At 63.4% G+C, this 230,686-nt stretch carries 196 protein-coding genes, 9 tRNA genes and 1 riboswitch (2 of these 206 cut by a window edge); of the genes, 112 read left to right on the top strand and 93 right to left on the bottom strand.

The window, feature by feature from the left end; genetic code table 11:
* From E4T66_RS10855 to E4T66_RS10845, 3 genes are all read right to left on the bottom strand, one after another.
* A protein-coding gene (locus E4T66_RS10855) for a transglutaminase TgpA family protein (RefSeq protein ID WP_136849035.1) crosses the window boundary here: on the bottom strand, window positions 1-774 show its 5' portion. 1,179 nt of this gene lie to the left of the window's left edge; the window shows 774 of its 1,953 coding nt (coding positions 1-774); it begins with the start codon at window positions 772-774; its stop codon lies off the left edge, out of view.
* Window positions 771-1,784 (bottom strand): DUF58 domain-containing protein, encoded by a 1,014-nt coding sequence (locus E4T66_RS10850; RefSeq protein ID WP_136849034.1) that lies wholly within the window; start codon window positions 1,782-1,784, stop codon window positions 771-773. Before E4T66_RS10850 ends, E4T66_RS10855 begins: the two co-directional genes overlap by 4 nt.
* Before the next feature lie 110 nt (window positions 1,785-1,894).
* Entirely contained in the window at window positions 1,895-2,806 is a 912-nt protein-coding gene (locus E4T66_RS10845) for an AAA family ATPase (protein ID WP_136849033.1), read from the bottom strand.
* Window positions 2,807-2,949: 143 nt separating this feature from the next.
* On the opposite strand from E4T66_RS10845, the gene E4T66_RS10840 reads away from it, so the two are divergent.
* Complete coding sequence (locus E4T66_RS10840; protein ID WP_248679623.1) at window positions 2,950-4,452, top strand: DUF3336 domain-containing protein; 1,503 nt, start codon at window positions 2,950-2,952, stop codon at window positions 4,450-4,452.
* A gap of 4 nt (window positions 4,453-4,456) precedes the next feature.
* Here E4T66_RS10840 and E4T66_RS10835 read toward each other — a convergent pair whose 3' ends face one another.
* The 3 genes from E4T66_RS10835 to E4T66_RS10825 all read right to left on the bottom strand — a co-directional run bounded on the left by E4T66_RS10835 (window position 4,457) and on the right by E4T66_RS10825 (window position 9,377).
* Complete coding sequence (locus tag E4T66_RS10835; protein ID WP_136849032.1) at window positions 4,457-7,258, bottom strand: valine--tRNA ligase; 2,802 nt, start codon at window positions 7,256-7,258, stop codon at window positions 4,457-4,459.
* Window positions 7,259-7,346: 88 nt separating this feature from the next.
* A complete protein-coding gene (locus E4T66_RS10830; protein ID WP_136849031.1) occupies window positions 7,347-7,817 on the bottom strand; it encodes a DNA polymerase III subunit chi in 471 nt (156 codons plus the stop codon).
* Between the two features lie 42 nt (window positions 7,818-7,859).
* Window positions 7,860-9,377, bottom strand: coding sequence for a leucyl aminopeptidase (locus tag E4T66_RS10825; protein ID WP_136849030.1), 1,518 nt, complete (start codon window positions 9,375-9,377; stop codon window positions 7,860-7,862).
* A gap of 279 nt (window positions 9,378-9,656) precedes the next feature.
* Between E4T66_RS10825 and lptF the strand changes: the two genes are divergently transcribed.
* Both lptF and lptG read left to right on the top strand, forming a co-directional pair.
* The gene (gene lptF / locus E4T66_RS10820; RefSeq protein WP_136849029.1) at window positions 9,657-10,742 is read left to right on the top strand and encodes an LPS export ABC transporter permease LptF; all 1,086 of its coding nucleotides are present in this window, start codon (window positions 9,657-9,659) and stop codon (window positions 10,740-10,742) included.
* A complete protein-coding gene (gene lptG, locus E4T66_RS10815) occupies window positions 10,739-11,800 on the top strand; it encodes an LPS export ABC transporter permease LptG (protein ID WP_136849028.1) in 1,062 nt (353 codons plus the stop codon). The genes lptF and lptG overlap by 4 nt, the downstream gene beginning before the upstream one ends.
* Before the next feature lie 9 nt (window positions 11,801-11,809).
* Here lptG and E4T66_RS10810 read toward each other — a convergent pair whose 3' ends face one another.
* Window positions 11,810-12,319, bottom strand: coding sequence for an RDD family protein (locus E4T66_RS10810; RefSeq protein ID WP_136849027.1), 510 nt, complete (start codon window positions 12,317-12,319; stop codon window positions 11,810-11,812).
* A gap of 187 nt (window positions 12,320-12,506) precedes the next feature.
* Here E4T66_RS10810 and E4T66_RS10805 point away from each other — a divergent pair, with 187 nt between their 5' ends.
* Window positions 12,507-12,932 (top strand): hypothetical protein, encoded by a 426-nt coding sequence (locus E4T66_RS10805; protein WP_136849026.1) that lies wholly within the window; start codon window positions 12,507-12,509, stop codon window positions 12,930-12,932.
* An 80-nt stretch (window positions 12,933-13,012) separates the two neighbouring features.
* Window positions 13,013-13,258, top strand: coding sequence for a hypothetical protein (locus tag E4T66_RS10800; protein ID WP_136849025.1), 246 nt, complete (start codon window positions 13,013-13,015; stop codon window positions 13,256-13,258).
* Window positions 13,259-13,338: 80 nt separating this feature from the next.
* On the opposite strand, the gene E4T66_RS10795 is transcribed toward E4T66_RS10800, so the two are convergent.
* Entirely contained in the window at window positions 13,339-15,126 is a 1,788-nt protein-coding gene (locus E4T66_RS10795; protein ID WP_136849024.1) for an acyl-CoA dehydrogenase C-terminal domain-containing protein, read from the bottom strand.
* Window positions 15,127-15,279: 153 nt separating this feature from the next.
* Window positions 15,280-16,545: an EAL domain-containing protein gene (locus E4T66_RS10790; RefSeq protein WP_136849023.1), complete on the bottom strand. Its 1,266-nt coding sequence runs from the start codon at window positions 16,543-16,545 to the stop codon at window positions 15,280-15,282.
* Window positions 16,546-16,708: 163 nt separating this feature from the next.
* Between E4T66_RS10790 and E4T66_RS10785 the strand changes: the two genes are divergently transcribed.
* From E4T66_RS10785 to E4T66_RS10775, 3 genes are all read left to right on the top strand, one after another.
* The gene (locus tag E4T66_RS10785) at window positions 16,709-17,218 is read left to right on the top strand and encodes a hypothetical protein (protein ID WP_136849022.1); all 510 of its coding nucleotides are present in this window, start codon (window positions 16,709-16,711) and stop codon (window positions 17,216-17,218) included.
* Between the two features lie 191 nt (window positions 17,219-17,409).
* A complete protein-coding gene (locus E4T66_RS10780; RefSeq protein ID WP_136849021.1) occupies window positions 17,410-17,871 on the top strand; it encodes a DUF2834 domain-containing protein in 462 nt (153 codons plus the stop codon).
* Window positions 17,872-17,923: 52 nt separating this feature from the next.
* A complete protein-coding gene (locus tag E4T66_RS10775; RefSeq protein ID WP_136849020.1) occupies window positions 17,924-18,355 on the top strand; it encodes a hypothetical protein in 432 nt (143 codons plus the stop codon).
* 7 nt (window positions 18,356-18,362) lie between these two features.
* Here E4T66_RS10775 and E4T66_RS10770 read toward each other — a convergent pair whose 3' ends face one another.
* Window positions 18,363-19,190 carry a DODA-type extradiol aromatic ring-opening family dioxygenase gene (locus E4T66_RS10770; RefSeq protein ID WP_136849019.1) on the bottom strand — a complete coding sequence of 276 codons (828 nt, stop codon included), beginning with the start codon at window positions 19,188-19,190 and terminating at the stop codon, window positions 18,363-18,365.
* Between the two features lie 133 nt (window positions 19,191-19,323).
* On the opposite strand from E4T66_RS10770, the gene E4T66_RS10765 reads away from it, so the two are divergent.
* Window positions 19,324-20,571: an alpha/beta fold hydrolase gene (locus tag E4T66_RS10765; RefSeq protein ID WP_136849018.1), complete on the top strand. Its 1,248-nt coding sequence runs from the start codon at window positions 19,324-19,326 to the stop codon at window positions 20,569-20,571.
* 28 nt (window positions 20,572-20,599) lie between these two features.
* On the opposite strand, the gene E4T66_RS10760 is transcribed toward E4T66_RS10765, so the two are convergent.
* The 4 genes from E4T66_RS10760 to cysB form a co-directional block, all read right to left on the bottom strand.
* Complete coding sequence (locus E4T66_RS10760) at window positions 20,600-22,027, bottom strand: M20 family metallopeptidase (RefSeq protein WP_136849017.1); 1,428 nt, start codon at window positions 22,025-22,027, stop codon at window positions 20,600-20,602.
* A gap of 111 nt (window positions 22,028-22,138) precedes the next feature.
* On the bottom strand, window positions 22,139-22,642 hold the full coding sequence (locus E4T66_RS10755) for a DUF934 domain-containing protein (protein WP_136849016.1): 504 nt from the start codon (window positions 22,640-22,642) through the stop codon (window positions 22,139-22,141).
* Window positions 22,639-24,330 carry a nitrite/sulfite reductase gene (locus tag E4T66_RS10750; protein ID WP_136849015.1) on the bottom strand — a complete coding sequence of 564 codons (1,692 nt, stop codon included), beginning with the start codon at window positions 24,328-24,330 and terminating at the stop codon, window positions 22,639-22,641. The genes E4T66_RS10755 and E4T66_RS10750 overlap by 4 nt, the downstream gene beginning before the upstream one ends.
* A 133-nt stretch (window positions 24,331-24,463) precedes the next feature.
* Window positions 24,464-25,450: an HTH-type transcriptional regulator CysB gene (gene cysB, locus E4T66_RS10745; protein ID WP_136849014.1), complete on the bottom strand. Its 987-nt coding sequence runs from the start codon at window positions 25,448-25,450 to the stop codon at window positions 24,464-24,466.
* Between the two features lie 126 nt (window positions 25,451-25,576).
* Between cysB and cysG the strand changes: the two genes are divergently transcribed.
* The 4 genes from cysG (at window position 25,577) to E4T66_RS10725 (ending at window position 30,597) form a co-directional block, all read left to right on the top strand.
* The gene (gene cysG, locus E4T66_RS10740; RefSeq protein WP_136849013.1) at window positions 25,577-26,980 is read left to right on the top strand and encodes a siroheme synthase CysG; all 1,404 of its coding nucleotides are present in this window, start codon (window positions 25,577-25,579) and stop codon (window positions 26,978-26,980) included.
* A gap of 226 nt (window positions 26,981-27,206) precedes the next feature.
* Window positions 27,207-28,694 carry an alpha/beta hydrolase gene (locus E4T66_RS10735; protein WP_136849012.1) on the top strand — a complete coding sequence of 496 codons (1,488 nt, stop codon included), beginning with the start codon at window positions 27,207-27,209 and terminating at the stop codon, window positions 28,692-28,694.
* On the top strand, window positions 28,691-29,425 hold the full coding sequence (locus E4T66_RS10730) for an ABC transporter ATP-binding protein (RefSeq protein WP_136849011.1): 735 nt from the start codon (window positions 28,691-28,693) through the stop codon (window positions 29,423-29,425). The genes E4T66_RS10735 and E4T66_RS10730 overlap by 4 nt, the downstream gene beginning before the upstream one ends.
* Window positions 29,422-30,597 carry an ABC transporter permease gene (locus E4T66_RS10725; RefSeq protein ID WP_136849010.1) on the top strand — a complete coding sequence of 392 codons (1,176 nt, stop codon included), beginning with the start codon at window positions 29,422-29,424 and terminating at the stop codon, window positions 30,595-30,597. The genes E4T66_RS10730 and E4T66_RS10725 overlap by 4 nt, the downstream gene beginning before the upstream one ends.
* A 32-nt stretch (window positions 30,598-30,629) precedes the next feature.
* On the opposite strand, the gene dxs is transcribed toward E4T66_RS10725, so the two are convergent.
* From dxs to E4T66_RS10710, 3 genes are all read right to left on the bottom strand, one after another.
* A complete protein-coding gene (gene dxs, locus E4T66_RS10720) occupies window positions 30,630-32,507 on the bottom strand; it encodes a 1-deoxy-D-xylulose-5-phosphate synthase (protein WP_136849009.1) in 1,878 nt (625 codons plus the stop codon).
* A 99-nt stretch (window positions 32,508-32,606) separates the two neighbouring features.
* Complete coding sequence (locus tag E4T66_RS10715; protein WP_136849008.1) at window positions 32,607-33,500, bottom strand: polyprenyl synthetase family protein; 894 nt, start codon at window positions 33,498-33,500, stop codon at window positions 32,607-32,609.
* A complete protein-coding gene (locus E4T66_RS10710; protein ID WP_136849007.1) occupies window positions 33,497-33,754 on the bottom strand; it encodes an exodeoxyribonuclease VII small subunit in 258 nt (85 codons plus the stop codon). Before E4T66_RS10710 ends, E4T66_RS10715 begins: the two co-directional genes overlap by 4 nt.
* Before the next feature lie 157 nt (window positions 33,755-33,911).
* Between E4T66_RS10710 and parE the strand changes: the two genes are divergently transcribed.
* The 3 genes from parE (at window position 33,912) to htpX (ending at window position 39,118) form a co-directional block, all read left to right on the top strand.
* Window positions 33,912-35,831 carry a DNA topoisomerase IV subunit B gene (parE, locus tag E4T66_RS10705; protein ID WP_136849006.1) on the top strand — a complete coding sequence of 640 codons (1,920 nt, stop codon included), beginning with the start codon at window positions 33,912-33,914 and terminating at the stop codon, window positions 35,829-35,831.
* A gap of 28 nt (window positions 35,832-35,859) precedes the next feature.
* A complete protein-coding gene (parC, locus tag E4T66_RS10700; protein ID WP_136849005.1) occupies window positions 35,860-38,124 on the top strand; it encodes a DNA topoisomerase IV subunit A in 2,265 nt (754 codons plus the stop codon).
* Between the two features lie 109 nt (window positions 38,125-38,233).
* A complete protein-coding gene (htpX, locus tag E4T66_RS10695; RefSeq protein ID WP_136849004.1) occupies window positions 38,234-39,118 on the top strand; it encodes a protease HtpX in 885 nt (294 codons plus the stop codon).
* Between the two features lie 87 nt (window positions 39,119-39,205).
* Here htpX and E4T66_RS10690 read toward each other — a convergent pair whose 3' ends face one another.
* Both E4T66_RS10690 and epmB read right to left on the bottom strand, forming a co-directional pair.
* Window positions 39,206-41,302: an EAL domain-containing response regulator gene (locus tag E4T66_RS10690; protein WP_136849003.1), complete on the bottom strand. Its 2,097-nt coding sequence runs from the start codon at window positions 41,300-41,302 to the stop codon at window positions 39,206-39,208.
* A complete protein-coding gene (epmB, locus tag E4T66_RS10685) occupies window positions 41,296-42,309 on the bottom strand; it encodes an EF-P beta-lysylation protein EpmB (RefSeq protein WP_136849002.1) in 1,014 nt (337 codons plus the stop codon). The genes E4T66_RS10690 and epmB overlap by 7 nt, the downstream gene beginning before the upstream one ends.
* 87 nt (window positions 42,310-42,396) lie before the next feature.
* On the opposite strand from epmB, the gene efp reads away from it, so the two are divergent.
* Window positions 42,397-42,966: an elongation factor P gene (efp, locus tag E4T66_RS10680; protein WP_136849001.1), complete on the top strand. Its 570-nt coding sequence runs from the start codon at window positions 42,397-42,399 to the stop codon at window positions 42,964-42,966.
* Between the two features lie 58 nt (window positions 42,967-43,024).
* Entirely contained in the window at window positions 43,025-44,008 is a 984-nt protein-coding gene (gene epmA / locus E4T66_RS10675; RefSeq protein WP_248679620.1) for an EF-P lysine aminoacylase EpmA, read from the top strand.
* Between the two features lie 317 nt (window positions 44,009-44,325).
* On the opposite strand, the gene E4T66_RS10670 is transcribed toward epmA, so the two are convergent.
* The 5 genes from E4T66_RS10670 to E4T66_RS10650 form a co-directional block, all read right to left on the bottom strand.
* A complete protein-coding gene (locus E4T66_RS10670) occupies window positions 44,326-45,090 on the bottom strand; it encodes a sulfite exporter TauE/SafE family protein (RefSeq protein ID WP_136849000.1) in 765 nt (254 codons plus the stop codon).
* 36 nt (window positions 45,091-45,126) lie between these two features.
* Entirely contained in the window at window positions 45,127-45,462 is a 336-nt protein-coding gene (locus E4T66_RS10665) for a hypothetical protein (protein ID WP_136848999.1), read from the bottom strand.
* Window positions 45,463-45,469: 7 nt separating this feature from the next.
* Window positions 45,470-46,909, bottom strand: coding sequence for a PhoH family protein (locus tag E4T66_RS10660; protein ID WP_136848998.1), 1,440 nt, complete (start codon window positions 46,907-46,909; stop codon window positions 45,470-45,472).
* 262 nt (window positions 46,910-47,171) lie between these two features.
* Window positions 47,172-47,636 carry a peroxiredoxin gene (locus E4T66_RS10655; RefSeq protein WP_136848997.1) on the bottom strand — a complete coding sequence of 155 codons (465 nt, stop codon included), beginning with the start codon at window positions 47,634-47,636 and terminating at the stop codon, window positions 47,172-47,174.
* A gap of 60 nt (window positions 47,637-47,696) precedes the next feature.
* Window positions 47,697-48,236 carry a glycine cleavage system transcriptional repressor gene (locus E4T66_RS10650; RefSeq protein WP_136848996.1) on the bottom strand — a complete coding sequence of 180 codons (540 nt, stop codon included), beginning with the start codon at window positions 48,234-48,236 and terminating at the stop codon, window positions 47,697-47,699.
* Between the two features lie 146 nt (window positions 48,237-48,382).
* Between E4T66_RS10650 and dapA the strand changes: the two genes are divergently transcribed.
* The 3 genes from dapA to E4T66_RS10635 all read left to right on the top strand — a co-directional run bounded on the left by dapA (window position 48,383) and on the right by E4T66_RS10635 (window position 49,760).
* Complete coding sequence (gene dapA, locus E4T66_RS10645) at window positions 48,383-49,261, top strand: 4-hydroxy-tetrahydrodipicolinate synthase (RefSeq protein WP_136848995.1); 879 nt, start codon at window positions 48,383-48,385, stop codon at window positions 49,259-49,261.
* A complete protein-coding gene (locus E4T66_RS10640; protein ID WP_136848994.1) occupies window positions 49,261-49,602 on the top strand; it encodes a hypothetical protein in 342 nt (113 codons plus the stop codon). Before dapA ends, E4T66_RS10640 begins: the two co-directional genes overlap by 1 nt.
* Before the next feature lie 67 nt (window positions 49,603-49,669).
* Window positions 49,670-49,760, top strand: a tRNA-Ser gene (locus E4T66_RS10635).
* 394 nt (window positions 49,761-50,154) lie between these two features.
* Here the strand turns inward: E4T66_RS10635 and E4T66_RS10630 are convergent.
* Window positions 50,155-50,241, bottom strand: a tRNA-Leu gene (locus E4T66_RS10630).
* Between the two features lie 102 nt (window positions 50,242-50,343).
* Between E4T66_RS10630 and queA the strand changes: the two genes are divergently transcribed.
* Window positions 50,344-51,405 (top strand): tRNA preQ1(34) S-adenosylmethionine ribosyltransferase-isomerase QueA, encoded by a 1,062-nt coding sequence (gene queA / locus E4T66_RS10625; protein ID WP_136848993.1) that lies wholly within the window; start codon window positions 50,344-50,346, stop codon window positions 51,403-51,405.
* Between the two features lie 107 nt (window positions 51,406-51,512).
* A complete protein-coding gene (locus E4T66_RS10620) occupies window positions 51,513-52,262 on the top strand; it encodes a hypothetical protein (RefSeq protein WP_136848992.1) in 750 nt (249 codons plus the stop codon).
* A 31-nt stretch (window positions 52,263-52,293) separates the two neighbouring features.
* Here the strand turns inward: E4T66_RS10620 and E4T66_RS10615 are convergent, their stop codons facing one another.
* Window positions 52,294-52,842 (bottom strand): DUF2937 family protein, encoded by a 549-nt coding sequence (locus tag E4T66_RS10615; protein ID WP_136848991.1) that lies wholly within the window; start codon window positions 52,840-52,842, stop codon window positions 52,294-52,296.
* A gap of 149 nt (window positions 52,843-52,991) precedes the next feature.
* Here E4T66_RS10615 and tgt point away from each other — a divergent pair, with 149 nt between their 5' ends.
* The gene (gene tgt, locus E4T66_RS10610; protein ID WP_136849097.1) at window positions 52,992-54,128 is read left to right on the top strand and encodes a tRNA guanosine(34) transglycosylase Tgt; all 1,137 of its coding nucleotides are present in this window, start codon (window positions 52,992-52,994) and stop codon (window positions 54,126-54,128) included.
* On the opposite strand, the gene E4T66_RS10605 is transcribed toward tgt, so the two are convergent.
* From E4T66_RS10605 to E4T66_RS10595, 3 genes are all read right to left on the bottom strand, one after another.
* Complete coding sequence (locus E4T66_RS10605) at window positions 54,116-55,444, bottom strand: MFS transporter (protein WP_136848990.1); 1,329 nt, start codon at window positions 55,442-55,444, stop codon at window positions 54,116-54,118. The genes tgt and E4T66_RS10605 overlap by 13 nt on opposite strands.
* A 97-nt stretch (window positions 55,445-55,541) precedes the next feature.
* A complete protein-coding gene (gene ggpS / locus E4T66_RS10600) occupies window positions 55,542-57,812 on the bottom strand; it encodes a glucosylglycerol-phosphate synthase (protein ID WP_136848989.1) in 2,271 nt (756 codons plus the stop codon).
* A 218-nt stretch (window positions 57,813-58,030) separates the two neighbouring features.
* The gene (locus tag E4T66_RS10595) at window positions 58,031-59,563 is read right to left on the bottom strand and encodes a hypothetical protein (protein ID WP_136848988.1); all 1,533 of its coding nucleotides are present in this window, start codon (window positions 59,561-59,563) and stop codon (window positions 58,031-58,033) included.
* 77 nt (window positions 59,564-59,640) lie between these two features.
* On the opposite strand from E4T66_RS10595, the gene E4T66_RS10590 reads away from it, so the two are divergent.
* Entirely contained in the window at window positions 59,641-60,336 is a 696-nt protein-coding gene (locus E4T66_RS10590) for a TetR/AcrR family transcriptional regulator (RefSeq protein WP_211242863.1), read from the top strand.
* Between the two features lie 41 nt (window positions 60,337-60,377).
* On the opposite strand, the gene E4T66_RS10585 is transcribed toward E4T66_RS10590, so the two are convergent.
* Together E4T66_RS10585 and argA are read right to left on the bottom strand one after the other, a co-directional pair.
* A complete protein-coding gene (locus E4T66_RS10585) occupies window positions 60,378-60,746 on the bottom strand; it encodes a peptidase associated/transthyretin-like domain-containing protein (RefSeq protein ID WP_136848986.1) in 369 nt (122 codons plus the stop codon).
* A gap of 174 nt (window positions 60,747-60,920) precedes the next feature.
* Window positions 60,921-62,240 (bottom strand): amino-acid N-acetyltransferase, encoded by a 1,320-nt coding sequence (gene argA, locus E4T66_RS10580; protein ID WP_136848985.1) that lies wholly within the window; start codon window positions 62,238-62,240, stop codon window positions 60,921-60,923.
* A 131-nt stretch (window positions 62,241-62,371) separates the two neighbouring features.
* Here argA and E4T66_RS10575 point away from each other — a divergent pair, with 131 nt between their 5' ends.
* The 3 genes from E4T66_RS10575 (at window position 62,372) to E4T66_RS10565 (ending at window position 64,953) form a co-directional block, all read left to right on the top strand.
* Window positions 62,372-62,857 (top strand): c-type cytochrome, encoded by a 486-nt coding sequence (locus E4T66_RS10575; RefSeq protein WP_136848984.1) that lies wholly within the window; start codon window positions 62,372-62,374, stop codon window positions 62,855-62,857.
* A gap of 14 nt (window positions 62,858-62,871) precedes the next feature.
* The gene (locus E4T66_RS10570; RefSeq protein ID WP_211242862.1) at window positions 62,872-63,561 is read left to right on the top strand and encodes a cytochrome b/b6 domain-containing protein; all 690 of its coding nucleotides are present in this window, start codon (window positions 62,872-62,874) and stop codon (window positions 63,559-63,561) included.
* Between the two features lie 138 nt (window positions 63,562-63,699).
* The gene (locus tag E4T66_RS10565) at window positions 63,700-64,953 is read left to right on the top strand and encodes a Yip1 family protein (protein WP_136848983.1); all 1,254 of its coding nucleotides are present in this window, start codon (window positions 63,700-63,702) and stop codon (window positions 64,951-64,953) included.
* 6 nt (window positions 64,954-64,959) lie between these two features.
* Here the strand turns inward: E4T66_RS10565 and fghA are convergent, their stop codons facing one another.
* The 3 genes from fghA to ilvD form a co-directional block, all read right to left on the bottom strand.
* Entirely contained in the window at window positions 64,960-65,805 is an 846-nt protein-coding gene (fghA, locus tag E4T66_RS10560) for an S-formylglutathione hydrolase (RefSeq protein ID WP_136848982.1), read from the bottom strand.
* Entirely contained in the window at window positions 65,805-66,914 is a 1,110-nt protein-coding gene (locus E4T66_RS10555) for an S-(hydroxymethyl)glutathione dehydrogenase/class III alcohol dehydrogenase (protein WP_136848981.1), read from the bottom strand. Before E4T66_RS10555 ends, fghA begins: the two co-directional genes overlap by 1 nt.
* Window positions 66,915-67,111: 197 nt before the next feature.
* A complete protein-coding gene (gene ilvD, locus E4T66_RS10550) occupies window positions 67,112-68,956 on the bottom strand; it encodes a dihydroxy-acid dehydratase (RefSeq protein ID WP_136848980.1) in 1,845 nt (614 codons plus the stop codon).
* A gap of 112 nt (window positions 68,957-69,068) precedes the next feature.
* Here ilvD and E4T66_RS10545 point away from each other — a divergent pair, with 112 nt between their 5' ends.
* The 5 genes from E4T66_RS10545 to E4T66_RS10525 are packed head-to-tail and all read left to right on the top strand — an operon-like array spanning window position 69,069 to window position 74,378.
* Window positions 69,069-69,974 (top strand): LysR family transcriptional regulator, encoded by a 906-nt coding sequence (locus E4T66_RS10545; protein ID WP_136848979.1) that lies wholly within the window; start codon window positions 69,069-69,071, stop codon window positions 69,972-69,974.
* Between the two features lie 49 nt (window positions 69,975-70,023).
* Window positions 70,024-70,596, top strand: a complete 573-nt coding sequence (locus tag E4T66_RS10540; protein ID WP_136848978.1) for a UPF0149 family protein — start codon at window positions 70,024-70,026, stop codon at window positions 70,594-70,596.
* A 50-nt stretch (window positions 70,597-70,646) separates the two neighbouring features.
* A complete protein-coding gene (locus E4T66_RS10535; protein ID WP_136848977.1) occupies window positions 70,647-71,972 on the top strand; it encodes an aminopeptidase P N-terminal domain-containing protein in 1,326 nt (441 codons plus the stop codon).
* Between the two features lie 16 nt (window positions 71,973-71,988).
* Window positions 71,989-73,215 carry a 2-octaprenyl-6-methoxyphenyl hydroxylase gene (ubiH, locus tag E4T66_RS10530; RefSeq protein WP_248679618.1) on the top strand — a complete coding sequence of 409 codons (1,227 nt, stop codon included), beginning with the start codon at window positions 71,989-71,991 and terminating at the stop codon, window positions 73,213-73,215.
* Window positions 73,212-74,378 (top strand): UbiH/UbiF/VisC/COQ6 family ubiquinone biosynthesis hydroxylase, encoded by a 1,167-nt coding sequence (locus E4T66_RS10525; protein WP_136848975.1) that lies wholly within the window; start codon window positions 73,212-73,214, stop codon window positions 74,376-74,378. The genes ubiH and E4T66_RS10525 overlap by 4 nt, the downstream gene beginning before the upstream one ends.
* Before the next feature lie 63 nt (window positions 74,379-74,441).
* Here the strand turns inward: E4T66_RS10525 and E4T66_RS10520 are convergent, their stop codons facing one another.
* From E4T66_RS10520 to E4T66_RS10495, 6 genes are all read right to left on the bottom strand, one after another.
* Window positions 74,442-75,635 (bottom strand): glycosyltransferase, encoded by a 1,194-nt coding sequence (locus E4T66_RS10520; RefSeq protein ID WP_136848974.1) that lies wholly within the window; start codon window positions 75,633-75,635, stop codon window positions 74,442-74,444.
* Between the two features lie 33 nt (window positions 75,636-75,668).
* Window positions 75,669-76,757 carry a hypothetical protein gene (locus E4T66_RS10515; protein WP_136848973.1) on the bottom strand — a complete coding sequence of 363 codons (1,089 nt, stop codon included), beginning with the start codon at window positions 76,755-76,757 and terminating at the stop codon, window positions 75,669-75,671.
* Window positions 76,747-77,502, bottom strand: a complete 756-nt coding sequence (locus tag E4T66_RS10510; RefSeq protein ID WP_136848972.1) for a SapC family protein — start codon at window positions 77,500-77,502, stop codon at window positions 76,747-76,749. The genes E4T66_RS10515 and E4T66_RS10510 overlap by 11 nt, the downstream gene beginning before the upstream one ends.
* Window positions 77,503-77,584: 82 nt before the next feature.
* Entirely contained in the window at window positions 77,585-78,433 is an 849-nt protein-coding gene (locus E4T66_RS21570) for a FecR family protein (RefSeq protein ID WP_211242861.1), read from the bottom strand.
* A complete protein-coding gene (locus E4T66_RS10500) occupies window positions 78,430-82,959 on the bottom strand; it encodes a two-partner secretion domain-containing protein (RefSeq protein WP_211242860.1) in 4,530 nt (1,509 codons plus the stop codon). The genes E4T66_RS21570 and E4T66_RS10500 overlap by 4 nt, the downstream gene beginning before the upstream one ends.
* 54 nt (window positions 82,960-83,013) lie before the next feature.
* Complete coding sequence (locus E4T66_RS10495) at window positions 83,014-84,648, bottom strand: ShlB/FhaC/HecB family hemolysin secretion/activation protein (protein WP_136848970.1); 1,635 nt, start codon at window positions 84,646-84,648, stop codon at window positions 83,014-83,016.
* A gap of 189 nt (window positions 84,649-84,837) precedes the next feature.
* Window positions 84,838-84,932, top strand: a riboswitch (glycine riboswitch).
* A 161-nt stretch (window positions 84,933-85,093) separates the two neighbouring features.
* On the opposite strand from E4T66_RS10495, the gene gcvT reads away from it, so the two are divergent.
* The 19 genes from gcvT (at window position 85,094) to E4T66_RS10395 (ending at window position 107,350) form a co-directional block, all read left to right on the top strand.
* On the top strand, window positions 85,094-86,185 hold the full coding sequence (gene gcvT / locus E4T66_RS10490; RefSeq protein WP_136848969.1) for a glycine cleavage system aminomethyltransferase GcvT: 1,092 nt from the start codon (window positions 85,094-85,096) through the stop codon (window positions 86,183-86,185).
* A gap of 49 nt (window positions 86,186-86,234) precedes the next feature.
* On the top strand, window positions 86,235-86,624 hold the full coding sequence (gene gcvH, locus E4T66_RS10485; RefSeq protein ID WP_136848968.1) for a glycine cleavage system protein GcvH: 390 nt from the start codon (window positions 86,235-86,237) through the stop codon (window positions 86,622-86,624).
* A 63-nt stretch (window positions 86,625-86,687) separates the two neighbouring features.
* Entirely contained in the window at window positions 86,688-88,055 is a 1,368-nt protein-coding gene (gene gcvPA, locus E4T66_RS10480) for an aminomethyl-transferring glycine dehydrogenase subunit GcvPA (protein ID WP_136848967.1), read from the top strand.
* Between the two features lie 12 nt (window positions 88,056-88,067).
* Window positions 88,068-88,568: a thiol peroxidase gene (gene tpx, locus E4T66_RS10475; RefSeq protein ID WP_136848966.1), complete on the top strand. Its 501-nt coding sequence runs from the start codon at window positions 88,068-88,070 to the stop codon at window positions 88,566-88,568.
* A 64-nt stretch (window positions 88,569-88,632) separates the two neighbouring features.
* A complete protein-coding gene (gene gcvPB, locus E4T66_RS10470; RefSeq protein WP_136848965.1) occupies window positions 88,633-90,096 on the top strand; it encodes an aminomethyl-transferring glycine dehydrogenase subunit GcvPB in 1,464 nt (487 codons plus the stop codon).
* Between the two features lie 22 nt (window positions 90,097-90,118).
* Window positions 90,119-90,478, top strand: a complete 360-nt coding sequence (locus E4T66_RS10465) for a diacylglycerol kinase (RefSeq protein WP_136848964.1) — start codon at window positions 90,119-90,121, stop codon at window positions 90,476-90,478.
* 36 nt (window positions 90,479-90,514) lie between these two features.
* Entirely contained in the window at window positions 90,515-91,447 is a 933-nt protein-coding gene (locus E4T66_RS10460; RefSeq protein ID WP_136848963.1) for a carbohydrate kinase family protein, read from the top strand.
* Window positions 91,448-91,468: 21 nt separating this feature from the next.
* On the top strand, window positions 91,469-92,644 hold the full coding sequence (locus E4T66_RS10455; RefSeq protein WP_136848962.1) for a class I SAM-dependent rRNA methyltransferase: 1,176 nt from the start codon (window positions 91,469-91,471) through the stop codon (window positions 92,642-92,644).
* 58 nt (window positions 92,645-92,702) lie between these two features.
* Window positions 92,703-93,497 (top strand): prolipoprotein diacylglyceryl transferase, encoded by a 795-nt coding sequence (lgt, locus tag E4T66_RS10450; protein ID WP_136848961.1) that lies wholly within the window; start codon window positions 92,703-92,705, stop codon window positions 93,495-93,497.
* Window positions 93,498-93,590: 93 nt separating this feature from the next.
* Window positions 93,591-95,471: a DUF1538 domain-containing protein gene (locus E4T66_RS21565; RefSeq protein WP_211242859.1), complete on the top strand. Its 1,881-nt coding sequence runs from the start codon at window positions 93,591-93,593 to the stop codon at window positions 95,469-95,471.
* Complete coding sequence (locus tag E4T66_RS10435; RefSeq protein WP_136848960.1) at window positions 95,468-96,691, top strand: P-II family nitrogen regulator; 1,224 nt, start codon at window positions 95,468-95,470, stop codon at window positions 96,689-96,691. The genes E4T66_RS21565 and E4T66_RS10435 overlap by 4 nt, the downstream gene beginning before the upstream one ends.
* 131 nt (window positions 96,692-96,822) lie before the next feature.
* Window positions 96,823-98,454: a peroxidase family protein gene (locus E4T66_RS10430; protein WP_136848959.1), complete on the top strand. Its 1,632-nt coding sequence runs from the start codon at window positions 96,823-96,825 to the stop codon at window positions 98,452-98,454.
* Between the two features lie 406 nt (window positions 98,455-98,860).
* Window positions 98,861-99,610 (top strand): FadR/GntR family transcriptional regulator, encoded by a 750-nt coding sequence (locus E4T66_RS10425; protein WP_136848958.1) that lies wholly within the window; start codon window positions 98,861-98,863, stop codon window positions 99,608-99,610.
* A gap of 20 nt (window positions 99,611-99,630) precedes the next feature.
* Entirely contained in the window at window positions 99,631-100,320 is a 690-nt protein-coding gene (locus tag E4T66_RS10420) for a sterol desaturase family protein (RefSeq protein WP_169577567.1), read from the top strand.
* 129 nt (window positions 100,321-100,449) lie between these two features.
* The gene (locus E4T66_RS10415) at window positions 100,450-103,296 is read left to right on the top strand and encodes a TonB-dependent receptor (protein WP_136848956.1); all 2,847 of its coding nucleotides are present in this window, start codon (window positions 100,450-100,452) and stop codon (window positions 103,294-103,296) included.
* A gap of 49 nt (window positions 103,297-103,345) precedes the next feature.
* Entirely contained in the window at window positions 103,346-103,999 is a 654-nt protein-coding gene (locus E4T66_RS10410) for an START domain-containing protein (RefSeq protein ID WP_169577566.1), read from the top strand.
* Window positions 104,000-104,058: 59 nt separating this feature from the next.
* On the top strand, window positions 104,059-104,688 hold the full coding sequence (locus E4T66_RS10405) for a YqaA family protein (protein WP_136848954.1): 630 nt from the start codon (window positions 104,059-104,061) through the stop codon (window positions 104,686-104,688).
* A gap of 6 nt (window positions 104,689-104,694) precedes the next feature.
* A complete protein-coding gene (locus E4T66_RS10400; protein WP_136848953.1) occupies window positions 104,695-106,503 on the top strand; it encodes an N-acyl-D-amino-acid deacylase family protein in 1,809 nt (602 codons plus the stop codon).
* An 85-nt stretch (window positions 106,504-106,588) separates the two neighbouring features.
* The gene (locus E4T66_RS10395) at window positions 106,589-107,350 is read left to right on the top strand and encodes a sulfite exporter TauE/SafE family protein (protein WP_211242858.1); all 762 of its coding nucleotides are present in this window, start codon (window positions 106,589-106,591) and stop codon (window positions 107,348-107,350) included.
* Between the two features lie 20 nt (window positions 107,351-107,370).
* On the opposite strand, the gene E4T66_RS10390 is transcribed toward E4T66_RS10395, so the two are convergent.
* Window positions 107,371-107,913 carry a GNAT family N-acetyltransferase gene (locus E4T66_RS10390; protein ID WP_169577565.1) on the bottom strand — a complete coding sequence of 181 codons (543 nt, stop codon included), beginning with the start codon at window positions 107,911-107,913 and terminating at the stop codon, window positions 107,371-107,373.
* A gap of 88 nt (window positions 107,914-108,001) precedes the next feature.
* Here E4T66_RS10390 and E4T66_RS10385 point away from each other — a divergent pair, with 88 nt between their 5' ends.
* The 7 genes from E4T66_RS10385 to E4T66_RS10355 all read left to right on the top strand — a co-directional run bounded on the left by E4T66_RS10385 (window position 108,002) and on the right by E4T66_RS10355 (window position 113,045).
* Entirely contained in the window at window positions 108,002-108,796 is a 795-nt protein-coding gene (locus E4T66_RS10385; protein ID WP_136848950.1) for a thymidylate synthase, read from the top strand.
* Window positions 108,797-108,810: 14 nt separating this feature from the next.
* On the top strand, window positions 108,811-109,704 hold the full coding sequence (locus tag E4T66_RS10380) for a prenyltransferase (RefSeq protein ID WP_136848949.1): 894 nt from the start codon (window positions 108,811-108,813) through the stop codon (window positions 109,702-109,704).
* A 71-nt stretch (window positions 109,705-109,775) separates the two neighbouring features.
* Complete coding sequence (locus E4T66_RS10375) at window positions 109,776-110,588, top strand: alpha/beta fold hydrolase (protein ID WP_136848948.1); 813 nt, start codon at window positions 109,776-109,778, stop codon at window positions 110,586-110,588.
* A gap of 13 nt (window positions 110,589-110,601) precedes the next feature.
* Window positions 110,602-111,087 (top strand): type 3 dihydrofolate reductase, encoded by a 486-nt coding sequence (gene folA / locus E4T66_RS10370; protein WP_136848947.1) that lies wholly within the window; start codon window positions 110,602-110,604, stop codon window positions 111,085-111,087.
* Window positions 111,084-112,325, top strand: a complete 1,242-nt coding sequence (locus E4T66_RS10365; RefSeq protein WP_136848946.1) for a POTRA domain-containing protein — start codon at window positions 111,084-111,086, stop codon at window positions 112,323-112,325. The genes folA and E4T66_RS10365 overlap by 4 nt, the downstream gene beginning before the upstream one ends.
* Before the next feature lie 71 nt (window positions 112,326-112,396).
* A complete protein-coding gene (locus E4T66_RS10360; RefSeq protein ID WP_136848945.1) occupies window positions 112,397-112,663 on the top strand; it encodes an acyl-CoA-binding protein in 267 nt (88 codons plus the stop codon).
* 94 nt (window positions 112,664-112,757) lie between these two features.
* Entirely contained in the window at window positions 112,758-113,045 is a 288-nt protein-coding gene (locus tag E4T66_RS10355) for a hypothetical protein (protein WP_136848944.1), read from the top strand.
* Between the two features lie 16 nt (window positions 113,046-113,061).
* Here the strand turns inward: E4T66_RS10355 and E4T66_RS10350 are convergent, their stop codons facing one another.
* From E4T66_RS10350 to E4T66_RS10340, 3 genes are all read right to left on the bottom strand, one after another.
* Window positions 113,062-113,835 (bottom strand): ATP-binding protein, encoded by a 774-nt coding sequence (locus tag E4T66_RS10350; RefSeq protein ID WP_136848943.1) that lies wholly within the window; start codon window positions 113,833-113,835, stop codon window positions 113,062-113,064.
* Between the two features lie 107 nt (window positions 113,836-113,942).
* On the bottom strand, window positions 113,943-114,926 hold the full coding sequence (locus tag E4T66_RS10345; protein ID WP_136848942.1) for a hypothetical protein: 984 nt from the start codon (window positions 114,924-114,926) through the stop codon (window positions 113,943-113,945).
* Between the two features lie 217 nt (window positions 114,927-115,143).
* Window positions 115,144-115,626, bottom strand: coding sequence for an SWIB/MDM2 domain-containing protein (locus E4T66_RS10340; protein WP_136848941.1), 483 nt, complete (start codon window positions 115,624-115,626; stop codon window positions 115,144-115,146).
* Between the two features lie 260 nt (window positions 115,627-115,886).
* Between E4T66_RS10340 and E4T66_RS10335 the strand changes: the two genes are divergently transcribed.
* Window positions 115,887-115,963, top strand: a tRNA-Arg gene (locus E4T66_RS10335).
* 467 nt (window positions 115,964-116,430) lie between these two features.
* Here E4T66_RS10335 and E4T66_RS10330 read toward each other — a convergent pair.
* The 3 genes from E4T66_RS10330 to E4T66_RS10320 all read right to left on the bottom strand — a co-directional run bounded on the left by E4T66_RS10330 (window position 116,431) and on the right by E4T66_RS10320 (window position 117,555).
* Window positions 116,431-116,577 (bottom strand): lmo0937 family membrane protein, encoded by a 147-nt coding sequence (locus E4T66_RS10330; RefSeq protein ID WP_136848940.1) that lies wholly within the window; start codon window positions 116,575-116,577, stop codon window positions 116,431-116,433.
* Window positions 116,578-116,692: 115 nt separating this feature from the next.
* Window positions 116,693-117,277, bottom strand: coding sequence for a hypothetical protein (locus E4T66_RS21560; RefSeq protein ID WP_211242857.1), 585 nt, complete (start codon window positions 117,275-117,277; stop codon window positions 116,693-116,695).
* Between the two features lie 59 nt (window positions 117,278-117,336).
* Window positions 117,337-117,555, bottom strand: a complete 219-nt coding sequence (locus E4T66_RS10320) for a hypothetical protein (protein ID WP_136848938.1) — start codon at window positions 117,553-117,555, stop codon at window positions 117,337-117,339.
* 156 nt (window positions 117,556-117,711) lie between these two features.
* On the opposite strand from E4T66_RS10320, the gene E4T66_RS10315 reads away from it, so the two are divergent.
* Together E4T66_RS10315 and E4T66_RS10310 are read left to right on the top strand one after the other, a co-directional pair.
* Complete coding sequence (locus E4T66_RS10315) at window positions 117,712-119,214, top strand: DUF3943 domain-containing protein (protein ID WP_136848937.1); 1,503 nt, start codon at window positions 117,712-117,714, stop codon at window positions 119,212-119,214.
* A 103-nt stretch (window positions 119,215-119,317) separates the two neighbouring features.
* Window positions 119,318-119,860, top strand: coding sequence for a phosphatase PAP2 family protein (locus E4T66_RS10310; protein ID WP_136848936.1), 543 nt, complete (start codon window positions 119,318-119,320; stop codon window positions 119,858-119,860).
* On the opposite strand, the gene E4T66_RS10305 is transcribed toward E4T66_RS10310, so the two are convergent.
* The 11 genes from E4T66_RS10305 to E4T66_RS10255 form a co-directional block, all read right to left on the bottom strand.
* The gene (locus E4T66_RS10305; protein WP_211242856.1) at window positions 119,852-120,322 is read right to left on the bottom strand and encodes a hypothetical protein; all 471 of its coding nucleotides are present in this window, start codon (window positions 120,320-120,322) and stop codon (window positions 119,852-119,854) included. The genes E4T66_RS10310 and E4T66_RS10305 overlap by 9 nt on opposite strands.
* Window positions 120,323-120,338: 16 nt before the next feature.
* Entirely contained in the window at window positions 120,339-121,178 is an 840-nt protein-coding gene (locus tag E4T66_RS10300) for a response regulator (RefSeq protein WP_136848935.1), read from the bottom strand.
* Window positions 121,178-122,845 carry a hybrid sensor histidine kinase/response regulator gene (locus E4T66_RS10295; RefSeq protein ID WP_136848934.1) on the bottom strand — a complete coding sequence of 556 codons (1,668 nt, stop codon included), beginning with the start codon at window positions 122,843-122,845 and terminating at the stop codon, window positions 121,178-121,180. Before E4T66_RS10295 ends, E4T66_RS10300 begins: the two co-directional genes overlap by 1 nt.
* A gap of 32 nt (window positions 122,846-122,877) precedes the next feature.
* Window positions 122,878-123,621 carry a Crp/Fnr family transcriptional regulator gene (locus E4T66_RS10290; protein ID WP_136848933.1) on the bottom strand — a complete coding sequence of 248 codons (744 nt, stop codon included), beginning with the start codon at window positions 123,619-123,621 and terminating at the stop codon, window positions 122,878-122,880.
* A gap of 260 nt (window positions 123,622-123,881) precedes the next feature.
* Entirely contained in the window at window positions 123,882-125,342 is a 1,461-nt protein-coding gene (gene cls, locus E4T66_RS10285) for a cardiolipin synthase (RefSeq protein WP_211242854.1), read from the bottom strand.
* 19 nt (window positions 125,343-125,361) lie between these two features.
* Complete coding sequence (locus tag E4T66_RS10280) at window positions 125,362-126,249, bottom strand: OmpA family protein (protein ID WP_136848931.1); 888 nt, start codon at window positions 126,247-126,249, stop codon at window positions 125,362-125,364.
* Window positions 126,249-126,650 carry a DUF4398 domain-containing protein gene (locus E4T66_RS10275; RefSeq protein ID WP_136848930.1) on the bottom strand — a complete coding sequence of 134 codons (402 nt, stop codon included), beginning with the start codon at window positions 126,648-126,650 and terminating at the stop codon, window positions 126,249-126,251. Before E4T66_RS10275 ends, E4T66_RS10280 begins: the two co-directional genes overlap by 1 nt.
* Window positions 126,651-126,838: 188 nt before the next feature.
* Window positions 126,839-127,825 carry a hypothetical protein gene (locus E4T66_RS10270; protein WP_211242853.1) on the bottom strand — a complete coding sequence of 329 codons (987 nt, stop codon included), beginning with the start codon at window positions 127,823-127,825 and terminating at the stop codon, window positions 126,839-126,841.
* A gap of 15 nt (window positions 127,826-127,840) precedes the next feature.
* Window positions 127,841-128,674, bottom strand: a complete 834-nt coding sequence (locus E4T66_RS10265; protein WP_136848929.1) for a BON domain-containing protein — start codon at window positions 128,672-128,674, stop codon at window positions 127,841-127,843.
* Between the two features lie 89 nt (window positions 128,675-128,763).
* Window positions 128,764-128,988, bottom strand: coding sequence for a CsbD family protein (locus E4T66_RS10260; RefSeq protein WP_136849092.1), 225 nt, complete (start codon window positions 128,986-128,988; stop codon window positions 128,764-128,766).
* Between the two features lie 226 nt (window positions 128,989-129,214).
* A complete protein-coding gene (locus E4T66_RS10255) occupies window positions 129,215-131,767 on the bottom strand; it encodes a DUF1302 domain-containing protein (protein ID WP_136848928.1) in 2,553 nt (850 codons plus the stop codon).
* A gap of 455 nt (window positions 131,768-132,222) precedes the next feature.
* Here E4T66_RS10255 and E4T66_RS10250 point away from each other — a divergent pair, with 455 nt between their 5' ends.
* Window positions 132,223-133,581: an adenylate/guanylate cyclase domain-containing protein gene (locus E4T66_RS10250; protein WP_136848927.1), complete on the top strand. Its 1,359-nt coding sequence runs from the start codon at window positions 132,223-132,225 to the stop codon at window positions 133,579-133,581.
* Between the two features lie 122 nt (window positions 133,582-133,703).
* On the opposite strand, the gene E4T66_RS10245 is transcribed toward E4T66_RS10250, so the two are convergent.
* Window positions 133,704-135,224: a flavin-containing monooxygenase gene (locus tag E4T66_RS10245; protein WP_136848926.1), complete on the bottom strand. Its 1,521-nt coding sequence runs from the start codon at window positions 135,222-135,224 to the stop codon at window positions 133,704-133,706.
* A gap of 116 nt (window positions 135,225-135,340) precedes the next feature.
* The gene (locus E4T66_RS10240) at window positions 135,341-136,354 is read right to left on the bottom strand and encodes an AraC family transcriptional regulator (RefSeq protein ID WP_136848925.1); all 1,014 of its coding nucleotides are present in this window, start codon (window positions 136,352-136,354) and stop codon (window positions 135,341-135,343) included.
* Between the two features lie 249 nt (window positions 136,355-136,603).
* Here E4T66_RS10240 and E4T66_RS10235 point away from each other — a divergent pair, with 249 nt between their 5' ends.
* The 4 genes from E4T66_RS10235 to E4T66_RS10225 are packed head-to-tail and all read left to right on the top strand — an operon-like array spanning window position 136,604 to window position 140,308.
* Window positions 136,604-136,777, top strand: a complete 174-nt coding sequence (locus tag E4T66_RS10235) for a wax ester/triacylglycerol synthase domain-containing protein (protein WP_169577564.1) — start codon at window positions 136,604-136,606, stop codon at window positions 136,775-136,777.
* The gene (locus tag E4T66_RS21555) at window positions 136,774-137,001 is read left to right on the top strand and encodes a hypothetical protein (RefSeq protein ID WP_211242852.1); all 228 of its coding nucleotides are present in this window, start codon (window positions 136,774-136,776) and stop codon (window positions 136,999-137,001) included. The genes E4T66_RS10235 and E4T66_RS21555 overlap by 4 nt, the downstream gene beginning before the upstream one ends.
* Before the next feature lie 18 nt (window positions 137,002-137,019).
* Window positions 137,020-138,819: a carboxypeptidase regulatory-like domain-containing protein gene (locus tag E4T66_RS10230; RefSeq protein ID WP_136848923.1), complete on the top strand. Its 1,800-nt coding sequence runs from the start codon at window positions 137,020-137,022 to the stop codon at window positions 138,817-138,819.
* Between the two features lie 52 nt (window positions 138,820-138,871).
* The gene (locus E4T66_RS10225; RefSeq protein WP_136848922.1) at window positions 138,872-140,308 is read left to right on the top strand and encodes an aldehyde dehydrogenase family protein; all 1,437 of its coding nucleotides are present in this window, start codon (window positions 138,872-138,874) and stop codon (window positions 140,306-140,308) included.
* Between the two features lie 41 nt (window positions 140,309-140,349).
* Here E4T66_RS10225 and E4T66_RS10220 read toward each other — a convergent pair whose 3' ends face one another.
* Window positions 140,350-141,378: an AraC family transcriptional regulator gene (locus E4T66_RS10220; RefSeq protein WP_136848921.1), complete on the bottom strand. Its 1,029-nt coding sequence runs from the start codon at window positions 141,376-141,378 to the stop codon at window positions 140,350-140,352.
* A gap of 401 nt (window positions 141,379-141,779) precedes the next feature.
* Here E4T66_RS10220 and E4T66_RS10215 point away from each other — a divergent pair, with 401 nt between their 5' ends.
* Together E4T66_RS10215 and E4T66_RS10210 are read left to right on the top strand one after the other, a co-directional pair.
* The gene (locus E4T66_RS10215; protein WP_136848920.1) at window positions 141,780-142,466 is read left to right on the top strand and encodes a hypothetical protein; all 687 of its coding nucleotides are present in this window, start codon (window positions 141,780-141,782) and stop codon (window positions 142,464-142,466) included.
* 152 nt (window positions 142,467-142,618) lie between these two features.
* Window positions 142,619-144,352 (top strand): thiamine pyrophosphate-binding protein, encoded by a 1,734-nt coding sequence (locus E4T66_RS10210; protein WP_136848919.1) that lies wholly within the window; start codon window positions 142,619-142,621, stop codon window positions 144,350-144,352.
* A gap of 55 nt (window positions 144,353-144,407) precedes the next feature.
* On the opposite strand, the gene E4T66_RS10205 is transcribed toward E4T66_RS10210, so the two are convergent.
* The 6 genes from E4T66_RS10205 to E4T66_RS10180 all read right to left on the bottom strand — a co-directional run bounded on the left by E4T66_RS10205 (window position 144,408) and on the right by E4T66_RS10180 (window position 150,257).
* Window positions 144,408-145,820, bottom strand: a complete 1,413-nt coding sequence (locus E4T66_RS10205; protein WP_136848918.1) for a WS/DGAT/MGAT family O-acyltransferase — start codon at window positions 145,818-145,820, stop codon at window positions 144,408-144,410.
* A 129-nt stretch (window positions 145,821-145,949) separates the two neighbouring features.
* Window positions 145,950-146,771, bottom strand: coding sequence for an alpha/beta fold hydrolase (locus E4T66_RS10200; protein WP_136848917.1), 822 nt, complete (start codon window positions 146,769-146,771; stop codon window positions 145,950-145,952).
* Between the two features lie 8 nt (window positions 146,772-146,779).
* Complete coding sequence (locus E4T66_RS10195; RefSeq protein ID WP_136848916.1) at window positions 146,780-147,973, bottom strand: zinc-binding dehydrogenase; 1,194 nt, start codon at window positions 147,971-147,973, stop codon at window positions 146,780-146,782.
* 319 nt (window positions 147,974-148,292) lie between these two features.
* The gene (locus tag E4T66_RS10190; protein ID WP_136848915.1) at window positions 148,293-148,517 is read right to left on the bottom strand and encodes a hypothetical protein; all 225 of its coding nucleotides are present in this window, start codon (window positions 148,515-148,517) and stop codon (window positions 148,293-148,295) included.
* A 188-nt stretch (window positions 148,518-148,705) separates the two neighbouring features.
* A complete protein-coding gene (locus tag E4T66_RS10185; protein ID WP_136848914.1) occupies window positions 148,706-149,134 on the bottom strand; it encodes an SRPBCC family protein in 429 nt (142 codons plus the stop codon).
* A gap of 118 nt (window positions 149,135-149,252) precedes the next feature.
* Entirely contained in the window at window positions 149,253-150,257 is a 1,005-nt protein-coding gene (locus E4T66_RS10180) for an AraC family transcriptional regulator (protein ID WP_136848913.1), read from the bottom strand.
* A gap of 131 nt (window positions 150,258-150,388) precedes the next feature.
* Here E4T66_RS10180 and E4T66_RS10175 point away from each other — a divergent pair, with 131 nt between their 5' ends.
* The gene (locus E4T66_RS10175) at window positions 150,389-151,273 is read left to right on the top strand and encodes a sterol desaturase family protein (protein ID WP_136848912.1); all 885 of its coding nucleotides are present in this window, start codon (window positions 150,389-150,391) and stop codon (window positions 151,271-151,273) included.
* Between the two features lie 126 nt (window positions 151,274-151,399).
* Here E4T66_RS10175 and E4T66_RS10170 read toward each other — a convergent pair whose 3' ends face one another.
* Complete coding sequence (locus E4T66_RS10170) at window positions 151,400-152,116, bottom strand: DUF2202 domain-containing protein (RefSeq protein ID WP_169577563.1); 717 nt, start codon at window positions 152,114-152,116, stop codon at window positions 151,400-151,402.
* Window positions 152,117-152,458: 342 nt separating this feature from the next.
* On the opposite strand from E4T66_RS10170, the gene E4T66_RS10165 reads away from it, so the two are divergent.
* The 6 genes from E4T66_RS10165 to E4T66_RS10140 all read left to right on the top strand — a co-directional run bounded on the left by E4T66_RS10165 (window position 152,459) and on the right by E4T66_RS10140 (window position 157,590).
* Window positions 152,459-155,527, top strand: coding sequence for a parallel beta-helix domain-containing protein (locus tag E4T66_RS10165; protein ID WP_248679616.1), 3,069 nt, complete (start codon window positions 152,459-152,461; stop codon window positions 155,525-155,527).
* Between the two features lie 123 nt (window positions 155,528-155,650).
* Window positions 155,651-155,727: transfer RNA gene (locus tag E4T66_RS10160), tRNA-Arg, on the top strand.
* A 308-nt stretch (window positions 155,728-156,035) separates the two neighbouring features.
* Window positions 156,036-156,359 carry a hypothetical protein gene (locus E4T66_RS10155; protein ID WP_136848910.1) on the top strand — a complete coding sequence of 108 codons (324 nt, stop codon included), beginning with the start codon at window positions 156,036-156,038 and terminating at the stop codon, window positions 156,357-156,359.
* Between the two features lie 72 nt (window positions 156,360-156,431).
* A complete protein-coding gene (locus E4T66_RS10150; RefSeq protein WP_136848909.1) occupies window positions 156,432-156,713 on the top strand; it encodes a hypothetical protein in 282 nt (93 codons plus the stop codon).
* An 85-nt stretch (window positions 156,714-156,798) separates the two neighbouring features.
* Entirely contained in the window at window positions 156,799-157,152 is a 354-nt protein-coding gene (locus tag E4T66_RS10145; RefSeq protein WP_248679613.1) for a hypothetical protein, read from the top strand.
* A 108-nt stretch (window positions 157,153-157,260) separates the two neighbouring features.
* Window positions 157,261-157,590 carry a hypothetical protein gene (locus E4T66_RS10140; RefSeq protein WP_136848908.1) on the top strand — a complete coding sequence of 110 codons (330 nt, stop codon included), beginning with the start codon at window positions 157,261-157,263 and terminating at the stop codon, window positions 157,588-157,590.
* 168 nt (window positions 157,591-157,758) lie between these two features.
* Here E4T66_RS10140 and E4T66_RS10135 read toward each other — a convergent pair whose 3' ends face one another.
* Both E4T66_RS10135 and E4T66_RS10130 read right to left on the bottom strand, forming a co-directional pair.
* Window positions 157,759-158,628 (bottom strand): lysophospholipid acyltransferase family protein, encoded by an 870-nt coding sequence (locus E4T66_RS10135; protein WP_136848907.1) that lies wholly within the window; start codon window positions 158,626-158,628, stop codon window positions 157,759-157,761.
* Between the two features lie 114 nt (window positions 158,629-158,742).
* Complete coding sequence (locus tag E4T66_RS10130) at window positions 158,743-159,999, bottom strand: serine hydrolase domain-containing protein (protein ID WP_136848906.1); 1,257 nt, start codon at window positions 159,997-159,999, stop codon at window positions 158,743-158,745.
* A 247-nt stretch (window positions 160,000-160,246) separates the two neighbouring features.
* On the opposite strand from E4T66_RS10130, the gene E4T66_RS10125 reads away from it, so the two are divergent.
* The 4 genes from E4T66_RS10125 (at window position 160,247) to E4T66_RS10110 (ending at window position 163,787) form a co-directional block, all read left to right on the top strand.
* Window positions 160,247-160,323 (top strand) — tRNA-His (locus E4T66_RS10125).
* A gap of 17 nt (window positions 160,324-160,340) precedes the next feature.
* A tRNA-Lys gene (locus tag E4T66_RS10120) sits at window positions 160,341-160,415 on the top strand.
* Between the two features lie 89 nt (window positions 160,416-160,504).
* The gene (locus E4T66_RS10115; protein ID WP_136848905.1) at window positions 160,505-162,430 is read left to right on the top strand and encodes a SurA N-terminal domain-containing protein; all 1,926 of its coding nucleotides are present in this window, start codon (window positions 160,505-160,507) and stop codon (window positions 162,428-162,430) included.
* 94 nt (window positions 162,431-162,524) lie between these two features.
* Window positions 162,525-163,787, top strand: coding sequence for a dicarboxylate/amino acid:cation symporter (locus E4T66_RS10110; RefSeq protein ID WP_136848904.1), 1,263 nt, complete (start codon window positions 162,525-162,527; stop codon window positions 163,785-163,787).
* 16 nt (window positions 163,788-163,803) lie between these two features.
* Here E4T66_RS10110 and E4T66_RS10105 read toward each other — a convergent pair whose 3' ends face one another.
* The 10 genes from E4T66_RS10105 to E4T66_RS10060 form a co-directional block, all read right to left on the bottom strand.
* Window positions 163,804-164,589 carry an enoyl-ACP reductase FabI gene (locus E4T66_RS10105; protein ID WP_136848903.1) on the bottom strand — a complete coding sequence of 262 codons (786 nt, stop codon included), beginning with the start codon at window positions 164,587-164,589 and terminating at the stop codon, window positions 163,804-163,806.
* A 147-nt stretch (window positions 164,590-164,736) separates the two neighbouring features.
* Window positions 164,737-165,726 carry an AgmX/PglI C-terminal domain-containing protein gene (locus E4T66_RS10100; protein WP_136848902.1) on the bottom strand — a complete coding sequence of 330 codons (990 nt, stop codon included), beginning with the start codon at window positions 165,724-165,726 and terminating at the stop codon, window positions 164,737-164,739.
* On the bottom strand, window positions 165,723-166,238 hold the full coding sequence (locus E4T66_RS10095; protein ID WP_248679611.1) for an ExbD/TolR family protein: 516 nt from the start codon (window positions 166,236-166,238) through the stop codon (window positions 165,723-165,725). The genes E4T66_RS10100 and E4T66_RS10095 overlap by 4 nt, the downstream gene beginning before the upstream one ends.
* Window positions 166,235-166,732, bottom strand: coding sequence for an ExbD/TolR family protein (locus E4T66_RS10090; protein ID WP_136848901.1), 498 nt, complete (start codon window positions 166,730-166,732; stop codon window positions 166,235-166,237). The genes E4T66_RS10095 and E4T66_RS10090 overlap by 4 nt, the downstream gene beginning before the upstream one ends.
* A gap of 2 nt (window positions 166,733-166,734) precedes the next feature.
* Complete coding sequence (locus E4T66_RS10085) at window positions 166,735-167,367, bottom strand: MotA/TolQ/ExbB proton channel family protein (protein WP_136848900.1); 633 nt, start codon at window positions 167,365-167,367, stop codon at window positions 166,735-166,737.
* Window positions 167,368-167,423: 56 nt separating this feature from the next.
* The gene (locus E4T66_RS10080) at window positions 167,424-167,765 is read right to left on the bottom strand and encodes a hypothetical protein (RefSeq protein ID WP_211242851.1); all 342 of its coding nucleotides are present in this window, start codon (window positions 167,763-167,765) and stop codon (window positions 167,424-167,426) included.
* Window positions 167,765-168,457, bottom strand: a complete 693-nt coding sequence (locus E4T66_RS10075) for a tetratricopeptide repeat protein (RefSeq protein WP_211242850.1) — start codon at window positions 168,455-168,457, stop codon at window positions 167,765-167,767. Before E4T66_RS10075 ends, E4T66_RS10080 begins: the two co-directional genes overlap by 1 nt.
* Entirely contained in the window at window positions 168,441-171,266 is a 2,826-nt protein-coding gene (locus tag E4T66_RS10070; protein WP_136848897.1) for a tetratricopeptide repeat protein, read from the bottom strand. The genes E4T66_RS10075 and E4T66_RS10070 overlap by 17 nt, the downstream gene beginning before the upstream one ends.
* On the bottom strand, window positions 171,256-173,067 hold the full coding sequence (locus E4T66_RS10065) for a tetratricopeptide repeat protein (RefSeq protein ID WP_136848896.1): 1,812 nt from the start codon (window positions 173,065-173,067) through the stop codon (window positions 171,256-171,258). The genes E4T66_RS10070 and E4T66_RS10065 overlap by 11 nt, the downstream gene beginning before the upstream one ends.
* Window positions 173,064-173,600 carry a hypothetical protein gene (locus E4T66_RS10060; protein WP_136848895.1) on the bottom strand — a complete coding sequence of 179 codons (537 nt, stop codon included), beginning with the start codon at window positions 173,598-173,600 and terminating at the stop codon, window positions 173,064-173,066. The genes E4T66_RS10065 and E4T66_RS10060 overlap by 4 nt, the downstream gene beginning before the upstream one ends.
* A 572-nt stretch (window positions 173,601-174,172) precedes the next feature.
* Here E4T66_RS10060 and E4T66_RS10055 point away from each other — a divergent pair.
* The 14 genes from E4T66_RS10055 (at window position 174,173) to E4T66_RS09990 (ending at window position 183,681) form a co-directional block, all read left to right on the top strand.
* The gene (locus E4T66_RS10055; protein ID WP_136848894.1) at window positions 174,173-174,445 is read left to right on the top strand and encodes an HU family DNA-binding protein; all 273 of its coding nucleotides are present in this window, start codon (window positions 174,173-174,175) and stop codon (window positions 174,443-174,445) included.
* Window positions 174,446-174,504: 59 nt separating this feature from the next.
* Window positions 174,505-174,580 (top strand) — tRNA-Val (locus tag E4T66_RS10050).
* Between the two features lie 9 nt (window positions 174,581-174,589).
* Window positions 174,590-174,666, top strand: a tRNA-Asp gene (locus E4T66_RS10045).
* A 92-nt stretch (window positions 174,667-174,758) separates the two neighbouring features.
* A tRNA-Asp gene (locus E4T66_RS10040) sits at window positions 174,759-174,835 on the top strand.
* Between the two features lie 188 nt (window positions 174,836-175,023).
* Window positions 175,024-175,812 carry an SDR family oxidoreductase gene (locus E4T66_RS10035; protein ID WP_136848893.1) on the top strand — a complete coding sequence of 263 codons (789 nt, stop codon included), beginning with the start codon at window positions 175,024-175,026 and terminating at the stop codon, window positions 175,810-175,812.
* An 8-nt stretch (window positions 175,813-175,820) separates the two neighbouring features.
* On the top strand, window positions 175,821-176,615 hold the full coding sequence (locus E4T66_RS10030) for an alpha/beta hydrolase (protein WP_169577561.1): 795 nt from the start codon (window positions 175,821-175,823) through the stop codon (window positions 176,613-176,615).
* A 34-nt stretch (window positions 176,616-176,649) separates the two neighbouring features.
* Window positions 176,650-177,378 carry a DUF3450 domain-containing protein gene (locus E4T66_RS10025; RefSeq protein WP_248679609.1) on the top strand — a complete coding sequence of 243 codons (729 nt, stop codon included), beginning with the start codon at window positions 176,650-176,652 and terminating at the stop codon, window positions 177,376-177,378.
* 5 nt (window positions 177,379-177,383) lie between these two features.
* Window positions 177,384-178,739: a MotA/TolQ/ExbB proton channel family protein gene (locus E4T66_RS10020; RefSeq protein ID WP_248679637.1), complete on the top strand. Its 1,356-nt coding sequence runs from the start codon at window positions 177,384-177,386 to the stop codon at window positions 178,737-178,739.
* On the top strand, window positions 178,732-179,274 hold the full coding sequence (locus tag E4T66_RS10015) for a MotA/TolQ/ExbB proton channel family protein (protein ID WP_248679608.1): 543 nt from the start codon (window positions 178,732-178,734) through the stop codon (window positions 179,272-179,274). Before E4T66_RS10020 ends, E4T66_RS10015 begins: the two co-directional genes overlap by 8 nt.
* A gap of 7 nt (window positions 179,275-179,281) precedes the next feature.
* A complete protein-coding gene (locus E4T66_RS10010) occupies window positions 179,282-179,686 on the top strand; it encodes an ExbD/TolR family protein (RefSeq protein ID WP_136848889.1) in 405 nt (134 codons plus the stop codon).
* Window positions 179,683-179,997 carry an ExbD/TolR family protein gene (locus E4T66_RS10005; protein ID WP_136848888.1) on the top strand — a complete coding sequence of 105 codons (315 nt, stop codon included), beginning with the start codon at window positions 179,683-179,685 and terminating at the stop codon, window positions 179,995-179,997. Before E4T66_RS10010 ends, E4T66_RS10005 begins: the two co-directional genes overlap by 4 nt.
* Entirely contained in the window at window positions 179,994-180,683 is a 690-nt protein-coding gene (locus tag E4T66_RS10000; RefSeq protein WP_136848887.1) for an energy transducer TonB, read from the top strand. The genes E4T66_RS10005 and E4T66_RS10000 overlap by 4 nt, the downstream gene beginning before the upstream one ends.
* The gene (locus E4T66_RS09995) at window positions 180,680-183,277 is read left to right on the top strand and encodes a DUF1329 domain-containing protein (protein WP_136848886.1); all 2,598 of its coding nucleotides are present in this window, start codon (window positions 180,680-180,682) and stop codon (window positions 183,275-183,277) included. The genes E4T66_RS10000 and E4T66_RS09995 overlap by 4 nt, the downstream gene beginning before the upstream one ends.
* A 113-nt stretch (window positions 183,278-183,390) precedes the next feature.
* Window positions 183,391-183,681 carry a hypothetical protein gene (locus tag E4T66_RS09990; protein ID WP_136848885.1) on the top strand — a complete coding sequence of 97 codons (291 nt, stop codon included), beginning with the start codon at window positions 183,391-183,393 and terminating at the stop codon, window positions 183,679-183,681.
* A 91-nt stretch (window positions 183,682-183,772) separates the two neighbouring features.
* Here E4T66_RS09990 and E4T66_RS09985 read toward each other — a convergent pair whose 3' ends face one another.
* Window positions 183,773-184,234 carry a DUF6918 family protein gene (locus E4T66_RS09985; protein ID WP_136848884.1) on the bottom strand — a complete coding sequence of 154 codons (462 nt, stop codon included), beginning with the start codon at window positions 184,232-184,234 and terminating at the stop codon, window positions 183,773-183,775.
* 106 nt (window positions 184,235-184,340) lie between these two features.
* Between E4T66_RS09985 and E4T66_RS09980 the strand changes: the two genes are divergently transcribed.
* From E4T66_RS09980 to E4T66_RS09955, 6 genes are all read left to right on the top strand, one after another.
* Window positions 184,341-185,699 carry an ABC1 kinase family protein gene (locus tag E4T66_RS09980; protein WP_248679606.1) on the top strand — a complete coding sequence of 453 codons (1,359 nt, stop codon included), beginning with the start codon at window positions 184,341-184,343 and terminating at the stop codon, window positions 185,697-185,699.
* Window positions 185,700-185,864: 165 nt separating this feature from the next.
* Window positions 185,865-187,220, top strand: a complete 1,356-nt coding sequence (locus E4T66_RS09975) for a DUF1329 domain-containing protein (RefSeq protein WP_136848882.1) — start codon at window positions 185,865-185,867, stop codon at window positions 187,218-187,220.
* 70 nt (window positions 187,221-187,290) lie between these two features.
* Window positions 187,291-187,851, top strand: coding sequence for a DUF2505 domain-containing protein (locus tag E4T66_RS09970; RefSeq protein WP_136848881.1), 561 nt, complete (start codon window positions 187,291-187,293; stop codon window positions 187,849-187,851).
* A gap of 35 nt (window positions 187,852-187,886) precedes the next feature.
* Window positions 187,887-188,135, top strand: coding sequence for a DUF2970 domain-containing protein (locus tag E4T66_RS09965; RefSeq protein ID WP_136848880.1), 249 nt, complete (start codon window positions 187,887-187,889; stop codon window positions 188,133-188,135).
* Window positions 188,136-188,172: 37 nt separating this feature from the next.
* Window positions 188,173-189,963 (top strand): DUF885 domain-containing protein, encoded by a 1,791-nt coding sequence (locus E4T66_RS09960; RefSeq protein WP_136848879.1) that lies wholly within the window; start codon window positions 188,173-188,175, stop codon window positions 189,961-189,963.
* On the top strand, window positions 189,960-190,187 hold the full coding sequence (locus tag E4T66_RS09955) for a hypothetical protein (RefSeq protein ID WP_136848878.1): 228 nt from the start codon (window positions 189,960-189,962) through the stop codon (window positions 190,185-190,187). Before E4T66_RS09960 ends, E4T66_RS09955 begins: the two co-directional genes overlap by 4 nt.
* Window positions 190,188-190,214: 27 nt before the next feature.
* Here E4T66_RS09955 and mutS read toward each other — a convergent pair whose 3' ends face one another.
* A complete protein-coding gene (gene mutS, locus E4T66_RS09950) occupies window positions 190,215-192,806 on the bottom strand; it encodes a DNA mismatch repair protein MutS (RefSeq protein ID WP_136848877.1) in 2,592 nt (863 codons plus the stop codon).
* Window positions 192,807-192,894: 88 nt separating this feature from the next.
* On the opposite strand from mutS, the gene E4T66_RS09945 reads away from it, so the two are divergent.
* Together E4T66_RS09945 and E4T66_RS09940 are read left to right on the top strand one after the other, a co-directional pair.
* Window positions 192,895-194,241 (top strand): class II 3-deoxy-7-phosphoheptulonate synthase, encoded by a 1,347-nt coding sequence (locus E4T66_RS09945; RefSeq protein ID WP_248679604.1) that lies wholly within the window; start codon window positions 192,895-192,897, stop codon window positions 194,239-194,241.
* A gap of 156 nt (window positions 194,242-194,397) precedes the next feature.
* Window positions 194,398-194,592, top strand: coding sequence for a hypothetical protein (locus tag E4T66_RS09940; RefSeq protein ID WP_136848875.1), 195 nt, complete (start codon window positions 194,398-194,400; stop codon window positions 194,590-194,592).
* 60 nt (window positions 194,593-194,652) lie between these two features.
* Here E4T66_RS09940 and E4T66_RS09935 read toward each other — a convergent pair whose 3' ends face one another.
* Window positions 194,653-196,452: a permease gene (locus tag E4T66_RS09935; protein ID WP_136848874.1), complete on the bottom strand. Its 1,800-nt coding sequence runs from the start codon at window positions 196,450-196,452 to the stop codon at window positions 194,653-194,655.
* Window positions 196,453-196,644: 192 nt separating this feature from the next.
* Between E4T66_RS09935 and E4T66_RS09930 the strand changes: the two genes are divergently transcribed.
* From E4T66_RS09930 to E4T66_RS09915, 4 genes are all read left to right on the top strand, one after another.
* Window positions 196,645-197,145 (top strand): hypothetical protein, encoded by a 501-nt coding sequence (locus E4T66_RS09930; RefSeq protein WP_136848873.1) that lies wholly within the window; start codon window positions 196,645-196,647, stop codon window positions 197,143-197,145.
* Between the two features lie 6 nt (window positions 197,146-197,151).
* Window positions 197,152-202,773: an alpha-2-macroglobulin family protein gene (locus E4T66_RS09925; protein ID WP_136848872.1), complete on the top strand. Its 5,622-nt coding sequence runs from the start codon at window positions 197,152-197,154 to the stop codon at window positions 202,771-202,773.
* Window positions 202,773-204,881, top strand: coding sequence for a transglycosylase domain-containing protein (locus E4T66_RS09920; RefSeq protein WP_136848871.1), 2,109 nt, complete (start codon window positions 202,773-202,775; stop codon window positions 204,879-204,881). Before E4T66_RS09925 ends, E4T66_RS09920 begins: the two co-directional genes overlap by 1 nt.
* 80 nt (window positions 204,882-204,961) lie before the next feature.
* Window positions 204,962-207,649: a cation-translocating P-type ATPase gene (locus E4T66_RS09915; protein ID WP_136848870.1), complete on the top strand. Its 2,688-nt coding sequence runs from the start codon at window positions 204,962-204,964 to the stop codon at window positions 207,647-207,649.
* Between the two features lie 123 nt (window positions 207,650-207,772).
* Here the strand turns inward: E4T66_RS09915 and E4T66_RS09910 are convergent, their stop codons facing one another.
* The 8 genes from E4T66_RS09910 to glgC form a co-directional block, all read right to left on the bottom strand.
* Window positions 207,773-209,041, bottom strand: coding sequence for a glutaredoxin family protein (locus E4T66_RS09910; RefSeq protein WP_211242849.1), 1,269 nt, complete (start codon window positions 209,039-209,041; stop codon window positions 207,773-207,775).
* Complete coding sequence (locus E4T66_RS09905) at window positions 209,034-210,149, bottom strand: AI-2E family transporter (RefSeq protein WP_136848869.1); 1,116 nt, start codon at window positions 210,147-210,149, stop codon at window positions 209,034-209,036. Before E4T66_RS09905 ends, E4T66_RS09910 begins: the two co-directional genes overlap by 8 nt.
* Window positions 210,146-211,612 (bottom strand): glycogen synthase GlgA, encoded by a 1,467-nt coding sequence (glgA, locus tag E4T66_RS09900; RefSeq protein WP_169577560.1) that lies wholly within the window; start codon window positions 211,610-211,612, stop codon window positions 210,146-210,148. Before glgA ends, E4T66_RS09905 begins: the two co-directional genes overlap by 4 nt.
* 22 nt (window positions 211,613-211,634) lie before the next feature.
* Complete coding sequence (gene glgP / locus E4T66_RS09895) at window positions 211,635-214,190, bottom strand: alpha-glucan family phosphorylase (protein ID WP_136848867.1); 2,556 nt, start codon at window positions 214,188-214,190, stop codon at window positions 211,635-211,637.
* Between the two features lie 82 nt (window positions 214,191-214,272).
* Window positions 214,273-216,471 (bottom strand): 1,4-alpha-glucan branching protein GlgB, encoded by a 2,199-nt coding sequence (glgB, locus tag E4T66_RS09890; RefSeq protein ID WP_211242873.1) that lies wholly within the window; start codon window positions 216,469-216,471, stop codon window positions 214,273-214,275.
* A gap of 14 nt (window positions 216,472-216,485) precedes the next feature.
* On the bottom strand, window positions 216,486-217,838 hold the full coding sequence (gene malQ / locus E4T66_RS09885; protein ID WP_136848865.1) for a 4-alpha-glucanotransferase: 1,353 nt from the start codon (window positions 217,836-217,838) through the stop codon (window positions 216,486-216,488).
* Window positions 217,838-219,508 (bottom strand): glycoside hydrolase family 57 protein, encoded by a 1,671-nt coding sequence (locus E4T66_RS09880; RefSeq protein ID WP_136848864.1) that lies wholly within the window; start codon window positions 219,506-219,508, stop codon window positions 217,838-217,840. The genes malQ and E4T66_RS09880 overlap by 1 nt, the downstream gene beginning before the upstream one ends.
* Window positions 219,498-220,763 (bottom strand): glucose-1-phosphate adenylyltransferase, encoded by a 1,266-nt coding sequence (glgC, locus tag E4T66_RS09875; protein ID WP_136849086.1) that lies wholly within the window; start codon window positions 220,761-220,763, stop codon window positions 219,498-219,500. Before glgC ends, E4T66_RS09880 begins: the two co-directional genes overlap by 11 nt.
* A gap of 586 nt (window positions 220,764-221,349) precedes the next feature.
* On the opposite strand from glgC, the gene ftsH reads away from it, so the two are divergent.
* From ftsH to E4T66_RS09860, 3 genes are all read left to right on the top strand, one after another.
* Window positions 221,350-223,191 carry an ATP-dependent zinc metalloprotease FtsH gene (gene ftsH, locus E4T66_RS09870; RefSeq protein WP_136848863.1) on the top strand — a complete coding sequence of 614 codons (1,842 nt, stop codon included), beginning with the start codon at window positions 221,350-221,352 and terminating at the stop codon, window positions 223,189-223,191.
* A 50-nt stretch (window positions 223,192-223,241) separates the two neighbouring features.
* Window positions 223,242-223,427, top strand: a complete 186-nt coding sequence (locus E4T66_RS09865) for a hypothetical protein (protein ID WP_136848862.1) — start codon at window positions 223,242-223,244, stop codon at window positions 223,425-223,427.
* A 98-nt stretch (window positions 223,428-223,525) separates the two neighbouring features.
* Window positions 223,526-225,862 carry a Tex family protein gene (locus tag E4T66_RS09860; RefSeq protein WP_136848861.1) on the top strand — a complete coding sequence of 779 codons (2,337 nt, stop codon included), beginning with the start codon at window positions 223,526-223,528 and terminating at the stop codon, window positions 225,860-225,862.
* Window positions 225,863-226,506: 644 nt separating this feature from the next.
* Here the strand turns inward: E4T66_RS09860 and E4T66_RS09855 are convergent.
* Window positions 226,507-227,019, bottom strand: coding sequence for an outer membrane lipoprotein (locus E4T66_RS09855; RefSeq protein WP_136848860.1), 513 nt, complete (start codon window positions 227,017-227,019; stop codon window positions 226,507-226,509).
* A 390-nt stretch (window positions 227,020-227,409) separates the two neighbouring features.
* Window positions 227,410-227,529: a BON domain-containing protein gene (locus tag E4T66_RS21710; protein ID WP_248679600.1), complete on the bottom strand. Its 120-nt coding sequence runs from the start codon at window positions 227,527-227,529 to the stop codon at window positions 227,410-227,412.
* A 163-nt stretch (window positions 227,530-227,692) separates the two neighbouring features.
* On the opposite strand from E4T66_RS21710, the gene E4T66_RS09845 reads away from it, so the two are divergent.
* The 3 genes from E4T66_RS09845 to E4T66_RS09835 all read left to right on the top strand — a co-directional run.
* Complete coding sequence (locus E4T66_RS09845) at window positions 227,693-228,904, top strand: porin (RefSeq protein WP_169577556.1); 1,212 nt, start codon at window positions 227,693-227,695, stop codon at window positions 228,902-228,904.
* Between the two features lie 10 nt (window positions 228,905-228,914).
* Window positions 228,915-229,340 (top strand): type 2 periplasmic-binding domain-containing protein, encoded by a 426-nt coding sequence (locus E4T66_RS09840; RefSeq protein ID WP_136848858.1) that lies wholly within the window; start codon window positions 228,915-228,917, stop codon window positions 229,338-229,340.
* 70 nt (window positions 229,341-229,410) lie between these two features.
* Window positions 229,411-230,686 carry the 5' portion of a putative bifunctional diguanylate cyclase/phosphodiesterase gene (locus E4T66_RS09835; protein WP_211242848.1) on the top strand. It continues 977 nt past the right edge of the window, so 1,276 of the gene's 2,253 nt are visible here — the first part of the coding sequence; its start codon is at window positions 229,411-229,413; its stop codon lies beyond the right edge, outside the window.

The following is a 230,686-nucleotide window of genomic DNA, read 5'->3' as shown; positions in this document are numbered from 1 at the left end:
GCCCGCTGCCGTGATCGGGAAGGCGTTTTCCCACGTGCGTCCGTCGAAATGGTCGAGTACCGGTCCGCGCCAGTACATTGCACTGTTTGCGGGTGGCGCCGTGTCGAAGCGCACACGGAATGCGATTTCGTCGGACTCGATCAAGCTGGAGATGTCGCCGGGCGACATTGTGTCGGACAGGCCGCTGCGCGCGGCGCCGGCGTCGGCCGGCAGGCCCCACAGGGGGCCGGGAATGCGCGGAAACAGCACGAACATGACGATCATCAGCGGCAGTGCCTGCGCGACCATGATGCCGCTCTTGCGCAGGGTCAGGCGCGGCGACAGTGCGCCGCGATGCTGGCACTCGATGAGGATCGCGGTGATCGCCACGGCGCAGATCAGCAGGAAGGCGACGGTCCAGATCTCCTGCGACACCAGAAAGTGGGTCAGCAGCAGGAAGTACATCAGGAACACCATGACCATGACGTCGCGGCGCGCCTTCAGCTCGAGCAATTTCAGTGCGGCCATCAGGCAAAGCAGCGCGGTACCGGCCTGCTGACCGGACACGCTGCCGTACTGCGCTACGATCCCGCCGCCAGCGAGCAGCGTCAGCACGACTTTCAGTGGCATTCGCGGCATCGGCCATTGGTGATAGGCGCTGAGCGCGCGCCATGACAGCAGTGCGGTGATCAACAGCGAAACCCACACCGGCAGGCGCAGCAGATGGGGGGACATCGTCAGCGCCAGCACGCCGAGCAAGCGCCACAGAGTCAGCAGCGGCAGATACTCGTTCATGCGGCGTCGTCGTGGTCGGGCGTCTGGAACAAAGCCAGAGCCTTGAGGCAGGCGAAGCGGTGCGCCGCGCCGTGGCTCGGTGCGAGGGTCTGTCCGGGTAGGCGCAGTCCATAGTTGCGTTGACCCGCCTCGGCGTCGAGCACCCAGCGCGTCAGCTGCGACAGTCGTGCTTCGGTATCCAGCGCGCTCACAGCCGACCAGTCCAGCCACAGTTCCTGATCCAGGGTTTCGGCGAACTGCTTGACCATTGGCGTGCGCAGCTTGGGCAGGCTCTTCCAATGGATCGAATGCAGGGTGTCACCGCGCTGATAACTGCGGAGACCGGCGAACTCGTCCTGCCCGCTGCGGCCACTGCTGGACAAGCCGCCGTAGCCGGCGCTGGCGGGCGGTTGCGGGCCGGCGGGTGCCGGACGTGGATACACCAGGCAGCTCATCTCCAGTTCAGCCCAGGTCCAAGCGTGAAACAGGCCGAGCGGGTATTCGGTGGCGAGGCTGAAAACGCCGGCGCGCAACCAGCCGCGCCGACTCGCAGGCTGGCTCAGCGTCAAGGTCACGCTGTCGCGTGCGCTGACATCGCCAAGCTGTGCATGCTCGTCCTGCTTGGGCCAGCTCAATGCCAGCGAGTAGCGGGGGGCGGTGGACGGATTGTCGACCCTGACCTGGAAGTGCGCAGTTTCGCCGGCGAAGACCGGCTCGCAGGTGCCGGCCTGCAATCGCAGATGGGCGAGATTCGCATGCGTGTGATGCATGTTGATCAGGCCGATTCCAGCCAGCAGGAAGGTCAGCATGAATGCCATGCTGTTGGAGTAGTTCATCGCCCCGAGCAGCATCACGAATGCGAGCAGGGCGAAGCCGTAGCCGAAGCGGGTCGGCAGGATGTAGACACGCTTGCGGCCGATATCGATGGGGCCGGGCTGACGTTTGACCCGAGCCATCACCCAGGCGTCGATGCGGTCCTGGGCTGCGCGCAGTGGATGCAGCAGGATCTTGAACACCAGCCAGAGCCGCATGGCGGATCAGCGTCCAGGCGTCAGCGCACAGCGACCGGATTCGCTGCAGGATGCGGCGACCGGACTGCGTCTTGGGTTCCAGCGCGCAAACAGGGACGCCGAGGTTCGTGTCACGGAATCGCGACCTGGGCCAGAACGTCTGCGGCGCCGATGCCGCCCTTCTCGCTCTCCGCGGTGGTCTGCAGTCGGTGGTCGACGACGGCGGTGAACACGGCCTGCACGTCTTCCGGAATTACGCCCTGACGACCTTCCAGCAGTGCCCAGGCCTGAGCAGCGCGGCGCAGGGCAAGTCCAGCGCGCGGCGATAGACCTTGGCGCAAGCCAGGCAATTCGCGGGTGCGATGAACCAGAGCGAGGATGTAGTCGATCAGCGCGGGCGCGGTGCGGACCTGTGCAACCTGCTGCTGAAGGTGCAGAACCTGTTCCGGATCGAGCACCGCGGCGGTGTCGAGTAGCAGATCGCGGCGATCGCGCTCCATCAGCAGGGCTTTTTCCGCCTCCGCGGGCGGGTAGCCCAGCGAGATTCGCATCAGGAAGCGGTCGAGCTGAGATTCAGGCAACGGGAAGGTGCCGATCTGCGTGGCCGGATTCTGTGTGGCGATGACGAAGAACGGCTGTGGCAGCGGACGGGTCTGGCCTTCGACAGTGACCTGGCGTTCTTCCATTGCTTCAAGCAGTGCCGATTGCGTTTTCGGGCTCGCGCGATTGACTTCGTCCGCCAGCACCAGCTGCGCGAAGATCGGTCCGGGATGAAAGCGGAAGGCACCGGTGCCGGTTTCAAATACGGATACGCCCAGCACGTCGGCCGGCAGCAGGTCGCTGGTGAATTGCACACGCTGGAACTGCAGTCCCAGTACGCGTGCCAGCGCCAGCGCCAGCGTCGTCTTGCCGACGCCGGGAACGTCTTCGATCAGCAGATGGCCGCGTGCAAGCAGGCAGGCCATGGCCAGTCTGAGCTCGGCGGATTTACCGAGAATGATGGTGTCGAGGCGTTGCAGGGCCTGATGCAGAGGAGCGCTCATGGATTTTCGGACGATGGGCGATATACGGACCAGTGTAAGGGGTTTATGCCGCCCGGCGGCGTAAATTCCCGGTCTGCGGAACTTGCGGTTGTGGCGCCGGCGATCCACCATCTGAAGCGTCGGATTCGATAGCGAGGCGCCGGGTGGACCGCAAGAAGCGTGAACTGCTGAAGGACATGAGAAATGCGCTGGACTATGCGTCTTGGCGCGAGGCTGCCGAGATTGTCGATCGCATGGATGGTCGCGACGACTGGCGCTCGGAAGATGCGTCGTCCGACTACGACTGGCGCCTGATTCGCGCGCGTCTGCGGCAGGTTCGCCAGTATCGGCAGGAAGATGCCGTGCCGAAGCTGGTTCATCATCTGCGACAGGGATTGCACTGGAATCTGGGCAATACCGGCAGTGCGGCCTTGTACGGTCACGCCTATGTCGGTACCAAGCGCCTGATTCACGAGTACATCGCTGAAATCGCCGATGTGCTGGACTGGCTTTGTGATACCGATCATCCGGCGTTCCCACGTCCGGCCAAGATGCAGTTTTTTCATGATCTGGCGCAAAGCTACGGTCGTTCGGCGCTGATGCTGTCGGGGGGGGCAACCCTCGGGTTGTTTCACGTCGGTGTGGTCAAGGCGCTGTATCGGGAAGGCCTGGTGCCATCGATCATGTCAGGGTCGAGTGCCGGATCTGTCGTGGGCGCGACGATCGGTTCGCGGGCGCCGTCGGAAGTCGAAAAGCTGCTGGATCCCGAGGCGGCCTACTACCATTTCTGGCGCATTCTGCCGTGGCGCGACATGCTGCGTAATCGCGCGATGATGGATCAGAATCAGTTGCGCAAGGCCATTGCGGCCAATGTCGGCGATCTGACGTTTGAAGAGGCGCACAAGCTTTCCGGCCGCGTGGTCAATATCACCGTTTCGCCGGCCGGGGTGAATCAGCCCCCACGGCTGCTGAACTATCTGACCTTCCCGTATCTCTATCTGCACGAGGCGATTCTGGCCTCGTGTGCGGTGCCGGTGCTGTTCCCGCCGGTCATGTTGATGACCCAGGACGAGAATCAGCAACGCGTGCCGTATATGCCGCTGCTGCGCTGGAACGACGGGTCGCTGAAGTCAGATTTGCCGATCCTGCGCATGCGGCGTCTGCACAACGTCAATCACTTCATCGTCAGTCAGACCAACCCGCACGTGCTGCCGTTTGTGACGCATCACGAACCGGGAGAGGGCGGTGTCCTGGATACCGTGCGCAACTACGCATTTTCGTCGGTGCGAACGCAGGCCAAGAGTCTGGTGGATCTGGTGCGGCAGAATCTCCCTGCGGGCGGCTTGGCACGGACGCTGGATATTGCGGGGTCGGTGCTGGAGCAGGAGTACCGCGGCAACATCAACATCATTCCCGAAGTCAGTCTGTGGCGTTACGCCAACGTCACCAGCAATCCAAGCATGGACGCGATCAAACGTTTCATGCTGGAAGGCGAACGCGCGACCTGGCCGCGGATCGAGATGATCCGCAACCAGACGCTGATCAGCCAGACGCTGAACGACTGTGTCGAGCGGCTCGAACGTTCGCCAGGCTTGCCGCGTGTGGGCGGCGGGCAGAGTGCGGCCAGCAAGCCTGCGCTGCAGGTCGTGCGTCCGCGGCCGGCGTAAATCGCTAGAGCGACTCGATACGGCCGTGCTGCACGCGTAGCGCGTCGAGATCCTGCTGCTGCTTGGCCACCAGATCACGCGTTTGCTGTTGCACGTGCTCGGGGGCTTTGCCGAAGTTGGGATTGCTCAGGCGGGCCGTAGTTTTTTCGAGGTCGGATTCGAGCTTGGCGATCTGCTTGCTCAGGCGGACCAGTTCGGCTTCCTTGTCGATCAGTCCGGCCATCGGGACCAGCAGGCTCATCTGGCCCAGCAGTGCGGTAGCGGACTGCGGCGCTTCGTCGCCGGATTCAAGAATCCGGGGCGCCTCCACTTTGGCAAGGAAGCGAATGCTGCCGAGCATTGCCTCGACGCGCGTGCGATCGCTGGCGCTGGCGTTCTGCAGCAGCACCGGGATGGTCTTGGCGGGTGAAATGTCCATTTCACCGCGGATCTGGCGGATCCCGAGGATGAAGCCCTTGAGCCATTCGATATCCGCTTCGGCATTTTCATCAATGCGCGCAGCATCGCTGACCGGGTAAGGCGCCAGCATCAGGGTTTCACCACTGCAGGCTGCCAGCGGCGCGACGCGCTGCCAGACTTCCTCGGTAATGAATGGCATCAGCGGGTGCAGCAGGCGCAGGATCGTTTCCAGTACGCGCACCAGCGTGCGGCGGCTGCCGCGCTGCGCCTCGGCGTCGCCGTCCTGCAGCGCCGGTTTGGACAGCTCCAGATACCAGTCGCAGTACTCGTTCCAGACGAACTGGTACAGCGTCTGCGACAGCAGATCGAAGCGATATGTGCGGAACAACTCCGCGACCTCGGCTTCGACTTTCTGCAGACGTGACACGATCCAGCGATCTGCAGCAGACAAGGTGTGCGGCAAGGATTCGTCCTGGCCGCAATCCTTGTCCTCGCACTGCATCAGCACGAAGCGCGCGGCATTCCAGATCTTGTTGCAGAAATTGCGATAGCCGGACGCGCGGGATGAGTCGAAGCGGATGTCGCGACCGGTCGAGGCCAGCGCCAGGAAGGTGAAGCGCAGTGCGTCCACGCCGACCGGCTCGATGCCCTGCGGGTACTGGCGCCGCGTTGCAGCTTCGATCTTGGCCGCCATCTGTGGCTGCATCAGGCCGGTGGTGCGCTTGCTGACCAGATCCTCGAGGCTGATACCGTCGACCAGATCCAGCGGGTCGAGCACGTTGCCCTTGGACTTGGACATCTTGTTGCCTTCGGCGTCACGCACCAGACCGGTGATGTAGACCTCGCGGAACGGCACTTCTCCCATGAAGTGCAGGCCCATCATCGACATGCGGGCGACCCAGAAGAAGATGATGTCGAAGCCGGTGACCAACACGTTGGTGGGATACCAGCGCTTGAGGTCTTCAGTCTGCTCCGGCCAGCCCAGGGTCGAGAACGGCCACAGCGCTGATGAGAACCAGGTGTCGAACGTATCCTCGTCGCGACGCAGGATGGTGTCCGCGCTGAGCGTACTGGCGTAGGCCGGATTTGCGCGGATCTCGTCTTCGCTGCGACCAACGTAAATGTTGCCCGCATCGTCGTACCACGCGGGAATGCGGTGACCCCACCACAGGTTGCGCGAGATGCACCAGTCCTGGATGTTGTTGAGCCACTGCTTGTATGTATTGATCCAGTTTTCCGGAACAAACCGCGTGCGGCCGTCCTCGACCGAGGCCAGCGAGCGCTCGGCCAGAGTCTTCATGTCGACGAACCATTGATCGGTCAGATACGGCTCGACCACAACGCCGCTGCGGTCGCCGCGCGGCACCATCAGCTTGTGGTCGTCGATCTTGTCGACCAGGCCCAGCTTTTCCAGATCCTCGACGATGCGGGTACGCGCGTCGTAGCGATCGAGGCCGCGATAGGCCGCCGGCGCCTCGTCGTTGATATGGGCCGTCGGGGTGAACACATTGATGACCGGCAACGCGTGGCGCTGGCCGACCGCGTAGTCGTTGAAATCGTGCGCCGGCGTGATCTTGACCACGCCGGTGCCGAACTCGCGATCGACGTAGTCGTCACCGATGATCGGAATCTCGCGATCGCACAGCGGCAGTCGCACCGACTGGCCGATCAGGTGCTTGTAGCGGTCGTCTTCCGGGTGCACGGCCACGGCGCTGTCGCCCAGCATGGTCTCCGGGCGCGTAGTTGCGACCACCAGATGGCCGCTGCCGGATGCCAGCGGATAGCGGAAGTGCCACAGCTTGCCGTTTTCTTCCTTGGATTCGACTTCGAGATCGGAGATGGCCGTCAGCAGCACCGGATCCCAGTTGACCAGACGCTTGCCGCGGTAGATCAGGCCCTCGGCGTGCAGGCGCACGAATTCTTCGGTGACGGCGCGGCTGAGCGTGTCGTCCATCGTGAAATGTTCGCGCGACCAGTCCACCGAATTGCCCATGCGGCGGATCTGGTTGGTGATCGTGCCGCCCGAGTACTCCTTCCATTCCCAGACTTTTTCAAGAAACTTGTCGCGGCCGAGATCGGTGCGCTTGATGCCCTGGGCGGCGAGCTGGCGTTCGACCACCATCTGCGTGGCGATGCCGGCATGGTCGGTGCCGGGAATCCACGCGGTGTCGCATCCGAGCATGCGGTGGTAGCGCGTCAGCGCATCCATCACCGCGTGCTGGAACGCGTGCCCCATGTGCAGCGTGCCGGTGACGTTCGGCGGCGGAATCACAATGCTGTACGGCTTCAGGCTGGCGCGATCAACACCACGCAGGCTGGCGGCGGTTTCCGGCTGGGCGTAGCCGTTTTGTTCCCAGCTGGCGCACCAGCGGGCTTCGATGGCGCGGGGATCGAAAATCTTGTCCATGGAGTCGGTCGACAGAGGCGTAGGCGGGATGCGCGTCTGCGCAAGGGGCGCAATTGTAATCAACCACGCCCCGCAGCGGGTCGGGGGCTCAGCTCCGGCGCTGGCGCCAGGCGCCGGATTCGCTTTGCTCGAACGTGTTCAGTTCGTAGCCGCGATCGCGGTAGTACTTGTAGTGCGCGCGCGCCGAGGACCGCTGCGAGGGATCACCGGCGACGATCTCCAGTACCCGCTCGAAACGGCTGAAGAACTCCGGAATCTCGGCGTCCAGATTGATCAGGATGTCGTGATGACTGTCCGGCGGCTCGGCGCCGCCGATCAGCACAGGCGGCACCGGCGCCTGTGGTGGTGCCGCCGGATCGAAGCGCTCGTGCGCGATGAATCCGCCCTGACGGAACGTCCACAGGGCGGTATCGATCTCAGCCGATACAGCGCCGACGGCGTGAACGTAGACCTGTTTGCCGGCCGACGCGGCCTTGTCGCAGAGCCGGCATGCGGTCATGACCTGACTGTCTGCGGCGGTGGCCGATTCGGGCAGGATATAGAAGTCGATGCGCGTCATCGAAGGGTCGGTCCAGAGCCGAGCCGGCAGCGCCGGCGCAGATCAGCGCGCTGGCCGGCGTGCGGCCTGATTGATCAGGTACTGCACCAGCATCGGCACTGGCCGTCCGGTCGCACGCTTGCCGATCGAGGCGGTGCCGGCAACGTCCAGGTGCGCCCACTTCATGTTCTTGGTGAAGCGGTGCAGGAAGGTCGCGCCGATGATGGTGCCGGCCTCGCGCGCACCCTTGGTCGCGATGTTGGCGATATCCGCATGTTCGCTGGCGATATTGCCGTCGTACTCCGGCCACAGGGGCAGTTCCCAGGCGCGGTCGCCGACCTGCTCGCCAGCGCCCAGCAGCGCACGGCCGAGCGCCGGGTGGTTGGTCATCAGGCCCGAGGCAACGCTGCCCAGTGCAATGATGACGGCGCCGGTCAAAGTGGCCATGTCGATGCAGAACGAGGGCTGGTAGGTCTGCTCGGCGTAGGTCAGTGCATCGCACAGGATCAGCCGGCCCTCGGCGTCGGTATTCAGGACCTCAATGGTGATGCCGGCCATGCTGGTGACGATGTCGCCCGGCTTGTTGGCATCGCCGTCCGGCAGGTTCTCCGACGCCGGGACGATGCCGACGACGTTGATCGGCAGCTTCAGCTCGGCGATGGCCTTCATCGTGCCGAATACGCTGGCGCCGCCCATCATGTCGAACTTCATCTCGTCCATCGCCGCGGCCGGCTTGATCGAAATGCCGCCGGCGTCGAAGGTCAGGCCCTTGCCGACCAGTGCGATCGGCTTTTCATTCTTGCGGCCCTTCATGTACTCCATGACGATCAGCTTCGGCGGCTGACGCGAACCGCGCGAAACCGACAGCAGCGCCCCCATGCCGAGCTTTTCCATGTCCGCCTTCTCAAGAATCTTGGTCTTGATCGGCGTATAGCTGGCAGCCAGCTTCTTGGCCTGCTCGGCCAGATAGGTCGGCGTGCAGATATTGCCCGGCAGATGGCCCAGATCCTTGGCCAGGCTGACGCCAGCGGCAATCGCCAGACCCTCGTTCAAGCCTTTCTCGCCGGCCGGCAGGTCAAAGCGACGCGGCACGTCGAAGGTATAGCGTTCCAGCTTCTGAACCGGCAGCGCTTCGCGCGCCTTGGCTCCGCGGCATTCGTCAAAGCGGTAATAGACGTCGGTCGTCGCCAATACCGCCTGGGCCACGTTCCACTGAAAGTCGCGGCCCTTGACCGGGATGTGGGTCAGATACGACACCGCATCGATCGCGCCGGTCGTGCGCAGCGCGCGCGCAGCGGCAGTCGAGGCCTTGCGGAAGGCGGTTTCGTCAAAGCTGCGCTCGCGCCCGAGCCCCACCAGCATCACGCGGTCGGCAAAAGTGCCGGGGACATTGTGCAGAATCACGGTCGTGCCGAGCTTGCCGTCCATGTCGCCGCGGCGCATGACGCTGGCGATCACACCGTCGCTGCCTTTATCGATAACATTGGCGGCCTCGGACGGACTCCGGCGCTCAAAAATGCCGACAACGACACAGGCGACGCGCTGCTTCTCTGGATTGCCACTCTTGACGAAATATTCCATAAGCCTTCTCGATTGCGGCCAGTGTTTGATAGCGGGCCATCGAGCCAAGAATGCCCGAGGTTACCGCAGAGGGACGGGGAGGTTTGGTGCGGCTCGTTTGTGCAAATATGGGCCGGCACTGCTGTGATGCATTCTATCCCACGAACCCGAAAAGCCAAACGTCGCTCATCCGGTACGTGGGGAAATACCGTACCGTTGGTCAATGGATCTTGTGAATAAGTTCAGCTCCGATATTGATTCGATTCATGGTGTCCGGGCGCTGTTCAGAGGCCTTGTCGCATGAATCAGCGGTTGCTTGATCGCTATCTGTTTCGTGAGGCTGGCGGCGCCTGGCTTGCGGTGACACTGGTGCTGCTGAGCATCATGCTGTCGACGCGCTTTGCACGATATCTGGCCCAGGCTGCATCCGGCGAACTGCCGCGCGAGCTGCTGTTTCAGGTGGCGGCACTATCGAGCCTGCAGTACCTGGTGATCCTGATTCCGGTTTCCTTGCTGCTCGCGATCATGCTGGCACTCGGACGCCTGTATCGCGACAGCGAAGTCGCCGCAATGACCGGCTGCGGCGTCGGGCTGGCTGAGATGTACCGGCCGTTTCTGGTACTCGGCGCGGTGCTGGCTGTGGCGACGGCTGCGTTGGCCTTCGAGGTAGGCCCCTGGGCGGGCCGTACCGCCGACTATCTGGTCAAGAATGCGGCACGCTTCATCCAGTTCAATCCGTTCGAGGAAGGGCGTTTCAAGTCGATCGACGGCGATCGTGCCGTGTTCTATACCGAAAAGATGGACGCCGCAGGCTCGGCGCTGTCCACCGTGCTGGCGCAGGTCAGCGAACAGGACGGCGTCAGCTTTGTCACCGCCGCGCGCGGCGAGCAGACGGTCGATGCGGTCACGGGCGAGCGCACCGTGACGCTGCGTGATGGCTATCGGTATCGCGGCGAGCCGGGAACGGCGGCTTACGACGTGATGCATTTCAACAGTTTCACTACACGGGTCGCACCGCCGGAATTCATCTATGTCAGCTCCAAGCGCCGCCTGATGTCGACCGGACGCTTGCTGGGTTCCAGCGATCCTGAGGACCAGGCTGAGCTGGCGTGGCGCATCGCTGCCCCGATCTCGGTATTCATCCTGGCATTGCTGGCGGTGCCGCTGGCGCATGTGGCGCCGCGGCAGGGGCGTTACAGCAAGATCGTCATTGGCATTCTGGCGTATCTGGCCTATTCGGAGCTGTTGGGTGTCGGGCAGGTCTGGATTGCCAAGGGCAAGGTGCCCGCGGCGCTGGGCTTGTGGTGGATTCACGCGTTGATGCTGTGCTGGGCGCTGGTTCTGATCGCGCGCCGCAACAATTATTTCCGGCGGCTGCGTGCATGAACCGAATCACGCGATATCTGGTTTCGACCATTCTGGGATTCACTGCGATCACCGGGTTGGCGCTGGTGGCCATCTATACCTTCATCAGTTTCGTCTCGGAAATTGACGAAACCGGCGAGGGTGGTTTCGGCATGCTGCAGCTGTTGTGGTACACGCTGATGCTGATGCCGGCGGGCTTGTACACGCTGATGCCGATCATCGCGCTGCTCGGAACCTTGATGGGGCTCGGTGCTCTGGCCGCACAGAACGAAATCAACGCGATGCGAGCCTCCGGCGTGACCTTGGTGCGGCTCGGCGGAGCGGCTCTGCTGGCGGGCGCAGTACTCGGCGGCTGCGCCGTGCTGCTGGGAGACTGGCTGGCGCCGCTGGGCAATTCCGCCGCGCAGGCGTTCAAGAACAAGTCGCGCTATTCGGTGGAGAACGCGGTGTCGTCGCGTCCGGTGTGGTTGCGTGATGGCGCCAATGTGCTGCACGTGCGGGCATTGCAGGCCGAGGATGCGATGGCCGACCTCGATATCTACACCTTGTCGCCGCAGTTGCAGATCGATCAGGTGATGCACGTGGATCGTGCGCACTTTGTCGATGGCCACTGGGAGCTGAGCGGTGTACGCACCACGCGTTTCGAGAGTGGGCGAACCGTATCCGAGTCGACGCCGCAGATGCGCTGGGATGCGACCTTGTCGCCCGAGGTGCTGCGCCTGTTCGTGCTGGAGGCTAACAGCCTGTCGACACCGGGTCTGATGCGGCTGATCAGCTATATGGATGAAAACGGTCTCGACGCACAGGCCTACCGTTTGTCGCTGTGGCGCAAGCTGGTGGCGCCGTTCACGGTGATGGCAATGATGTTAATTGCCGTGCCATTCGTACTGGGCTCGCAGCGTGGTGGTGCTGGCCAGCGCCTGCTGGTCGGCATCATGGTCGGGCTGGTGTTCTATGTCGTCAACGAAGTCACAGCCAGTATGGGGCAGCTGTTCGGCTGGCCGATCCTGGCCTCCGCGGGACTGCCGACGCTGGTGTTGGCTGCGCTGGCTGTGCTGCGCCTGAAACGCGCGCGCTGATTCGGTTCCTCAGGGCTTCGGCAGCTCGATCATCTCGCATTGCGCCACATAGTCCTGCGGCGCACGTCGGCGGGCATCCAGGCGCATCAGCACCAGCGTCACCGCGATGACAACCACGGACAGTGCGGCGATCGTGGAGCTCCCTGGGCGGCTGGCGTACAGCGGCAGTTGCATCACCAGCGGCGTCAGCGCCACGCCCCAGCACAGCAGCATCACGGCGTAGCGCGTGAGGGCATTCAGCCAGGTCAGCGCGCGGCCGTCGACACGGCGTAATTTCAGGCGCCAGGCGCGCATGCCCAGCGTCTGTCCGCCGTGGGTCCAGAACCAGCCAAAGAAACCCAGTCCGATCAGGAAAAGAAATGCCCGCAATGCGTGCCATTCACGCGCGGTTCCCAGCGAGTCACGCACGACCGTGTCGACCAGCAGGCAGACCATCCAGATACCCAACAGCAGCAAGCCGTCGTAGGTCGCCGCGGCGAGCCGCCGCCAAAGCGGGGCCGGTAGCATGATGTCGGTCATGAGTCGGTGGATTCCAAAGGCAAATGGCGAAAGGAGTCCGGCGCTGCAGGCGGCCGGCCCCTCGTGGCGTGCAAGGATACTGTTCTGCGCCGGAATCGGCAGCGCCTGGGTGCTCACTGCCGGCGCGCCGCACTGCTAAGCTAGGCGGCCACATTCCACCATCCGTGCAGATCAGGAATCGCGCCGCATGAATTACGTGAAAGCCTTTGTCGCCGGATTTCTGTCCACATTGATTTTTCACCAGGGCGTGCTCGGGCTGTTTTACCTGCTTGGGGCGGTGCCGCGTGCGCCATTTGCGATGGCACCGGTTCCGCCGCTGGGAATCCCTTCGGTGATCTCGCTGGCGTTCTGGGGAGGCGTCTGGGGCCTGCTGCTGTGGCGGATGATCGCCAACGCGCGACGGGGTGCGTACTGGTGGCGTGCCCTGTTGATCGGTGCGGTTGGCCCCAGCGCGGTGGCGCTGCTGGTGGTGTTTCCGCTCAAGGGCATGCCGATCGCCGGTGGAGGTGACGTCAAGCTGATTGTCGGTGCGCTGATCCTCAACGGCGCCTGGGGTCTGGGCGTGGCCTTGCTGATGCGCATGCTGCGTCCGCGCAGCGACGTCTGGATCTGAAGCAGGCAGGTCTTTCTTTCGGATATCAATTGTCAGTGCTGCGGGATGCCTGTCCCGCGGCCGTCGTCGGAGTCGCGGTTATGAGTCAGGGAGCGGATCAGGATTGGGTGATGGCTACGCTGGAGGATGCGGCAGCCGCGCTGGAGCAGCTGATCGATGAGGTCGATGCGGGTGCCGATGATCTGGATGCGTTGCTGCAGGAGAAGATGCCGGCCGTGTTTGCCAAGCTCAATTACGCCTGGAATACGCGGCAGCTGGGTCCGGAGGCGCTCGAGACGCTGGATCACGATGCACTGATTGCCTGGCCGCGCGACGCCGGACTCTGATCCGGACGTCATTCGCTGCAGCGGGTAACGAGAAAGGCCGCGTCGTTGACGCGGCCTTTCGTTCATCAGCAGAGCGACTTTTAGAAGTTCGCTTCGTCCATCTCCATCAACGACTGGCTGCCGGCGCGCGCCTGCGCGATCAGCGCGGAGGTCTCCGGATACAGCTTGGCGAAGTAGAAGCGGGCCGTCGTCAGTTTGGTCTTGTAGAACGCATCGCCCGAATCCCGATTGCGCAGCGCGACGCCGGCGGCGTAGCACCATGCGAACGAGAACACGAGATGACCGATCAGGCGCAGGTAGGGCACTGCAGCAGCGCCGACCTCGTCCGGATTCTTCATCGCGCGCTGGCCGATCTCCATCGTCAGCTTCTGCACTTCGCTCTGCAGTGCATTGAGCGGCGCGAGGAATTCCTGCATTTCCGACATCTCGCCGAATGGCGCGAGCGCGGTCTGCATCGCCTTGCCGAGCTTCATCAGCTTGGCGCCCATGTCGCCGAGCACCTTGCGGCCAAGCAGGTCCAGCGCCTGGATGGTATTGGTGCCCTCGTAGATCATGTTGATGCGGGCGTCGCGGACGTGTTGTTCTAGGCCCCACTCGGAGATGTAACCGTGGCCGCCGAGCACCTGCATCGCCAGCGTCGTCGACTCGTAGCCATTGTCGGTGATGAAGCCCTTGACCACCGGCGTCAGCAGCGCCACGAGGTCCGCGTTGTCCTTGCGCAGCTTCTCGTCCGGGTGCTTGTGCTCCAGATCGATCGCCAGACCTGCCCAGTAGGTGAAGGCGCGTGCGGCCTCGACGTAGGCCTTCTGCGTCAGCAACATTCGGCGCACGTCCGGGTGGACGATGATCGGGTCGGCCGGCTTGTCCTTGAGCTTGGGGCCGGTCAGCGCGCGCGACTGCAGGCGATCCTTCGCGTAGGCCAGCGAGTTCTGGTAGGCGACTTCGGCCAGGCCCAGCGACTGCATGCCGACGCCCAGACGCGCACTGTTCATCATCACGAACATCGCCATCAGGCCCTTGTTCGGCGCGCCGACCATCCAGCCGGTGGCGCCGTCGAAGTTCATCACGCAGGTGGCGTTGCCATGGATGCCCATCTTGTGCTCGATGGCGCCGCACTTGAACGCATTGCGTGCACCCAGCGAGCCGTCAGCGGCTGGGATGAACTTGGGCACGATGAACAGCGAGATGCCCTTGGTACCGCCGGGGGCGTCCGGCAGGCGTGCGAGCACCAGGTGCACAATGTTTTCCGCCATGTCGTGCTCGCCGGCGGAGATGAAGATCTTGGTGCCGGTGATGCTGTAGCTGCCGTCGCCATTCGGTTCGGCCTTGGTCTTCAGGATGCCGAGGTCGGTACCGGCCTGCGGTTCGGTCAGGCACATCGTGCCGGTCCACTCGCCGGACACGAGCTTCGGCAGGTACAGGTTCTTCTGCTCGTCGGTGCCGAAGGCGTGCAGCGCGTTGTAGGCGCCATGCGACAGGCCCGGGTACATCGTCCAGGCCTGGTTCGCGGAGTTCATCATCTCCATGAACGCGCTGTGCACGACGTGCGGCAGGCCCTGGCCACCGTAATCCGGGTCCATGCCCAGACCACCCCAGCCGGCCTCCACGAACTGCTTGTAGGCTTCCTTGAAGCCGGTTGGCGTCGTCACCACGCCGTCGCCGTGGTAGGTGCAGCCCTCGCGGTCGCCCACGCGGTTGAGCGGGTAGATCACGTCGGCGCAGAACTTGCCGCCCTCTTCGAGGATGGAGTCGATCGTCGCGGCGTCGATGTCGGCGTGCTGGGGCAGCTTTTTCAGCGCACCCTCGACGTTGAGCATCTCGTGCAGGACGAACTGCATGTCGCGCAGCGGTGGCGTGTACTGGGGCATGTGAACTCCGTAGATCAGGTCAATGAAGAATCGGGGCTTTTTGCCAAAGACCCGGAAAATGTCGGGTCCATACTGTAGCGTATGTTGCGGCGCAAACATACTGACCCGTATGCGTCCCCGGATTGGCGCTGGGGCGAACGCTAGCGACGGGTGTCAGCGCGTTGTTTCTGCGCTGAGAAGCTCCAGAAACTGTGCGGTCGGAATCGCCGGATAGAACAGCCAGCCCTGGGCATAGTCGATGCCCATGCCCTGCAGCACCTGCAGCTTTCGCGGTTCGTCGACGAATTCGGCCACGGTTTTCTTGCCGGTAGCCTGCGCCACCTGGTGAATGGCACGGACAATTTCCTGCGACACCGGGTTTTGCGCGATGTCGCGTACGAAGCGGCCGTCAATTTTGACTTCGTTGACGCCCAGCGAGTGCAGGTAGCCGAACGAGCACAGGCCGGAACCGAAATCGTCGAGGCTGAAGTTGCAGCCAATGCTGCGGAACTCTTCGATGATGTCGGCGGCGAGTTCCAGGTGCTCGATCGCCGCGGTCTCCGTGATTTCAAAGCCGAGCTTGCCGGGTGGCAGCCGCATGGCCTCCACCTCATTGAACAGACGATGCATGAAGCGGCCGTCAACCAGGGATTTGGCGGACAGGTTCATTGAGACGCCATCCAGTTGCGCTACAGCATCCGGATGCTTGGCCATCCAGGCCATCACGGTGGTCGAGGTGAATGCATCCAGTTCCGGCGACAGGCCGAAATACTCCAGCGTTTCGATTGTTCCGGCTGGCAGCGGCAGATAGCGGCCGTCCTGTTCCATGCGTAGCAGGAACTCAGCCTTGGCCAGTCGCGGATGGGCTCCGGAGATATCCATGATCGGCTGCGGATGCAGATCAAGCCGGCCGTCCACCATCAGCCGACGGAAATTCACCACGTTGGCAGCGTTGACGTCAGACATCTGCGCTTCGCCGTGGTGCGGAGTGTACGTGGCAATCTGGTTGAGGCCGCGGCGCTTTGCCGTTTCGCAGGCCTCGGCCGCATTCGCGACGACTTCGGCCCAGTGCGCGTGATCGCCGACCACGATCAGGCCGATCGATACCGCCAGGGGGTTATCGCCGATGACCGAACGATAGTGAATGTCGGTCAGCTGGTTGCGCAGAATTTGTGCTTCTTCGATCGCGGTCTGGCTATGGTCGATGGCCTTGGCTGCGACGAACTCGTTGCTCCAGATGCGGTTGGCGATGCCCGCGCTGCCAGCCCAGGCCCGCAGGACTTCCTGAACCTGGGAAATGGCTTCGTCGCCGCCACCGGCAATGGCCAGACGGTTGACGCTGCGCATGTGGCGGATATCCACGTACAGCAGCATCGCATGCGGGTAGGGATGCCAGGTTCCGAGGCTATCCAGAATTTCGCCGAGATTTGAGACCGACATGGAACCGTCGTGGAAGAGGGACTGGTGCGGGTTTTATCGGAGATGTTCCGATTGAACTTGAACCGCCCATGCCGGCTCGACCTGCCGTTTGTCCGTCGCTGCACCTGCCGCCGGCAATTGCCGGCGGGGTATATTCCCCGAACACTGCAGGCGGGTTGCGGTTGTGACGTTGATTCGGCGACGGCTCATCTGCGGTTCAGGCAGAGATGAAAGGATGCTGCTCTACAGATTCCTGCAAGATCCAGACAAGGAGGTTGAGATGCGATCGATGAGTCAAATCGTTGCCGCTGCAGCACTGGGTGCCATGATGATGGCCGCGCTTCCGGCACAGGCGGAGGGAGTTCCTCCGGAGCCGAAATCGGAACAGTGGTGCAAAAACCACCCAAACAAGTGCGAGCGCATGAAGGCCGAGCGTGCAGCCTATTGCGCGAAGAATCCGACGACCTGCGATGTGCGAGCCGAGCGTCGTGATGCGCGCCGCGATGCCTGCGCCGAAAATCCTGAAAAGTGTCAGCAGATGAAGGACGAGCGCATGCAGCGTCGTGAGGATCGGCAGGAGGCGTGCAAGAACAATCCGGACGCCTGCGAAGCCATGAAGGAGCAAATGCGCGAGCGCCAGGATGAGCGCATCGAGCGTCGCCGTGAAGCTGTCGATTCGAAAGGGAACAACTGAACCGCAGTTGCGCGGTAGGCCGCAAGTGTTTGCGCGGCGGATCTGATGTGGCGAATCAGCCGGCGATTGCCCAACAGCAATCGCCGGTTTTTTGTTGCCCGCCGTCGCCGACTCATCAGTTCGGAGGGTGTCGTGACCCTATGGCGATGCGATAAGAAACCGCATTCAAGAAATGATCAGGGGGAGCAACCATGTCGCTATCGACATCCGATGTGATTCACATGCTGCTCGGCGTGCTGACGATCGCCGCGTTCGTTTACTTCAACCGACAGCTGTACCTGAGCGACTGGAATGGCGGTGCCTCGTTACTTGAGAGCGGTTACTACCTGGTGGCAGTCGCCGCCTTGGTGATCGGCTGGTATTTCAACCTCCAGTACATGAGTACCTACGGCAACGAGGTGGGCTGGGTTCACTGGACCCAGCTGCTGTTTGCCAATCCGGCCTCTGCGTCAGGTGGGCAGGATCTGATTTTCGCCAATGTGATTCTGCTGCCGTTGTGGACGATCTCGGAAGGGCGGCGCTGTGGAATGCGCGCGAGCTGGTGGTATTTTCCGATGAGCCTGCTCACCAGCTTCGCGTTTGCCATGGCCTTGTTTCTGGCTGCGCAGCAGCGACAGCATCGCTGGAACGAGCGGCGTTCCGTTTCGGCGTGATCCGGTCCGGCATCTGGCGGCAGCGTCCCTTCGGGGTAACGGCGGGAAGGACATGATCGGCTACGACTTTCGGTTGCACGCGGGGCGCTCGATGCTGCAGGGCGTCGAGTACGTCGAGTTGCAGGCGGGCGCCTTTGCGCAGCAGTACTGGAAAGATGATTCACGCTATGTGCAGGCGAGCGCGTTTGCGCTGATCGATCGTCCGTTGCGTGAAGCCAGCGACTACGAAGACGTCCACTCGACTGTGACCCTCGCTGGCGAGGCGGTGAAGCGCTGCTGTGACGCTTGGCGCGCGGCGGCGCGGCGGATCGAGGCCGGCGAGGTGCTGACGGCGGTGCGCGCGCTCGGGGTCGCGCATCTGCCTTTGATCGACGGTGAAATCGGCCTGCAGGCGCCGCAGGTCATCGCGCTGCTTGACGGTCTGGCGGACTACTTCGAGCAGGCCGCGCAGACGAAGTCGGCCTGTACGGTGGTCGGGCTGTGACGCAGGGCTACGTCCACAGATAGGCGCTGGTCCGCGTATTCAGCATATCCATGCGCACGCTGCGAAAGGCTGGACGCGCCGCACTGCCGGCGCAGACGTGCAGCGGCAGCAGGTGCTCTTCGCGGGGATGACTGAAGCGTGCGCCGGGTGCGGCGTCCCAGTGCACCAGCCGATCGCGGCGCTGCGCCTCGTCGAGCGCGGGGCTGCAGCAGGTTTCGCGCAGCCAGTCTTCAAAAGCGAAGTTCTGTGCCTGCGTCGACGTGCTCGGCGGCTGGAAGAACGCCCGCATGTTGTGAAAACTCGAGCCGGAGCCGAGCAGCAGGACGTTCCGCTCGCGCAGCGGCGCCAGTGCGGCGCCCAGCGCCAGATGCTGTGCCGGGTCGAGGCTGCGCAGCAGCGACAGCTGCACGCAGGGAATCGACGCGTCCGGGTACATCAGCTTCAGCGGCACGAACATGCCGTGATCGAAGCCGCGCTCGATATCCAGCCGCGCGTCGATGTGGGCACTGCGCAGCAGGTCGCGGATGTCCTGCGCCAGCGCCGGCGCGCCGGGGGCGGGGTAGCGGATGTGATAGGCCTCCTCCGGAAAGCCGCCGTAGTCGTAGATCAGCGACGGTTCGGCGGCCGCCGTGATGCTGGCGATCGGGGCTTCCCAATGCGCACTGACGACCACGATCGCCGAAGGGCGCACGATGCCGCTTGTGACCTGGCTCAGGAATTCGGTCAGCTGACGGTGCCCGGGATCGCCGAGCAGCGGTAGCGGCCCGCCTCCGTGGGTGATGTACATCGCTGATACCGCAATACGGTCGACCGCAGGACTGGTTTCGTTCGGCATGGGGCTCTTGCGGCATGAGTGGCGGCGCAGTCGGCATGCGCGCGAAGCGCCGCCACGTCGTCGGGAACAGTAGACTTGCGTCCGGGGACACTGGAGGTCAAGCCATCATGGCAAACGGACGAGGGGTGGGCGCATGACGAGTCTGCGGCAACGGGCGCTGGATGCCGGGCTGGCGGCGAACGAACGGGTGCTGGCAGCGCTGGACAACGCATTCGACTGGGTTTTTCTGCGCGAATCGCTGGTGCGTTCGGGTCAGACGCCGTACGAGTGCATCTATGAGGGCGACCCCATGTCGCTGCGCTACTACCCGGTGCCGGAGGGCAGCAGCATGGTGGCCGCCGGTGGTGAGCGGGTGCCGATCATCCGTCAGCGCAAGGCGGTGCCGCTGGTGCTGGTGCCGCCGCTCGGGGTGACGACCGAGAGCTTTGATCTGATGCCGGACCGCAGTCTGGTGCGCTACATGGCGGCGCGTGGGTATCACACCTACCTGATCGACTGGGGCAAGCCGCAGAAGCGCCACGCGCATCTGAGCATGGCCGACTATGCGTCTGAGATGATGAGCACCGCACTGGCCGAAGTGCGTGCGCACAGTGGCTCGAAGACAGTCTCGCTGATGGGGTGGTGCATGGGCGGGTTGCTGTGTCTGATCCACCTGGGTCTGCACGGTGACGCCGGCGTGCGCAATCTGATCACCGTGGCCAGCCCGATCGACCTGCGCGGTGGCGGCATCGTTGCGCGTGCCGCCAGTGTGCTGAACACGCCTGCGCGTCTCATCCGCAAGTTCACCAGTTGGCGCCTGCATCATCTGGATCCTGCGCGGCTGCACGCGCCAGCCTGGCTGACCACACTGGGCTTCAAGCTGACCGACCCGGTCGGCAGCATCTCAACTTACTGGGATCTGCTGACGCGACTGTGGGACCGCGAGTTCGTCGAAAGCCATTCGACCACAGCCGACTACCTGAACAACATGCTGCTGTACCCCGGTGGCGTGATTCAGGATCTGGTGGTGCGCATGGCGGTCGACAATCAGCTTGCCAGTGGCTGCATTCAGATCCGCGATCGGACCGCTGATCTGCGCAAGATCAAAGCCAATCTGCTGGTCTACGCCGGCACCACCGATCATCTGGTCCCGCCTGAGATTGCGCGCGGCAGCCTTGATGTTGTCACCAGCGCAGACAAGGAGTTTCGCATCGCGCCCGGCGGGCACATGGGTGTGATCCTCGGCAGCAAGGCCCAGCACGAAGTGTGGGAGCCCTGCGTGCAGTGGCTGGCATCGCGTTCAGAACTGACGCGTGCGCGCAATCCGAAGCGGCGCAGTGGTGCCGAAGAGACGCAGCGGCAGATTCAGCAGCGCCGCGAACGCGATGATCCGACGCTCTGACTCCGGGCAACTTGCGTCCGGCTCTGACTTAGCGCCGGACCGCATGCTGTGCGACCACGTCGGCGACCACCATGGTCACGCGTTTGGCCATCGGAATGTGCAGGAATTCATTCGGACCGTGCGCATTCGATTGCGGTCCGAGCACGCCGGTGATCAGGAACTGTGCCTGCGGGAATTTCTCCCCGAGCATGCCCATGAAAGGGATGGATCCGCCTTCTCCCATATAGGTCGGCGGTCGGCCGAAATAGGTCTGCGAGGCGTCAGCCACCGCCTGCTCCAGCCACGGTGACAGCGGCGGTGCATTCCAGCCCCCAGCCGATTTTTCCAGTTCAAAGCGCACCTTCGCGCCATGCGGCGGCTCCGCTTCCAGCAGCTGTTTCAGCGCTGCGCTGGCGCGTTCGGCATCCAGCGTTGGCGGCAGGCGCAGGCTCAGCTTCACCGCAGTATGCGGGCGCAGCACGTTGCCGGCGGCGTCCAGCGGCGGCAAGCCGTCAACGCCAGTAACCGCAAGCTGCGGTCGCCAGGTGCGGTTGAGCACCAGCTCGGTCCGCTCCTCGGTCACCGGGCGCATGCCTTCGACCCAGGGAAATTTGCTGTGCACTTCGCGGTCGAGGGTCTCACCCGCGCTGCGCGCCTGCTCCATGCGCTCTGCCGGAATCTCGACGTAGAACGCGTCGGGCTTGATGCGGCCGGTGACTTCATCCTCGAGACGTGACAGCAATTGGCGCAGCACGCGAAAGCTTGACGGCACGATGCCGGAGGCATCGCCCGAATGCACGCCCTCGGTCAGCACATCGACGCGCAGATTGCCGCCGGCGAGGCCGCGCAGGCTGGTGGTCAGCCACAGCTGATCGTAGTTGCCGCAGCCCGAATCCAGACAGATCACCAATGACGGCTTGCCGATGCGCGCGGCCAGATGGTCGACGTAGTAGGGCAGGTCGGTGCTGCCGGACTCTTCACAGGCCTCGATCATCACCACGCAGCGCGAGCGGGCGACCTTCTGTTCCTGCAAGGCCAGCAGCGCGGCCAGCGAACCGAAGATCGCATAGCCGTCATCGGCGCCGCCGCGTCCATAGAGGCGGTCTCCTTTCAGCACCGGGGTCCACGGGCCCAGTCCTTCGGACCAGCCGGTCATTTCCGGCTGCTTGTCGAGATGGCCGTACAGCAGCACACAGTCTTCGTCGCTGCCCCCGTTGGCGGCAGGCACGTCGATGAAGATCAGAGGCGTGCGGCCTGGCAGGCGCACGACTTCGAGGTTCGCACCCGGCAGCCCCGGCAGCTTGGTCTGCACCCAGCGCTGCATCAGCTCGACAGCCTGATCCATGTAGCCGTGCTCGGCCCATTGCGCGTCGAACATCGGCGACTTGTTGGGAATGCGGATGTACTCGATCAGCTGGTTGACGATTTCGTCGTCCCAGATTTTTTCGACGTAGCGCTGCAGATGCTTGCTGTCCATGGCGTCCCGTAAATTCTGACAGGGAAGGTCAGCAGTCTAGGCGCAACGGCGCATCACTCCAATCCGGGATGCGCCTCAGAAGGCCATGTGTGCCGGGTGCGCGAGGCAACCTCAGGCTGCGGCCGCGCGGCGCAGCGTCGAAACCAATGACGCGTGGGTGTCGACCGGCTGGTAGGCCAGATCGATCGGGCGCAGGGCGTCCAGGCAGTGCAGCGGGTTCTGGTCGTCGCGCAGCGCAAAGCTGGTGAAGCCGCAGCACTGCAGCATGGCGAGCTGGTCCAGTACCACGGCGTTGCCGGTGGCGCGGATTTCGCCGGTGTACTGATGGCGGTCGCGCAGCAGGCGCGCCTGACTGTAGGCGCGGCCGTCGGCGAAGCTTGGGAAGCTCAGTGCGATCAAGGGCTGCCCGCGCAGATCGTCGATCACGGTGCTGATGTCGACCGTGTTCGGCACATTGACCCCGACACACAGCGCATCCATTGCCAGCGATTCACGCTGCTGCTGCCAGCGCGTCAGCGAGACGATGAATTTGCCGTTGGCTGGCAGCTCTGCATCGTCGCTCAGCCAGACGTAGTCGTCGGTTTCGATGCGGCCGTTGCGGATCAGGGTCCTCATGCGGCGAGCTCCTCTTCTTCTGCTTCCACATACAGGCGGGCCTTGAATGGGGCCATGCCGACACGGCGATAGCACTGCAGGAAGGTTTCCTCCTCGTCGCTGCGCTCGCTCAGATAGACCTCGACGATGGTCTGCACGGCATCGGCGATCTGATCGCGGCTGAATGACGGGCCGGTGCGGTCACCCAGGCTGACGTCGTTCTCGGCGCTGCCGCCCAGCGTGACCTGATACCACTCCTCGCCCTTTTTATCGACGCCGAGAATGCCAATGTGGCCGACGGTGTGATGGCCACAGCCGTTCATGCAGCCGGACATCTTCAGCTTGATTTCGCCGACATCGTAGAGATGGTCGAGCGAATCGAAGCGGTCGTTGATGTCCTGCGCCACGCCGATCGAGCCGGCGTTGGCCAGACTGCAGAAGTCCAGGCCCGGGCAGCAGATCATGTCGGTCAGCAAGCCGATGTTGGGTGTCGCCAGCCCGGCGCCGCGCAATGCCTGCCACAGATCGTAAAGGTCGCCTTGCGCGACATCGGCCAGCACCAGGTTCTGATCGTGGGTCGCACGCAGCTCGCCGAAGCTGTAGCGTTCGGCCAGGTCGGCAACCAACTCCATCTGCTCGGCGGTGATGTCGCCCGGTGCAATGCCGGGCGCCTTCAGTGAGACGAACACGGCCTTGTAGCCATCGACGCGGTGCTCGCGCACGTTACGGCGGACGAAGGCGGCAAACGCGCTGTCGTTCTGTTGTGCCTTGTCGAAGCCGGCATCGTTGACCGCGTCAGTGCGATGGGGATGGGCCGCGAAGTGCGCTTTCATCCGCGCCAGATCATCTGGCGTGAATTCCAGTTCGGCGGCTTGTGGGCTGGCGAGTATCTGCGCCCACTCCTGCTCGACCAGCTCGGCAAACTTTGCCGGTCCGGTGGCCTTGACCAGAACCTTGATGCGCGCGCGATGAATGTTGTCGCGACGGCCCAGGCGGTTGTACACGCGCAGGATGGCTTCGAGGTAGGACAGCAGCTGTGCCTCGGGCAGGAACTCGCGGATCAGATGGCCGATCATCGGCATGCGGCCGAGGCCGCCGCCGACATAGATGCTGTAGCCGAGCTCGCCGTCGGCATTGCGCACGATGTGCACGCCGACGTCGTGGACCCGGGTTGCGGCGCGATCGTTGGTCGATGACGAGAACGCGAACTTGAATTTGCGTGGCAGCCAGTTGAATTCCGGGTGAAAGGTCGACCACTGCCGGGTCAGCTCGCAATACGGCCTGGGGTCGACCAGCTCGTCACGGGCGACGCCGGCCAAATGATCCGAGGTGATGTTGCGGATGCAGTTGCCGGAGGTCTGGATTGCGTGCATCTGCACGCTGGCCATGTCGGCCAGGATATCCGGAACCTGCTCGAGCTTGGGCCAGTTGTACTGGATGTTCTGGCGCGTGGTGATGTGGCCGTAGCCTTTGTCATAGGTGCGCGCGATATGCGCGAGCATGCGCAGCTGCCGACTCGAAAGCAGGCCATACGGGATCGCGACGCGCAGCATCGGCGCAAAGCGCTGGATGTAGAGGCCGTTGCGCAGGCGCAACATGCGGAACTCCTCCTCCGGCAGCTCGCCGGCGAGAAAGCGCCGGGTCTGGTCGCGGAACTGTTCGACACGCTGGTCGACCAGCTTCTGGTCGTATTCGTCGTACTGATACATGAGTGCAGTCAGGCGCTTGCCGGGGTCCGGCGGTCTCAACGGGCGCGCAGGTTAACAGTCGGGGCGACGGCGCCACAGCGCCTGGGCGACCTATGCTCAGAACGAACGGTTATTACGCCGCGCCCGCAGCAACTCAGGCAATCGAGCTGGGAACCTCTGGGATCAACTCGCGTGTGCGCTGGCGGCGCTGCTCGGGGTCGGCAATGGCAGCGATTTCGTCGATCAGTTCGCGACTCAGATGCGGCGCGAACTGTTGCAGGAAATCCACCATGTAACCGCGCAGGAACAGCCCGCGACGAAAGCCGATGTGGGTGATGCTGGCGTCAAACAGGTGGTCCACCGGCAGGCGCACCAGATCCTTGTCACTGCGTTCGTCGTAGGCCATGTCGGCGACGATGCCGATGCCCAGTCCGAGCCGGACATAGGTCTTGATGACGTCGGCATCGACTGCGGTCAGCACCACGTCCGGGCGCAGGCCATGCGCGGCAAAGGCCTGATCCAGTTTGGAACGCCCGGTGAAACCAAACGTGTAGGTGACAATCGGGTATTTGGCGATATCGGCAAGACTGAGCCGCGGCACCTTGGCCAACGGATGCTCGGGCTTGACCAGCACGCAGCGGTTCCAGCGGTAGCACGGCAGCATCACCAGCGTGTCGAAGTGATGCATCGCCTCGGTGGCGATCGCGAAATCGGCCTGGCCCTCGGCGGCGAACTTGGCGATCTGCGGCGGTGACCCCTGGTGCAGATGCAGGCTGACCTTCGGATAGCGCTTGCGGAACGCCTGGATCACCATCGGCAACGCATAGCGCGCCTGCGTGTGCGTGGTCGCAATCGACAGGTCGCCGCGGTCGGTGTCGTGGAATTCCTCGGCGATGCGCTGGATGTTCTGCTCTTCGTCCAGCAGTCGGCGCGTGTATTCGAGTATGCGCTGGCCCGCCGGTGTGACCTCGGTCAGGTGCTTGCCGTTGCGCACGAAGATATCGACGCCGAGCTCCTCCTCGAGCAGGCGGATCTGCTTGCTGACGCCGGGCTGTGAGGTGAACAGCGCTTCGGCGGCAGCGGTGACGTTGAGTCCGCGGCGGGCAACTTCGTAGATGTAGCGCAGCTGGCGGATCTTCATGCGGGGAAACGCGCCGGTACGGTATGGGGGTGCCGCATTATTTGGCAGGGACTGGGTGACCACAAGCCGTGTGCGGGATCGAGTGCGCGGCTGGCTTGGTTCAAATGATCGGTTACGCTTCGCGCCATGCAAACGTCCATCTGGCCCTATTACCCCGCTTTTCTGCGCCTGACCGGGCAGCGCGTGCTGCTGGTCGGCGGCGGCGAAGTCGCCGCACGCAAGCTGCGCTTGCTGTGTCGCGCGCAGGCGCAGGTGCAGATTGTCGCGGTTCGTCTCAATGCCGAAGTGGACGCTGCGGTGGCTGCGGGCGACGCCGCGCATTTGGGGCCTGTTTTCGATCCGGCGATGGTGACCGGATGTCGTCTGGTGGTTGCCGCGACCGACGATCGCGAACTGAATCGCCGGGTCGCGCAGGCGGCGGACGCCGCCGGGGTGCCTGTGAATGCCGTCGACGACATCGCCTCGAGCAGTTTCATCACACCGTCGATCGTCGATCGTGCGCCGCTGTTGATCGCAATCTCGACGGGCGGTGCGGCGCCGGTGCTGGCGCGGCGGCTGCGCGAGCGGATTGAGGCGATGCTGCCGTCCGGCTATGGCCGGCTTGCCGGCTTCATGCAGCGCTGGCGCGAACGTGTAGCGCAAACCGTGGGGACACCCGCTCGACGTGGCGTGTGGGAACGCCTGCTCGACAGCCCCGCGGTCGAGCAGGTGCTCAGCGGTGACGAGGTCGGTGCCGAAGCGCTGCTGCAGCGCCTGATGCAGGATCAGGCGGTCGCCGGCGAGGTCTATCTGGTCGGCGCCGGACCGGGCGATCCCGACCTGCTGACGTTCAAGGCGCTGCGCCTGATGCAGCAGTGCGATGTCGTGCTGCACGACCGTCTGGTGTCGCCGCAGATCATGGAGCTGGTGCGGCGCGACGCGCAGCGCCTGTTCGTCGGCAAGGCACGCAGCAATCACGCGGTGCCGCAGGACGAGATCAACGCCGAGCTGGTCCGGCTGGCGCGCAGCGGGTTGAAGGTGCTGCGCCTGAAGGGCGGCGACCCGTTCATCTTCGGTCGCGGCGGCGAGGAAATCGAAACCCTGATGGCCGAGGGCATCCCGTTCCAGGTCGTGCCCGGCATCACCGCGGCCAGCGGCTGTTCGACCTACTCGGGCATTCCGCTGACGCATCGCGACTACGCGCAGTCGGTGGTGTTCGTCACCGGACATGCGCGTGCCGACGGCGAGCTGAGGCTGAACTGGGATCAGCTGGCCCGACCCGGGCAGACGGTGGTGGTCTACATGGGGTTGAACAGCCTGCCGACGTTGTGCGCGCGGCTGATCCAGTACGGTCTGCCGGACGACTGGCCGGCGGCGATGATCGAACGTGGCACGTCGCCGGAGCAGCGCGTCATCGTCGGGACGCTTTCCGACCTTCCGGGGCAGATCGCCGCCGCCGGGCTCACCCAGGCCAGCCTGCTGATCGTCGGCGAGGTCGTTCGCCTGCGCGAGAAGCTGGCGTGGCGCGGTGATCTATCGACGATCGATTGAGACACTGTCCGGCCGGCGCGACAGACACATTCGGGAGCTACTGCATGACACACGTTCTGATAGCTGCGCCGACAGGGCCTCTGGCGTTGGCGGCACGATTGATCGAACCGTCGTTTCGTCACGGAGCGTCACAACTGAACGACGCGCAGAGGCGGCTCCCGCGGGTTGGCGTTGGTGTGGCGATGCGCGAACTGATCGGACGTCTGGATCATCGCGGGGTGCACTCTTGAAGTCGCGCTCTGGCGCGTTGGCGCGTATCGCTGTGATGGGGCTGCTTGCGTTCTGCGCAGGTGGCGTCGCGTCGGCGGTGCCGACCGAACCGTCAGCCGGGTTGATCTTTGAAGATTGCGATCTGCTGGACCATGGCGGCGTTCCACGCGCACAGGCCCAATGCGCGTCGCTATCCGTGCCGGAAGACCCTGCGGCGCCGGATGGCCGCAGGATTGCGCTGCGGATCGCACGGATCGACGCGCAGGTTCCGGGTCTGCATGACGATCCGGTGGTGCTGCTCGCCGGAGGACCCGGGCAATCGGCCATCGATGCCTATCTGAACATGCAGGCCGCCTTGCGTCGGCTCAACCGGGAACGTGATGTGCTGCTGGTGGATCAGCGCGGAACCGGCGGCTCGCACCGTCTGGCCTGCGATGAGCCGGACGATATCGACGCCGTGCCGGCCGACGCCGCGCAGTGGCGCGCACTCGCCGAAGCCTGCCGCAAGAAGCTGGAGCAGGGCGCGGACCTGCGCTTCTATACGACCTCGGATTACATCGGTGATCTCGAGCGCGTCCGTGCCGCGCTGGGTTCGCCGCGCTTCAATCTGATCGGGGGCTCGTATGGCACCCGCGTCGCCCAGGAATACCTGCGGCGGCATCCGGACGCGATCCGCAGTGTGGTGCTGGACGGCGTGGTGCCGCCGACGCTGGCCATGCCCGGCGAGCATGCGTGGAACTTCGAGGACGCGCTGCAGAAAATCTTCGCGCGCTGCGCCGCCGACGCCGCCTGCGCGCAGCGCCATGGCGATCTGAACACACAGCTGCATGCCGCGCAGCGCCGGCTGGACGGCGCGCGCGACGCGCAGCTCTATGCCGACGTGCTCGATTTCTCGCTCCGATCAGGCCGCCTGAGCCGGGACGGACTGGCGCTGCTGATCCGCCTGTATGCCTATCAGCCGGAGTCGGCCGCCTTGTTGCCGATGCTGATCAGCGAGTCGCTTGCCAGTCGTGAGGCGCCGCTGCTGGCGCAGCTCGATCAGCTCAGCCAGGGACTCGGCGGTCAGCTGGCACACGGTATGGAGCTGTCGGTGCTGTGCAGCGAAGATGCGCCGCGCCTGCAGGCGCGACCCGAGGATGCGGATACCTTGCTGGGTACGGCACTGGTCGACGGCGCGCTGGCGCAGTGTTCGGTGTGGCCGCGGGGGGAGGTGCCGGCGGATTTCGCCGAGCCGCTGGTCTCGGATGCGCCGGTGCTGCTGCTGTCCGGTGAATTCGATCCGGTGACGCCGCCGCGGTATGCGGAGCAGGTGCTGCGCACCCTCAGTCACGCGCGGCATCTGGTGGCGCCGGGGCAGGCGCATATCGTGATGACGCGTGGCTGCATGCCCAAGCTGGTCAAAACTTTCATCGACACGCTGGATGCCGCGTCGCTCGACGCCGGGTGCGTCGACGTCATGGGACCGACGCCGGCGTTTCTCGACTACAACGGATTCGGCCCATGATCGAAGTGTCCAATGTGCGTCGCGCCTTTGGCACGTTGCAGGCAGTGGACGGCGTGAGTTTCATCGCGGCGGACGGCCAGATCACCGGTCTGCTCGGGCCCAACGGCGCCGGCAAGACCACCACTTTGCGCATGCTCTACACCCTGCTGCGGCCTGACGCCGGCAGCATTCGCGTCGATGACATCGACGTGCTGGAAAATCCGCTCGAAGCGCGTCGCCGGCTCGGCGTGCTGCCGGACGCCCGCGGCCTGTACAAGCGCTTCACCGCACGCGAGAACATCGAATATTTCGGACGTCTGCAAGGGCTCGACGAAAGTACGCTGCAACGCCGCGTCGACGAGTTGATCCGGCGTCTGGAGATGCAGGACATTGAACATCGCCGCGCCGATGGTTTCTCCCAGGGGCAACGGGTCAAGACTGCGATTGCGCGGGCGCTGGTGCACGATCCGCGCAACATCGTGCTCGACGAGCCCACCAATGGCCTGGATGTCATGTCCACCCGCAGTCTGCGGCGCTACCTGCTGCAGTTGCGCGACGAGGGTCGCTGTGTGGTGCTGTCCAGTCACATCATGCAGGAGGTCGCGGCGCTGTGTGATCACATCGTCGTGATTGCGCACGGCCGCGTCGTGGCCAGCGGCACGTCGGCCGCGCTGCTGGAGCAGACCGGCGCCAGTTCGCTGGAGGATGCGTTTGTCGAAGTCATCGGCAGCGGCGAGGGTTTGATGGCATGAGCGCCTGGCTGACGGTTTTCATCAAGGAAGTGCGTGAGAACGCGCGCGATCGGCGCACTCTGGCTTCGGCCCTGTTGTACGGACCGCTGGTGGGGCCGGTGCTGTTTGCGGTGATGATGGTGTTCATCATGGGGCAGCAGCGCGATCAGGCAGAGCAGGTGCTCAAGCTGCCGGTAATTGGCGCCGAACGCGCGCCGAATCTGGTCGCGTGGCTGGTGCAGCAGGGCGTGGAGGTGCAGTCAGCTCCGGAGGACCCTGAAGCGGCCGTGCGCGAACAGCATGAGGATGTCGTGCTGCGGATTCCGCCGTCCTACGCCGAGCACTGGAGCCAGGGGCACACCGCGCCGCTGGATCTGATCTACGACGGCAGTCGCACCCACGCGGCAACAACGGTCCGGCGTACACGTGCGCTGCTGGAGACCTACGGGCGCCAGATCGCGGCGCTGCGACTGCAGGTGCGCGGCATTGCTCCGGAGGTGGTCGAACCACTGGCGGTTGTCGATCGGGATCTGGCAACGGCACAGAGCCGCACCGGCATGCTGATGGCGATGCTGCCGTACTTTCTCATTCTGTCGGCCTTCGTCGGCGGCATGTATCTGGCGATCGACACCACCTCCGGGGAGCGCGAGCGTCAGTCGCTGGAACCGCTGCTGATCACGCCGGTGTCGCGTGCGCAGATCATGCTTGGCAAGATGCTGGCGACCAGCGCGTATGCCGGTGCCTCGCTGATGATCTGCGTCGCCGCGTTCGTCGTCAGTCTGGGCCAGATTCCGGTCGAGCTGACCGGCTTTGCGCTGGCGCTGCCATTGCGCACGGCGCTGATGATCGTGATCGTGGTCCTGCCGATCGCGCTGCTGGCGGCATCAACGCAGACGGTGGTCGCGGCGATGGCCAAGTCATTCCGTGAGGCGCAGACCTATCTGCAGTTTCTGGTGCTGTTGCCTGCCGTTCCCAGCCTGGTGCTGGTGGTCAACCCGATGAAGCCTGCGCTGTGGATGGTGATGACGCCGCTGTTCGGTCAAAGCGCGCTGATCGGCGAGCTGCTGCGCGGGCAGAGCGTGTCGGGCGCGGCCATTGTCGGCTGCAGTGTGTCGACCGTACTGGTCTCGATGCTGTTTGCCGCACTCGCCGTGCGTCTGTACCAGAGCGAGCGTCTGGCCATCAGCGGCTAGCGCGGAGTTGGGTGATCGCCTGAGGTCACGCTTCAGGCGTTCTGCGCCGCACTCGGCCGGTCCAGATCGCGCGAGCGCAGGCGCTTCTGAATCGAGCGCTGGATCCCTGCGGTATCAAGCCCGCATTGGGCCAGCAGCTCTTCGCGCGTACCGTGTTCGATGAACTGGTCAGGAAGACCCAGATTCAGCACCGGCACGGTGTGATGTTGCGCCAGCAGTACCTCGTTGACGCCGGAGCCGGCGCCGCCCATGCGGGCGTTGTCTTCCAAGGTCACCAGCAGATCGTTTTCGTTGGCGAGTTCGAGAATCAGCTCGGTGTCCAGCGGTTTGACGAAACGCATGTCGGCGACGACGGCGTCGAGAATCTCCGCAGCTTCCAGCGCCGGCTGAACCATCGCGCCGAAAGCCAGGATTGCGACACGCGGACGCCGACGGCCGTGGGCTTCACGCACGATGCGGCCCTTGCCGACGGTCAGCAGTTTCGGCTCGGCATCACAGGTCACGCCGCTGCCGGTGCCGCGCGGGTAGCGCACCGCGCTGGGCTGATTCAGGCTCAGACCGGTGCTGAGCATGCGCCGGCACTCGTTTTCGTCCGAAGGCGCCATCACCACCATGTTCGGGATGCAGCGCAGATAGGACAGATCAAATGAGCCGTGATGCGTCGCGCCGTCGGCACCCACCAGACCGCCGCGATCGAGGGCGAATACCACCGGCAGATTCTGGATGGCGACGTCGTGGATCAGCTGGTCATAGCCACGCTGCAGGAAGGTGGAGTAGATCGCGCAGACCGGCTTGAGTCCTTCGCAGGCCAGACCGGCGGCCAGCGTCACTGCATGCTGCTCGGCGATGCCGACGTCGAAATAGCGCTCCGGAAAACGACGTGCGAACTCGACCAGACCCGAGCCTTCGCGCATGGCGGGCGTGATGGCCACAACGCTGGGGTCCGCCTCGGCGGCCTGACACAGCCAGTCACCGAAGACCTGGGTGTAGCTGGGCAGCGTCGCGGCCTTCTTTGACGGAAATGCACCGGTGACCGGATCGAACTGGGTGACGCCGTGGTACTTGATCGGGTCGCCTTCGGCGGGGTCGAAGCCTTTGCCCTTGACCGTGATGATGTGCAGTAGCTGCGGTCCGGGCAGATCCTTCAGGCGGTTCAGCGCTTCGGACAGCGCCTGCAGATCGTGACCATCGATCGGGCCGTGATAGCCGAAGCCGAAGGTCTCGAACAGTGCGCCCGGATTGTCCATGTGCGCGGGGTTGTGTTCGCCGTCGTCCGGTGCCGCACGGTGCGGCGCGGAGATGCCGAGTTTCTTGACCAGCCGCGCGGAGTGATTGCGCAGCGCGCCGACGTTCTCCGAGATCGACATGTCGTTGTCGTTGTAGATCACCAACATGTCGAGCTTGAGATGCCCAGCGTGATTCAACGCCTCGAACGCCATGCCGGCGGTCATCCCACCGTCGCCGATGACGGCGCAGACATGGCGCTTCTCGTTCTTCAGGCGTGCCGCGGCGGCCATGCCGGCCGCTGCGGAGATCGAGGTCGACGAATGGCCGACGCCGAAGGTGTCGTATTCGCTTTCACTGCGCAGGCAGAACGGCGCGAGGCCGCCGAGACGGCGGATCGTCTCCAGACGTTCACGTCGATCGGTCAGCATCTTGTGCGGGTAGGCCTGATGGCCGACGTCCCAGACCACGCGGTCGTGCGGCGTGTTGAGGCAGCGATGCAGGGCGATCGAGAGTTCGACCGTGCCCAGATTGGCGGCGAAATGGCCGCCGATGCGTCCCAGCGTCTCGATCAGAAAGCGCCGCATTTCGGTGGCCAGCGCCGGCAGTTCCGCGGCCGGCAGGCGGCGCAGATCCGGCGGGGTCTGTACCCGCCCCAGGAGGGCATAGCCAGGAATATCGGTCATGAACGATTCCAGTGCAGCGCGCACCAAAAGAGTGTTGGGTCGCTATTGTCGGTGGTCCGGATTATCCGTCAAATGTTGCAGTGCGCAAAATCCCGCGGATCAGTGGTCGCGTCCCTGGATCAGGTCGGCCAGGAACAGCAGCGGCGCTGCGGCGGCGCCAAACACCTCCAGTGCGGCACGGGCCTGACTGAACAGCGATTCGGCCCGTTCGCGTGCCGCGGGCAGGCCCATCACTGAAGGGTAGGTCGATTTGCCCTGCGCCTCGTCCTTGCCGATCGATTTCCCCAGCGTGGCCGCATTGCTCTCGATATCGAGGATGTCGTCCTGGATCTGGAAGGCCAGGCCGATGCACTTGCCGTAGCGATCGAGCGCATCGATCTGGTCCGGGCTCGCCGCGCTGGCAGCGGCGCAGGCCATGCGCAGGCAGGCGCGGATCAGCGCGCCGGTCTTGTGGATGTGCAGCGCTTCGAGTTCGGCCAGGTTCAGATCGAGACCTTCCGATTCCAGGTCGACGGCCTGACCACCGACCATGCCGCGCGAGCCGGCCGCCTCGGCCAGCAGTGCCACCATGCGCAGGCGCTGCGTCGGCGCGGCGGCCGTGGCCGAATCGGCGGCCAGCACTTCGAATGCCAGCGCCTGCAGCGCATCGCCGACCAGGATCGCGGTGGCCTCGTCGTAGGCGATATGCGTGGTGGCGCGGCCTCGACGCAGATCGTCGTCGTCCATCGCCGGCAGATCGTCGTGGACCAGCGAATAGGCGTGGATCAATTCGACGGCCGCGGCCGGCGCATCGAGTGCTTCGGGCGGAAGTCCGAGCACTTCGCCGGCCGCGTAGACCAGCAGTGCGCGCAGACGCTTGCCGCCATCGACGGAATAGCGCATCGCCGCATGCAGGCGTGCGGGATAGTGATCGTCTGCTGGCAGGCAGCGTTCGACGACCGCGCCCAGGCGGTCCCGATAAGCGGGCGCGCGGTCAGAAAACGGGGTGCTCACGTGGCGTCGGCTTCGCTGTCGGGTTCGAGCAGATTGCGCACCTTGAGTTCAGCGTGATCCAGTGAACCGCGGCACTGGCGCGTCAGGTCGACGCCGCGCTCGAACAGCTTGAGCGACTCGTCCAGGCGCAGGTCGCCGCGCTCCAAGGTCTGCACGATGGTTTCGAGTTCCTTCATTGCCTCTTCGAACTGTCCGACCGGGTCGGCGCCTGCTGCATCGGCGCCGGCCGCCGGGGCGTCCTGCTTCTTGGCCATCATCGCTCCAGCGTCGATATTCAGTGAATAAATATCGAATATTGTTGAGAAGGGCAATCGGTAATAACATGCCCCTCGATGCCGGGCGCCAGTTTAGCCCGGTTGCCCGCCTGCGGCGCATCGGCTAGTGTCGCGGCGCTTTTCTATCCGGTTTCCCATGGCAAACACGACGAATTACAGCGCAGAGGCCATTGAAGTTCTGCAGGGCCTCGACCCGGTGCGCAAGCGCCCCGGGATGTACACCGACACCACCCGACCGAATCATCTGGCCCAGGAAGTCATCGACAACGCTGTCGATGAGGCTCTGGCGGGCTACTGCAAGCAGCTGAGTGTCACGGTTCATGAGGACGGCTCGCTGGAAGTGTCCGACGACGGTCGTGGCATGCCGGTGGATATCCATCCCGAGCACAAGGTCAGCGGTGTCGAGCTGATCCTGACCAAGCTGCATTCGGGTGCGAAGTTCTCCAACAAGATGTACCAGTACTCCGGTGGTCTGCACGGCGTTGGTGTGTCGGTGGTCAACGCGCTGTCGATGAAGCTCGAAGTGCGGGTTCTGCGCGGCGGTCAGGAGCACCGCATCGAATTCGCGGGCGGCGAGCGCAGCGTACCGCTGGAAGTCGTCGGGACGGTGGGCCGGAACCGCACGGGAACGATCGTGCGCTTCTGGCCGGACCCGAAGTATTTCGATTCACCAAAATTTTCGATTCCGCGTCTGAAACAGATTCTGCGGGCGAAGGCGGTGTTGTGCCCGAATCTGAAGGTCACGCTCGATGACCGCATCAACAAGGAAGAGACGGTCTGGCAATACGAAAACGGTCTGCCGGATTATCTGCGCGACGCGCTGAACGGTGCGGAGACCTTGCCGGCCGAACCCTTCATTGGCAACTTCAAAGGCAAGCGCGAGGAGGCGGAGTGGGCGCTGGTGTGGCTCAATCAGGATGGCGGCAAGACCGAGCCGGTGGCGGAGTCCTACGTCAATCTGATTCCGACCGCGCAGGGCGGCACCCATGTCAACGGCCTGCGGACCGGCCTGACCGAGGCGATTCGGGAATTCTGCGAGTTCCGCAATCTGCTGCCGCGGGGCATGAAGCTGACGCCGGAAGACGTCTGGGGCGGCTGTGCCTATGTCCTGTCGGTGAAGATGCACGATCCACAGTTTGCCGGGCAGACCAAGGAGCGTCTGTCGTCGCGCGAGACCGCCGCGTTCGTGTCCGGGGTGGTCCACGACGCCTTCAGTCTGTGGCTGAACCAGCACCCTGATCAGGGTGAGCAGGTGGCGCAGCTGGTGATCGCCAACGCCAGCGCGCGCATGAAACAGGCGCGTACGGTCGTGCGCAAGAAGATCACCAGCGGTCCGGCCCTGCCCGGAAAGCTGGCGGATTGTGTGTCGTCCGATCCTGGGCGGACCGAACTGTTCCTGGTCGAAGGCGATTCCGCCGGCGGTTCGGCCAAGCAGGCGCGCGATCGAGAGTTTCAGGCGGTGATGCCGCTGCGCGGCAAGATTCTCAACACCTGGGAAGTCGATGCCAACGAAGCGCTGCGCTCGCAGGAAATTCACGACATTTCGGTGGCGATCGGGGTCGATCCCGGCAGTCCGGATATCTCCGGTCTGCGCTACGGCAAGATCTGCGTGCTGGCTGACGCCGACTCGGATGGCCTGCACATCGCGACCCTGTTGTGCGCGCTGTTCCTGAAGCACTACCGGCCATTGGTCGAGGCCGGCAATATCTGCATCGCGATGCCGCCGTTGTTCCGCATCGACGCCGGCAAGCAGGTGTTCTACGCGCTGGATGAGGCTGAACGCAACGGCGTGCTCGATCGCCTCGCTGCCGAGAACAACCGCGCCAAGATCAGCGTCACGCGCTTCAAAGGTCTGGGTGAGATGAACCCGCTGCAGCTGCGCGAAACCACGATGGCGCCGGATACGCGCAGGCTGGTGCGGCTGTCGCTGGATGAATCCACGGCGGACGGTGAGGCCAGTGAGTCCGATGCCCTGATGGACATGCTGATGGGCAAGAAAAACGCCGCTGATCGCAAGGTTTGGCTGGAGCGCGAAGGCAATCGCGCCGAAGTCTGATCCGCACTGAACCCAATCACGAGATCCGATGACTGATCCCACTCCGAATCCCGACGCGCTGTCGGATACCGGCACCGAACGTCTGCCGCTGCGCGTGTTCGCGGAAAAGGCCTACCTCGACTATTCGATGTACGTCGTGCTTGATCGTGCGCTGCCGAACATCGCCGATGGTCTGAAGCCGGTCCAGCGTCGCATCATCTACGCGATGTCCGAGCTCGGCCTGTCGGCCGGGCAGAAGCACAAGAAATCTGCACGTACCGTCGGTGACGTCATCGGCAAATTCCATCCGCATGGCGACAGCGCCTGCTACGAAGCGATGGTGACGATGGCGCAGCCGTTCAACTATCGCTATCCGCTGGTCGATGGTCAGGGCAACTGGGGTTCGCCGGACGATCCGAAGTCGTTCGCGGCGATGCGCTATACCGAATCGCGACTGACGCCGTATGCGGCGACGCTGCTCAACGAGCTGGAGCAGGGCACGGTCGACTGGGCGCCGAACTTCGACGGCACGCTGGAAGAGCCCAAGCTGCTGCCGGCGCGGCTGCCGAATATTCTGGTCAACGGCACCACCGGCATTGCGGTGGGTATGGCGACCGACATCCCGCCGCACAACATCCGCGAACTGGTCGCGGCCTGTCTGCACCTGCTGAAGCATCCGAACGCGCAGATCGAGAAACTGTGCGAGTTCGTTCCCGGCCCGGACTTCCCGACCAGCTGCGAGATCGTGTCGGAGCCGCACGATCTGATGAAGATCTATCAGACCGGCAATGGCCAGATCCGCGCGCGTGCGCGCTGGGAGCGCGATGACGACGGCAACATGATCGTGACGCATCTGCCATTTCAGGTTTCGCCGGCCAAGGTGCTGGAGCAGATCGCCGACCAGATGCGCGCGAAGAAGCTGCCGCTGGTCGAGGACCTGCGCGATGAGTCCGACCACGAAAATCCGACTCGTCTGGTGATCGTGCCGCGTTCGAACCGGGTCGATGCCGAGCAGCTGATGGCGCATCTGTTTGCGACCACCGATCTGGAGCGCAGCTATCGCGTCAATCTGAACATGATTGGCCTGGATGGTCGTCCCAGGGTCAAGAACCTCAAGGAAATCCTCAGCGAGTGGCTGGAGTACCGCTTTGCCACCGTGACGCGGCGACTCAACCACCGCCTGAACAAGGTCAACGAGCGCCTGCATCTGCTCGAAGGCTTGATGATCGCCTATCTGAATCTCGATGAGGTGATCCGGATCATCCGCTACGAGGACGATCCCAAGGCCAAGTTGATGCTGACCTTCGCGTTGTCGGAGATTCAGGCGGACTACATCCTCGATTTGAAACTGCGCCACTTGCAGAAGATCGAGGAGATGAAGATCAAGGGCGAGCAGGAAGAGCTCGCGGCCGAGCGCGCGCGCCTGGAGGCGTTGTTGGGTAGCGACGATCAGATGAAGAAACTGATTGGCGACGAGCTCAAGGAGGATGCCAAGAAGTACGGCGACGAGCGCCGCTGCTCCATCAACGCGAAACCCCCTCCAACGGCGCTGGAAGCCACCGAAATCCTGCCGGCCGAAGCGGTGACCGTGGTGCTGTCGAAGGCTGGCTGGATCCGCGCCGGCAAGGGCCATGATCTGGATCCGACCGCGCTGAGCTACAAGGCCGGCGACGAATATCTGTGTCATGCGCAGGGCAAGACCAACGAATTGCTGGTGTTGATCGACAATCGCGGCCGCTGCTATACGCTGAGTCCGCGGGATCTGCCGTCGGCACGTTCGCAGGGCGAGCCGGTCACGACCAAGCTGGATATGACGCCGGGTGCCCGCATCATCGCGATGATGATGGGCAGTGCCGAGCAGCGCCATGTGCTCGGGTCGGCTGAAGGCTATGGCTTTGTTGCGCGGCTGGGGGATCTTGAATCGCGGCTGCGTGCCGGCAAGGCGGTCGTTACGGTTGGTGCCGATGCTTCAGCAATGATTCCGGCGTTGTCGCCGGAGCCGACGGAGGATCGGCTGGCGCTGGCGACCGCCGAGGGCCGCTTGCTGGTGTTCGCGCTGGCCGAATTGCCGGAGCTGGCCAAGGGCAAGGGCAACAAGCTGATCGGACTCAAGGGCGAAGACCGCATCCTGGCTTGGGCGGTGCTGACGCCGGGTGCGAGTCTGGCGCTGGTCTGCGGCAAGCGCAGCCTGACCCTGAAGCCGGCGGATCTGGATCACTACGTCGGCACTCGAGCCAGTCGCGGCAGTCACTTGCCGCGCGGCTTCCAGCGGGTAGACCGCATGGAGATCGAGACGCCGCGCGCGGCCCCCTGAACGTTGCCCGGCGTCGGAACTCCGACGCCGGGTCGTCGGTCTTGAAATCGGACCCCGCGACCCAAGGTAAGGGACTTGCGGGCAATCGGCTCGAATTTCTCTCCAGCACATGAAACGTATCGCTCTGTTTCTGCTCACTAATATTGCCGTGATGTTGGTGCTGTCGGTCGTCGCCAGTGTCCTCGGCGCCGATCGCTACCTCACCGCACAGGGTCTGAATCTTCAGGCGTTGCTGATCTTCAGCGCGATCTTTGGTTTTGGCGGTTCGTTCATTTCGCTCGCGATGTCGAAGTGGATGGCCAAGCGGGCGACGGGTGCGCAGGTGATCACGCAACCCCGCAGCTCGTCCGAAATGTGGCTGTTGCAGACGGTCGAGCGTCAGGCACGCACTGCCGGCATCAAGATGCCGGAAGTCGCGGTCTATGAGGCGCCCGAACCCAATGCCTTTGCCACCGGCATGAACAAGAATGCGGCACTGGTCGCAGTGTCGACCGGCTTGCTGCGTTCGATGAGCCAGGATGAGGTGGAAGCGGTCCTGGGACATGAAATCAGCCATGTTGCCAACGGGGACATGGTGACGCTGGCGCTGGTACAGGGCGTGCTCAATACCTTCGTGATGTTCCTGTCACGCGTGGTCGGTTACGTGATCGACCGTGCCGTGTTCCGCACTGAACGCGGCGTCGGTCCGGGCTACTACATCACCGTGATCGTGCTGCAGATCCTGTTCGGCATCCTCGCATCGATGGTCGTCGCCTGGTTCTCGCGTCAGCGCGAGTTCCGCGCGGACGCCGGCGGTGCGCATCTGGCCGGCAAGCGCAAGATGATCGCGGCGCTGCAGCGGCTGCAGGCGGCGCACGGGCAGTCGACCCTGCCGGAGCAGATGACTGCGTTCGGTATCAGCGGCGGCAAGTTCTCGAAGATGTTTGCCAGCCATCCGCCGCTGGAGGTGCGCATCGCGGCCTTGCAGCAGAGTGAATCGGCGCGCAAGGCGTGAATCACGGGGCCGGGTGAGCCGAGGGCGATCCCCGGTCTGGCGGATCTGGACACAGAAAGAGCGGCTGTAAGGCCGCTTTTTCTGTTTCTATCCGCGGACGTCGGCCGACAACAGCACAACTTCGGGCTCCTGCACGTGGTAGCCCTGGATGAAGTTCACGCCCATCTGCCACAGCCGTGCCATCACGTTGGCATCTTCGACATGGGAGACGATGATCTTGATGCCTTTCTGCTTGGCCTGTTCCATCAGTTCAGTCATCTTCTGACTGGTGACCTTGTCGTTGAAGTTGGCTGTGAACGAGTGATGGAATTTCAGGAACTGCATCGGGATGTGCTCGATGATCTGCGCCGAGTTCGAGCCAACGCCGAAGTGTTCGATCGCGATCTGGGCGCCATGCCCAATCAGCGCCTGGGTCAGCTGCTTGGCCTTGCGCACATGACTCTGCAGCACGACTTCCTGGAACTCGAACACCAGCTCGCCGGGGCGCAGCGGACGTTCCTTGACCTGCTCGCCGACCCACTCGGCAAACGCTTCGGCGTCGCGCAGGGTGTCCTGTGAAATCTTGATGAACAGGCTGGAGGCTTCCTGCGCGTTGTCGCGCTTGGCCTGAACCTTGAACGCTCGCGCCGTGACCCAGCGATCGATGGCCTTCATCAAGCCGAATTTCTCGGCAGCCTGGATGAATTCGGACGCGTGCAGTTCCTTGCCGTTCTCGTCGATCACGCGCACCAGCACGTCGAAATGCTGACGTGTATCGCCTTCGAGGCTGGCGATCGACTGATACGCCAATTTCAGGCGGTTGTCGTCGAGTGCCTTCTTGACCATTGCGGCCTTGCGCGCTCCCTCGCGTTCCTCCAGCGAGGATTTTGCCGTGGGTCCGAGATTGGCAAAGCGCTTGCCCCCGGAGGCGGACAGCTTGCGCGCATCGCGCACCAGTTCGGCAACCAGCGCGCCGCTTTCTTCGCTGCCGGAAAACGGGTAGGCGGCAACGGTCAACGACAGGTGACCCTCGTGGCCTGACGTATTGAAAATCTGGCGGCCGACCTCGCTGACCACGCGTTCGCCGAGCTGCTGGATATCGCCGATGTTCGGACGCGTGACGATGGCGGCAATCTCGTGAGTCGAGAAGCGGAACAGCAGGTCGCTCGACGAGAGTTGCGTCTTGATCCAGTCGAGACTCTGCTCGACCGCCTGCTCGGCGTCGTGCAGACCCATCCGCGTCTCGACACCACTGAAATCGTCAACGATGAACAGCAGCGCTGCGCGCTGTCCCTTTTGCTGGCCGGCGCCGGCAATGCTGGCGGCCAGACCTTCGAAGAATTCAAGCCGTCCGTTCCACTTGGGCTGCGCCGCATCGGAGACGTTCGGGCTTCCGGCGTCTGCGCGGATCAGCATCTCGATCAGCTGTTCGCCGTCGATCTGGCTCAGTGACAGTCGTGCGCTGATGGCGATGCGGTGGCCGTCGCGGTGTTGCAGGCTGCATTCCAGCGGTTTGCCGTCATTCTTGCCGCGCTGCAGCAGTTTCAGGTGTTCCTTCACCTTGGGGTGGTGATCGGCGATGACCAGATCCATCAGCGGCAGTGCGATCAGTTCGTCCGGCTTGTAGCCGAGCAACTGCGCAAATGCCGGATTGACCTGCGCGACGATGCCTTCCTGGATATGCGCGACCGCGTCATTGGTGCCGGCCACCAGTTCGCGGTGGCGCGATTCGAATGCGTCCAGGCGCTGTCTGACGGAGCGCAGCTCACGCAGCTGGCGATGCATTGCGAACTCGCGCAGCACCACCAGTTCCAGATGGCGCAGATGCCGCAGGTCCTCGTCGGAGACCTGATCGCGAGCGCCGGCTGCAAGCGCTGCAACTGTCTCTTCGGTGGTGAAGTCCTGGTTCAGCACCAGCACCGGCAGATCCGGGGACAGGCGACCGGCCAGCTCGATGACGTCGCGTACCGACGCCGAGCTGAGATTTTCTGCGCAAATCAGCAGGTCGGCGGCGCCACCCCGTAGGGCTTCGTCGGTATCTTCCAGATCGGTCAGCCAGGCGCAACGGATCGGGTGGCCGGCGTTGCGCAGGTAACTTTCGATCCGCTTGGCGACACTTTCCGACGCCGCGACGACCAGCACCACGCTGGATTGAATGGCGCCTGCCGTGCCGGAGGTTTCGATATGGTCTGCGGAATCTACCATCGGATCCAGGTTTTCGATTGTGCGCCGGGTTCCTCTCGGACCAGCCGAGGGACCAGATATCCGGGCAGGGCCGCGACCAGTGCACGCATCAACTGCTGCGCCTGGGTGTCGGACACTTCAAAATGCGCCGAGCCTCGCACCCTGTCCAGAAGATGGACATAGTACGGAAGGACGCCGCATTCTGACAGCCGTTCGGATAGCTCAATTAACGCGTCCGCCCGATCATTGACGCCGCGCAGCAATACGCTTTGATTCAGCAGCTGTACGCCGAGCTGGCGCAGCGGCTGCAAGGCGCGGGCGACCGAGGCATCCAGCTCCTGGGCGTGATTGGCGTGGAGGACCACCACTTTCTGCAGCCGGCTGCGCCCCAGCCAGTCCAGCAGATGCGTGTCCACCCGCTCCGGCAGCACGACCAGCTGGCGTGTATGCAGGCGCAGCCGACGGACATGGGGAATGTCTTCCAGCGCGTCAACCAGCTCAGCCAGCTTGTCGTCGGACAGGGACAGCGGATCGCCGCCGGACAGGATGACTTCGCCGATTGACGCATCCGCACGGATCGTCTGCAGCGCTTCGCGCCAGTGATCGCGTGCCGCCAGGTGTTCGCCGTACGGGAAATGGCGGCGGAAGCAGTAGCGGCAATTGACGCCGCAGGCGCCGGTGGCCATGACCAGCACGCGGCCATGGTACTTGTGAATGAGGCCGCCGCCGCGCGTCATGTGCAGGTCGCCGACAGCATCATCCACGAAGCCGGGGTGGTCCTGGTCCTCGGCAATCTGCGGCCAGATTTGCCGGAACAGGGGGTCGTCAGGGTCGCCTTTGCGCATGCGCGCCGCAAAGCCACGTGGTACCCGCAGAGGGAATTCACGCAGTGTCGTGGCGGCCGGCAGCGGCAGCTTGGTGTCGAGTTCGAGGTAGTTCAGCAGCTCGGCAGGGCGGGTAAACGCTTCGCGTAGCGCATGCTGCCAAGCGGGGGCATGCTGGCGGGGTAGGGGCGGGGACGTTATCATTCGCGCCGCATTTTGGCGGTCCGGTCGTATGTCCGGCAAGATCGTTTACATCGATTTACATTTCCAGATCAAAAACTAGAGCAGACCATGGCGTTCGTCAGTACCAACGAAATGAAGGCGGGAACCAAGCTCCTGATCGACGGTGAGCCGTACTCGGTGATCGATAACGAGTACCGCAAGCCCGGCAAGGGACAGGCCACCAACACGATCAAGATCCGCAACCTGAAGACCGGTCGCGTGCTCGATCGGACGCTCCGGTCGGGCGATACGCTTGAAGCGGCGGACGTCGAAGACACGGATATGCAGTACCTGTATTCCGATGGTCAGTTCTGGACCTTCATGGACCCGAAGTCCTTCGAGCAGATCCAGGCTGGCGAAGCGGCGATGGTCGATGCCGCCAAGTGGCTCAAAGGCGAGGAATCCTGCCGCGTCACCTTGTGGAACAGCGTGCCGCTGTACGTCGCCGCACCGAACACGGTGGAGCTGGAGATCGTCGAGACCGATCCCGGTCTGAAGGGCGATACGGCGACTGGCGGAACCAAGCCGGCCAAGCTGGAAACCGGCGCTGTGGTGCGCGTGCCGCTGTTCATCCAGCAGGGCGAGAAGATCAAGTGCGATACCCGCACGGGTGAGTATCTGAACCGCGCCGGCAAGTAAGGCGCGGTCAGCGACAGCAAAGGCCGCCTGCGGGCGGCCTTTGTGTTGGGGGAAACGGGTGACGGATTTGAATCCTGCTGAGCCGGTGTTGTCGTGGCAGCCGTCGGCGACGCTGGATGTTCTGCGCGCGCGGGCGGCGATGAACACTGCGATCCGTAATTTCTTCGCGCTCCGGACGGTGCTCGAGGTCGAGACCCCGGTGTTGTCCCGCTACGCGACAGTGGATCGTCATATCGACAGCTTTCGCACGCACACGGGTGCCTGGCTGCAAACCTCCCCCGAATTTGCGATGAAACGCCTGCTGGCTGCCGGCAGCGGGCCGATCTATCAGATCGCGCGGGTATTCCGTCGCGACGAACAAGGGCGGCACCACAATCCGGAATTCACCCTGCTGGAATGGTATCGCCCCGGGTTCGATCACCATGCGCTGATGGACGAAGTCGAGGCCTTGCTGCAGCAGTGTGTGTCGACGGCACTGCACTGCGAACGGCTCAGTTATCAGGATGCATTCCAGCGCCATGCCGGATTCGACCCTCTGGCGCTCGATGCCAAGGCGCTGGAGGCGCGCGCCCGCGACACCGGAATGGGCATCCCGGAGTCGCTCACTGCCGCAGAGCGAGGCGATGTCGATCTCTGGCTCGATCTGTGGATGTCCGCAGTCGTCGGGCCGCAACTGGGTCAGCAGACGCCAACATTCATCTACGATTTTCCGGCGTCGCAGGCCGCGCTGTCGCGTGTGCGGCCGGGCACTCCGCCGCTGGCCGAACGGTTCGAACTGTTCTGGCGCGGCGTCGAGCTGGCCAATGGCTTCCACGAATTGACCGATGCGGCCGAGCAGCAGCGTCGCTTCGAAGCGGATCAGGCCTGGCGACGGGACAATGGTCGGGAAGTGCCGCCGTTCGATCAGGCGCTGATTGGTGCGCTGAGTCAGGGTCTGCCGCCCTGTGCCGGCGTCGCCTTGGGCCTCGATCGGGTCCTGGCGCTGCATCTGGGCTTGCCGACGGTTGCTGCCGCGATCGCATTTTCTTCAGATCGTGCGTAATGATTTGGCTTTTTCTACAATGACCGCCTTGGCAGCCTTCGTCCCTCTCAGCACGAGCAGCGTCGATTGATGCCCGGCGGTGTCTTCCCGTCGAATGGTGGCAATGCACTATGCCGGCAACTTGTCCGCATAGGTGGCAGTCCCCATCGCCCCGCTGATCTTTGGAGATCGAGAAATGATCACCATACGAATCGAGGCGACAATTTCGATTGAGCAACTATTGACGTTCGCGCGTTGGTTTTTGCCGATCTTGTTGATGCTTGAGAAGTTGTAGTGGATAAGGGGGGGGCTTATGCCCTCCCTTTTTCGTTGGCAAGTTAGCCGCGCCAGAGATCCCAAGCAAAACGCAGGATCAGAACCGCGACAATGGTCACGAACAGTCGCCGTACGAACAGACTGCCTTTGCGGATGGCCAGGCGCGATCCCAGCGTGGCGCCGGCGACATTGAACATGGCCATCGGCAGCGCGATGTCGTAGCGGACGTTGCCGGCGCTGACGAAGTAGGCGAGTGCGGCAAGATTGGTGATCACGTTGACGATCTTGGCCGAGGCTGAAGCGGCCAGAAAACTGAAGCCGAACAGTCCGACGAAAGCGATCACCAGAAAGCTGCCGGTTCCGGGGCCAAAAAAGCCGTCATAGAAGCCGATTGCCGCGCCGACTCCCAGGCCCACCCAGATCTCCTGGCGTGCACTCAGGCGGGGCGCGTGCAACGCGCCGAGGTTCTTGTTCCACAGCGTGTAGACCAGCACCGCGATCAGCAGGATCAGGATCAGCGGCCGGAACGCTTCGGCTGGCAGCACGGCTGTCGTGCGTGCGCCGAGAAAGCCGAACAGCAGCGCGCTGATTGCTGCCGGCAGGGTCGCGCGCCATTGCAGCGGCACCCTGCGCAGGTACTGCAGCGTGGCCGAGGCGGTGCCCCAGATGCTGGCGAACTTGTTGGTGCCCAGCAGCGTGGCCGGCGCGACCTCCGGCAGCAGCACAAACAGGGCAGGGATCTGGATCAGCCCACCACCGCCGACGACCGCGTCAACGAAGCCCGCGGCAAAAGCCAGGCCGCACAGCGCCAGCAGTTCCGGACTCAAGGCGCCGTGCGGTCAGTGATTCTGCTCGAAGGCGGTTCAGAGCACCTTGCTGACGCTGCTGGGCACCTCGAAACGACGGCCGTCGAGCACGCGGTTGAGCAGCAGGGTGATCCACTGTCTCGACGCGGTCAGGCGCCGGATCACGATGTAGGTCTTGCCCTTGTCCTGTTCCAGCTCGTAGCGCTCGATCGTGACCGTAATCGGCGCATTTTCCCCACGCATCAACACATGCGCAGTAATGCAGCCGGCATGCGTGTCGACCGAACAATCCTTGACCTCGCCGTATTCGCCGAACTTTTCGTTGAAGAAGACCTTCAGGCCGACGCTCAACGCCGAGTCCTTCATGGCTTTGCCCATACGTCCTAGAACCATGTCGCCCTCACAGAATGTCCGAAGCGTACGCGGCAAGTCGCGACCGCTCGCCACGCGCCAGTGTGACATGCCCGCCGTGTGGCCATCCCTGGAAACGATCGACAACATACGTCAGACCCGAAGTCGTTTCGGTCAGGTACGGCGTATCGATCTGGCCGAGGTTGCCCAGACAGATCATTTTCGATCCCGGACCGACGCGGGTGATCAGCGTCTTCATCTGCTTTGCGGTCAGGTTCTGGGCTTCGTCGATGATGATGTAGCGGCTCAGGAAGGTGCGACCGCGCATGAAGTTCAGTGAACGGATCTTGATGCGCTTGGCCAGCAGATCGTTGGTCGCGGCGCGTTCCCAGTCTCCGGCGTGGCTGTTCTGGGTCAGCACTTCGAGGTTGTCCATCAACGCGCCCATCCACGGGGTCATCTTCTCCTCTTCGGTGCCGGGCAGAAAGCCGATGTCCTCGCCGACTGGTACGGTGACGCGCGTCATGATGATTTCGCGATAGCGCTGCTCGTCCATCGTCTGTGCCAGCCCCGCGGCGAGCGTCAGCAAGGTCTTGCCGGTACCGGCGGTGCCGAGCACGGTGACGAAATCGATTTCCGGGTCCAGCAGCAGGTTCAGTGCAAAATTCTGCTCGCGGTTCTTGGCGTGAATGCCCCAGACGCCGCTCTTGCCCGGGCGGTAGTCGCGCACCACGCGCAGCTCGGCAATATCGGCGTCGACGGCGGTAACGATCAGCTCAAGCCCACGCTCGGTTTCATCCGGAATATAGAGGAACTGGTTGACGTGCCAGTCCTTCACCAGAGGCCCCTTCAGGCGGTAGCAGGCACGGCCGCGATCGTCCTGCCAGCTCTCCATCTTGTCGCCGTGACTGCCCCAGAAGTCGGCTGGCAATTCCTTGTAGCCGGTGTAGAGCAGATCCAGGTCGTCCAGCACCTGGTCGTTGTGATAATCCTCGGTGTGAACGCCAATGATCGCGGCCTTGATCCGCAGGTTGATGTCCTTGCTGACCAGCGTGACCTTGCGTGTCGGATTCTTGGTTTGCAGTTCCAGCGCGTTGACCAGAATGCTGTTGTCGGGCTTGTTGCCGGGGACCAGACCGGGTAGCGAGGCGTCCGCCGGCCGCGTCTGGAAGAACAGGCGCCCGCTTGAAGCGCTGCCGCGGCTGCGGCCGTGGCCGACCGCGTTCGGATTGCCGTTGCTTGGGCGTACGCCCGGCAGCGGCAGCCCCTTTTCGATCTGCGCGTGATTGCAGCCATGCATCAGCTCGTCGAAATGGCGGCTGACCTGGCGCGCATTGCGCGCGACTTCGCTGGTGCCTTTCTTGGAGTTGTCGAGCTCTTCCAGCACCACCATCGGGATGAATAAGTCGTGTTCTTCGAAACGGTACAGACTGGAAGGATCGTGCAGCAGGACGTTGGTATCAAGGACAAAAATCTTGCGCTTGCTCATATTGGCGGAATGGCCTCGTGCCGCTGGCGGTGGGCCGCCGCGGTGGTTCGATTGGCGAGGAGGACAGCGAACCGGCCCGCAGGAGCGCGGGTGGCAATTGACCGGCTGTCGGAATACGTCGAAATGGTTCTGGCTTGATGTCTGATGAGACTGCGCCGGCAGATCCGGCGTCCGGTGTCGAGCCTAGCCCAAGTTATCGACGCCGAAAAGGGATTCTCAGCGTGGCCGAATCACGCTATGGTGCAAGGCGGTGTGGTAATCGCTACAGCGCCGCCAGCGTGTCCAGCACGGCTTGCGCATGCCCCTTGACCTTGACGCCACGCCACTGCGCGCGCAGCACGCCCTTGGTGTCGAACAGGAACGTGCAGCGATCCACGCCCAGATACTTGCGCCCGTACAGCGTTTTTTCCTTGATCACGTCCAGTGCCTGACACAGCGCTTCATCGGCGTCGGATATCAGCGCGAAGGGAAACTCGAACTTGGCTGCGAAATTCTCGTGCGAGCGCAGACTGTCACGCGATACGCCGATGACTTCAGCGCCCGCCTGCTGGAATTTCGGATAGAGGTCGCGAAAGTCCTGCCCTTCCTGCGTGCACCCAGGGGTGTTGTCCTTCGGGTAGAAGTACAACACCAGTGCTGCGCCTTTGAGCGCGCGCAGCTTGATCTGCCGGTCGCCGGTCGCGGGCAGGGTCAGGTCGGGAATCTTGTCGCCAATGTCGATGCTCATGTGTTCTCTGTCCGGTGCGGAACCGCTTGAAGCGGTACGACGGTACCGCGGCGCAGGGGGTCAGGTCTTGATCGGGTCGAGCATGCCGTCCGCGTTGAGGTCATCGCACAGATCCATGTACGACTCGCGCAGGGCCTGCGGGTGCTGGTTGACGGGTACATGCAGCACCATCTGCACGCTGGCCATCTCGGCGCCGGTGTAGGTCGACTGATATTTCATCGTCGAAATCTCGACCACCACGACGTCCTGGTGCTGGAAGAATTCGAGAATGTTGACCAGCAGGTTCGGATCCTGCGGGGCGACCACTTCAGCTGCATAGGGGCGGAATTCCGGATTGAACGGGCGCTGTTCGCAGCGCTCGTAGCGAACCTGCAGGTCCAGCTTTTCGGCTATACCGGGCAGCGCGGTTTCGAGGCGGCCGAGCGTGCTCCAGTTGCCGGAAACCAGCAGGTTGGCGATCAGGCGATCGCCGAGCTGCGCGATGCGGCAGTCCTCGACTTCGCCGCCGCGCTCGCGGATCGCCTTGAACAGTTCCAGCGGGACATTGCCTTTGGGCTTGCCGATCACTGAAACAGTCAGGAGGTTGTCGTTCTGGGCCATGGGTAACGTTGACTGGGAATCTGAGAAGTTTAAGTGCATTCGCCCCCGGGCGTAATGCCGGGGCGAATCCGTGCGTGCCAATGTCTCTCCCGGAGACCCAGTGCAGCAGCTATACTTGCGCCCTTTTTCAACCGCCGTAGACCCGTATGATCAAGGGCAGCATCGTCGCGATCGTCACCCCCATGTATCCCGACGGCGCCATCGACTGGGACAGTCTGCTGGCGCTGGTCGAGTGGCATGTGACCGAGGGCACTGACGCCATTGTCGCCGTTGGCACCACCGGCGAATCCGCCACGCTGGACGTTGACGAGCATATTGACGTCATCCGGCGTACGGTCAAGCAGGTCAAGGGCAGGGTGCCGGTCATTGCTGGAACCGGCGCCAACGCCACGGCTGAAGCGATCGAACTGACGCAAATGGCCAAGGACGCCGGCGCGGATGCCGCGTTGCTGGTGACCCCGTATTACAACAAGCCGCCGCAGGAAGGCCTGTTCAGGCACTACAAGGCAGTGGCGGATGCGGTTGCGCTGCCGCAGATTCTGTACAACGTGCCCGGACGCACCGGTTGCGACATGCTGCCGGCCACGGTCGCGCGGCTGGCCAAGCTGCCCAATATTGTGGGGCTGAAAGAAGCCAAGGGGGAGCTGTCGCGCATTCGTGAGCTGCTCGATGCGGACCTGGGTGACGATTTCGCAATCTACTCCGGCGATGACGCCACCGCCTGCGAGTCGATCCTGATGGGTTGCCATGGCGACATTTCGGTGACCGCCAACGTCGCGCCGCGACAGATGCATGAGATGTGTGCAGCGGCATTGGCCGGCGACCGCGTCCGTGCAGAACGTATCGATCAGGAACTTCGTGCCCTGCATCGCGATCTGTTTGTGGAGCCCAATCCGATTCCGGTCAAATGGGCGCTCAATGAGATGAACAAGATTCCCGCTGGCCTGCGCCTGCCGCTGGTTGCGCTGGATACCGCCCATTACGACACCGTTCGCGCAGCGCTGCGCACGGCAGGAGTGCTTTGATGACGTTCAGAGGGTTGACTGTGCTGTTGGTGGCGAGCCTTGCGCTATCAGCATGCGCCAGTAACCGGCACTGTGCCGGTGTGCAGCCGTATCAGGAATCCAAGACGCTGGTGATGCCGACAAACATCGACGGCCTGACCGTGCCCGAGTCGGCGTCTGCGTTGCGGATCCCGCCGCCGCCGGAAAAGCCGGTCGGATTCGGCATTGAAGTGACCGATCCCAAGGATCCTGAAGAAAACACACTGGAGTGCCTGGATTTCCCGCCACGGATGCCGGTGGAAGAAGCGGCGGCAGCGTCGACGCCGTCTCCAGAGCCTGCGGCACCTGCTGAAAAGCAGTAGCCCCCAGAATCGCTGCGAGCGGCTATAATTCGCCCCCCGCGCAGCCCTGCCTGCGCGGTCTTCATGTGGAGAGATGTCCGAGTGGTTGAAGGAGCACGCCTGGAAAGCGTGTATACGGTAACCCCGTATCGCGGGTTCGAATCCCGCTCTCTCCGCCAATTCAAACAAAAAGCCCCGCGAGGGGCTTTTTGTTTGAACAGGGTGCAAAATTCGAACCCGCGATACAGATCAATATGGGGTTCGACGATCGGCGTCAGCCGATTGATCGCGCGAAGCGCGACCCGAAGGGCGAGTTGCGTATCTGCGAGTCATCCCGCTCTCTCCGCCAAACAAATAGAAGAGGGCCCGTTTTTTTTTCTTGTTTCGACGAAGACAGGATTTGAACTCGCGATACAGATATACCGGGTTCGGGCGCCCGACTGGGCGCCGACGTCACCACGGTAGTGGAGCCTGCCCGAGCATTGACGTCGCCGCGCCGGCAACGCGATGCGACCGTGCGCCCAACAAAAAACCCCGCAAAATCCGGGGCTTTTGTGTACATCTCAACCTTGATGGTGCCGAAGGTGGGACTCGAACCCACACGCTTTTAACGGCGGCGGATTTTGAGTCCGCTGCGTCTACCGATTCCGCCACTTCGGCCCGGACGGCGACAGAGTGCTGTCGGGGGCGGCATTATATCCACGACGCGTCGCGCTGTAACCGCAGCGACAATACGATTCCTCAATTTTTTGCGACCTTACGATGCGCCGCAGTGATTTCCAGTACTCGCTCCCTGAAGAACTGATTGCCCAGCGCCCTGCCGAACAGCGCTCGAACAGCCGTCTGCTGCGCGTTGGGCCCGGCGCACTGTTGCAGGACCGCATGATTGCGGAGTTGCCAGAGCTGCTCGATGCGCGCGATCTGCTGGTATTCAACGATACGCGAGTGATTCCGGCGCGTGTGTTTGGTCACAAGCCGACCGGTGGCCGGGTCGAGATTCTGGTCGAGCGAATACTCGACGAGCGACGCTTCCTGGCGCAATTGGGTGTCAGTAAAAAGCCGCGCGCCGGAACCTTGATCATTGTCGGCGAGGACCGGCTGGAAGTGCTGGGGCGCGACGACGATCTGTTCGAACTGTCGTACTGCGACGACGGCGGAGTGCAGGCATTTCTGGAGCGCGCGGGTCAACTGCCATTGCCGCCCTATATCCGGCACCAGCCGGATCGTGCGGATCTGGAGCGTTACCAGACCGTGTTTGCGCGCGAGCCAGGTGCGGTGGCGGCGCCCACTGCCGGACTGCACTTCGATCCCCCGCTGTTCGAGCGCCTGGCGCAGCGCGGGATCGAAACGGCGATGCTGACCCTGCATGTCGGTGCCGGGACCTTTCAGCCGGTTCGTGTGGACGATCTGAGCGAGCATCGCATGCATGCAGAGCGCTTCCACGTCGGTGCGGCGCTCTGCGCCAAGATCGAAGCTTGTCGTGCGCGCGGTGGACGGGTGGTCGCTGTCGGTACCACCGTTGCTCGGGCCTTGGAGTCGGCGGCGCTGGCGCAGGCAACGGAACGGACCTTGAGTCCGGCTTCAGGCGAGACGCAGTTGTTCATTACACCGGGGTTTCATTTCCGCATCGTTGATGTGCTGCTGACGAATTTTCATTTGCCGGAATCCACTTTGCTGATGCTGGTCAGCGCATTTGCCGGCTATGAGCGAGTGATGGCCGCGTATCGTCATGCGGTCGAACAGCGCTATCGGTTTTTCAGCTACGGCGATGCCATGTTGATCGATCCATCCGAGGCGGGCGTAAACGCCGAGATCGCGGCGTAGTGGTCGAACCCGGATCCTGCGTGTGAATCCGGACAGTGCGGTCGGTCGTGTATCCTCGCGGTGGCCGCGCAGTTGTGTCAGATCCCGAAGCCGGCGAGGTGCAAGCAGTGCCTAGAAAGGTCAATCATTCCCTCGATTTCGCGAAGTGCGCCGGCTGCTGGTGCGTCAGTGCTGCCGCACTGCTGCCCCTGATGGCAGCCGCAGCGCCGTCCGACAAGGTGTACACCCTGTCGAGTAAGCCCGGTGAACTGGAGGGCGAGGTGCGTGGGGGGTATGTCTATGATCCAGGAGAGGTCGACAACACGCAGCAGGCGTACGTCATCGACCTGGGCTATGGCGTCACGCCGTGGTGGTTTTCCGAGCTGTTCGGGCAGTACAAGAAATTGCCGGACGAGAGCGGCAAGTTTCACAACATTGGCCTGGAAAATATCGTTCTGCTGAATACGCCGGGGCAGCACGCGATCGACGTCGGTCTGTACCTCGAATACAAGGTCGCGCTCGACAGTGGCGTGCCGGACCGGATTGAAGCGGGGCCAATGCTGCAGAAGCGTTTCGGCGGTGGGCAGGCCAACCTGAATCTGGTTGCCGGGCGTGACGTCGGTGGCGGTGCCAGTTCCGACGTGAGCTATGAATACCGCACGCAGTGGCGTCAGCCGCTAGCCGACGGGCTGGACGTCGGGGTGCAGGGCTTCGGTGAATTCGATGCCCATGCTCCGCAGAACTGGGGTCCGGCGGTGTTTGGGAAATGGGATTTTGGCGGCGAGCACCTGCTGGGCTACGACGCCGCGTTGCTGGCCGGGATTGGCGGCGACTCGCCGGACGTGATCCTGCGCTGGGCGCTGGAATACGAATTCTGAGTTGCGCGGTGAATGCCGCGTTAGCGGCGATTCAGTTCGACGCCGGAGGTGGCGGTGGCGTTGTGGTCCGGAGACGGGGAGGTCGACGCGTGCCAAGCTGACGTCCGATCCACAACAGGATATTCAGCAGACCGCTGACGGTGATGCCGCCGATCAGGCCGCAGATCAGTGCATCAGAGCTCAACGGCAATCCGGGCGTGAAGTCCTCCAGCGTTGCGCGTGCGATGTCGCGGTCGAGGTCTTCGCCCAGGAACACGAGCTTGTCGATCAGGCTGCTGCCACGTAATACCGTCAAGCCTGCGGTCATCCGCTGCAGACGGTCGCGATCGCGCTCCATCTTGCCGCCCATATCGCGCATCGCAGCTTTGTCGTCCGAATTGAAGTCATGAATCATCAGTCCCAGATCGCCGTCGTAGTGGGCGTCCGCACTGAGCTGATACTCGGCGACGCTGTCCGCCACAGCTTGGTGATAGCCCGCGTAACGCTGGGTGTAGTGATCGACAAACTGGGGGATTTGCAGAAAGACGAGCAGACCGGCGGTGAACAGCAGGCGGTCGAGCAATCCGGTGATCAGGTTCATGCGAAGGCCCCGGGAGTCGATGCTGGCGGCAGTGCCTGCGCGGCACGCTAGCGTGGGTCCCTGAGGCTGTCAAAAGTCCGGTGTGTTTGCGCGACGGAGTGTCCGTGGGACAATTCGCGGCCTTGCATCCAGGCCGTCTCTCTTTGTCGATGAAGTTCGAGCTCCTCAGTACCTCTGCCGCCGCACGCCGTGGCCGTCTGATCTTTGACCGCGGCAGCGTGGAAACCCCGGCCTTCATGCCGGTCGGCACCTATGGCACGGTAAAGGCCATGACGCCGGAAGAGCTGCGCGGCGTCGGCGCGCAGATCATCCTGGGCAACACCTTTCATCTGATGTTGCGGCCGGGCGAGCAGATCATCCGCGAACTGGGCGGTCTGCATCGCTTCATGCACTGGGACGGACCGATCCTGACCGACTCCGGCGGCTTCCAGGTCTGGAGTCTGTCGGAGCTGCGCAAGATTACCGAAGAGGGCGTGAAGTTCGCGTCGCCGATCAATGGCGACCGCATCTTCCTGACCCCGGAGCGCGCGATCGAAGTCCAGCACGCACTGGGCTCCGATATCGTCATGCAGTTCGACGAATGCACGCCGTATCCCGCGACCGAAAAACAGGCGCGCAAGTCGATGGAACTGTCAGCTCGGTGGGGCGCACGCTGCAAGCAGGCCCATGCGGACAGCCCGCATGCACTGTTCGGCATCGTCCAGGGCGGCATGTATCCGGAGCTGCGCAGCGAATCGCTGCAGCGGTTGACCGAAATCGGTTTTCACGGCTACGCGGTCGGTGGGCTGTCGGTCGGAGAGCCGGAAGTCGAGCGGCTGACCGTGCTGGATGCGATCGGTCCGCAACTGCCAGCGGCGCATCCGCACTATCTGATGGGGGTGGGAACACCGCGTGATCTGGTGCAGGCGGTGGCGCGCGGCATCGATATGTTCGACTGCGTGATGCCGACGCGTAATGCGCGCAACGGTCACCTGTTCACCAGCCAGGGCGTGATCAAGATCCGTAACGCGGCGCACAAGGCGGACCCGAATCCGCTGGATCCCGAGTGCGATTGCTACACCTGCAGCCACTATTCGCGGGCGTATCTGCATCATCTGGACCGTTGCAACGAGATCCTCGGGTCGCGTCTCAACACGATTCACAATCTGCGCTACTACCAGAACCACATGCGACGGATTCGCGAGGCTATCGAGGAAGATCGCTTCGAGACCTTTGCGAAGGCGTTTCTGGACTCGCCGGCGGGCGCGCCGTCGCGCAGCAAGCAGGCTCCGGTTCAGCTCGCTTGAGGTGAGGTGTCGACGCTCTCCGTGCCGGATGGTGCGGCCGAGGGGGAATCCGGAAGAGTGTCATCGCCAGGGGTGGCTGGTGGCTCTGCCGTGGAATCCACTTCGGGTGTCAGCATTTCCAGTGCGGTTGCGGTGGTGCGCACCATCGGCATGAACTCTGATGGGTACGGCTCGCTGACCTCCTCATCGGGCAGCTGACGATTGACGTAGATCCCGAGTGCGACCAGCACCACGGCGAAATGCACCAGCAGCCCCAATGGGCCGATCCAGTGCATCCAGCTGCCGGCCAGCGCTGGGCCCATTGCGGCGCCGATGCCGTGCATCAGCAGCAGGGTGCTGGCTCCCTGCAGCACGTGTTCGGGATCGAGGCGATCGTTGGCGTGGGCGACGCTCACCGGGTAGATCGTGAAGCCGAAGCCGCCGAACACGAAGATGCTGGCCAGCAGCAGCGGCATTGCGATCTGCGCTGCCAGTCCGGCTGCGAGTGCGGCCAGCGCGCCGGCTGCAGCGATCGCGGCCAGCACAAAGCGGCGGTCGTGGCGGTCGGACAGGCGACCGATCGGCCATTGCAGCGCGGCTCCGCCGAGAATCGCCGCCGTCATGAATGCGGCGACGCCGGAACTGCTCAGGCCCAGATGTTGAGCAAGCACCGGCGCCATGCCCCAGAACGCGCCCATGGCAAGGCCTGAGCCAAAGGCGCCGGCGACACCCGCAGGGGAGTCGCGGAACAGGCGCCGCAGGCCGAGCTTGGGGGCTGCCACTGGCTGCGGCTGGGCCAAGCGGGTCAGCGTGATCGGCACCAGCGCCAGCGACATCAGTACCGCGACCAAGCCGAACAGCTCGAATCCGGTGGGTGCGTACAGCAGCAGCAGGCCCTGCCCCAGCGCCAGCGCCAGGAAGTTCACCACCATGTAGGCGGCAAAAACCTGGCCGCGATGCTCGTTCGGCGCCTGTGTGTTGAGCCAGCTTTCCAGCACCATGTAGAGGCCCACCAGACAGGTGCCGGTGATCATGCGCAGGCCGGCCCATGCCCACGGCGTGACGAAAATGCCGTGGAGTACCGGCATGCACGATGCAATCGTCGCGAACAGGGCAAAGGCGCGGATGTGACCGACGCGGCCGATCGCCAGCGGGCAGGCATAGGTGCCGATCAGAAAACCGACGAAATAGGCCGACATGATCAGACCCAGGGTCAGATCGGGAAAGCCTTCGGCGGCGCCACGAACGGCGAGCAAGGTGCCAAGCAGACCGGTGCCGGTGAGCAGGATGGCGACGCCCGACAGCAGCGACGAGATCGGTAGAACGGCTCTCAGCATGGCGGGAGCAACACGATGGGGAAGGCGGGCATGCGGTATGGATGCCTATTGAAACCCAGATCGCGTCGCGCCGCTGCATGCGGCGCGACGCGCTTCGTCAGGACGCTTCCTGTTCCTGCGGAATTTCCGGCAGCGGCGCATGGACGGCGTCGAGGAAGTCGTCGCCCCAGCGCTTGTTGTCGAAATGGCTGACGATATCGAACAGCTGGCGCATTCGTGTGCGGGCTTCGGCACGCGACATGTTCAACGCGAGGTAGCAGGCGCTGGCCAGATCCTGCGGATCGTGAGGATTGGTCAGCACCGCACCTTTGAGTTCTGCGGCGGCGCCGGCGAATTCCGACAGCACCAGAACGCCGCGTCCCCCGGTCATGCCCTGGACCGCGACGAATTCCTTGGAGACCAGATTCAGTCCGTCACGCAGTGGCGTGATCCACATCACGTCCGCCATGGCGTAGTACGCCACCAGTTCTTCGAACGGGATTGCGCGGAAGAAGAATTGCAGCGGAATCCAGCCGACGCGCGAAAAGCGGCCGTTGATGCGGCCGACGGCCTGTTCGATCTGATTCTGCAGTTGCTTGTAGATCGTCATCTCGCGCGCAGCAGGAACGCAGATCGTGATCAGCGTGATCTTGCCAATCAGCTCCGGATGCGCATCGAGCATGCGCTCGAACGCGAGCAAGCGTTCCAGCGTGCCCTTGGTGTAATCGAGCCGTTCGACCGACAGCAGCACGCGGGTGCCGGACAGGTCGCTGCGCAGCTGCGCCATGCGTTGGCGAACGTCCTCGCGCTGCAGGAGAGTCTGCACGCGCTGAGTGTCCAGGCCCACCGGATGCGCGCCGAGGCGCACGACGCGGTGACCGGCCTCGATGCATGAGGCGTAACGGTCCAGGCCAGTGGCGCAGCCGTATGTGAGGAAGCGCGGCGCCGCACTTTGCTCTTCGAGTACACGCATCGGTACGGTACCGCGAACCACGTCGACGAAATTCTCGACCTGACGCGGAATATGGAATCCGATGTAGTCACACTGCAGCAGGCTTCCGATGATCGCACGGCGCCACGGCACGACATTGAATACGTCGGCCGACGGGAAGTAGGTGTGATGAAAAAAGGCGATCTTCAGGTCAGGACGCAGTTCGCGCAGCGCGGCCGGCACCATCCACAGGTTGTAGTCGTGCAGCCAGACCGTGGCGCCCTCGGCTGCATCGACCGCGACGCGTTCGGCGAACTTGCGGTTGACCTTGAGAAACACTTCCCAATGGTCCTCGCGAAAGCGCGCGCGCTCCCAGAACGTGTGCAGCAGCGGCCAGAACGCTTCCTTGGAGAAGCTCTTGTAGAAGATGTCGACTTCGGACTTCGACAGCGGGACCCGGGACACCGTCAGATTCGGATGGCGATCGCCATCGAACGAGGTGTAGTTCTCGAAATTCTTGTTGACGCGCGGATCGTGGACGGCCCATGCAACCCAGGAGCCGGGGCGTCCGTCGTTGAAGAAGCTCACCAGCGTCGGAATGATGCCGTTCGGTGAGGCGGGGCGCCGTCGTTTGACCTCGCCTTTCTCGATCACCTCTTCGTACGGCGTGCGGTGATAGACGATCAGCAATTCGGCCTTGCCCGGCGCCATCGCCGGAGTGCGGTGCAGCTGCATGCCGCGTTCACCGAGGAAGCCGAAGTGTTCGATGGCTTCGACGATGCCGCCGCAGCCGGGGCGCTCGGCGTGCAGCACGCGCGCGCGACCGTGTGTCGCTGCGAGCAGTCCTTCCTCTGACTCGCCGACGCAGACGCCCTTGAAGCCGTGCTCGTACATCGCCAGATCATTCAGCGTGTCGCCGGCGACCAGGACGTCGTCTTCGTCGATGCCGAGCTGCTCGATCAGGGCCAGCAGGGTTGAACCCTTGTTGACGCCGGTGGGCAGGATGTCGAGATAGCGTTCTGCCGAATACAGCAGTTCGCAACCGAGCTCGCCGATGACGGATGCGAGTTCGGGACTGATGGCGTCGAAGCTGCAGTAGTAGGAGCAGCGCCGCTCCTGTGGCACATCCTGGCGCTCAAGTCCGGGGATGTCTTGCAGCGCGGTGGTCACCGCCTGCTCGCCGGGCCAGCGTGCGTCGATCTGGGCCTGCAACGGCTGTAGCGGCTGCAGGGTCGTGGCGTCGATCACCTGGACCACGGTGGCGCCGACGTCGCAGATCACGTAGTCGGGCTGCGGCAAGGTCGGGTCGGACAGCAGCGACAGGACAGATTCCAGGCCGCGTCCGGTGACATACGCGAGCTTGATGGCCGGATGCGAGTTGATCAGTTGATAGAGCCGAAGGCGATCTTCGGCCGGGCCTGCGAGAAAAGTGCCATCCAGATCGGTGGCAAGCAGCATGCGCGGTCTCCCTGTGAGTGAAAGCGGAGCGCGCCGACATCAGCCGACGGGCAAGAAGTCGGGATGATACCACAAGTGCAGCTAACTTATTGATCTGTGCAGGAAATGCGGCGTTTCAGGGGGGTGGAAAATGGCTGAAAAGGGGACATTTCAACATCTGTCCGCTGCTTGCTGCGGGCCCGTTGATGATTGCATGTGGGCTGTTCGGAGCGGATCGTTCAGCGCGTCAGGTCGGCCCATACCGCGGTTTCCAGATAATCGTTTTCCAGAACATCACCACTGCCGGGAGCCAGCTGAGATCCGGTGGTGCGCAGTTGCTCCCGCGGCGCATCCGCGGTGACCCATGGCGCCAATCCGACGAATTCGGTCTTCTCGCCCTGGAACACGCGGTAGGCCTCGACGTCGCTGGCCTCGTCGAACTCCAGGTTGCCGACGTAATGGCGCTGCGGCGCCTGCGCGCCGCGTTGGGTGATTGCAGTCTGGCCGTCGAACGGCAGATCCAGCAGATTGCCGACCAGATGCGCGGTGACGTTGTAGCGAAAGCCCACCGTCGGTTCTGCCACCGTGCGCCAGGTTGATGCCATCCATTCCAGCGGCTGCCAGCCGCCTGCCTGGTCGACTGCCCAGCGTCCGGGGTTGGCTTCAGCCTGGATCACGACGTCGACGCCAAGCGCGTCCATGCATGGCATGTAGCTCAGATGCACGTCGGCGCAGGGCTCGAAGTCCGCAGGGCGTTGGCCGAAGTCGTAGCCCCATTGAAACGCCGGCAGCGAGGTGGCGAAGCCGAGCTGAAAGCCTGCGAGGGAATAACCGGCCGCGTTGCTCAGCGCGGCATCGCCGCTGGACGGACCTTCGTCCAGGCCAAGCACCGTCAGTTCGATGTCCGTCAGCGGGACCTTCTGGTTGCGGAACAGCAGATTGGTTTCGCCGCGGGCCGCATCCGGATGGACATCCTGCGGGCCCCACAGAAACGTGATGTTGCCGACCTCGGCGTCGCTGGCGATGTAGACCTCATCGACGTCGGCGAGGTCCGGATCGCCAAAGACGGCGATATCGGCGGGATCGGATGACGCCGTGTAGCGCGCCTGGTTGTTCGAGGCGACGACGTAGACGCCGTAGTCGCGGGCGATGTCGGAGAAGGTTTGCGAGAACGCGCGTGCAAACGTGTCGGTGGCCGCCACCAGCACCGCTTTGCGCGGGTCGATCAGCGGGAATCGCAATTGATACGCCAGCACCTGCGGCAGATACGCAGTATTCAGCAAGCCCAGCGCCGCCACGATCCCCAGCGGGGCGGCGTCGCCCAGTGGCGCACCCAGCGGTGTCTGCGCTTGCGCACGCACGACTGTGCCGCGCGATCCTGTGGCCAGGGTCATCAGGCCCGCGTCTTCGTTGTAGACCACCAGCATCGGCAGGTCGGAACGCATCTGCGGTACCGCATGGTCCTCCATCAGGCAGCGCATCTTGGTGCGGAAGCTGGCGTAGTCGATGACGTGGCGGATCTCCTGCTTGTACTGCATGGCGACGACGCGCAGCTTGGCGCCATCGGCGGCCTGGCCGCTCGCGGGCGCCCAGCGTGCCGGACGCAGTTCGGCGCAGGTTTCCGCACTTGGGCGATCAATGCCCGGCGCAAGTTGTGGGCCGCCACCCGCAACAGCGGACGGCGACGCGTTGTCGCTGCTCGAGCAGGCGCTCAGCGCGATGCACAGCGCGAGCAGTGTCCAGTGGCGCAGTCTGCTGCCAGATTCCGACATGAATGGCTTCCCTGTGAACTGTGTGCGATGTTAAGAGTACATGTACGGAAAACCAATCGGCGTTCCGTTTCGCTGCCGTGCAATCCGTGTATAAGGTGCCGGTCAAGTTCCATGGAGACATCTGCGTGTCGCGTTCACCGGCATCGTCCAATCGCACCACTGCCCGGGTCGGGCGTCCTCCGCGCAGTGCGCAACAGTCTGCCGAGGTGCGGGGGCGGGTCATTGAAGTGGCGCGGCGCCTGTTTGCGGACGAGGGTTTCGAAGCAGTCAGCATGCGGCGCATCGCGGCTGAGTCCGGATGTGCGCCCATGACCTTGTACGGCTATTTCCACAGCAAGAACGAAATCCTGCACTTCATCTGGGAAGTGTTCTTCGAGGAACTGTTCGTGCGGGTTGCGCAGGCGGCGAAACACCGCGGTTCGGCGGCGACGCGGCTGCGTAACGCCTGCAGCGCCTACCTGGGCTACTGGATGGAATTTCCGGATCGCTACCGCATGGTTTATCTGAACCAGGACCACACCGGCGACGGCGAGCGCTACTACGTCGACGAGTCCTCGGTCATCGAACGCCACGCGATGTTTCGCGAGCTGATCGAGGCGGCCCAGGCGCAAGCCGATGCGTGGCCGGGCGATGTGCAGCTGATGGCGGAGACCTTGTTCTGCGGGCTGCAGGGGATTGCGCACTCTTTGGTGACGATCCCGGAGTATCCGTGGCTGCCGATGGATCAGCTGCTGGAGCAGACCCTGCGTACGATCCTCAAGCCGAAGGCGTGAGCAGCAGGCGGGGCCTGGTTCGCTGGCTAGCTGCGTTGCCGCTATTCCACCGGTTCCAGACCGGCGGTCAGTCGGACCGTGTTGACATGGCAGATGCCGTCTTTGACTTCGACGTTGTCGAGCGTCCAGGTCTGGTAGCCCTCATGTTCGACGATGATGCTGTAGGTGCCGGGGCGCTCTTCGGCGGCGGACAGCAGCCCGTCGTTGGAACCGGGCAGCATGAAGTCTTCGGTATAGCTGCCGTCCTGGACACGGCCTGTGGCATGCGCCGCCAGCGGTGCGTTGGAGACAGCATCCCTTGGGTCTACCAGGATTCCGAAGACGGCTTCGTTCGTGCAGACAACGTCGCCGTCCGAGTCGCAGCCGAGCAGGACCGCGGGCAGCAGCAACAGCAGTGCGTACGTTCTCATCGGCTTTTCTCCCTAAAGCAGTGGAACGGATGAGTGACGGCTCTCGCAGGAGTCGACTAATGGCTAATGTGACTCAGACAAAGTGCCGACTCAAGGGGGTGCTCTAGCGCAGAACGCGCGCCTGTCTCATCGTTTAGCGACAGGGGAAAGCCGCTCAGGAACGGCCTTGCTACGTCACAGATCCTTGATCAACACCAGCGAGTTGCGCTGATAGTTGTAGATGCGCTGCTTCTGCATCGGCAGCTCATCCGGTCCGGCGCGACGGAAGCCGTGCTCGATGAACCAATGCGGCGTGTGCGTGGTGAGGCTGAACAGATGCTTCAATCCCATCTGCCGCGCTTCAGTCTCAACCCGCTTCAGCAGTGCCGCGGCACGACCGCCACGACGGTAGTCGGGATGCACTGCGACGCACGCGAGCTCGCCCATGGCGTTCTGCGGAAACGGGAATAGCGCGCAGCAGGCGATCACCAGACCGTCGCGGACGATGACGTTGAAGTGCTGGATGTCCAGCTCCAGTTGCTCGCGTGAGCGCGCGACCAGAACGCCTTGCTGCTCCAATGGCTGGATCAGCTGCAGGACGCCGCCGACGTCCTCGATGCTGGCATCGCGCGTGGCCTCGTAGTCCGGATCGGAGTACAGCATCACGCCGACACCATCGCGGGTGTAGAGCTCGCGCAGCAGGGCGCCGTCGATGTGCCCGACCAGATGTACGCGCTTGACGCCGCCGCGGGTTGCGGCGAGTGCAGCCTGCAGATAGGTACGATCGATGTCGCTGAATCCAGCGTTGGCGGCGAGCAGGCGCTCGCCATCGGCGACCGACAGCTGGCCGGCGTCGCCGGCATCTTCAGCCAGACGCCATTGGTCGGGATTGGTCGGCGTGACGAAGACCAGCTTGTCGGCGCCGAGTGCGGTGGCGACCGCCATCGCCACGTCTTCGGCGCGGACGTTGAAGATTTCTCCAGTCGGCGAGTAGCCGATCGGAGACAGCAGTGCAATACGATCCTGATCCAGTACCTGCCGGATCGAATCAACGTCGACGCGGCGGACGTCACCGGTGAATTGATGATCGACGCCGCCCAGCACGCCGACCGGGCGTGCGGTAATCCAGTTGCCGCTGGTCACGCGGATGCGTGCACCGCCCATCGGGCTCGATGCCAGCGAGGTCGAAAGACGCGCCTCGATCTCCATGCGCAATACACCGGCAGCGGACTTCGCGCATTCAAGCGTCGCGCGGTCGGTTACGCGCATGCCGTTGATCACGCGCGCCTCAAGGCCCTGTGCCTGCAGGCGGGCATCGATCTGCGGACGCATGCCATGCACCAGCACGACCTTGACGCCCAGGCTCTGCAGCAGCGCGATGTCGTAGATCAGCTGGTCGAAATCAGCGCGCTCGGCAGCTTCGCCACCGAATGCGATGACGAACACACGACCATTGTGGGCATGCACGTAGGGTGCACAGGCACGCAGTACGGCAACGAAATCGGGCTGACTCATGGACGGATTATAGGGGTGTCGCTGTGACTTGGGCGCTGATCAGGTGCGCATCGGATCGGTGCTTGCCGGGCCGTCACAGGCTTCGAGTAGACTAATTGCGTGCCTCGATTTTCCAAGGGAGTGCTGCTCGCATGTCACGCCGTATTTTTCCGCTCACTGTGCTGGGCGCCTGCATCCTCGCACTGACCGCCGCCTGTGGTCAGAAGTCCGCTCCGGTTGACCCCGCGGTCAAGGCGGTGCAGAAAGCTCGCCACGATGGTTTTGAAGCCATGGGCGACGCCTTCAAGTCGATCATTGATGCGCTCAAGGCCGGTGGCTCGCTGGACGCCAAGATGACCGAGGCGGCCCACGAGATCGACAAGCACGCTGGACAGATCGTCGACTGGTTCCCGGCTGGGTCCGGTCCTGAGAGCGGTGCCAAGACCGAGGCCAAGGCCGAGATCTGGCAACAGCCGGAACTGTTTGCCGAGAAGCGCGAAAAGCTGGTGGTCGAGGCCGGAAAGTTTGCCGCGCTGGCGGACGCTGGCGATGCCGCCGGATTCGCTGAGCAGGTCAAGGCCGTGGGGGGCAGTTGCAAGGGCTGCCATGACACCTTCCGTGAGAAAGACGAAGACTGAAACGGGAGCTGCGCGTGTCTGCACATGACGCTGGGCGCGTAGCGCCTCAGCGTGTCTGGGATCTGCCGACCCGGTTGGGGCATTGGTTGCTGCCCCTGCTGGTCGGCGTGTCCTGGGCGACTGCGGAGTGGGGGTTGCTGGATTGGCACCGCCGTAGCGGGTACGCGATCCTGACCGTGGTGCTGTTCAGGGTGTTCTGGGGTTTCTTCGGCAGCACGACCGCACGTTTTTCAGACTTTGTACGCCGACCTTCTGTTGTCCTGAGCTATGCGCGGTCGCTGCGTGAGCGCGCCGGGCATGCCCTGGTGATCGGTCACAACCCCATGGGGGGCTGGAGCGTACTGGCCTTGCTCACCGTGCTGCTGGTGCAGACGATTACCGGCCTGTTCTCGGTCGATACCGATGGCCTGGAATCAGGGCCGCTGTCGTATCTCATCAGCTTCCGCAGCGGGCGTCTGCTGGCTGAGATCCACGAAATTTCGTTCAACGTATTGATCGGCCTCGTGCTGCTGCATCTGGCGGCCGTGGCTTACTACACGCTGATCCGGCGCGAGGCGCTGATTCCGGCCATGCTGAATGGTCGCAAGTCGCTGCCTCCCGACGCCACGCAGGGGTTGCGCTTCGCGTCGCCGTGGCGCGCGCTGGTCGGCATCATCATCGCCGTGCTGGTGGTCCTGCTGATCGCGCGTGGTCTGCGCTTCTGAGTGAAATGCAGGCCGGCATCGGCAATGCCGATGTCGCATCGGGTCCGATAATTCCGTTCTAGGGTTCATGAGTTCGCGTGCATCCCGTGCGCGGACGGCACTCCGGTGCTTTCGTTCGAACCCTGCAGGAGTCAACCGATGAAACTGACCGAGCGCGCACTGGCGATCGTGCTGAGCCCACGCAACACCTGGCCGCAGATCGAGGAGGAGAGCGCCAGCGTCGGTGCCATTTATCGCGAGTACCTGCTGATCCTGGCGGCGATTCCCGCAGTGTGCGGATTCATCGGCACCTCGATTGTCGGCGTGAGCGTCTTTGGCGTCAGCGCGCGGGTGCCGGTGCTGTCCGGTCTGGTCGGCATGGTGGTGTCCTACGCGCTGTCGCTGGCGGGCGTCTTCGTGCTGTCGCTGATCGTCAATGCGCTGGCGCCGAAGTTTGGCGGGCAGTCGGATGCGCTCAAGGCGTTCAAGCTGGTGGCGTACGCGGCGACCGCGAGCATGTTCGGCGGCGTGTTCAGCATCATTCCCGCGCTCTCGCTGCTCGGCGTGCTCGCGGGGCTGTATTCGCTGGTACTGCTGTATCGCGGGCTGCCGGTCCTGATGAAGAACCCGGCGGAGAAATCCCTGGCCTATACCGCCGTGATCATCGTCTGTGCGGTTGTGCTGGGGCTGGTCATGGGGGCCGTGACCTCGATCTTCGCGCCGTCCGCCGGCATCGGCCTGCAGGCGTCAAAGCGCGGAGCGGATTCCACAGGGTTCAGGATCGAGACGCCGGCAGGCACCCTTGCGCTGGATCCGGATCGCATCGAAACCGCCAAGCAGCGGATGCTGGAAGCCTCCAAGCGCATGGAGCAGGCGTCGTCACGCAACGATGGTGCCGCTATGGCTGATGCCGCCAACGACTCGATGGCGGCCGCGATCACGGCGATGGGCGGCGATGCCGCCGTCGGGCCGGTGCCGGCAAAGACCCTGAAGACGATGCTGCCGGACCGGATCGGCGATTTCCGTCGCGTCAGCAGTCAGGCGTCCGACGGCGCCGCGATGGGTTCGGCGATGAGTGAGGTCCATGCGCGCTACACGCATGACGCCGCCACCGCCGATATCGAGATCGTCGACATGGGCAGCGCCGCCACGCTGATCAGCATGGCGACGGCGATGCAGGCCGGCGAGTACGAGGACGACACCTCGGTGCGTTCGACACGCCGCGACGGTGGCCGGACCACGGTGCTGAACTATCAGCGTGACGGCAGCAGTGCCGAGGCGCGGATCACCTTGAGCAACGGCATCGTCGTCACGGTCAGCGCACAGCAGGCGGGTATCGACGCGGTGAAACAGCTCGTCGACGGGCTCGACCTGGACCGTCTTGAGAAGTCCGAACGTCCGCGCGCCGGGTAGGGGGCTTCAGCTGCCCAGCAGTGCCGCGGCGTGATGGGACAGGTGATCGGCGACGAAGGTCTGGATGAACCAGTAGGAGTGGTCGTAGCCGGCGTGACGACGTAAGGTCAGTGCCTGTCCCGAAGCTGCGGCGGCATCGTCCAGTGCCTGCGGGTGCAGTTCACGGTCCAGGAACTGATCGGCCTCGCCCTGGTCCACCAGGATCGTGCCGGGATAGGCGCGGGTGCGCATCAGCTCGCTGGCGTCCCAGTCTTCCCAGCGCTCGCGGTCGGGGCCGAGATAGTTCGAGAAGGCCTTCTCGCCCCAGGGAACGGCGCAGGGATTGCTGATCGGCGCGAACGCCGACACCGAATGCCAGCGGTCCGGATGGCGCAGCGCGGTGACCAGTGCGCCGTGGCCGCCCATGGAATGCCCGAAGATGCCGCGCCGGTCGGTGCGCGCCGGAAAGTGTTCCTCGATCAGGGCCGGCAGTTCCAGGTTCACATAGCTGCCCATGCGGTAGCCGGTCGACCACGGTTCCGCGGTCGCGTCCAGATAGAAGCCGGCTCCGGTGCCGAAGTCCCAGGACTCTTCCTCGCCAGCGTGGCCGAGGCCGCGCGGACTGGTGTCGCAGGTCACCAGCATCAGCCCCAGCTGCGCCGCCAGCCGCTGGGCGCCCGCCTTGATCATGAACGTCTCTTCGGTGCAGGTCAGGCCGGCCAGGTAGTACAGCACCGGCACCGGACCATGGACCGCCTGCGGCGGCTGGTACACCGCAAAGTTCATCGGTGTGCCGGTTTCGCGCGAGGCGTGCGTGTAGAAGCCCTGCACGCCGCCGAAGCAGACCTGCTCGCTGCGGGTTTCGATGCCCATCAGTACACCACCACGCTGCGGATCGACTCGCCGCGCGTCATCAGATCGAAGCCCTCGTTGATGCGTTCCAGCGGCAGGGTATGCGTGATCAGATCGTCGATGTTGATCTTGTGGTCCATGTACCAGTCGACGATCTTCGGCACGTCGGTGCGTCCGCGCGCGCCGCCGAAGGCGGAGCCGATCCAGCGGCGTCCAGTGACGAGCTGGAACGGCCGCGTGCTGATCTCCGCCCCGGCCGGCGCCACGCCGATGATGGTCGAGACGCCCCAGCCCTTGTGGCAGCACTCCAGCGCCTGACGCATGACCTGTACATTGCCGATGCACTCGAAGCTGTAGTCGGCGCCGCCCCGGGTCAGCTCGACCAGATGCGCGACCAGATCGCCTTCGACGGTCTTGGGATTGACGAAGTGGGTCATGCCGAACTGGCGCGCAAGACCTTCGCGTGCCGGGTTCATGTCGACGCCGACGATCATGTTCGCACCGACCAGCTTCAGGCCCTGGATCACGTTCAGGCCGATGCCACCGAGGCCGAACACGACGCAGTTGGCGCCGGCCTCGACCTTGGCAGTGAAGATCACCGCGCCGATGCCGGTAGTGACGCCGCAGCCGATGTAGCAGATTTTGTCGAACGGCGCGTCCTCACGCACCTTGGCCAGTGCGATCTCCGGCAGCACGGTGTAGTTGGCGAAGGTGGAGCAGCCCATGTAGTGATGGATCGGCTTGCCCTGGAAGGAGAAGCGGCTGGTGCCGTCGGGCATCAGGCCCTGACCCTGGGTGCTGCGGATCGCCTGGCACAGATTGGTCTTGGGATTCAGGCAGTACTCGCACTCGCGGCATTCCGGTGTGTACAGCGGAATGACGTGATCGCCTTTCTTCAGTGACGTTACGCCGGGGCCGACATCGACGACCACGCCCGCACCCTCGTGACCGAGGATGGCCGGGAACAGACCTTCCGGGTCGGCGCCGGACAGGGTGAACTTGTCGGTGTGGCAGATGCCGGTGGCCTTGATCTCGACCAGCACTTCGCCGGCGCGTGGGCCCTCCAGTTGCACGGTTTCGATGGAAAGCGGTTTTCCGGCTTCAAAAGCGACAGCGGCGCGGACGTCCATGAAAAGGGTCTCCTGGTCGAGCGTATAGGGGGGGCGGAGGTGTCGAGTGTGCGGTGTCCGCGCAGACCGGGTCAGCGTCATCACTGACGTGGCAGGGTGCGGGCACCGCCAGATGATAAGCGCTTCCGCAGAAACAGATGACGGCACCGCCGACCGCATGCAGCGGTCGGCGGTGCCGTCGGTTCAGCAGCCCGTCATCAGTCGAGCAGGCTCAGATCGCGCACGGCGCCACGATCGGCGCTGGTGGTCAGCTTGGCGTAGGCCTTCAGCGCGGCGCTGATCTTGCGCGGACGCGGCGCGGCCGGCTTCCAGCCCTTTGCATCCTGCGCCGCACGCCGCTTGGTGAGTTCTTCGTCGCTGACGTCGATACGGATCGAACGGTTCGGAATGTCGATCTCGATGCGGTCACCGTTCTCGATCAGGCCGATGTTGCCGCCCTCCGCGGCTTCGGGCGAGACATGGCCGATCGACAGCCCCGAGGTGCCGCCGGAGAAGCGGCCGTCGGTGATCAGCGCGCAGGCCTTGCCCAGCCCCTTGGACTTCAGATAGCTGGTCGGATACAGCATCTCCTGCATGCCGGGGCCGCCGCGAGGTCCTTCGTAGCGGATGATGACGACGTCGCCTTCCTTGACCTTGCCGCCGAGGATTGCCTGCACCGCATCGTCCTGGCTTTCCAGCACCACGGCCGGCCCGCTGAACTTGAGGATGCTGGCGTCGACGCCAGCAGTCTTGACGATGCAGCCGCGCTCGGCGAGGTTGCCGAACAGCACCGCGAGGCCGCCGTCCTGGCTGTAGGCATGGGCCTTGTCGCGGATGCAGCCCTTTTCACGATCGGTGTCCAGCGCGTCGTAGCGGTAATCCTGTGAGAACGCCTGCGTGGTGCGGATGCCGGCGGGGCCGGCACGGAAGAATTCGCGCACCGCGGCGTCGTCACTTAGCGCGATGTCCCACTGTTGCAGCGCCGCGTTCAGCGACGGGCTGTGCACGGTGCCCACCGAGGTGTCGAGCAGGTCGGCGCGCGCCAGTTCACCCAGAATCGACATCACGCCGCCGGCGCGATGCACGTCTTCCAGATGATGGTGACTGGACGGTGCGACCTTGCACAGGTTCGGCACCTTGCGCGAGAGCCGGTCGATGTTCGTCATCGTGAAGTCGACTTCGCCTTCCTGTGCGGCCGCGAGCAGATGCAGCACGGTGTTGGTCGAGCCGCCCATGGCGATATCCAGCGTCATCGCATTCTCGAACGCGGCGCGGGTCGCGATGTTGCGCGGCAGCACCGAGGCGTCGTCCTGCTCGTAGTAGCGCTTCGCCAGTTCCACGACCAGCTGGCCGGCACGGCGGAACAGCGCTTCACGGTCCTTGTGCGTCGCCACCAGCGAGCCGTTGCCGGGCAGTGACAGGCCCAGTGCCTCGGTCAGGCAGTTCATCGAGTTGGCGGTGAACATGCCGGAACAGGAGCCGCAGGTCGGGCACGCCGAGCGCTCGATCTGGTCGACGTCGGCGTCGGACACCTTGTCGTCGGCTGCGGCCACCATCGCGTCGACGAGGTCGAGCGGAATCACTTCGTCCTTGCCGGCGAGCTTGGTCTTGCCGGCTTCCATCGGGCCGCCGGACACGAACACCACCGGGATGTTCAGGCGCAGCGCCGCCATCAGCATGCCGGGCGTGATCTTGTCGCAGTTGGAGATGCACACCAGCGCGTCGGCCGTGTGTGCATTGCACATGTACTCGACGCTGTCGGCGATGATGTCGCGCGACGGCAGGCTGTAGAGCATGCCGTCATGGCCCATGGCGATGCCGTCGTCGACGGCGATGGTGTTGAATTCCTTGCCGACGCCGCCGGCCTTCTCGATTTCCGAGATCACCAGCTGGCCGAGATTCTGCAGGTGCACGTGGCCGGGCACGAACTGCGTGAACGAATTGGCGACGGCAATGATCGGCTTGGTGAAGTCGCCGTCCTTCATGCCGGTGGCGCGCCACAGGGAGCGGGCGCCGGCCATGTTGCGGCCGTGGGTGCTGGTGCGGGAGCGGTAGGCGGGCATCTGGATTCCTTGCGTGCGGGGCGCGGCTGGGGCTTGAAGGGCGTTATTGTGCTGCGTTTTACCTATATCGGCTAATACAATATTGTCGAATCAGATATAGGAAAACCGAATAGTGGAACTGCGCCAGTTACGGTATTTCGCGGCGATGGTCGAGGAGGGCAGTCTGTCCCGGGCGGCGGCACGGCTGCATGTCTCGCAACCGCCGCTGTCGACGCATCTCAAGGCGCTGGAACAGGAGATCGGCGCGGCGTTGCTGGAGCGCGGCAACCGCGGCGTGACGCCGACTGCAGCCGGCGCCGTGTTCTATGAAGAGGTGCGCGCGATCCTGGCGCGGCTGGAGCAGGCGCGCGGCAAGGCGCTGCAGGTGCACCGCGGCGATATCGGCACCTTGACGGTGGGGTTCGTCTCGATTGCCGACTACAGTCTCCTGCCGCCGGCGCTGAAGCAGTTCCGCAACGACTACCCGCTGGTCGAAGTGCAGCTGCAGGAGCTGACCACCGATGCGCAGATCCGCGAGCTGCGCGCCGGCCGACTGGATCTGGCGATCGGCCTGGCGCCGGTCGATGAGCCGGACCTGACATTCGAACGCCTGCGGCGGGAAGCCCTGGTGCTGGCCGCGCCGGCCGACCACGCCGCGGTACAGGGCGAGGGGCCGGTGGACTTGCGCACGCTGGCCAGGGCCAGCTTCATCGTGCCGCCCCGCGCCATCGGTCCGGGGCTGTACGACCTGGTCATCAGCCGGTGTCAGGCCGCCGGATTTGCGCCGCGCATTACCCAGAGTGCCCGGCAGATGCAGACGGTGATCGGGCTGGTGTCTTCCGGTATGGGTGTTGCGCTGGTGCCGTCCTCGGTGCAGAACCTGCAGCGCGCCGGCGTGCGCTACCGCGCGCTGCGCGGGCGTTCCGCGCAGATCGAGCTCGGAATCCTGCGTGTACGGGGCGGCGCTGCGCCGCTGGCGCACAACTTCATCAGGACGCTGCATCAGGTGGCCGGTACGGCCGCCATCGCCGCGACTTGAGTCCCCGGGCCAGGGGCGGCGCCCATGGGGCGACGTCTATAATGCGCGGATGCAGGAACAGATCGACTACGACGTCTTGAGCGAAGCGCTGGCGCGCATTGGCTATCACGACGGTGAGGCCTCCGAATACCACGGGACCCTGTGCGGCGCACTGTGCGTGCACAAGCCGGAAGACATTGACCTCGCGCACCTGATTGACAGTGGCGACCGTCCCCCGGCCGGCAGCGACGCCAAGACGACGGCGCTGTTGCAGGCACTGCGGACACAGACCTTCGATGCCCTCGAGGATGAGGGCATGAGCTTTGAGCTGCTGCTGCCGGACGATGACACCGCGCTGGTGCCGCGCGTGCGCGCGCTGGTGGCGTGGTGCGAGGGCTTCCTCTACGGGCTGTCGAGCCGTCCCGGGCTCGACCTCAGCCGGTGCTCGGATGATGCGCGCGAGATCGTGCACGACATGACCCAGCTGACGCAGGCCGCCGTGGGCGAGGAGGACGATCCCAACGTCGAGGAGACCGCCTACGCCGAGCTGGTCGAATACCTGCGTGTCGGTGCGCAGCTGGTGTTCATGGAGCTGCACCCGAAGCCGACGCTGGATCCGAGCGCGTCGCAGACGTTGCACTGAACGAATCCCAATCCACGATCATTTTCGGCACGCCCACGGGAAGACCCCACATGAAACCGACTCCGCGGCAGCTCAAGGAACACGCGTCCCGTCGTGCACAGATGATGCAGCGCATCGGCAAGCGCGGGGTGGCGGTCATCCCCGGCGCCAGCGAAGTGATCCGCGCGCGCGACACGCATTACAAATTCCGGCAGGACAGCGATTTCCAGTATCTGACCGGCTTTCCCGAACCGGACGCGATTGCGGTCCTGGTGCCGGGCCGCAAGCAGGGCGCGTTCGTGCTGTTCGTGCGGCCGCGCGATGCGGAGCGTGAAATCTGGGACGGTCGCCGTGCCGGCCCGGATGGTGCGATGCGCGACTATGGCGCCGACCAGGCCTTCGAACTGGCGGAATTCGAGGACCGGCTGCCGGAGCTGCTCAGCGGGCGTGATCATCTGCACTACACGCTGGGCGAGCACGCGCACTGGGATGAGGTGCTGACCGGCAGCGTGCGACAGATTCGCGAAGTCTCGCGCCGCGGCGCCGCGGCGCCGGTCGACTTCATCGCGCTGGAGACGACCCTGCACGAGATGCGCCTGATCAAGTCGGCCTCCGAGCTCAAGATCCTGCAGCGCGCCTGCGAGATCAGTGCCGAGGCGCATTGCCTGGCGATGCGCAAGGCCGCACCGGGTGTGAATGAATGGCAGGTCGCCGCCGAGATCGAAGCGCATTTCGGGCGGCACAACATGCAGTGCGGCTACGGCTCCATCGTCGGCGGCGGCGAGAACGCCTGCATCCTGCACTACATCGAAAACGATGCACCGCTGAAGGATGGCGATCTGCTGCTGATCGACGCCGGCGGCGAGCTGGACGGCTATACCGCCGACATCACCCGCACGTTTCCGGTCAACGGCAAGTTCAGCGCGGCGCAGCAGGCGGTGTATGAGATCGTGCTCGAAGCCAACAAGCGTGCGATCAAGGAACTCAAGGTCGGTGCCTCCAGCGGCCGCCCGCACGAAGTCGCCACGCGCATCCTCACCGAGGGCCTGGTCGATCTGAAGCTGCTCAAGGGCAAGCCCAAGGACCTGATCGCGCAGGGCAAGCAGCGCCAGTTCTACATGCACGGCACCGGCCACTGGCTGGGCATGGATGTCCACGATGTCGGCCGTTACAAGATCGAGGGAAAGCCGCGTCCGTTCGAGGCTGGCATGGTGATGACGGTCGAACCGGGGTTGTACATCGCGCCCGGCACGCCCGGCGTACCGGAAAAATACTGGGGCATCGGCATCCGCATCGAGGATGACGTGGTGGTGACCGCGAACGGACCGCAGGTCCTGACTGCTGGCGTGCCCAAGGAGCGTCGCGAGATCGAGGCCCTGATGCGCGGTGCGGTCTGAACGGTACCGTCGCTTCGTGGATACACCGTCTTCCGAAATGTTTGACGTCGCCATCGTGGGGGGCGGCCTGGTGGGCGCCAGTCTCGCGGTCGGACTGTCCGGGCGTCAGCGGGTCGCCCTGATCGAGGCCGCGCCGCCGCCGGTGGGCGAAGCGCGCTGGGACGAGCGCTGCATCGCGGTGAATCACGCCAGTGTCTGCATCCTCGAATCCCTGGGCGTGTGGGCCGATCTGCGTGCAGAGGCGGCGCCGATCACCTCGACGCATATCTCCGAGCAGGGCCGCTTCGGCGTCGCGCGCTTTGCCGCGGCCGAGGCGGGGCTGGACGCGCTGGGCTACAACGTGCCGATCCGCGCACTCGGCAGCGCGTTGTGGCAGCGCATGCTGGCGCTGGGCACGACCACGCTGCTGTGTCCGGCGCGGTTGCAGTCGCTGGTGCGCAGTGACGACGCCGTCGAGCTGGCGCTGGACGATGGACGCATCGTGCGCGCACGGCTGGTGGTTGCTGCCGACGGCATGAACTCCCCGGTGCGCGAACTGCTGGGCATCGACGCCGAACGCCGCGACTACGGGCAGTCGGCGATTGTCACGGCCGTGCAGACCACGCGCACGCACGCCGGCTGCGCGTACGAGCGCTTCACGCCCGGCGGTCCCATTGCCCTGCTACCGAAGTGGCCACAGGGCGGCGATCGCATCTGCTCGCTGGTATGGACGACCCCGCGCGAGCAGTTGCGTGAGCGCATCGACTGTAGCGACGACGACTTCATTGCCGCGGCGCAGGCGGCTTTCGGTGAACGCCTTGGGCGCTTCAGCGGCCTCGGCGCGCGCCAGGCCTGGCCGCTGATGCGGGTCATGAGTGAACGGCTGACCGCACCGCGCGTGCTGTTCGCCGGCAACGCCGCGCAGTCGCTGCATCCGGTGGCGGCGCAGGGGTTCAATCTGGGTCTGCGCGATGTCGCCACCGTGGCCGAGCTGTTGAACGATCCGGCCTTCGTGGACAGCGATCCCGGCGCCGACGCAGTGCTGGCCGAATACGCGCAACGGCGTCAGCGCGACCGTGCGCGCGTCGCCGATTTCACTGACCAGCTGGTGCGCCTGTTCTCGAACCGGATTCCCGGCCTGCGCGGTCTGCGTCATCTCGGACTGCTGGCGCTGGATCTGGCGCCCGGCGTGCGCGAGGCGGTGCTGTGGCAGAACCTCGGCTTCGGCGGCCGCGCGCCGCAGGCCGCCCGGACGCCGGCATGAGCATGCAGCGCTGTGATGTGGCGATCGTCGGGGGCGGCATTGTCGGTGCCGCGATCGCGCTGGGTCTGCTGCGCCAGGGGGTCGACGTGCAGCTGTTCGATCGCGATCCGCCGATGCCGGCGACCGACGCCAACGACTACGACCTGCGCGTTTACGCGCTGTCGATCGCAAGCCAGCGCTATCTGCAGTCGATCGGGGTGTGGGACGCGATCGTCGCCGAGCGCGCCTGCGCCTATGCGCAGATGCGCGTCTGGGAAACCGAGCCCGGTGACGCGCTGAAATTCGACGCCGCCGAAGCGCGCGCCGCGGCGCTGGGGCATATCGTCGAAGGACGGGTGATCCAGCGACAGCTGTGGCGTGCGCTGCCGCCGGAGAACGTTCATCACGACTGCGCGGTCGAGTCACTGCAGGTCGACGCCGACGGCGCGCGCCTGCGGCTGGGCGACGGACGCGAGGTCGCCGCCAGGCTGGTGATCGCCGCCGACAGCGCACGCTCGCCGCTGCGCACGCAGCAGGGTATCGAGGTCAGCGGGCAGCGCTATGCGCATACGGCGGTGGTCTGCCATGTGCGGACCGGCGAGCCGCATCGCCATACGGCGTATCAGCGCTTCCTGCCGACCGGACCGCTGGCGTTTCTGCCGCTTGCGGACGGACGCAGTTCGATCGTGTGGTCGAGTATCGAGGCGGAGCAGCTGCTGGCGATGGACGACTGGACGTTCCGCCTGAGCCTGGACGAGGCGATCCAGCATGCACTGGGGCCGATCCTCGAATGCACCGAGCGCGTCAGCTTCCCGCTGCAGCTGCAGAACGCGCTGGAATACGTGAAGCCGCGCTTTGCGCTGGCCGGCGATGCGGCGCACGTGGTGCATCCGCTGGCTGGGCAGGGGCTGAATCTCGGCCTCGGTGACGCCGCAGAACTGGTCGACGTCATCACCGCCGCGCGCGCCGTCCGGCGCGACATCGGCAGCCTGCGCGTGCTTGCACGCTATCAGCGCGCGCGCCGCGCCGAGGTCAACGAGATGATCGCGGTCACCGACGGCCTGTATCGGGCCTACCGCGTGCAGCTGCCAGGCTGGGACTGGCTGCGTCAGCGCGGATTGCTCGCCGTCAACGCGATCGCGCCGCTGCGTCAGCTGCTGGTGCGAAGGGCCTGCGGTCTCTAATGCTTCGATAACGTCGATGGGTCGGCACTGGCTGTGCCGCCTGTTGAGCGTGGCGTCGTGCGCTCAGAGCAAGCAGGGCTCGGCTTGCATCAGCGCATTGAACAGCGTTGGAATCGCCTGTTCCCGTGGCGGGTCTGAACAGTCAATCGCGATGGCCTGAGCGGTTCGTGCCGCTTGATCGGACCGCAGCCAGCGTTGCAGCAATCCCGCAGACGCATCGTCTGGTTGCGGTGGTAGCGAGGGGCCCAATCCTTGCGCCGCCATCCTTTGGGCGATCAGCTGCTGATCCGGGTTGTGTGCCATCGTAGCAATGGGTTTGCCGGCCAGGACAGCTTCGCAGATGAGGTTGTGCGAGCCGTAACCGAGCACGACATCGCTGCTGGCGATGACTTCGCGATAGTTCACCGCACCAGTGACGAGCTGTATATGGGCGGGCAACGCGGTTGTTCCCAGGGTATGGCCACCGACGCGCAGCATGATGCGCGCGGGGAGTTGGCCCAGGACTTTCAGCCACGGCGCGACGGTCGGGCCGGGCAGCAGGTTGACGAATAATCGCGGGCCGTTGCCGGGTACGGTCCACTGCGGTGTCTCGCCGAAACTGAGGTCGGGCAGGCCGACGTGCGGCGAGGTGCGCGGGCTGCCGGCGTAATGGTCGGTTTGCGGATAGCCCAGCAACAGCGTGGTTGGAATGTCGTACATCGCGGCCGGGCGACCCAGCGGGCTTGCGCCGATTGCCCCGAGGGCCGAGTTCATTGTCGCCAGCAGATGCGCTTCGTTGCTGCGCAGGATGTCTGTGGTCGTCTTCACGTCGGTACGGAAGCTGGGCCAGGGCGATGTCGACGGCGGTATCGAAAAACGGTTGCCGTAGTGCATCAGCGGTAGGCCCAGACTGCGTGCGGCGAGGATCGCGGTCGGGCTGTGGCGGGCGGCGACGCGCTCGATGCCGAGTGCGCGGAACAGCTCACGCCAGCTGCGCAGCCGTGCGGCGAGCGCGTCTGCGTTGGCAAAGCCACAGTTATGCAGCAGTGAGGCGTAGCTGACCTGGACGCGGACCGCAGGGCTGGGTGAGGGACGCGGCAATGGGGCCTGAATCATCGTCCCAAGTTCAGGCGGCAGATGGGCACTGGCGACCGCTGGATCGCAGACCAGAAACAGACATTCGTGGCCTTGCGCCCGTGCCATGCGGGCAAGCTGGCCGATGAGGGCGGCGTAGCCGCCGTTCTGTCCAAGTTCCCAGACGAAGCCGAGGCGTGCCATGGCAGGTTTCCGCTCAGTATTGCGGCTTGCGGCTCACTGCAGCTCCATCACCTGGTCTACGGGAAACTCCAGGCCGACGCGCTGCCACAGGTCGGCGACGCGATGGATGACCGGCTGAGCGCGTTCCACCCACTGTGGATGACGGCGGCCCGGTTCATCCGAAGCCTTGAACTCGGTTGGCGCCGTGCTGCTGTCATAGCGGCGATGGAAGCTCGCTGCGAGATCCTCCATGCGCTGTCGACCGTACGCGATGATGCGTAGATCCCGGCTCGCCGAAAGACCCGTCGTGGCGATATTGATGTGGTACTGCTCCCAGTAGCGCAGGTAGGCGTCGAAGTAGTCCATCTCCGCGAATTGCTGCGCTGTGGTGCCAGTATGCGCGAGATCGCGTCGGCACCATTCTTCGATATTGGAGCGCACCGCAAAGCGTTCGTTGGCAGGCAGTCCACCGGATTTCTCATAGGTGGAGACGCAGGCAGTGACCGGATGGCGCACCGTGAGGATCATGTCCACCGCTTCGCCCAGTACGCGATGAAAAAAGCCCCCGGCATAGATGCCCTTGGTCAGTTTTTTGGGTACGACGACCTTGCCCGAGTGACGCGCGGCATTCTGGAAGAACATCTCGACCATGGTCAGATATTCGGCCATGGTTTGCAGGCTCAGAATCCAGCTGTTGCGGCCCTGACTGAGTTCGAACGGACCCGCTTCGGGGAAGCCGTCGTGGGCCAGGGCATTGGGCACGTGTGTCGGATCGTAGCCGAGCGCTCGGTAGAGTTCCTTGGTCAGGTAGGAACCGCCGCAGCGGGGAATTCCAATGACATTGACGAAGTGGTAACGCAACTGGATTTCACGCAGCGCAGCCAGATTGCCCCCGAACAGGTGCAACAGCCATTGATAGGCGTGACCGATCGCCGCGCGTCCGCGCGGGTCGTTGATGACGCGCTCGGCGTCCTTCGGCGCGCGCTCGGTGATGTTGCGCTGGGCGAAGTTGAGCTGCTCGGACAGCTGGTCGTGCCACTCGTGATCCTGGAACGGACGGCCGTCGATGAGGTGTGCGAGGTAGTCGATGAACACCGGGGATACCGGCAGCTCGCGATCGGTCAGCTTGATCTCAACGCCCATTGCGCTTTCCTTCGAGGTCGAGCAGGCGGGCGAAGTTTTCCAGCGAGATCAGGTGCGCGTACACCGCACGCAGTTCGCCTTTGTTGAGCAGGGTCTTCAGATTGCGCATCGGCAAGGTCGCCAGTTTCTGTTCATCGACACGATACATGCCTTGCAGATGCAGCGTTGTTCGCCCCGGAGCGGAGGCGACCGCATCGAACGGGACCAGCAGGTCGAGTGATTCGAGTCGCTTGCACAGGACACGGGTTGCCTGGCGTGCCGATTCCATCGATTCGATCAGACGCAGGATCGCGTTCCATGCCGGGGAGGGTTGTGCGTCACTGTCGAACAGTGCCGCGCCGTCAGGACTGAGCTGATCGGCCTGCACGCAGATCAGCTTGCGCGGCTTGGGTTCAGCGCCGTCAGCGACCTGTGCCACGCAAAACGGGTGGCGCCGGCAGTAGGCCGGTACATATGCCGGCCAGCGCCAACCACCGCTGGCGTCAACGAACAGATTTTCGCGATCACGCAGGCCGAGAATGGCGACCGGAATGAATTCTCGGCTGCTCTGTTCGTGAACGAAGGCAATCGGATACTCGGTCGCGATACGTGCAAATTCGATCGCGTTGATGAAGACACTGTTGAGCCTTGAGCACCAGGCGTAACGCCGTTCCGGCAGCAGGCCCAGGCGACCGTGACTGTGCTTGTCGAATGGCACCACCGGACCGTAGCCGGGCGGAGAAATCAGTTGCAGCGTGTCGTTCATGCAGGTGGGACCGATGGCAGAGCGACCCGCTGCTCTGCTGCGCGAGTCGGGAAGTCGATCAAATCCTGCTGGACTTCGTGAACTAGCTGAGGCACTGGTCCGGTGGCGGCGGCGGGTCGATCAGCAGGAAGCCGGGCATTTCGCCCAAAACGATCTGAATGCCATTCGGCAGCGACAGCACAATCATGCCGGCGCTGGCGATGGTGGTTTCGCCGGTCAGTGCGTTGGTGATGTAGGCCTCGCCCGAATTGACGATCAGGATGGTGGCGCCCAATGCCGTGGTCCCGGGCGGGAGGCTGTGCAGCGCTTCCTGGATCACCGGATCTTCGGCGCAGACCAGATCACAGTCGATGACGGTGATGTCGGTGCCGCGAATGCCGATCGTGGCGACAGGCGTTGCCACCTTGTATTCGTCGCGATTGATCTTGCCGACCAAGCCGGTGATCGATCGAAATCCGCCCTTGACCAGACGGAAGAACGAACGCGCCACCGTCGACTGTTGCGGCGCCGGTGTCGGTGCGATCGCCACAGAGGGTCTGGGTGCCGGTGTCGGCGTAACAGCGGGTTTAGGCGTCGGCGTCGGCTGAGTGTGCGCCGCGGCCTGGGCTGCTTCAATGACCGATGGATCGGCCTGGAACGCGTAATCCTCAATCACGAAACGCGTGTTCGGCCGCAGCAAGGTAAATCCACCGTCGGTGAAACGGACGTTCAGATAGCTGTTGGGGCCGGAATTGAGAATCTCGCCGGAGTACAGCGCATCACCCTTGGCGAGCTCGCGCACGCTTCCTTGCGGTGAGGTGGCGGTAGCGCTGCCAGTGACAAGCAATACTTCGCCTGCCTGTGTGGCTGCCGTAGCAACGCCGCTGGTCAGCAGCAGCCCGATCAGAAGGGCGCTGCGGCCCAGGTCGCCAAACCAACGTGCTGCGCTCATGGCTGCACCTCGCACTGGGTGCCGATCGCCGAATTGGTCTGCACCAGAATAATCCCGTTGCCGTCATCTTCGCCGCGCTTGTTGTCGTCGCCGAACGGCAACGGCGGCATGAACTGGCTTTCCAGCGGCTGGAGCGGCGGTGTCGGTGTCGGTGCTCCACTTGGCGTCGGCGTCGGAACCGGGGTGGGGGTCGGTGCTGGTGTCGGCGTCACGCTCGGAACCGGCGTCGGCGTCGTTGAAGGCGTCGGTGTCGGTGTCGTCGACGGCGTGGGCGTCGGTGACGCGCTGGGCGTGGGTGTCGGCGTCGCGGTGGGCCGCGGTGTTGGAGACGGCGTTGGAGTTGGCCGCTCAGTCGGTGGCGGTGTGGCCAGAATGCCGTCCAGGATGACGACCTGACCGGTGGTGGCGATGTTGACCGAATCCGGTGCCGTCTGTGGGTTTGCGTCGGTGGTGTAGATGTAGCCGCTGGTTGGATCTGCGGCGTTCTGCGTTGTCATGAACACGAAGTTGGGGTTGTGCCCTGGTGCCAGCGTGACGACACCGTTGTTTCCGATATAGATGCTTCCGGTCTGCGTCGAACCGCCGATGGCGAAGGTCGTGCCAGGGAACTTGTCGAAGTGATCGGTCGGATTCAGGTTCAGCACATGACTCGAATCCGGCGCGTTCTCGATGCCGATCGCGTCCGAAGCGTTGAATGGCTTGAAATGCACGAACGTGTCCAGCGGCGCTGAAATGCTGCCGTCGAGATTGACGTCACTTGCCTGGATGTAGATGAAATCGCCGGTGATGTCGACGTCGCCGACGGTCACGGACTGTGCCACCAGTGCCAGGTTGGGCGTCGTGCTGGTCGGCATCAATGCCGAACCGCTTGGGTGAGCCGCCAGTGCCGCCATCATGGCGGCGTCGCCCTGGAACACACCTTCGCCTTCGCGGATTGGTCCGGCGCCGACATTCAGAGTGGTATTGCCGAGATCGATTGAGGTGACAGCGAAGAATCCCGCGCCAGATGCGGTCACCGACTGAGGGCCGCCGTTGCCGTTCGCAACAATGGAATCCGTGGCGTCGACGCGCAGGCCGGTGGTTCCGGTTGACCAGTCGCCGGCAAAGTACACGCTGCCGTTGGCCGAGACGTCAGCCGAACTGCCGGCCAACAGGGTATCGAGACGGACGTCGCCGTCGGCGCTCACATGGACCCGCCCGTTCGCGGCCAGGGCCGAGCTGACGGAAATCGGGCCGCTATCCGAGATGAGGTAGACCCCGTCGTCGCCCGATGAGATTTCCTGACCGAGCGCATCGATGCCGTCGATGCCGTACAGCGAAACTTCGGTAGATGTGTAAAGGGCATCTCCGGAAGTGTGGACATCACCGATATCGAGCGTGCCGCCGGCGTCGATCCTGACACTGGCGTTGGCGTAACCACACCCGGAAGAGCAGCTCGAACTCGATGCGGGCGAAACGCCGCTGGTGGCGATGCTGCCGGGGAGAACGACGGGCATGCCGCCTGCGATGGCGGTGGAGTCGATGTTGCCGATGTTGATGTTTTCGCCCGCGATGGCGTTTACCGACGCATAGGCGTTCGGGTAGTAGCCGCCAACGGCATGCGCCAGTGTGGTGACGGAGCCGCTGCCACCGGACGCGATGCCGATGTTGCCGCTGGCGGTGTCGATCGTGACATCGCCGTAGGCAGAATCCGAGGTTCCTTCGGCGATGGCGCTGGTGGTGATGTCTCCGAACAGGATGTCACCGCCGGTAACGCCAAGCTTGCCGGACAGCGGCAGGTTTCCGCCGTACGACGACGATGAGTTGCAGAAGCTGCCAACCGCCAGGCAGGTGTAAGCGTTGGCGCTGGCACTGCCATTCACCGCGGTGGCATGGGCATCCGTCGAAATCAGCTGTGCCGAAATGCCGTTGGCAGCGGCGTTGAGGCGAACCCAGGCATCGGCATAGGCGGCGCTGCTGCTGCCGTTGCCGGTTGCGGTGGCGTGGGTGCTGATCGCGCCGACTTCGATGCCTGTCGCGGAATCGATCCGCACCGATCCATTGGCGCTTGTAAATCTATACGCCAGCGGTCCGGCCTGCGTCGCAGGCGCGGTGAACGATCCGCCGTAGGAAGTAGAAAGGCTGGTCGCCAGCGTCGATATCGTGCCGGTTGTTACGCTGCCGGTTTGCGAGGCGAGCGAAACACTGGCATTGGCGATGTGATAATAGCCTCCAATGGATCCGGTGTAGGACGCCTGCGTCGAGATATCGTCCACCTGCACGTCGCCGGAGGCCGACACGTTGACACGGCCATCGGCACTCGAATAGTACGCATCCGCCTGCGTCGTCAGGTTGCCAGCTGTGATCGAGCCGGTAGCGGTGGTCAGATCGATCCGCGCAGCGCCGGAGCCGTAGTAGGTGGGCAGGGTGGTGACATTGCCCAGCATCAGTGAGCCATTGCCTGACTGAACCGTCACAGAGCCCGATGCGGAAATGGCTCCCGTGTTGACGGCGAAGCCGTCCGAGTTGGCGTCGCCGCTGCCGAAAATCCGTACGTAGTTGCCGCCGCTGATCAAGCCGACAATCTTCACGTCGCCGTGGCTGCCTGTGCCGATGAAGGTCGGGCGCGTTGGCGCGGACAAGCTGCTGGAGCAACTGCTCAGGCACAGCTGATTGATGCCAACGCCGTTGTCGCCGTTGACGCTGACGGCACTGAGGGTTCCAGTCGCGTCGAGGAGGGCTGCACCGACCGCGTCGACCGCGCCAAGTGTCGCGTCGCCGCCGCGGGCGATGACGGCGATGTCATTCCCGTACGAGGAGAAGCCGGGCGACGCGACCGGCGCGCCTGCCGCTGGAGAACCTGAGCTGGAGTAGTAGCGGCTGGTCAGGTTGCCGGTGGAAATCGAGGTGCCTGCTTCGATGCGGATGCTGCCGCTGTTTGCGGTCACATCGCCGGTGCTGATCGAGCCCGCGGCTTCGGTCAGCACGCTCTGTGCCGTCAACCGACCCGCCACGATATCGCCGTCGGAGGAGCCCCCGATGAGCTGCAGCGGGCCCCTGATGTCAATGTAGTTGGCGGTGTTGTCGAAAAAAATGCCGGAAGGCGCACCGGATCCGGAGCCCACGCCGCTGCCGCGGATGAAGCCGCCGTAGCTGCTGGTCGAACCAATGCCCAGCAGAAGTCCGCCGCCATAACTCGGATTGCCGTCAATGCCGCCGTCCCCGCCGATCGTCAGATCCGTGACGGTAATGCTGTTGGTGGCGACGATCTGTACGCTCGCCCCAGAGTTCAGCATGCCTTCGATGTTCTGAACGCAGACATCAAAACCGCAGCCATCGGTGGCATTGCCGATTTCCAGATCGACCGGGTCGAGCAGCAGCAGTCCGCCGCGTCCCAGTGAAACGTCACCCTGGAGTCTCAATCGGTTTGCCGACAGCTCGACGAATCCGCCGTTGAACAGTGCGCGATTGCCGGCCAGAGCCCGAGTAGAGGAGCCCTGTGCAACGTTCAAGGCGCCGTCGGCAATCACGCGAATGCTGCCGCCTGCGCCGTTCCCCGCGCCGGAAGCGTCAATCGTGCTGGTGGGCGTCAGGTCAATGTTGCCGGTGGACAGCAGCCGAACGACACCGCCGTCGGTATCGAGGGTGTGCGCCCCTGCGTCAATCAGTCCCGATTGGGTCAGATCGCCGCCGTTGGCCGACAGCACGATCATGCCGTCATGCTCCTCGATCGAGCGCGCACGGACGACGCCGCTGTTGTTGACCGCGCCGCGTGCCAGCTCGTGAGCGACATCTGCAGTCATCACCACGGTGCCGCCATCGGCGATCAGGCTGCCGGCATTGGCGGCGCCGGCGCGCTCGGACAGCGCAGCCTGGTCAACCGTGTAGCCAATCAGGCCGTCGCCGGCCAGATCCATGGTCATGGCGGAGCCGGCCAGCAGGGCAACCTGACCCAGCTGTGCGGCAATGACGCCGTCGTTATGGACGTAGTCGCCCGCCAGAACAACGAAACCGCCGTCAGCAGCATTGACCTGGCCGTGGTTGACCACGCTTTCGATGCTGTCGCCAACGAACACATAGCGGCCGGACATGAAATCGCCGTCGGCGATGTTCAGCGTGGTGGCCAGCAGGGAGCCGACGTCGACCTGCGCGCCATTGCCGAACAGCACGCCGGACGGATTGACCAGGAATACGCGGCCGTTGGAAACCAGCGAGCCGAAGATCTCGGACGGCACGCCGCCGATGACCCGGTTCAGGATCGCGGCCGAAGCAGAGGGCTGATTGAAGTAGACGTATTCGTCAGATCCGATCGAAAAACTTTGCCAGTTCAGAATGGCCGAGTTGCTGGTCTGGTCGATGCGTGTGGTGTTGCCCTGCTGGTCGATCGTGGCAGCGCCGCCGACGACATCGCCGCCAATCGGGTTGGCCATCACCAGGCCCGGCATCAACGCTGTGGACAGCCACCATGGCAGGCGCTGGCGCAATGCGGCGACGACAGGCTTCAGCGGGCCGGGGGTGAGGCGGGGTGCGACAGAGTGTCGTTGCATCATGGCTCAGATTCTCCAGCCGGCACGACGTTGGGGCGCATGATCGAGCATTGCCTAGAATCCCATAGTCAATGAACCAAAAATGCGGCCGTCGTCACGGTTGTCGCTGACTTGACGGTTCTGCAGGGGGTAGGCAGCGTCCAGACGCAGTGTCACGTCGTGCGGAAACAGCGTATCGGCGCCGATGCCGACGCTGCTGATGTCGTCGCTGTCAGACGTGCCGGGCGGGACGTCGATTCGCTCGACATAGCCCGCGTCGGCGAACAGGCGGCTGCGTACACGCACGCGGCCAAGGCCGAATTCCTTCTGCAGCGCCAGCGTGCCCTGATAGCCGCGATCGCCGCGGATTTCTGCGGACGGATAGCCGCGCACGCTGCTCGGTCCGCCGACCGAGAACTGCGAGGTGTCGGGCAGTGGATCGTGCGAGTAGACGCCATTGAGTCGGACATACAGATCAAGGCTTGCGGCGGGCCACAGCGGCTGCAGGTGCTGCATGTCCAGTTCAACGCGCAGTGGCTGAGCGTCGCCATCGGCCTTCGAGCCGTTGCTGCCGTTGCTGGCAAGGCCCAGGGCAACCTGGCTCAGCGCGAAGTTCGGGTAGACGTGGCGGAAGTTTGCGTTGACTTCGGCCAGCGTGATCCGCGTTTCCTGGAAAGTCAGGCCGGAAAGATCGACATTCGCTCGGGTATCCGACAGGCCGACGCTGGTGCTGAAACGATCGCGCCGGGTCAATATCCAGGGTGTCGTCACCGCCAGATGCGCGGTCTTGTTCTTGCCGTCGATGCCATGGAACGGGCCATCCAGCTCGAAATCGGCATAACCGTAGGATGCACTCAGACGGGTGCCTTGATGTCCCAGCGGCACGCTGTATTCGATGCTGCCGTAACGCAGCAACTGCTGACTCGAGGTCATCGCCATCACATTCAGGCGATCGCCGATCGTCAGGGGATTGTTGAACGCGGCATTGCCGCCAAAACGGTAGGTGCCGATATTCTCGCGGCCATAGTTGTCGACGAAGACCGAGCCCTCGAACGGATCTTCCTCGGCCTGGATGACCAGATCGCTGGTGCCGAAATCGCTGCCGGGCTTGAGCACTGCACGCGCTTCGAGGCCTGGAAGTTCATTGAGTCGCAGCAGGTCGGATTCGAGGATGCCGGAACGATAGATCTGATTCTCGGCCGCCGGCGTCAGATATTTCGAGAGCGTCGAGGCGCGGTAGCGCTGATTGCCTTCTACCTTGACCTGACCGATGCGGCCTTCGCTGACCAGGATCAGCACGGTGCCGTTCGTCAGCACCTGGGTCGGAATGATCGCAGAGGCCAGGGTGACGCCGTTCCGGACGTAGAATCCGGTGATCTGGTCGGCTGCTTCATACAGCTCCAGCAGGGTCAGCGGCTTCCCGACGAAGTCGCTCAGCAACGGCATCAGCTCTTCGGTGCTGTACAGCGAATTGCCGGCGATGCGGAACTGCGACACCACGATCTTGCGACCGCCGCCGTCGACCGGAGCGGGCGCGGGCGCCTGGGTCTTGTCGATCTGCGGAAGCTCCGGACGCTGCAGCGCCGGCGCTGGACGCAAGGTGTCAGCAACGGTTCCCGGTGTTTCCTGGGCGTCGGCCGTGCGGATCGCCGCCGACAACGCCAATGTCACGACAAACGCCGCGCAGACGTTTGATCTGAAACCTGCCATCGATTTAATCCCCCACCACTACGGGCAAAGCCGCGCATCCCGGGCGTCGACCGCCCGCAGCCAATATATATAAGGTCGCAGCGATGCACCATGGGGCCATCTGCCGCGTCTGGTGAACGCGGTCACGGTTGTGATCAACGGCGTGGCGCTCGCCATCGCGGCGGCGGCCCGCTATCATCCGCACCACGCACCCCCCGATCGCGAGAGACCGCGCCCTTGAGGCCCGGCACCGAAGGCGCAAATCCGCCCGGAATCGCTCAGGTACCCCGGAGTGATCGGTCAAGCGTGCTCTGGAGAGCGTCCGTTTGCGCGGACCACCGACGAGGCAGAGGTCAGCTGGGGCGTCAGGCCCAGCAGTCCCCGAACTTTCAGGTCAACGGACAGAGATAGGGCGGGTCGACCGGCACTGCCGGTTCTCACCGATCCTGTTTCGAGGCGTTGAACCATGCTGAAGCAAACCGCGCTGCACTCCGAACACGTCCGCCTCGGCGCCAAGCTGGTGGATTTCGCCGGCTGGGACATGCCGATCCAGTACCAGTCGCAGCTCGAGGAGCACCATGTCGTGCGCCAGAGCGCCGGCATGTTCGATGTCGCCCACATGACCGCGGTTGACCTGCACGGTCCGCGCACCCGCGAATTCCTGCGCCATCTGCTGGCCAACGACGTTGCCAAGCTGCAGCAGCCCGGCAAGGCGCTGTACAGCTGCATGCTGCGCGAAGATGCTGGCGTGATCGACGACCTGATCTGCTACTTCATGACCGAAGACTGGTTCCGTCTGGTGGTCAACGCCGGCACCACCGAAAAGGATCTGGCATGGATCGGCGCGCAGGCGGCGGCCTACGGGGTCGGGGTCAAGCCGCGCCGCGATCTGGGCATTCTGGCGGTGCAGGGGCCGCAGGCCCGCGAACAGGTCATTGCGCAGTTGCCCGAGGCGATGTGCGATGCGGTCACTGCACTGAAGCCGTTTTCGGCAGCTTATCTCGACGAGCTGTTCGTCGGACGCACCGGCTATACCGGCGAGGACGGCTTCGAGCTGATCCTGCCGCACGATCAACTGGTGGAGCTGTGGGGTCAGCTGCTGGGCGCGGGCGTTGCGCCCTGCGGTCTCGGCGCGCGCGACACGCTGCGACTGGAAGCCGGCATGAACCTGTATGGCCAGGACATGGACGAAACCACGCATCCGCTTGAATCCGGCCTCGGCTGGACCATCGCCTGGGGTGACGCCGCAGAGTCGCCGCGTGCCTTTGTCGGCCGCGCCGCGCTGGAAGCCGCGCGCAGCGCCGGTCCGCGCGGTTTCGTTGGCCTGGTGCTGGAAGGCAGGGGCATCATGCGCGCGCACATGAAGGTCCGCTTTGCCAACGGCGCAGCAGGCGAGACCACCAGTGGCGGCTTTGCGCCGACCATGAAGCAATCGATCGCGCTGGCGCGGGTCGATGCCGGCGCCGACGGTGCCTGCGAAGTGGAAATCCGCGGGCAGTGGGTTGCCGCGCGTGTCGTCAAGCCGCCGTTCGTGCGCAACGGCAAAGTTCTGGTTTAAATCATCCGGGCGGGTCCCGCCCGTATTTCTTTCTGATGGAGAGCATCCGATGAGCAATGTTCCTGCCGACCTGAAGTACGTCAAATCCCATGAGTGGCTGCGCGTCGAGTCTGATGGCAGCGTCACGATCGGCATCACCGATCACGCCCAGGCCGCACTGGGTGATCTGGTGTTCGTCGAGACGCCGGAAGCCGGTCGTCAGCTGGCGGCGGGTGACTCCTGCGCAGTGGTCGAGTCGGTCAAGGCCGCGTCTGACGTGTATGCGCCGATTGCCGGCGAAGTGCTGGCTGCCAACGACGCGCTCGGCAGTGCGCCGGAAGTGCTCAACAGCGATCCCTATGGCGAAGGCTGGATGTGGAAGATGAAGCCGTCGAACCCGGCTGAGATCGAGGCGCTGCTGGACGCCGCGGGTTATCAGGACTATCTGAAAACGCTGTAAAGGCGCCGTATTTTCTGCCGCGCCGGTGATCCGGCGCGGATGTCTATTCTTTGGAACCGACCGATGCCGTTCATTCCCCATACTTCGACCGACGTCCAGGACATGCTCAAGGCGATCGACGCGCCGAGCATCGAAGCGCTGTTCGACGAGATCCCTGCGAATCTGCGCTGCGGCCCTCTGCAGAAGGTCCCGGCCGGATTGCCCGAAATGCAGGTTGCGCAGCTGATGCACGCGCGTGCCGCTCAGGACGGGCAGGCGCTGAACTTCATCGGTGCCGGCGCCTACGAGCACCACATTCCGGCGGCAGTTTGGGAGATCACCACGCGCGGCGAGTTCTATTCCGCCTACACGCCGTATCAGGCCGAGGCCAGTCAGGGCACGCTGCAGGTACTGTACGAGTACCAGACGATGATCTGCGGGCTGACCGGCATGGAGGTGTCCAACGCCTCGATGTATGACGGCGCCACCGCGCTGGGTGAGGCGCTGTTGATGGCGATGCGCGCCAACCGCAAGCACAGCTCCGGGCGTGTACTGATGCCGCGCGCGGTGAACCCGTTCTACCGGGATGTCGTCGCTGCGACCACGCACGCGCAGGGCGTGCAGCAGATTGCGGTCGACTACTGCCCGCAGCAGGGCAAGACCCTGCTCGACGCAATGAAGCCGTATGAAGGGCAGGACATCACCGCGGTCGTGATCCAGCAGCCGAACTTCTTCGGCGTGATGGAAGATGTCGACGCGATGGTGGACTGGGCACACGCGCAGAACGCACTGGTGATCGCCGTGGTCAATCCGATGACGCTGGCACTGCTGAAGCCGCCGGGACAGTGGGGCAGCACGGGAGGAGCGGACATCGTCTGCGGCGATGGCCAGCCGCTGGGCTCGCCGCTGGCCTCCGGCGGGCCGTACTTCGGTTTCATGACGACGAAGATGGCGCTGGTGCGCGAGATGCCGGGCCGCATCGTCGGTCGTACGGTGGACCTGGAAGGCAAGCCCGGTTTCACGCTGACCCTGCAGGCGCGCGAGCAGCACATCCGTCGCGCCAAGGCCAAGTCCAATATCTGCACCAACCAGGGACTGCTGGTGACGGCGGCAACGATCCATATGTCGCTGCTGGGTCCCGAAGGGCTGGCGCAGGTCGCCTCCAGCTGCATGGCCAATACGCGCGCCTTGGTTGAGTCCCTTTCCGGCATCGACGGCGTCGAGGTCGTGCTGAGCGGCCCGCGCTTCCATGAGGCGGTGCTGCGTCTGCCCAGACCGGTGGCTCCGGTGCTGGAACAGCTCGCGGCGCAGAATGTGTTCGGCGGCTTTGATATGTCGCGGCACTATCCGGAACTGGGCAACGCGCTGCTGGTGTGCGCGACCGAGACGAAATCCGAAGCGCAGATCCAGACGTATCGGGATGCACTGGCCGCAATTCTGGCGGCGAACTGAGGAGAACGAGTCATGGCCAACATCACCCTGCGCGGCAATCCGGTCCAGACCAATGGCGAGCTGCCGGCCGTCGGTGCCGACGTTCCCGGGTTCCGCCTGGTGGGCGCGGATCTGAAGGACGTCTCGCTGCATGATTTCGATGGCAAGCGCAAGGTGTTGAACATCTTTCCGTCGATCGATACGCCGACGTGTGCGACTTCGGTGCGGCAGTTCAATCAGCGCGCTTCGCAGATGAACAACGCCATGGTGCTGTGCATCTCTGCCGATCTGCCGTTTGCACAACAGCGGTTCTGCGGCGCCGAAGGCCTGAGCAATGTGGTGATGCTGTCGCTGATGCGCGGGCGCCGCTTTGCCGAGGACTACGGCGTGCTGATCGAGACTGGACCGTTGGCCGGACTCACTGCGCGTGCCGTGGTGGTGCTGGATGAAAACGACAAGGTGATCTACCGCGAGCTGGTGCCGGAGATCGGTGCCGAGCCGGACTACGACGCCGCGCTGGGTGCGCTGAACTAGGTCCTGAACTGGCCGCCCTGCATGTGAGGGCGGCCGTGAATTGTACGAATCGAGTGTTGATCGAATGAGCGAAAAACTGATCTTCGAAGTCTCGCGTCCGGGCCGTGTGGCCCATGCGCAGAATCCTGGCAAAGGTGTGGATGTTTCCGGCATTCCCGAATCGCTGCGCCGGACTGACAAGCCGATGCTGCCGGAAGTCTCGGAAATGCAGGCGGTGCGTCACTTCACGCGCTTGTCGCAGCTGAATTTCTCGATTGACACGCACTTCTATCCGCTGGGTTCGTGCACGATGAAATACAACCCGCGCGCCTGCAATACGCTGGCGATGCTGCCGGAATTCCTGGCACGACACCCGCTGGCGCCGGAGTCGCACTCGCAGGGATTCCTGGCGTGCATGTACGACCTGCAGGAGATCCTGCAGGACGTCACCGGCATGGCGGGGGTGTCGCTGACACCGATGGCCGGCGCGCAGGGTGAGTTTGCTGGCGTGGCGATGATCATGGCCTACCACCAGTCGCGCAACGATCTTGATCGCACCGAAATCCTGGTGCCGGATGCCGCGCACGGGACCAACCCGGCGACGGCGGCGATGCACGGTTGCGTCGTGCGCGAAATTCCGACCAATGCCGACGGCGACGTCGACGTCGAGGCGCTGAAGGCCGCGGTCGGTCCGAAGACCGCCGGCATCATGCTGACCAACCCGTCGACCTTCGGCGTGTTCGAACGTCGCATCAAGGAGATCGCTGGCATCGTGCACGAGGCCGGCGGCCTGCTGTACTACGACGGCGCCAATCTCAACGCGATCCTCGGCAAGGTGCGTCCGGGTGACATGGGCTTCGACGTCATCCACATGAACCTGCACAAGACCTTCTCGACGCCGCACGGCGGTGGTGGTCCGGGTGCGGGTGCGGTCGGCATGTCGCAGCGTCTGCTGCCGTTTCGTCCGATCCCGGTCGTCGCAAAGGACGGCGAGCGTTATCGCTGGCTCGACGAGCGCGATCTGCCACAGACCATCGGCCGCTTGTCAGCATGGATGGGCAACGCCGGCGTGTTGATGCGTGCCTACATCTATGCACGCATGCTGGGCCGCGAAGGCATGCATCGCGTCGGTGAATTCGCCACGCTCAATGCCAACTATCTGGCGGCGCGGCTCAAGGCCGAGGGCTTCGACCTGGCATTCCCCAAGCGCCGCGCCAGTCACGAATTCATCGTCACCCTGAAGAAGCAGAAGGCTGAAATCGAGCTGACGGCAACCGATGTCGCCAAGCGCCTGCTCGACTATGGCTTCCATGCGCCGACGGTGTATTTCCCGTTGCTGGTGCCGGAGTGCCTGCTGATCGAGCCGACCGAATCAGAGGATCGCGAAACGCTGGACGCCTTCGTCGACGCGCTGGTGGCGATCTGGAACGAGGCCAAGGCTGACATCGCCCACGTCAAGGGTGCGCCGTACACGATGCCGGTGCGTCGTCTTGATGACGTGCGTGCGGCGCGTCAGCTGGACCTGCGCTACCAGCCCGCAGCAGTCTGAGCGACGCCGGACGAGCCGCACCATGGCAGACGGCATCAAGGGCTGGGCGCGGCTGATCCGGGCGACGCGGGTGTCCTACGTCGGTCTGGGCTGGGCACTGCGCAATGAAGAAGCATTCCGGATCGAGGTGATTCTGGTCGTGCTGCTGGCGCCGCTGGGTCTGTGGCTGGGGCACAGCGGCATCGAGCGCGCCGTGATGATGCTGAGTCTGATTCTGGTGTTGCTGGTCGAGCTGCTGAATACCGCGGTCGAGGTTGTCGTCGATCGCATCGGTCCGGAATGGCACGAATTGTCCGGGCGCGCAAAAGACCTGGGCTCGGCTGCCGTACACTTGTCGCTGTTGCAGGTCCCGCTGGTCTGGGGACTGGTATTGTTCGGCTGAGCACGGCCCATCGGCCCCCACTTCTGAGACTTCTCCATGTCTGCACTCATCTGCGGATCGTTCGCCTTCGATACGATCATGGTCTTTCCGGGACACTTCAAGAACGAAATCCTGCCGGACAAGGTGCATATCCTGAACGTTGCCTTCCTGGTGCCGCAGCTGCGGCGCGAGTACGGCGGCACTGCGGGCAACATCGCCTATAACCTGAAACTGCTCGGCGGTGATGCGCTGCCGATGGGTACGGTCGGCGCGGATTTTGACCGCTACGCCGAGTGGTTGGACGAGAACGACATCCCGCGCGACTACATCAAGACCGTGCCGGAAACCTATACCGCGCAGGCCTATATCACGACCGATCTGGACGACAACCAGATCACCGCATTCCATCCGGGCGCGATGAATCATGCCCACATCCAGGCAGTGCCGGAGCAGGGCATCAAGATTGGCACGGTGTCGCCGGACGGCCGCGAAGGCATGATCCAGCATGCCCGCCAGTTTGCCGAAGCAGGTATTCCTTTCGTGTTCGATCCCGGTCAGGGTCTGCCGATGTTCAACGGCGCCGAGCTGCGCACGTTTATCGAACAGGCGTCATATGTCGCGGTCAACGACTACGAGTCGGAACTGCTGATGGATCGGACCGACTGGTCGCTGAAGGAGATTGCCGCGCGTGTCGACGCGCTGATCGTCACGCGCGGTGGCAAGGGCGCGCACATTCATACCGCCAACAAGGTGCATGACGTGCCCTGCGCCAAGGCCGATTCGCTGACCGATCCCACCGGTTGCGGTGACGCGTTCCGCGGCGGCCTGCTGTACGGTTTGATGCAGGGCATGGACTGGCCGACCATCGGCCGCATTGCCTCGCTGATGGGGGCGTACAACATCGAGCGCCCGGGCACCCAGAATCACCGGTTTGATCTCGAGCAGTTCCGCAGCCGGTTCAAGGAAGAATTCCGCTTTGACTTCGCATAAGTTCTCACCGGCGCGACGCGCTTGATTACCCTGAAGCTTCGGGCCCGCGAGGAGCGCCGGCTGCGTGCCGGGCACCTGTGGGCGTACTCCAACGAGATCGACACCGACGAGCGTTACAAGACCATCGAGCCCGGTACGCTGTGCCGTCTGCTCGACAGCCGCGGCAAGCCGCTGGGTGTCGGTTATGTCAATCCGCGGACGCTACTGGCGCTGCGCCTGCTCAGCAGTGACGTCAGCGCACCGCTGGATCAGGCCTGGTTCGAGCGGCGTATTGCCGCGGCGCTGGCGTTGCGCGAGCGGATCTACCCGGGGCCGTACTACCGGCTGGTCTACGGCGAGGCCGACGGCCTGCCGGGACTGGTCGTCGACCGTTATGGCGCGGTCTGTGTCGTGCAGATCACCACGGCGGGTATCGAACGTCTGAAGGACGTAGTGCTGGCTGCATTGCAGGCGGTGCTGAAGCCTGAGGGTATCGTGCTGCGCAACGACAGCAGTGCGCGCGAGTTGGAAGGCTTGCCCGCCTACACCGAAGTGGTCGGCACGGTGCCGGACCGCGTCGAGATTGATGAGGACGGCGTGCGTTATGCGCTGTCGCTGACCGCCGGACAGAAGACCGGGTTCTTTTTCGACCAGCGCGACAATCGCACGCGCCTGCAACGCTATGTGCGCGGTCGCAGCGTGCTGGACGTGTTCAGCTACGTCGGCGCCTGGGCGCTGCGCTCGGCGCATTACGGCGCCTCGAAAGTCAGCTGCATCGACTCGTCCGAGTCTGCGCTGGACGCGGCCAAGGCCAATGCGGCGCTGAATGGGGTCGAGCTGGAGGCGATCCGTGGCGACGCGCTGGCTGCAATGAAAGCGCTGCGCGGTGACGCACGAACCTTTGACGTCATCGTGGTCGACCCTCCTGCGCTGATCAAGCGGCGTAAGGACCACGACGCTGGCATCGAACACTATGCGGCATTGAATCGCGCGGCGATGCAGCTGTTGCCCGGTGACGGCATTCTGATCAGCTGCTCGTGCTCGCATCATCTGGAGCCGGAACAGCTGCAACGCGTGCTGCTGCGAGAGGCGCGGGCGGCCGGCCGGCGTTTGCAGATCCTCGAGCAGGGTGGGCAAGGACCGGATCATCCGGTGCATCCGGCGATCGTCGAAACGCGCTATCTGAAGGCCTTTGTCTGTCGCGTCATCAACGGCTAGGCCAGACCGGTGACGGCGTGCGCAGCGCCGTCATCTTCGCAACAGTACAATCGCGCGCATGCTCGTTCATCCTGATATCGATCCCGTCGCCGTCCATCTCGGCCCGCTGGCCGTGCACTGGTACGGCATCATGTATCTGCTGGGCTTCCTCGGGTTCTGGTGGTTCGGCACGCGCCGCGCGCAGATGGCGCACATCCAGTGGCCCAAGGAACGCGTCTCCGACCTGCTGTTCTACGGGGTCATGGGCGTCATCCTGGGCGGCCGCATCGGATACACGGTGTTCTACAACTTCAAGGGCTTCGTTGCCGAACCCACCGTGATCTTCCGTATCTGGGAAGGCGGCATGTCGTTTCACGGTGGCCTGATCGGTGTGCTGGTCGCGTTCGCCTGGTTCGGGCACGTACACAAGCTGAAATTTTTTGAAGTCGCCGACTTCGCCGCGCCGATGATTCCGCTGGGCCTGTTTACCGGGCGTATCGGCAACTTCATCAACGGCGAGTTGTGGGGCGCACCGACAAACCTGCCCTGGGGCATGGTGTTCCAGAAGGCCGGTTCGCTGCCGCGGCATCCATCGATGCTGTACGAAGCCATTCTCGAAGGCCTGGTGCTGTTTCTGATCCTGTGGTTCTACGGCAAGAAACCACGCCCGCGGATGGCGGTGTCGGCGCTGTTCCTGATCGGTTACGGTGTCTTTCGGACGATGGTCGAGTTCGTGCGTCTGCCGGACGCGCATATCGGTTATCTCTATGGCACCGGCTGGATCACCGAAGGCATGGTATTGAGTCAGCCGATGTGGCTGGCCGGAGCGGTGATGCTGATCTGGGGCTACCGCAAGCGTCGTGTGGGCCGCTAGGCTGGCATCTCTGGTGCTGTACATTGCGGCAAGGTTCGGCGTCGCTGAGTACGCTGGACGCTATACGGAGCGACCCTTGCAGGACATCGAGGCATGAGTGCCGGGGCTACGGGGCGTGTTCGTCTGAGCTTTGGCGAAACGCTGAAAATCCTGGGCCCGTATTTCTACGAAAATCTGCTCGAACAGCTGCGCGCGGTGTGGTTCATTGTCGCGTATCTGCTGCTGTTCCAGATCCTGGTGCTTGGCTTGCCGATCGTGCATGCAGTGATGATCGGCGTCGGCATCGCGATCGTCGCGCTGGGGCTGATGTTTTTCATGGAGGGACTGCGTCTCGGCCTGATGCCGCTGGGCGAGACCATTGGCGCGATTCTGCCGCGCAATTCCTCGCTGCCGGTGATTCTGCTGTTCGCGTTTCTGCTGGGGTTGGGCGCAACCTTTGCCGAGCCGGCGATTGCGGTACTGCGCAGTGCCGGGGCTGATGTGCAACCGCAGCAGATGCCACTGCTGTACAGCCTGCTCAACGATTTTCCTGATCAGCTGGTGGCTGTCGTTGGTGTCGGTGTCGGCGTTGCGGTGATGTTCGGCATTCTGCGTTTCTTTCTGGGCTGGAGCCTGAAAGCCATCGTTCTGCCGCTGGTGGTGTTGTTGTGCGCGTTGACGGTCTATGCGCACACCAGCGACGTGTTGCAGCCAGTGTTGGGGTTGGCATGGGACTGCGGTGCGGTCACGACCGGTCCGGTCACGGTGCCGCTGGTGCTGGCACTCGGCATCGGGGTCTGCCGCATCGTCGGCGACGGCGACAGTGGCAATGCGGGATTCGGCATCGTGACCCTGGCTTCGCTGTTTCCGATTCTCGCCGTCTTGCTGCTGGGTTTGTGGCATGTGCAGCAGGACGACTACTACGGGCGCGCGAACTATGCAGGCGCGGTGGCCGCGATCGAAGCGCAGGCTTCGCCGATACAGCCGCGCAACACAACCGAACCCGATGGTTTCAGCGAGGAGGAGTTCCGCAAGTTTCTGAAGAGCGGGGTTCCGCCGAGTGACTACCGTTTGCGCTTCCAGGGCGGATACAGCGAGCTCGTGGATGGCCGCATTGTTGTGGATGCTGCCAGTCTGGTGCTGGAAAAACGCCAGCTGCTGCAGTCCAAGGTGGTATCGCGCGAGACCTGGGATCCGCAGCTGCGACTGCTGCAGGAACTGAAGCAGGGTGCGATGGTGGCGCTGCGCGCGATCGTGCCCTTGTGCCTCTTTCTGCTGGTGACCTTGCGACTGGTGCTGCCGGAGCGACTGCGCAATCGCGACGAGATTTTCATCGGTGTCATGTTCGCCTTGGCGGGTATGAGTCTGTTCATGCTTGGCATGACATTGGGGCTGACGCCGCTGGGCGCGCAACTGGGCAGCAACGTGCCCCTGAGTTTTGCAACGCTGACGCCGTGGGGTGCCGAAGGTCTGCATGAGCCGCTGTTCGCCACGCAGACCGCCGGCAAGGTGCTGGCCGCGGTGTTCGGGTTTTTCCTCGGCTACGGCGCCACGCTGGCGGAGCCGGCGCTGAACGCATTGGGCCGCACGGTCGAAAAGATCACCATCGGGGCATTCAAGAAGTCCCTGCTGATGCAGTCGGTCGCACTGGGCGTCGGTGCCGGTATCGCGGTTGGCGTGATCAAGATCGCGTTCGATATCCCGCTGGAATACCTGCTGGTTCCGCCGTATCTGCTGCTGCTGGTGCTGACGGCGATTTCCTCAGAGGAGTTCGTCAATTTTGGTTGGGACAGTGCCGGCGTCACCACCGGGCCGATCACGGTGCCGCTGGTGCTGGCCATGGGCCTGGGTATTGGCGCCAACGTACCCGGTGTCAGTGACGGATTCGGCGTGCTGGCGCTGGCTTCGGTCGGCCCGATCGTGACGGTGCTCGGCGTCGGTCTGCTGGTGTCGCGTTCCCGCCGTGGGGATGCCGCCTTAGTCAAGGTGTCATGAGCAGCACTTTCCGCGTGCTGCACAAGGTTTCGGTGGTGGCGGCGATCCTGCCGCCGGCCAGTGCCAAGCCGGTGATCGAGCAGCTGTTTGCCTCGGGAGAGCGCAATGCCTTCGTCACCAATGCGCGCGGCACGCTGATCCGTGATCAGTGGGTGCAGCGGTTTCTGCCGCTGATCAGTCCCGAAAAGGAGATCCTGCGCTTCCTGGTTCCGGACTCGCAGGTGGATGGCGTGATCCGCGACATTGCCCACGCCGCTGGTTTGCGTTACCCGGGCGCCGGTGCCGTGTACTCGGTGCCCTGCGATGATCTGTACCACACCCCGGATTTTCCGATCTGGAAGGATCATGAATCCGAAGAGGAGGCCGTCGACGCGTCAATTGCCTTGCGCGAGAACCTTTCGCTGCTGTCGTGCATCGTGCAGCCTGAGCAGACCGAGGCGGTGTCGCGTGCCGCGATGCAGGTCGGTGCGCATGGTCCGGTCGTGTTCTATTGCGAAGGTCGCGGCTTGCGTGATCGCCTGGGCTGGCTGCGTATCACCAAGAAGCGCACCAAGGAAGTCGTGACGCTGATCGTCGACAACGCCGACGCCGACGCCGTCATCGCGGCGATCAGCATGGCGGCACGGTTGGAGATGCCCGGTCGCGGATTTCTGTATCGCATGCCGGTGCAGAAAGGCATCGTCAGCCTGGCCAGCATCGTCGGCAGCCGCAATTACGCTGCGGATATGCAGCAGGTCATTGGTGCGATCGATGCCCTAATGGGGAACACTGACTGGCGCCGTCGTGCGGTCGTGCGTCTTGACGGCGGAGCACAGGCGGCGGGGCTGAGGCTTGGCGATGACGAACGGGCCATTGCGCCACTGGCTCAGACCCGACTGACATTCATCTCGGGGCAGGTGCACACTCAGCTGCTTCTGGGCGCGGCGCTGCGGGCCGGCGCCTCGGGTGCGAATGTGATGTCGGCGCGCTTCATCGAGGCGGAATCCCGGGTAGCGATGGGACGTCGCCTGAACCGCGAACGCAACTGGGTGCAGACCGTGATGCCCAGCGACCGCGCACAGGTGGTATTGCAGGCGGTGATGCGCGCCGCTGAAGCCGCTGGTGTAACCGAAACCTGTCTGTTTGCGCAGCCAGTGACACAGGTTGTGACCTATCGCGCCCGCATCGTTGATGCAGAAACGCCGCAGCTCACTTACCGCGGGGCGGCCGTCGAGTCCTGACACTGCAGCGCTCGTGCCTCCTGCGAGATTGGCGCGCTTCAGACCAGTTCTCTGCACAGGCCTCGTCGGTACTGAATCGTGTCGAGCGGGCGCTATACTTTGAGCATGTGGACGATCAGCGGAATCGGTTGATGGCGATCCAGAAACATTCAGTCGCAGTGGCGATAATCGCCTTGATACTGGCTGGTTGTGACAGCGGTTCATCGTCGTCCGAACGCGAAGCAGCCCTCGACGTTCGAGCCATCGACGGGGCCGGCAACAATCCGAACGATCCCACGATGGGAGAAGCTGGCCATCCGCTGCTGCGCGAGGCCGATGCGGCGTTTGCCGATGGTTTTTCGGCGCCTGCAGGTCCGGAGCGACCGAATCCGCGAGCAGTGAGCAGCGGCGTCTGCCGGCAGGATGTGTCGCGGCCCAATCGCCGCGGCGCGTCTGATTTTCTATGGCAGTGGGGGCAGTTTCTCGATCACGATCTCAGTCGGTCACCGGAGGCGAGCCCGAAGGAGCCACTTGGCATTCCGGTACCGCCCGGCGATCCGCAATTCGATCCAGGCGTGACAGGTGCCGTGGTGATCGATTTCAATCGCAGCAGCTTTGATCCGCTCAGCGGGATCAATGGACCGCGCGAGCAGATGAACACGCTGACCGCGTACATCGACGCCAGCAATGTCTATGGCTCGGATCCGGTCAGGGCGGATGCATTGCGCACTCACGATGGCACGGGCCGCCTCCGGATCAGTCCCCAAGGGTTTCTGCCGTTCAATGACGCGGGATTCGATAACGCGCCGTCGCCCAATGATTCCAGTCTGTTCCTGGCTGGAGATGTACGCGCGAATGAACAATTGGGCTTGACTGCGATGCATACCCTTTTCGTTCGTGAACACAACCTGGTTGCGGATCGTATCCATCAACGAGATCCGGCGCTCTCGGACGAACGCATCTACCAGCGTGCGAGAGCCATTGTCGGCGCCGAGGTGCAAGCGATCACCTACAACGAGTTCCTGCCGATTCTGCTCGGCCCCGGAGTGCTTGCGCCGTATGCGGGTTATGACGCGGATGTGAATGCGCGCATGATGAACGAGTTCACCTCAGTCGCCTTTAGAGTCGGGCATAGCATGGTGTCACCGGTGCTGCGGAGATTGGAATCCGAAGGAGCGTCGGTTGCAGCGGGTGACCTGCCGCTGCGTGACGCCTATTTTCAGCCGCAGCGCCTGCTGACCGACGGCGGGATCGACCCGATCCTGCGTGGGCTGGCATCGCAGACAGCACAGGAAATCGATCCATTCATCGTTGATGATCTGCGTAATTTTCTGTTCGGCTCGCCTGGTTCAGGCGGCTTGGATCTGGCCGCTCTTAATATCCAGCGCGGGCGCGATCACGGCATGCCGAGCTACAACGGTATGCGATTGGCTTTTGGTCTGCCGGCCAAGACGCGGTTTGACGAGATCTCCAGTGATCCTGAAATCGTTCAGCGCCTGCAGCAGACCTATGGCAGTGTCGATCTGATCGATCCGTGGATCGGCGGGCTGTCCGAGGACCATGTTCCCGGCGCATTGGTGGGCGAGTTGTTTATCAGGATCATTGCGGACCAGTTCGAGAGATTGCGCGATGGCGACCGCTACTGGTACCAGAATCCCGACATTCAGATGCTGACGCCTGAGGATCGCTCGAGGGTCGAGTCGACAACGCTGGCGCGAGTGATTCGTGACAATACGGCGATCGGCAACGAGATTTCCGACGCGGTTTTTCTCGTCGCGCGTTGAGGCAGATTGCTCCCGTGATGCGGAGGCAAAACCATTGCCTCGGTAGCTCGTCTGCATCCATCAGCGGTTGTCGTGGTCAGGGTGACGATCCGCTGTTTCCTGCACGAGACGGCTCCGGCCCACTGACCAAGCTCTAGGGTGTGGGGCCGCTGCTTTCCGCAGCGATTCGCTTGCCTTTTTGGTGCTCTGACGGATGCGGTGTGAATCGCTGACAGGCGGGATCGCTGGATCAGTGGCAGATCTTGATGGCGCCAATAAATTCATAAGCAATTGAATAATAATTAAAAGATATCCGCTCGATTGGGCATTCCGCGGGCGTCGTTGCGGCAGGGGTGCGTGCTGAAATCATGTGATCCGTCTGGCGCTTGGCTATCATCCTGGTTCACTGGTGGGATATGTGCACTTGATGGGGGTGGTCATGTTTCAGGCGATCAATAAGCGATCCGTCTCGGACGAAGTGTTTGATCAGTTGTGCAATCGCATCGTCAGCCGGGAGTTGAAGGCCGGGGACGAGCTGCCGTCTGAGCGCTTGCTGTCCGAAATGCTGGGCGTCAGTCGCAACGCGGTTCGTGAGGCGATCAAGCGCCTTCAGCAAGCTCGCCTGGTCGAGGTGAAGCATGGCGGCATGACCACGGTGCTGGACTACCGGATGGAAGCCGGAGCGGATCTGCTGCCGAGTCTGTTGTTCGACCGGCAGGGCAAGATCCAGGTTGATGTGGCACGCGGCATCGTGCGCATGCGTCAGGTGCTTTCGCCGGAAATTGCCGGTGACGCCGCAGTCCATGGTCGCGACATCACCGCCGATCGTCTGGACGCCATCGTTGACGGCATGGTGGCGGCGATCGCACCCGCTGAGCTGCAGCGTCTCGCGTTCGAGTTCTGGGACGTGCTGGTCGACGGCAGCGGCAATATTGCCTATCGCCTGGCGTTCAATTCCCTGCGCAAGACCTACGAGCCGATCTGGGATCTGTTGACCCAGATGCTGGGTCGCGACCTGCGCAAGCTGGACACCTTTCGGCAGCTCGCGGCGCTGGTCCGGCAGGGTGCCCGTGAAGAAGCCATGCATTGTGCGCGCGAGTACATCGACAGCAGCAGCAATGCGATCTACCAGTTTCTTGATCTGTATGAGCGCCATGCTCAACAAAAAATCAAATGACGCTTCGAGGGGGATCGTCAATGAAGACCAGTGTGAATCAAGCCCAGAGTGCTGAGCCGGTGAACCCGACGACGGGTAGCGCGTTTTTCAAGGCGTTTTACAGCTACATGAGTCCGAAGATTCTGACGGCGCTTGCGGTTGGCCTGATCGGCTTTCGTCTCTATCTCGGCGACTGGAGTTACGCGGATCTGATTGCACCGTTGTGCATCCTGGCGTTCTGGCCGGTGCAGGAATGGTTGATCCACGTCTATCTGCTGCACATGAAGCCGCGCAGGATCTTTGGCATCAACTTTGATCTCAGCGTCGGTCGTTCGCATCGTGCACATCACGCGAATCCTTCGGATCTGCGCGACATCACGATCAACAAGGAAGTGTTTCCGACAGTGGTGCCGATACTGTTGGGACTGGCCTACTGGCTGTTCCCGACCATTGAGCTGGCGACGGGTGCCATGGCGACGTACTTCGCGCTGGCATTGCACTACGAGTTCTGTCACTTCCTCGGGCACACGACATGGTGTCCGCCGATCGAGTACTACCGTCGCCGTCAACGCATGCATCGACTGCATCACTACCGTGATGAGAAGCTGTGGTGGGGCGTTTCAACCGGTCTGGGGGATCTGTTGCTGGGGACGGCCCCGGATCTGAAGACGGTCGAGAAGTCGCCGACCGTACACAACGTTCATGGGCTGTTATCAGAAGAGTCGCGGTGAACTGAGTTCTTCGGATGCCGGCAAGGCGCCCGCTGCGCTCGTGTAAATTGCTGTCGCAGGAAGATGTGTAAAAAGTCGGGGGAGTTGCTCAGGCGCAACTAAATTAAAAAGTAGCAGGGGGAGGAGACAATGCTACTGATTTCATCGGTGCTGTTCGGCGCGCCTCAGGCGCGCTCGCATTTTCGTGGCGTGCGCGTTGCAGGTGCATTCCTGATGGTGTGCGCGCTGCTCGCAGTTACGCCAGTATTTGCGCAGGAAGACGCTGGCTCGGACTTTGATTTCGACAGCCTGTTCGGTGATGCCTCGCCTGAAGGTCAGGACGCTCGGAACGACGTGCAGAAACCGCCGGATCATTCTGCCGACGCATCCGACGCATCCGACGCATCCGACGCATCCGACGCATCCGACGCATCCGACGCATCCGACGCATCTGACGCATCCGACGCATCCGACGCATCTGACGCATCTGGCGCATCTGATGTGTCAGACGCATCAGACTCTTCGGAATCGCCGCAGCATGACGAAGGCCAGCTCGACGTCATCACCTTGCCGGAAAAGAACGTCCCGGAGGCGAGATCGCGCCCCACGCGCAAGGCATTGGAGGAGATCGTCGTCACCGCGCAGAAGCGTCCAGAGGACATCCAGTCCGTACCCTTGTCGGTGACCGCGATCGGTGGCGAGGACATCGTCGACAAGAACATGGGCGACATGAACGAAGTCGCCAACTACGTGCCCAATCTGGACGTGCTCGCGACACCATCGTTTCCAAGCATCTACATGCGTGGCCTGGGGTCCAGCTACAACCGCGGGTTCGAACAGTCGGTCGCGATCCTGATCGACGAGGTCTACTACGGCCGAGCGTCTTACATCAATCAGGCCATGCTCGATCTCGCAGCCATCGAGGTCTTGCGTGGCCCCCAGGGCACCCTGTTCGGCAAGAACGCTTCTGCAGGCGCGATTCATTTCCGTACGGCGATGCCGGAGCCGGACTTCAGTCTCAAGGCGGATGTGCTGCTCGGGGACCGGAACCAGCAACGTGTTCGGCTGACCGCAACCGGCCCGCTGACTGACAACTTGAACTGGCGCGCGGCGGTGATGAATCAAACGCGTGACGGCAGCGTATACAACTCGACCATCGGCATCGACGAGGAAAACCATGACAACCAGGCGGCGCGCCTGCGGTTTGTGTGGGATCCGATCGATGCCCTCACCGTTGGTCTGACATTGAATGCGAGCGTCATGGGCCAGCACGGCGAGGGAAGTCAGCTGATTCGCGCGCGCGACCGGCATCTTGCGGCGATGCAGGTGTTTGACCCACGCACGTCGGCCGATCCGTTCGACGAGCTGACGGCCAAGGACAGCCAGGGGCGGATCGCCCGGGATGCCTATGACGCCACCCTCAAGGCGGATTGGACGCTGGATGGTGACTCCGTGCTGACCAGCATCACCAACTACACGTGGCTGAATGAACTCGTGCGGATGGACGCTGACTTCTCGCCGATCCCTTTTCTGATCCTGGATAACAACGAGGCGTTGCGCCAGTACAGCCAGGAATTGCGCATCACCTCGCCACCGGGAGATATCGAGTTTGTTGGCGGTCTGTTCTACATGCGATCGGATCTGACGGCCAATTACAACATCCGCGAATTTCTGACCTTGAATGAGCTGCTTCAGGTCACCGGGGAACTCGAGCGTATGGCCTGTCTGCAGTCGCCTGATCCGCAAGCTTGTCAGGATCAGGTGCTGGACGACGCAACCAGCGGCCGCCTGGCCGGCGAACTGATCCAGGCGCGCCAGGCGCTGGAGGGCGGGGCCACGCCGGTCGAAACGGAGCTGACGCGCTTCGGGCAGGTCACCGACAGCGCCGCACTGTTCGGGCAAGCAACGTGGCATTTTGCCGAACGTTGGTCCGCCACCTTCGGTGGTCGACTGAACTATGAAACCAAGGCGCTCGATACGACGCATCGGCTGCTCAACAACCGTACCGGCAGCGAAGGCAACGCAGTGATCACCGGCGACGCCTGCGAGCAGCTGTTGCCGCTCGATCTCCCTTTGCTTGGAGGCATCCCGTCGCCGGTGAACTATTGCGTCGGCCCGAATCCGCTGGGCTCGACGATCTTCCCGATCATCATCACCGGCGATACACAGTTCGACGCCCAGCGCGAGCGCAAGACCTTCAACTTCATCCCGAAGGCGTCGGTTCAGTTCGACATCAACGATGCGGCGATGGCTTATTTCACCGCAGCGCAGGGCTACAAGTCGGGTGGATTCACCGGTCAGCCGGTAAACGCGATCAATCTGGAGTTCGACGACGAAACGGCGCTGACCTATGAGCTGGGCGCGAAGTCGGAATGGCTGGGCGGTGCAGCACGCCTGAATGCGTCACTGTTCTACACCGACTTCAACGATCTGCAGGTGTCGACTTTCAACGGCGTCGCCTACGTTGTCGAGAACGCGGCTTCGGCGACGATCTACGGTCTGGAATACGAAGGCCTGCTGATGACGCCGTATGGCGTCCTGCTCGGGCTGAACGGCGCGCTGACTCATTCGGAATATTCCGAATTCGATCGCGCGGCGTGCACGGCCGAAGACACCAACCCGCCGCCGTGTGACCTGACCGGTCGCCGCCTGCGGCTGGTTCCGACCCTTAAATCGACTTTCACCGCCGGATGGCAGGGTACGCTGTTCGATCTGCCGTTCCTGACACTGGCCGGCATGACCGCCAGCTATACGACGGAGGTTCCCCTGGCTACCGACCTGGACCCGATCGATACCCGCGTTGCCAGCACCACGTATGGACTGCAGCTGGGCATCAAGTCGCATGACGATACCTGGCACGTGACCTTGTTCGGCGACAACGTCACCAGCCATGAATCTCTCGCGGCGGCGCAGGACTCGCCGGGCTTCCGCGGAACCCACTTCGGCGGTGTCTATCCCAGCGCGAGTTATGAGCTCGAAATTGGCTATCGCTTCTGAGCACGCCCGCGTACGGCGGCGCCGAAAGCGGCTCACTGCGGTTGGCGTGATGGCCGCTTTCCTGTTGTCATCGTTTCAGGCGTGGGGTGGCGCTTCCGATGTCTGGCGTCTCGACAGGAACGAGGACGGTATCCAGGTGTCCAGTCGTTTAGTTGAAGGGTCGTCGGTCCGTGCAATCAGGGCCGAGGTCGATATCAAAGCTTCGTTCGCACGCACCGTCGCGTTGCTGCTCGATGCTTCGATGCGACCCCGGTGGGACGAGATCTGTGTCGAGGCGTCGGTGTACGCGCAGGTTTCGGACGTCGAAGACCTGATCTATGTGCACAATGCTCTGCCGTGGCCGGTGAATGACCGCGACATGGTGATGCGCCGCACCTGGGCGATTGCTGCCGACGGCTCCAGCGCGCAGATTCGTGCGACCGCCGAAAATGGCGTGCTGCCGAAGGTTGCGGGTCGTGTCCGTGTCGATCAGGCCGATGGTGTCTGGACCGTCGTTCGCACCGGTGAATCCAGCGTCCGGGTCAGCACCGAAATACACGTCGATCCGGGCGGGCCGGTTCCGGCCTGGCTGATGAATTCGCTTTCGGTTCAGGGCCCGTACAACGCCTTGCGCAACATTCGGCAGCTGCTGGAGTCGGGCGACGACTCGCCCGGCGCTGATCAGCACGCTCGCAATCGACTTCAGGCGATGGAGGGTTCGTAGGCGTGCGTGCGACGTCAGCGGGGGAGGGCGCGGCTCGTGATTGCGATGCCAAAAAAAAGATGAACATCAGGGCGAAGAGACGCACGACCTGGCGACAGATCCAGGTCCTGAACCGATACTCCCATCGTTCGGGCTTTCACGCCTTGGTGCTGACCAATGTTCTGAAAATATCGGCCATCCTCGCGCTGCTGGTCGGGGCCTATCTGCTGGTCGAACCGTATCTGGGCAGTTACCAGATCAAGCTCCGGGCATTTGTCGAGGAAAGCCTGCCGCCGGCGTACGTCTTCCCGCTGTTCTACGTATCGGAGTCGATACTGGGCATGATCCCGCCGGATCTGTTCATGCTGTGGGCGCGATCGCGGTTTCCCGAAACGCCCTACCTGATGGTCACGATACTGGCGGTGATCTCGTATCTCGGCGGGATCACGGCGTACGCGATCGGAAGCCGGATCGAGCACATTCCCCGGGTTCATGCCTATCTCTTCGAGCGTCACGCCCAGCACGTGCGCTTCATGCGCAAGTGGGGCGGTGCGTTCATCATCGTCGCGGCGTTGTTGCCGATTCCGTTCGCCATTGCCAGCACCATCGCTGGTATGGTCGAGTACCCATTCAGAACGTACCTGGTGTACGGCTTGGCGCGTTTCGTCAGGTTCTATTCCTACGCGTTGGTACTTTTTAACGTGATTTAGACCTTTATGAAATACGACATCATCATTGCCAATGGGCACTACTTCGACGGGTCGATGCCTTCGGACGACGCCGCGGCTCTGGGGCCGGTCCGGCATCTCGGCATCGTCAACGGCAAGGTGGCGGCGGTCAGCGCCGAACCGCTGATGCCCGGGGAATCCACCCGGGTCATCGATGCCAGCGGGCGCTGGGTCTGTCCCGGTTTCATCGAGGCGCACTCGCACTACGATGCCGAAATCATCGCCGCCCCCGAGCTGGCCGAGTCCGTGCGCCACGGCGTGACGACGGTGATGACCGGCATCTGCTCCATCTCCATGGTGTGTGCCGAACCGGAAGACTGTTCGGATCTGTTCACGCGCGTCGAGGCGGTGCCCCGCGCACAGGTCCTGCCGCTGCTGAACAAGCTCAAGCGCTGGCGCTCACCGACGGAATTCCGCAACTTTTTCGAGAACCACCCGCTGGGTCCCAACCTTGCGCCCTTCATCGGCCACTCGGATATCCGCGTGCGCGCGATGGGTCTGGAGCGCGCGGTGAGTGGTGTGGTTCCGACTGAAGAAGAAATGCGGACCATGGAGCAGCTGCTGGAAGAGGCGCTGGACGCGGGCTTTGCCGGCCTCTCCACGATGACGACGAAGCTGGACCGCATGGATGGTGATCGGGCCTGGGCCAAGCCGCTGCCCTCCACGTATGCGCACTGGCGCGAATATCGTCGCCTGCACGCGATCCTGCGCCGCCGTGGCCGGGTACTGCAATCCGCGCCGGATGCGGTGGGCAAGATCAACATCGTGGCGTTCTTTCTCAGTGCGATGGGCTGGTTCCGCAAGGCGCTGAAGATGTCGCTGCTGACGGTGCTGGATCTCAAGTCCATGCCCAATCTGTACTTTCTCGGTCCGTTGGGCGGGTGGTTTGCCAACACGGTGCTGAGAGCCAATCTGCGTTGGCAGTTCCTGCCGTCGCCATTCATCATTTACGCCTACGGACTCGACTTCAATTCCTTCGGCGAGCTGGCCGACGCGCGCATCCTGCGCGATATCAAGAACCCGGAGGACATGTACGCGGAGGCGGCCAAGCCGGAGTTCCGCGCCATCCTGCGCCGGAACATGAAATCGATGCTCTCCGCCGGCCTGTGGCATCGCGAGTTCGCCGACGCCTGGGTCGTGGAATGCCCGGATGCGTCGCTGGTCGGCAAGAACTTTGCCGAGATTGCGCGGGAGCGCCAGCGCGATCCGATTGATACCTTCCTCGATCTGGCGCTGGAATACCGCGAACGCCTGCGCTGGGGCGTGCAGTTTGCCGGTGAGCGCGTTCACGTGATGCGCAAGCTGTGCAGGAACCGGCAGGTCCATATCGGATTCGCGGACTCCGGCGCCCACCTGAAGAATCTGGCGTCCTACAACTTCCCGTTGTGCATGCTCAAGTACGTGCGTGATGCCGAGCTGGAGGGCAAGCCGTTCATGTCGATCGGGCACGCCATTCACCGGCTGACCGGCGAGCTTGCGGACTGGTATGGCGTCGAGGCCGGACATATCCGGGTGGGCGATCGCGCCGATGTCGTCGTCGTCAACCCGGAAGGACTCGGGCCCGAGGTCTTCGACATGCACGATGCGGAGTTCCCGGCGTTTCAGATGACCCGTCTGGTCAACCGCAATGACAACGCGGTCGATGCGGTCCTGATCAACGGCAAGCTCGCCTACGATCGCGATCACGGCTACGCCGAGGATCTGGGCAAGGCCACCGGCTATGGTCAGTTCCTGCCGGCACGTCCGGATGCGGAGGACGCCCGCGGTCTGCACCTGGCCGGCAAGCCGGCCCATTGACGCACCGGGAAGAGGTCGCCGGCCAGCGGCGCGCCGTGCCATCGGTCCGGCGAGTCGCCTGTGTGGCGCGGTGCAGGGGGCATCGGTGACTGACCTGCTGCCGCTCTGGCGCGATCTGCTGCTGGGCGGATTCATTCTGCTGGCCTATACCACCGAGGCCATGACCGGCTTCGGCAGCATCGTCATCGCGCTGTCGCTGGGGGCACTGATTCTGCCGATCGATGACGTGCAGACGGTTCTCGTCCCACTGAACATCTGCATGACCGGTTTTCTGAGCTGGCGTCACCGGAATCACATCGACTGGCGCCTGCTGGGGCGGCTGATCATGCCGTTCATGCTGGCGGGGACGGTGCTCGGCTACTGGGTGCAGCCGGTGCTGGGCGGCGCGCTGCTGAAGGTCGGTTTTGCGCTGCTGGTGCTGTGGTTCGTCCTGCGTGAATTGCGCCGCGCCGCGCGTGGCCATGTTGCGGCACCCAAGTCCGGCTGGTGGAGCCGCGGCATCGTCCTGGGTGCGGGGGTGACCCATGGCCTGTTTGCTTCGGGCGGGCCGCTGCTGGTGTACGGACTCGCGGGGCTGAGCCTCGACAAGGCGCGTTTTCGCGCTACGCTGATTCTGGTCTGGTTCTCCCTCAACAGCCTGCTGACGCTGCTGTACCTGAACCAGGGGCGGCTGCAGCCCCTGGCGCCGCATGTGCTGGCGTATCTGCCGCTGATTCCGCTCGGCATCGTGCTGGGGGAGCGCCTGCACCACCGTGTCGACGAGGTCACGTTCCGTCTGTGGATCTATCGCGTGCTGGCGGTCTCGGCATCGGCGCTGCTGCTGGCCAGTCTGTTGCAGCTCGGCTGAGTGCGGTCTTCCCGGCGGGCTCAGGGTTCCGCGGCGGCGCGCGGCCGCTCGATGCCAAAGACGAGCACATCGATAACCGGGCGCCATGACGCGGTCTGGTCGGCGGTGGTGCGGTGGCGCAGCTGCATGCCGACTTTCTCGGCCACGCCGATCGACGCGATGTTCGCCGGGTCGATCACTGCGCCTATCGACGCCAGACCCAGTCGGGTCCAGGCATGGTCGACAATCGCGGCGGCCGCTTCGGCGGCGTAGCCGCGGCGCCAATGCGCTTTCCAGATCCACCAGCCGATGTCGTGGCTGGGATTCCGGTCCAGCGGCTGCGCGCCCGCGACGCCGATCACTTCGCCGGTCTCGCGCAGGACCAGGGCGCCCATGCACATGCCCGTGCGGGTGAGATTGGCGTTCTGGCGCGCGAAGAAGACATCGATCTGCGCCGATGACATCGGCGAGCCGTTCACGTATCGCATCATCTCCGCGTCCTCCGCCATGCGGGCGAATGCGGGGCGGTCGTCGGGCTGCCACGGCCGGATCAACAGGCGGTCGGTTTCGATGTCATAGCTCATGTGCGGATGCCTGCTTCGGGGGTTTCGATCATTTCGGTCTAGAATGGGCGCTGTCCGGGACCATTGACGACGAGAGCCCAGCGCCGCCATGCAGCAGTATCTTGATCTGATGCGCCATGTTCTTGAACACGGCGTGCACAAGGAGGACCGGACCGGCACCGGCACCAGGTCCGTGTTCGGCTACCAGATGCGCTTCGATCTCCAGCGGGGATTTCCGCTGGTGACGACCAAGAAGCTGCATCTGCGTTCGATTATCCATGAGCTGCTGTGGTTTCTGCGCGGCGAGACCAATATCGGATATCTGAAGGAGAACGGCGTTTCGATCTGGGACGAGTGGGCCGACGCCAACGGCGAGCTCGGTCCGGTCTACGGCAAGCAGTGGCGGTCGTGGCCGGCGCCCGATGGTCGTGCGATCGATCAGATGCAGTTGCTGCTGGATCAGATTCGCGGCAATCCGGACTCACGGCGCCTGATCGTGTCGGCCTGGAATGTCGGTGAGCTGGACCAGATGGCGCTGATGCCGTGCCACGCGTTCTTTCAGTTCTACGTCGCCGAGGGGCGCCTGTCGTGCCAGCTGTACCAGCGCAGTGCCGACATTTTCCTGGGCGTGCCGTTCAACATCGCGTCCTACGCACTGTTGATGATGATGATCGCCCAGGTCACCGGACTGAAGCTCGGCGATTTCGTCTGGACCGGCGGTGACTGTCATCTGTACAGCAATCATCTGGAGCAGACGCGCGAGCAGCTGTCGCGAACGCCGCGTGCCTTGCCGAAGATGACGCTCAATCCGGAAGTGAGCGATCTGTTTGCATTCCGCTACGAAGATTTCACGCTGTCCGACTATGAGCCGTGGCCGCACATCAAGGCACCAGTCGCGGTTTGACCATGGGGGTTCCGATGACATCGAGGCTGTCTCAGGTTGTTGCCACCGCTCGACCGAATTTCATGGTGCTTTCGCCGCTGTGCGTTTTGCTCGGCATCGCGGCGGCGATCCATCAGACCGGATCGATTGCCCCCGGCCTGACGATCCTGGTGCTGCTCGGCGGCACGCTGGCGCACGCCGCGGTCAATCTGCTCAACGAGTACGAGGATTTCCGCTCCGGCCTGGACTCCATCACGCTGCGTACACCGTTCAGCGGGGGCAGTGGAACGCTGCCGGCGCATCCGGATGCGGCGGCGGCCACGTTGCTGGCGGGGGTTGCCTGCCTGGTCGCGACCGCGGGAATCGGGCTCTACGTGGCCTGGGTCCGCGGCGCCGGTATCGTGCCGCTGGGGCTGCTGGGTCTGGTCATTGTTGTGGCCTACACCCGCTGGATTACGCGCAGCCCGTTGTTGTGTCTGCTGGCTCCCGGCGTCGGCTTTGGTCCGCTGATGGTGATTGGTACCGCCTATGTGCTGACGGGACGCTATGACTCGATTGCAGTGCTTGCCTCGCTGGTGCCGTTTTTTCTGGTCAGCGATCTGTTGCTGATCAATCAGTTTCCCGACGTCGAGGCGGATCGGCAGATCGGTCGGCGTCATCTGCCGATCGTGATCGGTCGCGTCGCCAGTGCGCGCATCTATGCTGCCTTCGTGCTGGCGCCGTTCGCGGTGATTGGTGCAGGCTGCGCGTCCGGAGTGTTTCCGATGATGGCAGCGCTGGGCCTGCTGGCGCTGCCGGCTGCGGTGATTCTGGCGACGCAAGTCACACGCCGTGCGCAGGACGATCAGGCACTGATGCCGATGCTGGGTCTCAACGTCGCGGTGGTGCTGGGCACCATCCTGCTGTTCGCCCTGGGTTTGATGCTGTAACGCATGTCGCGGATGCGAACGGCGCACACGGTGCGCGCACTGTTGTCGATGATGGGGGGGCGGCGGCTGCAGTGCTTTCTGCCTGTTCTGGTGGGCCGTATCCGCTGTGCGACGTCAAGACCCTGTTTCCCGATCCGCCGAGGCCGCTGGACGCCACCTATCAGGTGGATGGTCGAACATTGCACTACGTTGAGATGCCGGGTTCGGAGCAGACGCGGATCCTGTTCATCCACGGCAGCCCCGGCAGCTGGGAAGCCTGGGCCGCCTATCTGCGCGATCCGGCGCTGCAACGCATGGGCACCCTGATCGCACCGGATCGAGCTGGCTACGGCCGGTCGGTCGGCGCCGCGGATCCGAACATGGCCGCGCAGGGCAGGCTGCTGGCGCCACTGCTCGGCAAAGGCGAGGCTTCGACCATCGTCGTGGGCCATTCGCTGGGCGGGCCGATTGCAGCGCAACTGGCGCTCGACTATCCCGGACAGGTGCGCGCCGCAGTGCTGATCGCGCCATCGATGGCGCCGGAGTACGAGCATCCGCGCTGGTACAACCTCCTGGGCGATACCTGGATTGCGCGCTGGCTCGCGCCGGACGAGTTACTGAAGTCCAATGCGGAGATGCTGCCGCTGCGTGAGGAACTGCAGGCGCTGATGCCGCGCTGGTCTTCGCTGCGGGTGCCGACCGTGGTGATCCAGGGTGAGCATGACCGGCTGGTTGATCCGCGCACTGCAGACTTCGCAGAGCGCGTTTTACCGGCGCGCTGGGCGCGAATCGAGCGTCTGGCGGACGCCGGGCATTTCGTGTTGTGGAAGCAGCCGCAGATTGTCGTGGACGCGATCCAGGCGGTGAATCAGCGGGCGCTGCTGGGCACACAGCATCTTCCCTAGGCACAATGCCCGCATGCTCAGTCTGATTGCAGCACTCGACCGTAACCGTGTGATCGGCCGCAACGGAGATCTGCCGTGGCGACTGCCGGACGACCTTCGCCACTTCAAGCGCCTGACGCGGGGAAAAACCGTACTGATGGGGCGCAAGACCTGGATCTCGCTTGGGCGACCGTTGCCGGAGCGGGACAACTGGGTGATCAGCCGCGATCCCGCCTTCCGTGCCGAGGGCGCGCGCGTGTTCCAGAGTCTGGAGACGGCGCTGCAGGCGCACGAGCCGTCACAGGAGCTGATGGTCATCGGCGGCGCCGAGCTGTATCGGCAGCTGTTGTCGCGCGCGGACCGGCTCTATCTGACCGAAGTCGATGCCGAAGTTGACGGTGACGCCTGGTTTCCCGATTTTGATCGTGGGCAGTGGCGTGAAACTGCGCGTGAAGTGCATGCACCTGATGAGCGCCATGCGTATGCGTTCGCCTTTATAACGCTGGATCGAGCGCCGTGAAGCGTCTGGCAACGGCATTGCTGTTGCTGATATCGCTGCAATCGTTTGCCGATGACGCGTATCCGACCATTGTCGAGATCGCGTTCGAGGGCAATGAAGTCACACGGCCGCAGGTCATGCTGCGTGAAATGGTCGTCAAGGTCGGTGATCCGGCCGATCCGGCTCAGATCGAAAAGAGCCGGCAGGGCATTCAGGATCTCGGACTGTTCCGGCGCGTCAACCTGCGACAGGAGCCGGTCGATGGCGGCGTGCGCCTGGTGTTCCGGGTCGACGAACGCTACTACTTTCTGCCGCTGCCGCGCGGCGACGTAAAAAGCGACGGTCGCTACTCCTACGGGGCGCAGCTGCGCTGGGACAACGTTACCGGGCGTAACCACTCGCTGTATGTGCTGGTGGAGCAGGAGGACCGCAAGCGCCAGGGCATCGGCAAGGAAACCAATTTTGTTGCCAGCTATCGTGCTCCGTTCGCATTCGGCTCGCCGTATGCGCTGAGTGGCAGCGTCGGCTACACGACGCGACCGGTGCAGGGCGACCTGGGCGAGTACACCGAGGATTTTCGGACGGTGTCGCTGCGCGGTTCGCGCACATATTCAGACGGAGCCGCAAGCCAGGGTTATACCGTCGGGACGGGCGTGAACTGGCAACAACAACGAACTTCCGGCGAGTTCGCTCCAGCGGCATACGGCGACGCGCTGGCACCGGTGCTGCAGATCCGCTACCGCGACTTTCATAACCATATCTACAGTGACGTCGGACGCTGGTGGTCGGTCAGTGTCGAGGGTGCGCACCGCGAATTGGGTAGCGACTACAACTACACCGCGTGGAATGCAGCCTACGCGAGCTATTTCAACGTTGGCTCGCTCGAGCATCAGACGGTGCACCTGAAGGCCTACACCGGCCTGTACTTCAGCGGTCCCGATGGTGTGCGCCAATTCGGTCTGGGGGGATCGTCAGCGCTGCGCAGCTACGACAGCAACTTCATCGAGGGCAATGCCTACTACTACCTGACGGCGGAATACGCGCGTCCGCTGTACTGGCGTTGGCTGCGGGGTGTGGTGATCGCCGAGGCCGGCAACGTCTTCGCGCATCCGGAAGACGCCAATTTCCAGAAGGTCTACAGCAGTATCGGCGTGGCGTTGCGGCTGCGACTGACGCATTTCGTCGACTTCGAAATGGAGATCGGATATTCCTATTCGCTGGACGGATCGGGCGCGCGTTTATTCGGCGGCCGAGTCTGATCGTCGCGGGAACGTCACCCGAGGTTTGCTATGCTGGCAAATCAGTTGAAGCCGACCAAACGGAGGGTTGCATGGCCGAGATCCAGGCACAGTTCGAACAAGCTCAAAAAGACGTCAAGACGCTGACCAAGCGTCCGGACAACAACGACATGCTGTTTCTGTATGCGCACTTCAAGCAGGCCAGCGACGGCGATGTCAAAGGCAGTCGCCCGGGAATGCTGGATATGGTCGGTCGCGCCAAGTATGACGCCTGGGCCAAGCTCAAGGGCACCAGCAATGACAAGGCAATGCGGATGTACATCGACAAGGTCTCCAGTCTGCTGAAGTCGCACAAGTAGGGCAGCGTCCTTCTGGGCGCCATGACCGCTGCACGAGCAATGACGCAGGCAGTTTCCAATGGCCGCGTAAGGCCGTCATGAGAGGAGTGAAACGATGAGCGTTGTGACTTCGCGGAGATTGTTGGCGGCTGCCGCCCTTGGTGCCATGCTGTGGGGGCCGCTTGCCATGGCCGACGATCCGAACATGCGCGACGCGCTGTCCAGCAACAAGGGCAAGCGCGTTACCGTCATGCTCGGTGCTGGCCAGGAACTCACCGGTACCGTCAGCGATTTCGGCAGCGGCACGGTGAAGCTGACCGAACTCAGCGGCAAGGAATATTACGACGCCATCGTGCGCATCGACCGGATCGAAGCGCTGGTCGTGCGTGCACGCAGCAACTAGCTGAATCTCCGGGCACTCAGCCGGGCGCGGTATCGCGCCCGGCCCAGTCACGCGCAAACTGGCGCGCGACGCGACCGCTACGCGAGGCGCGGTTCAGTGCCCAGCGTAGTGCCATCTTTTCGGTGTTCTCGTCCCACTGCGTGTGTCCCAGCAGATGCAGGTGCAGACGGACCGCATCCAGATACTGGGTCTGATTGAACGCCAGGAATGACAGCCACAGGCCGAAGCGTTCCGATAGCGAAATTTTTTCTTCGGTCGACTCGCCTGGATGCAGTTCGTCGTCGACCCATTGGTATTCCTGGTTATCGCGTTTGGTTTCCGGCATCAGATGCCGGCGGTTCGAGGTGGCGTAGATCAGCACGTTTTCCGGTGGCTCCTCAATGCCGCCGTCGAGCGCGGTCTTCAGCGCGGTCAGTGCCGGATCGTTGTCGGCGACGGAGAAGTCGTCAACGTAGAGGATGAATCGCTCCGGTTTGCCGCGTAGCGGCGCGACGACGTCAGGCAGATCGACCAGATCGTGTGGATGCACCTCGACCAGACGCAGGCCCTGCGCCGCGAACTGCGTCAGCAGCGCCTTGACCAGTGACGACTTGCCGGTGCCGCGTGCACCAGTCAGCAGGACATGGTTGGCCGGACGCCCTTCGACGAACTGGCGCGTGTTCTGTACTGCCGCCTGCTTCTGCCGCTCGATCCCCAGCAGCTGCTCCAGCTCGACTGTCTGGGGAAACTCAATGGCGTGCAGCGCATTGCGGTGCCAGCGATAGGCGATGACGTCGCGGTCAGTGCTCATGTTTGATCCTGTGTGCGCAGTGACAACGATGTGCTGCTGCCATCGCGCAAGTGTCCGGGGCGGTGAATTATGCCCGTTCAGGCGGTGCTTCCGGACAGGGAGCACCTTCAGCCGGGATCGAATTTCCAACTCAGTGTCACGTCGATCTTGCCGCTGAACTTGGCGTCAGCGGTTGCGGTGCCGACCAATGCCTGCGCAGGCGAGGTGAGTGTGGTGCTGCGGGTGCCAGACGCGGGCGCATGGCGGAGTTGTTCATTGACCCAGTCCATCGCGATCGCCGTGCCGGAAATCTCACTGTCGTCGTTGCGCGTCTCTCTGTAGGGCTCCGTGCGCAGGTAAAGTCCGCGCGCCTGCGGAGGGCGGAAGCCGTAGCTGTGAATCTTCTGGTCGACCAGATCGTACACGGTCTGCTGGCTGAAGCACTGCATGAAGGTCGGGTCCGAATCCGAGCGCGTCGCTTCTTCGCGTTCGGTGAACGGGATCATGCCGGCCACATCGGAGTACGCCCCCTTGCTGCGTCGATCAATCCGGACCTCGATCTGCGTGGGGCAGCTCTCGTAGCCGATGTAGTTCAGATAGCGCGGAGGCTCCTCTGCGTCGTCGTCGAGATTCACCGCGTCGACATCCAGGCCTGGCATTTCCACCGAGGCGGTAGCCTGCGAGTACTTCATCGCCAGCTGCATCAGACAGGCGGTATCGGCGCCACAGGCAATCTGATCGCGCTGCGCCTGTTCGGCCAGGGCCTGCTGGCGTGCCTGATACTCGGCCTGCGTCGCCGGACGTTCCGGCGCCGGCGCACCACGAACCGCGTTGACCCTGCGCTGCACGGCGGCCGCCTTGGCCATCTGCTGTTGCGCGGCATTGGGATCGAGCGGGTTGTAGTTGACCGCCTCGCCATCGGACTTCACGTGGGTCACGACCTTGTAGTACTCGGAGATGGTCGAGTCGGCGTAGTCCTGCGTAGCGGCCCAGTGCTGTGTTCCGCTGACGCGAATCTCGACGGTGAACGTGCCGATGCGTTCGGCCGCTCCGGCGGGGGCACATACGCACAGCGCCCAGAGCGGCACTGCGGACAGCGTTCGGAATTTCATCGGGCGCTCCTGCGGAATCCGGGATTGCGGATGGGAGCGCGCACAGTACTGCGGCACGCGTGACGGCGAGCCTAAATTTTTACTAAGGCCGGTATGGCCGTCGCACCGGCTCCGTGAAGGGAGCGTCAGCGCCCAAGCCCGATGCTTCAGTCCGGCGTCGGTGCCGGGAAATAAAAAGCGACGCAGGCGAAGGCCGCATGCGTCGCACAGAGTGCCATCAGCTGATGTGCTTGCTGACCAGCTTGGTCATCTCGAACATGTTGACCATGGCTTTGCCACCGAACACCTTCTTCAGCTTCTCGTCGGCATTGATCTGACGCTTGTTGGTTGCATCCTGGAGGCCGTTCTTCTTGATGTAGGCCCACAGCTTCTTCGTGATCTGGCCACGAGGCATCGGCTTGGAACCGACGACTTCGGCCAAGATCGCGCTGGGCGTCATGTCCTTCATCAGCGCAGCGCTGGGTTTGCGCTTGGCCTTCTTGGGAGCAGCCTTCTTCGGAGCGGCCTTTTTTGCTGCAGCCTTCTTCGGAGCAGCCTTCTTGGCAGCAACCTTCTTGACGGCCTTCTTCACAACTTTCTTTGCAACTTTCTTGGCAGCCGCCTTCTTGGCCGGTGCCTTCTTCGCCGGAGCCTTCTTGGCGACCGCCTTCTTCACGGTTGCCTTCTTTGCCGCCGGTTTCTTCTTGGTGGCTTTCGCCATATCACTGTCCCCTAGCTAAGCGCCCTCATTGCGCGTTCGTATCCTAGCTGGAAATTTGCGGTTTGTACCGATCTGACGAAGGATTTTCGACGATCGTCGAAGCCGGTCGTCGGGTGGGCGAATTCCAGGTGTTTGTGCACGACGAAATCCGGGTCCGGTTTGATGCCGGAATCGGGCTGTTGCCCCTGGCTTTTTGACTGCCACCGGTTCTACTTTTTTGGGCCACAGCGTAGACAAAACACGTACAATTCGGGCCCAGCGCGCCCGTAGCTCAGTTGGATAGAGCATCGGCCTTCTAAGCCGAGGGTCGCAGGTTCGAATCCTGCCGGGCGCACCATTTCCCCTACGTACAGGCGGCAAGACACGGCACCACCGTCAGTCAGACCGCGCATTCGAACCTGCGACAAATGATGCTCAGGTTCGACAAGCCGGCGGCGCCGGCTTGATCGTCGCCGCGCAGCGGAGACGATCCGAAGGGCGAGGCGCAGCGCGCCGAGTCATCCTTGCCGGGCGCACCCCGGAGCACTCGATTCCCCTACGTACAGGCGGCAAGACACGGCACCACCGTCAGTCAGACCGCGCATTCGAACCTGCGACAAATGATGCTCAGGTTCGACAAGCCGGCGCCGCCGGCTTGATCGTTGCCGCCTCGCGGGGACGACCCGAAGGGCGAGGCGCAGCGCGCCGGGTCATCCTGCCGCGCGCGCCCCGGAACATTCGATTCCTCTACCTGCGCGAGCTTGAACGCCGCACCGGGTCCGAGCGGCGCGTGACCTGACCTTGCCGATCAACACTGGCGAACTTTCAGATGCGGCGGCCCTGGATAACCCGGATCAGGATGACCACGATCGCGATGACCAGAAGAATGTGGATGAAGCCCCCCATTGAGTAGGAGGAGACGAGTCCGAGCGCCCAGAGCAGGAGTACGACGATGGCGATGGTTTCGAGCATGACGATGACTCCAGTGCGGCGACGGCGGAACGCCGAGAGCCTTGAGGGTGAACGTCGTGGCCGATCGCACGCTGTGCGGCGGCACACACAGCAATGGATCGGCGTTCTGTGTTCGTCACCGCACGGTGACTTTCGGCTGAAGCGCAAACAGTGGGGTGGTGAGGGCGAGCCATTCGGAACCGCCCATACAAGGTCCATGCAGGAGGCCACCATGAACAAAAATTTGAATCTCGCAATCGGCGCCGTGATGGCGCTGGGCGCCTTCAGCGCGCCCTCGCTGGCCGCGGATGTCGGTGTTTCCATCAACGCCGGGCAGCCCGGCTTCTATGGCGTTATTGATTTGGGCGATGCGCCGCGGCCAAGGGTCTACTACTCGCAACCGGTCATCGTTGAACATGAGCGCGTGCGACAGGAACCCATATACCTGCATGTCCGACCTGGCGAGTCTCGCCACTGGAATCGCCACTGCCATGAATACAACGCCTGCGATCGGCGGGTGTATTTCGTCAACCACGATTGGTACGACCAGGTTTACGTGAGCCACTACCGTCAGCGGCACCAGGACGAGCGCGGTGACGGTCGCCGTGATCATGGCGATGGCGATCATCACGAACGGGATGACCGTGGTGATGGGCATGGCAACAAAGGTCACGGCAACGACAACGACAACGGTAGCGGCAACGGGAGCAACAAGCGTCACGACTAGTGGGCCTCAACCGGAAGCCGGCAACCGAGTCAATCGGTTGCCGGCTTTTAGCTTTATGCGGACTTGCGTGATAGCAGAAGAATGCCGCCCAGGAGCAGGGCGCCGACACCGATCCACACCGGCACGCTGACGTATTCCTTCTCCGCAACGGAAAGATGAATCGGACCCATGTCGGCGCGATGCGTGTCCCGCGTGTAGCTGAAGCCGCCGTAGCCGAGGCTCAGTGCACCGGCAGCGATCAGCAGTATTGCAACGATCTTTTTCGTTTCCATCGGTGTGTACCCCTTGAAGTCGAGTTGATTGGACGAGCAGCATTGCCACATGCAGCACGGGCGTCTGTTCGACAGCGCACGGGTGCTGCGAATGATGAGGAGTGCTGGGTGCGCTGACGCACAGAGCAGCCGGTCAGGGGCGCGTATATCTGGCTCATGAAGATCAATGCGCTGTTTGTCCTGCTGCTGATGCTGATGGCACCGATCGAACTGCTCGCGGCCGAAGATCCGGAGCTCGATATGAAGTCGCAGCAGCGTGCGCCGACCGCCTTTGCCGACGACAAACCCAGGCCCTTGCTCCACTGGGGTGTTGGCGAGGGCAAGAGCTACCTGGTTCCGATCGGCGACATCCTCATGTTCGACGCCGCCCTCAACCTGTTTAATCGCCAGTTTTCCGGCACCTCGGATTACGATTCCGATTTCTCGTCCTTCAGGCGCAACCTGAACGGGAGTTGGGTCTACGACAACGACTCTTTCAGCATCAACCAGTTCGGGCACCCGTATCAGGGCTCGATGTACCACGGATTTGCCCGCTCAGCAGGTCTCGGTTACTGGGAGGCTTCGGCATACACCCTCCTCGGCAGCGCGATGTGGGAACTCGCAGGCGAAACCACCAAGCCTTCGATCAACGATCAGATCACCACTGGTTTTGGCGGCAGCTTTCTGGGCGAACCGCTGTTCCGCCTGGCGAGTCTGCTGCTCGAAAGCGGCGACGGCGGGGCTCCGGGCTTCTGGCGCGAACTCGGCGCCGCGGCGATTTCGCCGTCCACCGGGCTCAACCGGCTCGTCTACGGTAAACGCTTCGACGGCGTGTTCCGTAGCAATGATCCGGCGGTGTATACGCGCATGGCAGTTGGCATGAATTTCAACTCAAGCGTGCATTCGAACGTGAACACGAATCAGGCTGCCGATGAAACGCCGACGCCCCAGAGCTACGACACGGGCGAAGCGATTGCCGATTTCACGGTCGGCTACGGCTTGCCCGGAAAGCCCGGCTACACCTACACGCGCCCTTTCGACTACTTCCACTTCCAGTTCACCGCAGCCAGCAGCAACGTGTTCGAGAACGTGATGACGCGCGGTCTGCTGTTCGGCACCGACTACGCGGTGGGCGACTACTATCGCGGCATCTGGGGTCTGTACGGCAGCTACGACTACATCGCGCCGCAGATCTTCCGCATCTCCACGGCGGCCGCGTCGCTCGGTACTACGGGTCAATGGTGGCTGTCTGACACCGTGGCCCTTCAGGGCAGTGCGCTGGGCGGTCTGGGCTACGGTTCGGCGGGAACGATACGGCAGGTCGGTTTGCGCGACTATCACCATGGCGTAACGCCTCAGGGTCTGCTGGCGATGCGCCTGATCTTTCGCAATCGCGTCTCGCTCGACATGACGGCACGGCAGTATTACGTCACCAGTTCGCAGTCCGACGAAAGCGGCGGTGAGGAGAACATTTTCCGCGCCGATGTCGCACTGACCGTGCGCGTGTACAACCTGCACGGCATCGCGCTCAAGTACGTGGCTTCGCGCCGTGACGCGCGCTACGACGGCTTGCCCGACACGCACCAGAGCGTCGGCGCGATCAGCATCGGCTACGCCTACCTTGGCCAGACGCGCTCCGGCACCGTCGACTGGCGCACCAAGGCCGAAGGTGGCCCCTGATCGATTAGACCGTCTCGGCCCCACGCGCCCCACGCGCGGAGTTTTCCGATTTTCCTTTCCCGATCTGCCAATCCGGATCTGATTCTGCTCCAAGGAGTTCCCCGTGGCACGAACCATTCCAGCTGCCGTTGTTGTCGCTTTGCTCTGCTTTCATGCTGTTCCGGCGCAGGCCATCAGCGAGGAGCTTCCGGCCGATATCGTGACCGGTGTGTTGCCTCTGGCCTCCCTGGCCGTTGCGTATTTCAAGGATGACGGGGAAGGGACGAAACAATTTCTGCGCAGCACCGGCGTCAGTCTGGTGCTGAACACCTCACTGCGCGTTGTTTTCAATCAAACCAGTTGGGGTGAGCGGCCCAACGGACATCCTTACGGATTTCCTTCGGGACACGTCGGATTTGCGACCTCGAGCGCGGCCTTCCTGCAGGATCGCTATGGCTGGAAGTTCGGTCTTCCGGCCTATGCCGCGGTCGGCTATATCGCCTATGTCCGCGTTGATACGGATCACCATCGCTGGCGTGACGTGATTGCTGGTGCAGCGGTGTCATACGGGGTTTCCAAGCTCTTTGTCACGCCGGAGCATGCCAGCCATCTGGCGCCGGTTATCGGCCCGGATTTTCTCGGCATGCGTTGGGAACGATCATTCTGAAGGTGGTGTGCAGGCCGCTTCAGATCGCTTGAGCGAGTATTCCGCGTGTTTCTCATCGGCCATTCGCTGTTCGTCCGGCGTGAGCGGTGCATAGCCGCGGCCGTAGCGCCAGCCGTAGCCCCAGCGAAACGGCGTCGGCAACAGCGGTGATCCTCCGATGCGTACACCGCGGAACATCAGGTCGGCCAGGTGTTGGCGGCCGGTGTGGGCGAGCACGCAGTCGCGTAGCGCGACATCGGCGTGCCTGCGCTGCGTTGCCGTTCCGCCGCGCCAGTACAGCTGGTCGTGCGCCACGCAGCATTCTGACCAGCGCGAAGCATCCTCAGCGTCGCCGTCCGGAAACAGGCTGCAGGCATCCGTGGTAAACGGGCGCAGCATCGAGGTTGACGCGCAGCCACTGAGGTTCAGCATCGCCACGATCAGGAACATCGCGATGGCCGCAGGGCGGCATTCGGTGCGCATCGAGGGGTGATGGGCCTCAGGTATTGGACTGCGTCTCGGCCCTGCGTTTCTGCGCTGCCAGCATGCGAGCGGTCACGTCCATGCCGACGCCCCGATAGCCGGCGTAGCGTCCGGAAGGATCGAATATTGGTTCACCACTGACCTGGAAGAACTGCGTCGCGCCATCAACGGCGTTGACGCGGCTGTAAACAAGGTCGAGGAACGGTCTGCGCGCGGCAATGAGCGCTTCGAGTGCGCTGCGCTCAGCATCGTTCCAGCCTGCGTCACTGTCGCCACCGATGCCGAGCATCTCCAGCGCCTGTCCGGAGGCCTGCGTGAAATTGCCGTTGGCGTCCTGCTCCCAGTACCAGTCGGAAGACAGCTCGGTGAGACGCTTGAAGCGCGCTTCGCTCGCTCGCAGTTCTGCGGTGCGTTCCTGTACGATCGTTTCGAGACGCTGGTTATGCTCGGCCAGTGCGCGATACAGCAGACGCACTTCGAGCAGATTGTGGATACGGGTCTTGATCTCGAGCAGATCGAAGGGCTTGGCGACGAAATCCTTTGCACCGGCCTGCAGCGCGCGCAGCTTGTGTGCTGGCTCCGCCGTAATGGCCAGTACCGGCACATAGCTGTCGGATTGGACTGACTTCAGCGCTTCGAGTACCGCAAAACCATCCATGGCGGGCATCTGCAGATCCAGCAGGATCAGGTCATAGCTGTGCTCGCGGTGCAGTGCGCAGACTCGGGTCGGGTCCATCGTCGAACTGACGGCGCTGTAGCCGGCGCTGCGCAGCATCTGTTCGAGCAGACGCACGTTCGCTTCGGTGTCGTCCACAATCAGGACACTGGCCTTCAGAATGTCGCCGTGACTGAGCATCAATGCACTCCGCGCGTGGCCGCGCTGGTCGCCGCGTAGGCAAGCGCCACGTCCAGCACCGACATAAATTCGCCGACCTTGATCGGCTTGGTCAGATAGCGGAAGAAACCGGCCTCAAGCCCCTTGCGGATGTCCTGCGGCATGGCATTGGCGCTGACCGCGATGACGGGAATGTGCTGGGTCAGAGGATCCTCGCGCAGCATGCGCAGCGCCTTGATGCCGCTGATGCCCGGCAGATTGATGTCCATCAGGATCACCTTGGGTAGAAACTCGCGCGCAAGGTGGATGCCGCTGGCGGCATCGCCCGCACTCAACAGATGCAGGTTGGGGCGGCGCGCGATCAGGTGCTCGACCAATCGCAGATTGGCCGGATTGTCCTCCACGTAGAGCAGCGTACGCAGGTCGGGGTCGTGTGGTTTTGGGACGGGTGTCGGTGCCACTGATGCGATGTCTGTTTCGTGCAGCTGCGGTTCGGCTGTACGCAGCCAATCCACCCAGAACACGCTGCCTTTGCCGACGGTGCTTTCCACGCCGATGACCCCGCCCATCAGTTCCACCAAGCGCCGGGTCATGACCAGTCCGATGCCGGTGCCTTCCTCTCCATTGAGCTCCTGGCCCAGCCGGTTGAACGGCTGGAACAGCTGCGCAAGCTGTTCCGGAGACAGGCCGAGGCCAGTGTCGGCAACGCTGAGGCGGACACGCTCGGCGCCCTCCAGCGCACAGCTCACCGTGACGCTGCCGCCGGCACTGTTGTACTTGATGGCGTTGGACAACAGGTTGATGAGGACCTGCTTGACCCGCGTGCGATCAGCGAGGATGTAGCAGGGTTTGTCCTCACGGCAGAAGTTCATGGTGATGCCGTGACTGCGCGCCTCGGGCTCGATCATGGTCTGGCAGTCGAGCAGGATCTCGTCGAGTGCCGTCGGTTCTGGCGACAACAGCATCTTGCCGGACTCGATCAGCGCCAGATCGAGGATCTCGTTGATCAGGTCCAGCAGGTACCAGCCGGCCTGCAGGATGTGGCTGGTGCTTTCCTTCTGGTCCGCGGTCAATGGCGTCGATCCGGACTCCATCAGCTGCGCAAAGCCGAGAATCGCGTTGAGTGGCGAACGCAGCTCGTGGCTCATGTTGGACAGGAAGTCGGACTTCGCGAGATTGGCCTTTTCTGCCGACGCCTTGGCTTTGATCAGCTCGTCCTCGACCTGCTTGCGCGCCGAGTTGTCGGCGCCGATGAGCAGGTAGCCGATGATGACGCCGTCTTGATCGCGCAGCGCGGTGATCGACACGATCGCGGGAAAGCGGGCACCGCCCTTGCTGATGTAGGTCAGCTCATAGCTGTCCTCCAGGCCACGCGAGGCTTTGAATGCGAGCGCGCCGAAGCCCGGCGTGATGGGCGTTGAGAACTCCAGGCTCAGGGCCTGCGCGCGCGCCATGACCTCAGCGGGATCGTGAATGTCGCTGGGGCTGATACGATTCACGACCTCGTCGGCGCGATATCCCAGCATGCGTTCAGCGCCCACATTGAACAGCTGGATGATGCCTTTCTCGTCGGTCGCGATGATGGAGAAGCTGGCGCTGCTCAGAATCGCCGAGCCGAGGGCCTGCGTTTTCAGGAGCACCTGCTGTGCGGGTGATTCGGGAACGTCGCCTGGTGTGAAAAGAGTCATGATGATCGAAGGGTCCTGTTTGGCGGATTCCACTACTTCACACCCCCGACAGCATCCTGTCGGTGCTTTACATCGCATAGCAGGCGCGCGTTTTCCTTTTTGATCACGGCGTAGCACTCGCAGACCTGTGTGTTGAGCAGCGCGCGATCGAGCACGGTGATGTGACCACGGCGATAGCTGATGGCCCCAAGGTCGCGCAGATTGCCGGCGGCCTCCGTGACCCCCTCGCGACGCACGCCGAGCATGCCGGCGATCAACTCCTGGGTCATGGCGAGATCATTGGAGGGCATGCGGTCCAGTGTCGTCAGCAGCCAACGACACAGTTGCTGCGACAGCGAGTGGTGACGCGCGCAGGCCCCGGTCAGAGACATCTGCGCCATCAGCGCATGCGTGTAACGCAACAGCAGGCGCATCAGCATCCCGGCGCGATCGAACTCGGTCATCAGCGGTTTCGCACGCAGGCGGTAGCCGTGCCCTGCGGTCTGCACGATGGCGCGGCTCAGTGTGGTCTTGCCGCCCAGAAACAGGGAGACGCCCAACAGGCCTTCGTGGCCCACGCTCGCGATCTCGGATGAATCGCCGCTCTCCAGCATGTATTGCAGCGACACGATGGCGGTGGTCGGAAACCATGCGTGCTGCGCGGGCTCACCGGATTCGCTGAGCAGATCGCCGAGCCGCATCGGTACCAGTTCGAGGTCAGGCAACAGGCGTTCGAATTCCGCCTCCGGCAGGGCCGCGAGGAGGTGATTCTGGTTGGGGCTATGCAGCAGGGTCATGATCGAACCTGTGATCTGACCGGGAAGTGCCGGGGTGCACGATTCATCTTACGCTTCGGCCCCGGGAATTGTTGCCCGACGCAGGCGACTGTCCGTGGCGACAGGAGAACTGATCGGAAACGGACATCGTGACGAATGACCTCGGCGCTTTGCGACACCTTCTGCGAGCCGGGCTCGGCAACAGTCTGGTCCGACCTGGATATCGAGCGAGAGCAGACGCGAGGAACCTCTATCGGCGAGATGCGGTGGCTCGTTTAAGTTCAAAGCCAGTACGCCGCGATCCGCGCCGTCTGTTCCTTCAGGCGCAATGCCCAGGAGCGGTGCCGCCAATGTTCAAGATCGATGGCCTGCGACGCGCTGATGTCAGCGTCGAACATCGCGTTCATCTGCGTGCCGAAATCGCGGCCCAGCACGACCGCATTGATCTCGTCGTTGTGCAGGAAGCTGCGCCAGTCGAGATTGGTTGAACCGATGGTCGACCACACGCCGTCGATACACACCGTCTTGGCGTGCATCACCGCGTCGCGACGCTCAAAGAGCTTCACGCCTCGGCGAAGCAGCTTGGTGTAGTAAGAGCGACCGAGATGGAAAATCGCCCAGGAATCCGAGTAGCTCGGCAGCACGAGGCTGACATCGACGCCGCGAGCAACCGCATCGGTCAGGGCTTGCAGCAGCTGCGGATCCGGTGCGAAGTACGCGATGGTCAGATGGACACTGTGCTCGGCGTGCGTGATGGCTGAGAGCAGTGTGAGATAGATCAGGCGCTGCGGATCGTCCGGCGTGCTGCCGATGGCGCGCACGATGCCGGCACCCTGTGGCTTCAACTCCGGAAAATAATTGCGCGCGGCCAGTTCTTCGCCTTTTTGCTTGTTCCAGCTATCCAGAAACAGCTTCTGGAATTCGGCAACGGCGGGGCCTTCGATCTCGATATGCGTATCGCGCCAGCCGCCTGTCTTTGCCATTGTTGAATCCGCAGTCTTTTTCGGGCGTCTGCCCGAGGGGCTGCTGGAATAGGTGTCGCTGAGGTTGATCCCGCCGGTGAATGCGATGCGGCCATCGATCACCATCAGTTTGCGGTGATCGCGGTTATTCAGTGCCCATTCCTTCCGGTTTCCGGCCAGTGGATTGACCGGATTGAATTCGAGCACCCGGATGCCGCCGTCTTTAAGGTGCTGAAAAAAACTGGCAGGTGTCAGCAGGCTGCCGACGCTGTCGTAGATCACGTTCACTTGCACGCCGGCGGCCTGGCGTTCGAGCAGCAAGTCGGAGAACTGGCGGCCGGCCTCGCCATCGTCAAAGATGAACGTTTCCAGATTGATGTGATCCTTCGCCTCGCGGATCGCGGCGAACATGGCCTTGTAGGTGTCGGGCCCGTTCTGCAACAGGCTGAGCTTGTTTCCCAGAACGAGCGGGCTGTTCGCGTTGACGGCCTGCTCGTAGGCAAGGTGTTTGTCCAGCAGATCAGACTGGCCATGCCGGCCTTCGATCTTGTCGATGATCGCATCGCTGGTGGCGTTCGAGACTGGTCCGCGTGTGCCCTCAAATTTGACCTGATCGGAGTGCGGTATCGCGCGGTCGCGTTGAGCATCGGGCAAGCTGGCACAGCCCTGGAGCCCCAGCAGCGCGACCAGCAGCAAGCCGAGCTGTCGCGGGGGCGTGATGGCCGAAAACCCGCGCGGCGTGCGCCGCGCGGGTTCTGATGCAACGGCGACCTCAGTCACCATGGCCTCCAGGCATGCTTCACTTCGACGAAGTCTGCACGTTCGTAATGATCACCTCGACCCGGCGATTCTGCGCGCGACCTGAGGTGGAGTCGTTGCCGGCGACTGGCGAACCTTCGCCCTTGCCGGTCGAAGTCACGCGGCTGGATGAGACGCCCTGACCGACCAGATAGGACTTCACCGAGGCGGCGCGACGCTCCGACAGACTGAAGTTGGAGTTCTCACTGCCGACGCTGTCGGTGTGACCCTCGATGATCACGCTGCGATCCGGATACTTGTTGAGAAACGCGGCGAGCTTGCCGAGGTCACCCGGTGTGCCGCCGCGCAGTTCGGATCTGCCGGTTGCGAACAACACGTCGCCCAGAGTGACGACCAGACCGCGGTCGGTTTCGCGGGCGTTGAGTTCGGTGATCTGTCGCTGCAGCTCGTCGGCTTGCTGGCGAGCGCCATTGGCTTCCATTCGCGCGATGTCGGTCTGGTAGCGCGCGGCAGTCGCGTCGGCTCGGGCTGCAGTCGCATCGCTGCGCGCATGGTCCGCTTCACGGGTACGCGAATCGAGTCGCGCAGTTTCGCGCTGCTGGCTCAGCGTCTTGCGCTGGTCTTCCAGCAGACGTGCTTTTGCGGTGGCCGAGGCGGTATCGACCTTGCGATCGGCAATCAATACGAGGTGATGGCCCAGATCGGTGTCCGCGCGCGGCTTCTCGGCGGCACGCACGGCGGATTCAGCGTCCTTGATCTCGACCGGCGCGCGACTGGCGAGCTGTGAGTCGGACTGTAGCTGGGTCAGCTTGGTGCGAGTGTCGTCCGCGCCATCAGGCCGGGTCAGCGACGCCGAGCAGGCAGCGGTGAGTAGCGCGGCTGCGGCAACCGCGATCAGACGCTTGGAAAAAGTGTGGTTGGTGTTCATTAGCGGGCTTCCGGATTGCGCTGCATTTCAAGCTTGAGGGTCTCGATGCTCTTCTGCATCTCGTCATTGACGACTTCAGCCTTCGCGACCTCGGCCTTGGCTGTTGCGAGCTGCGCGTTGGCCTGGGACTGTTCGGCAAGGCGCTCGGCGACGACCATCTTGTCCCGCAGTACGGCTTCCCGCGCAGCGGTCAGGTTCTCGCGTGCTTCGCCGAGTTCCGGTGAGGCGTAGTCAGCGACGCGTTCATTCTCTGCATTGGCGATTGCCAGCTCGGCGGCCTGCAGGGCCTTGGTTGGCGGCTGCGGCACCGATGCGCAGCCCGCGAGTACCAGCAGGCCCATCGCTGAGAGCCAGGCTCGAGCCAGGGATTTCTGCGGCAACGCGGCGATTGTTCGATTCATGTCTGATGTCCTCGGGGATGTGTTCTTTTCGGGCCCGGGGTGCGCTGTCGAGAACCTCGGCATCCGCAGCAAGAGCTGGTAGTGAGGCCTTGAGCGGTCCTCAGCTGCAACAGTAGACAAAAGGGTCGGCGAGTTCAGTTCGTTACCGTACCCAGAGCAGATGAGTTTCCGGCGGCCGTGGGGATCTATCAGGGTGTCCGGTCCGCATGGAGGGTTTCCATACGTCGGACTTCCTTGCGCTTCATGCTGAGGTACTGGTCGCGTTCGAGTTCGTGCAGCTGTGTGGAATAGCGTTCGATGCCTGCGTACCAGTCGTTGAGGCGTTTTTCGAGGCGCTGCGGTTCGGGCGTTGACAGCGCTCCGAGATAGGCCTCGATGGCGATGAAGTAGCGCATGGTGTTGCGCTCGATCACGCCGCGTGTGCCGCCGATGTAGACCGTCCCGCTGCCGGTGTCGTGCCCCACGATGCTGAAGCCGCGCTTCTCGCGTCCGATGGTCGCGAGATAGCCCCGCATGGCCATGCGGGCCGCGAGACCGAATCTGTAGGCGTAGGACAGATGCAGAAAGCTGTGCCCACTGTCGAGTGCGACGATTTCAAGCACCATGCGATAGCGATACGTGCCGATCGGACCGTCCTCGGCGGTCAGCTCGACCTGCAGATAGTCCGGTTCCGACTTCAGCACGCGGTAAAGAAAATCGAACGGGTAGGTGTCTTCGAGCGGCTGGTCGAACTTGCGTCCTACGTTGAGGTTCAGGCTTGCGGGCTGGCCCGGCGTGGAGGCGAAGCAGTCCTTGACGTTGAGGTGCAGGATCAACAGATCGCACCAATGACCGATGTCCCGCATCGCCGGGCCGGCGACGCCGTAGGATTGCGCGATCTGTACGTAGATATCGCCTTTCAACTGGTCCTGAGTCTCGTTCGACTCCAGGTACAGGGGGCGTTGAAACGCGTTCTGCGCAAGCGCGTCGCGCAGGGTGTTGTGGCGCGCTGTCAGCGCAGCGGCGTCCTGCGCATGGGCTGGAACTGCTCCGAATAGAACAAGGGCCGCAGTGAGGGCGGCTTTCGCGACGAGGTGGGTCATGAACGACGGCATGCGCACGCCGTGATCCTGCGGCGGCGCCTGAAAATGAGAACGCCGCGCCGTCCGGTGAGCGGACTGCGCGGCGTTCTTCATGTCAGAGCGTCAGGCTTAGAACTTCAAGGCTTTCGACTGCACGCTCTTGACGCCGCGAACGTTGCTGGCCAGTTCGATGGCAAGCGCGCGCTCAGCGCCGCTGTCCACCTTGCCGCTCAAGGTGACAACACCGTTCTGGGTGTCGACCGTGATGTCCGAGCCTTCGACGTTGCTCGAATACAGCAGCATGGATTTCACCTTGGTTGAGATCCAGCCGTCGGCGATATCATTGCCAGCTTCCTGGGTGACCGCCTTGGTCTTGTCGACCAGGCCCGGTTTCGGTGTCTTGACCACGAGCTGGTTGTCGACTGAGGCAACACCGCGCGTATTGCCGGCGAGCTGGCCGGCGAGGCTCTTGGCGGCTTCGCTGTCGGCAGTGCCGATGAGCTTGACGTTGCCGCGATTGGTGTCGACGTCGGTGCTCAAGCCATCGGTGTATTTGCTCCACAACAGCTTGGACTTCACCGTCGAAGTGATGGTGGCATCGTCGACTACCTGGCCATAGCTGCGCTCGGTGGAGACGGCGGCGACGTACTCAGGCTGTACGACAATCTGGTTGTCGACTTCGGTCACGCCTTTGACGCCGAGCGCGATCTGCTTGGCCAGGTCCTTGTTCACGCCTTCTTCAACGGTGCCACTCAGTGTGGCCTTGCCGCCATGCACCGAGACCTTGAGGTCGTTGGCACGCAGGTTGGGGCTGAGTGCGTAGGTCGTCCAGATCTGGGTTTCCTGGCGAGCCTCCGTCATGTTCTGACCCACCGTGTCGCTGGCGAAGGCGGTGCTGCCGACGCCAAACGAGCTGAGCGCGATGGCGGAAGCCATCAGCGTTTTGCGGAATGAATGATTCATGGTGTTTCTCCAATTCGGGTGATGCGCGGATGCCTCGCAGGCGCGCTTGAACGACGACTTCCCGCGGGCTCCGTGTGACGTGGCTTTGTTCAGGCTTTGTGCTTGTCGAAGAAGCCGTTGATCTGTGCTGCGGCCTCATCGCGCGTGATGGCGTAGCGTTCCTGCACGAGGCCGACCAGTTTCTGGACATGGCCCTCGGTCTGCAGCAGCTCGTCGTCAGTCAGCTTGCCCCAGGTGACCTTGGCGGCGCCCATCTGCTGTTTCCAGGCGCCAGTGGTCTGGGTGATGTTGGCGCTCGCGTGTTTTTCGCTCATGGTGTTCATGAAACCTCTCTGAGATACCGCGCCTCACGAGATTGCGAGGCAGCGGTATCGGTGCAGGGAGGCACGATAGACGCGAGTCAGCGTCCAGTCGGTGCGCTCACGCGCTTAGCGCATGGAATGTCGGGAATGTGGCCCGCAGCGGCATTTGCACTGAAGCCGCACACGGCGACCATCTGGAGCGGCAGAGTACGGCCCCCAAGTGAACGCGTGGATCAACTCAGAACTGGTACTTCACCAATGCCTGTGCGAAGTCGCGATCGCTGTACAGATTGTTTGCGCCGCCGCCGAAGAACCAGGCATAGCCGACGGTGAAGGACAGGGCGCTCTTGTATCGGGTTTCGATCGTGAGGTAGGCCTGCTTGCGGCCTTCGACGAAGTTCTCCGCAGGGCCGGGACCGGTGCCGCTGACGTCATGTGCCCAGATGATGAAGGGTTGCACGCTGATCGGCCCGTAGACGCTTTCGTACTTCAGCGTCGTGATCACGCGGTAGCCCCAGGCCAGCTTGTCGACATACGCGTCGAGGTTGGCCTGGGTGGGGTTGAAGCGCAGACCGTCTGGGCCGACGACGCAGGTCGGATTGGTCGAGCAGGCCTGGCGTGACCCGTCTGCGCCGGTACCGTCGGCACCGGCCGATGCGCTGGTGTAGACGCCAGGGCTTTCGATTTGCAGCTGGTCCAGCGACGGCAGGCCCGGTGTCCAGATTGCGCCCAGCTCGCCGACCAGCTGAATCTGGTCGGCCCCGAACGGGTTGTCGCTGGCGCCGTAGACGCGGGTGAAGCCCAGATTGAACTCGTAGGTCGAGAAGTATTCCCAGCCGCGGATGTAGCCCGGGTTCTTCGAGTTCAGCGGTTTGCTCAGGTCGGTCGCCGCGTTCTCGCCGACGATGCCGCCGCGATAAGGGATCACGAAATTGGGAAAGGCACGGGCCGAACCGGGTGCGTCGCCCAGCAGGATATTGATGGTGTCGTTGTATGAGAACGCCGGATCCGTGTCAGCGACATCACTGCCCCCATAGTAGATGCCGTTGTCCGCGCTGTGCGTGCCGTCCTCCTGAAAGCCGCTGCCCGCGGATGATCCGGCACATCCCAGATTGGGGTCGTGACAGCGGGTCAGGGTGGGGCCGTAGGCTGCAAACGACAGGTCAGCCAAGGCGATCTGCAACGGCTGGTGTGGCCGATAGGCGACCTCACCTTGCAGCGCATATTCGCCGACCGGTGTGTTGAAGCTGAGCCCGAACAGCTGGATGTTCTCCGGATACTCGAACTGGATCATCGCCGTGTCCAGCGGCACTGCATCCGACAGTGGCGCGTTAGGGTCGCCGCCCAGCAGCAGCCCCTGCAGCACGCCGAGTGCACCGACCGGATCACCCAGCAGCGATCCAACAACGCCCAGATCGCCGATGACCTGCGGATTATTCAGAATCAGGTTCACCGCATCTGCGGTCAGCTGCTGCCGGGCGCTGCTGATCGCCACGGCCGGAAGATTCGAGCAGGTCTGCAGGAACTCGATGGTATTGCGGGCATCGATGCCCTGGCTGTTGCCTTCACGACGTGCGCACGAGGGCTGCGACGCGTAGAAGCTGACGTAGGGCAACCTGGAATGGTAGTTCATGAAATACAGCCCGAACTCGGTGCCGTTGTTCAGATCCTCGGCGTAGTACTTGAACGCGATTCCATACTGGCCGGAGGCGTCGGGTGTGTTGTCGCGGATACGGCGGATCGTCGACGTGGTGTCAGTGATCAGCGCCAGAGGATTGTCCTGGAACGTACCCAGACCCTCCGGGTCCTCGGCAGCGCCACCAAAGCTGACATTGGCATTCATCACCGCGTTGTTGGTGCCCAGGTCGGAGTAGCTGAAATAGCTGCCGGGCGCCGGGGCTTCGACCGGTTTCCATTCGAGCTGGTAGAACACTTCCACGGTGCTGTTGAGAAAGGGTTCCGTACTCAGCGACACCATGTTGACCGGCGTGAACAGCTCCTCGACCTGCGTGCCGATGCGGTAGAGATTGTTCGCGTTGACGGGATTCGCCTGGTTCAGGCTGTTGATTGCCAGCAGCGTCGATTCGCCCCAGTTCACTGCCTGCCGGCCGATCTTGAAGCTCAGCTCGCGATCGCCGGGCAGGGTGACCCGTCCGTAGAAATTCAGGTCCAGCAACTGCAGATCTGCACCCACCTGGCGCAGGATCTCTCCGTCGTTCCGAGGGTTCTCGACGACGCTGCCCGGACCGAACGTGTGGTCGAAATACCGGTTGGAGATCGGGTCATTCCGGAAGCCCGCCGCGTTCACATTCTCTGACGTGATCCGGTTAGGGTGATATTCGGTGAAGTCATTGTTGACGAAGTCGTAGAAGTACAGCCACTTCGCGAAGATGCCGAAGTCTCCCAGCGTCAGCGTGAGGTCCTGGGTGATTTTGGCGATGCCCGAGAACAGGTCGTGCTTGGCGTAGTTCAGGTTGCCGTCATCCGCGTTCATCGAGAGCATGCCTGGCGACGCGGCGATGTGCGTGGCCGGGTAGGTCTGGGTCAGAAACAGACCCTGGCAGGACTGGTACTGATGGGCACACAGCGACGGGTCGAGGTTGGACTTGCCGATCAGTTGGGACGACGGGCTTTGCATCCGCCATGCCGCGCCAGCGGTCATCGTCGTATTGAGTACGCCTTTCCAGTCGCCGTCGGCGTCCAGATCAAAGCTGATGGCGTGCGCCGCCTGCGCGGACATCAAGGCGGCGAGAGCAGCAAGGCGAACAAAGGCGATGGAATAGGCGTGCATGTGGACACTCCACTGCTGGGTGCTGCTCGGTGTATGCCGGTCGCCTGAGGCCGGGCCCTTCTCGAAGACGTTCGCAGCGTCTTTCTCTCAGCTATGACCTAATCTAGCCTAATCCTGGAGGCCACGCGATACCACGATCGGACGAGTGCGGTGCGTGCATGACATCGTTCGGCAAGTGATTCACGTTGAACTCGCTGTGTACATTCCGCGAGCTTGGGGGCGACGGCGGCGCCGCAAGTCTGCGCGACTGACCTGGGTCAACAGGCGCGCGCTGATCCAGGCTGATGATGTGGCCGGTACTGCGAGTGGAATTTCCGGGGAGAGATGATGCATACGTGGGATTTCGCGCCATCTTGCACTGCGCCGCTGGGCGCAGGCACAGGAAGTGCGGTGTACAGAGGCCCGGTCGTCGATGCCCCTGCGTTTTGACGCACTGACGCCGGGGATCTGACGCCATGGCCGCCGCACCCGAAACCCGTTTTGCCACGGTCGGTGACGACCGAGTCGCCTACCAGGTGCTGGGCGACGGCCCCCGGGATCTGCTGATGACGACAGGTTTCTGGAGCAATCTGGATACGATGTGGGAAGAACCTGCCGCTGCACGCTTCTTCCGCAGACTGGCGTCCTTCTCCCGCCTGATCATGTTCGATCGTCGTGGTGCCGGCCTTTCGGACCCGCCGAGCAACAGCGGGCTCTCGCCGGTGGATCACTGGGATCAGGACTGTATGGCCGTGCTGGACGCCGCCGGCTCCAGCGCCCCGATCATATTCGGCACCCTGACGGTGGACGCCGGGGTGTCCGTTCTCGAGTTCGTGAGCCGTCATCCCGAGCGCTGCTCGGGGCTCATACTTGGCATCACGGCGGCCTGCATGACTGCAAAGCCGGGCTATCCGCAGGGCTTCCCGCCGGAAGTGGTGGAGCGGATCAAGGCGTCCGTGCTGAAGTACTGGGGAACGGCGCAAATGTCCGCCCTGTTCATTCCCAGTCAGGCACAGGACGAAGCGCTGATGCGCTGGAGCGCAAAGTATCAGCGTGCGATTGCCTCGCCGGCTGCGATGGCCGAGAACCTGGAAAGTCAGGCGCACCTCGATGCACGACACCTGCTGCCGCAGATTCACGTTCCGACCCTGGTGATGGCACGCCGGAACTTTTCGCTGATCCCGGTGGCACAGACACGCTATCTGGCCGATCACATTCCCGGCGCACGCTTCGTTGAACTGCCGGGCTCTGACGGCATTGTGGTCTTCGAGAATCCGGACATCGTGCTGGGCCATATCGAGGAGTTCGTCACCGGACGCCGCCACGGCGCCGAACCGGAGCGTGCGCTGTTGACGGTGCTGTTCACGGACATCGTGGACTCGACGCGCTGCGCTGCGGACAAGGGGGACAGCGAGTGGCGGGTACTACTGGAAAAGCATGATCGCGCAGTGCGCGAGCAGGTCGCCTTGTACCAAGGGAGATTCGTCGAATCCTCAGGGGACGGGACGCTGTCGACGTTCGAACGCCCTGAGCGTGCAATCGACTGCGCACAGGCGCTGCAGGAAGCGGTGACGTCGCTCGGAATAAACATTCGCGCCGGTGTGCATGCAGGAAACGTTGAGCTGCGCGAGGGTGATCGCATCGGCGGCATTGCCGTGCACATTGCCGCACGCGTCATGGCGCAGGCGGGTGCGGGCGAAGTCGTGGTCTCGCGCACGGTGCGGGACATTCTGCTGGGCTCGCGCTACACGTTCTCCGCCTTCGGCAGGCACGTTCTCAAGGGTGTCCCTGATGAGTGGGAGCTGTTCAGGCTTGAGGCGCCAGGTTCCCCATGACGCCTCAAGCCCCCCAGCTTGGCTGACGCCCCGTGTGCGGGACCGTCAGTTCACTGCGACCCTGCGCCTCGGCTGCCGGGTTCCAGTGCCGGTGCAGAACAGCAGCCAGCCCTGGCTGCCCTTCATGAGGCCACGCGCTCTTCGGGTACGATCACGCTGCCGCCGCTGGCGAACTTCTGCGTGGTGAAGTCAGCCATCTCGGGCGTCGCCATTTCGCGCTCCCAGCGGTCCCAGGTATAGGGCCACAGGATCGGGTCGCCGTCGCCGTCCAGGTACCAGCTCTGGCAGCCGCCGACCCAGACCGTCTTGCTCATGCCGGCCTTGATGGTTTCGGCGAAGCGCCGGGTCGCGGCTTCAGTTACTTCGATCGCGTCGAACTCGGCGCGGCGCCAACGCTCGATGATCTGCAGGATGTAGTTGCACTGGACTTCGCTCATTTCGATCACCGAGTAGTTGCCGATCGGCGAGTTCGGTCCGAGCATCAGGAAGTTGTTCGGGAATCCCGGCATGCACAGCGAGCGATAGGTGCGGATCTTGTCCTTCCAGGCATCGTTGATGTGCAGGCCGTCGCGTCCGATCACTTCCATCGGTCGCATGTACGCAACCGGGTTGAAGCCGGTGGACAGGATCAACACGTCCAGATCGTGCTGCCTGCCATCGCGGGTCTTGATCCCCGTGGGGTTGATGGAATCAATGCGGTCAACGACCAGTTCGACATTGTCGCGCTGGATTGCCGGATAGAACGTGGTGTTGACGATGATGCGTTTGCAGCCGACGGTGTAGTTCGGCGTCAGCTTCGCGCGCAGTGCGCGGTCGCGCACGCTGAGCTTCAGATTCAGTTTGCAGATGGTGCTGAACAGGACGTTCTGCAGCTTGTGTCCGGTCACTGCCTTGGTCAGCAGCTGGCTGATCGCCCACATGTAGAACTTGCGCAGGCGCAGCAGTTTGATCGGGTTCTTGCGCAGCTTCTCCTTTTCCCGTTCGGAAACGTCCTTGTTGCCCAGCGGTAGCAGCCACTGCGGCGTGCGCTGGAACACTGACAGCTTTCCGGCGATCTTTGCGACCTCCGGTATCACCTGTGCCGCGGTCGAACCGGTGCCGATGATTCCGACGCGCTTGCCGCGCAGATCAACCTGATGATCCCACTCGGCGGTATGGAACATCGCGCCACCGAAGGTCTCGATGCCCTTGATATCGGGCTTGGCCGGGTGGTGCAGGATGCCGGTGCTGTTGATGACGAAATCGGCGACGACCAGACGACCCTTGCTGGTCTTGACCGTCCACTTGCCGGCGTCGTACACGCAACTCGTCACGGCTTCATTGAAGTGGATCGAGTTGGTTACGCCGTATTTGCGGCCAACGCGTTCGAAGTATTCCTGGATTTCGTCGCCGTGGGCGAAGCGGTGGCTCCACTCCGGGTTGGGCTCGAACGAGTAGGTGTACATGTGCGCCGGGATATCGCAGGCGACGCCGGGGTAGGTGTTCTCGCGCCAGGTGCCGCCGAGACGATCGGCTTTCTCGAGAATCGTCAGATTGGTCACGCCGGCTTCTCGCAGCTTGATTGCCAGCAGGATGCCGGTCATGCCGGCGCCGATCACCACCACGGACGGCGAGCGCAACGCATACAGGTGTGCGGATCCCATCGGGATTCTCCTCTTATAGAAATCGTATGCCGCCAGTTTCTGAAATCAGCGTGGACTGGGTAAGGTCATATTGCGCCACGAGGGGGTCATATTGCGCCATGACCCGGAAACCGGTACTACCGGCGAGTGCGGGCGCGTGTCTTGGCCTGGCGTGCGCGGTAGGCCGCGGGGGCCACGCCATGCCAGCGTCGGAACGAGCGACGGAAATTGGCGATCTCGCTGTAACCAAGCAGCGTTGCGGTGACTTCCACCGACAGGTGTTCGCGCAGCAGCAAGTCCAGCGCCTGCTCGCTCAGCCAGGTGTCGCGCAGCGTTTCGAATGACAGGCCCTCGGCGCGCAACTTGCGCTGGAGCGTTCGTGTCGACATACCGAGCGAGCGTGCGCACTCGGGCAGAGCACACAGATGTCCGCTGCGGTTCGCGAAAACATTGATCACTCGTTCGCGCAGCAGCGGCAGGCGTCCCTGTGGAAGGTGCATGCTGCGCAGGCGTTCGAGGGCTTTGTCGAACTCTTCCGGATTCGCGCCCAGCAGCGGTGTCGCCAGGCTGTCCTTGCTGATCACGAAGGCGTTCCGTGCTGCGCCGAACACCACATCGCAGCCCAGAATCCGGGTGTACTCGCGGGCCTGCGCCGGCTTTCTGCGCCTGAGCTCAAGACGGAATGTCGCCAGCGGCTCGGCGATCAGGCTCGAGATCGAACAGCCGATGGTCGACAGGATGAAATCCAGCGCAGCATCGGTCTGATCGTGCAGGCTGGTATCCATCTGAAACAAGAAAATCACGGTATCGCTGTCTTCCACGGCCTGCATCGCGCAGAACGGACTGCGCAAGGCGGCGTAACGACCGATCACCGACAGGGCATCACCCAGCGTCGCGCTCGACATGGCGGCGATGCCCAGCGGCCCGTGCACGCTGAACGGAATATTGGCGCCGGCCTTCAAGGCAATCAGCGGGTCTGCGGAGACCGCGCATGCAGCCCGCAGCAGTGCCTCGTACTGCGCGCCGGACATATAGCCATCCGCGCCCGAAGAAAGCCCCCCGGGAAGCGCAGGACGCAACTCGGCCGCCTTCCTGCCGACGGCCGAGGCAATGATGCGGCTGTAAATGATGGGAATCCGGTGCTCGCTCACCCGCGGTCCCGCTCCTCGTTCTGGTGCGACACATTAAGGTCCCTGCGCTGGATTGAGAACAGTCGAGGTGCGGTTCTGTCGTGCAATCGCCGCACGTTTGGGCGCCGACTGCCGTGATTTGGGCTCAGTTCGCGGGCGCCGTCCGTCGTCGTGTCCGACAATGACAAGGTGAAGTCGGCAAATGACAAGTTTGCAGCGCGCCGCAAGCAGACCATGCATGGGTCAATCTCACCGTGAAGGTTCCACGCCGTGACCCGAAAGCTGTCCCCGATGGACGCAATGTTCCTGCATCTGGAGTCGCCGTCGATGCGTGCGCATGTCGCCGGCCGGCAGATCTTCTCCGTGCCCAGGGGCGCATCGTCTGATTTCGTCCAGGAGCTGGTCGCCGAGCTGCGCCGACCGCGTGAACTGTCGCAGCCGTGAAATCGAAAGCTCAAACCCTCGCGTCTGCAACGTCTGCAACGTCTGCTGCCGGCGCTGCCGTGGTGCTCGAAATCCGGGATCGGCTGCCGCAGGTGTTTGAGGCGTCGCGGTGGTTGCCGAAGGCGCGTGAAACCGCAGATTACAGTGTCCGTTTCATTGTCCGCAGCGCCGGCTGGATCACCGCAGAGCATCTCGCGGTCGAGACCTCCGCTGTTCACATTTGAGTCTTCCAGGAGTTCGCCATGCGTCTCAGATCCCTGTTGTTTTCCGGCATTGCCCTGACTGCTGCGCTCGGCAGTCCCGCAGCGCCGGCCGCACAGTTTTCCGGCCACGTGGTGACGGCGTCCGGCGCGCCGGTGTCCGGTGCGCTGGTGACGGTGTTCAACGCCGACAAGCAGCGCAAGACCACGGTCTACACTGCCGAAGATGGCAGCTATGCCATCCGCACCGGCTACGACGGTGTGCTGGCAGTGCGGGCGCGGGTGCCGTACTTCGAGGACGAGGTGCAAACCGTCGAGGTACAGGGTGAGACGACCGCGCAGGTCGACTTCACCGTCGAGAAAATCAGCGATCCGCAGAAGCTGTCGGACACGCTGACCGCGTCAGCGCATCTGACCAAGCTGCAATGGGACAACCCCGACTTGCGCGCCGCCTTCGTCAGCCAGTGCAACTACTGTCACCAGATGGGCAACTCGCTGACGCGCGTGCCGCGGGAAGAGACGGCGTGGCGCGCGACCATCCGGCGCATGGAAGGCTATTTCGCGATGCTGACAGACGCGGATGCCAACGGTATCGCCGGAACGCTGACGCGCGGATTCACCCCTGATCCGGTCAAGGCGATCCAGAGCTACGACGTCAGTCCCGAACTGAAAAACGCCAAGGTTGAGGAATGGCTGGTCGGCGACGGACTGTCGTTCATTCACGATGCGGCGGTCGGGCAGGACGACAATCTGTACGGTGCCGACGAAGGCCACGACGTGGTGTGGTTCCTTGATCGCAAGACCAACAAGATCGAGACCTTCCATGAACCGGATATCGACCTGCCCACGGGGGGTGTGCTGTCGGGCATTCCGCTGCCGATCGGCGTGTTCTCCGGCAAGCACGGTCCGCACAGTCTGGCGCAGACCAGCGATGGTCGGTTCTGGATCACCAACGCACTGTCATCGTCGGTGGCGTCGTTCGACCCGAAGACGCGCGAGTTCAAGGTCTATGAGCTGGGGCACCGGCACCTGTATCCGCATACGATTCGCGTCGACAAGAACGACATCGTCTGGTTCACCGTGGTGCTGTCGAATGAAGTCGTTCGTTTCGATCCCAAGACCGAAACCTTCACGGTCATCAGCCTGCCGCATAACGGCTTCTGGCGCTGGCTGACCGACATGGCGCTGCCGGTGGTGATGAAGCTCGCGGCCTGGTTCCCGGGCAATGATCTGCAGCTGAAGCTGTCGCCGCACAAGTTCGCCAATCTCGGTCACTCGATCCTCAACTTCCCCTATGGCATCGACGTCAATCCGGTCGACGGATCGATCTGGTACGCCAAGCTCTATCTGAACAAGATCGGACGCATCGATCCGGTCACGCAGGAAGTGACCGAAATCGACACGCCGTTGAAGGGACCGCGCCGTCCACGCTTCGACAAGAACGGGGTGCTGTGGATTCCCGCATTCGACGACAGCGCCTTGATGAGCTACGACACCAGGACCCAGAAGTTCGAAAGCTATCCGCTGCCGCTGCTGGCCCCGAACGAGTACGAGGTGCCGTACGCACTCAACGTCCACCCGATCACCGGAGACATCTGGATCACCTCGAACATGTCGGATCGCTGGTTCCGCTTCATCCCGGCGACCAAGACCTTCGTGACCTATCCGAGTCCGACCCGCGTCACCTGGCTGCGCGACTGGGAGTTCACCTCCGACGGGCAGGCGTGCTCGAGTCAGTCCAATCTGCCCTCGTACGCGATCGAGGATGGGGTACCGTCGTTCCTGTGCGTCGATCCCGAAGGCGGTGCCGACGATCGCGCCGCGATCCTCGGCGCGAGCTGAGCACGGCTTTGACGGATCGTTGCTGAATTCCAACTCTGCACGGAGCAGCGGTATGCGTACTTTCGATCGGCATTACATCGACGGCCAGTGGCAGGCCTCGACCGCAGCTGCGTCTGCTGTCGCGGTCATCAATCCGGCGACGGAGCAGCCAATTGCGAGCGTTCACATGGGCGGTGCGGCCGATCTTGAGCGCGCCATCGATGCGGCGTACCGCGCGTTTCCGGCCTATGCGGCGACGCCGCTGAGCGAGCGATTGGCGCTGCTGCAGCGTATAGCTGCGGTGTACGAGCGCCGCGTGGAGGAGATGGCGCTGGCGATCACGACCGAGATGGGCGCGCCCTACGAGCAGCTCTCCAGGACGCTGCAGGCACCGATCGGCTTGTGGCATTTTCAGATCGCAGCAGCGCTGGCCGAGCACTTCGAGTGGGAGCGCACGCAGGGCAGTACGGTGCTGCTGCGCGAACCCGTCGGTGTGTGCTCGCTGATCACGCCGTGGAACTGGCCGATGAACCAGATCGCCTGCAAGCTCGCGCCGGCCTTGCTGGCCGGATGTACCGTGGTGCTCAAACCCTCGGATCTGGCGCCGCTGTCGGCGCATCTGCTGGCGGAGATTCTCGACGAAGCCGGTGCTCCCGCCGGGGTGTTCAACCTGGTCTGGGGCATGGGGCCGGAGATCGGGCCGAGCATGGCGACGCATCCGAAGGTCGACATGGTGTCGCTCACCGGTTCGACCGCCGCAGGCGCTGCAGTCGCCAGAAACGGTGCTGACTCGATCAAGCGCGTGTCACTGGAGCTGGGCGGAAAGTCTGCCAACATCATCCTGGAGGACGCGCCGCTGAAGCAGGCGGTGACGCAAGGCGTGCTGCAGATGATGATTAACAGCGGGCAGAGCTGTAACGCGCCGTCGCGCATGCTGGTGCCGGCGGCAATGCTGGCCGAGGTTGAACAGATTGCTGCCGAGGCCGTGCAGCAACTGGTGGTGGGCGATCCCCTCGACGCGCGCACCACCACCGGACCGATCGCCAACGCACGCCAGTTTCAGCGTGTGCAAGCCCTGATCGCTGCCGGCATCGACGAGGGTGCGACCCTGGTGGCCGGCGGGCTGGGCCGTCCGGACGGACTGACGCAGGGTTATTACGCGCGGCCGACCGTCTTCGTCGCCGCAGACAATCAGGCGCGGATCGCGCGCGAAGAGATTTTCGGGCCGGTGCTGACGATCATTCCGTATCGTAGTGAAGACGAAGCGGTCGCCATGGCCAATGACAGCGAGTACGGCCTGTCCGGCTACGTCTGGGGTGGAAGCATCGAGCGCGCCAGTGCCGTGGCGCGGCGCTTGCGCACCGGCATGGTTCACCTCAATGGCGCGGGCCTCGATCTGCACGCGCCGTTCGGTGGCTACAAGCGTTCCGGTCTCGGGCGCGAGTGGGGCGCGGCTGGCATCGAGGAATTCACCCAGCTCAAGGCCGTGATGGGGGCCGTCAGCCTCTGAGCATCACGCACGCGGAGGGCGGCAGCCTCCGGACTGCCAGACTACTTGCGTTCGGCGCTGATGAATTCAGTTGGACTCATGCCACTGTCGCGCTTGAAGGCCCGGGTGAAGTTGGCGACATCCTGGTAACCCAATTGCAGCGCGACCTGGGTGACCGACATCTTTCCGCCGGCAAGCAGATTGCGCGCCTTTTCGTGGCGGACCTGTTTTGCGATGTCGAGAAAGTGCTGACCCTCCTTGCGCAGGCGGCGGTCCAGCGTGCGCGAGGTGATGTGCAGGATGTGCGCGAGATCGTCCAGCGTGGGCATGCCGTCGCGGGCTTCGTGCAGCATCATCGTCACCCAGTCGGCGAGTCCTGAGCCCTGGCTGACATGCTCCAGCAAGGCCTCGCAGCGCGACTCCGCCATCTGCAAAGCCGTCCGGTCCGACATTTCCAGCGTCCGGTCAACCAGATTGGCGCTCAGCGCAACACGCATGCCGGGAGTCTGCTGCGCCTCGAAGTGCCAGCGCGCCGGGTTCAGCTCGCGATAGCGTTGGTGATAGGCCGGCTGCGCGATCGAGACGTAGTAGTCGTACGGTGGCATGGTGCCGCCGAGCAGGATTCTCACCTGGTCATGTACCGAGACCGAGATCCCTTCGATATGAAAACGCAGTGTCTGCGGCTTCATCGACATGACCGGGCTGAACTCCATTTCCGCGACTTCGGCATTGCGTCGGTAGCTCAGGCGGAAGGTCGGCGTCATCAGGCGATAGAAGCGTGAGCTCAATCGCAGTGCGTAATCCAGCGTCGGGCTGCTGAGCAAGGCGTAGCCCAGGATGTCGTGCGAGCTGAGCTTGATCTGTCGCCCCCAGTCGAAGCCCAGATCAGGCCGGCCGGTGGCTTCGAACGATTGATCCAGCAGCGCGTCGACCTGTTCCAGCGTCAGCATCGCGTCGGGGCCGAAGAACTCGTTCGCATCGATGCGCGACTGCTTCAGCAGCTGTTCGATATTGACGCCCACGGATTTCAGCCAATCGCAGAACAGCACGTAGTAACGTGCCGGTAGCAGCGGGGCGCCTCGGGTTGCCAATGTTCTCTCCTCCAGGTCCTTTGCCTGTCCAGAAATGACAACACAAAGTAGGGAAATGGCAAGCCCCTGACATTGATTTTTTACCGATCGGGCTTGATGGGCAGGAGGCGTCCCAACGATAGCACGATGCCCGCGGGGAATTTCCCCGGGGTGACTCGCCGTGGATTCTGCGCTGCCTCCGATGGAAGCAGCGGCAATGCGCTCTGTCCCGATCCGCGCCTGGCCTGATGCGACGTGCGCACTGTCTGGAAATGACAACCTGCAGTGCGTTGATGACAAGTCTGCAGGGCGTGTCGCCCACAGGATGGATGCAGGGTCTCGGTTCTGCGGAACCGTTGGCGGCGTCAGTTGCTCGTGGTGCGGATGAGCGGCGGCTTTTACTAGACGATTTGGAGTTCTTGATGCTCACCAGTCATTACATGCTCATAGTCGGCGCTGTCTGTCTGCTGGCCTTCGCCGCGGTGTGGCTGTGGCAGGTGCCCGGGCTGGTGCGTGGGGCCATTACGCCGGAAGAACTCGACGGCTATCTGGCCAAGGTGGCAGCGACCACGCTGCCGGCGGCTGAGAAGGCCGACATGCAGGCACGTCTGCGTGAGTGGGCCGCGTCCGATGACGGCAAGCCGATCTACATGCTCAATCTGATGCGCTATCACGAGGAACTGCGGCGCTTTCCAGGGGCGCCGGAGTTTCAGGGCGCGCCTCAGGACGCTAATGCACACTACGAAAACAATGTCGTACCCCTGGCGCTCAGCCTCGGAGCCTATCCAATGATGGCGGGTTCGGCACAGGGGCGAAACACGCTGATGATCGGTGGCAAGACATCCCGCCATGACATTCATGCCGCCGGTCGCGAACTGGACGAGTGGAGCCGGATCATCATGATGCGGTACCCGAGCCGGCGCACGTTCTTCAAGCTGGTGACGCATCCCAATTACCTGCCGTACATGCCGTACAAGTTCATGGCACAGCAGGTCGTTCTGGTGCCGGTATCGACGGATCTGACCTTCCCGGAGTGGCGCTGGCTCGCAGGCGGTATCTTGCTGGCGCTATTCCTGGGGCTGGGATGGCTGGGGGCCTTGCTGTCCTAGGGCTCTCGCTCGCGGCAACGGCGATCTGATCGCTTCAGTGCGCCGAGGATTTCCGCCTCTCAAACCTCCGTATCCGCACGGGATGATCTGGATCAAGGTCGGACGGGTGGGGGCTACGCATGCTACGGCAGCGTACCGAGAGGAAATAATCAATGAATGGGGGCGAAATCATCGGGCGCGTCCTGCGAGCGCAGGGCGTGCGTTTTCTGTTCACGCTTTGCGGCGGACACATCTCGCCCATCCTGGTGGGCTGCAAGGCGCAGGGGATCCGCGTGGTCGACACGCGGCACGAAGCCACCGCGGTATTTGCGGCAGACGCGGTTGCTCGGCTGACCGGGATTCCCGGTGTTGCCGCGGTGACCGCGGGTCCGGGCCTCACCAACACACTGACGGCGGTGCAGAACGCGCGCCTGGCGCAATCGCCGCTGGTGCTGCTGGGCGGCGCGACGGCCACGGTATTGCGTGGGCGCGGCGCGCTGCAGGACATCGACCAGATGTCGTTGATCCGCTCCAGCGTGAAGTGGGCCGCACAGGCCAAACGGGTGCGCGATCTGGAGCCGCTGCTGCGTCGCGCGCTGCGCGTTGCGGCGGAGGGCACGCCCGGCCCGGTGTTTCTCGAATGCCCGGTGGACCTGCTGTACGACGAGGCGCTGGTGCGCCAGTGGTACGTCGCCAAGTCCACCCCGCGCCCCGGTGCCGGCATCGGTGAACACGCCATTGCGGCGTATCTTCGATTGCACCTGAATCGTCAGTTTGCCCAGGTGCACGCGCCGTCCGAGGTGGCGGAAACGATCACGCCGCCGAGTCCGCAGCCGTCCGATGTCGCTGCTGCGGCGCAGCGCATCGCCACTGCGCAACGGCCGCTGATGGTGATCGGCAGTCAGGCCATGCTGGATGTCGGCGCCGTCAGCGCCTTGCGCGCAGCGGTGGAACAGCTCGGCATTCCGGTGTATCTGTCAGGCATGGCGCGCGGCCTGCTCGGCGCGAATCATCCGTTGCAGATGCGGCACAAGCGCCGAGACGCGTTGCGTGCGGCCGATCTGGTGATCCTTGCCGGCGTGCCCTGCGACTTCCGGCTCGATTACGGCGCGCACATCCGTCCACGCACTCCGGTGGTCGCGGTCAATCGCAACCGGCACGATCTGCGCCTCAATCGCCGCCCGCAGGTCGGCGCGGTGACCGATGCTTCAGCGTTCCTGCGCGCCGTCGCGCAAGCCGCGCCGGCGTCGGTGCCGGACCGCACTCCGTGGTTCGGCGAGCTGCGCGAACGTGATACGCAGCGTGAATCTGAAATCAGCGCGCAGGCGGTGCCGTCGGACAGCGGCGTGAATCCGCTGGCGCTGTGCAAGCAGATTGATGGAGAGCTTGCCGACGACAGCATGATCGTTGCCGACGGCGGAGATTTTGTGGCGACCGCGTCCTACATCCTCAGCCCGAGGGACGCCCTGAGCTGGCTCGATCCTGGCGTATTCGGCACGCTGGGCGTCGGTGCGGGCTTCGCGCTGGCGGCCAAGCTGTGCCGGCCGGAGACCGAACTGTGGACGCTGTTCGGCGACGGCGCGCTCGGCTACAGCCTGATGGAGTTCGACACCTTTGTGCGCCACGGTATCGGTCTGGTTGCGGTCGTGGGCAACGACGCCTGCTGGTCGCAGATCGCTCGCGAGCAGGTTGAGGTGCTCAAGGATGATGTCGGTTGTCCGCTGCGCCCCAGCGACTACCACGCCGCAGCCGAAGGCCTGGGCGCAAAGGGCCTGGTGATCCGCAATGACGGCGAGTCAGCCGCGGTGCTGCGGTCCGCTCGCGAACTGGCGCGCGCCGGTCAACCGGTGCTGGTCAATGCCTTGCTCGGTGGTAGCGATTTCCGCAAGGGATCGATCTCGATGTAAACGCCGAGGTTTCGCAGCACAGGACTGTTTCAGAGCGGCAGTCCTGCGCGCGGGATCAGGCTGCGTGCCGTCGACGTGGCTGCAGCTTCGATTCAAGCTCCTCCAGCGCCTCCACGGCATATTGCGCAATCCGTTCCGGGTGCGGCACCGAATGGCCGCACGCGGTGAAGCCGACATTGAGGCGCCGTGCGTACGACAGCACGGTGATGTTCAGCGCCTGTCCATGGGTGACGATCGATGTCGGATACATGGCAGTGAGGCGCGCGCCGTTGTAGTAAAGCGGACGGCTCGGGCCGGGAACGTTCGAGATCACCAGATTGAAAATCGGATGGCCGGTCGCGCCCATGCCGGACAGCAGCTTGACGATGAAAGGCGCCATCAGCAGCAGGGTGTACTCGGTCAGCGCTGCGCGATCGAGCTGCTGCAGCTGATGCTTGGCCGCAAGCGTCGAGCGATGGATCGCCATCAGGCGCTCGACCGGGTCGTCGAGATCGGTGCCCAGCGTCGACAGGATGAAGGTCACCAGCGTGCCGACGGTGGTGTCGCCGGCGGGTCTGAGGGACACCGGCAGGCCTGCCACCAGCGGTTGCGTCGGCAGTGCGTCGTGTTCCATCAGGTAGCGGCGCAGGGCGCCGGAACACATCGCCAGAAATACATCGTTGACCGTGACGCCCGCGCGCTTGCCCAGGCGGCGCACCCGGGTCAGCGAAATATCCAGCGTTGCCAGCCGATGCTGCTGCGATATCGGTACGTTCAGCATCGACTTCGGCGCCGTGTACGGCGACGCCAGCGGTGATGACTTCGGGTCGAGTGCCGCCTTGCCGAAGGCCTTGGCCGTGCGATACAGCCCCTGCATCGCATGCAGCTGGGTCGCGGCAAAGTGCAGTACATGTTCGATAACAGCGCCCGGCGTGTGCTCGCCGTCATCACGCGTCGCGGAGCGGTGATGCTCCGGATGTCGTGACCACAACGCGGGCAGGCCGCGGTCCTTCGGGCTCGTTGTCAGCATGGTTTCGAGCAGGCGCATGCCGCCGACGCCGTCCAGCAACGAATGATGGATCTTGGTGAAGATGGCAAAGCGATGGTCGGCCAGGCCTTCGATGATGTGGCATTCCCACAGCGGCCGCGCAGTATCGAGTTCATCGCTCTGCAGGCGCGCGACCAGGTTTTCCAGCTCGCGTGCATCACCGGGTTCCGGCAGTGCGTGATGCGGCACATGGTGGGTCATGTCCGGCTGCGTTTCTTCCTCCCAGGAGGGCAGCACCGCGCCGAGCGCGGAGTGGTGTCGCTTAAGAGAAAACGGCGGTTCCAGCTGCGTGATCGTTCGCGCGATTTCGACCAGCTTCTTCACGTAGGTGCGTCCGGCACCGCGCGGCAGCGCAAATATCTGCAGGCATCCCACGTGCATGGGCGTCTCTGGCGATTCCAGATACAGCCATGCCGCGTCCAGTGATTTGACTCTCTCCATCTCGCACCTGCTCTAACGCGGGTTTATTCCACTATCAGAATGGAGATCGGCCAGGCGCGCCTTGATGCAGGTCATGTTGGCGGGATCACTGCCGGTGACGCAGGGCGCGACACATGGCCACCCACGGGTTCAAGTGGAATGCAATGCCTCCAGAATCGCTGGCGTAACCTTTTCCGGCGCGTCCAGCTGCATCCAGTGATTCGCACCTTCGATGCGCCGATATCGGAACCCGGCATCGCAGTACTGCGCGCTGGAGGTCATCTGTCCTTCGGTCAGGAAGCGGTCGCCATCAGAGTAGATACCGATGACGGGGACGCAGACGCGCGGGTATTTGCGCGGCAGGATCAGGCCGAGATTGGCGCGGTAGTAGTTGATGCCGGCCGTCAGTCGGCCGGGGCGGCTCAGGGCCTTGTGCCAGTGCGGGAATTCGCCGGCAAAGCCGGTGAACCATCGAAAGCAGGACCAGTTGCCCACCTTGAGCAGCCATTCGGCGAAGCCGCGCAGCTGGAACAGCACAACGTAGTAGCCCTTGAGCTTCTGTTCGAGGCCGCCGCCGCCATAGGCGCTGGGATGGCCGACCGAGAGCGCAACATAACGTTCCACGCGATCGGGGTGGGCCATGACGAACTGCCAGCTGATGACCGCCCCCCAGTCGTGACCGACGAGCTTGACCTTGTCGATCTTCAGTGCGTCGAGCAGTGCGGCGAGATCGGCAATCAGGTGGCTGATGTGATAGTCGGACACCTTCGGCATCAGGCTGCTGTCTCCACAGCCGCGCGTGTCCGGCGCGATCACACGATAGCCGGCCGCGACCAGGGCAGGAATCTGATGGCGCCAGACGGACTGTGTATCGGGAAAGCCGTGGACCAGCAGCACCGGTTCACCTTCACCGACGTCGATGACGTTCATGGCGAAGCCGTTGATCTGCAGGGTTTTGCGGGCGAAGTCCATGGTGTTCCTCAGGCCCGGCCGAACGCGGCGGGCGTGATCGCAGAGTTGTTCAGGGCGATGCGGGGATCAATCAGAATCTTGGCGTGAGTCTCCGGGTCCTTCAATGCCTCGAAGGCACCGCTGACGCCGCCAAGACCGACGACGCCGGTGATCATCGGAGCGCAGCTGACCTTGCCTTCGGCGATCATCTGCAGCGTGTCGCGGTATTCGAGCGGTGAGTGTCCGAACACGAAGCGCAGGTCGATCTCCTTGTGGATCGCCAGTGCGGGTTCGTAGCGGTCGATCTGCATGCAGACGCCGGCGACGATGATGCGCGACATCAGCGGCGCGCCGTCGATGATCTGCTGCACGATGCCGGGCACGCCGACGCACTCGAAGATCACCGGCCGTTTCGGCGCCGCGGCGCCAAGCTTTTCAGCAAGGCGCCAGGTGACGTGCCAGGGGATGGGTAGTTTGCCGAGTTTCTCGCGCGTGCCGACGGACAGCTCCAGCAGCGCCGGCAGATCGCGCATGAAGTCCTCACCCGGACGTGGCGCGTAGGGCGAGCCTTCCGACGGGTTGATCACGACATCCGCTCCGCAGCGACGGGCGAGCGCACGGCGGCCTTGCGAGAAATCGCTGGCGACCACGGTGCCGACGCCCTGAGCCTTGAGCAGACAGATCACTGCAAGCCCGACGGGCCCGCAGCCGATGACGATGGCGACGTCCTTCCTGGCAATTTCGCTGCGACGCACCGCATGCCAGGCAACCGCCATTGGCTCGGTCAATGCGGCCATGTCCGGCGACAGACCGTTCGGAACCGGAACCAGTGCCGACTCCTGCATCAGCATGCGCTCGGCGTAGCCGCCGGTAGCGATCGGCGAAAGTCCGGACAGGTGGATGTCACCACCCACGCGCAGCACCGGCTGACCGACCACGCGCGTGCCTTTCGGAATCTTCCGGTCGCAGCCCGGACCGAAGTCGAGCACTTCACAGCACAGCTCATGGCCGAACACCAATGGGTCCGTACTGGCGGGCATCATGCGGCCGAAGCCGACCTTGTCGAGCAACGCCTTCATCGGATCACAGTGATGGCGAATGTGCAGGTCGGATCCGCAGATGCCGCAGCGCTCGACCGAGACCAGAACCTGGCCGGGGCCGGGGGTGGGTTCGGGCAGATCGACGACGGACAGTACGGTGTTCTGGCACACAACAGCTTTCATGTTCGATCCTTGGAGTGGCCGGATGTCTCCAGCGTCAGATCGACATGCTCAGGGTGCGGGGCGACTGCGGCTTGTCATTTCCGGACGTTTGCTTGTCACCGGTGGACAGATGACCGTAGTGGATCCCATCGCGATACTGCCCAGGCGCGTGGCGGACGTTTCCGTGAGCTCCGCTGCACGCAGCGCTGCGAATGATGATTCAAGGGGTATTGGCTGGGTGACGCGTCATGGCGCGAGTGCCGTTGCGCGCCACTTCCTGCCCATGATGGGCCTTGAGCCGTAGCGGCTCGAGCGGAAGCAAGCGGTATCCGCTTGCGGATCAGGCAAAGCGGTCGATGAGCGTGCCGAGCGTCTCGTCGGCCGTGCTCAGCACCTTGGCCGAAGCCTCGATCTGCTGACGGGCCTGCTGGCCTGAGACCAGTGCTTCGGTCAGCTCCCGGTTGTCGCTGACGCCGCCGCTGGCGACGGCCTGTGCAGCCGCATCGAACTGCTTGAGGCCGGAGTAGATGCTGGAGACTGCCGTGGAAGTTGCACCGGAAATCATTTCGATTCGTCCTCCAAGCCGATCAGACCACAGTCCATCCTGGATGTCCTTCAGCCCCGCGGTGGCACCCGCGGGGCTGAAGGGTTCACATTTCCGGATGGACGGTCACAATCCGCTTGCCAATCGAGTGCCGGATCGAAATCGCGCAATCCCGGCGTGGACGCAGCAGCAGCGCGTTGCGCCGCCGCTCAGGACAGACGCTGGGAAAGCTTGCTCAATCCGCGGCTGATTGCGCCTTTGAGCACCTTGTGCAGCAGCGGGCCGAGAAACGCCGGCTTGGTGTCGAAGTGAATGTCCCAGGTGACATCGCAACCGGCGTCGGTCCTGGCGAACTTCACCTGACCATGGTGATTGACGATCGGGCCGCCAAAACGGGTGATGCGATAAGCGATCTTCTTGCCGGGCTCGAAGGCGGTCACGGTTTCCTGGGTGGCGATGGGGCCGGGGCCGATGCGGCGGACCGAGCCGACGCCGTTGATGTCATCAACACCGGACTGCAGCCGCTTGACCGGCACGCCCAGGATGCTGCCGAGGCCATCATGATCGGCCAGCGCGTTGAAGACCGATTCAACCGGCGCGGTGAACGATTGGGTCATGCAGATGTGCTGATGGCTCATCGGAAGTTCTCGATTGGAGTAGGGCGGCGTGTCGCCGGGAGAGCGCGATCGTAACCGCTTTGACCCCCCTCTGACTGCTGCGGCGCATTGGATCGCCCGTTGCGGCGCAGCGGAGGCGTCAGGCGGGGGCCTTGCGCCGGAACGCCAGGGGCGTGGTGCCGACCCAGCGGCGGAATGCGCGGATGAAGGTGCTTTGCTCGCTGTAGCCGAGCAGCAGCGCGATTTCCGCCAGCGACAGACCCCGGTCGTGCAGGTACTGGCGTGCGAGCTGCTCGCGGGTGCGATCCAGCAGTTGCTGCCAGGTCATGCCGCTGTCGGCGAGGCGTCGCTGCAGTGTGCGTGTTGACTGGTGCAGCGCACTTGCGACCTTGTCGATGTGGACGTTGCCGTCCGGCAGCTGGCGCAACAGTACCTGCTGTACCGCCTGATCGAAGGCGTTCGAGTCAGGCAGTGCCTTCAGTAGCGCCTGCGCCTGGCGGTCAAGCAGCGCGCGCAGACCCGGTTCGTGATGCCGCATCGGCGTCGCCAGCAGCGCGGTTGGAAACTGCACCACGGTGTGACTGCTGCCGAACTCGACCGGGCACCTGAAGAAGTCTTCACAGGCGCGGGCGTGGGCGACGCTGGCGGTGTGGACGAAGCAGACGCGTGACGGTGGCGCGTTGTTGAGACTCTGGCGCTGGATGAACGTCACCAGTGCGGCGATCGCGGTCTCGTCGGCAATCGGTCCGGTCTCGGTGGGTACCCAGCGCAGTTGTGCCTGGTCGTGCGTGATCCGCACTTCAGCGATGTTGATGCCGTAGAACAGGCGCTCGTAGCGCTGGTAGGCCGCCATCGCTTCGGCGAGCGTGTCGCTCGCCAGTACCAGGTAGCCGAGTACGCCGACATGGTGCGGCATGACGCCTGAGCCAATGACCAGCCCCGGTGCTTCCAGCGCAGGCCGCAGCTGCGTGGCCTGTTCGAGCAGCATGCGCCAGTCGCGGACGGGCACCGGATCGTCCGGCGCGTAGCGCGCCAGCCGTGCGCGAATCGCTGGTGCGGCGAGCTGTTCGCGATCGAGCCAGTCGCTGAGCAGGCCGGTCCAGGCGCCGGTGACGCGGATCGGTCCGCCGCTGCTGGAGTTCATGGGTCGGCTCCGGAAATACGGATCGCAGATCCGCTTGGCATGGATTGCTAATTATATGGCACGTATTGTCAATATACTCAGGCTCGCAATCCCTACAGTTTCATCATTCCCACGACTCGGAGTTGTACGGCATGGAAGACATACTTCACGCGCTTGGCTTTGTGCTGATCGCCGGTAGTGCGTTTCTCGGCCTGATCCTGATTGAGCGCTGGTACTGGATCCGCAAGCATCGGCCTGAGGCCTATCAGACCCGTGAGGTGTTCGCCAACATCGCCACCGGGTTCATGTACAAGATGTTCGACGGTGTCGTGGTCGCGGTATTCGTCACGCATTTTTACGACCACATCCGTGCCTTCGGCCTGCAGTACACACCCGAAAACAAGTGGGCGATGATCGCGCTGCTGTTCGTGGTGACCGACCTGATCTTCTACGGTCTGCATGTGGCGATGCACAAGCTGCGCTACGCGTGGTGCTCCCACGTCACGCACCACAGTTCAACGCGCTTCAATCTGTCGACGGCGTTGCGGCAGAACTTTCTGTTCGATCTGAGCGGTCTGGCAATTCTGTGGTGGTTGCCGCTGGCGCTGATCGGCTTCGACAAGCTTTCCGTGGTCGTCGCGATCGAACTGAATCTGTTCTATCAGTTCTTCATCCACACCGAAGTCGTCAAGCGCATGCCGGCCTGGTACGAGGCGATCTTCAACACGCCGTCGCATCACCGCGTGCATCACGGCCGCAACCCGGCGCAGATCGATACCAACTTCGGCGGTGTGCTGATCATCTGGGATCGTCTGTTCGGCTCCTTTGTGGACGAGCGCGACGCCGGACGCATCGAGTACGGCATCACCAATCGTCAGCCGACGACGCTCAATCCGCTGCGGCTGAACCTCGACGAGTGGTTCGCGATGTGGCGTGATGTCTGGACCTGCCGCGATCTGCGCATCCTCTGGAAGCATCCGGACTGGGTCGAGCAGCGCTACCCGGATCGCCGCGGCGTGGCGATGACGACCGCCTGAAGTCTCACCAACGCAGCGCTGCGGTTAGCGGCAGGACCGCAGCGGCGCCGATACCTTGAGGTCAAAAAAACGCCCCTGTATTGGCAGGGGCGTTTTGCGTTACAGGGCTTTAGGTTGAAGGGCCGTTCAGCAGCCGCCGGTTTCGTAGTCGCTGTTGATGATGGCGTCGTATTCGTCCTGGGTGATGTACTGCGGAACGTAGGTGACGCCGTAGTCCAGCAGCCGCGACGCGAACGAGCGCAGATGATTGCGTGAGCCTTTCTGCAGGTTGGCCCAGACCTTGGCGATGTCCTGGTTGTCGACGATGGTGTCGAGCTGGTTCTGCAGGTCGTAGATATCCAGGTCTTCGATCAGCGCGCCCACGGTCAGGGCCTCGATCAGACTGGTGGCGCCGCGCTGGGCGAGCTGGTCGTAGAGCGTCTGCAGATCGGTGTTGGTGAACTCGCCGACGCCATTGCCGTCCGCCGGGTCAGCCAGCTGGTAGCGATCGAGCAACAGCTTGACCGCATCCATGTGCGTTTCCTCGCTATCCGCAATGTTGTCGAAGATCGGCGGGGCCCAGAGGTTGCCGAGTGTCAGATAGACATCGCGCGCCAGCTTCTCTTCCTCACGCATGAAGACAATGCTGTCGCTTTCGGCCGTCGACAGTGCCTCCAGTGGCAGGGCGTCGATCTGGTTGAGCTGGCAGGCCAGGTTGATCGGCGTCGACCCATCCGGGCCAATGCGCGGGCCGCCGCCATTGCCGCTGCCACAGGCCGCGAGCAGGCTCAGGCAGAGCCCGGTGGCAACCAGCGTGGTGGTGCGAATGCCCGTGTGCAGCGGGCCTCGATGATTCGGTTTCATCATGGTTCATCCTCTTTAATCACAACGGCCGGACCCAGCTGCGGCCCAGCGCGATTCACCGGCTGGAACAACTGCAGCGGATCCCGGGGCAGGGTGCTTCCACGATGATCATCGTGGCACTCGCGGTATGTGCCCGCGATGATCTGCATCAGTACTCCATGGGGTATATGGGCGAGTCAGTGGATTTGCAATGCTGCCGTGGCAGCGGGGCATGCGAACCGTTGAGTCAGCACACTCAGGGCAATTTCTACTAGGGTGTGACGCCCGATTGCGGTCTAGAATTGCAAAAAATCACACAAAAAGCGGCCGGAAGTGCCGCTCTGCGGAACGAGGAGAGAACTCATGTCGCTGATGAAGATGCGTCCAAGCGCTGTTGTCCCGGCGCTGGCAGGGCTGTGCCTTTTGACGATTGCCGGCTGTGGCAGTGGCGGAGGCAACGGCAGCGGAGGTGGGGTCGGTCCGGGCGGATCGGGATCGAGCGGTGAAGGGCGTACCTTCCGCATCGTTCCAGGTGCATCGGCGACCACCGATATGGTCGGTGCGATGATCCAGGCCGCGCCGGGCGACGTCATCGAGTTCAGCTGCGGCTTCTTCGACCTGAGTTCCACCCTGCAGCTGACCAACACCGAAGACGTGTTGATCAAAGGCTGCGGCAAGGACGGCACTGTGCTGTCGTTCAAGGGCAACAACGCGCCGGAAGGCATCCTCGCGGTCAATGTGCACGGACTGACGGTGCAGGATCTGACCGTGCTCGACACGGGTGGCAACGGTATCGAGCTGCGCGGCGTGAATCACGCGACGCTGAAGCGGGTGCGCGCGATCTGGTCTTCGGGCGGTGGCCGCGAGAGCGCCGATCCGATCACGGCATCAAATTTCGCCAACCGGCTTGAGGTGCAATGCACCGATCCGGCGACACAGGATCCGAATGCGCCGGAGAACTTCCTGGGGGATACGACCTCACCTGACTACACCGTCAGCCCGAAGTCGGGCCGCTACGGCATCTACCCGGTGGGTTCCGAGAACATCCTGATTGAAGAGTCCGAGTCGATCGGCGCATCGGATGCCGGCATCTATGTGGGCCAGACCAACAACGCGATCATCCGCAACAGCCGCTCGGCCTTCAACGTGTTCGGCTTCGAGATCGAGAACGTGCAGGGCGGCGAGTACGCCAACAACGTTGCCGAGTGCAATACCGGCGGCTTCCTGATCTACGACCTCGACGGGCTGCGCCAGTACGGCGACCGTTCGCGCATGTACGGCAACGTCTCGCGCATGAACAACACCTACAACTTCACCTCGGGTGGGTTCGTCGGCAATGTGCCGCCGGGCAGCGGCATGATCACACTGTCGTACGACCGCATCGACATCTTCGACAACGAGTTCCGCGACAACAACACTGCCGGCATCATCCACGCCAGCTACGAGCTGTTCCCCGAGGGCGCCGGCCGGCCGGACGAGAAGCGCATCGACTGGTACACCGAAGGTCTGCACATCTACCGCAACAAGTTCGTCAACAACGGCAACAGCCTGCCGCTGCCGACGACCGGCAACCTGCAGAGTCAGGATCTCGCCAAGCTGCTGCCGGCGCTGGTCGGCGTGAAGAACCAGCTGGCCTGCCTGCTGCCGACCAATCTGGCGACCTGTGCAGCAGCGGGTCTGACCGGCTTCCGCGGCGCACACATCATCTGGGACGGTCTGCTCGACACCTATGACGCCGATTGCCCGTATCCGGTTGACGCCAACAACAATCCGGTGCCGTCAGATGGCCGCGGCAAGCCGCAGCTCGGCAACGATATTCCGAATCCGACGTGCCACTACAACGCCTACAAGTTCAACACCGCGGCCGAAGGTGCGCCGCGCAAGATGCCGGACTGGTTCTCGTGCATCGATGCCGACAACGACTTCTCCAGCGACAGCCTGACCTACGCCAACTTCCACGGCACCAAAGGGCTTGAAGCGGTGGTCAACAGCAATATCGATCCGGCGAATCCGGCATCGCTGCTGACGGTGCTGACGGCACTCGACCCTGCGGCATTGCTGGAACTTCCGTCGAGCTTCGACATCACGCCACACAAATGCGTTGCGCAGTACGGACGTAACCTCGATCTATTGCCGCCGGTGGTGATTCCGCCGTTCACGCGCAGTGGCGACTACGATCCGGCGCCGAGCGAGGCTCAGATCAAAGAGCTGTGCGAGGCGAATGTCGACTCGGGCGAGGTCAACTTCGGCGCGGCCAAGGTCAATTGCCCGACGCTGGATCAGTACCACCTGTTCGGGGATGCCGAGGATCCGACCAGCACCCCGCGCGGTGACGGCGTGCCGTTCGTGCTCAACACCAAGCTGTTCTCGGACTACGCAGTGAAATATCGCGTCGCCTTCCTGCCTCCGGGGACGACGGCGGTGTACCACGATGGCCAGACCGACGGCCCCAACGCCACGATCACGTTCCCGGTCGGCACCATCATTGCCAAGACCTTTGCCTTCGCCAACGACGGCACCGGCACGCTGAACCCGGTCGAGACGCGCCTGCTGATCAAGCGCGTCAACTCCAAGGGCCAGGCGCGCTGGGACGGCGTGCCGTATCGCTGGGAGACGGACGCGGCTACCGGCAAACGCGTTGCCAAGCTGGCCATGGGCGGCGGCACCGCTTCGGTGTCCTGGGACACGACGGACGTCGACTCCGGCCAGCGGCATTCCGGCTCGACGTCGAGCTATCTGATCCCCAACGCCAACCAGTGCTTGAGCTGCCACGCCAACGAAGACCTCGACACCGGGTCAGCGCCGATCGGGCCGAAGATCCGCAACCTGAACCGGCCGTATCGTTCGGAGTCGAACATCGTCACCGACCAGGGCCGGCATGAAGTGCTGGGTCAGAATCAGATCCAGTACTGGTGCAGTCGCGGTTTGATGGCGGGCTGCCCGACCAATCTCGCGGTCGATCCGCAGACGCAGATCGCCGCGGGGGTTGAGCGTGTGCCGACATTCAACAAGCCGGGGGACGCGGGCTTTGCCGTCGGCAGCGGCGACGACGTCGAAGCGCGTGCGCGCGCCTATCTGGAAGTGAACTGCGCGCATTGCCACAACGCCCGCGGCTTCGCCTCCAATACCGGCTTCTATCTCGATGTGTTCCGCCCCGTCGACGGTAGCTACGGTATCTGCAAGCGGCCGACTGCGACCGGCACCGTCGGCAATGGCGGGCGGGTCTATGACATCCATCCCGGCGCATCGACCGACTCGATCGTCGTGTTCCGCACCGGTCCGGAAGCGACCGTGCCGGCCGCGCGCATGCCACCGATCGCGCGCAGCGTGGTCGACGTCGAAGGCCACGCGCTGATCGATCAATGGATACGGGATGTCGTGCGCCCCGACGAAGGCCGCTATCCCGGCTCGACCAGCTGCGCCAGCAACTGAGGTTCGGTACACGAGTGGTTGAAGTAACGCGCCGCCGCGGACAATCCGCGGCGGCGTTTCTGATTGGATTGCGAGGCGGGCCTTTCAGGTGGCCGCCGAGCTGCTACCATCCCGCACCTGATTGCGCCCGTAGCTCAGTTGGATAGAGCATCTGGCTTCGAACCAGAGGGTCGGGAGTTCGAGTCTCTCCGGGCGCACCAAATTGAGAAAGCAGAGTTTCACGTTCGGAGTGCCCACTGTTTGCAGGGGGAGCACTCGAACTCCCGACAAACCATGCCCAGTTCGACAATTCGTCGCAGACGAATTGAACGTCACCGCATCGCGGTGACGGCCCGAAGGGTGAGGTGCGGAGCGCCGAAGTAGTCTCTCCGGGCGCACCAAATTGAGAAAGCAGAGTTTCACGTTCGGAGTGCCCACTGTTTGCAGGTTGCTTGCAAAGCTCCTCGGCTGTAGCTGCTTACTGGTCCCAACGGCCTACGAGGCTCCAGTTCGTGCCAAGCAGCTGAACATGTACTACATGATTTCTACGCAAGGTCCCAGCGGCTTTGACGATGCAGTGCAAATGTCGATCGTTAGTAGCCCAGCACAGTACGCGTCAGGCGTGACGCACCTGCTCCACGCTGACATCGGCTCTGAAGAACAAGAAGCAGGGTTGCACTTTGCTGAGTACGTGGCGAGCGACGCTGCTGTCCGAGAAGCTCTAATATCGCTTGCGGAGAGTCATCCCGATCAACGTACCAAAGCACTTATTCGCCAAACCTTGGGCAGCCCAGGCAAGGCCGAACCAGGTATTCAACCCGACGGCCCCGCCTCCGGCGGGTCCGCAGGTTAATTTGGGCGTTAGACACCCTAAAGCCGCTGCTTAAGAAAACTAACCATAAACACAAAACGAGAGGAGTTAGCAATGACAACTGCAATCATATTTCACGAAGTTCAGGATGGTGCTGTGTGGGCTAAAGCCTGGAAGAAAGGTCCCGGGAGCCGACATGAGATGTTTGGGAAAATTGGAATCACGTGCCGAAACTTCCGTGACCCCAACAACGCCAATGCGACGGGCGTTATGGCTGAGATTCCTGATATGGGGAAATTTCAGGAATTGCTCGAATCCGACGAAGGCAAGCAAGCGATGCGGGAGGACGGCTTGAAGGTCGAGACGATGCGGATGTTGGTCGAGTTCACCCCATAGCTGGGGAGCAAGTTGAAGCGCTTAACCATCGGTTGCAGCGGACGATCCACCGCGTGGGCGGTGCGCCACTGAGCCGGAGCGTTAGATGGCTTGTTTTGTGTGCAACAACATCGAGGAAGGTAACGTAATGCGCTTTTTACTGAAAGTTAATATTCCCGTTGACGCGGGAAACGCCGCAGCTAAGGGCGGCAAATTGGGTGCGACAATCCAGTCCATCCTCGCAGACTTGAAACCTGAAGCGGTGTATTTCACTGATGATCAGGGGCAAAGGACGGCGTTTGTCTTTCTGAATATTCAAGACGCCTCGCAGATTCCAGCGATTGCTGAGCCCTGGTTCCTCGCCTTCAATGCCAATGTTGAGATCCATCCAGTGATGGTCCCGGAGGACTTACAGAAAGCAGGCCCGGCCATCGAACAGGCCGTAAAAAAGTACGGTTAAGCTTTTGGAGCGACATCAAACAACGCGCTCCAGCGGGGCGGCCACGGCTTCGCTTCGGCGTGCCGTGGCCGCCCCTGAGCACCAGCGTTGGGTGACAGAGAAACAGCAGTGAGTAAATCCAAGGTCGCTATCACGCTTCTCGGTGTTGCGCTCATCGCATCAAATGCATGGTGGGCTTATCGGATGCTCGATGCTGGCGTCTCATTCACGTATCAGGGTGTATCCCTCGAAGAATGCCAGCAGGGCATGGCGCAGGCGTTAGCCACCATCAATGCCTCGGCGGGTCATGGCGCATCGCGCTCGGTTGTTGTCGCTGCAGCACAAAAAGCTTGGCCTTCTTCTGAGCCATTTGAGAAAGAGGGCTATTTGTGGGTTGGTCGCCTTGGTCTACGCTTCAACGAATTCGGTCAACTTGTGGAGGCCGTTCAAGGGTTCTAGCCATGTTGCCACCCAACCATGCCTTCAGCCGCGGATTTGCCATCGTTTCGCGTCGTCAAATCCGCGGCTGAAGGCAGGCGTGCTGAGTCGACCAATCGTCAGGGACCGCTGTTAGCACATAGTGGCTAATCCTGAGTCTGGATTGCAGTTCAGTAGTGGCCTGCGCCATCAGGCGACCTTATAAAAATCCGCACTACCCTCCGGCTGCCGCCGAAACCGCCTGTAACCCCACCAGTACTGCTCCGGGCACAGGCGCAGGCAGGCTTCGAGGCCGCGATTCATCGCGGCGGTCGCGGCGACCACATTTTCACCGGCAATTTCGCGTGAGCCTTCGATGAAGTGGGCGATGTAGCCGCGCGCCTTGGGCAGGCGCTCACCGAACAGGTAGACGACCGGTGCGCCCGATTCGCGTGCGAGTTTGGCAACCAGCGTCGGGGTGTGGGCGGGAACGCCCATGAAGGGGGCGAACACACCGCGTCCCAGCGGCGGATCGTGATCCGGCATGAAGTACACGCCCATGCCCCGTTGCAGTAGAGTGAGGGAGTCCTTTCTGACGCCGGCTTCAGTCTGCATCAGGCTGCCGCCGAAGCGGCCGCGGCCTTTCAGCGACAGTTCGTTGATGACGCCGCGCTGGGTCTTGTACAGGCCGCAGAACGGATAGCTGGCAGACATCGGGATCGCCACGGCTTCGAATGCGCCCTGGTGCAGGGTCAGCAGGATCACGCCCTTGCCCTGGGCGAACGCGCGATCCAGCACGTCGATGCCGCGCCATTCCTTGACGGCGCCTTTGACCGAGGCGGCCGGGCCGAGCCAGATGCGGAAGGTCTCGATGTAGGTCATGAACTCGTGCGCGAGCGAGGCGCGGGCAATGCGCTGTCGTTCGGCCGCGCTCAGCTCGGGCATGCAACGTTCCAGATTGCGCAGGGCGATGCGCCGGCGCTGTGAACGGGTGACCCACAGCAACCAGCCGATGGCGGCGCCGATGGCCTGGAGCACGGAGAGGGGTAGCCAGGCCACGAGGTGAAGCAGGGTGCGCATGCGGTGACGTCCGGTGAAGTGGGTTGGGCGCCCGGGGACGCGAGCTGGTGCGGGCCATGATGCCACGCCGGGTCAGTAGATGACCCGGCGGGTTTCAGGCGTCTGTTGCGTATTTCAGCCGCTGCACTGGCGGTTGATGGTCGTCAGTAGTTTGCCCAGCGCGATCAGATGCGTACCGAGGACGGCCTTGCCGGAAACCAGCAGGCCAGCAGACAGTTCGCGCTGGGGATCGGCCCAACCGAGGATGTTCATGAAGCCAAGATGCCCGAAGGCACGGCCGCTCATGGGGCCATAGAGTCCGAACGGGTTGGCGCCCAGCATCATGCCTTCGCTGTAGCGCATCGGAATTTTGAGGGTGTGATCGAATGCCAGCTGGCAGGCGGGCTGCACGATGCGGCGCACGGTTTCGGGTTTGAGAATTTCGCGGCCGGCGTATTCGCCCTGGTCGAGCAGCATCTGGAAGAAGCGCGACAGTTCCTCGGCGGTCGCATACAGATTGCCGGCAGGAACGACGGCATCGTAGAAGACGTCAGAGTTGGAGATTTCGACGATCTTGTCGATCGGCATGACCAACGCGCGTTCCAGCAGGACCGAAATGGGGAAGCGCACCGGTGCGCCGGCCATGTAGTTGGTGGCGGCGTCGCCACGCAGCTCCGGTGACAGGCCATAGGTGAAATAGCGCATGCCCATCGGCTGGCGGATCTGCTGGTCCAGATACTCGGCGATGGACTGACCGGTCACGCGCTGCAGTACTTCGGCCAGGATGAAGCCGCCGGTGATGGCGTGATAGGCAAGGCGAGGGCCGTCTCGATGCGTGGGCGGTGCGCGCGAGATCAGGTCGATGCAGCGATCCCAGTCCAGCAGCATGCCAGGATCGATCTGGTCCTTCGGCAGGTCGAACATCGGAAAGCCGCCGCGGTGTGCGAGCACGGCGGACAGTGTGGTGTCGCGCTTGCCGTTCTGGGCGAACTGCGGAATGAAGTGACTGACGGGCTGGTCCAGCCGGACGCCGCCTTGTTCTGCCAGCTTGTGGATCAGCACTGCGGTGATCGCCTTGGATGCGGAGAACACGCAGATCGGGGTGTCCGGGCTGGCCAGGCGCTTGGGTGCGTCGATGGGATCGTCCGGCCCGTTGCCATAGGCGTGGCCGAGGGATCGGTTGATCAGCACATGGCCGCGGCGGCGCAGGCAGAAGGTGATCGCGGGATAGGCGCCCGTACGGTAGAGGTCTTTGACGCCACGCCAGATGCGATCGACCGCCGCTTGATCCAGACCCGCCGCCGATGCGGGCGCCTCGGACGGGGCGTCGCGTCCCGTCAGCTGCCGGAGAGGTTGTGCGATACGGACCGGACGATTGCCTAGCCACTTCATTCCTGCATGCTCCAGTGTTCGTGTAATGACGCGGATGCTACCGGAGCGCGGCGGCGCGGGTGCTGCGCCTCAGCTGCCGCTGATTGCGGCGAGATTGGCGCCGTAAATCCAGGCTGCGAGGTTTCTCCGCCATTTCAGCGCAGAGCGGGCCTCGAAAATGAATTACGCAAAAGGCTTTTGACTCCGGAAAGGTTCTGCTATTATTCGCGCCCCTGAGCAATCCCAGCTCAGGGGAATGCTCCCGATGGTGGACGTAGCTCAGTTGGTTAGAGTCCCAGATTGTGATTCTGGTTGTCGGGGGTTCGAGTCCCCTCGTCCACCCCAAATTTATTGAAATGTGCGGGCTGCTAGCTCAATGGTAGAGCAGCTGACTCTTAATCAGTAGGTTCCCCGTTCGAGTCGGGGGCAGCCCACCAATTTCAGTGACTCAAGACGCCCGGTGAGCTACCGGGCTTTTTAGTTTTTGTGGTCGAGATGTTCTTAGCGCGGCAAGGAAGGGGAGAACATGCTTCAACAGATTCGTGACCGTACGACAGGCCTGATTGCTGGCTTTATTGTCGCCTTGATTGCCATTCCGTTTGCGTTCTTCGGCATTGACTCGTTCCGCTCGGACGGCGGCGATCCGGTGGTCGCCAAGGTCGGCGGCCAGAAGATCTACGAATCGCAGTTCAAGCGTTCGTTCGATCAGCGCTATCAGCAGCTGGTGTCGCTGATGGGTGAGAGCTTCCGCGCCGACATGCTCGATCAGAATCGCCTGCGCAAGTCCGTGCTGGACGAGATGACGCGCGAAACGATGCTCAAGCAGTTCACTGCAAAAGAGGGCTATCAGGTCGATGACGCGACGGTGTTCACCGCGCTGAGCAGTGATCCCGCGTTCCAGAGCGACGGCAAGTTCGATCCCGAAACCTATCGCAGCGTCCTGGCGCGTGCCGGATATACCGCGGAGCGCTACGAGCAGCAGCTGCGCGACACGCTGGAAGTCAATCAGATGCGCGATGCGGTGGTCGAAACCGCATTTGTCACCGACGCGCAGCTTGATCAGGCCCTGAGCCTGGACAACGAAGAGCGCACGGTGCAGTACGCGCTGTTCGAGACCGCGCGCTATCGCGACCGCGTCAATGTCACGCAGGACGAGATCCAGAAGCGCTATGACGACACGCGCGAGTCGTATCAGGCTCCGGAACGCATCAAGCTGGCGTATCTCGAGCTGTCGCCTTCGTCGGTGCCCGAAACCAGCGCGCCGGGCGATGACGTCCTCAAGGTGCTGTACGACGCCGAGAAGGACAGTCGCTTCAAGACCCGTGAAGAGCGCAAGGCCAGTCATATCCTGATGACCTTCGGTGCGGACAAGGACGCTGCGCACAAGAAGATCGAAGAGATTGCCAAGCAGCTGGCCGACGGGGCTGATTTCGCGACCCTCGCCAAGCAGTCTTCTGAAGACCCCGGTTCCAAGGCGTCCGGTGGCGATCTTGGCTGGGTGTCGCGTGGGCAGATGGTCGATGCGTTCGAAAAAGCGCTGTTCTCGCTGGATGCCGGGCAGGTGAGTGCGCCTGTTGAAACCGAGTTCGGCTGGCATCTGATCCGGCTTGACGAGGTGAAGCCGTCGATCACCCGCAGTTTCGATGACCCTGAGGTCAAGAAGGAGCTGACCGAACTGTTCGTCAACCGCGAGCGTCAGCAGCGCTTCCAGGAGATGTCTGAGAAGCTCGAGCAGCTGGCGTTCGAAAACACGGCCTCGCTGGATCCGGTTGCAGAAGCGCTGGGCCTCAAGGTGCAGACCACCGATTGGTTCACGCGTGACGGTGGTAGCGGCGTTGCTGCGAATGAAGCCGTGAAGACGGCGGCGTTCTCGACTGAAGTACTGCAGGACGGCGAGAACAGCAAACCGTTGCCGCTTGGCGACAACCGTATGGTGGTGATCCGCAAGGCAGAGTACGACCCTCCGCGGCAGAAGTCGCTGGAAGAGGTTGCCGACCTGGTGCGCGACCAGCTGATCAACGAGCGCGCGCGGAGCATGGCGGCCCAGGACGCTGAGGAAGTGATCAACGCCGTCAATGCCGGCACCGCGTTCCAGGAGATTGTCAGCGCCAAGAACGGCGAGCTGCGCAATCCGGGCGCGATCCGTCGTGACGACAAGCAGGTCGAAAGCCTCATCGTCACCGAAGTGTTCAAGATGCCGCGTCCGGCCGAAGGCAAGAGCCGCTATGCGCAGACGACGCTCGGCGACGGCAGCCATGCGGTGATCGCGCTCAACGCGGTATCCACGGCGGCAACCCCGGTCACCAGTGAAGCGCGTGAGACGCGCAGCCGGCGCTTGCGTGACGTAGTGGCCGGCGGCGAGTTTGCGAGCTACCTGGATGTGATCAAGAGCACGGTCGGTGTCGAGTTGACTGGCAAGCTTGGTCCGGCACAGCCGACGCAGGCGCCGTAGTCGAAGCTGATTTTCGCCGCAGCGTAAGCGCGCGGCGCAGCTGTTCATGGTTCAATGACCATGAACGGCTTTTTTGTGGGCAGTCAGAACGACCATGAAGCTTCATTGGCAGATTGCGCTGGCGTTGATCGCGGCGATAGCGGCCGGCACCCTGATCGGCGCCGAGCCCTGGTTCATCGAGACGACAACCTTTCTCGGCACGCTGTTTCTGAATGCGTTGAGGATGCTGATTGTTCCGCTGATTTTTGCGGCAATGATCCACGCGATTCTGGGCATCGAGAGCCCTGGTGAACTGGGGCGGATCGGCTGGAAGACGGCGCTTTACTTTGCCGCAACAACGCTGGGTTCGATTCTGATCGGATTGGTGGTGATCAATCTGGTGCAGCCGGGCGTGATTGATGGCACGCCGGCAGGTGACCGGCTGGGCCTGTCTGCGGACACCTCAATGGTGCTGGAAAAGGTGCAGAACCGAGGTGGCGGCGATCTGATCGACGTGATTCTGCGCATGGTGCCACCGAACCTGCTCAAGGCTGCGGTTGAAAACGAAATGCTGGGGCTGATCTTTTTCAGCCTGCTGTTTGGCTATTTTGCGTCCCGCATGGCCACCGATCTGCTGCGCACTCAGCGCAGTTTCTGGGCGGGGGTCTACGAGGTCATGATCAACATCACCAACTGGGTGATGCTGTTCGCACCGATTGGCGTTTTTGCGCTGGTGGCGCGCACTGTTGCGCAGACCGGATGGGCCGCGCTGGAGCCACTGCTGTTGTTCTTTGTCTGCGTGCTGTCGGCGCTAATGGTGCAGGCGTTCCTGGTGCTGCCCCTGTTGGTCAGGCTGTTCGGGCTATCACCCTGGCGTCATCTGCAGTTGATGACACCGGCGCTGCTGACTGCGTTCTCGACCAGCTCGTCGGCCGCGACGTTGCCGGTGACGTTCGGGTGCGTAAAAAAAGCGGGGGTGACTGATCGCGTGTCCGGATTCGTGCTGCCGCTGGGTGCGACGGTCAACATGAACGGTACGGCACTGTATGAATGTGCTGCCGCGTTGTTCATCGCGCAGGCCTACGGCTTGCACCTGAGTCTGTTCAACCAGTTCGTGGTGGTGGTACTGGCGCTGCTGACTTCGGTGGGAGTGGCCGGAATCCCGTCGGCCAGTCTGGTCGCAATCAGCGTCATCCTGACCTCGGTGGGCCTGCCGCTGGAGGGTGTCGGCATGATCCTCGCCGTCGATCGCATCCTCGATATGTGCCGCACCGCGGTCAACGTCTTTGGCGACGCCACCGGCGCCGTCATCATCGCCCACCTCGAACACGAGGAGTCGGATGATGGCGTCGGTGGCGCGCCGTTGCAGACGTTATGAAGCGTGATGTCCTGGCTCAGGCGCCGGCGGCCATGCCCATGATGTTGTAGCCGGCGTCGACGTACAGAATCTCACCGGTGATGCCCGATGCGAGGTCGGAGCTGAGGAACGCCGCCGCATTGCCAACTTCTTCAATCGTGACATTGCGCTTCAGCGGCGACGCCGCCTCGGCCTTTGACAGCATGCCGCGGAAGCCGGCGATGCCCGCGGCTGCCAGGGTCTTGATCGGTCCGGCCGAGATGCCATTGACGCGAATATTGTCTTCGCCCAGCTCAGCCGCCATGAAGCGGACATTGGCTTCCAGCGATGCCTTGGCCGGACCCATGACGTTGTACATCGGAATGGCGCGCACCGCACCAAGATAGGTCAGGGTCAGCATCGAGGCATTGCGGCCCTTCATCAGCGGCAATGAGGCTTTGCCGAGCGCCGCGAACGAGTACGACGAGATATCGTGGGCAATTCGGAAACCTTCGCGCGTGACGGCGTCGAGATACTTGCCGGCGAGCTGTTCGCGCGGGGCGAAGCCGATCGAATGGATCAGCACGTCAAAACCGCCCCAGGCCTTTTCGACTTCGGCCATGACTTCGGCGATCTGCGCGTCCTCGGTGACGTCCAGCGGCAGGACAAGCTTGGAGCCGCAGCTGGCGGCGAATTCTTCGACGCGGCTCTTCAGGCGTTCGCCCTGATAGGTGAATGCGAGCTCGGCGCCTTCGCGATGGAAGGCTTCGGCAATACCGGTCGCGATCGAGCGGTCGCTGGCGACGCCGGTAATGAGTGCTTTCTTGCCTGCGAGGAATCCCATGGCTACGACTTCCTGAATCCGTGTAAGAGGTCACGGAGTTTCACGGGTCCGGCCGCGGCTTTCAAGAACAAGTGGCTAATTGGGCGCCAGTGTCCATCAATTCAATTGCGTAAAAAACTGCGGGCGGTAGAAACCGCCCGCAGTGGATCAGGACGGCAGGAAGTTGATCGGATAGTTCGGATACGTAAACGGCGGAACGCTCTTCGCTCCGAAATTGAGCAGTTGCACGCGCTGCACGATTTTCCGTTCCAGCTCAGCATCGTTGAACGAGCTGGAGATCAGCTTGCACGCAGTGACGCTGCCATCGGGGGCGATCGTGATGCTGACGACGATCTTGCCTGCGCCCAGGTTCGGGTTCTGACGCATCGCACGGTTGAAGATCGCGTAGAACGCGCCCTTGTTGCGGTCGAAAGTCAGCTGGATTTCTTCCAGCGTACGTCCGGCAATCAGCTTGTCGCCGCCCTGACCGGGACGACTCCGGTCCTTGCCGAAGCCCACCGGGCTTTCGACTTGCGTGGTCCGTCGCTCGCCCAGTCCGGTGCCGGCCTGGGTGCGGCGCGTGCTGCCGGTGGCATTGGGATTGCCGATGCCGCTGGACGCGCTGGCAGCCGCCTGTTCGAACGCGCTGGAATCCGCGGTCGCCGAAGCGCCACCGTCGCTGCTCATCGCGCTGAGCGGCTGATCGCTGCGCTCGATCGCGGCAACGCCGGTATGCAGCGCCTGCAACTGGTTGGCAAACGCCATGACACCGGACTTTGCGGCCGTTTCGCGTGCGCGCTCGACGGTGCGCTGTTGCTGCACCTCGGGCTGTACGACGGGCTTGGGCTGCGGCGGCTTCGGAACTGGTTTCGGTTCGGGCGCTGCCTTCTGTTCTTCCGGTTCGGGTTCCGACTTTTCGGCTGGTTTGGGTTCCTCGACCTTTTCGGCGATGGGGGCTGGCTGCTCAGGCAGCAATTCCACATAGCGGGAGCCGGTCAGGGTGCCGCCACCCTTGGTCAGGCCGACCAGTTCGAGAAACGGCACGATGGCGCTGAGGATCAGCAGTGGAATGCCGACGATCAGGCAGAATTTGCGGAATCTGCGATCCGCTTCTTCGGCCAGCGTCCAGGTTTGCCACTGAATCGCATGCGCGCTCATGAGTCACCTCCGGCTTCGTGGTGGGCGACAGCCAGTGAAATCTTGGCGAAGCGCGCCTCGCTGCAGGTGGCCATGATCTTCTTGATCAACTGATACGGAATGTCCTTGTCCGCCATGATGTTGATCTCACCGCGGGAAACCGCGCCGGATTCGGCGCCGACAACCGGCAGCAGACCTTCCTGCAGCAGGCGGGATTTCAACGGACCCAGCACATTGCCGGTGGTATTGGCGGCGTCGGTGACTGACATGATCAATTCACCATTCACCAGAACGTCTTCCTTGCTCACCATCAGCAGCACGGCTTCGCGCGGACCGTCAGTGGCGACCGAAGCGGGCAGTTCAAGCGAACGCGGACTCGGCAGGACTTCAACCTGCGACGAATTCACCAGCAGGAAGAACACCAGAATCGTGAAGATGTCCATCAGCGACGTCAGGCTCAACGTTCCATGTTTGGCGTTGCGCTTGCGTCGTCGCTCCAGGCGTTGAGTGCGCAGAGTATGGGCGCGAATCACGGTGCGGCCTCCTGCGCCGGCGCGTCGCCGACGGAGATCTGCGGGAACATGTCCACCAGCACGCCCTCACGTGCGGCGGGCAGGTAATGCACCGCGTCCATCACCTGGATCAACGTGTCATAGCTGATGCCCGGTTCGAGCAGCAGCGTGATGCGATCCTCAGCCGGGTTGGCGTTCTTGATTTCCGCCAGACGACTGGTCAGGCCGGCGTAGGTGTACCCGCGCTCGTCCTTGGGCCAGCTGTCTACGTTGTTGCCGTCCTTGGTCAAGGTCAGCCCACTGGCGCGGATCAGCACCGTCAATCCCTGCTTGACGTTGTCCTGCGGCGGCGGTGTCTGCGAACTGTCTGGCAGATTCAGTTCCTTGATCGTCAGCTGCGTGAACACGGCCGTGATCAGCAGGAACGGCACCAGAACCACCATCAGGTTCAAAAAGGCCGTGATGTTCAACTCCGCCACGTCCTGGCGGCGCGCACGGCGCATGCGTGCAAACATGATTAGTCTTTCAGGCCGAGGCTGTTGAGGAACTTGATCGCAGCCATTTCGACGCTGTCGACCAGATCATTGGCTTTCGACTGCAGCCAGGCGTGGGCCAGCAGCAGCGGGATGGCGACGATCAGGCCGAATGCGGTGGTGTTCATCGCGACCGAGATTGATGACGACAACAGATTGGCCTTTTCCGCCGGGTTGACGTTGGCAACGGCGTTGAAGCCGGCGATCAGGCCGATGATGGTGCCGAGCAGGCCCAGCAGCGTCGCGATGTTGGCGAACGTGGCGAGGTAGTGCGTGCGGCGCTCCAGCAGCGGCGTCACTTCCATGATGCTTTCTTCCATCGCCATCTCGATTTCGCTGCGTGCAGCGTTGGCGCGTGCACGCGCCAGACCGAAGCCCAGCACGCGGCCGATGGCGGTTTCAGAATTTGTGGCGAGCTGCTCGGCGGCTTCGCGCTTGCCCTGATTCAGCAGGGGCAGCAGCTCCGACCACAGCAAGCGGTTTTCGGCGTTGGCGCGACGCAGGTACAGCGCACGTTCAGCGGCGATCGCCAGTCCGATAATCATGACCAGCAGAATCGGATACATGAATGCGCCGCCGCTCTGGAAGAAGCGAATGACGGTGGCAAAAAACTCCATGGGTGTGCCCTCGGTTTTCTAAGCTGGGGATTGTAGGGGTGCGGATGGTAAGGCTTTCAGCGTTCCTGCGGTGTCACGACGCCCTTTTCGTCGAGCGCGTGACTCAATGCGTTGTAGTACTCGATCTGGCGGACAAACACGACCTCGTCGATGGGGACGAGCTTCTCTTGCAGTAAGCGTGCCGGGCGATCCATGTCCTGTTCCGGGCGCGATTCGCGCCATGGCGTGATGTAGAGCCCGATCGGGGACTCTCGTTCGCCAATGATGGTGGTTCCGGCTGCATCGGCTGCCTTGCTTGCGGTTGCCGGCGCGGGCGATCCGATGGACGGCATTTCGTCCTGGGCGTTGGCGCTGGAAGCCATTGCCAGCAGGCAGGCGAGAATTAAGGTGCGAGCCATCATGGGGTCTGCTCCGGCTTGGGCGGTGCGGGCGCTGGAGCCGGCGGTGTCGAGGCGGCGTCAATGGCGGCGATCCAGGCCATGACCCGCAGATCGTCCGTGCCGTGCAGCGACTGGTAGGCGCGATAGTGCGCAACAGCGTCCAGCGGGCGTTTCAGGTGGGCATCCAGCAGCACGCCGAGATTGTAATGCGCCAGCGCATAGTTCGGATCGATCGCCAGCGCTTTTTCATAGGCCAGCTGTGCCCGGTTCAGATCGCCGGACTCCCGATACAGGATGCCGAGCCAATTGAACGCGACTTTATTGTTCGGGTTCAAAGTCGCAGCCTTGGACAGCGCGGCGATGGCCTGTTCGCGCCGGTTCGACTTGGCGTAGAGGATGCCGAGATTGGTCCAAGGGCCGGCAAAATCGGGAAAGTCCCGCGACAACGAATCAAACGCCGTTTCGGCTTCAGCATTCTGATTTTGTTGCCAAAGGCCCATGGCTTCAGTGAAGCGCGCCTGCGGATCGCCCTTGTCGACCTCGCCGGTTTCGGCGGACGGCTGCGGGCGCTCCGGCAGCTTGGGGCCGGACATGCTGCTGCAGGCGCCGAGTGTCAGCGCCAGCAGTGCTGCTGCGATCTTCAGGGCAGGCGGGAGCGGGGCGGTGGTGTGGATATTCATCATGGCAGTGCGCTCAGTGGAGGCTGTCATAGCGGTCCTCACCCTGTTCGAGTTTGCCGTAGCGTGCCGGCGCCATCGCGGCGAGGGCTTCGGCGCTCTTCGCGATCCAGTCGTCATAGGTGCCGCCAGCGATACGCTTGAGGTTGGCTTCATGGGCCTCGATGGCCTGCTCCTCAAACGGATACGCCTGCTCCTCCAGCAGCAATTCGTACTGCTCCAGCTCAAGTGCGTCGAGGTTGGCGGGGCGCTGCGACTTCATCAGGGACTTGCCGAAATCGGCGTAGACCGATCCGAGCTCGTAGGTTGCAGCGGTGGTGGATTCGGCAAAGCCGTATCCGGCTGCCTTGCCCAGCCAGCTGATGGCCTGCTCCATCGCCTGTTTCTTGCGCGGCAGACTGTTTTCGATCGGCAACGTCAGCGGAATCGCGCGTGCGTCCGCAGCCGCCATGCGACCGAGGTCCAGACTGGACTGCGCCGCCAGCGACTTCGATCGCTGCGAGCGTTCGGCCCCGGCGGTCTCATCGGCGCGCACCAGCTCCTGCATCCAGCGAGTCAGCTGGGTGCGGTCGCCGGTCGTGCGGGCGTACTCGACCAGCTTCGCACGGGCGTCGATGGCGCGGTCCAGCGGGCGCGGGAAGTTGGTGACGTAGTACTCGTAGGCCTGTGCGGTCTCAACCTTGGCGCCGGCTTCCTCGTACAGGGTCGCTGACAGCCAGCCGGCTTCGCGGCGGGTGTCCGCCGACTCGCTGGCGCGGCGTGCGATGCGCGCATAGGCCTGTGCCGACTGGGCAGGCTTGCCGTCCTTCTGATAGGCGACGGCCAGCTTCTTGTCGACGTCAGCTTCGAGCTCGTGGCCGGGGAATAGCTTGCGGAACTCCTCAAGCACTCGGGTCGCTTCCGACCAGTTCTCCAGTGCCAGCAGTGCTGCCGCGCCGTCGTACTGCGCAGTCGCACGGATCTTCGAGGTCGGCGTGATTTCGCCGACGCGCAGGAAGTGGAACGCGGCGTTCTGCAGATCCCCGGCGTCGCGGGCCACTTCGCCCTGCTTGTAGATCGACGCCGCAAGTTGCTCGACAACGTCGGCGTAGTCCTTGGTCTGCTGCGGGGTCAGCTTCAGCTCCTCGCTGTAGGCTTTTTCAGCCGCGGCAAACTGTGATTCGGCGAAGTGTGAGTCGCCGACAACGCTCCAGGCTACGCGTCGCAGCTTGGCATCGACCGGGACCGGTGCCTCCAGTACGCGGCCGGCAACGGTAACGGCAGCGGTGTAGTCCTTCAGCTCGAACAGATCTTCGCTCGCCTGAGTCAGAACCGGATATTTCTGCGGGTGCTGATCAAAGGTGTCGGCGAGCTTGATGCTCGCATCGATGGCCTCACGCAGCGCTGCCGGACGCTCTTCCGCGCTGACTGCCTTGGCGTGCTTCTGATAGGCCAGCACCGACGCGTACGCGGCGTCGCCGGCACGGGCAAACTGAGGGTAGGTATACGCGGTCTTGTCGTACTGCTGCGCGGCTTCGAGCGTCTTGCCGCCGTCCAGCAGTGCATCCGCCAGCAGGAAATTGATTTCCGCCAGCTTCGGATCCTGCGGATACAGATCGATGATGCGCTGATACCAACGTGCCGCGACCAGGAATTCGGCCGTATTGGCTGACGGGTTCTGCTGCGCCAGCGCGTGATGATGCTTGGCCAGATCCTCGATATGCGTGCGCAGCGCTGTCATGACCTCTGGCGTTGCCGGCTGTCCGCCCCAATAAGATGCGGCCGGATCGTACGTGGTGGCGTAGCGTTCCTTCTCCTGAATCACGAGGTCACGGAACCCGCCGTCCTCGTAGACTGCGATTACACGCGACTGAAACGCCGGTGCGTGCTGCGACTTGGGATAGCGCTCGATGAAGGCGGCATAGGTCTTCGCGGCGTCGCTGTAGCGCGTCTTGTCCATCAGTGACTCGCCGAGTGCGGCGTAGATCATCGGATAGAAGCGGGGATCGCCGTGTTCGGCGAGATAACCGTTCAGCGCCGGGCCGCCGCCCAGCGTCGCCAGTGACAGGGTGATGACGCGCAGGGAATCGCGGACGAGGTCAGTCTTTTCCTTGGCGACACCGCCCAGTGCGGTTTCGACGTCGAAGGCTTCGCCGGCCGGCAGCTCGCGCTCGAGTACATCGAAGAATGTTGCAATGGCTTCTTCGTACTTTGATTGTTTGTACTGCGACCAACCGTACTTGTACTGTGCGGCGTCGAAGAACTGCGTGGCGTCGCCGAAATCCATGACAATCTTGTATTCAGTCTCGGCCTCTGCGTATCGCAATAGCGCGAACAGCAGTTCGGCGCGACGGAAATGGGCATCGCCCGCGAGCTTGGAATTGGGGTGACGATCGGTCATGCGCTTGAGCGTGTCGATCGCAGCTTCGGTGTCGCCCATGTTCTGTTGCGCACGCGCCATCTGATAGAAGATGCGATCGTTTTCCGGATCGTCCGGGTGCGCGTAGAGCAGCTGGTTATAGAGCTTGATCGACTCCTGCAGCGTCGCTTCGGACTCGACGGTGTTGCCGCGCGCGTCTTCCATCTGCACCTGCAGATCGGCCAGACGGCGTTGGGCCTCGGCGCGTGTCTCTTCGTCCGGAGCCAGCTCGAGCAGCTTGCGATAGTTGTCCGCGGCCCGCTGCGGGTCGGCAGCGACGGGCTCCGAGCGGATGATGGGCAGAACTTGAGCGTCTGGGGCATCAAGGCTGCCGATCGATTTCTTGATCGACGGCGCCGACTCGCGCACGACTTTAGGCGTGCAGCCGACGCTCAACGTCGCCGACAGCACCAGCAACAGAGTGCGGGAGTAATTACTGCGCATCGAGTTCGCCCTTGATCTGACGGTCGTAGAGGCGGGCCAGCGCGAAGCGGGCTTCGACCAGGTAGCGTTCGATCTGACGTTGCTGTCCCTCCAGCTCCGCGACCGACATGTCCTGCAGCAGGCGCGCCTGTTCGGCTCCGGCCTGTGCCAGTTGCTCGCGCAGACCGCCGATACGGGCGTGCAGGGTGGAGGTCTGTTCACGTACGCCGTTGAAGCGTGCCGGGACGCCGGAGAGCTGAAGCTGCGAAGTCACGGCGGGCTGACTCGGCGCAGCAGGTGTTGTCGCACCGGGAACGGAGAGCTTTTCATCGCCATGCAGCTGGATTTTCAGACCGGCCCACGGTGCTTTCCACTGCGCGCGCTGGCGTTCAATGACCTGGTCCACGCGCATGTCCGCTCGATCTGTATTCGATGCCGAGCGCTCCACCGTCGCCAGACGCTGCTGCCAGGCTTCGAGATTGCGCGACATCATGCGCACATCTCGATAGTTCTTCAGCGCTTCCTGGAACCGATGTTCAGCCAGCAAGGACTGCAGGAAATAGGTCTCCGGAGCGTCCGGCAAATCGCGCAGTTTCCAGTCGCGACCGGCCTCTGAATCAATTTCGCGCCGAACGATGGTTTCGACCATGCGTCCGCGCTTGATCGATTCAAGCGCCTTATCCATTCGGTCGTGTGCGTTTTCAAGGACGCCAACTGCTTTTTCGTAGTACTGCAGCGCCTGCGTGTACGCGCCCAGCCGGTCCAGCGTGAATGGAATGGCCAGCCACGCTTCCTGCACCGCGGTATCCATCGGATCACGCGAGATTAGCTCGACCCACGGTACCAGTGCGCGCTGGAGCGCGTCGGTTTCCTCGCGGCTGGCTTTCTTAAGGCTGAACGCGCGTAACCCTGCGCGCTTGAAGATATCGTCTTCGAGAAAGCCCGGTCGTACCAGCACGCCCAGTGTCGAAAACGTCGTGAACGGATCCGCATCGGGCTTATCGTCGCCGACCTCGGCTTTGACCACACGGTCGCCCTGCGGTGCGAGTTCGGCCCAACCCAGTCCCAGTAGCGCGCGATTCGAAAACGGACCTTCGACCCGTACCCGCGAAAAGATCGGCTTGGCGGTGCCGCCCTGCTGGTTTTGCAGGAAGTGCCAGCCGAGACTGGTATTGGCCCGATCGCGCAGCGCCAGATCTTCAAGGTCGTCCGGCACCAGACGGCCGACACGGTCGAGGACGGTCTGGCCCTGCGCGGTGCGACCGTCGTTGACCAGCGCGACGCCAAGATTGAATCGTGTGTACGACGACTGATTGCCGGCGTTGTTGAGTTCGGTCAGGACGTCGGCGGCTTCGCCGTAGCGGCTCTCGGCAAGCAGCACGCGCGCCAGCAGATCCTGCCAGCGAACGACGGCCGATTCAGGCAGCACTTCACGCATCTTATAGAGTGTCGCGCGCGCTTCAGCCAGATACCCGCGCTGGTAGTCGAACTCGGCCACATCCAGTTGCGCCGACGCGATGCGATCCTTGTCGCTGCTGGAACCCGCAAGACTGCGATAGATCTCTTCTGCACGGTCTCTCAGGCCGAACGCAAGATAGCTCTCGGCCAGACGCCACTGATAGGCCTCCGGCATACGCAAGGCATCGTTTTTCTTGTCGCTCAGGCGCAGTTCAATGGCGGCACTGAGGGTGCGATGATCGCGCAGCAGGTACTGCGCCTCGCGCACATGAGGATCCTCGGGCGAACCGGGAACATAGACGTCCGCGGCAAAGGCCAGTGTCGGTGCGGCGAGCAGCAGCGAGACCAGAGCACGGCGCATCATGGCTTCACCTTCCACTGCTTCATGGTCAACTTCAGATCGCCGCCGAAGCGGCTGCTGCGCGTCAGCCGAAACTCGAGCTCGGCTTCCTGATCGTCCTTGTCAAAGATCGCTTCATAGGACTGCGTAATCGGCGCGTCCCCGGGTTTGGCGTTGGCAAAATTGCCGTTAACCGTCATGCGAATGCGATGAGGGCCGGGCATGACCGTTGTGATCAGCACGCGCTGGACCGCTGCGTCGTCGAGTAGGGCGCGTGCATCGGTTTCGTCGTAGCGATAGATTTCCGGCGCCTTGTCGTCCACGGTAATGGCCGCTTCGGTCAGCAGCAGGCCCCCGACACCGACGCTCAGATAGACCGAGAGTCGCAGATGGTCGGGAACCAGGGTTTCGTTTTCAACCGCCTGAGCCTCGCGGTTGAATTCAATGATCTCGTCCTTGAGCGCTTGGATGTTCTGGTCCAGGCGCAGTGCACGCTCAGTCAGATCCGGTTGAGCGGCGGACGCCGACAGAGAAAAGATCACTAGCGCGGAGAACATTAACCCACGGGCGAGGAAGCCACGACTTGGAAGCATGCTGTTGTAAGGATCGCGTGGTGAAGTGCGGCGAGTGTAGCAAAACGGCTGTGCCGGCTGACCTGGAAAGACTTTCGGTGGAGGCTGTTCGACAAACGGTGGAAGAATGTCGCCCGGCGTCAGCAAATGCTGACACAGGCTTCGCCAATCTGGTCGGATGGCGTGCAGCATACGCAGCTTTCACTCCTCATCGCCGTCCGTCATCTGCATTCGACAGTGATCATACCGCCGAGTTTAATGAGACTGCAGCATGTGGTCGTGCCGCGATTCGGGACCACCTTTCGAGGTGCTTGTCAATCGGGGGTACGCCTCAAGATTGCTATTGATTTTTTTGTAATGAGCGTTTGGAAGCGACATTTGTTGACGCTCGAAAACCCGCTTGTTATAAAGCGCCGCAACCCACAGGCCACCCGATATTGCGTCCGTCGACGAGCAGGAGTCAGGACGCTATTGCTTATTGGACTGGATGTGGGGCATGCCGAAGCAGGGCCGCTATCGGCAATCCGCCACCAATATTCGTGAGGGGACGCTTTAAGATGAATAAGACTGATTTGATCAATGCGATTGCCGACAAGGCCGACATCTCCAAGGCAGATGCGGGTCGTGCAGTCGATGCGCTGTTTGAAGTCGTGGGTAAGGCGCTCAAGAAGAAGGACAAGGTTTCGCTCGTCGGTTTTGGTACGTTCCTCGTGCGCGAGCGCGCTGCACGTCAGGGCCGTAACCCGAAGACCGGTGACACCATCAAGATCAAGGCGAGCAAAACGCCTGCATTTAAGCCTGGCAAGGCGCTCAAGGACATGATAAAGTAGCCGTCTTTGCTGGTTCCCGGAGTTGTTGAGGGCATCGGCTGCCATCACACGCTTAATTCGGGTGCTTAGCTCAGCTGGTAGAGCGTCGCCCTTACAAGGCGAATGTCGGCGGTTCGAGCCCGTCAGCACCCACCAAGTTTTCGCGGAGCGGTAGTTCAGTTGGTTAGAATACCGGCCTGTCACGCCGGGGGTCGCGGGTTCGAGTCCCGTCCGCTCCGCCACGAAAATTGAAAATGGACGCCTCACGGCGTCCTTTTTTGTCGAAAAGTTTTTAGGGGCGCCCGAGTCGGTCAACGCCCATGCACAGTTTCACGGAGCGGTAGTTCAGTTGGTTAGAATACCGGCCTGTCACGCCGGGGGTCGCGGGTTCGAGTCCCGTCCGCTCCGCCACGAAAGTGGAAAAGGACGCCTTAAAACGGCGTCCTTTTTTTGTGCGTGATTGTTAAGTTTGAGGACATGCGTCTGTCGCTTCGCACGACGATGTTCATGCGTGTGTTGCGTTGTGTGTATACGTCAAAGCGACGTGCGATCGCGTGCTAGATTAGCGCGAAATTTCCATCTCACCGATCGCAGACGTCATGTCAAAACATTTGCCGAAAGCTTCCATATTCATTACCGGCGCAGCTGCCGGTATCGGTCGCGAGACCGCACGCGTCTTTGCCGCCCGTGGATGGCGGGTCGGCGCTTATGACGTTGATCTGGCCGGGCTCCAAAGCCTGAAGGCGGAATGCTCTGGGGATATCACCATTGGCACCCTGGATGTCGTCGATGCGGAAGCGTGCAAGGCAGCGGTAGCCGAGTTTGCGTCGGCAGACGGTGGCCGTCTCGATGTCATGTTCAACAATGCCGGCATCTTGTCTGTTGGTCACTTCGAGGACATCGACGTTCGCCGTCACCATGCGATTGTCGATATCAATCTCAAAGGGGTGATCAACGGATGCTTGGCCGCGTTGCCGCACCTGCGAGCGACGCCAGGCAGTCGTGTGATCAGCATGGCATCCGCTTCAGCCATTTACGGATCGCCGGATTACGCCAGCTATTCGGCCACCAAGTTCGCGGTCAGGGGCCTGACCGAGGCGCTGGATATCGAGTGGTCCCGCTTTGGCATTCGCGTCATGGACATCATGCCGCTGTTCGTCAAGACCGCCATGGTGACGGATATCGAGCAGCCGATCAGTATTGGACGGCTTGGCATTCGCCTGAGCGCACAGGACATTGCCCAAACCGTTTGGCGTGCGGCGCACTGGTCCGCATGGCGTCGCGTTCACTGGTATCCCGGGATACAGACTCGAGCGATGTCCCTGGCAAATGCACTGTCTCCGGGATTGCTGAATCGTGCCACCGTCAAGACCCTTTCCGGTTACTGAGGCCGTCCATGGGTTATCCGGTGGTGTTGATTCACGGCATGTGGTGTTCCTCCGGCAGCTGGAATCGTGTCCGGGAAATCCTGGAGTCACGCGGATACGATTGTTATGTCCCGTCGCTGCCTGCGCACGACGCGGTGCCGGACCAGCCGCTGCAGGTGGCTCGCCTGAGTCTGCGTGACTACCTGGATGCCTTGGAGCAATTCGTCGCGCAGATCCCGGATACGCGTCCGCCGATTGTGATTGGCCACTCCATGGGCGGATTGCTGGCGCAGCAGCTCGCGATGCGGGTAGCTCCGCTGGCAATGGTGCTGCTGACGCCGGCACCATCGTGGGGAATCATGGGGCTGCGGTGGTCAAATTTTGTCGCGTTCGCGCGCTGGATGTTTTCCGGCAGGTTCTGGCGCAATCCTTACAAGCCCAGTTTCGAGCGTGCGGTGATCTCCGCATTCAACGGGCTCGCGCCTGATCGTCATCGCCGACTGTATGAAGGGTTGCTGCATGAGTCGGGGCGCGCAATTTTTGAAATAGCATTCTGGTGGATTGATTTCGGTCGTGCCGCTCTCGTGCGTTCGGCCGATATCCATTGCCCGGTATATGTGGTCAACTGTGGACAGGATCGCTTGACCCCGGCGTCTGTCGTGCGCAGAGTCGCGGCTCGGTATCCGCAGTCGACCCAACGCAGCTATCCGGATCGTGGGCATTGGGTGATCGACGACGAAGAAACGGAGGAGATGATGCATGCGATATGCGGTTGGCTGCGGCCGATCGAGCAGCGATTTGCGCGCCAGCACCATGCGGCTTGATCGCGCGCGTCGCCGTTCTCTGTGGGTAGCCGGGATGCTGTCATGCGTCGTCATGGCCGCCTGGGGTCAGGACAATAGGGTGTCGCAGGCGCTGGATACGACTCAGCGCACTCAGAAGGCCGCGGCAGAATCCCAGCAGCGCATTGACCAGCTCGACGATCAGACCCGATCGTCGCTCGAGCGCTATCGCGCCGCCCTGTGGCAGGCGCAGCAATTGCGCGTTTATGTTCAGCAGATCGACGAGCTGCAGAAGTCACAACAGCAGGAGCGTGAGTCGCTGAGTCGCCAGATCACTGAAATGGAACGGGTCGAGCGCGATCTGTTGCCGCTGATGCTACGCATGATCGGCAGTCTGGAAACCTTCGTCGGCCTGGATCTGCCATTCCTGCAGACCGAGCGGCGCGAGCGCGTGGCTGAACTGCGTCGAGTGATGGCTGATGCTTCGGTCGGCACTGCGGAAAAATTTCGCCGCATCATCGAGGCATATCAGATTGAAGTCGATTATGGCCGTGGCCTCGGTGCCGAGCGCGTTGAAATTGACGGCCGCTTGATGGACCAGCTGCGTGTCGGGCGCAGTGCCCTGTTCGCGCTGGCGCTGGATGCCGACGAGGCCTTGCGCTGGGACGCTGAAGAGGCGCGGTGGGTGCCGGCAGAGCGCCGCTATATCTCCGATATCCGTGACGGCCTGCGCATTGCACGCGAGACTGCCGCACCCAGCCTGCTGGTGTTGCCGATGCCGCTGGCCCAGGGAGTCCAGCCGTGAAAATCATGACTCGACTGGTGATGGTCGTTGCGCTGATGAGTGTGACGCTGAGCGTGGGAGCCGATGCGAGCGGACTTGATGCACTGCTCAAGCAGGTGCGTGAAGGCCAGGCAGACGCGGCCAAACTCAACCGCGAGCGCGAACAGCGATTCCTGCGTAACAAGTCCGAGCAGGCGGCACTACAGAGCAAGGCAGAGGCCGAACTTGCCACTGCCAAGGCACAGGCAGATCAGGCACGTCGCGGGTATGACGTGACCCAGCGTGAGATCGCAGCGCTGCGCACCCAGCTGCAGGAGCGTGCGGGCGACTACACGCAGGTCAATGCTGCAGTGCGCCAGCTTGCAGGTGATTTCCGCGCCGTTGCGGCAGACTCATTGGTCACTGCCCAAGTGCCCGAGCGCATGGCGTTTCTGGACGAGATGGCGAGCAGCAGTGATCTGCCCAGCGTGACGGATCTGGAGACGTTGTGGTTCCGACTGCAGGAGGAGATGACCGAGGGCGGCAAGGTTGCGCGGTTTTCAACCGAGATCGTCGACGAGCAGGGCGTGCGCAAGAAGGCCGATGTTGTTCGCGTCGGTGAATTCACGGCAATTGCGGATGGGCGCTATCTCGTGCCGGGATCTGAAGGGACACTGTTGACGGCGGTGCCGCGACAGCCGGGTGGCAGTCTGCAGCGCATTGCGCGCAATTTTGTAGACGCCGATGCCGATGAGAAGGTCGCGCCGGTATTGATCGATCCCTCGCGCGGCAGTCTGCTGACGATCGAGGGCGAAAAGCCGGATCTATTCGAGCGCATCCGCCAGGGTGGTGTGGTTGGCTACGTCATCATTGTCATAGGCCTCAGTGGCGTTGCATTGGCCTTGGGGCAGATGTTGTATCTGGAGCGGGTTGGCAGGCGCATGCGCGCACAGCTGAGCGCTGTGAACACGCCGAGTCACGACAATCCTCTGGGGCGCGTGCTGGGCGTATTCCGCGATGACCACAGTGCGCAGGATGACGATCCCGAGCTGCTTGAGCTGCGCCTGTCAGAAGCGGTGCTGAGGGAAATGCCGGCTCTGGAGCGGGCACAGTCGATCCTGCGGCTGTTTGCCGCTGCGGCCCCGCTGCTTGGATTGCTCGGTACGGTGACCGGCATGATCGTGACGTTTCAGACCATCACGATCTTTGGCACAGGCGATCCGAAGCTGATGGCCGATGGCATTTCGCAGGCGCTGGTGACGACAGTGCTGGGGCTGGTTGCTGCGATCCCGCTGCTGTTCATCAACGCTTTGTTGGCGACCCGTGCACGGGGTCTGGTGCAGATCCTGGATGAGCAATCGGCGGGCCTGCTGGCGCAGCGTCTGGAGGCTGCGCGTGCTTGAAGCAGCGATCGAGGGCGTATTGACGCCGCTGCGGTCGATTCAGGAATTCATGGCGGCCGGCGGGTTCGTACTGTGGTGGATTTTTGTCGCAGCTGTGCTGTTGTGGACCTTGATCCTGGAGCGGTACTGGTTTTTTCGCAGGGTATTGCCCCAGCGGCGGCAGGCGGTAAAGCAGCAGTGGATGGCGCGCGTTGAGCGTCGCTCATGGACGGCGCGCCGGGTTCGCGAAGCGCTGATCTCGCAAGTTGATGCCTCGATGAACGTGACGCTGCCGGTGATTCAGGTGCTGATCTCACTGTGTCCGTTGTTCGGTCTGCTCGGCACCGTGACCGGGATGATCGAAGTTTTTGACGTGATGGCATTGAAGGGCACTTCGGATGCGCGTGCGATGGCGGCCGGTGTTTCCCGCGCGACGATTCCAACCATGGCTGGCATGGTGATCGGGCTGTCGGGTTTGTTGTCGATCAATCGTTTCCGCAAGCGCGTGAAAGTTGAAACGGAACGGCTTGGCGACGAGCTGGCCTATACAGGATGAGTCGCGTATGAAGATTCGCCGCCACGGGGCCTTGCCCGACGATACCGGGATTGATTTGACGCCGATGCTCGACGTCATTTTCATCATGCTGATCTTCTTCATCGTCACGACCACGTTCGTACGTGAATCCGGTATCAAGATCAATCGCCCGGCAGCCAAGACCGCAGTGAAGCAGGATCAGGCCAATATTCTGGTTGCGATTTCGCCCACCGGGGAAATCTGGATCGACAAGAAGCATGTCGATATCCGCTCGCTGCGCGCCGTGATCCAGAAGCTCAAATCCGAAAATCCGGAGGCCGCAGTCATCATCCAGGCCGACCGTGACGCGCGCGCCGGATTGATGGTGGAGGCGATGGATCAGGCGCGTCTGGCCGGTGTGCGCGACGTTTCGGTCGCAGCGACCCGGCCATGAAGTTGAAATGGCGCCTGCCGGTATACGCCGTCCTGCTGCTGGGCGCGGTTGCGTACACGCAATGGCGCGTTCGCCCGCCGCCGGCGCTGCAGGTCCAAGTCGTTGCCGAAGGTGTCGTGGCCCTGGACGGCAGGACCATGTTGTTGTCCGAGTTCGAACGCTATATGTCGGAACACCTGCGTGGACAGCGACAGCAGCCGCAGATTTTTGTCAGCGTTGATGCCAGGGCGCCGAGCACCGTGCTGATTCCAGTGCTGGATGCGTTGACACGCAGTGGTGCCGCCGACGTTCAGGTGCTCGCAGCGTCATGACGCGCTGGCTGGTCACACCTCCAGCGGCGGTCGTCGTGGCACTGGCGCTGTTTCTGCTGATGTACTGGCTGATCAGGCCGCCCAAGGCGCCGGATGATCTGCAACGGCTGCTGCCCGAGATCGAAGTGGTGCAGCCGGATCCGCCGAAGCAGGACCAGCAGCAGGATCTGTCCAATCCGGATTCGGCGCCGCCGCCGCCGCCGGCGGCACCGCCGTCCCTGGCGCGACCTGATTTGCCGACAGTGCAGATACCGACCGTGACGACGCCGCTGAACGCGGGTCCGATTGCGGTGCCAGCGAATCTCGGATCGTCGGGCTTGAATCTCGGCAGTAGTGGCGCGTTCGGCGGTTTCGCCGGCCGCGGCAGCGGTCAGGGTAGCGGGGGCAATGGCACCGGTCAGGGATTCAAGGGGGTGCCGCTGGTGCCATTGTCGACAGCGCGGCCGCAGATGCCGGAGTGGGCCTGCAAGAAAGGCATTCGCGGCTGGGTCGAAGTCGTGTTCACGGTATTGCCCGAAGGAAAGGTCACCAATGTGCGTCTGATCGACGCTGATCCGCGTGGGGTGTTCGAAGCGGCGGCGATCGAAAGCGTGTCCAACTGGATCTATGCGTCAGGACCCAAGGCGCGCGAGGTCAAGCAGCGGGTGCCGATGGATCCTGCCGACTGTGCATACAACTGGCAATGACCTCTCCGTCTCGAAAATCCCGGAAGGAATGGGGTGCATGGCGCCGCCGCGCTCTGGCGTTGCTGGCGTTTGGCATCGCTGCGCCGACGTACGCCGATCAGTATCGCAGTGAGGTGCGCGAGCTGCCGAACGTTCCGGCGCAGGTCGAGCAGAAAAGCTCGGAAGCTCTGCTCAAGAGCACGACAGATCCCTATGCCAAGACCTTGATCCTGCGGGATCTGGCGGTGCAGGCGGCTCAGGGCAAGGATTACGCCAAGGCCGCCCGCTATCTGGAGCAGGCGCTGGCGCAGAAGGCGGTTTCCGGCATCGCCGCCGATCAGATGCGCGATCAGCTGTCAGAGCTGTATCTGGCCAGCGGCGATTTCCAGAAGCTGTTGCCGCAGCTGGAAGCGCAGGTTCGGGCTGGCAAAGCCAAGCCTGAAATTCTGGTGGCGCTGGGTTCAGCCTATCTGCAGAACAAGCGTTACAAAGACGCCGTGCCGTTGCTGCAGCGGGCGATAGCGGCGACCGACAAGGTCGATCCGAGCTGGCGCCGCGCACTTGCGGCCGCGTTGATCGGAGCGGGGCAGGAGCGGGAAGCCTTGCCGCAGTTGGAGCGGTTGCTGCAGGAAGATCCCAGTCAGCGTGAGGACTGGTTGCGTCTGGCGGCGCTGCAGCTGAAGTTTGGCGACAAGACCCGCGCCGCCGCGGCGATGGAACTGGCAGGGCGCATGGGCTTTTTGACGACGCCCGAGCAATGGTTGCAGCTGGTAACACTGACTGCGCAGCTCGGCGCACCGTTTGAAGCCGGATCGCTGTTGCAGGCCAAGATGGAGCAGGGGCAGGTTCCGCGCAACGGGGACAACTGGAAACTGCTGAGTTCGCTGTGGCTGGCCGCGCGCGAGGATGCGCTGGCGTTACCGGCCCTGGATCAGGCCATCCGCGCGGCGCCATCCGCGTTGCTGTACCAGCAACGTGCACAACTGCATATGGATCGCGAGGAATACGCCGAAGCGGCGCGCGCACTGGAAGCGGCGATCGAGCGCGGTGCGCGCGATGCCAATACGCTGATGGCGCTGGGCATGGCGCGCTATCAGCAGGCGGATGTGGACGGTGCGCTGGAGGCGTTTCGCGAGGCGCAGAAACAGCCGCAGGCGCGCAAGCTGGCGGGTGAGTGGGTCAAATATCTGGACAGCGGCAAGGCGCGCGAGCAGGCCCTGGCGGCGGCGGCGCAGCGGCCGCAACATGACGACGACGACATTCGCTTGAGTGCGCGCTTGTCCGGCGATGCCGTCAACGTGGACGCCCCGGCTGTGGGGCAGCGCGGGGGTGGAGCTTCAACAGTGGCTGTCGGAGGGCTGACGCCGATTGGTGCCGATGCCGGAGCCAATGCGGACGGCAGCATTCCGGCGTGGACCGGCGGAATACGCAAGGCTGAGTGGCCGAGTGGATTCGTCAAGGGTCAACGACTGAAGAACCCCTACGCGGCCGACAAACCGCTGTTCACAATCACCGCGGCCAATGTCAGTCGCTATCGCGACTTTCTCAGCCAAGGGCATCAAACCCTGCTGGCCAAGTACCCGAGCTTTCGCATGCCGGTGTATCCGACGCGGCGCAGCGTGGCGTATCCGCAGGCGATTTACGACGCCAGCCAGGCCAATATCGGTCGCAGCAAGTTGCTGGGCTCTGATGCTCTCAGTGGCGCCCGGCTGGGTGTGCCGTTTCCTAAGCCGCAGACCGGCGTTGAGGTCATGTGGAATCACCGAACGCGCTACCGGGGTGATACCTACAGTGCGCAGTCCACCCAGGCGGTGGTCGGGGCGGGGCGCGACCCTCAGTATCTGAAGCAGACCGAGCGGGTGTACTTCCGCTATTCCAACCTCAGCGATCCGGTCGATCTGGCAAAGAAGAATATCCTGCTGTACTACCTCACCTGGTTTGGCAAAACGCGCAACGAGGTGGATTTCGTCGCGTTGGTGCACGAGACCGCCAATTCCCTCGATTCGGCGCGTGGCATCTGGGTCATTCCGCCCAAGATTCCCCGCATGTTCAGGATTCCGCCGGTAGGTTACGACCAGCCGTTTCCGGGCTCCGAAGGGCTGATGTTCATCGACATGATCGATATGTACAACGGAGCGTTTGACCGCTACGTCTGGAAGCTGGTGGGCAAGCGCGAAATGTATCTGCCGTACAACGCCTATCGTCTGATCGATGGCAGTTTCCGCTACGCCGATCTGCTTCAGTCGCATCATCTGAATCCGGATGCGATGCGCTATGAACGGCATCGGGTCTGGATCATCGAAGCCACCGAACGCGGAGGCAAGAAGCACAGTTTCGGCAAGCGCACGTTCTATGTCGACGAGGACAGCTGGAACATCGTTCTGGTCGAAAACGAAGACCATTCAGGGCAGCTGTGGCGCTTCCAGGAGGGCAACCTGATCGCGCAGTACGATGTTCCTGCCGCCAACACCGCGCCCACTGTGACCTACGATTTCAAGGAAGGGCGTTACTTCGTCAATCGCCTCAGCGCCGAAGACGATCCCCCGGAGTTCGACAAGTCGATGCGTGATAACGACTTCCTGCCGGCCGTGGTCAAGGGCAAGTACGCGCACTGAGCATTGCGTTTGCTGCGGAATCGTCGAATCGCTTGCAACCCTTTTGCTGACTGCCGCATCAAAGAAAAGTGGCGCATTGATTGCGCGCGGCCAGCGGATGCGGAGAGCGAAAGATGGGCAAGAAGACGGTTAGTTGGATGTCGGCAGCGACCATGGTGATGGCTCTAGCTCTGCCGGCGTCGGGAAGCGTTTCCGCAGCAGGTGTGAACGCGCCGGCGGTGGATCCTCTCCAAACAGGGATGCAACCGATTGGTCATGCGGTGGAACGCCTGCGTCTGGAGCGCGATGCTCAACTGCGGCGCGAGGCACAACTTGCGCTCGCACAGCTGCGTTCGGAAGTTGAAAGTGCGTTGGCGCAAGGTGCCGGTGGTGGCGAAGGCCAGGGTGTCAACGCTGCGCGCTGATGAGTGGCGCGTCGATGCGGTGAACGCCGACTGATCACTCTCCCGCGCCGGCTCAGCCGGAATCGCGGTTGCGTCATGGATCTTGGGGACGCTATGCCAATGACGGCGTGGCTCCCTGCAGGAAGCGATCAAGCAGCTCCGACAACGCTGGCAGTGCCGCATGAACCTCGTTTTCCGCACTGTTGCGCAGACGCCCGTAGATGGACTGCACCGTGCTGCCGGCCTGACGCACCCGCGCATCGGCAACCGCCAGCAGCGCCGCACTCGCTGATTCCGAGTGTTTCCGCAGAAAGGTTCCGAAACCTTCGATGTCGCTATTGCCCCAATCCTGGTAAAGCGGATTCAACGCCTCGGCAAATTCCGGCAGCAGGCGCTGCACGGCCCGCGGCAGGATGTCGGGCCGGACCGCTTTTGCCATCGCCAGTCCGGTCTTCAGGCCCATGCCCCTGAGTCCGCTACGGCCGGCAACCTGATTCTCGATCAGCTGCACCACGGCGGCGGTCAGCTCGGCGTGTTGTCCAGAAGGCAATAGAATATCGGCAAGCTTCTTCATAGGCGGTTCAATGTCATCCCCAGATGATCCGACGTCGCGCGATCCCAAGGGCACAAAGGTTAGCATCGACTCGCTCAAGACCAAGCCATTTGAACGCAGTCTCGCTATGACCCGTCTCGGGGTGGGAGCGGGCGCCAAGATCATGGCGCATTCGATCAGCAATATTTTCCGCGGCGAAGTCGAACGCAGCGATGCCAATCGTGAGTTCTATCGGCGCCAGGCACAGATTCTGGCCGACGAACTCGGAAATCTGAAGGGCAGTGTGATGAAGGCCGGACAGATGCTGTCGCTGTATGGACAGTATTTCTTGCCGGAGGAGGCGGTCGAAGTCCTTTCGTCGCTGCAGGACGACACAGCCCCGGTGTCGTGGAAAGTCGTACAGCCGGTGCTGGAGCGCGCTTTGGGGCGCAAGCACATGAGTGAGCTGGAAATCGACGAAACGCCGATCGCGGCGGCGTCGCTGGGACAGGCGCACCGTGCGCGGCGCAAGTCGGATGGCCTCGACCTGTGCATCAAGATTCAGTATCCCGGGGTCGCCGACGCCATCGACAGTGATATCCGCACCTTGTCGCGACTGCTGATCATGACGCGCCTGACGCCAAAGGGTCTGGACATCACGCCGGTGTTTAACGAAGTTCGCGAGATGCTGCATCGCGAAGTCGACTACGAGAGCGAGCGGCGATTTACCGAGGCGTTTGCACAGCGGCTGGCGACGGATTCACGCTTTGTGGTGCCTAAGGTCATCGGTGACTACAGCAGTGACCGTGTGCTGACCACCACTTACGAGCACGGCAAGCATGTCCGTGACGTTGCGGTGCAGTCGCTCAATCTGGAACGGCGCAATCGCCTTGGAGCGGCATTTCTCGAACTGTTCCTGGCCGAGTTCTTTGATTGGGGCATGGTTCAATCCGACCCGCATTTCGGCAACTACCGTATTCGTTTGGGTGAGAACGCGGCCCCGGACCGGATCGTGTTGCTGGATTTCGGCGCGACGCGCATCTTCGGTCGCGGTTTCATCGACAACTACAGCGAGATCGTTCGTGGAGCGCTGGAGCATGACCACGATCGCATCTTCAGAGGGGCACGGGGTATCGGCATCATGCAAGATGGATTTCCGCGCAGCGTGGTGTCGGCGTTCGCGCAGATGTGCGAGCAGATCGTCGAGCCGTTCGCATCGGTCGATGATCCTCGCGTGCCGAAACAATTGCGCAATGCTGACGGTGCCTACTGCTGGGGCGAGAGTGATCTGCCGATGCGGGCGGGTCGGGTGGCGGCGGTCAGCGCACTGACCCGTCATTTCCGTTTGCCGCCACGCGAAATCGTGTTTCTGCATCGTCGTCTGGCCGGTGTCTTCATTATGCTGGCGACACTGCACTGCGAGCTGGATTCGCGTGAAATGTTGCAGCGCACACTTGCGCGTCAGGCTGCCCCTGACGCCGGTGATCCCGCTGTGGATGACCGCTGATCGTCCAACGCAAACTCACCTGCGCAGTTCAGCATGGATTAAGCGCTAACAGCGTCTTCTAGCTGGCAAGGCATGCTTGGATTCGGTAGCATGCCCCGCAGTTTGTCGTCACAGAATGAGAGCCAGAACCCTGGCTTTTGAACCTTGTAGAGGAGACCTATCCCCATGAAGAAGCGCCTTGCATTATTCACCGGCGCACTCGCACTGACCCTGATGGCTGGGCAGGCAGGTGCCAAGGTGTCGCAAGAGGAAGCCGATCGCCTCGGCAAGGATTTGACCCCGTTTGGTGCCGAGCGTGCCGGCAACAAGGACGGCTCGATTCCTGAATGGACTCCGGCGCAGCGCCGCGGTTCGCTGAAGGGCGAATATCCGAACGATCCCAAGATCGACGGCGAGAAGCCCTTGTACACGATCACCAAGGCCAACATGGCCCAGTACGCGGATAAGCTGTCCGAAGGACACAAGTATCTGCTCAGCACGTTCGACAGCTACAAGATGAACGTGTATCCGTCGCATCGCGTTGTGACCTGGCCGAACGAGATCGCTGCGGCGACCAAGGCCAACGCGACCAGCTGCGAGATGCTGGACCCGGACACCCCGAACAACTGCAAGCTCGGTTTCCCGTTCCCGATTCCGAAGACCGGCGCCGAGCCGATCTGGAACCACAAGCTGAAATGGCGTGGCGAGGCGGTGTCCCGCTACAACAACCAGATGATCGTGCAGCCCAACGGCGACTTCCAGCTGACCAAGCTGGTCGAAGACGTCCAGTTCGGCTACGCGTCGATCAAGGATCCGGTGCCGCTGACCAAGGGCTCGGGTGAGTTCCTGAAGTATCTGTCCAAGACCGTGGCGCCCCCACGACTGGCCGGAACCTTCATTCTGGTGCATGAAAAGGCCGGTACCGGCGCTGAAGGCCGTTCCGCGTGGCTGTATTCGCCGGGTCTGAAGCGAATCCGTCGCGCGCCGACCGTGTGCTGCGACAACCCGTACGAAGGCACCGACGGTCACCAGTTCTACGATCAGGTCGACATGTTCAACGGTGCGCTTGAACGTTACAACTGGAAGATGGTCGGCAAGAAGGAAATGTACATTGCGTACGATTCCAACCGTATCGCCGGTCCGCAGACCAAGTACAAGGACATGGCCAAGCCGCGTCACTTGAACCAGGATCTGCCGCGCTATGAGCTGCATCGCGTCTGGATCGTCGAGGCCGACATCAAGGCAGGCACCAGCCACACGTTCAAGAAGCGTCGCTTCTATATCGATGAGGACGCGTGGACGATTGCCCTGGTTGATGACTATGACAACCGCGATCAGCTGTATCAGTTCCAGGAAGGTCATCTGATCTTCGGCTACAACATCCTGTCGGCGACGACGGTGCCGGAGGTGATCTATCACCTGACTTCGGGCCGTTACTTCATCACGGCCGCGTTCAACGAGGACAAGCCGCTGGATCTGACCGCATCGTTCAAGCCGGATTACTTCACGGCCGCATCGGTGCAGAAGATGACGACCAAGTAAGGTCGGCAGTCTGGGTTAACGGATCGGCCAGATCACGGCCAATCTGGTGTACAGTCGAAGCCGCCGGGCGATGCCCGGCGGCTTCTTTGTTGGCGCGAATCTTTTTGTCGTAAAAACAGAAAACAGACGGGGGAACTCGATGAAATTTGAAACCAAGCATACGTTCGACAAGCCTGCGGCGACGGTCATCAAGATGTTTTCGGACCGCAACTATTTCGAGCGCAAATATCAGGGCTTGGGCTTTACCGAGATTGAAGTGCTGGAGCACGAGAAAAGCGACAGTCGCTTCCGGATCAAAGTGCGCTACACCGCCAAAAGCAACGCACCGGTGCCCGAGTTCGCCAAGAAGTTCTTGCCGTCGACCATGGTGATCACGCAGCAGGATGCCTGGGACCTGAAGACCATGACCGGGCATCTGGATGTCGAAATCAAAGGGGCGCCAGTCAAGGTCGCCTGCGATATGAAACTCAAGGACGAAGGCAAGGGGGCGGCGAATCAACTGCGCTGGAATGTCACCTGCGGCATTCCGTTGATCGGCGGCAAGATCGAAAAGATCACCGTAGACGACATCAATGCCAAGGAAAGTGCAGACATCGCGACCACGCGCAAGATTCTCGCTGACTACAGTTGATCTGTTCCCAGTAACGACACAATCCAGTACCGACGATGAAGAGCGACGATTCCAAGCAAGGCAACCAAGATCCAGCGAAATCGGATAAAGCGCCAACGATCTGGCAGACCTTTACCAGCGTCAGCGCTTCGTTTTTCGGAGTCCAGAGTTCGAAAAACCGTGAGCGTGATTTCAAGCACGGCAAGGCGTCGCACTTCATCGTCATCGGAATCCTGATGACGATTGGATTCATCCTGATGGTCTGGCTTGCGGTGAAGTTCGCGCTCAAAAGCGCCGGCATGTAGCCATTGGGCTCCAGCCTTCGGCGCAGGAGAAAAGTAAATGCGTATTGCGGTACTGATCGCCGCAGCAGTGATGTCGTCGCTGATGCCCGCGCAGGCACAGGCCGAGACGGCGGTCGGTCTCGACTGGGTTGCGCAGAGCAATCTGAATGCCGACGTGCTGCTGCAGACCATGGCGCGGTATGAGCCGGAGACTGCCGCGGAACTTGGCGTCGACGGCTATGACACCGATATCGTCGATCTTGGTCCGCAACGCTATGAACGTGAGCGTGGAGCCACTCAGGCGGCGGTGGCCGTGCTTGAGGCACGCAAACGCCGAACCCTGAGTCCGGCGGTGATCCAGGATCTCGACATCCTGATCAAAGCCGGCAATGATCAACTTGAATCTGCACGTCTGCAGCACGAGTTGATGCTGCCGTACTACAACGTTGCGGAAACGGTGTTCCAGGGGATTCACAGTCTGCTGGACCCGCGCATCCCCCCAGAGCGGCAGGCCGCCGCGGTGGAACGTCTGCGTCGCTATGCCGGGATCGGCGAGGGCGCGCAGTCGATCTGTGAGCTGGCAAAGACGCGAACTGCGGAGCGGATGAAGGTTGAAGGTCTGGTCGGCCCGTATCGCGGCGAGCTGGAGCAGAATCTGGCTGACTCACCGCGTCTGATCGAGGGGCTGACTGAGTTGTTCGAAGCCTCGGGACTCGACGGCTACCAGGAACCGCTGGCGGCATTGCAGCAGCAGCTGCGCGACTATGACGGCTGGGTCTCCCGTGTCGTGCTGCCGCGCGCGCGTAACGATCATCGCCTGCCGCAAGCACTTTACGCCGACAACCTCAAGCAGTTCGGTGTCGACGTCGAGCCGCAGGAGCTGATCCGGCGCGCCTTGGTGAGCTTTGCCGAGATTCGAAACGAGATGCAGGCACTGGCGCAGCTGGTGGCGCAGGTGATGAAGCTCGATGCGCGCGATTATCGCGATGTGATCCGCATCTTGAAGCAGCAACAGATCGAGGGTGACGCGATCCTGCCGCTGTACCGCGAGCGGCTGGCCGAAATCGAGAAGCGGATTCAGTCGGCAAAGATTGTCAGCCTGCCGCAGCGTGAGGCGGTCATCCGTCTGGCCAGCGAAGCCGAGTCGGCGATCATTCCGGCGCCGCATATGAGTCCGCCGCGTCTGATTGGCAACTCCGGCGAATATGGCGAGTTCGTGTTGCCACTCAATGTGCCGGGGAAGGAGGGGCAGGCCGACCTGAAGACGGACGATTTCACGTTCGATGCCGCCAGCTGGACCTTGACCGCGCATGAGGCACGCCCTGGGCATGAATTGCAGTTCGCCGCGATGCTTGAAAAAGGGGTGACGATCGCGCGCGCCGTGTTTGCATTCAACAGCGTCAATGTCGAGGGTTGGGCGCTATATGCCGAGGCGGAGATGAAGCCGACTTTGCCGCTGGATGGGCAGCTGATCGCGCTGCAGCACCGGCTGATGCGTGCGGCGCGCGCATTTCTGGATCCAATGGTCAATCTGGGTGAACTGACGCCGGAGCAGGTCAAGCAGTTCCTGATGGATGAGGTTGTGCTGTCCGAGGGGATGGCGCAGCAGGAAGTCGATCGCTACACCTTCCGCGCGCCGGGGCAGGCGACGTCCTACTTCGTCGGTTATCAGGCGCTGATGGCATTGCGACAGCGCACGCAGCTGGCGTTGGGAAGTCGCTTCGATCGCTTGGCGTTCAACGACTTTATTCTGGCGCAGGGTCTATTGCCGCCAGCGCTGCTGCAACAGGCCGTGATGACCGAGTTCGTTCCGGCGCAGAAAGCCCGGAGTTCGACTGCCGCACCGTGAGCGAATCCGCGCAACTGCCGTTTCCGCTGCCGCTGATTCTGCTGGATGGCGCCGGAAGTTTGCTGCTGGCGCTGGGCATCGCGGAACGCGTTGGTGCAGTGTCTCTGCTGTCGATAATGATCCCGGTGCCGCAGATCGATCTGGTGGCGATCGTGCTCGGCGGCATCATGATGAGCGTGGCCATGATCGGCATCGTGCGTGCGGTGCGCACACGCAAGCGTTGATCGCTGGAACCCATCGACGGGTCCCGCTCAGTCGCGGTCCGGTGTTGCGGCTGCTTTGAGTCGATACAGTGCGTCCAGCGCTTCGCGTGGCGAGAGCGCATCGGGATCGAGTGCGTCGAGCAGTGCCAGCGCGGGTGAGGGCGGGGGAGGCGCGCTGAACAGCGACAGCTGCGGTTGTGGCTCCAGCGGTGCCGGAACTGGTTTGCGCTCCAGTTGTGCCAGATGGGAACGAGCCGCACGAATCACCGTTTTGGGCACGCCGGCCAGTGCGGCAACCTGCAGGCCAAAGCTGCGATTCGCCGGGCCCGGCTTGACGCTGTGCAGGAACACCAGGCGTTCGGCGTCGCCACTGCCGTATTCGGCCGCATCCAGATGGACGTTGGCGATGCCGGGCAGCGCGTCGGCCAGCGCAGTCAGTTCGAAATAGTGCGTCGCGAACAGGCAGAACGCGCGAACGTCACGCGCCAGATGCTCAGCCACGGCACGTGCCAGCGACAGACCATCATAGGTCGAGGTGCCGCGGCCGATCTCGTCCATCAGCACCAGACTGTGTTCCGTGGCGTTATGCAGGATGTTGGCGGTTTCGCTCATCTCGACCATGAAAGTCGACTGCCCCGAAGCCAGGTCATCGGAGGCACCAATACGCGTGAAGATGCGGTTGATCGGGCCGATCCGTGCGGATTCGGCCGGGACGAACGAACCCGCGTGAGCCATCAGGGTGATCAGGGCCGTCTGCCGCATGTAGGTCGACTTGCCGCCCATGTTCGGGCCGGTGATGACCAGCAGACGGGTGTCGGTATCCAGGGCCAGATCGTTGGGGACGAAGGGTTGCTCCATCGTCTGTTCGACCACCGGATGACGCCCCGCCTGAATCTGCAGACAGGTTTCGTCCACCAGGGTCGGTCGGGTCAGATTCATCGCCAGTGCGCGCTCGGCGAAGCAGGCCAGCACGTCGAGCTCGGCGATGGCCTGCGCACAGCGTTGCAGCGGTGACAGATGCTGTGCGAGATGGTCGAGCAGGGCTTCGTAAAGTTCCCTCTCTCGCGCCAGTGCGCGGTCACGTGCAGACAGCACCTGATCCTCGAAGCCCTTCAGTTCCTCGGTGATGTAGCGCTCGTAGTGCGTCAGTGTCTGCCGGCGCGTGTAATCGGTCGGGACCTTCGCGGCGTGGGTCTTGCCGATTTCGATGTAGTAGCCGTGTACGCGGTTATACCCGACCTTCAGGGTCTCGATGCCGGTGCGGCTGCGTTCACGCTGTTCGAGCGCGACCAGGAAGCCGTCGGCGTTTTCGGACAGCTCGCGCAGCTGATCCAGCGTGGCGTCATAGCCGCGGCGGAATACGCCGCCATCCTTGACCAGCAGCGGCGGCGCGTCAGCCAGCGCACCCGCCAGTAGCGCCGCCAGCATGTCGTGCTCGCCGAGATCCAGCCGCAGGGCCTGCAGCAGTGCCGCATCGAAACCGGCGACGGCGTCGCGCAACGCCGGCAGCGCGTGCAGGCTTGCGCTGAGCCCCGTCAGGTCGCGTGGCCGCGCCGAACGCAGGGCGACGCGTGCGAGGATGCGTTCGATATCGACGATGTCCTTCAGCAAATCGCGCAGACGCTCGCTGCCGCGCCCGCAACGTGGATCTTCGTCCAGCAACGCAGCGATGGCGTCGTAGCGCGCATTCAGCGCGGCATGCTGGCGCAGCGGCCGGGTCAGCCAGCGATGCAATGCGCGTGCACCCATTGGGGTGCAGCAGCGGTCGATCACGTTGAGCAGCGTGAAGTCGTGCAAGCCAGAGATCGAGCGGTCGATTTCCAGATTGCGCCGCGTGGCCGCGTCCAGAATCAGCGAATCGCCAGGCGCTTCGGTGCGCAGGCTGCGCAAGTGCGGCAAGGCGGTCTTCTGCGTGTCCTTGACGTACTGAAGCAAGGCTCCGGCCGCTGCGATCGCGGCATTCTGGCCCTCGCAGCCGAAGCCACGCAGATCCTGTGTGCCGAACTGCTCGATCAGCAGGCGGTAGCTGGAGCTGGCGTCAAAATGCCACAGTGGCCGCGGTCGGTTCGGCAGGCCTTCGGGAATCCAGCCCGGGCCGTCGGCAACCAGCAGCTCGCTGGGGGCAATGCGGTGCAGCTCGCCGAGCAGATCAGTAGGGCTCTGGGTCTGCAGCACGCTGAAGCGGCCCGACGACAGCTCCAGCCAAGCGACGCCATAGTCGTCCTGGATGCGACAGACCGCTGCCAGCAGCGACTGCGTGCGTGCGTCGAGCAGGGCGTCGTCGGTTGCGGTGCCCGGCGTGATGATGCGGGTGACCTCGCGCCTGACCGGCCCTTTTTCCACACCGACTTCGCCCACCTGCTCGGCGATCACCACGGACTCGCCGGCCTTGATCAGTCGTGCCAGATACTGCTCGACCGAATGATGCGGGACGCCAGCCATGATGACCGGGGCGCCGGCGGACTCGCCGCGCTGGGTGAGCGTGATGTTCAGCAGCCGCGCCGCCTTGCGCGCATCGTCATAGAACAGCTCGTAGAAGTCGCCCATGCGAAACAGCACCAGGGTGTCCGGGTGCTGGGACTTGATGCCGAGGTATTGCTGCATCAATGGCGTATGGTCGCTAAACGGAGCGGCGGTCATCGGCGTGCGTGGGGGATCGGTTCGAAGGCGTGTGGCGGGGTGCGGCGTATACTTGCGCCCCCAATTATCGCTTCTAAGCTTCGATCACGTGAGCCCGCATTCTTCTCTCGAGTGGCATCCAGCGTCCTGGCAGCAATGCCCGGCTGCGCAGCAGCCGAACTATCCCGATGCTGAGCGCCTGCAGGACGCGCTGCAGCAATTGCAGACGCTGCCGCCGCTGGTGACGTCGTGGGAGGTCAACGGCCTCAAGCAGCAGATCGCCCGCGCGCAGGCCGGTGAAGGTTTCGTGCTGCAGGGCGGCGACTGTGCCGAGAGCTTCGCCGACTGCCGCCCCGAGATCATCGCCAACCGCCTCAAGGTGTTGCTGCAGATGTCGTTGGTGCTGGTGCATGGCATGCGTCAGCGTGTGGTGCGCATCGGTCGCTTTGCCGGTCAATACGCCAAGCCGCGCTCGGCGGACCTTGAGACCCGTGATGGCGTCAGCCTGCCGAGCTATCGTGGCGATCTGGTCAATGCACCGGAATTCACTGCCGCGACACGGATGCCCGATCCGCAACGACTGCTCGAAGGTCACGCGCGTTCGGCGATGACGATCAATTTCGTCCGCGGACTGATCGACGGCGGCTTCGCCGATCTGCATCACCCCGAGTACTGGGATCTCGACTGGGTCCAGCATTCGCCGCTGGCCGTCGAATACCAGCAGATGGTCGATACCCTGGGCGACTCGGTGCGCTTCATGGAGACGCTGGCAGGCCAGCCGATCGGCGATTTCTCGCGTGTCGATTTCTACACCTCGCACGAGGCACTGTTGCTGTGGTACGAGCAGGCGCATACGCGCCAGGTGCCGCGCGCGCCGGGCTGGTACAACCTGTCGACGCATTTTCCCTGGATTGGCATGCGCACGGCCGAAATCGGCGGCGCGCATGTCGAGTACTGTCGCGGCATCCGCAATCCGATCGGGGTCAAGGTCGGCGCGGGCATGTCGGTCGACTGGGTCAGCGATCTGTGCCGCATTCTCAATCCGGACAACGAGCCCGGCCGGATGACGCTGATTCATCGCATGGGTGCCGGCAAGATTGCCGATGCCTTGCCACCGCTGATTGAGGCGGTGCGCAACGCCGGCCACCGCGTGCTGTGGATGTGCGATCCGATGCATGGCAATACCGTCAGCACACCGAACGGCTTCAAGACGCGGCCGTTTGATGAGATCCAGTCCGAAGTTGAGCAGTCGTTCGCGATCCACAAAGCCTGTGGTTCACGCCTCGGCGGCGTGCATCTGGAGCTGACCGGAGAAGATGTCACCGAGTGCACCGGCGGCGCGCGCAATCTGTCGCACGCCGATCTGGAGCGGGCATATCGCTCGACGGTAGATCCGCGACTCAACTATGAGCAGGCGCTGGAGCTGGCGATGAAGATGGCCCGCGTCGCGGGCTGAGCCGCCTGGCGGACCGATCGTTGGCGGGCAGTGGCGCGGGTCATGCAGCGGCGTGGCCGCTCGTCGGATCGGGACTCCATCGCATCAGGGCGGGCGTATGCTCGACATGTCCGCGCGCAAGGCGCGGTCTGCCGATCTCATTTGCGGAGGTACGCCATGAAATCTGCGATGTCCAAGCTGCTGGTCCTGGTGACGGCGATGGTGCTCCCGGCCTGCGCGGTGCAACCTGGCTCCGGTCAAAACGCTCCTTCAATCGATTACGCCAAGATGGCGGCTGTCGAGCAGCAGGCCGCGATGCAGGGGGTGGAAGTGCGCTGGATCCATCCACCCGAACGCGTAGAGTCTCGCTGAGCGCGTCCCGGCTGCGGCGCGCTGTGGCCGGGATACGGTGACATCGGGACGCGCGGCGCTTTAGTGCGCCGTGGAGGGTCGCGCCGCGTCCGCCGAGTGCCGTCCGGCATCGTAGAGGTCGGACAGCAGCGCGCGTGCGCCCTTGCGCAGCAGTGATGCGGCATACAACAGACCCAGCAGCCCCAGGCTGATATACGCGTACAGCGGCGCGGCGTGTGCGTGGGTATCGGCGGCCTGCAGGCTCACGCCGTGGGGGAACAGGGCGTTGATCAGCAGTCCGAGCAGGATCGCGCCGCCGCCGGCCCCGAATGCAAACAGCGCTGCGAAACGCGTCCCGTGCAACTGACGCAGCACGCCAAAGGTGGAGATGTTCGTTGCCGGTCCGGTCAGCAGAAAGGCAATCGCCGCGCCGGGCGAGATTCCGGCGGCAATCAGCACCGCGACCAGCGGGGTGGCGCCGGTGGCACAGACGTACACCGGCATGCCGAGCAACGCGAACAGCAGCACGTCGAGGCCATTCGGCAGTTCCGTCCAGAACGCCTGCTGTACGTACGGCACGGCCGCCGCCGCCAGGACCAGGCCAGCGACGATCCAGGCCAGCGTGTCGTCGACCAGATCCACCAGTCCACTGCGCGCAGCACGGCGCAGGCGCTGCGCCGGACCCGATGCGGGCACCGCTACGTTGCAGCCGCCGCCGCAGCATGCGGCGGCTGCGTTGGTCGCTGGTGCGATGGGTGCGGCGTGCGTGCCGATCCAGTAGGCGATGCCGGTGGCCAGCGCTGCGGCAGCGCCGACGCGCAGCAAGGTGAAGGGCACGCCCAGCAGCGGCACCGAGACGAACAGCGCGGTCAGGCCGACCTCCGGCGTCGCGATCAGGAACGCGATCGCCGCGGTGGCGGGGACGCCGCGCTGGATCAGGGAGCGATACAGCGGCAACACGCCGCAGCTGCACACCGGCAATGGCAGGCCGGCCGCCATGCCGCGCAGCGCCTGCGAGGCGCGGCCGCCGCGACCGAGCCACTGCAGCCAGCGCGGCGGCAGCTCGCTGCCGATCAGGCCGCCGATGACATAGGCCAGCAGCAGCGCCGGCGCTGCCTCCAGCGACAGTGCCAGCAGGCGTTCGCCGAACGCGGATTCTGCATGCGAGGCCCCGTGGCTGTGCGTCAGTGCGAGCCAGGTCAGTGTGGCGAGTGCGGCAAGATTGCCGAGCCCCTCGAAGCGGGGTGAACCGACGTGATGGACGGAATCTTCGTCAATATGCGGTCGCCCGAAGATCACGTGCAGGATCGAGCCGGCAATCAGCGCCTGGAACCAGGCCCAGGCCTGTGCTCCCAGCAGACCGGACAGCGCACCGGCGTAGACGTAGCCCACGACCGTGCCGGCACACATGCCGAGCAGCGCCAGTGTCGGCAGCGCGTAGCCGAACACCGGATATAGCAGCCACCAGATCACCAGCCCGACCGGAATGCTGTGGATCGCAATCGCCAGGCCCAGCGCTTCGACATGTTCCTCCGGCTCGGACGCGCCACCGGCCAACGCCGCGCCGTCGCCGACGCTGTGCAGCACCAGTCCGAGAACTGCGAGTGACAGTGCCAGCAGATGCGCCTCGCGCCGTGCATGGGTGAGGCCGTGTTCCAGCGCAGTGGGGCCGAGCATGCCGGCGGCGACAAACACCAGACTGATGATGCCCCCGGTTGCAATCGATTCCGGCAGGACTTCCAGTAGCACCAGCCCGGTGATGCTGATCAGCACGAAGCCGTCCAGAAACGACAGCAACGCCAGCTGCCGCCGTGCGACCGCATACAGCGGTGGACCCGACAACAGGGCGAGCAGCGTGGCGAGGAGCAGTTGGACGGACATGGAATTGGCGACGATCAGCCAGGCATTATCCCATGAGATGGCCCCGTGGGCCGGCCTGATTCGGCAGCCGCGTGTGTAGCCGCCGTGGCAACCTGATGATCGGCATCGGATCACAGACGCGCAATCGGCGCTGGGCTAGTCTTGGCGCCGGATGCGTGAACCTGACGCGTGGATACGAAACCGGAGTGGCGCGTGCGCAGATACGGCTGGGGTGGAGTGTTGGTGCTGGGGATTGCCGCTGTGGTGGCTGCGGCGCTGCTGTGGCAGCGCACCGCACCGCACGACGACTACGACTACGCACGTGCTTTCGAGCAGCCGGCGGACACCGGGGCGACGGCACTGCAGATCGATGTGACCGCATTTGTGGGCGTGACCCGCGCAAAGGCCGAGGAGATCCTTGGCGCGCCGCAGCGCTGTGAAGCGGCCTTGGCCAGCGAGCGCTGCCGCTACGCGCGCGGGGTCGAGGTCGTCTACATCGAAGGCATGGCCGACTGGATTACGGTGCAGCTGAGCTATGGGCGCTATGCGCTGGAGCCGTCAACGCTAACGGCCGTGGGACTGCCGGTCACCGAGCCCAGCATCACCACCCAGCACGAACTGATCTGGTCCGGCCATGCCGGCTTCAAGTCTGTGCAGCTGGTCGGCGACGAGAACGGGGCGATGTATCTGCGCATCAAGGCGCTGCACGGGTAGGCCGCCATGAAGACCTTGAATCGATTGATGTTGGGGGGTGTGCTGCTGTTCGCCGGTGCCGCCGTGCAGGCCGGTGAGCTGCACCTGCAGCGAATCACGCCCGAGGGCGATAGCGTGCCCGCGTCCAGCCAGATCACGCTGAGTTTCGATCAGCCGGTGGTCCCGCTGGGGCGGATGGAACGCAGCGCCGACGAAGTGCCGGTCAGCATCAGCCCGGATCCGGGCTGCAGCTGGCGCTGGCTGGACCCGCAGATCCTTGCCTGCAATCTGCCGGGCAGCGCGTCGCTGCGCGAGGCTACCGCCTACACCGTGCTGCTGCGGCCGGATCTGGTCGCGCTCAGCGGAGACCGACTGAGCCGCGCGCATACGCAGCGGTTTGTCACCGAACGGCCGAGTCTGAGTTATGCCCAGGTGGCCGAGTGGCGCGGAGCAACGCAGCCGGTGTTGCGCCTGCGTTTCAATCAGGCGGTAACGGCGGCCTCGGTGGCGCAGGTCTTCAGTCTCGATCGTGAAGCGCTGACGGTGGAGCCGGAGCTGTTCGACGACGAAACCCCGTTCTATACGCCGGACGGCGAGGCGCGCAGCGTCTGGCGGGTCACGCCACAGACCGCGTTGCGGCCGGAACAGACCTACACGCTGCAGTTGACCGAGGGCTTGCGTTCGGCCTTTGGCGCCGAGTCCGGCATCGCTGCGGCCACCAAAGTTTCGGTCACGACGTTTCCGCCGCCGCGCTATCTGGGCATCGAATGCACCGTGGCTGACAAGACGCGCACGTTCGCGGGCAAGGCCCATGTTGACGGCTGTGCGCCGGACCAGACGATCGGGCTGGTCTTCAGTGCGCCGGTGTCGGTGGCGTCGCTGCGCTCCGCCCTGCAGCTGTCGCCCGACCCGATGGCCGGTCAGCCCGCAGATGACGACTTCGATCCCTGGGCCGGCATGCTGGATCAACGTCCGGTCAGCGCACCGCATCGCAAGGGCCAGACCTATACGGTGACGCTGCCGTTCACGTTCAAGGCCGAGACCGCCTACACCCTGGCCCTGTCTGCCGGAGCCGAAGATCGATTCGGTCGCGCGTTGCACGAAGTGCCGCAGACGGCCTTCACCACCGGCGCACGCGGTCCGCGCTTGGTGCTGGACCATGAACGTGCAGTGCTCGAAGCTGGCGTCGACAGCGAAGTGCCGGTGGTCGTGACCAATCTGCAGTCACTGGACACGCAGTTCGATCGACTCGACGCGCGTGGTCTGGCGACTGCGCAGCAGCATCAGACTGCGGTGGCGCCGGTGCGCAATCTGGCATTTGCGATGCCGCTGGATGTGCGCGGCATGCTCGACGGCCGCAGCGGTGCCGTGATCGGTGCGGTGCGGACGACGCCAGAAACCCGGCCCGACGAGCACACGTTCTTTGCCGAGGTCACGCCCTGGCAGGTGCACGCCAAGCTTGGCAACAGCAATACGCTGGTCTGGGTCACGCAGCTGAGCGACGGCGCGCCGGTGGTCGATGCCGAGGTCGCCGTGCTCGCGGGATTCGGCACGGAAGTACGTGCAAGTGCGCGCACCGACGCCGACGGTGTCGCGATGCTGCCGGGGTCGGCCGATCTTGATCCGGAGCTGAACCAGGCGTGGAACCGCGGCGCCGAGGCGATGATGGTACGCGTCACCCGCGGTGACGACTTTGCCCTGTTGCCGCTGGAATACGATTTCCAGGTCGATGTCTGGCGCAGCTCGCACGAGCAGATCTCGGCGTGGCGGCGGCAGCGACATGCGCATCTGCGTGCGTGGGGCGCGACGGCGCAGGGCGTGTACCGCGCCGGCGATACGGTGCAGTACAAGATCTACGTGCGCGACGACGCCGGCAAGTCACTGGCGCCGGCGCAGAGTGGCAGCTACACGCTGCAGATCTACGACGCGGCGGGAACCGTGGTGCAGCGCCGCGAGAAGCTGGTGCTGAACGCCTACGGCGCGATCGACGGCAGTTTCGTTCTGGGCAAAACCGCCGTGGTCGGCTGGTATCGCTATGAACTGCAGCCGGACTTTGCGCCCAATGCGCTGGAGCCGCTGCGCATGCTGGTGGCGGATTTCGTCCCGGCGCCGTTTCGGGTCACGGCGGAATTGCAGGCGTCGACGGCGAGGCCCGATCAGGTCGTCAATGCCCAGGTCAGTGCCGCGCTGCACGGCGGCGGCGCTTTTGCCGCAGCGCCGGCGACGCTGCAGGCGCGGCTGCAGGCAACCGGATTTTCGTCGGACGATCCGCGTGCACTCGGGTATCGCTTCGACAGCGTCGAGCCGGACCAGCGCGATATCGCGCCGGTGCTGGATCAGCGCGCGCAGCTTGACGCGCAGGGGCAGTGGAGCGCGGCGCTGAAGCCGGAGGATGCCGGCGTCTATCACGGCGTGCTGCTGCTGGAGGCCGCGGTGCAGGACGATCGCGGACGCAGCGTCGGCGCGCGCAACAGCGTGCCGTATCACGGCCGCGACCGCCTGATCGGCGTGCGCTTCAAGAGCTGGACCGCCCAGGCCGGACAGCCGAGCGTGATCGAGGCCATCGTCGTCGATGCCGATGCCGATGGCGTTCCGGTGGACGGTGCGCCGTACTACATCAAGGTCGAGCGCAAGAAGACCGTCGGCGCACGGGTCAAGGGCGCCGGCAACGCCTACATCACACGCTACAGCCACAGCTGGGAACGCGTGCAGACCTGCAAGGGGCGCGCGCAGCACGAGGGTATGCGCTGCAGCTTCACGCCGGACGCCGCTGGCGAGCTGCGCATCACGGCGATGACCCGCGATACCGCCGACCGTCTGCAGCAGACGCAGGACTGGATCTACGCACGCGGCCCGCAGGCCGTGCTGTGGGAAGACACGCCGGACTACAGTCTCGATCTGCGCGTCGATCAGGCGAAGTACACGGTCGGCGACACCGCGCGGGTCTTCGTCAAGAATCCATTCCCCGGCGCGCGTGCCCTGATCACGGTCGAACGCTACGGCGTGCTGCGGCACTGGGCGCAGACCCTGGCGGAGGCCACGCCGGTGATCGAGATTCCGATCCAGCCCGAGGACGTCCCCGGATCGTATGTGTCGGTGCTGGTGATGTCGCCCCGTGTCGCCGCGCCGCAGGCGGACGGTGGCGTCGATCTGGGCAAGCCGACCTTCCGCATGGGCTACGCGACCCTGAACGTCGATACGCCGCATCGGCAGATTGATGTCGAGGTCACACCGGCGCAGACGCAGTACCGGCCCCGTGAAAGCGTCGCGGTCCAGCTGCAGGCAACCCCGCGGCATCCGAGCCAGGAACCGATCGAGTTCGCCGTCGCGGTGCTGGACGAGGCGGTGTTCGATCTGATCGGCGCCGGCGCCTCCGCGTACGACCCGCTGAAAGGCTTCAACGCGCTCGACGGCCTGGACCTCGCCAACTATGGCCTGCTGACGCGGCTGGTCGGACGGCAGAAGTTCGAGAAGAAGGGGGCCAGCGCCGGCGGTGACGGCGGTGGCGATCTGTCGCTGCGCTCGGTCGAGCGCTTCGTCGCGTACTGGAATCCGTCGCTGCCGGCCGACGCGCAGGGCCGCGCGCAGTTCTCGTTCGCGCTGCCGGATCAGCTGACTGGCTGGCGCGTGATGGCGCTCGCGGTCACGCCCGGCGACCGCATGGGGCTGGGACAAGGCGCGATCAAAGTGTCGAAGCCGACCGAACTGCGGCCGCTGATGCCCAATCAGCTCGCCGCCGGTGATCGCTTCGATGCGGCGTTCAGCGTGCTCAATCGCGCCGATACGACGCGGACGCTGGAGGTCAGCATCAACGTCAGCGGCGCCCTGGCCGCAGGGAGTCAGCCCCAGCTGAAGCAACAGCTGACGCTGGCGCCGTTCGAACGCCAGACCGTGCGCCTGCCGGTGCAGGTCGGCGACGAGGCCGAGGCGAGCGCGTTGCATTTTGTCGCCACCGCCGGGGATGCGCAGGACCGCGATGCGCTCGAACATACCGTCACGGTGCGTGCGTCCCGGCGCAGCGCCACGGCCGGTGATCTGCAGTCGCTCCAGGCGGGCCAGCCGCTGCAGCAGCAGGTCGCGGTGCCTGACGATGTGCGCCATGCGGAACTGCAGCTGCAGTTCAGCGGCAGTCTGATCGGCAATCTCGACGGCGCCTTCGAGTATCTGCGCGACTATCCCTATGACTGCTGGGAGCAACGGCTCAGCCGCGCGGTCATGGCCGCGCAATATCTGAAGCTGCGTGACCGGCTGTCCAGCGACGTGCGCTGGCCGGAGGCCGAGACCGTGATTGCCGACGCCCTGCGCGACACTGCACAGTTCCAGGCGCCCCGCGGCGGCATGGCGTTTTTCGTCGCCGGAGATGCGCAGGCCAGTCCGTACCTGACCGCGTTCACCAGTCTGGCCTTTGGCTGGCTGCAGGCGCTCGGCTATACGCCGCCGGCGCTGGCCTGGGATCGCATGGACGCCTATCTGCAGGCGCAGCTGCAGGACGACCCAGAGGCTAACGGCTATGACTCGGCCGAGGCGCGGGCGCAGTTGCGCGCCGTGATCGCGGCCGCACTGGCGCAACGCGGCAGCCTGGAGGCGGCGGAGATCCAGCGCCAGCTGCCGCAGCTGCCGCGCATGGGGCTTTTCGGTGAAAGCCTGTTCCTGCAGGCCGCGCAGGGGCGCGATGCCGACGCGGCGCGGGCGGCGCGTCAGCGCATGCTGGCGCGCATGCAGCTGTCGGCCGGTAGTGCCAGCCTGCGCGACGACCAGGACAGCGCGTGGTCGTGGCTGCTCGGCAGTTCGTTGCGCGCCCAGTGCGCGGCACTGTCGGCGCTGCTGGCCGCGCCCGATCCGGCAATGCGTGATGACGAACTGCCGTTGAAGCTGGTGCGTTCGATCACCGCCGCGCGCGGCGCCCGCAGTCACTGGCCGAACACGCAGGAAAATCTGTTCTGCGCCCAGGCGGTGATCGACTATGCGCAGCGCTTCGAGGCCGAGCCGGTGTCACTGCAGATTGCCGCGACGCTGGACCAGACCGCACTGGGCGCGGTGTCGTTGCAGGGGCGCGGCACCACCGGGCTGCAGCAGGCCGTCACCCCGCAGGCTGTGCCGCAGCAGCTGCGGATCGAGGCCGAAGGCCGCGGTCGTGCCTACGCGACAACGCGACTGAGCTTTGTCGAGCCGGACACGCGGTCGCCGGAAAGCGCCGGCATGACCGTGCATCGCGCGTATTTTGTCTATCGTGACGGTGGCTGGCAGCCTCTGCAGGACTCGCCGATGCGGGTCCGACGTGGCGACTGGGTGCGGGTCGATCTGAACCTGGAGACCCCGGCGTGGATGGTTCAGGTCGTGGTCGACGATCCCGTGCCCGGCGGGCTCGAACCGCTGAATCCGGATCTGGCCACTGCCGCCGGCATCGAACTGCCCGAAGGCGGCGGCGCCTATCCGTATCCGTTCGACTATCGCGAACTGCGCTTCGACGCCGTGCGTCACTTTGCCGCGGCGCTGCCGGCCGGACAGTACGCACTGAGCTGGGTCGGGCAGGCGGTCAGTACGGGTGAATTTGCGGTCGGCCGCGTGCATGCCGAACAGATGTACGAGCCGGACGTCTACGCAAATGGCGGCGGCGCCCGTCTGGTGGTGGAGGAGGTCGCGCCCTGATGCATCGACGCCTGAGTCTGCGTCGAGCGATGGCGGCGTGCGCCGCTGCCGGTGTGCTGCTGCTCGTTGCCACCGTGGCCGCGCAGCGCGCACTGCCGGCGCAGCTCGCGGTGCCGCAGGCCGCGTCTTCACAGCAGCCGGTGCGGGATCGCGATGGTCGCCTGCTGGCGGTGCAGTACGACGGTGACTGGAATCGCAGTGCCGTCGTGAGTCTGGAGCAGATGCCACCGTTGTTGCGCAGTGCCTTTGTCAGCGCCGAGGACCGGCAGTTCTGGCAGCACGCCGGCGTCGACTGGTCGGCGCGGTTCGCAGCGCTGTGGCAGAACCTGCGCGCGGGGCGAGCGGTGCGCGGTGCCAGCACCATCAGCGAGCAGGTCGTGCGCCTGCTGCACCCACGGCCGCGCACCGTGTGGTCGCGCTGGGTCGAAGGCTTCGAAGCGATGCGGCTGGAAGCGCGCTTCAGCAAGAGCGCAATCCTCGAGTTCTATCTGAACCAGGTGCCGTACGGGGCCAACCGTCGTGGCGTGGTGCAGGCGGCGCGCTACTACTTCGGCCGCAGTCTGGAGACGCTGGACGCCCGCGAGACGCTGGCATTGGCGGTGATGGTGCGCGCGCCGTCGCGGCTGCGGCGTCAGCCCGAGGCGCTCGATGCGGCGATCACGCGACTGGCGGGCGCGATGCGCGCAGCCGGCGCCTTGGACTCAGCCCGCGCGATGCAGCTCGAGACATCGTCATTGGTGTGGCAGCGACCATATGCCGAGCCGCAGGCCGCGCAGTTCGTCGCCGAAGTGCAGCGCCGGGCGGCGGCCTTGGGCGGGGCATCGCCGGATCGCGTGGTGTTCAGCAGTCTCGATGCGGATCTGCAGGCGCGGGTCGAACGTCTGCTGGCGGATCGTCTGCACGACCTGCGCGGCGACAACGCGCGTCAGGCGGCCGCACTGGTGGTGGACCTGGAGCGCAATCAGATCCGCGCCTGGGCGGTGGTCGATGTCGAGGCGCCGGATGTGGTCGGCATCGACGCCGTCCGCGTGCCGCGTCAGCCGGGCTCGACGCTGAAACCGTTCGTCTATGCGCTGGCGTTCGAGCAGGGCTGGTCGCCGCAGACCCTGATCGAGGATGCCCAGCTGACGGAGCGGGTCAACGCCGGCCTGCACGAATATCGCAACTACAGCCGCAACCACTATGGCCGTATCAGCGTGCGCGAGGCGCTGGGGAATTCGCTGAACGTGCCGGCGGTCAAGGCGTTGCAGTTCGTCGGCGCGGAGCGGCTGCTGTCGCGTCTGCATGCGCTCGGGGTCGGCAGTCTCGAACGGCATCCGGCGTTCTACGGCGACGGTCTGGCCCTGGGCAACGGCGAGGTCTCCTTGTACGAACTGGTGCAGGCCTACAGTGCCCTGGCGCGCGACGGTCGCCTGTTGCCGTTGACGGTGTTCGCCGACGCGCGCGAGGCGCGGCAGGAGCGCGCGGTGTTCTCGACCGAGGCCGCGCGCGCGATCAACGGCGTGCTGTCGGATCCGTCGGCACGCCTGCTCGAATTCGGCGACGGTGCGGCGCTGCGCTTTGCCCAGCGCACTGCGGTCAAGACCGGCACGTCCAGCGACTATCGGGATGCCTGGACTGTGGCCTATACCGGCAACACCCTGGTGGGTGTGTGGGTCGGCAATCTGGATGCGCGGGCGACCGACGGCGTCACCGGCGCGCGCGGGCCGGCGCTGATCGCGCGCGGTGTACTGGCGATGACGTCCACCACGGACGGACGTGTGCTGCCGGCCGACACCGCCGATGCGCGCGATGTGCCGGCGGACGCTGCCGTGGTTGCGCTGGAGCCGCTACCGGCCACACCGCAGCTGCGCCAGCCGTATCCCGGCCTGCAGCTGGCACTCGATCCGCGGATTCCCGACGCGCTGGAGGCGTTCACCTTCGAGCTGGCGTGGGCGCAAACGCCCATCGCCGTGCAGTGGTGGGTCGATGGCGAGATCGCCGGACACAGCGATGGCGAGCGCTGGGACTGGCCATTGCAGCGCGGTGCACACACGGTCACCGCGCTGGCGACGGCGGCGGACGGTCGTCGCATGCACAGTGTGCCGGTGACGTTTGCGGTGCGCTGAGCCTTGGCGCCGGGCATGCGCCACGTGCGCATGACGGCGATCAATGTGCCGGATCGCGGAAAGCCTAGACTGTAACGAACATGGGTTCTGATCCTTCCTCCACTGTGGGCGTCACGCCCGCCCCTGGTCCGGGCGCCGGCCAGGGTGCCGGTCCGGGCGTTGATCCGCCTGCGGCCGACTGGCATCTGCAGTCAGCGCAGGACAGCGTTGCGCGACTGACATCGGATGTGGCGCAGGGTCTTGCGCACGACGAGGCGCAGGCACGCCTGCAACAGTACGGGCACAACGACATCACGCAGTCGCATCAGCGTGGTGCGCTGGCGATGTTTCTGGCGCAGTTCACCGATTTCATGATCCTGGTGCTGATCGCCGCGGCCGTCATCGCCGGGGTGCTCGGTGACTGGGTCGATACGCTGGCGATTCTTGCGATCGTGCTGATCAACGCGGTGGTCGGCTTCCTGCAGGAATATCGCGCCGACCGCGCGATTGCGGCGCTGCGCGAGATGGCGGCACCGCAGGCGACGGTGCGTCGCGCCGGTGGGCCCGTGCGCATTCCGGCCGACGAGGTGGTGCCTGGTGACATCGTGCTGACCGAAGCCGGCGACGTGGTGCCGGCGGATCTGCGTCTGCTCGAAACCGTGCAATTTCACAGTGACGAGTCGTCGCTGACCGGGGAGTCGCAGCCGGTCGACAAGTTCAGTGCGGTGTTGCCGGATGATCGCCCCCTGGCCGAGCGCGCGAACATGGCCTACAAGGGCACCCTGGCGGTGCGTGGCCGTGCGGTGGGGCTGGCGGTGGCGACCGGCATGCGCACCGAGATCGGTCGCATCGCCGCGCTGCTGTCGGCGCAGGACGAAGTCCGCACGCCGTTGCAGATTCGCCTGGCCCGATTCGGTCGGGTGCTGTCGATCGCGGTGATCGCCATCTGCGTGATCGTGTTCGGCGCTGGCCTGCTGCGCGGCGAGCCGGCGCTGATGATGTTCCTGACCGCCGTGTCACTGGCGGTGGCCGCGATTCCCGAAGCCTTGCCGGCGGTCGTGACCCTGACCCTGAGTCGCGGCGCCGCGCTGATGGTGCGCGCCAATGCCCTGGTGCGCCGACTGCCTGCGGTCGAGACGCTGGGGTCGGTCACCTACATCTGTTCGGACAAGACCGGCACGCTGACCCTGAACCGGATGCATGCGGAGCGCTTCGTCGTCGGTGATCCGCGACGTGGGATCACGCGTCTGGATACGGCGGAGGGCACGGTCCTCGCGCGCGTGCTGGTGCTGAACAACGATGCCCGCGTCGGCGAGGACGGCACGCTGATCGGCGATCCGACCGAGACCGCACTGGTGCAGGCCGCGGCCGACAGCGGGATCGATGTTGCAGCCATGCTGGCGCAGCATCCGCGGTTGGCTGAACTGCCGTTCGACAGTCAGCGCCAGCGCATGCTGACGCTGCATCCGGGTGACGGGGGTGTGCTGGCCCTGCTCAAGGGCGCACCCGAAACCGTGCTGCCGCGATGCAGCGACAGCGTCTCCGGGGACTTCGACCGGGACGAGATCACCGCGGCTGCGGAGCAGCTTGCTGCCGAAGGCTGTCGCGTCCTCGCGTTTGCACAGCGGATGCTGCCGGCGATGCCGGACGATCTGGAACGCGCGGAGTCGGACCTGCAGTTCGTCGGTCTGGTCGGGCTGATCGATCCGCCGCGCACGGAGGCGGCGGATGCGGTGGCGGCCGCACGCAGTGCCGGCATCGCCACGGTGATGATCACCGGCGATCACCCGGCAACGGCGGCGGCGATCGCGCGCCAGGTCGGCATCATCGATGCCGAGGGTGAAGTCATGACTGGCGCCGAGTTGAACGCGCTGGATGATGCCGCGCTGGATCAACGGGTCGAGGGCATTCGCGTCTATGCGCGGGCGACGCCCGAGCAGAAGATCCGCATCGTCAAGGCCTTGCAGCGGCGCGGGGCTTTCGTCGCGGTGACCGGCGACGGCGTCAACGATGCGCCTGCCCTGAAAAGCGCGCACATCGGCGTGGCGATGGGACGCGGCGGGACCGAGGTTGCGCGCGAGGCGTCGGATCTGGTGCTGCTGGATGACAACTTCGCGACGATCATCGCGGCGGTGCGCGAAGGGCGTCATATCTACGACAACATCCGCAAGTTCGTGCGCTATGTGGTCACGACCAATGCCGCCGAAGTGCTGACGCTGTTCCTGGCCCCGTTTCTGGGGCTGCCGCTGCCGCTGCTGCCGATCCAGATCCTGTGGATTAATCTGGTCTCGGACGGGCTGCCGGGGCTGGCGCTGGCGGCGGAGCCGGTTGATCGCCGGGCGATGGCGCGGCCGCCGCGGCCCCCGGGCGAAAGCCTGTTCGCCCATGGCCTCGGCATTCACGCGATCTGGGTCGGACTGCTGATGGCCGGAGTCACTTTGCTGACGCAGGCCTGGGGTGTGAACAGCGGACTCGAACACTGGCAGTCGATCACGTTCACGGTGCTGACGCTGTCGCAGATGGGACACGCGCTGGCGATCCGTTCAGAGACCGAGTCGCTGTTCACGCTGGGGCTCGCGTCCAACCGTCTATTGCTGGGCGCCGTGCTGCTGACGTTCGTACTGCAGGGCGCGGTGCTGTACCTGCCGTGGATGAACGCGGTGTTCAAGACCGATCCCCTGTCCGCCGGCGAACTGGCGCTGTGTCTGGCGCTGTCGTCGGTGGTGTTCTTCGCCGTCGAGATCGAAAAGTGGATGGTGCGGCGCGGCTGGCTGTACCGCGATCGGTAGTCGACACGCTGATGCACGGGCCCCGGTTCCGCTTCGCCTGTCGTGGATGAACACATCCACCGTCCTGGCGCGACTGCGGCGCAGGGGCGCGACGTCCGGCCTCTGGCCTCTACACCGAACTCGCTACATCAACCATTCCGGTCGCAGGATCAGGGTCGCTCCCAGTGCCAGCATGACGCTGCCGGCGATCAGCTTGAGCCAACGGGCACCGTGTTCGGTCAGGCGATGATTGCCCAGGGTCCAGACGGCGACGGCAACCATCAGGCTGTCATCGGCGATGTAGCCGAGGATGTACAGACCCAGGTAGGCGTAGTGCTGCCAGGGCGACAGATCGTGCTGGGTCAGCACCGCGGTATAGACGGCGGGAAAGCCGGCGGTGCACAGCAGTTCCACGAAATTGACCACGACCGCGAGGGCCGCGACCGACAGCAGCGAGGCCGCGACCGCGTCGGCGCGCAGCACACTGCGGGCGCGGGCGTAGATGCCGGGGTGCGCGGACTCGGGAATCGACAGTGACGGCCCCTGGCGGAACGCGAAGAAGTCCTTGACGTTGATGGCGCCGATGGCGACGGCAACGACCGCGATGCTCCAGCGCAGCGGCGTCGACCAGCCGATCAGCAGAAAGACGTTCAGCCAGGCGGCCATGAACGCGTAGTAGACCGCGCCGCTGACCAACACGAAGGTGCCGGCGATCAGGGCCATGCGTCGACGGTCGTGCAGGCGCACCAGCAGCGACAGCAGGAACAGCAGCACCCAGGTGGCGCAGGGATTGAAACCGTCGAGCAGTCCGATCGCCAGCGTGAACAGTGGCAGTCCCATCGCCGCCGCGCTCAGGCTGCCGAACAGCACGGTGTCGACGTGGTCCGCTACCTGCGGCGGCTGTGAGGTGGCGGGGTCGGGAGTGAGCGTGGCGAGCAAGGCCAGAAGCTCCGGTCCGCTGCGTTCCGGCGTCGAGAAGCCGACCATCATGTGCTCGCCGAACACGAAGGTCGGAACGCCGGGTGGCCAGCTGCCGCTGGCGCGCGTGCGCGCTTCGAGTTCGGCCAGCGCGACCGGATCCTGCACGACATCGCGAAACACGATCTTCAGCTGTGGCTGCTGTCGCTGCAGCTCCGAAAGGTACAGCTTGGCGTCGCGGCAATGCGGGCAACCGTCCCGCACGAAGACCTGCAAGGTGTCGGGTGCGTTCGCGCTCGTCGCCGCGGTGGCGGTCGTCGTGTACAGCGACGCCGTGCAGAGTGCGAGCAGCATCAGCGCGAGCTGCAGGGTTCGGCTTCGGTGCGGCGCTCCGGGATGTCTCAGCGACGCCGATTTCGGGCGCTGGCCGAAGCGATCCGCAGCCTCGACGACGCCAAGCCACTTGGCCGAGCCTGATCCGGCGACACTAGGCATCGGATCTCGAGGTGTCGTCGTGGATTGCGATGGGCGATGGTGCGGCGCCATTGCCGCCACTGCGTTGCAGCCAATGCGCGCTGAGGTTGATGGCGAGGGCCAGCAGCGCCGGACCCAGGAATACGCCGATGATGCCGAAGGCGAAGATGCCTCCGATCACGCCCATCAAGGTCATCACGAACGACAGGTGATTGGCGCGGCTGATGATCAGCGGCTTCAGCAGATTGTCGATCGAGCTGATCGCCAGGGCACCGTAGATCAGCATGAAGATGGCCCAGCCGGTGTCGCCATGGCGGAACAGCCAGATCGAGGCGCCGATCCACAGCAGCGGCGGGCCGAACGCGATCAGAGACAGCACCAGGGTCAGCGCGCCGAGCAGAAAGGGATTGGGCACGCCGGCGATGGCGTATCCCAGCGTGGCGATCATCGCCTGTGCCAGACCGGCGCCGACGATGCTGAGCATCACCGAGGCAACGGTGCGCCGCGCCGTCGTCAGCAGTTCGCGGCCGACCGCGCCGGCGATGCGGTCAGTCGCGCGCAGCAGCGCGTGCTGCAGGGCGTGGCCGCTGCGATACAGGTAGTACAGCAGCAGCACGATCAGCGCCGTCTGCAGCAGGGCGTTGCCGACCATGCGCCCGCTGGCGACAGCCAGTTGCCGTGCGGGTGTGACGGCGGCGGCGAGCAGTTTTCCGAGCTGGTTGGCGTCGTTGCTGCCAGCCTCCTGCCACCATTGGCTCAGGTGTGCTCCGATCAGCGGTACGCGCGCGACCCACTCGGGCTGGGCGCCGCCGCTGTCGCGCCAGTGGCCGACCAGCTGGGCACCCCAGACCACGCCATCGATTAGCGACATCAGCAGCAAGGTTGCCGGCACCATCGCCAGCAGGACTGTGGCTGCGCAGGCAATCACGCTGGCCAGAATGCTGCGTCCGCCGAGCTGGCGCAGCAGCCATTCGTAGGCTGGCCAGGTCGATGCGACGACGATGATGGCGAACAGGATTGCGGCGAAAAATGGCTGCAGCACCATCCAGCAGCCCCCGACCAGCAGCACAATCAGACCGAACTGCACCAGCAGCTCGGTGTTCAGGCGCGCGTGTGGGCTCGGGTTCACAGCGCGGGACGCCGTTGATTGATGAGCTTCCGGTACAGCGACAGATAGGCCGTTGCGATCGGTGCCCACGAAAAGTCGCGTGCCATCCCGGTTCTTTGTACCGCTTTCCAGGCGCGGCTGTCTTCGCGCAGCTGTAGCGCACGCTCGATGCCATACAGCACGCCGCCGACGTCGGCATTGAGAAAATGAATGCCGCTGGCGCTGCCGTCGGCCAGAGTCTGCTCGGTTGTATCGGTCACGCTGTCGGCCAAGCCGCCAGTGTGATGCACGATCGGCACGGTGCCGTAGCGCTGGCTGTACATCTGGGTCAGACCGCAGGGCTCGTAGCGAGAGGGCATCAGGAAGACATCAGCGCTGGCCACGATGCGGTGCGCAAGCGCTTCGTCAAAACCTTCATGCAGCGCAATGCGTCCCGGGGCCTGTTCTGATGCGGCGCGCAGGGTTGCGGCAATGAATGGGTCGCCGTTTCCCAGAATTGCGAACTGCAGCGGATGTCGCATCAGCGTCGGCAGTGCATCGCACAGCAGGTCGATGCCCTTCTGGTGTGCGAAACGGGTGACAACGCCGATCAGCAGAGGCGCGTCATCTACGGTGAGCCCCAGCTGCTGTTGCAGTGCGGTCTTGTTGGCGCGCTTGCCGGCGGTCACGCGGCGGGCGTCGTAGCGATAGGCAATGGATTTGTCCCGCTGCGGATTCCACACCTCGGTATCGATGCCGTTGAGGATGCCGGACAGGTGCGTTGAGCGGGCGTGCAGCAGGCCGGCCATGCCGATGCCATGCTGCGCCGTCTGGATCTCGGCGGCGTAGGTGGGGCTCACCGTGGTGACATGGTCGGCGTAGACGATGCCGGCCTTGAGTTGTGACAGCTCACCGTGAAATTCGACGCCGTCGATCTGCCACCACTGTGCCGGCAGCCCTAACGCCTGACACAGGCTCGCCGGATAGTTGCCCTGATAAGCCAGGTTGTGGATCGTGAAGACGCCGGCTGCCAATCCGTCGCGCTCGCGCAGCCACGGCAAGCTCAGTCCGGCCTGCCAGTCATGGGCGTGGAGAACGTCGGTGTCGAAACCTGTGGTCTCGCGTGCCTCGGCGGCAATCGCTACGGCTTCGCTGAACAGACCGAAGCGCAAGCCGTTGTCGAGCCATGGCAGGCCTTGCGCGTCGTGATACGGATCGCCGGGGCGATCGAACAGCTCAGCACAGTCGAACAACCACAGCGGGGCGTCCAGCTGCGGATGTTTGGCCTCCCACACCGTGACGGTATGGCCATGCAGCGACAACTGTAGTCGTTGCTGCGGCGTCTCCACTCTGGAGCGCCAGTCACGATAGGCAGGCACCGCGATGCGCACGTCGGCACCTTGCGCCATCAGCGCCGACGGCAGGCTGCCGACAACATCCGCCAGGCCGCCGGTCTTGATCAGCGGAAAGACCTCGCTGGCGGCGAAGAGAATGCGCAAAGTCACGGATGCCAGAAGCTGCGGTTGCTCACAGCCACAGCATGCATCCGGTTTCAAACGGATGTGCCAGCAGTGGGTGATGTGGATAGGCGCGAATACGCAGATGCTGCAGGCCGGGCAGGGGGTCGACGTCGAGTGTGTAGATCACTGCGCCGCCGTCTTCCGTGGAGCCGGGCGTAAGGCGAACCGCGAGCGCGGCTTCAAACGAATCACTCGGACCGATGTGACCGAGTACGCATTCGATCGCCACGTCATCGGCGGTGAGACCGTCGAGTTCTGCGCGTACCTTGAGCAGCAGACGTTGATCGGCGCGCAGCGCGGCGGGTGGCGCTTCCTGCAGTCCGATGCGGATGTGATGCCAGCTGTCTTTGATCTTTCGTTTCCACTTGGCCAGATCCGCGCCGGCCTTGCCGCCGTCCGCCGCGAGCGCCTGCCCGTGACGGATCGCAGGGGCATAGGAGAGGCGCAGATAGTCCTCCAGCATGCGCTCGGCATTGAATTGCGGGATGACCGATTTCATCGAGCGTTTGCACAGCTTGATCCATTCCTCGGACCAACCCTGATTCTGATCGCCGAAATAGGTGGGAATCACTTCGGATTCGAGGATGTCCATCAGCTGACGGCCTTCCTCGGCCGCACGGGTTTCGGTATCAAAATGCGAGCCCACTGGTTTAACACCGAAGCCGTTGCTGCCGTCGAAGCTTTCAGGCCACCAGCCATCCAGGACCGAGACGTTGATGACGCCGTTGATGCCGGCTTTCATGCCTGAGGTGCCGCAGGCCTCGAGCGGGTACTCCGGTGTGTTGAGCCAGACGTCGCAGCCTTGGACCAGATTGCGTGAGAAATGCAGGTCGTAGCCTTCGATCACGATCAGCTTGCCGATCAGATCGGGCTCCATTGACGCCGCGTACAGTTCCCGGATCAGGGCCTGCCCGGGTTCGTCGCGCGGATGCGCCTTGCCGGCGATCAGCAGGATGACAGGACGTTCGGGATCGTTGAGCAGCCGTGCCAGGCGCTGGCGATCGCGCAGGATCAGGGTCGCGCGCTTGTAGGTCGCGAAGCGGCGCGCGAACCCCATCACCAGCGCATTGGTGTTGTAGTTCTGAATCTGCGCGGTGACGCGCGCGATGATCGCCTCGGGAGTACCGTTGCGGCGGTGCTGGGTGCGGACGCGTTCAAGGACATCGACGAGCAGATCGCGCTTGAGTTGCTGGCGTAGCGCGATGAAGCGGTGGTAGGGAATTTCGTCGATCGTGTTCCAGTACTGCTTGTCCAGCAGGTGCTTGGTCCATTCCGGAAAGTAGTCGTGCAGCAGCAGTCCCCACAGCCGCGCGAGGAAGGTATGCAGGTGCGTGCCGTTGGTGATTCCGCGCATCGGATTTTCCGACGGCTCGATCTGCGGCCAGATGTAACTCTCGGCCTCCGACGCCACGTCGCCGTGGATCTTCGAGACGCCATTGACGAATCGCGCTCCGCGCAACGCCAGCGCGGTCATGTTGAAAATGCCGCCGATCGGTTCCTCGCCGTATTCGAGCACTCGGTGTTCGTCTGAATGCAGCTCTTTCATATAGCTGCCCAGATAGCGATGAACCAGCGCGTGCGGAAAGCGGTCGTGACCCGCGGGCACGACGGTGTGCGTGGTGAAAATGGTATTGGCGGCGACACACTCGAATCCGTTGTCGAGGTCGGCGCCGGCGACGATGCGTTCACGCACGCGCTCCAGAATCGAGAACGCTGCGTGGCCTTCATTGATGTGCCACGCCGTTGGTGCCAGACCCATTGCGCGTATTGCGCGCACGCCACCGATGCCCAGCACAATCTCCTGCTGGATACGCATGTCCTGCCCGCCGCCGTAGAGCTGATAGGTGATGCTGCGGTCCTGTGGCGGGTTTTCCGGGACATCGCAGTCGAGCAGGATCAGCCGCATGTGCCCGACCTGGGCTTCCCAGACCCGCAGCTGCACGGTATGGCCGTCTACGGGGACGGTGACACGCAACTCCTGTCCATCGCTGCCATAGACCATGGAAATCGGCAGGTCGTCGGCGGTGACCGGCAGATATAGCGCGTGCTGCTGGCCCTGGGCGTCAATCTGCTGGGTGAAATAGCCCTGGTGATAGAACAGGCCGACCGCGACCATCGGAACTCTGAGGTCCGAGGCGGCCTTGCAGTGGTCGCCGGCCAGGATGCCGAGACCGCCGGAATACACGGGCAGACTTTCGTGCAGGCCGTATTCGGCGCAGAAGTAGGCAATCAGATCCTTGCCGGGATCGATCAGCTCGCGGATTTCGGCCGACGCTCCGGTGGCGTGGTAGATGTCGAACGCTGCCAGCGCGCCGTGATATTCGAACAGGAAATCCGGATCGTCGGCTGCCGCGTCGAGCTTGGCTTGGGAGATGCGACGCAGGAAGACCTTTGGATTGTTGCCGCAGCGGTCCCACAGGTCCGCATCGAGGCGCCAGAACAGGCCGCGGATGCGCCGTTCCCAGCTGTACATCAGGTTGTTGGCCAGGTCGGTGAGGCGTTCGAGCTTCTGCGGCAGCTGCGGCTGCACTTCCAGAGCGTAGGTTGACGGCGGTTGCGTCATGATGACGAAGTCCTCTTGCGAGCGATGGTGAGGGCGTTTTTTGTGTGCGGGTGCAGTGTGCCAAGCGGTCGCGCAACGGCTGTCATGTCACCGGCTCCAGGATCAGTGCAGCCAACGGCGGCAGCGTCAGTTCCAGGCTGTGACTGCGCTGCATCCAGGGTTTGGCTTCAGCATGGACCGTGCCGAGATTGCCGATGTTCGAGCCGCCATAGCAGGCGGCGTCGGTGTTCAGGCGCTCGCGATAAGCGCCGCTCGTTGGTACGCCGATGCGATAGCCGTGACGGGGAACCGGCGTGAAGTTCAGGATCACGATGACGAAACGGTTCCCGTCTCGACGCAGATAACTGAGTACCGACTGTGCGTTGTCATGGCAGTCGATCCATTCGAAGCCGCTGCCGTCGAATTCGCTGTGATGCAGGGCCGGCAGTTCGCGATATGCGCGGTTCAGATCCGATACCAGATTCAGCACGCCGCGATGAGGCGGCTGATCGAGGAGGCTCCAGTCCAGTGCGCGATCGTGATCCCACTCGCGACGCTGCGCGAACTCCTGGCCCATGAACAGCAGCTTCTTGCCTGGATAGGTCCATTGATACGCGTACAGCAGACGCAGCTGCGCGAACTTGCGCCAGTCGTCGCCGTGCATTTTCTCCAGCAGCGATCGCTTGCCATGCACGACCTCGTCATGCGACAGCGGCAGTACGAAGTTCTCGCTGTGTGCGTACAGCAGGCCGAAGGTCAGACGATCGTGTCGGTACTGCCGGTAGACCGGATCGATCTCCAGATAATCGAGCGAATCGTGCATCCAGCCCATGTTCCACTTCATCGAGAAGCCGAGGCCGCCAACCCAGGTCGGCTTGGTCACCATCGGCCAGGCGGTGGATTCCTCGGCGATGATCACAGCGCCAGGATGCTGTTCGTGCGCAACCGCGTTGAGCTGCTGCAGAAACGCGATTGCATCGAGATTCTCGCGGCCGCCATGGGCATTGGGCAGCCACTGTCCCGGTTCGCGGGAATAGTCCAGATACAGCATCGACGCCACGGCATCGACGCGCAGGCCGTCGCAGTGGAACTCGTCGAGCCAGTACAGCGCAGAGGCCAGCAGGAAGTTGCGCACCTCCGGCCGGCCGTAGTCGTAGATCAGTGTGTTCCAGTCCGGGTGATAGCCCCGTCGCGGATCGGCGTGCTCATACAGTGCAGTGCCGTCAAACGACGCCAGGCCATGCGGGTCGGAGGGGAAGTGCGCCGGAGTCCAGTCCAGCAGCACGCCGATCCCGGCCTGATGAAAGGTGTCGACAAAGGCGCGAAACCCGTCAGGGTCGCCGAAGCGAGCCGTGGGGGCAAAGTAACCCAGCGTCTGATAGCCCCAGGATCCGTCGAACGGGTGCTCCATCACCGGCAGCAGTTCGATGTGGGTGAACCCGGCGTCACGCACATGGGGCAGCAGCCGCTGCGCCAGGCTGGCGTAATCCAGCCAATGTCCGTCAGTGTCACGCTGCCAGGAACCCAGATGCACCTCGTAGATCGACATTGGCGCGTGCAGCCAGTCGTGCTCGCCGCGACGGTGCATCCAGTCCTGGTCCCGCCACTGATGCGTCGTGGGCGGAGTGACCACGGACGCCGTCTTCGGACGCAGTTCGGACTGCTGCGCGTAGGGATCAGCCTTCAGCCCAATGCTGCCGTCGGCGTGACAGAGTTCGAACTTGTACAGCGTGCCGGGCGGCAGTTCCGGGATGAACAGGTCCCAGATGCCCCCGGGGTGACGTCGCATCGGGTGGCGGCGACCGTCCCAGTGATTGAAGTCGCCAACGACGCTGACGCGCTGGGCGCCCGGCGCCCAGGTCGAAAAAACCACACCGTCATGGCCTTCGTGGTTGCGATGGTGCGCGCCGAGAAAGCGGTAGGCGTGCCAATGACCGCCTTCGGCGAACACCTGACGGTCGAATTCGCTGATCGCACTGCCGAAGCTGTAGGGATCAAGGAGGTGATGTTCGCGATCGTCGGAATCGGTCCAGATCAGCCGATAGTGTTGGGGAATCTGTTCGCCCGGGGCACTGCCGATGAACAGGTCGGTTCCACGGACTCGTTTCAGCGGGATCCCTGCTGGAGCAATGCGCACTGTTTTTGCGCTGGGCAGATAGGCACGCACGACCTGTGTTGGTGCATCGCCGGCATCCTGATCCGCGTGGCGGCCGAGATATCCGAATGGATCGGGATGGCGTGCTGCGTTCAACGCGGCGGCGGCCGCACGGTCACCACTGCTACGTGCGACGGCATCATTCATTGTTGTTTTTCGGGTCATCGGGCGTCTGCAGCTCGCCCATACTGTGACAGCTGTTGCCGCAACTGTGCAGCCAGATCCGGCGCAAACTGATTCCAGTCGAAACGCCAGGACCAATTGCCGCCGGTGGTGCCGGGGCGGTTCATGCGGGCGGAGCCGTCCAGACCCAGCAGATCCTGCAGCGGCACGATGCTCAGCGGTGCCGGCGACGACCACGCATATCGCACCAGCGCCTGCGGCATTTGCGGTCTGGATTCGCCGAGCACCTTCGCAATATAGGCGCGGGCGTCTTCGGTCAACGCATTCCACCAGCCCAGCGTGGTGTCGTTGTCATGGGTGCCGGTGTAGCAGACGGTTTCGGCTTCGTGGTTTGCCGGCAGGTGCGGGTTGTGCGGATCGCCGTCGAATGCAAACTGCAGTACGCGCATGCCGGGGATACCCAGCGCCTTGCGTGCGGCAAAAACATCTTCGGTGATATAGCCCAGATCCTCCGCGACCAGTTGTGTGCCGTGCAGCGCGTCGTGCAGAACGTCGATGCAGGCGCGGCCGGGGCCGGGCGTCCATTGACCATCGCGTGCCGTCTCCGCACCGCGGGGAATGCGCCAGAAGGCAATCAGGCCCCGGAAATGATCAATGCGGATCAGATCGAAGCGGCGCGCCTGCAGTTCGAAGCGCCGTCGCCACCAGCGATAGCCCTGGGCTGCCATCGCGTCCCAGCGATAGGGCGGATATCCCCACCACTGACCTTCGTCCGAAAACGCATCGGGCGGCACGCCCATCGAGGCGCCGGGTGCGCCGTCGGCGTCGATCTCGAACAGGTCGGGATGCATCCAGACGTCGGCACTGTGATGCGCCAGAAACAGCGGGACGTCACCGAACAGCAGGATGCCGCGTGCGTTGACGCCGCGCTTGAATGCGGCCCAGCCGAGATCGAAGCGGCACTGTGCCGCCTGGACCTCGGCAATGTCGCCGCTCAGCGCGTCGCGCGCGGCGCCAAGCGCTGCGGGGTCGCGCATGCGCAGAGCGTCCGGCCAGCGGGTCCAGTTCGCACTGCCGTGGCGGCGTTGCAGCGCAACGAACAGGGCGTAGTCCGGCAACCAGTCGCGGTTGGCGTCGACGTAGGCGTCGACCTGCGCGGCGGTCGGCAACGGCAGGTGATCAAATAGCGCGGCATTGCCGGCGTAGGCTGAATCCGGCTGATAGGGTGAACCGTGATCGTCCAGTGCGCCCACCGGCAGCATCTGCCAGATATGGAATCCCGCCTCGGCGGCCCAGTCGGCAAAGCGTTCGGCGTCGGCGTCGATGCGTCCGGACGGGAGTGAGCTGGGATGCAGCAGAACGCCGGCCGACCGTCTGATCCAGCCTGCCATCAGCGGCTCGGTAGCATGGCGCCGAGCGCCGACGACGCGGATGGATCGGTGCTGACGCTGGCGAACGGCACATCCAGTTCGGCGGGGGCGGCTTCTCCGAGGCGCGCATACAGCGCGCGCAGATGACTGCGGAACAGGTGGTCAAAGTCGGCGACCGGCGCCTCGTCGTTGTACGCGCCGGGCCACCAGAACCAGTCCGATCCCTCGCAGGCGCCGAGCGCGTGCTGCAGCGATTCATCAACCACGTCGGCATGGGTGTCGTAGCAGCGCTTGGCGTCCATCAGCAAGTTCCACGCGCGATTCTTTTCGGCGTGGCCGACCCAGGTCAGCAGCTGTCCATGGACCCAGCTGCCGGCGACCACCGTCGGTAGCTCCGGAACGTCGCTCAGCCCCTCATCGAGACACTGGGCGAAGGTTGCCAGACGCAGCTTCGGGTGCTTCGCCAATGCTTCGTACAGGCCGCGGATGAATTCGATGCCGTTTTCCGGGTAGTACTCCCAGGGATTCTCGCCATCGAGCGCCAATACGACGGTGCGGCCATTACGATGTTTCGACAGCTGCTCGATCTGATGGACCAGATCGGCGACCGCATCGCGCGGCTGCCAGTCCTTGTAGACGAAGCCGATGCGGTCCGACAGGCCGTCGTCGCGGAAGAAACAGATCAGGTGATTGCCGCGCAGCCGGTAGGTACAGGAATGCGCGTCCAGCAGCTGTTCGCCGTGGCGATGCAGGGTGGCGTTCTGCACCGACTGGCTGGTGGCGCACCAGTCGAAACCCTGCTCGTGCAGCAGATCGATTGTGCCCTGCGAGACCGCGGCTTCGGACGGCCAGCAGCCGCGGGGACGTACGCCGAACACCGCTTCGAAACGATCGCGCGCGGTTCTCAGATGCCAGCGCGCACGCGCCAGTCCGTCGGGATACTGTCCTTCGGGCAGGGGCGTGTCTGGCGCGCTTTCCCGCGCACTGGTGAAGTCCAGCAACAACGGCAGCAGCGGGTGGTAGTAGGGGCTCATGGCCAGTTCGATCTGGCCGGCCTCGGACAATGCACGATAGCGCGGCAGCAGCGTCGAGAGCAGCTCCGCCACCAGTTCCAGCAGCTGACGCCGGTGAATCGGGGTATAGCCCCGACGCTGGTTGATCAGCGCCATGGCGCGCGGGTCGCGTGTACGCACGCTCTCGCCGAGCCAGACCAGGTGATACCAGACCAGCAGATCCGCCAGGAATGCGTCCGGCAGCGCTGCGACAGCGTCGGCCCCGCCGGCCAGTGCGGTCTTGGCTTCTTGCGCCAGGTGCGCATAGTCGCTGTGGCGGTCCTGGGCGTTACGGGAGTGTGTGCGGATACACGCGGCGAGCAATCGTACGCGGGCTTCGATCGCGGAGGGCAGCGTGATCAGTGCCGCCATCAGCGGTTCGCTCGGCGGGGTGCCGTTCAGCGCAGCCTGACTTTGCGCGGCGACGTCGATCAGCTGGTCCAGCAGCACCGGTGAGAAGTTCACGACCGCGCGCGCCTCGGGAACTGCCTCCAGGTGCGATGCCATGTCGGTGTAAGCGCGGAACCCGTGCAGATAGGTCCAGGGCAATTGCGGGATGCCGTGGATCCGGTATTCCGGCTGGTGCATGTGCCAGCACAGGACAACGCGCGCGCGTGCTGGATCGGCGTCAGCGGACATACGGGAGCTCCTGGCGCAACATCTCCGGGGTGACCAGCAAGACGCCTTCGGGACTCATTTCGAAGCGTTTGGCGTCACGCGCCAGATCAAAGCCGATCATCTCGCCGGCCGGGATGCGACACCCGGTCTCGATGACCGCGCGACGGATATGGCATCCGGTTCCGATGTGAGTCCTGGGCAGAACGACGCATTCGTCCAGCGTGCTGCGTTCATCGACGTGGACGAAAGGAAACAGCAGGCTGCGATGAACGCGGGCGCCGGAGACGATGCAACCGCCGGCAATCATCGAATCGATCGCCATGCCACGGCGGTCCGCGTCGTTGAATACGAACTTGGCGGGAGGGGCCTGGACTTGGTGGGTCCAGATCGGCCAGTTGTTGTCGTAAATGTCCAGCGGCGGCGTGACGTCGATCAACTCCAGGTTGGCGTGCCAGTAAGCATCGAGATTGCCGACATCGCGCCAGTACCCCAGCGTGTTGCCCTTGAGATCGCGAAACGGAAACGCGAATACCGAGCGGCCTTCGGCCAGTGCGGTCGGAAGTACATCCTTGCCGAAATCGTGGCTGGAACCGGGCATCTCGCGATCGGCCATCAGCGCATCTAGCAGAAAGTCGGTATCGAAGACATAGATACCCATTGAGGCCAGCGCGCTGTCCGGCTTGCCGGGGATCGGAGCGGGCTCCGACGGCTTTTCCTGGAACTGCTCGACGCGACCTGCCGCGTCGACCTGCATGACGCCGAACTCGCGCGCTTCAGCCAGCGGAACTTCGATGCAGCCGATGGTGACGTCGGCGCCGCGCTCGACGTGAAAGCCGAGCATCGTGCCGTAGTCCATCTTGTAGACGTGGTCGCCGCCGAGGACCAGCACGAACTGCGGCGCGTGCGCGCGGATGATGTCGAGATTCTGGTACACCGCATCGGCCGTGCCTTCGTACCAACCGGGTCCGGTGCGCTGCTGCGCCGGCATGATCTCCACAAACTCGTTGAATTCGCGACGCAGGAAACCCCAGGCATCGTTCAGATGCGCCAGCAGTGAGTGCGACTTGTACTGGGTCATCACGCCAACCCGGCGAATGCCCGAGTTCATGCAATTGGACAGCGGGAAATCGATCAGGCGGTATTTGCCGCCGAAAGGCACCGCAGGCTTCACGCGGTGACTGGTCAGCGCGCCCAGTCGCGTGCCGCGCCCTCCGGCCAGTACCAGCGCCAGTGTGTCCTTGGTCAGGAGACTGACGAAGCGCTGGGGTGGATTGATCGGTTTCACTGCGAATGTCTCCCTGGGCGATAGTGCCGGAATTGTCGATCCGGTCGCATGGCATCTGCATTTCGGAAAGCGCTACAGCGCGCGAGGTTCTCTCCCCGACGCCCGATCAAACGCCAATCTCATTGCCATTCGGCAATGCGGCAATCGATCAGCGCCGCCACTCCGCGCGCAGCCCCTGACATTCAGAACGCCAGCGGCACTCTTCTGCGCAGCTATGGCGTTTGTCGGTGCTGAAGCAAGGTTCGTGATTCTCGGCAAGCTGCTGACGCAGGATGTCCCAGCGCCGGCGGGTCGGGTTATCAGGTCTTTGCATCGTCGTCGGACGTTCGGGTCCACTCGATGCCAGTAGGGCTCTTTGATTCATGGACAACTGCTCGCTGGGGCCGCCAATGTCATAAATAATGTGCAACCGCCATGCCATCGCGCATTGACACATATCAAGCTTTGCGTGAAGCGCACCATTGATACGTATCAATGTCGGCGGCCGGTCGGAAAGGCACAATCCTCACGCAATCGCATTGCCTGCGCATGACGGCCAGCAGGCATTGCGGCAATTCGGACTTCACGAGCCAGGTTCATGCACCCCAAGCATCGCTTCAACCTGACCTACGCCATCGCTGCAATCCTCGGAGTTCTGCTGCTGCAGTCCTACCTCAGCAGTGCAAAGCAGGTGGTTTCGGTGCCGTACAGTGAATTTGCTCAACTGCTCAAGGAAGGGCGGTTCGAGGAAGTGGCGATCAGCACCGATACCTTGCGTGGCACCCTGACCCAGGCCCGCGCCGACGGTGTGCGGCAGGTCGTGACCCAGCGGGTCGATCCGGCCCTGGTGTCGGAACTGTCACCGGCCGGTGTGCGCTACTACGCGGTCGCCGAGAATCGATTCATTCCGGCATTGCTGTCCTGGCTGGTGCCGTTGGCGCTGTTCTATCTGCTGTGGATGTTCGTGTTCAGGCGCATGGCCGACAAACAAGGCTTTGGTGGAGGCCTGATGTCGATCGGCCAGAGCAAAGCCAAGGTCTACGTCGAAACGGATACCCAGGTCACCTTCGCCGATGTTGCCGGTGTCGATGAGGCCAAGGTCGAACTGCAGGAGATCGTCAATTTCCTGAAGGACCCCCAGCAATATGGCCGGCTGGGCGCACGACTGCCCAAGGGCGTGCTGTTGGTGGGGCCGCCGGGCACCGGCAAGACGCTGCTGGCACGCGCCGTGGCAGGCGAGGCCGGCGTGCCTTTTTTCTCGATCAACGGCTCCGAATTCGTGGAGATGTTTGTCGGCGTCGGCGCTGCGCGTGTCCGCGATCTGTTTGCACAGGCGCGCCAGACTGCGCCCGCAATTATCTTTATCGATGAACTCGACGCCTTGGGCCGTGCGCGCGGCGCGTTCCCGATGGGCGGCGGGCACGATGAAAAGGAACAGACGCTGAATCAGCTGCTGTCCGAGCTTGATGGCTTCGATTCGGGGCAGGGGCTGGTGCTGCTGGCGGCGACCAATCGTCCGGAAATCCTCGACCCGGCGCTGCTGCGGGCCGGGCGTTTCGATCGTCAGGTGCTGGTTGACCGGCCTGACAAGATTGGACGGGCGCAGATCCTGCGGGTGCATTTGAAGAAAATTCAGCTCGGCGCAGACATGAGTCCCGAGCAGATCGCTGCGCTGACACCGGGGTTTTCTGGCGCGGATCTGGCCAATCTGGTCAACGAAGCGGCGCTACTGGCGACCCGGCGCAGAGGTTCTGAGGTCACCCTTGAGGATTTCACCCGGGCGGTCGAGCGCATCGTCGCCGGTCTGGAGAAGCGCAATCGCCTGCTGAACCCGCATGAGCGCGAGGTGGTTGCGTTTCACGAACTGGGCCATGCCTTTGTCGCACTGACTCTGCAGACGACGGATGTGGTGCACAAGGTCTCGATCATCCCGCGGGGTATCGGCGCACTGGGCTACACGATCCAGCGGCCGACCGAGGATCGCTATCTGATGACGCGGACCGAGCTGGAGGACAAGATGGCGGTCCTGCTTGGCGGACGTGCGGCAGAGCATGCGGTATTCGATCAGCTCTCGACCGGTGCAGCCGACGATCTGTCCAAGGCGACCGATATCGCACGCAGCATGGTCACGCGCTTTGGCATGATTCCGGCGCTCGGACCCGTGACCTACGAGGAGCAGGCGCAGTCGTTGCTGGGTGTGCCACAGGCCGCGGAGCGTCATTACAGCGAGGCGACCGCGCAGCGTATCGACGAGGCCGTGCACGACCTTATTGACGCGGCGTTTCACAAGGCGCTGGACATCGTGCGCAGCCATCGGCAGATGATCGATCGCGCGGCAGCGCGTCTGCTGGAACAGGAAACCCTGACGGAGGCCGAGTTGAAGGATTTTCTGCAGGTGCCTGAGGTGAAGGTTGCGCCGACGCCGGGCGGGGATCAGTGACCAGTGGACGGCCTCTGCATGAGTAATGAAAGAACCGGCATGCAATTGATATGACCAAACATGAAGTCGCGGTACGCATGTATCTGATGCTGTGCGAGAAGCGTGAAGGCGATGTCGTGCCGGAGCCGGTGGCGACCGCCGCGCTGATTCGTGAGCATCTGGCCGCGTTTGAAAGCACGATGTCCGAGCTGGGCCTGCCGCACTATGAGGCCGCATCGAGATACGGCGGCCATTAGACACTGGACCCCAGCATATCTGCGCGCCTGATGCCAGATTGGCAGTTGCGGCAGTGCGGGTTATCGTCGCCGCCCTTTTTGAAGTGGGCGGGTCTTGAATGAGCGTTGGCGACGAGCGCATCGCGCGGCAGATTGCGGACATTATCGCGGGTGAAATCAGCGCAGAGCCGCGGCAGGTCAATGCTGCGGTGGCCTTGCTCGACGAGGGTGCGACCGTTCCGTTCATTGCGCGTTACCGCAAGGAAATCACCGGCGGCCTCGACGACACGCAGTTGCGTAAGCTGGAAGAGCGCCTGGGATATCTCCGTGAGCTGGAGGATCGCCGTGCAGCGGTGATCGAGTCGATCCGCGCGCAGGGCAAGCTGGACGAAGCCCTGGAGGGCAGGTTGCTCGGCGCCACCACCAAGGCCGAAGTCGAAGATCTGTATCTGCCGTACAAGCCCAAGCGGCGCACGCGAGGGGAAATTGCGCGAGAAAACGGCCTGGAGCCGCTGCTGGATGCGATGTTGGCCGATCGCAATGCGGTGCCGGCGCAGCTCGCCGCGGGGTATCTCGGCGAGAAGGTTGCTGACGAAAAAGCTGCGCTGGAGGGTGCGCGCGACATTCTCACCGAACGCCTCGCCGAGAATGCTGATCTGCTCGGTCGGCTGCGCACGTATCTGCGTACGCACGCAGTGCTGCGGTCGAAGGTCTGGGAAGGCAAGGAAACGGCGGGTGCCAAGTATTCCGATTACTTCGACCATCACGAGCGTTGGTCCGCAGTTGCCGGGCACCGTGCGCTGGCGATGATGCGTGGACGCAACGAAGAGTTCCTGATGCTGGATCTTGAAGTGGATGCCGAGGACGTCTCGGCCTACAAGCCGGTCGAGCGCATGGTTGCGCAGGCGATCGATGCGCGGCCTGATGGTGGCGCGGCCGACGCCTGGCTGATGGATGCGGCGCGCTGGGCCTGGCGCGTAAAGCTGTCGACGCACCTGTCCGTAGACCTGATGACCGAGCTGCGTCAGCGCGCCGAACTTGAGGCGATCGAGGTGTTTGCGCGCAACCTGAAGGATTTGCTGCTGGCGGCGCCGGCCGGATCGCGTGCGACCATGGGTCTGGATCCCGGTATTCGTACCGGCGTGAAAGTGGCCGTCACCGATGGTACCGGCAAGCTGCTCGAAACCGCGACGGTCTATCCGTTCCAGCCGCGCAATGATGTGCGCGGGGCACAGGTCGAGCTCTCGCGGCTGATTCGCACGCATAAAGTCGAGCTGATCGCTATCGGCAACGGCACTGCCAGCCGCGAGACCGAAAGTCTGGTGGCGGAGCTGCTGTCAGCGCTGCCCGAGCCGCGACCTGTGAAGGTCATCGTCAGTGAGGCTGGTGCGTCGGTGTACTCGGCTTCGGAGGCCGCCGCGGCCGAATTTCCCAATCTGGACGTGTCGCTGCGCGGTGCGGTCTCGATCGCGCGGCGCCTGCAGGATCCCTTGGCTGAGCTGGTCAAGATCGATCCGAAGTCGATTGGCGTGGGTCAGTACCAGCATGACGTTGATCAATATCGCTTGGCACGCACGCTCGATGCGGTCGTCGAGGATGCGGTCAATGCGGTTGGCGTGGATTTGAATACCGCTTCGGCGTCTCTGCTTGCACGTGTATCCGGTCTGGGCGGGTCGCTGGCCGATTCGATCGTGGTCTATCGCGATGCGAATGGCCGCTTCCTGAACCGTCGCCAGCTGCTCGAAGTGCCGCGTCTGGGGCCCAAGACTTTCGAACAGTGTGCGGGCTTTCTGCGGATTCCGGACGGCGACGAGCCGCTCGACGCCTCTGCGGTCCATCCCGAGGCGTACGGTGTTGCGCAACGCATCATTCAGGCCTGCGGTCGTGAGCTGCGCAGCCTGATGGGCGACAGCGCGGCGCTGAAGCAGCTCGACCCGCGCCAGTTCGCCGACGAAAAGTTCGGATTGCCGACTGTGCGCGACATCCTGTCGGAGCTGGAGAAGCCCGGCCGCGATCCGCGTCCAGAATTCCGCACGGCCAGCTTTGCCGAGGGCGTCAACGAAGTCGCTGACCTGAAGCCGGGGATGATGCTGGAGGGTACGGTGACCAACGTCGCGGCCTTTGGCGCGTTCGTCGACATTGGCGTGCATCAGGATGGCCTGGTCCACGTGTCGCAGCTGGCCGATCGCTTCGTCAAGAACCCACACGACGTCGTCAAGGCAGGTGACATCGTCAAGGTCCGTGTGGTCGACGTCGACCTCAAGCGTCAGCGCATCGCGCTGAGCATGCGCAAGGATGACGGCACGCGCCCGCCGCCAGCGCGGGACGGCGGCGTGCCGCGCGATGCGCGCGCGGGCAAGGACAAGCCGCGCGGGCAGCGGCAGTTGCAGCAGTCAAAGCCGCCGGTGCAGGGTGCATTGGGTGCCGCGCTGGCCGAGGTACTCAAGAAGCGCTGACGGTGAGCGCCATCGAGCGTTGTCGATGGTTGCGGCGACGCACCCGTTTGGCACGCTTGGTCACCCGCTTGGGTAATCTCATTCCTGTTCCTGTGTGCCGGTTTCTTCAATTCCGGCGAGAAGCGCATGGACCCACCGCAGGTCCCATCAGCGCCTGCGGCTTCAAAAGCAGTTGACTGCCATCGATCGGCATCCACTGACCACATTTACGGATGGGGCCGCAGGCGTTGGCGCTTTGTTGCCAACGATGATGATGGTCCGGTCGAGCTGAGCTGAGCTGAGTCGGCCCGCCGTCCGCTTGAGTGTGGCGGGCAACCCGACGTTCACGTGAGCCACACCGACAGCGTGCGCGTCAGCCGCTACTGTCATGCGCTGTAACCATCCCGGCACTTCGCAGTTTCGCGACTTGCGGGATTCAGGTGCGCCCCAGATGATCGCCCGTCAGCGAGGCAATTGATTTGACCAGATCTTCGATGTCAGAGAGGAAGCTATGAATCGTGCGCACGCCACGCCGGGTGCAACGGCCATATCGGCGTTGACCGGGCGTCGTGTCTATTTGGGGCGACGTCGGACCTTGCTGCCATCGATTCGGCATGCATGAAGGTTCTCCTGAATCAGCATGGCCGGTGGCCGTGCCGTACTGTTTAGAGGAGCTGCAGATCCTGGCCGACCACGCGCACCTTGCTGCCGACGCTGATGCCGTTGAGTGCTGCGATGTCCAGCGTGCGGGAATCTCCGGCTTCCATCGCAACGCTTACTCGGTAGTACTCTTCGCCGTTGATACGCCGCTCGATCTGGTGACCGGTGATCGCGCCGCCGATCACACCGGCTGCGGTTGCGACGTCATTGCCGCGGCCCCCGCCGATCTGATGGCCGATGACGCCGCCTACCAGCGCGCCTGTGACTGCGCCTGCGCCGCTGGCGTCACCCTTGACCTTGAGCGTTTCGATTGCGCTCACGGTACCGCAGTCGTTGCACTTGCGGGGCGCCACGGGTACCTGCGCGGCAGCGACCGCGCGCAACGTCGTGGTGTCGTCGGAGCGGTCGGCGTCAGCGTTGCCGCTGCAGGCATTCATTGCAGCCAGGACCAGCAGTGCGGCCGGCAGTCTGAGTCCGGTTTGCACACGTGCGTACCGGAAAGTTGATTCGTTGTTCATGGTGATTCCTGGCGAGTGCTGAGAACCGATGCTGCGCGCCGCTGCTGTTGGCGTCTGTACGCTATGGCACTTAGAGAAAGTCGCGCAGCTTGGCGCCGGTGTGTGAAGCGGTGTTCCCGGCGATGGAATCGATACCCGAAGATGATCGGTGTTGGCGCAAGCGCTGCGCGAACGACACCAAAGAGAAACCCGCAAGGCCAGGTCTGGGCACTTACGGGTCAATCTCGAATCCGCGAAGAGCGGCCAGAATCCGGGGGGAAGTGGCTGGCGCTCAATGGAGGAGAGATGCGGTTTCGAGGGAGCAGCTTGCTACCAGATGTACGCTACGCTCACCGGGCAGCTCGGGCTGTTCGGTAACGCACGAATGGGCGTTCTTTGTCGCTCTACTGCCTACTGCGGCGGCTTGTGGATCAGGTCGTTCTTCACCTTGCGCACGCCATTGGTCGCGGACGCGACCTGCACGGCCTTGTCGATCTGCCACTGCGAGTCGACGAAACCCGACAGCCGCACGTGAAGAAAATCGGACGCCGCGGCATTGACGCATCCGCTGCCGCGGCGGCGGTAAAGGTCCGCACTTCGTTGCTGGCTGCGGGCAGCGGCGTTTGATTGCCGGCCAACTGATCGCCGCCGCGGCTTTGGGGCATACTGCGTCAAGCCCCCACATGGACATTCGATGATGGGCAAAGCGGGCGTCACCGGTGCGCTGATGGTCCTGCTGCTGCAGGCCACGCCAGGATGGGCCGAAGATCCGGACACGCCGGCTCTGAGCTTCGACGGATTCGGCACGGTCGGTGCGGTCCATTCGAATGAGGATCAGGCGGATTTCGTGTCTGAGCCCTTTGTGAGCGAAGGCGCCGGCTACAGCGCCGATGTCAGCGCCCGGGTGGACAGCCGGCTCGGACTGCAGCTCACCGCCAATTTCGCGCCACGGCACACCGGTGTCGTACAGATCATCGTGGAGCAGCGACACGATGGAAGCTACACACCGACTGTCGAATGGGCCAACCTTGGTTACGCGGTCACGCCAGACCTGACGGTCCGCGTTGGTCGCATGGTTCTGCCCACCTTCATGGCCTCGCAGCACCGCAAGGTGGGCTACGCCAATACCTGGGTGCGTCCGCCACTGGAGGTATACGGGTTGGTGCCGGTGACCAATATCGACGGCGTCGATGTCGCTTACACGGCGCGTGGCCATGGCCTCAACAACAGATTGCAGGTCACTTTTGGCGGCACGGACATCGATTTGCCGGACGACAGGGAGGTCAAGGCCCGGGACGGCTTCACGCTGGCCAATACCCTGGCGCGTGGCCCCGTCAGTCTGTTTGCCAGCTACAGCGAGTACCGCCTGAGCCTGGAGCTCAGGCCGCTGTTCGATGGGTTCCGGTCCTTTGGACCCGAGGGCGTCGCGATCGCCGATCGGTATGAGCTCGATGACAAGGCCTTCAAGGTGCTGGCTGTCGGCGCGTCGTATGACGCCGGCGCCGGGTTCCTGACGGGTGAGTGGGGCCGCACCCGGAGCCACTCCTTTCTCTCCAGCAGCCGCGGCTGGTATCTCACCACCGGGTATCACTTTGCATCGGTGACTCCGTATGTCGTGCTGGCTCGCCGCGTGGTCACCAGCAACACCTCGGATCCGGGTCTGAGCGCGCCACAGGCCCAGGAACTCAATGCCACGCTCAACGGCTTGCTGAGTGACCGCCCGCAGCAGCGCAGCATCGCCGCGGGTGCGCGCTGGGACTTCGCTCCCGGTGTCGCACTGAAGGGACAGTTCGACTATCTGGATCTGGATGACGGATCGCGCGGAGTCCTGATCAATGAGCAAGCGGATTTCCGCCGGGGCGGCAATGTCTGCGTGCTCAGCCTTACTCTCGATTTCGTGTTCTGAGGTGATGGGCATGAACTGGCGGGTTGTCGCGACGGGATGCTGGTTGGTGCTGAGTGTCGTGGCAGGCGCGGCGTCGGCCGACCCGGTGGTCGTGGTTTCGGCGCAAAGCCCATTGAGCACGCTGAGTCGGGACGAGCTCACGGACATCTACCTGGGTCGCCTGGTCCGCCTGCCGAACCGGGAGCGGATCGTGCCCATCGATCAGGTCGAGCGCTCGCCCGAGCATGACGCGTTCTACACCGCGTACCTGGGCCGCTCGGCGGCACAGATCAAGGCCCACTGGTCCAAGCTCATCTTCACCGGCCGGGGCCAGCCGCCGCGTGCGCTGGGCAGCGGCGAGGCCGTGGCCGAGGCCGTCGCCGCAAACCCCAATGCCATCGGTTACGTCGATCAGGCCTTCGTGGACGAGCGCTTGCGGGTTCTTCCCATTGAGTAGCGTGAGTGCGCACACGCCTGACCGGGTGGTGACCGTGCGGGGCTGGCTGCCGCGACTGCTGGAGCCTCCGGTGCTGTTCACCGCCATCACCCTGGTGCTACTCGCCTCGATCTGGGGTATCACCTGGAATCTTGCAAATCGCGAGCAGGTCGCGGCGCAACGCACGGCCGCGGCCCTGACCGCGGAGCTGGCCGACACCTACGAGGCGCAGGTGGTACGGGCGCTGCGCGAGATCGACGGTACCCTGAAACTGGTCCGCTACGCGCTGGAGGACCGCTCGCCGCCCGCGGTCCTGCGCGAGCTGCGTGACCATGAGTTGCTGCCGTACGCGCGGCTGTTCACCGTGAGCCTGGTGGATGCCGCCGGCTCCGTCGTCGCCACGACCGATCCGGACGACAGCGACCCGCGCGCGCTGATGCAGGTCCTGGAGTCGGCCCGAACCACTGACGCGATGGTGGTCAGCCATCCTCAGGGCGACCGGGATGGCGAGTCGCTCCTGGATTTTTCCCGGCGCTATGCGGACGCCGACGGCCGCTTCGCCGGCGTCGTGACGGTGTCGGTGCACGCCGGGTATTTCGTCAGCAGCTATGAAGCGCGGGTGTTTGGCAAGCGTGGCGTGCTGGGTCTGCTCGGCACCGATGGCGTGTTTCGCGCGTTGCGCTCGGGGGACACCCTGTCATCGGGGCTGGCCACGGATTATGCGGCGCTGGTGTCGGACGATGCCGACGAAGGCACGGCCGAGGTCCGGTTGCACGGTTGGGATAACACCCGCCGCTACAGCATCGCCAGAAAGTTGTTCGAGTTTCCGCTGGCGATCGTGGTGGGGCTTGCCGAGGCGGAACAGCATGCGGCCGCGGCCGATCTGAGGCGCCGGTACCTGCGGCGCGCGGGTGCGGTCAGCGCGCTGCTGCTCGCGGTGATGGCGCTGCTGGGCGGCCTGAGCTGGCGCCTGCAGCAGGCGCGCGCGCGGGCGCAGGACGAACGCATCGAGCATGCGCGGCGGCTCGAGCACTTGGCGTTTCACGACAACCTCACGGATCTGCCCAACCGCGCCCACTTCAGCCATCTGCTCATCCAGGGCATGCAGCAGGCGCGGCGCTACGAGCGCAAGCTGGCCCTGCTGTTTCTGGATCTGGATCACTTCAAGGTGATCAACGACTCGCTCGGTCACGAGGCTGGCGATGAACTGCTGCAGGAGATCGGGCGGCGGCTGCACGGATCGGTGCGCGCGAGCGACATCGTGGCGCGCCTGAGCGGCGACGAGTTCGTGGTCCTGCTGCCGGAGATCGACACGCCAGACCAGGTCGTCCCGGTGGCCGAGAAGATTCTGGCTGCGGTGGCCCGGC

The organism is Sinimarinibacterium arenosum, assembly GCF_005047655.1.
In the GTDB taxonomy this organism is placed as follows: Bacteria; Pseudomonadota; Gammaproteobacteria; order Nevskiales; family Nevskiaceae; genus Solimonas.
This window is presented reverse-complemented; position numbering and strand designations above follow the sequence as displayed.

Coding starts and splice junctions, on each gene's coding strand:
- E4T66_RS10105 (WP_136848903.1), bottom strand. CDS start 164,589: ATGGGATTCCTCGCAGGCAAGAAAGCACTCATTACCGGCGTCGCCAGC.
- E4T66_RS10565 (WP_136848983.1), top strand. CDS start 63,700: ATGAAACTGACCGAGCGCGCACTGGCGATCGTGCTGAGCCCACGCAAC.
- E4T66_RS09840 (WP_136848858.1), top strand. CDS start 228,915: ATGAACTGGCGGGTTGTCGCGACGGGATGCTGGTTGGTGCTGAGTGTC.
- E4T66_RS10465 (WP_136848964.1), top strand. CDS start 90,119: ATGGCAGACGGCATCAAGGGCTGGGCGCGGCTGATCCGGGCGACGCGG.
- E4T66_RS10205 (WP_136848918.1), bottom strand. CDS start 145,820: ATGGAGAGAGTCAAATCACTGGACGCGGCATGGCTGTATCTGGAATCG.
- E4T66_RS10555 (WP_136848981.1), bottom strand. CDS start 66,914: ATGGACGTCCGCGCCGCTGTCGCTTTTGAAGCCGGAAAACCGCTTTCC.
- E4T66_RS10390 (WP_169577565.1), bottom strand. CDS start 107,913: ATGAGCTATGACATCGAAACCGACCGCCTGTTGATCCGGCCGTGGCAG.
- E4T66_RS09995 (WP_136848886.1), top strand. CDS start 180,680: ATGACCTCTCCGTCTCGAAAATCCCGGAAGGAATGGGGTGCATGGCGC.
- E4T66_RS09975 (WP_136848882.1), top strand. CDS start 185,865: ATGAAGAAGCGCCTTGCATTATTCACCGGCGCACTCGCACTGACCCTG.
- tpx (WP_136848966.1), top strand. CDS start 88,068: ATGGCCAACATCACCCTGCGCGGCAATCCGGTCCAGACCAATGGCGAG.
- E4T66_RS10150 (WP_136848909.1), top strand. CDS start 156,432: ATGACAACTGCAATCATATTTCACGAAGTTCAGGATGGTGCTGTGTGG.
- E4T66_RS10655 (WP_136848997.1), bottom strand. CDS start 47,636: ATGAGCATCGACATTGGCGACAAGATTCCCGACCTGACCCTGCCCGCG.
- E4T66_RS10425 (WP_136848958.1), top strand. CDS start 98,861: ATGGGGGTGGTCATGTTTCAGGCGATCAATAAGCGATCCGTCTCGGAC.
- E4T66_RS10185 (WP_136848914.1), bottom strand. CDS start 149,134: ATGAGCCATCAGCACATCTGCATGACCCAATCGTTCACCGCGCCGGTT.
- E4T66_RS10190 (WP_136848915.1), bottom strand. CDS start 148,517: ATGATTTCCGGTGCAACTTCCACGGCAGTCTCCAGCATCTACTCCGGC.
- E4T66_RS10035 (WP_136848893.1), top strand. CDS start 175,024: ATGTCAAAACATTTGCCGAAAGCTTCCATATTCATTACCGGCGCAGCT.
- gcvPA (WP_136848967.1), top strand. CDS start 86,688: ATGCCGTTCATTCCCCATACTTCGACCGACGTCCAGGACATGCTCAAG.
- E4T66_RS09960 (WP_136848879.1), top strand. CDS start 188,173: ATGCGTATTGCGGTACTGATCGCCGCAGCAGTGATGTCGTCGCTGATG.
- E4T66_RS10605 (WP_136848990.1), bottom strand. CDS start 55,444: ATGCTGAGAGCCGTTCTACCGATCTCGTCGCTGCTGTCGGGCGTCGCC.
- E4T66_RS09845 (WP_169577556.1), top strand. CDS start 227,693: ATGATGGGCAAAGCGGGCGTCACCGGTGCGCTGATGGTCCTGCTGCTG.
- E4T66_RS10835 (WP_136849032.1), bottom strand. CDS start 7,258: ATGGACAAGATTTTCGATCCCCGCGCCATCGAAGCCCGCTGGTGCGCC.
- E4T66_RS10400 (WP_136848953.1), top strand. CDS start 104,695: ATGAAATACGACATCATCATTGCCAATGGGCACTACTTCGACGGGTCG.
- E4T66_RS10025 (WP_248679609.1), top strand. CDS start 176,650: ATGCTGTCATGCGTCGTCATGGCCGCCTGGGGTCAGGACAATAGGGTG.
- parE (WP_136849006.1), top strand. CDS start 33,912: ATGGCAAACACGACGAATTACAGCGCAGAGGCCATTGAAGTTCTGCAG.
- E4T66_RS10535 (WP_136848977.1), top strand. CDS start 70,647: ATGAAACCGACTCCGCGGCAGCTCAAGGAACACGCGTCCCGTCGTGCA.
- gcvPB (WP_136848965.1), top strand. CDS start 88,633: ATGAGCGAAAAACTGATCTTCGAAGTCTCGCGTCCGGGCCGTGTGGCC.
- E4T66_RS10115 (WP_136848905.1), top strand. CDS start 160,505: ATGCTTCAACAGATTCGTGACCGTACGACAGGCCTGATTGCTGGCTTT.
- E4T66_RS10825 (WP_136849030.1), bottom strand. CDS start 9,377: ATGGAATATTTCGTCAAGAGTGGCAATCCAGAGAAGCAGCGCGTCGCC.
- ftsH (WP_136848863.1), top strand. CDS start 221,350: ATGCACCCCAAGCATCGCTTCAACCTGACCTACGCCATCGCTGCAATC.
- E4T66_RS10170 (WP_169577563.1), bottom strand. CDS start 152,116: ATGAAACCGAATCATCGAGGCCCGCTGCACACGGGCATTCGCACCACC.
- E4T66_RS09935 (WP_136848874.1), bottom strand. CDS start 196,452: ATGTCCGTCCAACTGCTCCTCGCCACGCTGCTCGCCCTGTTGTCGGGT.
- E4T66_RS10750 (WP_136849015.1), bottom strand. CDS start 24,330: ATGTATCAGTACGACGAATACGACCAGAAGCTGGTCGACCAGCGTGTC.
- E4T66_RS10230 (WP_136848923.1), top strand. CDS start 137,020: ATGCGTCTCAGATCCCTGTTGTTTTCCGGCATTGCCCTGACTGCTGCG.
- E4T66_RS10780 (WP_136849021.1), top strand. CDS start 17,410: ATGTCGCTATCGACATCCGATGTGATTCACATGCTGCTCGGCGTGCTG.
- E4T66_RS10830 (WP_136849031.1), bottom strand. CDS start 7,817: ATGACGCGCATCGACTTCTATATCCTGCCCGAATCGGCCACCGCCGCA.
- E4T66_RS10640 (WP_136848994.1), top strand. CDS start 49,261: ATGACGTTCAGAGGGTTGACTGTGCTGTTGGTGGCGAGCCTTGCGCTA.
- E4T66_RS10790 (WP_136849023.1), bottom strand. CDS start 16,545: ATGTCGGTCTCAAATCTCGGCGAAATTCTGGATAGCCTCGGAACCTGG.
- E4T66_RS10385 (WP_136848950.1), top strand. CDS start 108,002: ATGCAGCAGTATCTTGATCTGATGCGCCATGTTCTTGAACACGGCGTG.
- E4T66_RS10585 (WP_136848986.1), bottom strand. CDS start 60,746: ATGAGAACGTACGCACTGCTGTTGCTGCTGCCCGCGGTCCTGCTCGGC.
- E4T66_RS10195 (WP_136848916.1), bottom strand. CDS start 147,973: ATGAAAGCTGTTGTGTGCCAGAACACCGTACTGTCCGTCGTCGATCTG.
- E4T66_RS10615 (WP_136848991.1), bottom strand. CDS start 52,842: ATGAACCTGATCACCGGATTGCTCGACCGCCTGCTGTTCACCGCCGGT.
- E4T66_RS10060 (WP_136848895.1), bottom strand. CDS start 173,600: ATGTTCTCCGCGCTAGTGATCTTTTCTCTGTCGGCGTCCGCCGCTCAA.
- E4T66_RS10410 (WP_169577566.1), top strand. CDS start 103,346: ATGGCCGCTTTCCTGTTGTCATCGTTTCAGGCGTGGGGTGGCGCTTCC.
- E4T66_RS10130 (WP_136848906.1), bottom strand. CDS start 159,999: ATGAAGTGGCTAGGCAATCGTCCGGTCCGTATCGCACAACCTCTCCGG.
- E4T66_RS10090 (WP_136848901.1), bottom strand. CDS start 166,732: ATGTTTGCACGCATGCGCCGTGCGCGCCGCCAGGACGTGGCGGAGTTG.
- fghA (WP_136848982.1), bottom strand. CDS start 65,805: ATGGGCATCGAAACCCGCAGCGAGCAGGTCTGCTTCGGCGGCGTGCAG.
- E4T66_RS10460 (WP_136848963.1), top strand. CDS start 90,515: ATGTCTGCACTCATCTGCGGATCGTTCGCCTTCGATACGATCATGGTC.
- E4T66_RS10665 (WP_136848999.1), bottom strand. CDS start 45,462: ATGGTTCTAGGACGTATGGGCAAAGCCATGAAGGACTCGGCGTTGAGC.
- E4T66_RS10165 (WP_248679616.1), top strand. CDS start 152,459: ATGTCGCTGATGAAGATGCGTCCAAGCGCTGTTGTCCCGGCGCTGGCA.
- folA (WP_136848947.1), top strand. CDS start 110,602: ATGCTCAGTCTGATTGCAGCACTCGACCGTAACCGTGTGATCGGCCGC.
- E4T66_RS10415 (WP_136848956.1), top strand. CDS start 100,450: ATGCTACTGATTTCATCGGTGCTGTTCGGCGCGCCTCAGGCGCGCTCG.
- cysG (WP_136849013.1), top strand. CDS start 25,577: ATGCAAACGTCCATCTGGCCCTATTACCCCGCTTTTCTGCGCCTGACC.
- parC (WP_136849005.1), top strand. CDS start 35,860: ATGACTGATCCCACTCCGAATCCCGACGCGCTGTCGGATACCGGCACC.
- E4T66_RS10020 (WP_248679637.1), top strand. CDS start 177,384: ATGACTCGACTGGTGATGGTCGTTGCGCTGATGAGTGTGACGCTGAGC.
- E4T66_RS10775 (WP_136849020.1), top strand. CDS start 17,924: ATGATCGGCTACGACTTTCGGTTGCACGCGGGGCGCTCGATGCTGCAG.
- E4T66_RS09940 (WP_136848875.1), top strand. CDS start 194,398: ATGAAATCTGCGATGTCCAAGCTGCTGGTCCTGGTGACGGCGATGGTG.
- cysB (WP_136849014.1), bottom strand. CDS start 25,450: ATGAAGATCCGCCAGCTGCGCTACATCTACGAAGTTGCCCGCCGCGGA.
- E4T66_RS10330 (WP_136848940.1), bottom strand. CDS start 116,577: ATGCTCGAAACCATCGCCATCGTCGTACTCCTGCTCTGGGCGCTCGGA.
- E4T66_RS09965 (WP_136848880.1), top strand. CDS start 187,887: ATGAAGAGCGACGATTCCAAGCAAGGCAACCAAGATCCAGCGAAATCG.
- E4T66_RS10765 (WP_136849018.1), top strand. CDS start 19,324: ATGACGAGTCTGCGGCAACGGGCGCTGGATGCCGGGCTGGCGGCGAAC.
- E4T66_RS09980 (WP_248679606.1), top strand. CDS start 184,341: ATGACCCGTCTCGGGGTGGGAGCGGGCGCCAAGATCATGGCGCATTCG.
- E4T66_RS10650 (WP_136848996.1), bottom strand. CDS start 48,236: ATGGCCCAGAACGACAACCTCCTGACTGTTTCAGTGATCGGCAAGCCC.
- dapA (WP_136848995.1), top strand. CDS start 48,383: ATGATCAAGGGCAGCATCGTCGCGATCGTCACCCCCATGTATCCCGAC.
- E4T66_RS10080 (WP_211242851.1), bottom strand. CDS start 167,765: ATGGCTCGCACCTTAATTCTCGCCTGCCTGCTGGCAATGGCTTCCAGC.
- argA (WP_136848985.1), bottom strand. CDS start 62,240: ATGAGTCAGCCCGATTTCGTTGCCGTACTGCGTGCCTGTGCACCCTAC.
- E4T66_RS10110 (WP_136848904.1), top strand. CDS start 162,525: ATGAAGCTTCATTGGCAGATTGCGCTGGCGTTGATCGCGGCGATAGCG.
- E4T66_RS10850 (WP_136849034.1), bottom strand. CDS start 1,784: ATGCGGCTCTGGCTGGTGTTCAAGATCCTGCTGCATCCACTGCGCGCA.
- glgP (WP_136848867.1), bottom strand. CDS start 214,190: ATGACGCAACCGCCGTCAACCTACGCTCTGGAAGTGCAGCCGCAGCTG.
- E4T66_RS10810 (WP_136849027.1), bottom strand. CDS start 12,319: ATGACCGACATCATGCTACCGGCCCCGCTTTGGCGGCGGCTCGCCGCG.
- E4T66_RS10420 (WP_169577567.1), top strand. CDS start 99,631: ATGAAGACCAGTGTGAATCAAGCCCAGAGTGCTGAGCCGGTGAACCCG.
- E4T66_RS10245 (WP_136848926.1), bottom strand. CDS start 135,224: ATGGGATCCGCACACCTGTATGCGTTGCGCTCGCCGTCCGTGGTGGTG.
- E4T66_RS09990 (WP_136848885.1), top strand. CDS start 183,391: ATGGGCAAGAAGACGGTTAGTTGGATGTCGGCAGCGACCATGGTGATG.
- gcvT (WP_136848969.1), top strand. CDS start 85,094: ATGCTGAAGCAAACCGCGCTGCACTCCGAACACGTCCGCCTCGGCGCC.
- queA (WP_136848993.1), top strand. CDS start 50,344: ATGCGCCGCAGTGATTTCCAGTACTCGCTCCCTGAAGAACTGATTGCC.
- E4T66_RS10055 (WP_136848894.1), top strand. CDS start 174,173: ATGAATAAGACTGATTTGATCAATGCGATTGCCGACAAGGCCGACATC.
- E4T66_RS10070 (WP_136848897.1), bottom strand. CDS start 171,266: ATGCGCAGTAATTACTCCCGCACTCTGTTGCTGGTGCTGTCGGCGACG.
- E4T66_RS09925 (WP_136848872.1), top strand. CDS start 197,152: ATGAAGACCTTGAATCGATTGATGTTGGGGGGTGTGCTGCTGTTCGCC.
- E4T66_RS10710 (WP_136849007.1), bottom strand. CDS start 33,754: ATGGCCAAGAAGCAGGACGCCCCGGCGGCCGGCGCCGATGCAGCAGGC.
- dxs (WP_136849009.1), bottom strand. CDS start 32,507: ATGACCGATATTCCTGGCTATGCCCTCCTGGGGCGGGTACAGACCCCG.
- E4T66_RS10295 (WP_136848934.1), bottom strand. CDS start 122,845: ATGACTCTTTTCACACCAGGCGACGTTCCCGAATCACCCGCACAGCAG.
- efp (WP_136849001.1), top strand. CDS start 42,397: ATGGCGTTCGTCAGTACCAACGAAATGAAGGCGGGAACCAAGCTCCTG.
- E4T66_RS09915 (WP_136848870.1), top strand. CDS start 204,962: ATGGGTTCTGATCCTTCCTCCACTGTGGGCGTCACGCCCGCCCCTGGT.
- E4T66_RS10200 (WP_136848917.1), bottom strand. CDS start 146,771: ATGGACTTCGCCCGCAAAACCCTGCAGATCAACGGCTTCGCCATGAAC.
- E4T66_RS10315 (WP_136848937.1), top strand. CDS start 117,712: ATGAAGATCAATGCGCTGTTTGTCCTGCTGCTGATGCTGATGGCACCG.
- E4T66_RS10660 (WP_136848998.1), bottom strand. CDS start 46,909: ATGAGCAAGCGCAAGATTTTTGTCCTTGATACCAACGTCCTGCTGCAC.
- E4T66_RS09855 (WP_136848860.1), bottom strand. CDS start 227,019: ATGAACAACGAATCAACTTTCCGGTACGCACGTGTGCAAACCGGACTC.
- E4T66_RS10155 (WP_136848910.1), top strand. CDS start 156,036: ATGTACTACATGATTTCTACGCAAGGTCCCAGCGGCTTTGACGATGCA.
- lgt (WP_136848961.1), top strand. CDS start 92,703: ATGCTCGTTCATCCTGATATCGATCCCGTCGCCGTCCATCTCGGCCCG.
- E4T66_RS10225 (WP_136848922.1), top strand. CDS start 138,872: ATGCGTACTTTCGATCGGCATTACATCGACGGCCAGTGGCAGGCCTCG.
- E4T66_RS10540 (WP_136848978.1), top strand. CDS start 70,024: ATGCAGGAACAGATCGACTACGACGTCTTGAGCGAAGCGCTGGCGCGC.
- E4T66_RS10320 (WP_136848938.1), bottom strand. CDS start 117,555: ATGGAAACGAAAAAGATCGTTGCAATACTGCTGATCGCTGCCGGTGCA.
- E4T66_RS10725 (WP_136849010.1), top strand. CDS start 29,422: ATGAGCGCCTGGCTGACGGTTTTCATCAAGGAAGTGCGTGAGAACGCG.
- E4T66_RS10145 (WP_248679613.1), top strand. CDS start 156,799: ATGGCTTGTTTTGTGTGCAACAACATCGAGGAAGGTAACGTAATGCGC.
- E4T66_RS10435 (WP_136848960.1), top strand. CDS start 95,468: ATGAGCAGCACTTTCCGCGTGCTGCACAAGGTTTCGGTGGTGGCGGCG.
- ggpS (WP_136848989.1), bottom strand. CDS start 57,812: ATGCTGCTTGCCACCGATCTGGATGGCACTTTTCTCGCAGGCCCGGCC.
- E4T66_RS09860 (WP_136848861.1), top strand. CDS start 223,526: ATGAGCGTTGGCGACGAGCGCATCGCGCGGCAGATTGCGGACATTATC.
- mutS (WP_136848877.1), bottom strand. CDS start 192,806: ATGACCGCCGCTCCGTTTAGCGACCATACGCCATTGATGCAGCAATAC.
- E4T66_RS09880 (WP_136848864.1), bottom strand. CDS start 219,508: ATGTCCGCTGACGCCGATCCAGCACGCGCGCGCGTTGTCCTGTGCTGG.
- E4T66_RS10515 (WP_136848973.1), bottom strand. CDS start 76,757: ATGGGCGTTGAGATCAAGCTGACCGATCGCGAGCTGCCGGTATCCCCG.
- E4T66_RS10520 (WP_136848974.1), bottom strand. CDS start 75,635: ATGGCACGCCTCGGCTTCGTCTGGGAACTTGGACAGAACGGCGGCTAC.
- E4T66_RS10350 (WP_136848943.1), bottom strand. CDS start 113,835: ATGAGCACTGACCGCGACGTCATCGCCTATCGCTGGCACCGCAATGCG.
- E4T66_RS21565 (WP_211242859.1), top strand. CDS start 93,591: ATGAGTGCCGGGGCTACGGGGCGTGTTCGTCTGAGCTTTGGCGAAACG.
- malQ (WP_136848865.1), bottom strand. CDS start 217,838: ATGGCAGGCTGGATCAGACGGTCGGCCGGCGTTCTGCTGCATCCCAGC.
- E4T66_RS10030 (WP_169577561.1), top strand. CDS start 175,821: ATGGGTTATCCGGTGGTGTTGATTCACGGCATGTGGTGTTCCTCCGGC.
- E4T66_RS10275 (WP_136848930.1), bottom strand. CDS start 126,650: ATGAATCGAACAATCGCCGCGTTGCCGCAGAAATCCCTGGCTCGAGCC.
- E4T66_RS09970 (WP_136848881.1), top strand. CDS start 187,291: ATGCCCGGCGGCTTCTTTGTTGGCGCGAATCTTTTTGTCGTAAAAACA.
- E4T66_RS09910 (WP_211242849.1), bottom strand. CDS start 209,041: ATGCCTAGTGTCGCCGGATCAGGCTCGGCCAAGTGGCTTGGCGTCGTC.
- E4T66_RS10380 (WP_136848949.1), top strand. CDS start 108,811: ATGACATCGAGGCTGTCTCAGGTTGTTGCCACCGCTCGACCGAATTTC.
- ilvD (WP_136848980.1), bottom strand. CDS start 68,956: ATGCCCGCCTACCGCTCCCGCACCAGCACCCACGGCCGCAACATGGCC.
- E4T66_RS10340 (WP_136848941.1), bottom strand. CDS start 115,626: ATGGCGAAAGCCACCAAGAAGAAACCGGCGGCAAAGAAGGCAACCGTG.
- E4T66_RS10290 (WP_136848933.1), bottom strand. CDS start 123,621: ATGACCCTGCTGCATAGCCCCAACCAGAATCACCTCCTCGCGGCCCTG.
- tgt (WP_136849097.1), top strand. CDS start 52,992: ATGAAGTTCGAGCTCCTCAGTACCTCTGCCGCCGCACGCCGTGGCCGT.
- E4T66_RS21570 (WP_211242861.1), bottom strand. CDS start 78,433: ATGAGCGCAGCACGTTGGTTTGGCGACCTGGGCCGCAGCGCCCTTCTG.
- E4T66_RS10085 (WP_136848900.1), bottom strand. CDS start 167,367: ATGGAGTTTTTTGCCACCGTCATTCGCTTCTTCCAGAGCGGCGGCGCA.
- E4T66_RS10005 (WP_136848888.1), top strand. CDS start 179,683: ATGAAGTTGAAATGGCGCCTGCCGGTATACGCCGTCCTGCTGCTGGGC.
- E4T66_RS10270 (WP_211242853.1), bottom strand. CDS start 127,825: ATGAAGAACGCCGCGCAGTCCGCTCACCGGACGGCGCGGCGTTCTCAT.
- E4T66_RS10755 (WP_136849016.1), bottom strand. CDS start 22,642: ATGAGGACCCTGATCCGCAACGGCCGCATCGAAACCGACGACTACGTC.
- htpX (WP_136849004.1), top strand. CDS start 38,234: ATGAAACGTATCGCTCTGTTTCTGCTCACTAATATTGCCGTGATGTTG.
- E4T66_RS10575 (WP_136848984.1), top strand. CDS start 62,372: ATGTCACGCCGTATTTTTCCGCTCACTGTGCTGGGCGCCTGCATCCTC.
- E4T66_RS10795 (WP_136849024.1), bottom strand. CDS start 15,126: ATGCCCCAGTACACGCCACCGCTGCGCGACATGCAGTTCGTCCTGCAC.
- E4T66_RS10690 (WP_136849003.1), bottom strand. CDS start 41,302: ATGGTAGATTCCGCAGACCATATCGAAACCTCCGGCACGGCAGGCGCC.
- E4T66_RS10510 (WP_136848972.1), bottom strand. CDS start 77,502: ATGAACGACACGCTGCAACTGATTTCTCCGCCCGGCTACGGTCCGGTG.
- E4T66_RS09865 (WP_136848862.1), top strand. CDS start 223,242: ATGACCAAACATGAAGTCGCGGTACGCATGTATCTGATGCTGTGCGAG.
- E4T66_RS10345 (WP_136848942.1), bottom strand. CDS start 114,926: ATGAAATTCCGAACGCTGTCCGCAGTGCCGCTCTGGGCGCTGTGCGTA.
- lptF (WP_136849029.1), top strand. CDS start 9,657: ATGAATCAGCGGTTGCTTGATCGCTATCTGTTTCGTGAGGCTGGCGGC.
- E4T66_RS09985 (WP_136848884.1), bottom strand. CDS start 184,234: ATGAAGAAGCTTGCCGATATTCTATTGCCTTCTGGACAACACGCCGAG.
- E4T66_RS10525 (WP_136848975.1), top strand. CDS start 73,212: ATGAGCATGCAGCGCTGTGATGTGGCGATCGTCGGGGGCGGCATTGTC.
- E4T66_RS10430 (WP_136848959.1), top strand. CDS start 96,823: ATGGCGATCCAGAAACATTCAGTCGCAGTGGCGATAATCGCCTTGATA.
- E4T66_RS10000 (WP_136848887.1), top strand. CDS start 179,994: ATGACGCGCTGGCTGGTCACACCTCCAGCGGCGGTCGTCGTGGCACTG.
- E4T66_RS10495 (WP_136848970.1), bottom strand. CDS start 84,648: ATGGCAGGTTTCAGATCAAACGTCTGCGCGGCGTTTGTCGTGACATTG.
- glgB (WP_211242873.1), bottom strand. CDS start 216,471: ATGAATGATGCCGTCGCACGTAGCAGTGGTGACCGTGCGGCCGCCGCC.
- E4T66_RS10760 (WP_136849017.1), bottom strand. CDS start 22,027: ATGGACAGCAAGCATCTGCAGCGCTACGTCGAAAAAATCTGGGACGAC.
- gcvH (WP_136848968.1), top strand. CDS start 86,235: ATGAGCAATGTTCCTGCCGACCTGAAGTACGTCAAATCCCATGAGTGG.
- E4T66_RS10250 (WP_136848927.1), top strand. CDS start 132,223: ATGGCCGCCGCACCCGAAACCCGTTTTGCCACGGTCGGTGACGACCGA.
- E4T66_RS10175 (WP_136848912.1), top strand. CDS start 150,389: ATGGAAGACATACTTCACGCGCTTGGCTTTGTGCTGATCGCCGGTAGT.
- E4T66_RS10010 (WP_136848889.1), top strand. CDS start 179,282: ATGAAGATTCGCCGCCACGGGGCCTTGCCCGACGATACCGGGATTGAT.
- E4T66_RS10100 (WP_136848902.1), bottom strand. CDS start 165,726: ATGAGCGCGCATGCGATTCAGTGGCAAACCTGGACGCTGGCCGAAGAA.
- epmB (WP_136849002.1), bottom strand. CDS start 42,309: ATGATAACGTCCCCGCCCCTACCCCGCCAGCATGCCCCCGCTTGGCAG.
- E4T66_RS10065 (WP_136848896.1), bottom strand. CDS start 173,067: ATGATGCGCCGTGCTCTGGTCTCGCTGCTGCTCGCCGCACCGACACTG.
- E4T66_RS10210 (WP_136848919.1), top strand. CDS start 142,619: ATGAATGGGGGCGAAATCATCGGGCGCGTCCTGCGAGCGCAGGGCGTG.
- E4T66_RS10845 (WP_136849033.1), bottom strand. CDS start 2,806: ATGAGCGCTCCTCTGCATCAGGCCCTGCAACGCCTCGACACCATCATT.
- E4T66_RS10500 (WP_211242860.1), bottom strand. CDS start 82,959: ATGCAACGACACTCTGTCGCACCCCGCCTCACCCCCGGCCCGCTGAAG.
- E4T66_RS10135 (WP_136848907.1), bottom strand. CDS start 158,628: ATGCGCACCCTGCTTCACCTCGTGGCCTGGCTACCCCTCTCCGTGCTC.
- E4T66_RS10260 (WP_136849092.1), bottom strand. CDS start 128,988: ATGAGCGAAAAACACGCGAGCGCCAACATCACCCAGACCACTGGCGCC.
- E4T66_RS10180 (WP_136848913.1), bottom strand. CDS start 150,257: ATGAACTCCAGCAGCGGCGGACCGATCCGCGTCACCGGCGCCTGGACC.
- E4T66_RS10255 (WP_136848928.1), bottom strand. CDS start 131,767: ATGCACGCCTATTCCATCGCCTTTGTTCGCCTTGCTGCTCTCGCCGCC.
- E4T66_RS10360 (WP_136848945.1), top strand. CDS start 112,397: ATGGCCGAGATCCAGGCACAGTTCGAACAAGCTCAAAAAGACGTCAAG.
- E4T66_RS10800 (WP_136849025.1), top strand. CDS start 13,013: ATGAGTCAGGGAGCGGATCAGGATTGGGTGATGGCTACGCTGGAGGAT.
- E4T66_RS10405 (WP_136848954.1), top strand. CDS start 104,059: ATGAACATCAGGGCGAAGAGACGCACGACCTGGCGACAGATCCAGGTC.
- E4T66_RS10355 (WP_136848944.1), top strand. CDS start 112,758: ATGAGCGTTGTGACTTCGCGGAGATTGTTGGCGGCTGCCGCCCTTGGT.
- E4T66_RS10305 (WP_211242856.1), bottom strand. CDS start 120,322: ATGCGCACCGAATGCCGCCCTGCGGCCATCGCGATGTTCCTGATCGTG.
- lptG (WP_136849028.1), top strand. CDS start 10,739: ATGAACCGAATCACGCGATATCTGGTTTCGACCATTCTGGGATTCACT.
- E4T66_RS10300 (WP_136848935.1), bottom strand. CDS start 121,178: ATGCTCAGTCACGGCGACATTCTGAAGGCCAGTGTCCTGATTGTGGAC.
- E4T66_RS09920 (WP_136848871.1), top strand. CDS start 202,773: ATGCATCGACGCCTGAGTCTGCGTCGAGCGATGGCGGCGTGCGCCGCT.
- E4T66_RS10770 (WP_136849019.1), bottom strand. CDS start 19,190: ATGCCGAACGAAACCAGTCCTGCGGTCGACCGTATTGCGGTATCAGCG.
- E4T66_RS10075 (WP_211242850.1), bottom strand. CDS start 168,457: ATGACAGCCTCCACTGAGCGCACTGCCATGATGAATATCCACACCACC.
- E4T66_RS10805 (WP_136849026.1), top strand. CDS start 12,507: ATGAATTACGTGAAAGCCTTTGTCGCCGGATTTCTGTCCACATTGATT.
- E4T66_RS10265 (WP_136848929.1), bottom strand. CDS start 128,674: ATGAATCATTCATTCCGCAAAACGCTGATGGCTTCCGCCATCGCGCTC.
- E4T66_RS10730 (WP_136849011.1), top strand. CDS start 28,691: ATGATCGAAGTGTCCAATGTGCGTCGCGCCTTTGGCACGTTGCAGGCA.
- E4T66_RS10215 (WP_136848920.1), top strand. CDS start 141,780: ATGCTCACCAGTCATTACATGCTCATAGTCGGCGCTGTCTGTCTGCTG.
- E4T66_RS10595 (WP_136848988.1), bottom strand. CDS start 59,563: ATGTCGGAATCTGGCAGCAGACTGCGCCACTGGACACTGCTCGCGCTG.
- E4T66_RS10280 (WP_136848931.1), bottom strand. CDS start 126,249: ATGAACACCAACCACACTTTTTCCAAGCGTCTGATCGCGGTTGCCGCA.